The organism is Paramylibacter kogurei, from assembly GCF_002742285.1.
Lineage (GTDB): Bacteria > Pseudomonadota > Alphaproteobacteria > Rhodobacterales > Rhodobacteraceae > Amylibacter > Amylibacter kogurei.
Genome location: NZ_MDGM01000014.1, coordinates 1 through 230,686, shown reverse-complemented (window position 1 = coordinate 230,686; position 230,686 = coordinate 1). Strand labels below are relative to the sequence as shown.

The window sequence follows — 230,686 nt, the reverse complement described above, 5'->3', positions numbered from 1 at the left end:
CAATGCCACAACTGGATTTTTATCATTGTCGCGTGGAACGGTTAATTCTGATCCAGATGAAATTTCGCGCGCACGGTGTGCAGCAAGCATAACCAAATCAAAACGGTTTGGAATTTTATCGACGCAATCTTCAACGGTGACACGTGCCATGGGTGTACTCCAACTGTATGGGTAATTCAAAGGCTGTGCATAAGGGTTTTCAAACAAAATGGCAAGGCCAACAACCCTATAATTTAGTGATCCCGATTTGACCCGTTTCGCCCAGCGCATCCAACATTTCCATTGTGGTTTTCCCAAACACAGGATGAACCCAATCGGGTGCCACATCTGCCAAGGGGACCAACACAAACCCACGATCCTGAATACGCGGGTGTGGTAATATCAATGTATCAGGCGTTTCGATCATCTGTCGATCAAGTGGGAGATTGATCCAATCATCCACAACTTGTTGATTTGGTAAAATTTCGTCACCATGGTACAGTAAATCCAAATCCATTGTTCTTTGTGCCCAACGGCCATGACGGGTGCGACCAAGTTTTGATTCGATATTGTGCATTATTTCCAGAAGTTGTGACGCAGTAAATTCCGACTGCACTATAATTACCGCATTCACAAAATCAGGCCCGGCCCCTTTAGGAAAGGCAGGTGTAACGTAAAACGCACTTTGTTTTACAATTTTAAGGTTTTCTTGACCAATCAATGTAACGGCTTGTTCAACCAAACCGCGTGTAGTTGCCGTTACGTCAAAGGCATTTGAGCCGATTGCGACCGCGGTAAAAAGTGATTGTTTCAAGGGATTTTCTTCTTGCGTTGTCAAAATTACTGCCTATTCATCAAGTGTCGGTCGGCACATAAACACGCAAATTTATATATTGTCGACCAGCGTGATTTAAGAAAGGATCTTTAATGTTTTATCGCGACGAGCGTTTAGCTCTCTTTATTGACGGATCAAATCTCTATGCCGCAGCCAAGGCATTGGGCTTTGATATCGACTATAAACTGTTGCGTACCGAGTTCATGCGCCGTGGTAAATTGCTACGCGCATTTTATTACACTGCCTTGTTGGAAAGTGAAGAGTATTCGCCCATCCGCCCATTGGTCGATTGGTTGAACTACAACGGTTTCACGATGGTTACGAAACCCGCCAAAGAATACACTGATTCGATGGGACGACGTAAGGTTAAGGGCAACATGGATATCGAACTTTGCGTCGATGCTATGGAATTGGCTCCACATGTCGACCATATTGTGTTGTTTTCAGGTGACGGCGATTTCCGCCCGTTGATTGAATCGTTGCAACGCCAAGGTGTTCGCGTATCGGTTGTTTCCACAATCCGATCCAACCCTCCGATGATTTCTGATGATCTGCGCCGTCAGGCCGACAATTTCATTGAATTATACGAACTCAAAGATGTTGTCGGGCGTCCACCGCGCCCAGAAGACGAAGCTATGCCAAGCATGGCACCAGAAATGGCTGAAACAGAATAAAGTTAGGGCGCCCAGGTTGGCGCCTTTTCTTTTGCTTTCGTTCGGTCAATCTTGGCGTTAAAACAACGCCATGACAAAACAACATTTACATCTTTATCTTGCTGCACCGCGCGGGTTTTGTGCGGGCGTTGATCGTGCGATCAAAATCGTTGAAATGGCGATCGAAAAATGGGGCGCACCTGTATATGTACGCCACGAAATTGTGCACAATAAATTCGTGGTCGACAGCTTGCGTGACAAGGGCGCGATTTTCGTCGAAGAATTGGCTGAATGTCCCGATGATCGCCCCGTTATTTTTTCCGCCCATGGCGTACCAAAATCCGTGCCAACCAAAGCCCAAGCGCGCAATATGATATACGTTGATGCAACCTGTCCGTTGGTTTCCAAGGTCCATATCGAAGCAGAGCGCCATCACAAAAACGGATTGCAAATGGTCATGATTGGCCATGATGGACATCCCGAAACCATTGGCACGATGGGTCAATTGCCCGAAGGCGAGGTATTGCTGGTTGAAACCCCCGATGATGTGAAAACCCTGCGCCCACGTGATGAAAACAAACTTGCATTCATCACTCAAACCACACTGAGCGTTGATGACACCGCGGAAATTGTCACCGCACTCAAATCGCGCTTTCCAAACATCATCGGCCCACACAAAGAAGACATTTGTTACGCCACAACAAATCGCCAAGAAGCAGTCAAAGCAGTGGCACCCACGGTTGATGCCCTTTTGGTGATCGGTGCACCAAATTCATCCAATTCCCGCCGTTTGGTCGAAGTGGGTGCAAAGGCGGGATGCAAATATTCACAACTGGTGCAACGCGCGAATGATATTGATTGGCGTGCCTTGGATGGGATCAAATCAATTGGTATTACCGCCGGTGCATCTGCGCCCGAAATTTTGATCAACGAAGTTATTAATGCATTTGAACAACGATACGACGTTACCCGCGAAATCGTAGAAACGGCCGTGGAAAACGTTGAATTCAAAGTGCCCCGCGTTTTGCGCGAAGCCAGTTAATGTTCGGGATTCCACGTTTGACATTTTGGTTCAGCATCCTTGGGCTGCTGCCGTTCTATCTGTCGACGATGGCGTGGTATAACGATTTTATTCATGATGCTATTTTAGAAATTTATGGCCCACCCGCGCGGCTGTTTGGAACATATGCCATTGTGGTGTTTGGTTTTCTTGGCGGTGGATATTGGGCCGTTGTTTCACGTGATCAGTCTGAACGTAAAACCCATTACATGATGGCGATTTGGCCCGCATTTTGGATTTTCTTCTTTTTTGCTTTTCGTGGCGGTTTGCGTCCGATTATCATTCCAACCGGGTTCGCATTGTTGTTAATCAACGACTGGTATTTTGTGAAACAGGGTCTGTTCCCCTCTTGGTGGATGCGCAACCGTATTTTCGTAACCCTCGCCATTTTGGCTTGTTATCTTGTTCCGATCTTTGACTATCAAATTCAAACCATATTGGAACGTATTGGCGGACTATAATCACATGACCGATATTCAAACCATTCAAACATATGACAAAAAAGCCGAAGAATATAAAAATTTGATCAGTCGCGACGCACCAGATGCCGACCTAACCCGTTTTATCAATGCAATTCCCGTTGGTGGGCGGGTGCTTGATCTTGGATGTGGCCCTGGGAATTCTGGCGCATTCATGGTCCAAGCTGGATTGAAAGTGGATGCCACAGATGCATCAATTGAAATGGTAAAACTTGCCAAAGAAAGCTTTGGCTTGAACGCGGTACAACAACAATTTCATGAATTGTCAGCTGTCGATGAATATGATGGCATTTGGGCAAACTTTAGTTTGCTGCACGCCAAAAAATCAGAAATGCCCGAATTGTTAAATAAAATTCACACTACCCTCAAACCCGATGGAATTTTACATTTGGGTTTGATGATTGGTACGGGTGAACGGCGGGAATTTTTGGGGCGATTTTATGCCTATTACCAGCCAGATGAAGTGGACGCGTTATTGCGCGCGGCAAAGTTTACGCCGACACACTTGCGTACGGGGGCATCAACTGGCATGTCGGGCACAGAAAAACCATTTATGATTGTGACCGCACGTGCCTGAACTTTTTGCTTATACCGATGGAGCATGCTCTGGAAATCCCGGCCCAGGGGGGTGGGGTGCAATATTGATCGCACGCAACGCGGACAAAATACTGAAACAGCGTGAATTGAACGGCGGAGCCGAACAAACCACCAATAATCAAATGGAGTTGATGGCCGCGATTTGCGCACTTGAAGCATTGGAAAAGCCAAGCACACTTACGCTTGTCACAGATAGCTCTTACGTCAAAGATGGCATTACCAAATGGATTTTTGGGTGGAAAAAAAATGGCTGGCGCAATGCAGCCAAAAAACCTGTGAAAAACGCCGAATTATGGCAGCGGTTGGATACAGCGGCACAGCGGCATAATGTTACTTGGGAATGGGTCAAAGGCCATGCGGGCCACCCCGAAAACGAACGCGCCGACGAATTGGCGCGCGCAGGAATGGAACCATTTAAACCTGTTGATTAGCGCCCGCTAAAATACGTGCGGTAAATCCAGATCAGAACAACCACACCAAATATCGCACCCACAAACAGGCTCAGCACACCAGATGTGCCAAGCATGACATTCATCAGACCACGTAACGCAAAGCTACCTAAAATCGTGCCCAAAACGCCGATCGCGCAGGCCATATAAATATTGACGTTCAATTTCATGAAATGCGCGCCTAAAACACCAGCCGCCGCACCAACGATAAGCACCAAAAAAACAGGCATGTTCCCTCTCTTTCCCAATATATATAGGGATTTTCTGTGAAAATTTAAGAGCGCAACGATTTACCCTTGGCCAATTCAAACCCGCGTTGGAATATTTCTGCGTCCATCGGCCCCTTGCCCGCACGCTGTAATTTCAACAACTGAACGGCGCCAGACTTGCACGCAACGCTGAGGTGATTATCCAAAATGGTTCCTGCATCACCTTCCATGTCTACGGTCTTGCTCATCAAAACTTTGATGCGATTTCCATCAATTTCGAACCATGCACCGGGGAATGGTGACAAGGCGCGGATATGACGATCAACGATTTCTGCTGATTGATCCCAATTGATCGCAGCCTCTTCCTTGGTGATTTTTTTGGCATATGTCACGCCATCTTCTGGCTGTGTGATCGCGGTGAGCTGATCCAACTGTGCCAAGGTTTCAACAATCAAATCCGCGCCCAACTGTGACAGTCGATCATGAAGCGTCGCGGTTGTATCCTCTGACTTAATTTTTGTCGTGCAACGTGTCAAAACGGGGCCCGTATCAAGCCCTGCTTCCATTTGCATGATGCAAACGCCCGTTTCATCATCACCGGCCATAATTGCGCGATGGATGGGCGCTGCACCGCGCCAACGTGGCAAAAGCGATGCGTGGATATTTAAACAACCATTGATCGGCGCATCCAATATAACCTGTGGTAAAATCAAACCATAGGCGACCACCACCGCGACATCCGCATTCAGCGCAGCAAATTCTGCAATGTCATCTTTGTCTTTGAAATTTAAAGGTGTGCGAACGGTTAGTCCCAATTGTTCTGCGCGAACATGAACGGGTGTTAAACGATCTTTCTTGCCTCTTCCAGCTGGGCGTGGTGGTTGACAATAAACAGCAGCAATTTCATGCCCTGCATCCACAAGAGATTGCAAAACGGGAACGGAAAAATCGGGTGTGCCCATAAAAACAACGCGCATTGAGTTATCCTTTTTTGGCAATCTTCGCAGCCTTTGCCAGCAGCATTTTACGTTTCACGCTGCTCAGATGATCAAAATACATCTTACCGTTCAAATGATCAATTTGATGTTGAACTGATGTTGCCCACAGACCAACAAAATCGCGCTCAACCTGTTCGCTGTTTTCATCGAGATAGGTAACAGTCACCGCACGTGGGCGTTCAATTTTCGCCCAAACGTCGGGCAAATTTGGGCTACCTTCGGTGTGTTCGCGCAACTTTGCAGATTGATGCAATATTTCGGGATTGGCCATGCGTACCGGTTCATTACCCTTTTCGGAACAATCCATCACTGCCAGCCGTTTGGTGAAGCCAATTTGTGGTGCACCCAAACCAACACCGGGCATCGCATACATACTGTCCAACATATCATTCCAGATTTCGTGGACCTGATCGTCAATGGTTTCAACAGGATCACAAATTGTACGCAAACGTTTGTCGGGGTACGGAATGAATGGGCGAATGGCCATTACGCCCGCGCCAAATCTTTTTTGAACTTCACCATTTTCTTGGTCATCATAGACCGTTTAATGCGGCTCAAATGATCGATAAACAATGTACCGTTCAAATGGTCCAACTCATGCTGTGCACATGTCGCCCAAAGCGCATCAAAATCTTGTTCATGCAATTTTCCCGCCACATCATAAAACCGCATTTTCACCTGTGCAGGGCGTTCGACATCTTCGAATAATTCAGGCAGAGACAAACAGCCCTCGTTATGAATATTCGTTTCATCCGAATGCCAAATGATTTCGGGATTAATTAACACCATGGGTTCTGGCGTTGCATCCTTTTCAGCGCAATCCATCACAAAAACGCGCTGCAAAACACCCACCTGTGGCGCGGCCAAGCCGACACCAGGTGCGTCATACATGGTTTCCAGCATATTATCGGCAAGCGCACGGATATCGTCGTTGAAATCTTCAACAACATCGCAGTTCTTTTTCAATCGCGGATCTGGGTGCAAAATAATCGGTAGTAAAGACATATCGCAGACCTAGCCCAACGCAAATGCGCACGCAACAGGATAAAGCACTTGCCCATCGGTATCAGGACGCTAGCATGCCGATAAACAAATGAGGGTAACATGAGCCTAGACGACATTAACGATCAATTTGATAACACCATTAATCGCATCGGAACCCATAGCGCAAAATGGGATTTGTTAGAACCTCTTTACGGCGTGGACCCAAATGAAGGAATCGCAATGTGGGTGGCGGATATGGATTTTCGCCCTCCTCAACGCGTGTTGGATTGTGTGCAAGAAATGCGCGACCATGGGATTTTTGGATATTACGGTGATGATAAATCTTATCGTAGCGCAATCGTGAACTGGATGAAAATGCGCCACGGGTGGGATGTTGATCCATCACATATTTTTACGACACATGGTTTGGTGAATGGCGCCGCACTTTGTCTACAAACATTTACTAAACCAAATGACGGGGTCGTAATTTTCACGCCTGTTTACCATGCATTTGCCCGCGTCATCAAAGCAAACAATCGCAAAGTTGTTGAATGTGAATTGGCAATTGTTGATGGGCGCTATGAAATGGATTTCGACGCCTATGAAAAACAGATGACGGGCGATGAAACAATGCTGATCCTCTGCTCGCCGCACAATCCTGGTGGGCGCGTGTGGACGCAAAGCGAACTTTCCCAAGTCGCAGATTTTTGTGAAAAACATGATCTGATTTTGGTTTCGGATGAAGTTCATCACGATATTGTCTTTGGACAAACACGACACATCCCAATGACCAATGCAGCACCTCATATCGCACATCGTTTGGTGATGATGACCGCAGCATCCAAAACCTTTAACATCGCAGGTGCACATGCGGGTAATGTCATTATTGCCGATCAAACTTTGCGCGAAAAATTTGCCGCAACCATGGCGGCGGGTGGAAACTCGCCCAACAGTTTTGGTATTTTCATGACCGAAGCGGCATACACAGGTGGTGCAAACTGGGTTGATCGCCTGATTGCTTATTTAGATGAAAACCGAAAAATATTTGATGCGGGTATTGCGGAAATTCCTGGACTGAAATCAATGCCGCTTGAGGCAACCTATTTGGCATGGGTGGATTTCAGCGATACGGGGATGACACGCAAAGAATTCACCGAACGCACACAAAACATTGCTCAAGTGGTTGGTAATCACGGCACCACATTTGGCAAAGGTGGCGAAAATTTCCTACGCTTTAACCTTGGCACACAGCGCAGTGTGGTTATCGAAGCTGTCGCACGCCTAAAGGATGCGTTTAAAGATCTGCAATGATGCGAAAGCTGAAACGATTATTCCTTTTATTAATATTGGCCACGGGCGTTGGTTTACTGTGGCTATATCTGGAACGTGTTGAACCGCCCGCCCCGATAAATGTGCCAATAGTTGGTCAGGTTGATCGTATAATCATCGAAAAATCCGCGCGCAAAATGACCCTTTATCAGAATGAAAAACCCGTGCGCGAATATGCAATCGCGCTCGGGTTCGCGCCAGATGGTGATAAATGGAAACAAGGCGATGGTAAAACACCCGAAGGTGTTTTTAAAATCAATCGACGCAATCAAAACAGCAAATATACGTTGTCACTTGGAATCGATTATCCCAAGCCCGAGGATATCACACGTGCCCGCAATGGTGGATATGATCCAGGTGGTGACATTTTCATTCACGGACAACCAAACAAAGTCGCCGAAGGATTTAAGGTTAAGGGCGACTGGACCGCGGGTTGTATTGCGGTAACCAACCCTGAAATACGCGAAATTTGGAATGTCACGCCGATGGGAACTATCGTTGAAATACGGCGCTAGAACCCGTTGCATTTTGGCGCATTCATCGCCATAACAAGGGCTGAAAAAGACAAGGTAATCAGATGCAAAACTATCTCGAATTCGAAAAACCATTGGCAGAAATCGAAGGCAAAGCGGCCGAATTACGCGCCATTGCCAGCCAAAGCGAAGACGAAATGAATGTTGAAAAAGAGGCTGGTGCGCTGGATAAAAAGGCGCAAACAATACTGGTTGATCTGTATAAAAACCTAACGCCTTGGCGTAAATGTCAGGTGGCACGCCACCCTGATCGCCCACATTGCAAGGATTACATTGAAAATCTGTTTACCGAATACACACCACTGCAAGGTGACCGTGTGTTTGGTGATGATACCGCCGTTATGGGTGGGTTGGCACGATTTGATGATCAGCCTGTCGTGGTCATGGGCCAAGAAAAAGGTAACGACACAACATCGCGTCTGCATCATAATTTTGGCATGGCGCGCCCCGAAGGATACCGTAAAGCGATCCGCCTGATGGACATGGCCGATCGTTTTGGCCTGCCTGTGGTTACGTTGGTGGATACACCCGGTGCATTTCCGGGCCGGGGTGCCGAGGAACGCGGCCAATCAGAGGCAATTGCACGCAGCACCGAAAAATGTCTGCAAATCGGTGTCCCTTTGGTATCATGTATCATCGGTGAAGGCGGTTCGGGCGGTGCAGTTGCATTTGCCACCGCAGATCGTTTGTTAATGTTGGAACATTCGGTTTATTCCGTGATTTCACCAGAAGGCTGTGCATCAATTTTGTGGAAAGACGCGGAAAAAATGCGCGAAGCTGCAGAGGCATTACGTCTAACGGCCCAAGATTTGGTAAAACTTGGCGTGGCCGATACGGTTATTCCCGAACCTTTGGGTGGTGCACAACGTGACCGCGAACAAACATTTGTTGCCGTAAAAGATGCCATCGCATCATCATTGAAAGAATTGTCAGGCAAAAAACCCAAGCAATTGATCAAAGAACGGCGTCAGAAATTTTTGGACATTGGTTCAAAAACGCTGGCGTAACTACCACAGTCCTTGTTTGGCGCGTTCGGGCCATGCTTGATCAACCGCATCACCATCAATTTCATTGTTCGATTGCGCCGCCAAAATTTGCCCCATAGTTGGCAAAGAGTCGATATCTGGCCACTGGTCCTGTTTCCAAAGACCTGCGCGCATCACCGCGCGGGAACATTGGAAATACACCTCTTCGACATGTATCAGAATGATTGATTTTGGTGGCTTTCCCTTGACGGTGAAACGATCCAAAAAATCGGGTGCAACAGAAATTTCACCACGACCATTCACGCGGGTTACAATCGTGGAATTGGGCGTCAGCAACATCAACGCAACGCGTCCGTCATTAACGATATTACGTAAACTGTCCAAACGGTTATTTCCGTGTCGATCAGGAATCGCCAGCGTTTTTTCATCCAGCTCAATCACGACCTGTCCGATATCGCCACGTGGGGATGCATCTGCACCATCGGGGCCAACGGTGCACAATGCGCAAAATGGGCTACTCTCAATCCATTTGCGATATTCAGGGGTGATGTGATTGGCAACTTTGCGCAATGAATTTTCACTGGGTTCGCCATAAAGGTTTTCAAGTTCTTTGACCGATTGGATAATTGTCATGACGCATCCTGTGGTGTGACATCAAAACCAGCCTCTGCCATCAATCGGTTCGAATTTGTTTCAATGACACGTTCCATTTCTTTGGTCATATCCTCCACGCTTAATCCTTTTGGGAGCGGTTCGAAATATTCGAACACTGCCACCCCTGGTTTGCGATACAGCCCACGTTTATTCCAAAACACCCCGACATTGGTTGCAACGGGAATGCAAGGGCGATCAAAACGTTGGCACAACACCGCAGCACCAACCTTGTAAGGAAGATATTTACCCGGTGGCACACGCGTGCCTTGTGGGTAAATTATCAGTTGTGATGGCGTGTCTGCCTCTTTTTCGACGCCAGAAACCATTTCTTTCATCGACTTGGATCGTGCACCGCGTTTAACAGGTGCCACACCAATACGCATTGCATAAAACCCCAATATTGGCGCCCATTTTAGTTCCTTCTTCATCACAAAATTTCCGCGCTCAACGGTGTAAAAGTTCACCATCACATCCAAAAATGATTGATGTTTGGACGCAACGATCACCGAACCCGTTGGCACTTTGCCACGGATTTCATAGGTCAAACCACACAGCACGCGCGCCAACCAGAATACCGACAGGCAATAAAACCGCATAAATTTATATGCCCATTCACGTGACAACGCAGCAGGAATCGCACCGATAATCCCCAAGACGAGCATCCAAACGTACATCAAAATGACAAATATAACCGAGCGAATATATTGAAAAACGTAAGCCATCATGCCGTCCTTTGTAATTTAGAATTTGCAGCAAAACGCGTTGAAACAAACGCGATTGTCGCGGCCACCAACGGAATAAACAACGGCAAAAGCCATTGCACACCTTGGAAACCAAGCCCCGTGAGGAACGCACCCTCTTCTGCAACAGCGGGCAGAAAATAGATGAACAGCATCGCTAACAAGCTACCGATAAGGCCGCCCAAGAAAGCGCGAATAGTGAACCGGCGAACAAAAGCCTTTGCGATATAGTTATCGCGTGCACCGATTAGGCGCAGCACGCTTATCACTTGTCCATTTGCCGATAGCGCCGCTTGCGCTGCAAGGGTGATCATGGCGATGGTCGATCCAACGATCAACCCGATGGATAATGCGCCCAATAATCGCAATCGTTGCGCGGCCTTCACCATTGGACGGCGCCAACGTGTATGATCATCCAATATTGCGCCCGGTGCTTCTGCTTGTAGTCGTAAACGCAATCCGTTCACATCTGGGCCAACGCCTTCTTCTGTTATTTCAATCAGACTTGGAATTGGCAAATTATCCATAGGCAAATCCACCCCAAACCAAGGCGTTAATAATCGGCGCTGTTCGTCTTCTGACATTAAACGTGCACTGGCAATGCCTGGCGTTGTTTCCAAAATGCCCAATACCGTTTTCGCCTGTGCATCCATTTGTCCATCGGGTGCCGAAATGCGTACGGTTGATGTGCCCGCCAATTCCGTTGACCAACGATCAGCCAAACGCCCTGTGGCCAAAAATAATGCCAGTGCAAACACCGTCAAAAACGCCATCGCGAATGAAACAAACGTGGTCAACGATGCCGTATACCCAGACGGTGGCACCACGCGATCAGCATTTTGATCACCAGACAACATATCCTGTGCAAGTTGCCAGTATCGCAGAATCTTGTTCATAGATCTGCACCCCCAGAAACAATTCGTTTATCCTGAATACGCAAAACACGGGCGGCGACCTGAGGCTTTGCCACACGAATCAAATTCATATCATGCGTTGCAATCAAAATGGTTTTCCCCATTTTATTTAGCTCGATCAGCAAGCTCAGCAATTTTTGTCCCATTTCCCAATCGACATTACCCGTTGGTTCGTCGGCCAAAATCACATCAGGCGATAAGATTAGTGCACGCGCAAGCGCCGCACGTTGGCGTTCACCGCCTGACAACTGTGGCGGGAGCGCGTTTATCTGTTTTGTCAATCCAACCCAATTCAACAATTGATTCATATTTTGCAAATCATCATTCAAATCACGCCCCGATACCTGACTGGGCATCAACACATTTTCCGCAAGGCTAAGATGATCCAAAAATTGGCAATCTTGGTGGACAACACCAATGCGGCGGCGAATGATTGCAATATCATCATGCGTCATGGCGCGGACATCTTTGCCAAACACCTTGATTGTTCCCGCACTAGGAAACAACGCCTGATAGCATAATTTCATCAATGTAGATTTTCCCGAACCCGATGGACCCGTTAAAAAATGAAAGCTGCCTTTGGTCAAATGCAAATCCACATCCGCCAAAATTGCCCCACCACCGTAGGAAAATCCTGCTCTTTTTAGCTCGATCACGTCACGCCTCGTTTTTTTGGCTGCGATTCTTATGCAACGCAGTATTATACATAAAACCCTGATAACCCATCATTTACTTGGAAAAACGGAATACCACGTCTACAAAATTAATAAATGCCTGATTCTTTGGGCGATATAGACTATACTGGGGGATGTAATGCGTCTGATTTGTCCAAACTGCACAGCACAATACGAAGTGGCCGAGGGTGCGATTCCTGAAAACGGTCGTGATGTGCAATGCGCGAATTGTTCGCATATCTGGTTTCAAGAACCGATTTTGTTCCTTGATCCTGTTTCCAAGGTGGAAACGAACTTGGCGCCGGATTACATCCCAGAGCCCGAACCAGAAGTAGCGCCGCGACATCAACCGTTGCCGCCAGAAACGCAACATTTTCAAAGCCTCATTCGCAATGATAACATCGCAACAGAACAACCCAAAGTTGATGAACCGGTTGCTTCCGACGATCCATTGCCCGAATTTCGCTCTGTCTTTGGCGCACACCGACAAGAACCTGTGCAATCACAGGCCGAAGCGCCGGTAGAACCACAAATTCCAGAGACACCCGCACCGCAAGCGGAACCAGAAACACCAAGTGCAAGCAGCTCCGTTTTGGAAGTATTGCGCAACGAAGCGGCATATGCAGCGGATCAGACAGGTAAAGAGGCACCAAAGTCGTCTGATATTTCGTTCGAGCTCCCTGAATTAGACGAACCTCAAGCGCAAGATGTTGCGCAAAACCAACCCGAAGATCCCGACAGCGAAACAGATCGCCCAGACGAGCAAGCGCCAAGCGAATTTGTGGATGATACCTCTGCAATCGAATCCAATCTTGATAAAACGGACGATGCATCGCCATCAATTGATGAAACAGATCAAGAAGATGATGCGATTTCGCGCATGTTTGATCGTATTTCAAATACTGAAACACCGGACGATCCAACAATTGGTGGTGACGCCGCTGCCGAGTCGTTTGATTCATCATCTGACATCGACGATACCGATACAGCAACGAACCTTGATGAAACTGCGCCTTCTGAAGAAGAATCTGCAAGTGATATCCCAAGCTTTGTTTCCACGGCGGCGGTTGCTGCTGGTGCCAAGAAAACTGTTGATGTCGCAAGTTTTATTGAACGTTTGAAAAGTGCTGAAAAAACAATCGAACGCACACCAGCCGAAAGTGCGTATCAAGCTGCGCAAGATGCTCAAATCGATGCTGATGCAATGGCTGACCAAATCATGTCACAGGACGATTCCGTTGAACCAGCGCCCGCTGAACCAACAGCACCTGACACTGATCTAGACATCGAACCAGAAGCAGATATCGCCCCAAAGAAAGGCAAAACTGCGTTCCGTGATGTTGATGAAATTGAAGGCAAAATTCGTCTTGGTGCGGATCAAGCCGAAGCCGTAAAAATTGAAACAGAAGCGGCCAACGAAAAAATCGACTTGGACGGTGAAAACAAAACTCACGACACAGGTGGCGCATTTTGGAATGGATTTTATGCAGCCTGTATCGCAGTGGTTTTGGCGACCCTACTTTATATTATGGCCCCAAGCGTGAGCAAAGCAATTCCCGCCGCCGAAGACACGGTGAATAGCTATACCGCCTTTGTGGACTCGGGTCGGATGCATGTTCAAAACCTTTATACCGAAGGTGGTGAACCAAGTCTGAGCAATTTTGCCAATAACACCTGGAAAGCCATTACAGGGCGCTAATCTAAAAACGATCAAGCAATCGTTTGAGATAGTCCAATTCCAATTCAGGGCGTGTGCGTTCGTTTGACCGACGTTTGATTTCTTCCAATACTTCATTTTGGCGCTTGGCGTTTTCTTCGCCAAGCCCGTTTGGGGTAAGTGTATCATTAAACATCCCACCTTGCGAACGGCCCAATGGATCCAGCGCGGTCGCACGACCATTTGGATTTAATCCTTGGCCTTGCCCCTCTGATTGACCTTCGTTGCCTTGTTGTTGGCCTTGCTGAGCTTGGCGCGATTGCTCGTTCATTTGGCGCATTCCTTCGCGCAGCGAATCCATCGCATCGGATTGATTATCCAGCGCCCCTGCTACATTTCCATTTTCAAGATTTTCACGCGCCGCATCCATATTTCGCTCGGCTTGCTCCAAGGCATCACGCGCGGCTTGTCCAGCCTCTGATCCATCATTTGGAACACCACCACGTTGCCCACGCAACATGCGACGCAATGCTTCTTGGCGCTCGGCAAGACCGCTACCGCCTTGGCCGCCGCGTTGTTCGTTTTGTGAACCACCATTTTGGCCTTGTTGCTGACCTTGCTGTTGGCCTTGCTGACCCTGCTGTTGCCCGCCTTGTTGGCCTTGTTGGTTACCTTGCTGTTGCCCCTGCTGCTGGCCTTGCTGGTTACCTTGTTGCGGGCCTTGTTGCTGGCCCTGCTGATTGCCTTGCTGTTGTTGTCCCTGCTGGCCTTCTTGTCCATTTTGTTGTTGCCGTTGACGATCAAACTCTTCTTGTAATTCTTGGAATGTGTCATCCGCCAATTCTTGTTGATCTCGCAATGTTTGCTGCAAATCTTCGGAATTTTCACCCCCAGAACCCGGCTGCATTTCTACATAGCGCATTTCTTCTAACAGTTTTTGCAACTGTTCCATTAATGCTTGCGCTTCTTCCATGCGCCCTTGTTCCATCAACTCTTGGATTTCATCCATCATCTGTTGGATTTGATCTTGTGAAATCGTTTCGCCCTGATTGCTGGATTGTTGCTGTTCATCCCCTTGGCGCCGCTCTAACTGAGCTAAATAGTTTTCCGTGGCATCGCGCAATTCTTGCATGAGCTCTTCGATTTCTTCCTTGGTGGCACCATTTTCCATCGCTTCTTGCAAACGCTCTTGGGCGCGGCGCAAGCGCTCTTTGGCGTCATCCAGATCACCATCTTCGATTAATAGTGCTGCGTTCCACAATAAATCTGTCACTTCTACCAATGCATCATCGCTTAACGCTTCATCGGTGTTATATTCCATGCGACGAAGCGCGGTGCGCACCATAAGATATGCTTTTTCATCTGGGAAAAGCCCATCCGGGCGATGCGTAATTGCTTTGATCACATAAACGGCACGATCGGCGTTTTCGCGATTCCATAACAATTCGCGACGCACATCCACAATCCCAGCCGCCAAAGTATCAAAAAAGCGTTTGCCCGGCAGATTGGTTTCAAGCAATTCTGATTCACCAACATTTCCAATCGCATCTGTTGCGCGAAGTTGCAAAATCGAGGGCAAACTTGCCCATGGATGTTTGGCTTGGTTATCAACCAAAATATCATCGACATTCGTTAGATCCGCCGCAAAGGGCATTGGAATTTCAATTTCCAGTGGCGCCTGAGACTCTGGTTCGCGTGCCAATCCATATTTGCGTTCAATCGCATCCAAATTCACAATCGCTGTAAGTGTACCGCCAGTGACGCCGTAATCGTCGCTGGCAACAAATGGAACCTCCATTTCACCTTGAATGCTGCGCGAAATACCTTCGCCAAAAGCAATTTTTGGCGCACGGTCTGGGATCATTTCAATCTGCCATACACGATCATCAAAAAGCTTTGTCGATACTTCAAATGTGCCCGACGATTGAACGATCAATGTGTGTTCAAGCACATCTTGTGGTTCCTCTGGCAAGGATGCATCCGCGCCCGCACTGATGGTTTCGCGCAATGATGCACGCCCATCATATCCATAAATACGAAGCGTTATTTGGCTGTCTTGTGGTAATTTTAATGTCGTATCTTGGCTGACATCATTCAAATAGATTGTTGGCAACCCTGTATATGAGGGCGGTTCGGCCCATGCTTCAAAACTTGGGCCGGACGCAACGCTTTGCGCCGCGGGCGCAATACCATTTAACAAACTACGCCCAGCATCGCCGCGCACGAACAATATCGAAACCGCAAATAACAAAAGCACGATCAACCGCGTGGCCCATCTGTCCTGCCCTGATAACCGAATTTCAGGGAGTGTTATATTTACGCTTTTCGCCTTATCCGCTAGCCGCTTTAAATTAAGCGCCCAGAGATATTCCGCCGCAGGGTCACCGGAACCAAGTGCAATACGATCATGCAATCCTGCAATCGGGCGACCATGTAGGCCAATATCCAATCGATTGATGGCCGCCTGTTCACTTGGCCATGAAAACTTGCGCAGAGGGCTTTTGATCAAAACCACCAAAATGATCGCAAAAATTACACTCAGTGCCAAAAACGCATTCACAGGCAATACCGAAAACACGCCCAAATACATCAACGTAAAGGCAAATAAAAACAATATCGCAACAGGCCAAAACGAAGTTACGAAACGCTCGCAGGCCAGCACCCCGCGCGAAATCGCGATTTTGCGACGCAGTTTTTTGATCGCATGCGTCGCTATTTCTTGGGCTGTTTGGTTTTCAGTGTCCAATTTGCGCCTCCGAATGGGGCGCAGAATGCTACACCCATTCGGGTACTGTATCGCGTTTTATCATTTCTTCAAAGCTTGGTCGTGCCCGAATAACTGCAAATTGATCGGCTTTTACCAAAACCTCTGGAATCATTGGACGGGTGTTATATTCCGATGACATAACCGCGCCATACGCGCCAGCGGATCGAAATGCGACCATTTCGCCATCACGCACGCTTGGCATTTCGCGTTGTTTTGCAAATGTATCACCTGTTTCACAAACCGGACCAACAATATCAATTGGATTGGTTTCGGTCGCGGCATTGGGTTCAATCACTGGAATAATGTCGTGATATGCTTCGTACATTGCGGGGCGAATCAAATCATTCATCGCCGCATCAATAATTAAAAAATCACGCCCTTCGCCATTTTTGTTATAGATCACCGAGCTCACCAATAATCCCGCGTTACCTGCCAGCAAACGACCAGGTTCAATTTCAATTTCGCAACCCAAATCGCCAACAGTTTCACGAATAACATGTCCATAATCCACTGGTAGCGGTGGCACGCTGTTCGAGCGTTCATACGGGATACCCAGCCCCCCACCCAAATCCAGACGGCGGATATTATGCCCATCGGCGCGAAGCGTTTCAGTTAAATCGCGCACCTTTAAATATGCTTGGCGAAATGGTTCCAAATCGGTGAGTTGGCTTCCAATATGAACGTCAATTCCAACAATTTCGATACCATCCATTTTGGCGGCCTTGGCATAAACATCGCGTGCTTGGCGAATGGGAATACCAAATTTGTTTTCCGACTTACCCGTTGCGATTTTCGCATGGGTTTTGGCATCAACATCTGGGTTTACTCGAACCGTGATCGGTGCAACCAAACCAAGTGAAACCGCAACCTCGTTTAAACAATCCAATTCTGGTTCGGATTCAACATTGAATTGGCGAATGCCACCCGTCAGCGCCAATTTCATTTCGTCGGCGGTTTTGCCAACGCCCGAAAATACGATACGATCACCGGGCACACCCGCGGCCTTGGCGCGCATGTATTCACCACCCGACACCACATCCATGCCCGCACCCAAATCGCCAAGCGTTTTCAACACTGCAATGTTTGAATTGGCCTTCATCGCGTAACAGATCAGATGATCCATCCCCTTAAGCGCATCATCAAATACCTGAAAATGGCGTGTTAGGGTCGCGGTTGAATAAACATAAAATGGCGTACCAACCTTGGCTGCGATATCCGTAATCGCAACATCTTCGGCGTGCAAAACGCCATCACGGTAAAGAAAATGATCCATGATTTATCCTTTGATCTTTGGGTTGGGTGGCCTAAATTTCGTATGCTTCAACGGGAAGTGGATCATTTTTGATCCCACATGCGGTTAATGCGGATGTCGCAATTATCAAAATCAACATTGTTTTCATGCCAATTCTGCCTTCCAGCGTTTCACTTGTGCGCGCACATTCTCAGGTGCAGTGCCGCCGTAACTGATCCGCGAAGCAACTGATTTTTGCACTGTTAAAACATCAAACACATTTTCATTGATATCAGCACAGGCAGTCTGCATTTGTTCCAATGTCAATTCTGGCAAATCCACACCGTTGGTTTCGGCCATCGCCACCAATGCGCCGGTAACATGGTGGGCATCGCGAAATGGCATCCCCAATTCACGCACCAACCAATCAGCCAAGTCCGTAGCAGTGGAAAACCCAGTTGCGGCGGCGGTTTCAAGCTGTGGCGCGTTTGGTTTCATATCACCCACCATGCCCGTCATTGCAGCAAGTGCCAGCATCAAGCTATCGGCGGCATCAAAAACCTGCTCTTTGTCTTCTTGCATGTCTTTGGAATAGGCCAGCGGCAAACCTTTCATCACCGTCAACAATCCGATCAACGAACCATTGATGCGCCCCACTTTGGCACGGATCAATTCCGCCGCATCTGGGTTTTTCTTTTGTGGCATGATGGATGAACCCGTGCTGAACCGATCAGACAGGGTTACAAATTTGAATTGCGCCGACGACCAGATCACCAACTCTTCGGCAAAACGGCTCAGGTGTGTGGCGCAAATAGAGGCTGAGCTCAAAAATTCTAATGCAAAATCTCGGTCTGAAACTGCATCCAAACTATTCGCCGAAGGGCGATCAAACCCAAGTGCCGCCGCCGTCAAATCGCGATCAATCGGGAAACCTGTTCCTGCAAGTGCTGCCGCGCCAAGTGGGCTTTCGTTCATGCGGGTACGCGCATCGATGAAACGTGAACGATCACGTGCAAACATTTCAACATAAGCCATCATATGATGGCCCCATGTTACGGGTTGTGCGACCTGTAAGTGCGTAAACCCGGGCATACATAAATCCGCACCTTGTTCCGCTTGTTCAAGCAATGCGCCCATCAATGCCGTAAGCCCACTGATCGCTGCATCAAACTGATCACGCGTCCAAAGTTTGAAATCCGTCGCCACCTGATCGTTGCGCGAACGTCCCGTGTGCAGCCGCCCCGCTGGTTCACCAATAATTTCCTTCAACCGCGCTTCCACATTCATGTGAATGTCTTCGAGTGCCGTTGAATATTCAAACGTACCGCTCTCGATTTCTGACAAAACAGTGAGCAGCCCTTCCCGAATTGTTTCGGCATCTTTATCAGTGATGATACCTTGTTGAGCCAACATCGCAGCATGGGCGCGCGATCCAGCAATATCTTGGGCCGCCATTCGTTTATCAAAACTAATCGATGCGTTGATTGCTTCCATGATTGCGTCTGGCCCCGCGGCAAACCGCCCGCCCCACATTGCATTTGATGTTTTTTTATCCGACATAGGTATTGCTCGCTGAAGAAAGGCCGAAAATGACCCTTGGTAAATCAATAGTTGCTGGCTTGCTTTATACTGCAATGCTGGCTGGTGCAAATCCCAGCTTTGGGCAAAATGACAATCTGTCTGAAATTCGTGCATTGATTCCGACAGATGCGGTGAATTTTCAGCTTCACGATGAACCAAAACCTGTCACCGATATCGCGTTTTTAGATGCAGACGAGTCACCAATTCACCTTGGCGAATTCATTGGGAAAACCATCGTTTTGAATTTCTGGGCAACATGGTGTGCACCTTGTGTCGCGGAAATGCCATCGCTTGATAAATTACAAGCCACATTGGGCAGTGATGAATTTAAAGTCATCACAGTTGCCGCCGGTCGAAATCCGCTTCCGATGATTGAAAAATTTTTTGAACGCGAAAACCTGACAAATTTGCCCAAATACCGCGACCCAAAGATGACATTTGCCAGCGCAATGGGGGTGCGTGGATTGCCCGTAACCGTGATCATCAACCCCAACGGCAACGAAATCGCACGCGCAAATGGCGAAGCCGTTTGGGATTCACCTGAAATGATCACATTGTTGCGCAAGATTTCACAAAAATGACCCGCACGATTTTGTTCAACAAACCCTTTGGCGTTTTATCACAATTCACCGATGCGGGTACGCTTGGCAGCAACCACAAAACGCTTTCGGAATTTATCGATGTTCCAAATGTCTATGCCGCGGGTCGGCTGGACAAAGACAGTGAAGGTTTGTTGATCCTCACCGACAATGGAAAATTACAGCATCGCATTGCTGATCCGAAAAACAAAATGCCCAAAACTTATTGGGTACAGGTTGAAGGCATCGCCAGTGATGATGCCATTACGTCCTTGCAAAATGGTGTCAAACTAAAGGATGGCATGACCAAACCAGCCAAGGTTTCGCGAATGGATCCACCCACTGTGTGGCCGCGTAACCCACCCGTGCGATTTCGTAAAACCGTACCTGATTGTTGGTTAGAGATTACAATCACCGAAGGGCGCAATCGCCAGGTGCGCCGCATGACAGCGGCGGTTGGTTTGCCAACATTGCGATTGATCCGCTATCAAATCGGCAATTGGACGATTGATGGTATCAATAATGGAACTTGGATCGATGGCGCGTGACGCCACGACATGATCGTGATCAATTGACTCAACCACATCACCTGCGCCATCCTGTTTTTGGCTGCGAGGGAGGAATGTGTGCCGCTTCATATCTTGGGGCCGATGGTTGTAATCGGCATCATCAGCATTGGAATTGTGCTTCACCTGTTGGGCAATAGCAAACGGTTGGTCTTTACCAATGCGGATCAGGTGATTGAAAGATGGCTGCGCGAACATCCAGAAACATTGGTCGAGCGCGTGGAAATTTCAGACACCGGCCATCAGGCCATTGTAAAATCCAACGCAGGTATCGGAATAATTTGGGTGATGGGATTCGATACCACAAGCAGATTGATCAATCTGCCTGTGCAAACATCAATCCATCCTTCGGGCATTTCAATCAAACTTGCCGATTTTACGGCGCCACGGATTAAAATTGATTTAAACTCTGAAACGTCCAGATCCCACTGGATCACAATTTTCGCCAAAAAGGAACCATCATGGATAATCTAACATTTCCCGATACGGTTCAATTGGCCGTGCCGTTTTTCATCATTGCGATATTGCTTGAACTGGCATGGATCACAATTAAACGCCGAGGTGGGCGATACGAAACACGTGATGCGATGACATCGGTTTTATTGGGGGCGGGAAATGTCGTAACGGGCATTCTACTTGGGTTTGTTGCGTGGGGTTTTTACAACTGGGTTTGGCAATTTCGTTTTTTCGATTTGGGCACATCCATCCCAATTATTGTGATTTGCTTTTTGCTGGATGATCTTCGCTATTACTGGGTGCATCGCTTTGGCCATACAATCCGATGGGCATGGGCCAGCCATGTGGTGCATCATTCATCGCAACACTATAATTTGACGACCGCGCTTCGCCAAACTTGGACAGGTGAATTCACCGGACTAATGATCGTATCTGTGCCGTTGTTATTGCTGGGGTTTCATCCTGCTATGGTTTTATTCGTTGGTGGAATAAACCTGATATATCAGTTTTGGATACATACCGAAGCCATCACAAAAATGCCCCGTTGGTTCGAAGCGGTGATGAACACACCATCACATCACCGCGTGCATCATGGTCGCAATGCGCAATATCTTGATGCAAACTACGCAGGGGTTTTGATCATCTGGGATAAAATGTTTGGCACATTCGTCCCCGAAGAAGAAAAAGTGGATTACGGCTTGGTTGTAAATCTTGGAACATTCAATCCGATCCGCGCGGCGTTTCATGAATGGATTGGTATTTTCAAGGATATAACACAACCAAACATTTCCCTGTTTGACCGCTTTCGGTATGCTTTTGCACCACCTGGCTGGAGCCATGACGGATCACGCGATACATCACGCATTATCAAACGCAAATTCGTTGAACGCCACCCAGAGGCAAAGGGTAAACCAGGGCTATAGCCGTGTTAATCCGCGGTTTGGATATAGGCGGCAACGCCACCATTTGAATCCGCAACCACCGCCATTCGCCCAACATTTGGAATTTCAAACGGTTGGCGGTGAACCTTACCACCTTTTTCAACCGTGTTCGTCAGCGTGGCATCCAAATCAGTCACAGAAAAATATGTGAACCAGTGATCGGGCACACCATTAAAATCTGGGCTCACCAAGTTAAATATCCCCGCCACGGGTTGATCACCTTTTTTCGCAATATAATAAGGGCGCGCATTGTCGGTTCCAGCGGTTGGAGTTTCTTCAAACGTCCAGCCCATAACAGCGCCATAATAATCCTTGGCTTTGTCTGGATCCCACGTGTTTAATTCTGTCCACCAGATTTGCCCGTGATTATCCGCCATACTATCCTCCGTTTGTTGCTTTAAAATTCACGTGCCATGCCAAAAAATTCATCATTGGGGCGCATGGCTATAGTATTCACCATCCGATTGGACAGGCCAAAAAATGCTGTAATTGCCGCGATGTCCCAAACGTCTTCTTCGCTAAAGCCGTGTTCGCCGAGCATTTTGTAATCTGCGTCACTAACCTCATCGCTCTTGCTACAAACTTTCATGGCGAAATCCAACATGGCGTGTTCACGCGGCGTAATATCCGCCTTGCGATAGTTCACTGCAACTTGATCAGCGATCAATGCGTTTTTTGCGCGGATGCGTAAAACGGCACCATGTGCAACCACACAATACAAACACCCGTTCACATTGGATGTGGCCACAATGATCATTTCCCGCTCTGCCTGTGACAGACCGCTGTCTTTTTCCATTAGCGCATCGTGATACGCAAAAAAGGCGCGAAATTCATCGGGTCGATGAGCGAGAGCCAAAAATACATTCGGGACAAACCCAACCTTTTCTTGGACGGCCAAAACTCGTTGCTTGATATCATCAGGCATGTCTTGAATTTCTGGAATGGGGAACCTGCTTATAGGTTTTTTGGACATTGGTTTTCCTTGTTGATCGTTATCGCGCCAATTTCTGCACGTCTGCGTGACGTGGGCAAGTTGTTTGATGATCGTTGACCAAACCGCATGCCTCCATAAATGCATAAACAATTGTTGGGCCGCAAAAATTAAAACCTCGTTTTTTAAGGTCTTTTGAAATCATCACCGACAACGGTGTTTGTGTTGGCACTTGTTCGCGCAAATGAAATTGATTCTGAATGGGGCGACCATCCACAAAATTCCACAAGTAGCTGCTAAACCCGATATCGGACTCGATTGATTGCCAAGCACGCGCACCTTTGATTGCCGCCTCAATTTTACCGCGATGTCGAACTATGCCTTCATTTTTCAACAAGCGTTGAATGTCGTTTTCGCCAAATTCTGCAACTTGGTTCGGATCAAATCCGTTGAAGCCGTCTCTGAAAGCATCGCGTTTTTTAAGAATCGTTATCCAACTTAATCCTGCTTGAAAACCGTCCAAAACCAGCTTTTCCCATAAAGCGCGGCCGTCATATTCAGGAACCCCCCATTCTTCATCATGGTATTTTACATAAATTGGATCGGTTCCACACCATTCACAGCGCTCATTCATGATTTTTCCCTTATAATACAGTTTCTTACCCAGTTAATTCCAACTTTAGCCAAATTAGAACAAAATATGAACTGTTAACTTTGAATTAGGACTTATGGCAAATGTTAGCATCAATTCTGTCAGAAAGGTTGGGGAATGGTTCTACAAACGTATAAAATACCAAAACGTCCCGAGAACCCATTTGAATATGTGGTGAACAAACGCGAAGAACCCGTTGTTGAAACGGTTCGCCGTGCGTTGCAAAACAAAAACGTTCTGCTCGCGTATCAACCGATCTTGCATGCAAAGCATCCAGAAAAGGCCGCGTATTACGAAGGGCTCATTCGCGTTATCGACGAAACCCAAGAGGTTATCCCAGCCAAGGATTTTATGCCTGCTGTGGAAACATCCGAACTTGGGCGTATCTTGGATTGTCAGGCATTGGAACTTGGTTTGGCCGCATTGGCATCTGAACCGAGCCTACGACTTGCCATAAATATGTCTGCGCGCAGTATCGGTTATCCGCGCTGGAATGAAATCATCAACCAAGGATTTGCTCAGGATCCTACGATTGCAGAACGGCTTATTTTAGAAATAACTGAATCCTCGGCCATGCTTATGCCCGATATTGTCTGTGTATTTATGGCCGATCTTCATCGGCGCGGCGTATCCTTTGCCTTGGACGATTTTGGCGCTGGCTACACTGCATTTCGTTTTTTCAAAGAGTTTCAATTTGATATCGTAAAAATCGATGGGCAATTTGTTAAAAACATCCATCAAGACGCCGACAATCAGGTCTTAACCACCGCGCTCATCGCAATTGCGCAACAATTCAATATGTTTACGGTGGCGGAACACGTAGAAACCGCCGAAGAAATGGAATTTTTACAAAAGATTGGCGTCGATTGTTTGCAAGGCTATCATCTTGGCAAGCCACAGATTGTACCTGAATGGACATCATCGCTATATTCGGCAACAGGCTAGTTTCAAACCGTCACACCAGCATATGATGCCAAAAATTACGGGCGTTCAATTTTTGAACGCCCTTTTGAATGCTAGGCCGTCAAACGCCTAATTTCTTCTTTTAGTTGAAGTTTTTGTTTTTTGAGGCTACTTACCTCCAACACATCCGTGCTCGGTTTTTGTTGGATAAGTTCGATTTTCTGAGAAAGCTTTTCATGCTTCTTTTTGAGCTCTGAAATGTGTGAACTCATAGTCATAGGCACCTCCATTTTTAAATTGTCACAAATCAAGTTCACCACAGAAAATGATTCCTGTCACGTAAAACAATTTTACTGATCGTGTATTGATCTGCATGCGCATGATTTTGCACATCTTGATCTAAACAAAATGTTAAATTTTCAGAGGAGCAGCATCGCGCAATATTTTTTTTGCGTTTTTGGTAAAGCTATCGCCATCTTCTACATGTGTATTCCCACGATGCATAATAAATGGTGGCAATATCGTAGCGGGCGTTTTACTCAACTTACGTGCCCGTACCAAAACACGGTTCGCCACATGTCCACGTCTTGGTGCGATGGGTAAAATATGAATGCCCCCACAATTAACAAGAGCCTGCAATATATTTGGTAAAGCCTCCGCCATATGGATCATCGTAAAATAACCTTGTGGACGAACGCGGCGCAAAGACAGCGTGATCCAATCAGACAAATCCAAGGTTTCATGATCTGCCAGCGCCTTGCCCGAATTTTGTGACAATGATTTGTTTCGATGGAACGGTGGGTTGGTCATAACCTGATCAAATACTTGGTCTTTCAACGCGCTTGGCGGTGCGTTCAGGTCGCCTTGATAAATTGACATATTCACTTGGTTATCAATGGCATTTTGTGACGCAAGTGCTGCGTATTCTTGTTGAATTTCAAGACCGGAAATTGTCGCATCGGGTGCGCGCGCTGCCAAACACAGGCTGGCGACCCCAACACCACATCCCACATCCAACACCTTGCGTCCCAAAGAAATATCAATACTTGCGGCGAGCAAAACAGGATCAGTGGCCGCGCGATACCCGTGGGCAGGTTGTTGGGCAATGACACGACCATCCAAAAACTTGTCAGATGTGGTTTTCATCAGATGTCGCCCTGCGAATATTCTATGTCATTGTCTCGCAATATCGCACGTGCACGAAACAAATGGCGATCGGCGACCATGACGCGTCGCGGCATCACGCCAATTGATCCTTCAAGAATGCTCATATGGACGTCGAGATCAAAGCACTCTATATCCTCTGCCATAAGCAAGGCTGTGACAAAGGGAACCAACGTTGGGTCTGTTGTACGAAGCAATTCTTTCATATCCTTGGCTTAACGGGTGTTTCGATGCAATGTCGAGAACCGAATTACAATTAGCCTGGGAATATCTGCCGTGAGCAAACCACAAGACCGCTTAATGTCATTGCTAAACGATGAAATGAATGCTGTTAATCAATTGATTGGCAAACGCATGGCATCCGAAAACGCGCCGCGCATTCCAGAAGTAACCAAACATTTGGTTGACGCAGGTGGTAAAAGATTGCGCCCATTACTGACACTTGCCGCGGCCAAAATCTGTGGATATGACGGACCGTATCACATTCATCTGGCTGCAACTGTTGAATTCATTCATACGGCGACCTTGTTGCATGACGACGTTGTCGACGAAAGCGCACAACGCCGCGGCCGTCCTACTGCAAATCTATTGTGGGATAATCAATCATCTGTGTTGGTGGGTGATTACCTGTTTTCACGTTCATTTCAGTTGATGGTTGAAACGGGAAATTTGCGCGTATTGGACATTCTGGCAAACGCCTCCGCTACCATTGCCGAGGGTGAGGTTTTGCAACTTACGGCTGCGCAAAATCTTAAAACCAGCGAAGATACTTATTTCAAGGTTATTCGCGGCAAAACCGCAGCATTATTTTCCGCCGCCACACAGGTGGGCGGCGTAATTGCCAACGCGCCTGAAAACCATATCGAGGCACTTTTTGATTATGGCGATGCGTTGGGCATCAGCTTTCAAATAGTTGATGATCTGTTGGATTACAGCGGAGTCGCAGCAAGTTTGGGAAAAAATATCGGTGATGATTTTCGCGAACGCAAACTCACCTTGCCTGTTATCAAAGCGGTGGCAAATGCCACACCCGATGAAAAACAATTCTGGGAACGGGTGATCGAAAAGGGCAAACAATCCGACGGTGATCTGGAAACTGCACTGTCATTATTGGATAAATACAACTGTTTGGAAGATACCAAAGAACAAGCGATTGCTTATGCAAGCCAAGCAAAGTCAGCCTTGACCAACATTCCAGATAGCGAATTAAAGGACATCTTGCTTGAATTGGCAGATTTTGTTGTGTCACGCGCCGTTTAAAACACACGCTTTCACCCACCAATCGGGGTGATCGTTTTGAATGATTTCGGCGGCGTTGCTTGCCTTTGTCGCAGTTTTAAACAACCCAAAACACGTGGCACCAGAACCCGACATACGCGAAAATATTGCATTTGTTCGTGCAAGGCTATTTAGACTATCCGCGATGACGGGTTGCATTTGGATTGCGGTGTTTTGCAAATCATTGCGCGTATTGTTGAGCATTTCCGTAAAATCCCCCTCTGCCAAATCTTTGATTGCAGGGTTTGTTTTACAATCCAATGCGCGAAAAATATCAGGCGTTGAAACGGACACATTCGGATTTACCAAAACCGCATGCATCTTGGGTATGTGATTCAACGGCGTTAGTTCATCCCCGATGCCACGCATTCGACATGCCTTACCCATCACACAAACAGGAACATCCGCTCCCAAAGATAGCCCAAGATCAACTGGTAATGGTTCTCTGGAAAGTTTGCTCATACCACGCAATACCGCCGCGGCATCAGCAGAACCACCACCGATGCCAGACGAAATCGGGAGATTTTTTGTTAAACGAATTTTTGCACCAGCATATTTATGTTCATAAATTTTAGCTGCGCGTAACACCAAATTATCCGCCCCATTTGATAGCCCGGCACCATATGGCCCATCAATTTCAAGCGAATATTTGCTGTCTGGTTTCAACCAAATATCGTCACCAATATCGGCAAACACAACGATGCTATCCAAAAGGTGATACCCATCATCGCGCTGTCCAACCACATGCAAACATAAATTAATCTTTGCCTGCGCTTTAATTTCCATTTCCAGTGGTCGCCTTTTGCGCATCTTCGGATTCTAGCACCACATCTAGCCCAACTTCGAGCTTGCGGCGAATGCGGATTGCATCTTCTGGTTCGGGGTCAAATGACAATGCGCGCTTCCACTGGAATTCCGCCTCGCGTTTGCGATCAACCTTCCAATACACGTCACCCAAATGATCGTTGATCACTGGATCATCAGGGATAAGTTCGATGGCAAGTTCCATCGGCTCCACCGCTTCTTCGTATTTTTCAAGACGATACAGAACCCATCCCAAACTGTCGGTTATGAAACCGCTATCAGGGCGCGCGGCGACCGCATCTTTGATCATCTCTAACGCTTCGTCCAATTTTATGCGCTGTTCCACCAATGAATAACCCAAATAGTTGAGCACCAACGGTTGACCAGGTGAAAGTTCAAGCGCACGGCGAAACTCAACTTCGGCGCGGTCCCAATCGTCTAGCTGTTCTGAACAAATCCCCATGGCATAGAACAGAAACCAATGGTTTCGCTGTGGGTTTGGAATCATGTCCACGGCTTTTTCATAGGCTTTGCGTGATTGCGCAAAATCGCTAATGCTGCGCAAAGCGTCACCAAGAGACATGAAAACACGTGGAACGTCGCTATGGCTACGGCTTAAATTTCGCAAAACCTCGATCGCTGCTTCGGGTTTTTCTGCGTCCAATAATGTATCCGCACGGCCAAGCTCTGCATCCAAAAACAATGGGTCATCGGCACCGACCTCGGAATAAATTTCTGTGGCCAGATCGAACTGTCCCTGATCACGTAATATTTCCGCAGCAAGCAATATCGCACCCGTATTTTGAGGGCGCAGATATTGTGCCAACCGAGTGTAAAGCAAACTGGAATATTCATTGTCATCGTCATTCAACGCACTGGCAAGTGTAAAAAACACTTCTGCTGCGCCTTCTTGTGCGCTCGCAATGAAATTATATTCCACGGGCTCATTATTTTGCAGCTGGTCGCGCAATTGCGTGAGCTGCAAATCGACAGTGCCATTTAACGAGTCATTTAACATTTTGACCGCCTCTGGATTGCGGTCAAGCTGGCTTAATATTTGTGCATGGGCGATCAAGCTACCGCGATTGAGTCGTAGATTTCCCCGATCATCGCCTTCTAAAATTTTATCCGCTCCACCAAAATCACCAACCACGGCCAAGGCCAAGGCTTTGTGGTATTGACCAAACAATCGCACAACTTCGGGTTCTTGCAATGCGTCGAACACTTCCGCTGCGGATGCCATTTTTCCACGGCCAAGTTCAACCCAACCGGACATGAGGCCAGATAATAATTCCGTAAAATCTTGATCTTCGCGCGACAACAACCGTGCGGCCGCGTTAAAATCAGATCGTTTTATGGCATCAGCAAGCAATACCAAATCAGACAAATGCGAACTCTCGCCCTTGTCTGCGATTTTTTTTGCCAACATCGCGGCGTCGCCAACATCGCCTTTTGCAACCATTGCAAGCAATGCGTTTTGCATCAAATAAACGTTGTCAGGATCATCGATCAGGGCTTGGGAAAAATATCGCGCTGCTGCGACATAATCATTTTGCGCATTCGCCAGATTGCCAGATAAATATGCGCCCGCCAGCCCATCGGAAAACACCTGTGTTGGACATGCCAAAAAGCATCCAAGTAAGCCTGCGTGAATTGTCTTTTTGAGCGCCATTGAAACCTGCCTTATATCCGTTCAAGCTTGCATGCTAGCCGTACCAGATACCAAAGGCAATTCGCAGTAATGCGCCGATACATCACAATTCAGTATCGGCGCATTTGCATCACATATTTGGATAATTTGGGCCTTCGCCACCTTGGGGTGTGACCCAAGTGATATTTTGGCTCGGATCTTTGATGTCACAAGTCTTACAGTGCACACAGTTTTGCGCATTGATCTGAAAACGCGGGTTTGAACCATCATCATCACGCAACACTTCGTAAACACCCGCAGGGCAATAACGTTGTGCGGGTTCTGCAAATTCGGGCAGATTGACATCAATTGGGATATTTGGATCACCCAATTGCAAATGGCATGGCTGTTCTTCTGCGTGGTTAGTTGCCGAAAAACTCACATTTGTCAGACGATCAAAGCTGAGCTTGCCATCTGGTTTTGGATAATCAATCGGGGCGTAATCTGCGGCTTTACCTGTTGATTCCGCATCATTTTTGCCGTGTTTCACTGTGCCAAACAGGCTGAACTTGAAAATGGTTTGAAACCACATATCAAACCCACCCAGCATCATACCAATTTTCGGGCCGAACTTGCCATTCATCGGTGCAACGTTACGCACAGGTTTCAAATCTTTACCAACCGCGCCTTCGCGCAATTCAGTGTCATACGCTGTTAATTCATCACCTGAACGACCAGCCTTGAGCGCGTCATGCGCAGCCTCAGCCGCCGCCATGCCAGACAACATGGCGTTATGATTACCCTTGATCCGTGGCAAGTTCACCAAACCAACCGAACAGCCCAACAATGCACCACCTGGGAAACAGGCTTTTGGCATTGATTGGAAACCGCCCTTGGTCACAGCACGTGCGCCATATGCCACGCGTTTACCGCCCTCTAACACCTTGGCGATGTCGGGGTGATGTTTCCAGCGCTGGAATTCCATATATGGAAACAGATGTGGATTTTTGTAATTCAAATCAATAATATAACCCACGTACACTTGGTTATTATCGATGTGATATAGGAACGAACCACCACCGGCTTCATTGCCAAGCGGCCAACCCAATGTATGGGTCACTTCGCCTTCGTTATGGTTTTCAGGTTTGATTTCCCAAATCTCTTTCATGCCCAGACCGAATTTTGGAACATCCGCATCTTTGGCAAGGTCATATTTTGCGATCACTTGTTTGGACAAAGAGCCACGCACACCTTCGGACAAGAATACATATTTGCCATGCAATTCCATTCCGGGCTCATATCCTGGGCCTTCGCTACCATCGGGGTTTTTGCCAAATTCGCCTGCAACAACACCCTTCAATTCACCGTTTTCACCGTAAACCAATTCTGAACAGGCCATGCCTGGGAATACTTCTACACCCAATGCTTCGGCTTGTTCGGCCATCCAGCGGCACACATTTGCCATTGAAACGATGTAATTCCCATGATTGTTCATCAAAGGTGGCATCGCAAAATTAGGGAGCTTTTTGCTGCCCTTTTCGGACAACATCAAAAAGTTGTCTTCTTTCACCGCCACATTAATTGGTGCACCTTTTTCTTTCCAATCTGGGATCAATTTGTTGATACCCGTTGGATCAAGCACCGCACCAGACAAAATATGCGCCCCAACTTCGGAGCCTTTCTCCAGCACAACAACATCTAGATTTTCATCAAGTTGCTTTAATCGGATCGCAGCAGACAGGCCAGCAGGGCCAGCGCCCACAATAACCACATCGTATTCCATAGACTCGCGCATATTTTCGCTCATAATTTTCTCTCCGGCTGTGGGGCGCACCCATTCGCTTTATTGTTGCAAATGAACGTAACTGAGAAATAATTGATATGAAAGAAAAACGCGGCGTATTTTGGCCGATTATTACCTTTCTAACGACTATTTTAACATGCTATTGCGCCCAAGTGTTCGCACGCATAGTGTCGATTAAGACAAAAAGAAGAAAAGGCATTTGATAATGGAAAAAATTCCTCTGACCAAAGCAGGTTTTAAATCCGCCGATGATGAATTGAAAAAGCTAAAATCGGTTGATCGTCCATCAGTTATTCGCGCCATCGCAGAGGCACGTGAACATGGCGATTTGTCGGAAAATGCCGAATACCATTCAGCGCGCGAACTTCAAAGCCATATCGAAGGTCGTATTAAAGAATTGGAAGCGATTATCAGCCGTGCAGACATCATCGATGTGACCAAATTATCCGGCGCGATCAAATTTGGTGCAACCGTAACATTGGTTGACGAAGAAACCGACGCGGAAAAAACTTATCAAATCGTTGGCGAACACGAAGCGGATATCGAACGTAGCTTGTTGAATATCAATTCACCCATTGCACGCGCCCTGATTGGCAAAGAAGAAGGTGATAGCGTCGAGGTGAAAACACCTGGTGGCGTCAAAGATTACGAAATTCTTGCGGTCAAATTCATCTAGCATCGGAACCCAACAGTGGACGCAATTGTGAACAATAAAATCTTTCGCATTGGCGCTGGTGTCAGTGCGATTTGGGTTCTTGGTGTTATTGCCTTTTTTATTTTCGCACCGATGCAAAATGGTATGGATTTTATATCGTTTGTCGGGATTATTTTACCCTTGGTTATCATTTGGAGTGCGGTTTTTGTTGCGATTGCGGCCCAAGATATTCGCGACGAAACGAATGCACTGCGCGATGAAATGCAAGACATTCGCAATGTTGCATTACGCCAAAACACCGCGCCGTCCCTGACCCAAGATTTCGAAATCCGCCAACAATTGGATCAAATTGCCGATCTAACTCGGCGTAATGATTCACGCATGTCCGCGCTTGCGGCAAAAACGCTGGGCGATACGGGCCATCCTGCACCTCCACGTCAAACGCCTGCTTTGAACACCCGCAAAATTCCAACTGCGGATGATCTGAACCAAGGTGATCTTCCGCTACCAATATCAAACGAAGACGGGCGCGTGCCAATTTCAATCCCTGAATTTATCAAAGCGTTAAATTTTCCAGATGATGCCAAAGACAAAGAAGGGTTTCGCGTTTTACGCCGCGCATTAGAAGATTTTCGCACAGCGCCGCTCATTAGTAGCGCAAAAGATTTGCTTACCTTGTTATCCGAAGACGGCATTTACATGGATGATTTCAAACCCGATCGCGCAAAACCCGATCTGTGGCGTCAATTTGCGCATGGGAAACGTGGTAAAACCGTCGAAGCGTTGGGGGGTATCCGTGATGAATCCGCACTTGCGCTTGCCAATGGGCGCTTGAAAAATGATCCAAATTTTCGTGAAATTGCACATGTGTTTATGCAACAATTTGTATCCGTTTTCGAAGAGTTTGAAAAAAACGCAGAAGATGGTGAATTGATCGCCATGTCGGAAACACGATCAGCAATGTGTTTCATGTTGCTTGGCCGTGTGAGCGGCACATTCACCAACGCCTAAATCCCAAATGCGCCATAGGGGTAAAAGGTGATCAGATCACCCTTTGCCACATCCATTTTATGATCGGGCAATTCAACCAAACCCGTCGCCCAGCTTAGCCCCGAAATACGGCCAGAGCCTTCGGATTTAAAAATTTCAACTTGGTTGTCATCGTTCAGTCGCGCACGCAAAAATTCGCGTCGACCCGCCTTTTTCGATTTACTAAATGCCGCTGGCAATTGAAATCCGCGTGGGGCATTCCACCCTGCCCCAGCCATCTCAGACAATGCAGGTCGGGCAAAAATTAGGCTGCACACAAATGCCGCGACAGGGTTTCCTGGGAACCCGAAAATCGGCGTTTCCTGCCACATCGCAAGCGCAAGCGGGCGCCCTGGTTTGATCGCAACACGCCAAGTTTGAAGCGTTGCCTCTTGGGTCAGTATATTTGAAACATGATCCTCGTCACCCGCCGATGCCCCGCCCGTTGTGATAATCGCATCCACGGTTTTCGCACCTTTTGCAAATGCTTGGCGGATCTGATCGGGATCATCGCCGACATGCCCCAAATCCACGGCCACGTATCCCCAACGCGAAAGCAAATCCAATAACATTGGTCGGTTAGCATCGAAAATTTGCGCGTTCTGGGTAATGTTTCCATCTGATACCAATTCATCGCCCGTTGACAGCACACCAACACGCAATTTTTGATACACATTCACATCATCCACACCAGTTGCAGACATGATTGCGATATCTTGGGGCTGAATTTTATGTCCCGCTTGAAAAAGCAATTCACCAGAAATCACATCTTCGCCTGCGCGACGTGTGTTTGCACCCTGTTTCAGCCCAGATTCAAAATGGACCTGATTGTTTTCGATATGCACGTCTTCTTGTAAAATGACGGTATCAACACCGTCAGGCAGCCGCGCACCTGTCAACACGCGAATTGCGCTGTTTGGTGGAACGGTGGCATCATATGCTTGTCCCGCTGCTGCGCGACCATCGATCAGCGGTAAAGTTTTTTGCTCTTGTTTGGGCAAGCTATCAAATGCAAATCCATATCCATCAACAGCGGAATTTGCGAATGGTGGGTTCGAAGTTTTCGCAAAAACATCTTTTGCCAGTATCCGACCGCCAGCGGCAATTACTTCAACTTGTTCTGTTCTCACAACAGGTTTCATCGCGTCTTTTAACATCGCAAGCGCAACATCCACAGGTGTCCAATCCACACCACGGGGTAATGCGAAACAATCGTTAGAAAGCTTGGGCAGCTGCGTCATTTCAATCCCACTTGCGTTAATACAAAATCGGCGATTGCGTTGGTATCATCCAGATGTAGCGTCTTTTTGTTCAACAAAACCTGATCGCCATCGCTTGCGATCAAACATATCGCAGGATCAGTTTGCGCCAACAATTGTTTTTCATTTACGACGCGATGGCATTCCAGTTTTTGGTGTGTTTCGGTTTTAAAACCTTCAACAAGCACCAAATCCACTGGCGACATTTGGGCCAACAAATCATCAAGGCTTGGTTCGGGCGCATCGCGCAATTCGGTCATCAATGCCCATCGATTTGCAGACGCTAACATGACCTGTTCTGCACCTGCTGCGCGGTGGCGAAAACTATCGCGTCCGGGCTGATCAACATCGAAATCATGATGGGCATGTTTCACCGTTGAAACCGAAAATCCCCGCGCAGAAATTTCCGTAACCAACCGTTCCACCAGTCCCGTTTTGCCGGAATTTTTCCAACCAACCACACCGAATATTTTCACGCAAAATACTCCTGATACATACGTTCCGCAGCTGACATATCATCAGGCGTATTGACGTTAAAGAATGGATCAAAATGTGTATCGTCAAACACGACGCCAACGCAATCGTGTTGCGATGTCCATTGCACGACTTTGCGAATATCATTCGCAAGCGCATGACGCAGATTTTGGCGCAATGCCACTGGCCAAATTCCAAACGTTGGATGCCGCGCAAACCGTGGGTTTTCATCGCACCCCATTGCCATGGCCAGTGTGTGTTCACCCAATCCATCCTGTAATCGCGCAACCAAATCGTTTGGAAAAAATGGTGTGTCTGCGGCAACCGTTACAATATGTTTGGCACCCTGTGACGCCGCCCAATCCAATCCCGCCAATACCCCCGCTAATGGCCCCGCAAAATCCGCAATACTATCTGCAATCACTGGCAGGTTAAAATTTGCGAACCGTGATGCATCACCATTCGCATTCAGCGCAATTCCATCTACCTGTGGTTCAAGCCGGTCAATCACATGCTGTAACAACGGTTGCGCGCCAAGCATGCGCAAACATTTATCACCCCCACCCATACGGGTTGATTGCCCGCCTGCAAGGATCACACCCAACATTATTTTTGCCCTTTTTGTTTCGGCTTTTCATCGCGAACGGTGGTCAGATCAGCGTCATATTCAACGCGGTCATCACCGCTTAAACACACGAACCGTTGCCCACGCAATCGCCCGATCAAAGTCAACCCAACTTGATTGGCGATTTCCACACCCCACGCGGTAAAGCCAGAGCGCGACACCAGAATGGGTATACCCATCAGTGCGGTTTTAATCACCATTTCAGATGTTAATCGCCCAGTTGTATACAGAATTTTATCATCGCCGTTAACCTTGTTGGACAACATCCATCCAGCAACCTTGTCCACTGCGTTATGGCGCCCGACATCCTCCATATAGACCAGCGGTTTGTCTTGCTCACACAAAACCGTTCCATGAATGGCACCTGCATTCAAATATAAACTTGGCGTCACATTGATTTCGCGCGACAGCGTATAAAGCCACGATGTGCACAGTGGTGCTGTGGGAAGCGTAAGCCCATCTAAGCCTTCCATCATATCGCCAAAAACCGTACCCACAGCACAGCCAGATGTACGCGTTTTCTTTTGTAGCTTTTCTTCGTAATTCGCACGCCCATCCGTGCGGACAACCACGGTTTCCAATTCGGCGTCATAGTCAACAGATTTTACAATTTCACCATCACCCAACATGCGTTGGTTTCGCAAAAAACCAAGTGCCAAATATTCGGGGTAATCGCCAATTGTCATCGCGGTGACAATTTCTGTACCGTTCAAAAAAATGGTTAGCGGGCGTTCTTCGACAACCGCGATATCTTGCAATTCACCACATTGATCACGCCCAGATACACGTCGTGTCAAACGCGTATTTCTGAGGTCTGGTGCGATAATATATTGAATATCACTATTCGTCATGCCCATGATCACTTTTTGACAATTGCAGCTTCGCAGTTGATGGATTATCCAGAAACAGCGTACTGCGCGAAACTTTCTTTTCCAAGGTCATAACAATGAATGATACACCACTTTCGCCCAAATCCGCCTTTTGGTTGGGGTTTCGCGATATGGTGCCATTTTTATTGATCGTTGTTCCCTTTGCGTTGTTATTTGGCGCCGTGGGAACCGAAGTGGGATTAAACATTGCACAGACGATGGCGTTTAGCATCTTGGTCATTGCTGGTTCATCGCAATTTACCGCATTGGCGTTAATGACCGAAAACGCACCGACATTTATTGTATTGCTAACTTCGCTCGCAGTGAACCTGCGCATGGCGATGTATTCTGCTGCATTGGTTCCCCATATTGGGCGATTGCCATTAACAACGCGTGCTATATTTTCATATTTCTTGGTTGATCAAACATTCGCCATGTCATTGAACAAATACGAAGCAAACCCAGGTATGACATTGGCGGCAAAGGCAGGGTATTTCACAGGTACGTTTTGTTTCATTGCACCGTTCTGGTATGTGTTCACATTGGTTGGCGCATTGGTTGGGGCGCAAATTCCCGCTGAATTCGCTTTGGATTTTGCGGTGCCAATTTGTTTCATTGCGCTATCCGCTCCGATGATGCGCAGCTTGCCCCATTTTGTGGCAGCCATAACATCCATTATTTTTGCGCTTCTGTTCGTGAATATCCCCTATAACCTTGGGCTTATCCTTGCCGCGGTTATCGCCATGATTGTTGGCGCACAAACCGAACAATGGCTAAAGAATAGGACAATATCATGACCTATGATCAAGGAACAATTTGGTTCATCATCATCGGCTTAGGATTGGGTACGTTTTTGATCCGTTTTTCCTTTTTGGGAATTATTGGTGATCGCGAATTACCCAAATGGTTTTTGCGGCATTTGAATTTTGTTGCAGTTGCTGTGATGCCAGGATTGATCGCCCCATTGGTTGTGTGGCCCGCGGCGACAAATGGTGTTTTAGACACCCCACGTATGTTGGCTGCGTTGGCCGCATTTGGATTTGGCATATGGCGCAAAAGTGTGATCGCGGCGGTCTTGGCTGGATTTATCGTGCTTTATGCGGCGTTGTATTTGTTTGGCTAAACAGGAAGCGCGGTTGTTTTAAACACGGTGCGTAATGCAAAACTAGATTGCATCTGTGCCACATGCGGCAATCGCGATAAACGGCTTCTGTGGATTGCAGCAAAATCATCGGTATCGCGTGCGACAACCTTTAACAAATAATCGGCGGCACCCGCCATCAAATGGCATTCCAAAACATCGGGGATCAGGGCAACACCACGTTCAAATTCCTCTAAAATCGCATCCGATTGGCCAGACAATGTAATTTCAACAAATACCGTTGTGCGCCGATTGATTTTACGCGCATCCAACAAGGCAACATAATCTTTGATGATCCCTGCTTTTTCCAACAACTGAACACGCCGATAACAGGCGGACGCCGAAAGCGAAATTTTTTCCGCGAGATCGGCATTGGACATGCGTCCAAAACGTTGCAATGTGTTCAAAATTCTTCGATCTATTTCGTCGATCTGCATATTTTCTACGTTTCTTTCAATTTTCATCAGATTATTCGAATTTTCCACGATCTTTATGCCAATCATTCGTTAATTAGGCAAGAAACTCCGCTTTTTTGGATGCAAAGTTATCCTAATCAATGGAGGAAATTATGATTATTGGCTGTCCCAAAGAAATCAAAAACCAAGAATATCGCGTTGGCATAACCCCAAGTGCTGCGTTTGAGGCCGTGCATCACGGACATAATGTATTGATCGAAACCAATGCTGGTGTCGGCGCTGGTTTTTCAGACGCCGATTACGAAGCCGTAGGCGCAAAAATCGTGGCCAAGGCCAGCGATATTTTCGAACAATCCGAAATGGTGGTAAAGGTCAAAGAACCCCAAGCCGTCGAGCGCAAACAATTGCGCAAAGGTCAAGTGTTGTTCACATATCTTCACCTTGCGCCCGATCCCGAACAAACCAAGGATTTGTTGGAATCTGGCGTGACCGCAATTGCATATGAAACCGTCACGGATCGCAACGGTGGCTTGCCGCTGCTTGCACCAATGTCAGAAGTTGCAGGGAAACTCGCGCCACAGGTGGGCAGTTGGGCATTGCAACGCGCAAATGGTGGGCGCGGAGTTTTGATGGGTGGTGTACCCGGAGTTAGCCCAGCAAAAGTGGTTGTTATCGGTGGCGGAAATGTTGGCACCCACGCTGCACGTGTTGCCGCGGGCATGGGTGCGGATGTCACCGTTTTGGATATGTCGTTGGATCGCATGCGTTATCTTGATGATGTCTTTGGCGGCACATTCAAAACCAGTTTTGCGTCCAAATCCAATACGCTCGATTTGATTGCAACGGCGGATATGGTTGTGGGTGCGGTACTTGTCCCCGGTGCAGCAGCGCCAAAATTGATTTCTCGCGCTGAATTGGCGGGTATGAAGCCAGGTGCGGTTCTGGTGGATGTTGCCATCGACCAAGGCGGATGTTTTGAAACATCCAAGGCCACAACACATGACGATCCAATTTACGAAGTTGATGGTATCGTTCATTATTGCGTCGCCAATATGCCAGGGGCCGTTGCCCGCACATCCACAATCGCGCTTGGCAATGCAACAATGCCATTCATGTTACAACTTGCTAACAAGGGTTGGAAACAGGCCTGTTCAGATAACCCACATCTGATGGCAGGGCTGAATACACATGCCGGCAAATTGACATATGCCGCGGTTGGTACGGCGCTTGGGATTGAGTCTATCACACCAAGTGATGCGCTTAATATCTAAGCCTTTAACATAAGCCGTTTTTGAACGGCAGGGTCGGGCATATTACACATATCTGCCCGACCAAAAAATCGGTATCGATTGCGCGCCACAAAATAATACAGCTTATCCTGAAGTGGCTTTGGCAAAACGCGAAGTATTCTTAACAGTTTCCAAACCCCACCAAATCGATTGCCCACACGTATCAAGGCATCTAGCGAATGATACGCATATCCATTTTCCAAAAATAACCAGCTGTTAGGATCGCTGGGATCTAGCCCGTAATGGCACAAGAGGTTTTGACCCAGTTCTGTTTGGATCGGAATAATACGAAATTCGCCATCGCGATCATTTCGTGCTATCCACGCCGCCCCTTTTGCACAAAGCGAACAATTTGCATCCATTACCGTGAACGGTCCATCATGATCTAGGCTTTCAACTTGTCGAAAAGAATATGGGATTTCTGAATTTTCCATACAGAACAAATAGACAGGAAATACAAAACACTCAATTTGACATTTGCGCACAACCCACAAAAAAGCCCGCCAAAAATTGGCGGGCTTTCAATCCAAAACAGGTTGGATTATTTTTTCAATGCAGCCAAGATATCAGCCAACAATTCGTTATCTGTTGGGCCTGCCGGTGCTTCTTCTGCTGGCTCTTCTGCTTTTTTGGTTTTGTTCACTGCTTTTACAAGCATGAACACAACAAACGCGATGATCAAAAAGTTGATGATCGCCATGATGAAACGACCGTATGCGAATACGGCAGCACCCGCTTCTTCGGCTGCGGCCATTGATGCGTATTCACCATCGCCTAGCAATGCGTACATGCTAGAAAAATCAATACCGCCCATAAACAGGCTGATGATTGGGTTAATCAAATCAGATACCAATGAACCAACGATTGCGGTAAATGCGGCACCGATAATGATACCAACTGCCATGTCCATGACGTTACCCTTGGCAATAAAGTCTTTAAATTCTTTAAGCATGAGTGTTCCCCTTTGTTATGCTTGCACAGATAATTCTGCGCTTGACGGTTATTTGGTAAAGTAAAAGTGATATTTCAAGTATTCCCACCCCAGAAATACACCAACCTTTCTATTTTCCAAACAAATTCCCCCAATAATTTGTAGACATTTATTTGCCATCACTACGTGAACAGGCAGTGAATCAATCAAATTGGTTTAACCCACTACAGGAAATTGATTCCCGCCCATCAAATATCCTTACAAGCACTTCTATTTTATTTATTAATAACAAGGGATTACAAGTTTCTCTATGCGCCCATAACTTTTTTCTTGCAATGTTTTGAAATTGGATTACATCGCGCATCAGACGCCAACGCACGCGCCTCTGGCCGGCGGGTTCTCCGCCCGTGTTTACGTAGCGACGGTAACGTCTCCCTTGGAACTGAGCGGTCATATATGGCCGGGTCTTTTGGAGATGACCAATGAACGTACACACACCCGACGCGCGCGGCGCTTTTGCCGTGCCAACTTCAATGCGATACAACGCCGTTGAAAATTACATCCGCAACACAACATTCGATCGCCCAACTTTGGTGTTGGACACCGATATCGTTGCTCAACATTATCAACAGTTGAAAGCGGGCTTGGGCAACGCGAATATTCACTATGCGGTGAAAGCAAACCCAACACGCGAAATCATTGAAACACTGGTTGCGCAAGGCTCGCATTTTGATGCCGCATCGCGTGGTGAAATTGAATTGTGCCTATCCTTGGGTGCACAGCCATCAGATATTTCATTCGGTAATACCGTTAAACGCGCGTCTGATATCGCATTTGCGTATCATGCTGGTATTACATTATTTGCCGCCGATGCCGAAGAAGAATTGGAAAAATTGGCCGAGCACGCGCCAAAATCCGAAGTATACATTCGCCTGATTGTTGATGCGTCAGAGGCCGATTGGCCATTGTCACGTAAATTTGGTTGTGCCCGCGACAAAGCGTTGTCATTGCTTGGCTATGCGCGTGATTTGGGTTTGAAACCTGTTGGTTTTTCCTTCCACGTAGGTTCGCAAACACGCCGTTCTGCAATGTGGACAGTTACCTTGGATCAAATCGCACAAGTTTGGACAGATGCACATGCTGCTGGTTTTGAACTTGACCTGTTGAACATTGGCGGTGGCTTCCCCGCGTTTTATGGCGAAGAAATCGAAGGTCCAACTGCATATGCCGCTGGTGTCATGAAACTGGTTCATGCGCGTTTTGGCAATGTACCACGCATCATGGCCGAACCTGGCCGTGGCTTGGTTGCCGAGGCTGGCATGATCGCCGCCGAAGTATTGCTCGTGTCAAAAAAATCAAACAACGATACACATCGTTGGGTATATCTCGACATCGGTAAATTTTCTGGTCTTGCCGAAACAATGGACGAAGCAATCCGTTATCAATTCGTCACAGATCGTGATCACGAAGATACAGGTGCTTGTATCCTTGCCGGGCCATCATGTGATTCCGCAGATGTATTATATGAACTACGCCCTGTGCAATTGCCGCTTGGTTTGAAATCTGGTGATAAAATCATGATCCGCAACTGTGGTGCATATACATCCAGCTATTCATCCGTTGGGTTCAACGGATTTCCTCCGCTAGCTGTCGAAGTTATTTAAATGCAAAGGCCCGCAAAACTGCGGGCCTTTTTGTTTTGGGTATCAAAAACCCTAAAATTCAAAATCATTGGCGCGGAAATCTGATATGTCCACATTGGTGACGTTGATAAAGAAATCATCATTCACCTTAATTCGCACCCCAGTATCGCTGCGCCATTCAACAAATTCCAAATCTGAAAAACTCACGCCAAACGCACTGAAATCGATAGTGTCTACGTTATCTTCATAATCCAAGATTGAGTTGCCGTTTGTATCTGTTGCCGCGAAGATGAATGTGTCACTATCATCGCCACCATACAGCCGGTTGTTCCCTTCTCCACCATAAAGATCATCGGAACCAGATCCACCGCGAAGCGTGTCACGATCATCACCACCGTACAAAAAGTCGTTCCCAGAATTGCCGGAAATACGATCACGTCCAGCATCCCCATAAACGGTATCATTACCTGAACCACCGTTTAATTCATCGCTGCCTTCACCGCCGGTCAATTCATCATTGCCAGAGCTACCGTTCAGTTCATCGTTGCCATCGGCACCGATCAATTCATCATTCCCAGCACCGCCATCAAGCAAGTTGTTCGCCGCATTCCCTGTAATCAAATCGTCGCCGCGCCCGCCAAACGCCTGTTCAATGACGACACCGTTTGCGATGGTAAATCCTCCGTAAACCCCATCGACATATGACATAAAGCCACCGCCACCAATTTCGTATTCAAGGGTTGCCGCGCGCAGATCAATCACCGCATCACTTGATCCAGTATAGGTAATGTTATCGCGCCCACCGGTATCCCAAATTGCGCTATACCCAGTGCTTGCGTTATTCGAATTTGCCAAAGTGTAACTGGTCACACCGTTGTTGTTACTGGTGTTCACGCCATACATGTTTTGAAGTGCTGCAATATCGATTGGCGCAAAGGTTGAGATAAACCCATAATTATTGTTTGGCGACATCCCGTCTGGCCCAGTCTGCCAGCCGTCGTTATAGCTCATCGCGGTATAAACAGTTTGGTTTAAATCATAATCACCATATGAGCTGGACGATGAAACACCCTGCATAACCGCCGTGCCGATTCCGTTGTCATGCGTATGCCCTAACCCAAGGCCGTGGCCAAATTCATGCACCGCAACACTGTAAGCAAAACCGCCCTGATCCAATCCACCACCAGATGACGGGCTCCAGCCACCAAGTGTGTCGTTCAACATACCATAGCTGCCATTGCCGTTACTGTCGGGAAAATTAAAATACCCAAAAAGACCATTGCCAAGATTTGCTGACCCGACAGTCAGGTCTGCCTGTGATTCAATTGTTGTGATGCGAAATTCGATATCCGCGAATTCTTCAATGCCTTCATAAACGGAAAACAATTGCGCGCGTTCATAACTGTTGAGTGATGTTGTTACATATCCATCCACACTACGCCCGCCTGGCATGAAATACACATAAACCACACCGTTATCATCAATGGGATTTACGCCTTGCACCGAATCCAACAACGTTGGAGGAACAGCTGTTTCAACCTCTAACCGATAACCACCAGAATAAAAGTTCGAATAGCTTTCAACTCCAACATAGTAGGTCCCAGACGACATCGCAGTATAGGTTAAGCCAGAATATAATCCGACATAATCGTCATTTTGAGAAATTTCGACACCTGCAGAATTATACAAATATAGATGTGTATCTTGAACGGGATTCGATCCCGACCCCGTCAATTCGATAAATACAGTTTCGTCTTCGCCCAACGTCAACCGATACCAATCAACGTCAGATGGCGTTTCCAATGTCCCCGTTAAACTTTGGCCAACAGAAATCGTCGCAGTTGTGCTGGTATTACCCGGAATGGTATTGCTGTTTTCATCGGAGATCTTGCTATCACTAAACACGCTATTTGCTTTTGAAATATCATTTGCAAAATCGTTACTCTTAAATATCGACATATGGGAACTCCGGGTCATCGTCAGGTTAAAAATTTCTTGTGCCACAATACCTTACAAATTTGTACAATATTGTGGCAACTTTTAATTAACTTAACAGGTCGGCTTTTATCCGCGCAGGACACCACCTGTTGCTTTGCCAACTTTGTCGATGACTTTGGCGGATACGGCCTCGATGTCTTTGTCGGTCAATGTTGCATCTTTTGGTTGAAGCTTGACCGTAATCGCAATTGATTTCTTACCCGCACCCATTTGCGATTCCGCTTTTTCACCGCTGAACACGTCAAAAACAGATGCATCAACGATCAACGCTTTGTCCGCACCTTTGGCGGCGTTCAACAATGTGAGCGCCTCCACATCTGAATCAACAACAAAGGCAAAATCACGATCAACCGATTGCAAATCTGAAATTTTCAACGCGGGACGCGTGGTTGATTTTTGCTTTGGGAACGGTGGGTTTGCGATGTGAACGGCAAATGCCACTGCGGGGCCTTTGACGCCCATTTCGCTCATGACTTTGGGGTGCAATTCACCAAACGCACACATCACATTTTTGGGGCCAAGCGACAATTTACCAGAACGCCCAGGGTGCCACCATTCACGCGCACTGCGCATAACCATCAATTTTTCGGGTGCGCCGATGGCGTTTAAAACGGCTTCGGCATCGGCCTTCGCATCATATGCATCCACTGCGCGACGTGCCCCATGGGGATCACGCGGGCCCGTGTGACCGATCAACAAACCTGTTGCCAGAACCTCTTGTTCACCGGGTTCACCACCGTGAAAAACAGGGCCGACCTCGAACAGCGCCATATCCATGATACCGCGCGCTTGGTTGCGCGCGGCCGCTTGTAACAATCCGGGCAGCAGGCTTGGGCGCATATGGCTCATGTCGCTGGAAATCGGATTTCCAACCATCACGGCATCGTCCCCACCACCAAACAGTGTCGCGGATTTTTGATCGATAAAGCTATAGGTCACACATTCATTGTAACCCAATGATGCAATCATCCGACGCGCGGTTGTTTCGCGTTTTTGCATGGGTGAAACAACAGGTTTGGAAATGCCCTCGACGCGTGGCGGCAAGGGTTTACCCACCAGTTTGGTCAGCGATGCAATGCGTGCAACCTCTTCAACCAAATCCGCTTCGCCCGTCACATCGGGGCGCCAGCTTGGAACGAACGCTTGATCGCCCTTGATTTCGAAACCAAGATCGGTCAGATATTTCACCTGATCATCGGCGGCAATTTCCATACCAACCAATGATTTCACACGATCCGTGTCCAAGGTATAGCTGCGGCTGGTATCAGGGATTTCTCCGGCAACGATCAAATCAGATGGCTCGCCTCCTGCATGATCCAAAATCATGCGCACAGCGTGATCCAAGCCAACAGGCGTGAATGCGGGATCAACACCGCGTTCAAATCGGTACCGCGCATCAGAATTGATTTTTAATTTACGCCCAGTGATCGCAATGGTTGTCGGGTCCCAATATGCGCTTTCAACAAATACATTCACCGTGTCATTGGTACAGCTTGTATCCAAGCCCCCCATAACACCCGCAATGCTTTCCACGCCATTATCATCGGAAATCACCATCATACCTGCATCAAACGTATATTCTTTGTCATCAAGTGCAGTGATTTTTTCGCCACCCTTGGCACGATGCACGCGCAAGTTTCCCGTAACCTTATCCGCATCAAAAACATGCAACGGACGATTGCGATCATATGTGAAAAAGTTTGTCACATCGACAAGGAATGAAATCGGGCGCAATCCAATCGCCTTTAGCGCGGCTTGCAGCCAAGCGGGGCTTGGCCCGTTTTTTACACCCTTAATCAAACGCCCATAAAACACGGGACAGCCATCGGTGGTATCACTATCAATGCTGACCTTAATTGGGGATTCAAACGAACCCGCGATTGGTGTTTCCAAATCCCGCTGTTTCAACACCCCCAAACCACGTGCGGCCAGATCGCGTGCGATACCACGCACGCCCAGCGCATCGGGGCGATTGGGCGTAATCGCAATTTCAATCACGGGGTCAATTTTTTCGGGTGAATGTTTCGCCAAATAATCAACGAATTTCGAACCAACGGCAGGCTCGCCAGCCAACTCGATAATCCCGTCATGTTCGTCCGACAATTCCATTTCACGTTCGGACGCCATCATGCCGTAAGATTCTATGCCACGAATTTTGCCAACACCAATGGTCGTATCAATGCCCGGCACATAAACGCCGGGTTTGGCGACAACCACATGGATTCCTTCGCGGGCATTTGGCGCACCGCAAATAATCTGTAATTCGCCCTCGTCCGTATCAACCTTACACACGCGCAGCTTATCCGCATCAGGGTGTTTTTCTGCGTGTTTCACATAACCGATCGTGAAATCAGAAAGCGTATCAAGCGGATTGACCACATCCTCCACTTCCAACCCAAGGTCGGTCAGCGCATATGTGATGTCATCAATGGATGCATCCGTGTCGAGGTGGCTTTTAAGCCAAGAGAGTGTGAATTTCATCGTGAAATCCCCCCGTGCAAATTGGGCATATCAAGTGCGGCAAAGCCATAGTGGCGCAGCCAGCGTAAATCTGAATCGAAAAATGCGCGCAGATCGGGGATGCCGTATTTTAGCATCGCAATACGATCAATCCCGATGCCAAATGCAAAGCCTTGGTATTCTTTGGGGTCAACACCACCCGCGGCCAGAACCTTGGGATGAACCATGCCAGAGCCGAGGATTTCCAACCAATCATCGCCTTGACCGATTTTCAACTGGCCATTGTCCCATGAACAACGAATGTCCACCTCGGCACTTGGTTCGGTGAATGGGAAATGTGATGCGCGGAAACGCAATTCAATTTCATCCACTTCGAAAAACGTGCGACAGAATTCCTCTAATGTCCATTTCAGGTTGGCCATTGAAATGTCTTTGTCCAGACACAGGCCTTCGAATTGGTGAAACATCGGCGTGTGGGTTTGATCATAATCGGCGCGATAAACGCGACCGGGGCAAATCACACGGCAAGGTGCACCATATTTTTCCATATGGTGAATTTGAACGGCACTGGTTTGGGTACGCAAAACATGTGGTGGGCGATTGTCGCCATCCGCACGATGCATGTAAAATGTATCATGTTCTTGGCGTGCGGGATGTTCGGGCGGGATGTTGAGCGCATCGAAATTATAATAATCCGTTTCGATCTGTGGACCATCGGCCACATCAAACCCAAGGTTGCCAAAAATCGCATAGATTTCTTCGGTTACTTGGCTAATCGGATGAATGCTCCCTGCACGACGTGGTCGGCCAGCAAGTGACACATCAATCCATTCTGTTTGCAGTCGCTCGTTCAAAATCGCATCTGCAAATGCGGATTTTTTCGCGGCAATGGCAGAATTGATTTCGTCCTTAAGGGCATTGAGTGCGGGCCCCGCCGTTTGGCGCTCCTCCGGTGTCATTTTACCAAGCTCGCGCATTTTCAATGCGACTTCACCCTTTTTGCCAACCGCGGCAAGACGCAAGTCTTCTAATGTGGATTCATCACCCGCATCCGCAATTCCACCCAGATATTTTGCTTTGAGTTCGTCCAAGCCTTGCATACCGCTGCCCTCTTAATTTCGTGTGGATGGCCTAGCATAGATAACGCGAAATGCAAGGGGTTGGCGGCGTTAACACTTCGTTAGCCATAAGTTGATTTAACTTGGAAAAACCGCGAAAGGATCAATAATGGCCATAGCAGCCAGCCCCTCTGGTGGTGTGTTGTTGGATACCAACGGGCGCGACACGTTACGGGGCGACATTGGGGATGATATTTTCACCATGCATCGCGATGGCTTGCGGGATTATATTCGTCGATTTGATCTTGCCAATGATCTGATAGATTTGTCCGCGTTTAACGTGACATGGCAAGAAGTGAACATCGCACATCGAAGCGGCAATAATTTCATCATTACCATTCGTGGTGAGCGAACCATGCTCACGCTTGAACCCGATCCAAACGGACAGAGTTATGACTTTCTTTCGATTGATGAAACAAGTTTTATCTTTAACACTGGTGCGGCAACGCCCGCGTCCAACATTCTTTTGGATCAATCGGGCAAATCGCGGATCAATGGCACCGATCAGCCAGATATTTTTATCTTTCACGAAGATTATGAAACGGATGTGATAAAATTTTTTGATCCCCAAAAAGACAAGGTCGATCTATCGGGGTTCAATGTTGTGTTTTCAGAGCTGGAATTTGAAACAGACAAGGCTGGCAAGGTGTTGATACACGTCGCCGATGAAACAATTATCATTCGCGATTGTTCTTATGAAATGATCGCAACCGATTATACCGAAGATATGTTCATCTTTTAACGCAAAAGCCCCACACGATGTGCAGGGCTTTCACTCAATCTATTGTCGATGTAAATTACATCGCAGCTTTTGCTTGTGCGACAACCGCACCAAATGCTTCTGGTTCGTGAACGGCAAGATCGGCCAGAACCTTACGGTCCACTTCGATACCTGCTTTGTTCAAACCATTGATGAATTTGCTATATGTCAGCGTGTCATCATATGCGCGCACACCAGCGTTGATACGTTGGATCCACAACGCGCGGAAATTGCGCTTGCGGTTCTTACGGTCGCGTGTTGCATATTGGTTCGCTTTGTCCACAGCCTGTGTTGCTGTACGGAAAGTATTCTTGCGGCGGCCATAATAACCTTTGGCTGCTTTGATGACTTTCTTGTGACGTGCGTGGGTGACTTTACCTGATGTTACTCGTGCCATTGTTCAGTCTCCTTAGCGTGCGTAGGGCATGTATTTTTTAACGATCTTTTCGTCCGCAGCACAAAGTGTGGTTGTACCACGTGCGTCACGGATGAATTTTGTAGATCGCTTGATCATGCCGTGGCGTTTGCCAGCTTGACCTGCTTTTACACGGCCAGATGCCGTTACCTTAAAGCGCTTTTTCGCGCCTGACTTTGTCTTCATCTTGGGCATTTCCATCTCCATCGTTTGAGTTGGTGAAAGCACGACTCGGCATACCCTTACAGGCCGGTCGCGCCAGTGATCGCGCACATATACAGTGATTCATATATTTTGCAAGCGCAGTTGCGTGTCAATTGTTCAACACAGAACCCATTATACGAAAAAACGCGTTTGGTATTTCATCAAGTGTCAATGTACCTTCGGACAATACCCACGCCCAATACCCCAATCCTACAGCACAGAATACAACAATCACACCTGATATTGGCGAACGATGATCCACAAGTGCGGATAAAATGCCCAAAATACCGAACACTCCGACAAATATCGCGGCGATGATTTGATAATCGTACGGCACGTATACATCCCTAGGTTTTACAAAATCTAAGGTGGATATTAATCCGATTCTCCTTGGTAAATCAATTTTTCGTCTGCTGGCGCAACACGCAAAATATTTGTGGACCCAGGCGTATTGAACGGAATACCTGCCATGACCACAATTTTATCTTCGTTGGTCGCAAAATCATGGCTTCGCGCAGCACGCGCAGCACTGACAACGGCCAGTTTAAACCGTCCAACTTCGCTTGTGTGAACGCAATGCAAACCCCAAACCAAGCAAAGCTTGCGCGCAGTACCAATCAATGGCGTCAATGCAATGATCGGAACAATTGGTTTTTCTCGCGATGCGGAAATCGCTGTGCGACCTGAATGAGAAAAACAACATATTGCTTTGATATCTGTCGTTTCAGCAATTTCACGCGCAGCGGCGGTAATCGCCTCTGCCACTGTTGTTTTTGCTTGGGTGCGGAATGCTTCGATGACCTGTCGATAGGTTGGGTCTGATTCCACTGAAATCGCAACATTGTTCATGGTTTGAACTGCCTCAACAGGATAATCACCCGCAGCGGATTCCGCAGATAACATCACTGCGTCGGCACCTTCATAAATCGCGGTTGCAACATCGGACACTTCTGCACGTGTTGGAACGGGTGAAGTGATCATGCTTTCCATCATCTGTGTGGCAACAATCACGGGTTTGCCTGCATTGCGACACGCACGAACCAACCGTTTTTGAATTGGCGGTACGTCTTGCACGGGCAGCTCTACCCCCAAATCACCACGTGCCACCATGATGCCATCAGATACCTGCAAAATTTCGTCAAACGCTTTCACTGCGGCTGGTTTCTCGATTTTAGAAACAATCGCGGCACGGCCATCTGCCAGCTCGCGCGCTTCGGTCACATCCTCTGCTCGTTGCACAAATGACAATGCCAACCAATCAACACCCAAGCCACAAACAAATTCCAAATCTTTGCGATCCTTGTCTGACAATGCGGCAAGCGGCAAAACAACATCCGGAACATTCACGCCTTTGCGGTTGGAAATTTCACCGCCGACAACGACCTTGCAATCCGCATAATCGTCGTTGCATTCCACAACTTCGACTTTGATTTTCCCGTCATTCACCAACAATGTTGCACCAGGTTCAAGCGCTTCAAAAATTTCTTTGTGTGGCAAACAAACACGTGTGGCATCACCCTCGGTTTCATCGCGATCAAACCGGAAAGGAGCGCCAACCTCTAGCATTTCCTTGCCATTTTTAAACACACCACAGCGCAGCTTTGGCCCTTGCAAATCAGCCAAAATCGCAATTGGACGACCTGTGTCGCGTTCGATGTCACGAATAATCTGATGGCGCTCACGAATTTCATCATGGCTTCCGTGGCTCATATTCAAACGAAAAACATCGGCACCCTCTTCAAAAAGCTTTTTAATCACCTCGTAAGTGCTGGACGCAGGGCCCAAGGTTGCTACGATTTTGATGTTGCGAAGGCGTCTCATTAATTTGTCCCGTTCATGCTTGTTTTCAGTTGGCATCGCTCAAATGCTGTGATTATTTGCAACGTGAATTATACCAACCATATGAAATCTCTATGACATGCAATAAAGCCTTTTCCATCAAAGGCAAAGACCGTAGCGCAAACATAATTATTTTATGTGACCATGCGTCAAATAGGATACCACCCGAAATCAACAATGGTTGTCTCGGATTATCCAAACGCGATATGGAGCGGCATATTGCCTATGATGTTGGTGCGGCGGGTGTTTCTCAACACTTGGGCGCACTGCTGGATGCCCCCGTCATAACATCAAATTTTTCGCGTTTGGTGATTGATCCAAATCGTGGTGAAGACGACCCCACATTGTTAATGCGTCTTTATGATGGTTCCATCATTCCCGCCAATAGATACGCGGATGAAGCTGAAAAAAACCGTCGGTTAGAGCTTTGCTATCGCCCCTATGATCAAGCGATCACCGATACCATTGCGCAATACGAAAACCCAATTTTGATTTCAATGCATTCTTTCACGCCACAACTCAACGGGCGTGCAAAGCGTCCTTGGGAAATCGGTGTTTTGTTTGCCCAAGATCAACGCCTATCCGCGCCATTCATTACATCACTTCAACGTGACCCCGAATTGACGATTGGAATAAATGAGCCATACAGTGGAAAACTTGATGGTGACACAATGGATCGCCACGCCATGCGCGCGGGCCATTTACACGCCTTGATTGAGGTTCGCAACGACCTGATCGAAACAGAAAACGGGCAAAAACAATGGGCCGAACGATTGGCACCACATTTAATCACAGCGATTGAACACGCCACAAACCAAGGGGCATAACGATGGATAAACAAACCCAAACCGAACTGGAAGCCGCTGCATTTCGCCGCTTGCGCGATCACTTAGCAGAACGCAGTGATGTGCAAAATATTGATATGATGAACCTTGCTGGATTTTGTCGCAACTGTCTGTCGCGCTGGTATCAAGAAGCTGCAAATGAAAAGGGCATCGATATGTCCAAAGACGAAGGCCGCGAAGCATTCTACGGCATGCCGTTTTCGCAATGGAAAGAAAAATACCAAACAGAGGCAAACGAAGCGCAAAAGGCAGCGTTTGAAACCTCCCACTCCAAATGATTTAAATATCCGCGTCGCAGACATATGTTTACACGACAGGGCAAACCGCTTGCGCCCGTGGCGCAAGCTAATCATCATGAACGCTTTGCGTTCGCTATATCGTTAAATCGCGGCTTTGCGCATTTCATCCAAATAGATTTCGCGCAAGCGCGATGCAACTGGCCCGACGTTACCAGTACCAACGGCAGTGCCGTCGATCTCTACAACAGGCATCACAAATGTTGATGCGCTGGTGACGAATGCCTCGTCCGCATCTTGTGCTTCGGAAATGGTAAAGCTGCGCTCTTCCACTTTCATCTGCGCTTCTTTCGCGAACCGCAAAACCGCGGCGCGCGTGATGCCACTTAAAATCTCATTGCCCAAGTGGCGTGTAATGATAACCCCATCTTTCACGATATAGGCATTGTTCGAAGTGCCTTCGGTGACGGATCCATCCTCGACCATCCACGCATCATCGCATCCCGCCGCTTTCGCCATCATTTTTCCCATCGAAGGATACAACAATTGCACGGTTTTAATGTCGCGACGTCCCCAACGAATGTCGTCGATTGAAATCACTTTCATCCCAATTTGGGCAGCGGGTGAATTGGCCAACCCTGGTTTATCTTGTGTAAACAAAACCAAGCTGGGCTTTGCATCTTTTGGATATGCAAAATCGCGATCTGCAGCACCGCGTGTGACTTGCAAATAGACCATGCCCTCTTCGACATTGTTGCGCTTTACCAATTCGCGGTGAATTTCCAACAATTCTTCGTCGGTGCAAGCTGGTTTCATATCCAATTCATTTAATGAGCGGGTCAGACGCTTTGCGTGACCGTCAAAATCGATCAACTTGCCATCCAATACGGTTGTCACTTCGTAAACACCGTCTGCCATCAAAAACCCACGATCAAAGATCGAGATTTTTGCGTCACTTTCGTTTACATATTCGCCGTTCACATAAACAATTCGTTCCATGATGTGTTATCCCCAAAGTTTACTATCCGCTGGATGCACACCTTGTGCATCATAATAAAGCGCGTTTTCGCGGTCTTCGCCCAATAACAGCGGCCCGTCAAGATCAACAACCGCCGCACCCTGCGCCAACAAAACCGCTGGCGCCATGGCGAGTGATGAACCGACCATACATCCAATCATCACTTCAAACCCTTGTGCGATTGCCTCCGAACGCAATGCTAATGCCTCGGTCAAGCCACCGGTTTTATCAAGTTTGATATTCACCATGTCATATTTGCCCTTTAACTTGGGCAAACTTGTCCGATCATGACAGCTTTCATCGGCACAAACAGGCAAGACGCGATCCATTTTTAACAATGCATCATCAGCACCTGCTGGCAACGGTTGTTCAACCATCGTCACACCAAGATCAACCAAGACAGGTGCAAGTGTTGCGTACAATTCCGGTGTCCAACCTTCGTTCGCATCAACAATAATTGTGGCATCTGACGCACCTGCACGCACCGCCTTGATCCGCGAAACATCCGCATCGCCACCACCAAGTTTGGTTTTCAACAATGGGCGAAACGCATTTTTCGCAGCTTCTTTTTCCATCACTTCTGGATCAGCCAAAGATAACGTAAACGCCGTTATCTCTGGTTTTAGTGGGTTTAACCCTGCCAATTCCCAAACAGGTTTGCGGGCTAATTTGGCCTCCAAATCCCAAAGCGCGCAATCAACAGCGTTGCGCGCTGCGCCTGCTGGCAATAAATCCAACAATTCCATACGATCAAATTGTTTTGGCAATGCTGCGATCTGTGCCGCAACACTGTCCATTGTTTCATCATAACGGGCATAGGGCACGCATTCCCCCCACCCCGTTTGACCATCTTTGGTGATGTTTACTGTAATAACCTTGGCTTCGGTGCGTGAACCGCGTGCAATGGTGAAAACTTGCGCGAGTTGAAAACGATCATGCGTTACTGTAATATCCATGATTGTCGCTTAACAGTTTGCCAAAGCATCCACCAGACGCCCCGCGCCATTTCGGAAAGGATCAACCGCAGGCAAACCCATGCGTTTTTCGGTTTCTTCCAAATACGCAACAGATTCCGTATCCGACAAATGTTGGGTGTTCACCGAAATACCAACAACCTTGACATCTGGGTTTACGACACGCGCCATAATCAACGCAGTATCGCGCAATTCTTCCAAGCTTGGCTGTTGATAATCTGGCAATCCACGCATGTGTTTGCGTGTTGGTTCATGACACAGGATCAACGCATCGGGCTGACCGCCATGGATCAACGCCATAGTCACGCCAGAATATGACGCGTGATATAACGATCCCTGCCCTTCGATCAGATCCCAATGATCCGCTTCATTTTCAGGCGTAATATATTCAACAGACCCAGCCATGAAATCAGCAATCACAGCGTCAAGCGGTACACCGCTGCCTGTGATCAAAATACCTGTTTGCCCTGTGGCGCGAAACGTTGCCTTCATTTCGCGTGCAACCATTTCTTTTTCCATCGCAAGGGCTGTGTACATTTTACCAACCGAACAATCCGTGCCAACCGCAAGGCAACGTTTGCCAGCGCGGCGCACACCATTTGCAATCGGGTATTGCACGGACGGCACACGTACATCGTGCAGCTCGCGCCCATGCAATGCCGCCGCTGCAACCAATTCTGGTTCATCCGCCAACAAGTTGTGCAGGCCAGACGCGATATCCAATCCTGCCTCTAACGCGCGTTCCAAAACAACACGCCATGCGGGTGAAATAACGCCCCCACGGTTTGCAACGCCAATGACCAGCGTTTTTACACCAGCGGCAACCGCTGCATCAAAATCCATATCAGGCAACCCCATATCCGCGTGACAATTATCCATGCGATATTGCCCAATCGAATATTCGGGGCGCCAGTCTTTGATCCCTTGGGCAACCTTTGCCGCCAACGCATCAGGCGCATCGCCCAAGAAAAGAAGATATGGTGTTTTGATCATCGTTTCATTCCCAAATTAGAAGTTCACGAAACGATATAAAGCGATGACAGCGCAAGATTTCATTAAATCATCGCAATGAACAACTAATTTTCGAAGAAACGGTTCGTTTTTCACCAATTCGTGCAAGAATTGGTGAAAAAGTTATCGCATTGTGATCAGGTGTTGTTTGGTTCGATCAAATCAACACCCACAACTGGGCGCAAAACATGTGGCTTGGTTGGATCATAAAGCGCACTATCAACAAAATCGTGCCCTTCTGCCAATGCAGGGCCGACCATCACCAATGCTGTACGTGTGATTTTTTCGGCGCGCACCTTTTTGCGGATATCTTTTAATGTTCCGCGAATGATAATTTGATCAGGCCAGCTTGCGCGATAAATAACAACAACGGGGCAATCTTCGCCGTAATGCGGGGTTAATTCTCGTTCGATTGCACGCATATTGCGAATGGCCAAATGGATGCACAATGTTGCACCTGTACGGCCAAAATTATCCAGTGTTTCACCTTCGGGCATGCCAGTGGATTGCATTGACATGCGCGTCAAAACAATTGATTGCGCGATTTCTGGGATCGTCAATTCCTGCCCAATCGCAGCCGCCGCCGCCGCATATGCAGGTACACCTGGGATAATTTCAAATGGAATGTTATCCGCACGCAAACGTCGGATTTGTTCAGCAATAGCACCATAAAGCGATGGATCACCTGAATGAACCCGTGCAACATCATCGCCCCGCTCGTGCGCTGCTTTGATTTCAGCGTGGGTATCATCCAACGTCATCGCCGCAGTGTCTTTGACGATTGCATCCTTTGGTGCAAATGCAACTACAGCCTCTGGCACCAATGATCCCGCATACAGACACACTGGGCATCGTTCGATCAATCCACGTGATTTTACCGTGATCAAATCAGGGTCACCTGGACCAGCGCCGATAAAATAAACCGTCATGATAAATCTCCGTCAATTTTGCGGGCATAACCGCGCGGCGTGTACATCCGTTGACCTTCGCCCAGATTGGCCAATTTGGAATGTGAGGATCCAATCAATACCACAGTCAACATATCAACTTCGTCCACTTCCAATTCTGAAAGTTTCCGATATCTGATGTGTTCCTCTGGCCGCCCAAGCGAACTTGCCAACATCACGGGGGTGTCCGCTGGGCGATGTTGTAATAAAATGTCACGTGCTTCGGCCAACAAGGTACGACGGCGCATCGAAACGGGATTGTAAAACGCAATCACAAAATCACCCATCGCGGCTGCGTTCAATCGTTTGATAATATCCTCGCGTGGTGTCAATAAATCCGACAGGCTTATCGCGCAAAAATCATGTCCCAGTGGCGCACCCGCGCGTGCCGCTGCGCCTTGCAATGCGGAAACACCAGGGGTGCACTGCACCTCTACGCGGCGTGCCGCATCACTGACACCCATTTGATCAGGACCGCGATCCAACAATTCAAACACCAACGCGCCCATGGCATAAATGCCTGCGTCACCTGAACAGATCAACGCAACATTTTTACCCTTCCCTGCCTGTTCCAACGCATAGCGGCATCGATCCTCCTCACCACCCAGTGGGAAATCAGAACGTGTTTTACCATGCGCCAATGGTCCCAGCAGATCGATATAAAGCCCATAGCCGACCAATTCTTCGGCCTCTTGCACCAGATGGCTTGCCTCTGGTGTGCGCCAGCTATGTTGACCTGGCCCTGTGCTGATGATTGATAGTTTGCCGCGTGAACGTCCCGCAAATTCGGTTATCAAATCACCATTGCTGGCAATCGCACATGTTGCATTTGCGGTCTTTTGTTTTTCCAGTGTGAGCGTTCCATCACAAAGCGCAATCGCGGCACCTTCTGAAACGCCGTGGCATCCAACCTCGTTAAACACAACATCCGATGGGTTTGCCAATTTTGCGCTCTGCGCTTCAAGCTCGCTTGCGCTGAACAATCGATATGGAACGCCCAACCGCGCCGCCGTTTCAATCATAGCAGGTTCATCACCCTTCAGATCAAGCGACCCAACAGCGGCGATCGTTTCCTTGGCAATGCCCGCCTTGTTCAGGCTGGCCATCACCAGATCCCACATTTCATCAACGTCACAACCGCGTGCACACCCCAAACCCAACGTGTATTTTTGCGGGTGATAGGCAAGCGTATCTTCATCGGTTACAACGCTACGTTCGCTTGCGATAAGCTTCACGCTCCCATTGTCATCACCATCCAAATCCCAAATATTGTCACCGATAATTTGTGGTTTTTCGCCCGACAATAACGCCGCCATCACTGATTTCGCCGCATCTGGATTGGCCAAACGCCAACCAACAGGCGGTTCATCAAGTGCGACGCCAAGTGCCACATCACCAGCGGTTGTCACCGCGGCATGTGTTTTCAAACCAGTCGCAATATCGCGTGCCAAACGGTTTGCACCACGATGCCCACCCAGCAATGGGATAACCGTTGATCCATCATCGGGGATAGCAACAACGGGTGGTTCGGCGCGTTTATCATTCAACAATGGTGCAACCGCACGCACCAATATGCCCGCCGCGCAAACCCCAACAATCGGGGTGCCCGCCGCAAACAATGTGCGGGCGTGATCCAATGCATTTTCAAAATACACATCGGCATCAGCCACACGATCCATGCGACCATGCAATGGCACGCCAAGAATTTTTGCCACATGTTTTGCAGTTGGCAGGCCTGAATTTGACAGGCACATTACGATGGGTGTTACAGCCACGGATCGTTTCCTTTGGTCACAAGTATCATTGAAAAATAAGGTGCGGGTTCAGGCACATCCGCAAGCGGCATCACCTTTTGCACTGGTAAAGTTGCGCGTTCGACATAAACCGCATGTTGAATCAAATTCAGCTCTGTCAGCACCTTTTTGATTTTTGGCAAATGGCGCCCAACCTTCATGATGGCGACTGCTTCTGCACCGCTTATGCGGGCGTGCAAGTCATCTTCGCCAATCGGGCCTGGAATAATTGTCAGCACTTCGTTGCGCGCTGTCAGCGGTTTTTGCACCGCCGCTGCGCATGCTGTCACCGATGTCACACCCGCAACGACTTCGGTTTCATAGCGATCTGCAAGTCGGGAAAACAGGTACATAAAGCTTCCGTAAAAAAACGGATCACCTTCGCATAACACCACCACGTTTTTTCCTGCATCGAGTGCACCAGCGATATCCGCCGCACCTGTATCATATGCGGCCTGTGCGGGTTCACGTTCAACTGACATGGGAACATGAATTGCAATTTCGCCAACACCATTCGGGATCACATCCGCTGCGATTGATCGTGCGAAACTGTCCCCACCCTCGAGCGTGGGATAGGCGACGACATCCGCATTTTGGATCAAACGATACGCCTTTAACGTCATCAACTCAGGGTCGCCCGGCCCAAGCCCAACACCGTACAATTTACCGATCATCGTTTCACAAGGCTCCATTGTGTGACAGGCATTAATGGACGCCACCCTGTCAAATTTCCAATGGGTTCGGCACGATTGATCTGTAGCTTGGTCAATTGACCACCATGTTTTTTATGAAGGGAGATCAACAGCGCCTCTGATTCCAATGTAACGGCATTGCACACCAGACGCCCCAACGGACGCAGTGCTTCCCAACACGCATCAAAGGTTTCAATCGACAATCCCCCACCGATAAAAATCGCATCGGGCGCGGTCAATCCATTCAGTTTTTCTGGTACTGAACCTGACACCAGTTCCAATTTTGGCACCCCAAGTGCCAACGCGTTTTGTGCCGCGAAAACGCGACGATCATCGCGTGGTTCAATGCCAATCGCTCGCGCATATCGCGCCGCACGCATCCATTCAACCGCAACAGAACCACACCCGCACCCAACATCCCATAACAATGCACCACGCATGGGCATCAGCTTGGCCAGTGTTGCTGCACGAACCTCTTGTTTTGTCATTGTCCCATCATGGGCAAACAATTCATCTGGTAATCCTGGCACACGAGGAAGCAACGCTGCATCCGATGCGGCAATACATTCCACCGCCAAGGTGTTGAACGCGGGTACTTCATGATCCCAATCGCGGGCAATTCCATCAAAACGTTGTTCGTTTTCTCCACCCATTGATGCCAGTACCGTCATGCGGCTGCCGCCAAATCCGCGTTCTTTTAAAAACGCGGCGACTTGGGATGGTGTTTCGCTGCCTGTAGTTAAAATCAACAAGCGTTGATCTGGTTGAATGAATGCAACCATTTGCTCAATCGCGCGACCGTGCACCGTTAGCGTTTCAAGATCGGCCATCGACCAACCCATGCGTGCCGCGGCCAACTGAAACGCAGATAACTGCGGATGATAAACAATCTCGCTTGGATCAAGCTCGCGCCCAATGCGTGCGCCAACGGAATACCAAAGCGGATCACCCGTCGCCAAAACAACCACCCGTTTACCACGGTTGGATTTCAGCGTTTCGATCAATGCATCAAATGGTGAAGGCCATGCAATACGTGTCGCATCCAAATCTTTGGTCAAGGCGTGATGACGTTCACCGCCGATAATAATTTCCGCGGCTTCAACAACAGTGCGCGTTGCACTGGTTAATCCTTCAAGCCCATCTTCGCCGATGCCAACGATATGCAACCACGCGCTCATGTGCGATCCTCTGGCAGTCCTGCGGCCAGCGCGTTTACACCCGCCGATGCCATTGCCGAACCACCCTTGCGCCCGCGCAATGCAATGAAATTACACCCTCGTGGGTTGGCGGCAAGCTCTGCTTTGCTTTCTGCTGCACCGACAAACCCTACGGGAAATCCAAGGATACACGCAGGTTTTGCCCAACCTTGATCTAGCAATTCCAACAAATGAAACAATGCCGTGGGCGCATTGCCAATGGCCACAACAGCACCGTCAATGTGATCGCGCCATAGTTCTACCGCAGCGGCGGAACGTGTGTTTCCGATGTCTTTTGCAAGTGTTGGGACAGACGGATCGTTCAGCGTTACAATCACTTGATTATCGGTGGGCAAGTATCGACGGATAATGCCCGCACCCACCATTTCACAATCGCACAACACAGGCGCACCCGCGGCAAGGGCCGCCATGCCTTCGCGCGCAGCATTGGGGGAAAATGCCAACCGATCGGCGATTTCAACCATGCCACAAGAATGGATCAACCGTGTGACCAGCGGCTGCATGGATAGATCAAACCGATCTAATCGCGCCTCTTTGCGCACGGTGGCAAAGCTCTGTGCATAAATTTCTGACGGTTCGCGAATGTAATGGAGTGGCGGGCGCTTGGTCACTTTTTTCGCGCGCTCTCTGGGCCATGTGGGTGTTTCGCATGGGGGTATTCTGCGTGGACATGATCATGGTGGTGATGGTGATCGTGGTCATGCGAGTGGCTGTGGTCATGATGATGGTGGTGATCCATGTCCAATCGGCATTCGCCAGTACAGTAAGTATCACACAATTTGCAATCCTCCACATTTGAACCGGGTGCATTTGCACCTTGGCCTTCCACGTGGTGGTGGTGGCTTTCTTGGATGGCGCCAACCTCGGATTCAAACCCCAACACCTGCGTGCGATATTTACACATCGCACAATTGGGTGGTGGAATTTCACCAACCTGTTCTGTGATACGTTGAACAAAGGTTTCCAACACCTTTGGGTGATCACCCAAATATCCAGCTTTTTCAAATTGAATGTCGCGGTATTTTTCGGCGCATTTATCCGAAAACCCATAAATGCGATCAATCAAAATGCCCGAAAACAAAAAATATGGAAATACGATAACGCGTTTATATCCCAGCTTTGACACATGATCCAAACAGGGTTCAACCAATGGGAATGTCACACCAGAATACCCTGTTTCGCACCAACCAAAACCCATACCTTCCCACAGAAGGCGGGCAATTTTGGATACGTTGGAATTGGCATCAGGGTCAGATGCACCACGCCCAATCACCACCAATGCAGTTTCGGACAATGGCAATTCACCGTGTTTGGCATTGGCGGCGTCAACCGCGTCTTGTACGCGCGCACCCGCCGCAGCGATCATCAACGGATCAACGCCCAGCTCTTGTCCATAACTGATATCAACACCGTGTTTTGCTGCGTAGGTATTTAAAACCGTTGGAATGTCATTCTTTGAATGCATCGCCGCAAACAACATACCCGGCACCGCAAGAATTTTTGTACATCCCTGTGCGCGCAAATTATCCAATCCATCGCGGATCAGCGGGTTTGCAAATTCCAGATAGCCATATTCCATCGGCCATTCAGGTGGTAGCAAAGGCGGTAATTTTTCCGCCAAGGTTGCAAATTCATCAACAGCAGATTGTGACCGTGATCCATGACCACAGATCATCACACCAATTTTTTCAGCCATTGATCAAGCTTCCTGCGGGGCTTCGTTTGATTCTTCTTCGGCTTGTTCTTCTTGGTCGGATGATTCAGCATCTTTTTTGGCACGCCGTGCACCATATGCCGCCGCCGCGCCAGCAAGGCCCAGCGCGATCAAACCCCAAATATGGCCGTGGCCCGCAACTTCGCCAATATGTCCAACATGGGCAAAGGCAAGGTTTGGAAACAATACAACGCACAACACGCTTAAAATTCGCATCTTATATTCCTCTCAATGTGGTGGCGTCGTGACGAAGTTGGTTTGGCCCCCGATGTGGGTCGACCGACACGCAACGCACCTGTCTGGCCCCGTCGTGGGGCATCGTCTGAGTGAATCTATAAACAGCCATTGGAAAAGTGGCAACAGATTCGCGGCACATGGTTTGCCGCCTGCGACCTATCGCTTGTTTCCCAAACGCAAACAGAGTGTTCGCAATGAAATTGTGATTTTCGCACCCAGCAATGTTATGAATCAGCCAAAGGAGAACACAAATGGGATTGCTTGTTGACGGAAAATGGTCCGACCATTGGTACGATACGAAATCATCAGATGGAAAATTCGTGCGAACAAACGCTAGTTTTCGCAACTGGATCACAGCCGATGGATCGGCCGGACCAACGGGCGATGCAGGGTTCAAGGCGGAATCGGGGCGATATCACCTATATGTTTCCATGGCTTGTCCTTGGGCGCATCGCACACTTATTTTTCGCAAACTCAAACAGCTTGCGGATCATATCAGCATCGATGTGGTTCATCCCGATATGTTAAACGATGGTTGGACATTTGAACACCGCGGCGCGGCCCAAGGTGACAGTTTGTTCAATTCAAATTTCTTGCGCGATATTTATTTGCGTGCTGATGCGCATATGTCTGGGCGTGTCACCGTGCCAATTTTGTGGGACAAACAAAACAATACAATCGTGTCCAATGAATCATCAGAAATCATTCGCATGTTTAATTCCGCATTCAATGGTATTACGGGAAATACGGACGATTATTGGCCAACGGCATTGCACAGCGAAATTGATGACATAAATGCACGCATTTATTCCAATATCAACAATGGCGTTTACAAATCTGGGTTTGCCACAACCCAAAGCGCGTATGACGAAGCGGTGACAGCCCTTTTTGAAACGATGGATTGGCTGGAGGACCACCTTTCTAAAAATCGTTACCTCCTTGGCGATCAAATTACCGAGGCCGACTGGCGGTTGTTTCCAACATTGGTACGGTTTGATCCGGTTTACGTTTTGCATTTCAAATGCAATCGGTATCGCTTGGTCGATTTTCCAAACCTATGGGCATATGCGCGCGAGCTTTATCAATGGGATGGCGTTGCAGATACGATTAATTTTGATCACATCGTGCGCCATTATCATTATAGCCACGACACGATTAACCCAAATCGCATCATCCCAATCAACCCTGTGATCAATTGGGATGAACCACATGGCCGTGGCTAGGCAGAATAATGATCCACCATCGCGGCCAAATCATCTGGCCGTACCTGATCATTTACAAAACTGCGCGCATTGGGCACCAAATCAAAAATTGAGCCATCAGAAAAAAATCGATCCGCAGTGACCAAGATAATTGCGATATCTGGATTGCGGTATGTTGCGACATCAGAAATTGCCAGAACATTGGATTCTGGTAATTTCAAATTAAGAATTAATGCGCCAAAATCTTGATCACGCAATTCTTCCATGGCTTGGTCTTGGCTCAACGCTTGAACCACATCCAACCCCTGACGTTGCAGATGCTTGCACCAAATTGTGCTGAGCGCAAGATTACCTTCGGCTACTAATACCCGCATGTGACTCTCTTAAATAATGCTCTTTCATTTTGTAAACTTTAGGTTAACAAAACCTTAACAGCCTCTTTAAATTGTTTAGGTTTGCGTTTTTCCGCCGTTTTCGCCAAACAAGCAAAAAAGGACAGGAGAAGTTGTGAAAACAGTCATCACAGTTTGCGACACATGCAAAAAAGAAAATTGGGACCCAGAGCAAAATCTGCCACGTGATGGCGAGATTTTGGCACAGATGGTTGAAACCGCCGCAAACAAATTGGATACGATCGAAGTTCGCCGCCAATCGTGTTTGATGGGCTGCGAACGTGCCTGTAACATCGCAATACAATCGCAGGGAAAGCTGCAATATGTGCTTGGGTGTTTCGATGCGGATAAGGATGATGCTCAGGGTATTATCGATTACGCCCTACTCTATAACGCCAGTGAAACAGGGCAAGTTCCCTATAAAACCTGGCCACAAGCAATCAAAGGGCACTTTGTTGCGCGTTTGCCGATTTTACCAAAACTGGATTCAGATCAGTGACCAACAAGCGCGATCATGGTGGGGGTTTGGATGCGGCAATGGCACAATTTGGTGGTGCGCGTGATCAATGGTTGGATTTGTCCACAGGGATCAATCCAAACCCCTATCCATTTGGCGATATTCCGATGGATTGCTGGACACGCCTGCCTGATCAATCTGGTGATCAAGCCTTGATAAACGCCGCGCGGAAATTTTGGAACATCCCTAAGGATGCCGATATTTTAGCAAGCTCCGGTGTGTCGCAAATCATTGCGATGTTGCCACAAATTGTGAATGGCTCCAATTTTCACATTTCCAAACCCACCTATAACGAACACGAAGCCGCATTTGTTCATGCTGGTTTTTCATTGCAACGCTCTGCACGAAACAAGGTTTATGTGCATCCCAACAATCCTGACGGGGTGCTGCACGACATCAACGATCAAGTTTTGGATAGCTCTGATATGATCATCATTGATGAAAGCTTTTGCGATGTTTGCGCCGATGAAAGCCTCATCAAATATGCAAGCCACCCAAATGTTATCATTCTAAAGGGGCTTGGAAAATTTTGGGGTTTGGCGGGATTGCGGCTTGGCTTTGCGATTGGGCATCCAGACAACATTCAAAAACTGCGCAATCTGATCGGCCCTTGGGCAGTATCCGGACCAGCACAATTTATCGGTGCACGCGCTCTTTCCGATCCAAACTGGGCAGAAAGCACCCGTTACCAATTGCACAACGACGCGATGCGATTAGATGAAATTGCAACACAGGCAGGGCTTGCGATTATTGGTGGCACCGATCTGTTTCGTCTTTACAAAACAAAAAACGCCGCAAGTTTTCAAAAACATCTGGCGCAGAATTACATCTGGAGTCGCATCTTCCCATACAGTAATGAATGGATAAGATTAGGATTGCCTGGCCAACCAAATCACTGGGCACAGCTAAATTCCGCAATAGGAGCGTGATATGAACGGGTTTCAGATTTTATTTTTGGCTTTGTTGCTCGATTTCATTTTTGGCGACCCGCTACAAATCTGGAGCCGAATTCCACATCCAGCCGTGATCATGGGGCGTTTTGTTGATTGGTTCGATGACCATTTTAACCGTGGGAAATTGCGCCGTGAAAAAGGTATTTTGGCGATTGCATTGCTGGCGATTTTGGCGCTGGCCGTTGGGTATTTATTAAAAATTTTACCTGATTATGGCATCGTTGAAATGCTGGTGGTAACTGCACTCCTCGCGCATAACAATCTGGTTAAACATGTCCGTGCCGTCGCCACAGGATTGGCCGAAAGTTTAAAAGCTGGCCAAACCGAGGTGGCAAAAATTGTTGGACGCGAAACAAAAAATCTGGATGAAGCAGGTGTTGCCACAGCCGCGATTGAAAGTGCTGCTGAAAATTTTTCTGATGCCGTCGTCGCACCCATTTTCTGGTATCTGATTTTGGGGCTTCCAGGTATTATCCTGTACAAAGTGGTGAATACTGCCGACAGCATGATTGGGCATAAATCCGAAACCTACGCTGAATTTGGGTTTGGATCTGCAAAATTGGATGATCTATTGAATTTAATTCCAGCGCGAATTTGTGGCGCGTTGATGTGTTTTGTTCAAACCTCAAAAAATACTTGGGATGTATGGGATTTGATGCTGTCTGATGCACCCCTGCACGCATCACCCAATGCAGGTTGGCCCGAATCCGCGATGGCTGGGATTTTGGATATTCGCCTGTCTGGGCCGCGTATTTACGATGGCGAGTTGACCGATGATGCATATATCAATCCGCAAGGGAACAAAAATCCGAACCGTGATGACATTTTAGAATCCACAAAGGTTATCCAACGTACATGGTATGCAATCGCAGCGACCATTGGATTTTTTGCCCTCGTGACGTGGATATTTTAATCGCGGCGAATAACACCCGTTACAGCCGCAGCACCAAGTGCTGTAATCACCCAACCAATCGCCTTTGCGAACCACCGTAACCACCATGCTTGGCGGCCCCAATCGCTGCGCGATGTTGATGGCGCCCATGCAGATTCTTGGCCCAGATTAACAATTGGGACCAACAAATCAGCAGCATATGCAATTGCGTGAAAGGTTTCATAATCCTTGCCTGCCTGATCAGGCGCTGACCAAAATTTCGCGGGATTGTCCGGATGGGTTTGTGTTGCACTTACCCAATCTTTTGAAATCAATATCGGCGCGGCATTTGGCGCCATATCGCCAGCATCCCAAGTTTTTTGAAACACAAACGACAAAATACCAATCAACAATACGCCCCAAAAGACCGCAAACATCGGGCGATACCCATACCCAATAAGATAACGAATAAAAAAATCGGACATGACCAAAAACGGCAATCGCCAAGTACCCACACCGCTGTTTCGGATGGCCTGTCGGTTTGCGCTTCGTTGCAACATTTCTTTGCGCATCAACACATCTTGTGCATCGTCGCGATGCCCGATGGAATTCAAAACTCGTGCGAGCTGTTCGTAAGGTTGTGCAGAAAATTCAACGTGCGAAGGCCGGCGTTCCAACCATTCCAAACGTGATTTCACCCTTGTGTCCGCTTCTTGGGCGAAATCTTGATACTCAAATCCATCTAACCGCATTCGATACGTGGCAAGTTCACCCGTTGCATCGTCGTTCAATCGGCGCACCCTTGCGCCGGAAAAATTCATCATCCCACGCGAAATTTGATTGTTTTTGCAAAACAGCACGCCACCAATTTCCGCACGCGCCAATGAAAGTGCGGTAAGCTCACCAATCGTTTCACCATCCAGGTAAACCGGCTTTGCGCTCATTGCACTATCGGGGGCAATTGCACAATTCTTACAGAAAAAATCGCCTGCAATTTTTGCCGATGAAAAAATCAAAGCGCCAGTTGAATGAAGTTCTGACTCCGTGTCGTCAAATGGGTAATCCCCCAAAAAAACCGACCCTTCAACGCGGATCGACACGCCAAAAAATGATATAAATCCCGCATCTTCAATTTTAGCGTCGCAAACTTGAAGATCACCAGCAATCCGCACACCGGGCATGGAAATTTCAGCGGTCGAGTGAAACCCTTGTCGCAGATACACAGAACCTGAGAAAATCGCATTATCCGCGACTATACCCGGTGTCGAACAACCACTCAAATGTAATCCACGCATGCGCGCATTCAAGAAATTCGGTGCTTTGTCAAAACTGCACCGAGTGAGCGTTAAATCGTGCGAACAATCGCACCCTTGCAAATCCAAGAGCCCAACGATTTTTGCACCTCGAATGCGAATACCTTTTGCGTGAAGCGGTGCATTCACATCCGATCCCAACAACAAATATCGGATCAGCTCTGCACGAATTTCAACCTCTGTCGAAGCCAAACCGGGTAAATCACCATCCCCAAGTGTGAGCCTTTCGCCATGCGCACTGGCAAGCAATAATTTTTCTTCGGCGCCAAGGAGCGGTTTGAAATCTTCGATCGTGAACATGAAAAAACATTGCCATGCCGATCTGAACTTCACAAGTCAGATAAAAACCTGAACCAAAGAGTGTTACAAACTGGTCTCGTTATCACGTTTCATATGACGAAGCATGATCGCCTTGATCGATTTCATTGCGCTTTCTGAACTGAGCGAAACGACCGCTTCTGATTGTTCGCCCAATCCATTTAAACTGTGGTCACCTAACAATAGGTCTCGTTTGTTCAAATCCTCTCTGCGCAACTTGATACGGACCAATCGTTTGTTGGCCGTAATTTTGTTAATATCTTCGATTTGGGCGGGAACCCAAATGGGCTTGGGCATTCCACCGGACAGTTGAACTTGTACATTTTGCCCAACTACAACATCAGAAGCATTTGCTACTCCCACGGTTGCCAATACTTCAAAATCGGTAGTGAGCGGTGCAATTTCCATAATATATGCACCGGCCGCGATGCGGCCACCCTCTCCACTCACCCGCAAGCGTTGGACGCGGCCGCTTGTGCTGGCATAAACGAACCGCTTTTCGCGAATGGACTCAATACGCGAAAGTTCATTTTCTGCCTTCATCAATGTATCAGAAATGCCATCCAGTTCGGCTTCGATCAATTTTATACGATTGCGCTCATCTTGTTCCTGTTCGCGAATAAGGTTCTCGAGCGCAGCATTTGCTTTTGCGGCCTCAAGCGAATGTTGCAAATTTGTTTTCAAAGTGCTCATTCCTGTTAACGTTCGAAGCGCTTGCGCATTTTCTTGATTATTTAATGCGGAAATCTGTAAACGCATTTCAAAATCTGTTTTTGCCATACGTTCGTGAACATTCAACAAATCACTCGCGAGCGTTAGCGCTGTTTGGTCTTGCGCCGCTTGAAATTTGAGCATTTCCAATTGCGCATTACATTTACGTTGCACACGATGTAATTCTTCCGATTGGCTAAGCCGCCCCAACGCGAATTTTAGCTCCACTGGAATGGACATCTTTGATTGTCGCGTTTTCAGCGCTGTCAAACAGTTCAAACGCAATAAATTTTTTGACACGTTTTTGCGCGCCGCATCGTACGCCGTGGCAAGATCATCAGTATTCAAAGACAACAACACTTGTCCTTCTGTGACGACTTCGCCATCCGTAACGAACAAGTTTTTCACCATGCCGCCAGAATCATGTTTGATTGGTGTCGATTGATCCACCGCTTGCATTACACCGCGGAGTTTGATCGTATGTGACACCCCAATTGTGTTGAATGCGACAAAGCTCGCGATTACAGAAAACGTTGCAATCGCCCCGCCTAACAAAAGTAGCGCCGCAGAAAACGCCCCTTTTCGAAGCGACGTTTTCAATAGCCGCCTTTTGGCCGTTTTTTCAACTTCGCCTGGTGGCGGCGATGGACGTTCCAATGATGTCCCGGTTATTTCATCTGAACCATTCACGTCACGCGACTTCCTTAGTTGGAGATACGCGATCCACATGGAAGCGGGCGGCCATTTGGCGATACCCTTCGCGCAAAGTTTGTTCAAACCCATCCGTCGCATTTTCGACGCGCTCAATTTCGTGCCGTTTCTCACCAGTCAACTGTTCACTAAGCAGCAGATCACCCTTGTCGTGCATCGTGATGAAAACCTCTGATTGGTTCATACGTAGATCGATCAACACTTCGGATTCGGCATCCAAAAATTTATCTCGCGGTGCAAGAAACAACATATCCTGTGCGGTTTGTTTTACACGATCTTTAAGTTCTTGAGACATCGACATTGGAAATTGACCTTCTAGCCATAAAGACAGTCGAAATGCATCGCGTTTTGTTGGGCAAAATGAAACTCGTACCCAACGTTGATGATAACGCGCTAGCACTTCATCCATCGGGCCGCGATCTGTTACTTCACCGCGTTCCAGTTTCACGACTTCATCCGCAACCGACATCAAATATTCATCGTCCGTCGACAAAATAACAATTTTTCCTTCCGTTTTTGCCTTAAGGATCAACGCCATAAGTGCAGCACGCGATGCCTTATCCAGATATGTTTCTGGTGTGTCCAAAATGATGATTTCTTTGTCTCGATAAAATGCCCGCGCCAACGATAGAATTTGCCCCTGTGCGCTAAAACTACTGTTCGCGGCTTCGTTCAACAAATCGATTTCTTTAAACACATCCTCGTATGGGTCTAGTTTTCGCACCAATTCAATGGCATCAAGTGCCCGTGCTTTGGGATCAAAACAGGTTACATTTTCAACAATCGTTCCATTTAATACCACGGGTGTTGGTGGGGCATAGCTGATCGCGGGAAGCCGTCCATGATTGCGCCCCCAATTTTGATCTTTGTAACTCATCTTTCCTTCAAAAAATTGCCCCGTTGCAATGGCACGTAACAGCTCTGATTTACCTGAACCCGACGGTCCAATAACTGTGAGACACAGACCTTGGAAAAGATCAGCTGAAAATGGAGCAAATCCAAAATCCTCGATTTTATCGAGTGATAACATCGTCATCGTATCTGTTTCGCTCCCACGTCCGCCCGTCAATCGTTGATCATGCGTTGCGCTTTGGTGTAGTAGCGATAGGTTCGGTCTTGATGCGCGCAAAGACTGAACTTGATAGTTTCGTATAAAAACAGACACGATGGTTTGGTTGAGGAATATGAAGGCGATCATTGTCCCAAGCGTAAGCAATCCACCAATATGCAGCCAGGCACCTGCAATAACGCTCAACAATGCGGACAATAATTGAACCAAGTTTAGCCAAGTTGATTGCCCAACGGTTTGAAAATCTGGCTGCAAATCACCCGCAATTTCACCATTGGCGGTTTTCTGAATATATGCGGGCCCGAGACCAACTGTATCAATGATTATTGGGTCCAGATCTTGTTGTCGTGTTTGTGAAACCAATGACGATTTTCGCGGTTTTCGCATTGTCCATAATAGCGCCAAACACATCGCCACAGAGATCGGGATTAACGGCAATACCGGATGAATAAAGGCGATACAAAATACCCAAAACAGCGCAAAACAACTATCCTGATACAGCACCAATCCACGAACATTGGTGAAATAGTTTTCCAACGCGCGCATGCGCATCAAATCAATCAAGCATACAGACAAAATAATTCCAACGCCTAGGGCCGCCAATAATGACAACGAAGATTGATTATCAGCAGGGATCAATCTGTCAACGATCAAGAGCACAATCGCAGGCAAAACCAATGACAGCAGGCTTGAAAAAAAGCCCAGAGCACCGGCAATAAAACGCACCCAACTTGGCGGGGTTTCATCCAATTTTTTCACTTCGCCATTCCCGATTCCGATCGCATGCAGCAACCCTTGGCCAAGCTCTGGCGCTCTTTTGATAAGTGAATTTGAATCGTCAATTTGCATAATGTTTACTTTTCTGATTGTCGAAATTGGATTGGCGCAACTTGATTTATTGATCTGTATTCAAACCGTTGTTTTTTAAAACACGGTTAAGATAATCAGAAAGTGATACGTATTCGTCACTTTGCGGCGCCGTGGCGTTCGAATTATCCCCTTGAATATTCGCGTCAATTGTTGGGGGATTTGAATCCAATTTGCGCAACATTTCTTGCACCAATTCCTGTTCCCGTTTTTCTTGTGAATCCGTATCGTCCAATATGATGGGCATTGGTTGTGTTACCGGTTTGGTCGGCCCCAATCTTTGAAGCAACAAATTTTCCAAAACTTTAATACGTTCTTCACCACTGGAACTCTGAATTTGGTTAGTGGATAACTGATTTGATTCAAACATAGGTTTTTGTCCCGATTGAGAAGCCACTGCACCATATTGTTGTTGACGAGAAATGAGTTGGCGTAATGTTTCTAACTCGGCTTCTAAATTCATCACGCGGTTGAGAAGCATATCTTCTGGATTTTGCGTCAGGTTTTCACGCTGAATCCCAAATTGTGGACGCAAATTTGTGTTGTCAAAGTGATTGGCAAAATTTGCAAAATCACTCGTTCTTGCCAATTCAGTTTCAACACCATTGTTTTGAAGTGCGCTATAATTTGGCGCAACAATATCGCTATGTTGACCAACTGACTGAATTTCATTGCCAAAAACAGTGCCGTGATCAACCTGAGATGCCCAGCCCTGATTGGCATGAATTGGTGCGGTCTGTCCCCCACCAGATCGCAGCGTTGCCAGTTCATCTTTCATCGCCTGAAATTCTGACTGCAATTGTCCATATTGTTGCGATTGGTAATCTGCTTGGCCATTCCTGACGAAACCGGCATTTGCAAATCCCTGTGTGTTCGTGGGATTGCGCGATTGCATATGCCAAGTAGTTTTCGACACTTGCGGAGCATTGGTCGCGGTTTCCCATTCGCTTGGCTGCGTTAAACCAGACGAATGTAATTGTCCTGATTGTGCAGGAACCGGCCAACCGCGTGGAAATACACGTGGTGATTGACCCTGTGCAACCCAGCGAAGATACGTTGTAACAGCAGAGAACCCCACGAGCGAAATGCTTTGCAACACTTCCAATTCGCGCTTGATGATTAATTCGCTACTGGATGATAACAATGTTTCAAGTCGCGCATCGAGAGGTTCGAGAATTGTCGGCGGAAGTGGTAATTCGGTTTTCCGATCGGACACGAAAAAGCTATCGTTTGGGGTAATTCCATCAAATCGAACCTGAATGCGCCCCTCGGGTGTAAGACCGATTTCGACGCCATTTTTTTGCGCAATACATGCAGACCCGTTTTGGACGCATTGAATTTCAAAAACATCTTCGTCTAATCGCGGGCTTGGGCTGAATCGTGCATAGCCATCTGGATCAAACCGAAAATAGACAGATTCAACAAACCCTTCTTGAAAAGTGGGCCACCCAAAGGAACCGCGAATGGCTTGCTCTGCTTCGCGTGCACCGATGGCAAACAAAACCGATGTATCCAAAACCGCCGTCGAATTTTCAAACGAAGCATTGTTTGTGGCATCCTGCGCAGAAGCGATGCTGGTGCCTGAGCTCAATATGATTGATGCGATACACATGATTAGATTTGGCTTTAACGTCATTGCGTTTCCTCCATTTGTGCTGGATGGCGATAGGCCGGTAGCCAATCTGCTTTTTGCGGGGGGTCGGGAAGCTTTCTGCGGATACGCAGATCGCGGTCTCGAAAACGAGTGTACCAAACTTCGGAACCACCAGTTCCGCCCGTCAAGATGCGCCCCTGCACTTTGTGCAACAACGACGCTAACAAGATCCCATTGTTGTTTGCGGTTTGGATTTCAATATGGCCTGTTCCACCCTCATAAAGCCCCTCATAAAAACCCCTTTCTGGATCAAATAGTTCGATCACAGCCTCGTAAAGGATATCCGTGTAATATGTATCCCAGAGCGCCCATAAGCCGAACGCAGCTTTGGTTGCGACAGCGGCATGATCAGGTGAATAGTCACCCCGTGGTGTAACGGTGTTCCACGGATAACCATCCGAAAAGATGGTGTCATAAGTGAAATAAGGCGGGCCCTTCACATTGTGTTCTGAGCGCGCGGTCATATAGCCATCGCGTTCAAATCGGTTATGTTGAACCTGATAAATCCGATCTGCAAATTCCGCGCGCCAACCATCCGAATGAATTGCGTCTGAGCTCATGTCATCATGTGGCAAATCCCAGTTTAATTCCAATCCATCCAAAAGATAACTTTCAGTCACAACATAGTTTTGAGAATGAAAAACCCGTGGATCGCGCCCATCGTAAGGGACGCGTACGTCCAAAATATTCGTGGTGAGATAGGGTTCGGCACGATGCGCAAAATATGGTTTGAACCCCCATAGAGCGAAACCTTTTGCTGCATATTCTTCGTATCCTAATCGCCCTTCTTGCGCGTAAATCGTTTCCTTGGTTTCCTTGTCAACAGCTGCACCAAACATCACGCCATCTTTGTCGATAATGTTGGAATAGTCCCAACGTAACAACATGTTATCAATCGTATTGGCAAGATAGGGATAACGATTACGAATAATGCGCATCCAGACAAGAAACCGTCCGATATCCAACGCAGAATAACCGATTTCACCTGGCTTATTGCTATAATCAACCTGCGCTGCAGTTTTGGTGTGATACACTTTGTTTGGCATCTCGTTTCGAAATAATTTCAAGTTCCGAAACGTGGTTAACAATCGCATGATCCGTTTATCAAATTCAGGCTTTTCAATAAGGCACAGCTCATAGGCGGCAACCATACCGCTGATATACGATGCGGTATCCCACAATGTTGTTGATGGATATCCGCCAACGGAATTGGCAAGACCTGTAGATTCTTGGGTGAATTTTTCGAAATATCCCCAAGCGACCTTTGCCGCCTGCATTTCGCGATCATTTAAAAATCCGCGACGGGGCTTGTAGCGGCGCACATAACCATTTGTTTCGGTATAACCTGGAAATGACTTTTCATTATTTTCCTGATCAAGCTTATCAAAAAAATCCTCTGGCATTTCGCACATCCGCGGGGGTGAAACACGTTTTTCTCCGTTCGAAATGCTGCTTAAACTTTGTGACGGCAACTGTCCGCGAAGCAAGCTTGGCAATGTTTCCATATCAACATTCCCAGCACCGCTGTTTTCAAGAGCAGTGCGAATTTCAAATCCATTGGCATCGGCGTTGTCCAGCGATGTTAACGCCGAATATTCTGGGTTTTCTTTTAAAAATTCTGATGCCAAATCTGCTTTCGCTGCGCGTTCAGTTTCCAATGCATCTTTTTCTGCTCGCGCTTTGGCAAGTTTTACCGCGTTATTATTCACAGTCTCACCAACTGCATCACCCAGATATATTGCGCCACTAATTGCAGAGCCAAGAAGGCCAAGCGCAAAAATTATCAAGATAACATTTCGAAGTTGAGCGGGCATATTGTCGTTTCCAATTTAAGTATTCTGCGAGTCGGCGAATATTCACAAAGGATACGGCTTAGGTTGTAAATTTTAGGATAATGCCTTCATTTTCTGAAAGAAACTTACGTAAAATTTAATTCAACTATCTTTGGGTGAACAATCAAAAATCAAGCGAATGCAATTTGAATCATCATCCGACACAGACTCTATTTTTGTGGTCAGACTTTGGATTAAGAACCAACCAAACCCACCCTCTGGTAGATCTTCAAAATTTTGTTCTGGTCCGCTCATTTCTTGTGGATGTGGAATTCCCGGGAATTTTTCGCCGAAATCACGCACTTCACAACAAAGCTGGTCTGTGTCCACACCCACAAACAAAGAAATGTCACCCTTGGCAGACCCTTTGTAGGCATGCTCCACAACATTGTTCAGTGTTTCAGCAAGAACAATTGCAACATCTTCGCAATGTGATTTAAGCCTTGCATCACCGCTCATCCATAAATCGAGTTCCGACAAAATATTAGAAACATTTTCCTGTTCGCTTTTAAATTGGCGCAGGAAAATTGGTTCAGGTGCAGGCGACGGTTCATTCATTTTCAATCCGATCAAATCGCGTTTTTCAAATCCTCGGGGATCGCATCTGCAATTGATTTATGAATTTTAAAAACACTGTCCATGCGCGTAAGTTTGAAAACTTTTTCCACTGTTGGGGTAAGGTTGGCGATTTCAAAATTTCGTTCTGTGCCCATGTATTTCATATGTGCCACAACCGCACCCAATCCCGAACTGTCCATGAATCCAACATCTGACATATCCAGAATCATGAATTCAGCGCCATCGTCGACAACCGTTTTCAGCGCATCTTTGAAACGCACAGCCATTGCGGCATCAAGTCTGTTTTCGCGTAACTTCACAACAGTTTTGTGACCATATTGATCGACTGAAATTTCCATGTTTTGCTCCTGAGATAAATTGGCCTAAGCGCCCTTTGCCAAATCTTTTGCACGTAGATTACTGAAATTTCGTAAACGTGGTGGCTTCCCAAGCCCAACAATCCATGCAATTTTTTTAAACTTTGAAATAAACATCACCGCACAAGTTGCCAAAACCGTCGCGACAAATGCTTTGGTTGCAACATAGACACTCGGATTGACCCCATCATGCCAAAGCGCGATTTCCAACAAATCCAAAAAAATTGGATGCACCAAATATATGCCAAACCCAAAGGGAGCCAGCCGACCGATCAAGGCTGGAAAATTTGAATTCTTTGCACCCATGAAAATTCCAAACAATGCGACAGGGATCAAAAAATCCGCCCAATACGCAGGCGTATAATTGTAATTCCAATGCCCTGTTTGGATTACCTTGTAAGAATAGACCAACTTGATGAAGTAGAGCATCACACACACAAATAGCGCAACTGCCGTCAATTTATGCGCGTCGGACTTTGTCATCCCACGCTTAAGTATCCCATAAAAACTCGCAGCCACGACGCCATAACCAATATATGCCATCACCTTGACCCCGCGCACCAAATATTCAAACCCCGATACAATTTGCAGTTCGGCCCAAATAAACACGTCAACCTCTCGTTTCACAAAAAGACAGAGCAACACCAATAGTCCAAGCATGGGTGTACGCACAGCAACTTGATAAAATGGGTAAAACAAAACCAACAAAAACAATGTTGGCAGGAAATGCATGTGATATTGCACAGTACCAAGTGTAAAGTACCCCAGCCAAGCCGATGGTGTTGCCAACTCTGACATCAGCGCCGCTTCATATCCAAAATGGGTTGCTTTGATCAGTCGGAAAAATGCATAAAATACGACCCAAAATGCAAACGGAAGCAATAATCGTTTCATTTGCTCAAAAACGGTTTCGCGATACCCACGTCCGCGTTTATCCAACGACCAGATCAACAAAAACAGCGAGATGATGATAAACAATTCGGTACGCGCCAAATACGCCACTGAACGGAACAATACGGGGAAAACACGTTCGCTTGGCTGATAATCTGGGAATGGCTGCCCCATGATATCGGACGATGCGTGAAGCCCGACCATTGAAATACTGGCAAGCAAGCGTAAACAATCAAGCCAGAACATCCGGTCGGATTGCGGTTTTTCGTTGCTTCCCATAATTTGGATCCTTTCAAAACAACAAACAATTTTCGCAAATTCATTTGTATTTCGTGCTCACGATTCGAGAGATCATAAGCAATTGTTTATGAATCATTCCTAAAAGGGCTCAAAATTTTGGAGGCTTAAATTGCGACTTCTCACAACTCTAACGCTCGGCTTCATGGGCTGTGCAAGTTTTGAAATACAGGCTCAAAGCCAGTTCCAACTTCCCATCGAAGCAAGCAGTTGCGCGATACAAAACGCGTTAACAGGTGGCCTAGAGGCACAATGCCAAAACGTTAAAACAAACGGATCGCCGCGTGGAATTGTTTTGCGATTGGATCAAGAGCTCAATGCGCAAAAAGCGCAAGATCTGGGGCGAACAGCGCCGACTAAACCTACTGTTAAGCAAGCGACGTTCAAGCCATCTGCTCCTGTCATTGACCGACGCGCAGCGAAATCAAATGATGGATATTTCATCCAATTTGCCTTTGCATCATTTCAATTGGAACCACAATATGTGGAACATATTGCACGACTTGCGGCGGTTCTTTCTGCGCCAAACATGTCCGATACATGCATTCGAGTGACTGGGCATACGGATACAATTGGAAGTGCGGCATTTAACAAAACACTTTCTGAAAAAAGAGCCGTATCCGTTGCAAAATTGTTGGCAGAAAAAAGCAAAATTTCACCCGATCGCATTCAAATTATTTCCGCTGGGGAAACACAGCCACTTGCAAATATTGCTGGCAGCGATCCGTTGAATAGACGTGTTGAATTTTCAACGAAAGATGCGTCCAATGGTTGTGCGTAAAATAATTCGCATTTTAACTTGTGTTTGCTTCGTACTGAACATGGCGCAACAAGCGCATGCACAAACGCGCATGGCATTGGTCATTGGGAATGGCGCATACGAAAATTTGGACAAATTACGTACGCCTGAAAACGATGCAACAACGATCGGCGAAACGCTTTCATCGCTTGGGTTTCAAGTGTTTCTTGCGACCAATTTGAACAATGATCGAATGCGAAATGCAATTTCGTTATTTCAAAAAAAGGTCGAATTTGCGGATACGGTTTTGGTCTATTTCGCTGGGCATGGAATGCAACGAGATGATGAAAACTTTCTGATACCAACCGACTATAACCCGCACCTGCAATCGACGAACGCAAGCGCGATAAACATTGAAACAATCGTGCATGAATTATCAAATCGATTGCGCACGAATTTATTTATCTTTGATGCGTGTTTTGACGATTCCAATAGCAACCTGATTGGTAACAAAACGATTGCACCCCCAGTAAACGCTCCCCCGATGGGAAGTTTAATTACCTTTTCCACGACGATTGGAAAAAAGGCATATGATGGCATCGCAAACCACAGCATTTTCACCGGTGCATTGCTCGATAATATGAAAATTCCTGATATTGATATTGAAGAGCTATTTCGCAACACGCGCCGCGACGTTCTCGTAAATTCGAACAATCATCAAATGCCAACAACGGTCTCATCTTTGATTACACGTTTCCAATTGAATGCATCGCAGGCGCTTGAAAATAGCGCCGTTGATCAGAGCTTTATGAACCTGTCAGAACACGGTTTTTCACATAAATCTGTCTTGCGGGACATGGAAAATGGATTGGAAATTTCTGCGCACGATAAAGCAAAACAAAAACTGCGAAAATTGCTGTGTGCCAAGCTAACTTCGCCCTTGCCGCCCCAATGTCAGTAGCTATATTGCACAAATCAAGCAGATCAATGATGTCATATTTCTTGTAAATTTCGACTGAATCGTTGGTGAAATACTAGATTTTGTGCTTTTTCATTCTCGTCAACCCCGAAAATTATCGTCAAAACCCATAAAAACAGCGTTTTTATGCGCATTTTTGTACATGGGCTAGTTGTGTTTCGCCGCAACATCTTGTTAGGTTTACGCACTACGCCAACAGGTGTTGAACATTAAAAACAATAGGAGCAGTCAATGTCACAAAAACCAATGACTAAAACACAACTCGTTTCCGCTTTGGCAGATGCCTGCGGTTCAGACAAACAAACAGCAAACCGTTCTTTGGAAGCGCTGGCTGAAATCGTATCAAAAGAAGTCGCTGCTGGTGGTGCTGTGACACTTCCTGGTTTGGGTAAATTCCAATGCCGTGCACGTCCAGAACGTATGGTTCGCAACCCTGCTACAGGTGAGCAATTCCAAAAACCAGCTGACCGTGTTGCAAAGGTTACTATTGCAAAAGCGCTAAAAGACGTCATTAACGACTAAGCGGTTGCAGAAATTCGAATGTTGATAAGGCCGCGATTAACGCGGCCTTTTCTTTGGGATATCAATATGGATTTTCGTGCAATTTTAATGGGGCTAAGCTTTGCCTTTATTTGGAGCAGCGCATTTACATCAGCACGAATTATCGTTCAATCCGCTCCACCTTTGGCGGTATCATCGCTTCGCTTTTTATTGGCAGGCATCATTGCAATTACCATCGCATATGCAATGGGTCAGAGGATTAATTTTACACGGTCCCAATGGCGCGCCATCTCTGTTTTTGGCATCTGCCAAAACGCCATCTACTTAGGGCTGTTTTTTGTTGCCATGCAAACAATCGAGGCATCCCTCGCATCGATCATTGCCAGCACCATGCCATTGCTTGTCGCGTTTGCCGCCACAGTATTTTTTAAAGAGCGTTTAAGCGTGATTGGTAACCTTGGTTTGATCACGGGGTTCGTCGGTGTTTTGTTGATCATGTATTACCGTTTCAACGGCGGTGTCGACGTCACGGGTGTGATGCTGTGCATTGTCGGAGTTGTCGCTCTGACCATCGCAACATTAACCGTGAAAAGCGCAAGCACTCAAAACAATTTGTTGATGACCGTTGGATTGCAAATGTTGGTCGGGAGCGTTGCCCTGATCATCCCATCATTCATATTCGAAACATGGCAATTTAACTGGTCACCATCTGTGTTTATCGCGTTTGTATACACGGTATTGGCACCGGGAATTATCGCAACTTACATCTGGTTTAAATTGGTGTTGCGTATTGGTGCGACCAAGGCGGCAACATTCCATTTCCTGAATCCATTTTTTGGCGTGGCAATAGCGGCGGTCATTTTGGACGAACAGCTTACAAAAACCGATGTTATTGGTGTGGTCATCATTATGGTCGGGATCTTGGCAGTACAACTCAGCCGCAGCAAAACGATATAGGTGTTAACCAATCTTGCCTTGGTTTTTACCTACCTGCCCCCGGTGCAATAATACGTGGTCCAAAATCACACAGGCCATCATCGCTTCGCCCACTGGCACAGCGCGAATTCCAACACAGGGATCATGACGTCCCTTGGTGATGATTTCTGTTTCCTCACCTAATTTGGTAACTGTCTTGCGCGTTTTCAAAATAGACGATGTAGGTTTCACTGCGAAGCGACAGACCAAGTCTTGGCCAGTGGAAATACCACCCAAAATTCCGCCTGCATGGTTTGACGAATATCGCAAGCCATCATCACCCATGAAAATTTCATCGGCGTTATCTTCGCCCGTTAATTCCGCTGCACCAAATCCCGCACCGATTTCAACGCCTTTGACAGCGTTGATAGACATCATTGCCGTGGCGATATCTGTGTCAATTTTAGCATACACCGGCGCACCCAACCCAGCAGGGGCACCCGATGCGATGACTTCGATCACGGCACCAACACTATTTCCTGATTTGCGCAAGCCGTTCAAATATTCGGCCCAACGATCAGCGGCGGCGGCATCTGGTGTCCAGAATGGATTTTGTTCAATCTGCGCTAAATCGATTGCTTCGCGATCGATTTTATCCGCGCCCATTTGCACCATGTAACCAGTGATTTTCAAATCTGGCACCAAAGCCTTCAAAACCTCGCGCGCCACGCCGCCCGCGGCCACGCGTGCTGCGGTTTCGCGCGCCGAACTGCGCCCACCACCGCGATAATCGCGAATACCGTATTTCTGCCAATAGGTGATATCCGCATGGCCCGGGCGAAATTTATCCATAATATCGCCGTAGTCTTTGGATCGCTGGTCGGTATTGCGGATCATCAATTGGATTGGTGTACCCGTGGTTTTACCCTCGAACACACCCGACAAAATTTCCACTTCGTCCGCTTCTTGGCGTTGCGTGGTGTATTTATTTTGACCTGGTTTTCGCTTGTCCAACCATTTTTGCAACATTGATGCGTCCAACGGGATATTCGGCGGACACCCGTCAACCGTTGCCCCCAATGCGGGGCCGTGGCTTTCGCCCCATGTTGTGACTGTGAACAATCTGCCAAATGAATTCGTAGACATGCGCAATACTCCTTATCTTTGCTTTATCCTAAGCCGATTCAGAACGAAACCCTGCCTATTGCACTTTTCCCCGCTTAGGATAGATTTACCAATACCTCGGGGAGCCTTTGGGCTGAGACGTGAAACGAACCCGTAGAACCTGAACCGGATTATGCCGGCGGAGGGAAGGTTATGGGAACACCCGCAAACCTCGCCTGACGCCTGTAGCTAGGAGAGACAAGGGATGAAAATTTTCCAACTTTTTGCTGCGGGTCTTTGTGTGGCGCTGCCAATATCGGCATATGCACAAGATAAACCCGAGTTAACAATATACACATACGACAGTTTTGTTTCCGATTGGGGGCCTGGCCCCGCAGTGGAAAAAGCATTCGAAGAAACCTGTGAATGTGATTTAAAGTTGGTTGCAGCGGGTGATGGAGCGGCGTTGTTATCGCGAGTTCTGTTGGAAGGCGAACGCACAGATGCAGATATTGTTTTGGGGCTAGATACAAACATTACCGCACGCGCCACAGAAACAGGGCTATTTGCACCCTATGGGAAAGCGCCGTCCTATCTTGATGTTCCGATCCCGTGGGAAGATAAAATTTTCCTACCCTACGATTGGGGATATTTTGCATTTGTTTATGACAACACCAAACTTTCAGATGTGCCTGACAGTTTCGAGGCATTAATCGCAGCACCTGATGATCTAAAAATCGTGATCCAAGATCCACGCAGTTCAACCCCAGGTTTGGGTTTGTTGTTATGGGTAAAAACCGCATATGGTGATCGCGCACCAGAAATTTGGGAAAAGCTAGAGCCAAAAATCCTGACCGTTACCAAAGGTTGGTCCGAAGCATACGGTATGTTTACCGAAGGAGAGGCTGATATGGTGCTATCATACACCACATCGCCCGCCTATCACATCATCGCAGAGGATGATCATACCAAATCAGCCGCATCATTTAAGGAAGGCCATTATATGCAGATCGAGGTCGCTGGAAAATTAGCCAGCAGCGATCAGCAAGAACTTGCAGATGATTTTCTGAAATTTATGACATCGCCAAAATTTCAAGATATCATACCGACAACCAATTGGATGTATCCAGCGGTTTTCCCGTATTCAGGGCTTCCAGCAGGGTTTGAAACGCTGATAACGCCAACAGAAAGTTTGATCGTTGATCCCATCGAAGCAGAAAAAACACGTGACGCGGCACTCGCAGAATGGCTAACCGCACTCAGCCAATAAGGCCGATTCACTTTATCGCAGGTGGCGGCGCGTTTGCGCTGCTACTTGTGTTAACGATCGGCACAGTCATCGCGGTTTGGACACATGCCGAAATCGGATCAGGGCTCAGCAGTTCCGATTGGTCGGCGGTGCGTTTCACCCTGTCACAGGCGTTTGTATCGGCAAGTGTCAGCATCGTACTGGCCATACCCGTTGCACGCGCATTGGCGCGGCGCAAATTTCGCGGACGCGCATTGATGGTTTCCTTTCTGGGCGCACCATTCATTTTGCCCGCTATTGTCGCCGTATTAGGCATCGTTGCTGTTTGGGGGCGTTCGGGTTGGGTTAGTCAAGCAATCGCACCGTTTGGGTTTTCACCTTTGAATATCTATGGATATTTCGGTGTTGTCTTTGCACATGTGTTTTTCAACCTTCCGCTGGCAACACGGCTGTTATTGCAAGGTTGGCTGTCAATTCCCGCAGAGCATTTCCGATTATGTGCGCAACTGGATATGTCACCCTCTGAAATTGGCAAACATCTAGAACGCCCGATGCTTTGGTCCGTATTGCCAGGTGCATTTTTGTTGGTGTTTCTGCTGTGTATTTCCAGCTTTGCCGTTGTACTTGCGCTTGGCGGAGGGCCACGTGCCACCACGGTTGAGCTTGCGATATATCAAGCATTGCGATTTGATTTTGATCTGTCCAAGGCTGCATTGCTGGCCGTGGTGCAATTTGGGTTATGCACAAGCGTTGCACTTGCTTGTATTTTTATTGCAAAGCCAACGAATTTTGCGTTCGGCTTGGATCGACCACCCGAACGCTGGGATGGCAAGGGAACATTCCACATAATATGTGATTCCATTTCGCTGATATTGCTAACTTTGTTTTTGTTCCTTCCATTGCTCGCACTTTTTATTCGCGGCCTGATCCCCATCGCGCATCTGCCAATTAAAATATACGCCGCTGCCCTTAATTCCGTTGTCATTGCGGTGGGATCGGCAATGCTGACCATCGTGATGTCGCTTGCATTGGCTGCGTTGATTATTCGTATTGCACGGCGGCGCAAACGCATTTCACAAATTGTCGAAGGATTGGGTTTTTTAACACTTGCGGCGTCCCCGTTTGTGATTGGTACAGGGCTTTTTATCATCATCAACCCATACATAAGTCCATTTGCCGTGGCATTGCCCGTAACCGCGTTGATTAACGCGGCCATGAGCCTACCATTTGCGCTACGCATCATATTGCCCGCGATGACCCGCGCAGAAGATCACTATGGTACGCTTGGTGATAGTTTGGGCATGGAACGCTGGACACGGTTTCGCATCGCCATATGGCCACGGTTAAAGCGCCCGATTGGATTTGCCGCTGGATTATCAGCGGCACTGTCGATGGGAGATCTGGGTGTAATCGCGCTGTTCGCCCCGCCTGATATCGAAACTTTGCCATTGATGATGTATCGTCTTATGGCCGCCTATCAATTGAAAATGGCAAGCGGAGTTGCGCTATTGTTAATATCTCTTAGCCTTATTTTATTTTGGCTTTTTGATCGTGGAGGTCAACTTGAGCATCACACTCGATAAATTGGTTTTGAACCAAGGTAATTTTCAATTGGACGCCGATCTGGAAATCGAAGAAGGCCACAAAATCGCATTGCTCGGTCCATCGGGGGGCGGGAAATCCACCCTTCTGTCCGCAATCGCTGGTTTCAAAGAAATTACATCAGGCCGCATTTTGTTTAATGGTGCGGATATTTCAAATGATCCCCCTGCCAAACGCCCTGTATCCCTGTTGTTTCAAGATCACAACCTGTTCCCACATCTCAGTGTTGAACAAAACATTGGGCTGGGGCTACGCACAAATTTGCGCTTGAACGATTCAGAAAAAGAAATCATCCAAGACGCGCTGCGCCGTGTTGGGCTAGGCGGGCATGGAACCAAAATGCCAAGCGAGATGTCAGGCGGGCAGCAACAACGCGTCGCACTTGCGCGTGCTTTGCTGCGCGATCGTCCTGTCCTCTGCCTAGACGAACCATTCGCAGCACTTGGTCCCGCCTTGAAACATGAAATGTTGGATTTGGTTGCGGAAATCGTGGATGCCGCCAACGCCACATTGTTGATGGTAACGCATCAGCCCGACGATGCCGAATATATCGCCGATCAAACAATATTGGTGGCACAAGGACGCGCATTTGCACCGGTTGAAACAACCACATTGTTTCATAGCCCACCACCCGCATTGGCAAGCTATCTTGGCACGCGTCGCGCACATGGCTAACAAAAAAACGCGCCAAACAAGTGGCGCGTTCTTAAACTTTTTCTGGTCTAGGCAGTTAAGCTTTACGCTTATGTGGTGCCCATAATTTTTTGTTGGTCAGGTACAACAGAACCGTCAACAACGCCAAGAAACCAACAGACAATAAGCCTGTCCATTTACGCGCCATCATTTTAGGCTCTGCCGCCCACATCAAAAATGCCGCTGTATCTTCGGCCATGTGATGTGCGCTGGCGTCGTGGCCATCGGCAAATTCAACCTGATCATCGGCCAATGGTGGCGCCATTGCAATCCAACCACCTGGGAAGGCAGTATTTTCATACAACGTTGTACCCGCTTGCGTTTTTTCTTCTCCAGTGTAGCTGGTCAAGATAGCCACGATGTATTCTGGGCCACCCATTCCTTTGACGATCTGATTGATCCCCAAACCAGCTGGACCGTGGAAACCTGCACGCGCCTTTGCCATCAAGCTCAGGTCAGGTGCATTTTCAACGCCACTGCGCGGAAATTTATCAGATGGGATCGCCGCACGTGTATCATCCAATTCCGGATCAAATACTTCATACAAGGCCGCAAAGGCCTTTACTTGATCTTCGGTCAGATGAGGACCACCCTCGTCACCCAAAGTGCGAAACGCAACTTGGCGCAGACCGTGACATGCTGAACATACCTCTTGGTACACTTGCATACCGCGTTGCAATTGATGCTGATCAAAGGAACCAAATGGGCCTTCAAAGCTAAAATCAACGTCGTGGATATGCGCTGCATCACCAGCCCCAAATGCGGAACCCGTCGTCACACCCAATGCAACAAGAACTGAAAGAACTGTCTTTTTCATCTTCTTATCCTATCTATCGCTTAGCGTGACACAGTTGATTTTGGCGGGTAATGCGCATCAAAATCAGCTTCGATTGTTTCAGGTGTGGGCAGCGGTTTCTCGATACGGCCAAGGATTGGCAAAATAATCAAGAAATACGCGAACCAGTAAATCGCACCAATCAACGAAATTGTTGGAACCAAGCCTTCTGCTGGGCGTGCACCGCACCACATCAGAACCATGAAATCAACGCCCAGCAGCCAGAACCACCACTTGAACATCGGACGGTAACGACCCGAACGTGTTGATGATGTATCCAACCAAGGTGCCAGCGCCATCACAAAGATCGCACCAAACATGGCCAACACGCCCAAGAATTTCGCATCCAAGAACAACACATCGAACGTAATCGCACGCAAAATCGCATAGAACGGCAAGTAATACCATTCAGGCACAATGTGTGCTGGCGTCGCCAATGCGTTCGCTTCGATATAGTTATCTGGGTGGCCAAGGTAATTTGGCATAAATCCAACGATTGCGGCAAATACTGTCAAAACCAATACCAGCGCGAACAAATCTTTGATCACGAAATATGGCCAGAACGGTAGCGTATCTTTGGCAGCTTCTGCTTTGGATTTGCGGCGCACTTCCACACCTGTTGGGTTGTTGTTACCTGTTGTGTGGAATGCCCAAATATGGATTACCACAAGGCCAACAATCACGAACGGTAGTAGATAGTGAAGGCTAAAGAAACGGTTCAATGTTGCTTGGTCAACCGCTGGTCCACCCAACAACCATTCTTGAATGATTGGGCCAACACCAGGGATCGCACCAAACAAACCAGTAATAACCGTCGCACCCCAGAATGACATCTGACCCCAAGGCAAAACATAGCCCAAGAAACCCGTTGCCATCATCGCAAGGTAAATCAACATGCCCACAATCCACGTGATCTCACGCGGGCTCTTGTAGGAACCGTAATAAAGACCGCGGAAAATATGGATATACACGGCGATAAAGAACAATGATGCACCGTTTGCATGTAAATAACGGAACGCCCAGCCACCGTTCACATCACGCATGATGTGTTCAACGGAATCAAACGCCATGTCCACATGTGGAACATAATGCATCACCAAAATGATGCCTGTGATAATTTGCAACGCCAGACAGAATGTCAAAACGATGCCCCAAATCCACATCCAGTTCAGGTTTTTTGGAGTTGGAATCATCAATGTTGAATACAAAACGCCTGCAATCGGCAAACGCGCATCCAACCATTTTTCAAAGCCAGACTTTGGCTCATAGTGATCGTGTGGAATACCAGCCATGATCTTTCCCCCTAGCCTAACTTGATTGTTGTTTCGTTCAAAAACACTGCCGTTGGCACAGGCAGGTTTTCAGGTGCTGGACCCTTACGGATACGACCAGCAGTGTCATAGTGTGAACCGTGACAAGGGCAGAACCAGCCGCCAAAATCACCAGCGTCGCCCAATGGCACACAGCCAAGGTGCGTACACACACCCATCATGACCAACCATTCACCTGCTTCGTCCAAGGTGCGGTTTGCATCCGATGCATCGCCATCTGGAATATTTGCGTTGCGATCGGCCGCATCTGGCAAATCGCTCAACGCGACATCACGTGCAGCACTGATTTCATCCGCTGTACGGCGACGAATGAACACGGGCTTGCCGCGCCACTTCACTGTCATCTGTGTGCCAGGTTCCAAACCTGCAACATCCACCTCGATAGAGGCCAACGCTTGCACATCCGCACTTGGGTTCATTTGATTAATCAGCGGCCAAACCGCAGCAGCACCCCCGACAGCGCCAGTCGCGGCTGTTGCGACATATAAAAAGTCGCGGCGGGTACCAGTAGAGTTCTTGTCTGTAGACACGAACGTATCTCCCTTGCCATGCCCCAGAGATTAGGGCGTAATTAATAAGGTGTACCTGAACAAAATTCAGGGTATCAGGCTGCGTATTACACATGGCATCACATTTCGTCTAGCGGCCTTTTGGACGCAGCCGTAAAAAGAAGGCAAATTTTATGCGACTTTGCACATATCAACCCGATATCGCACCAAATCTCGGCGCAATGATTCGCCTTTGCGCCTGTTTGGGCATCCCCCTTGATATCGTTGAACCATGTGGATTCCCGCTTTCTCTCAAAACATTACGCCGCTCCGCAATGGATTATGCGGATATCGCCGATATGACGCGCCACGATTCGTGGGAAACCTATTTAGCCACCAAAAACACTGGTCGCCTTGTCCTCATGACCACCAAAGCAACAGATTCACTGTGGAATTTCACATTTCAACCCACCGATACCATTGTCATGGGTCGCGAATCCGCTGGTGTTCCAGAATCGGTGCACAATGCCTGTGATTGTCACGTAAAATTGCCAATGCACGGCACTGCGCGGAGCCTGAACGTTGCGATGACCGCGGGCATGGCCGTTAGCGAAGCATTGCGTCAAACGCGCAACACGTAATTACCAAATGTTTTAAATATCCTCGCCGAAGGCAAAATTACCCTTTGGGCGCGGTAAGCGTCATCGCATCAGTTTTTGAAAATTCCACGAACCATGCGGCCAAGGCATCGTGGCCATTGCGCCAATTACGATCATCAAGGCGAAAATCCAAATAGCCAAGAGCACATCCAAGCGCAATATGGGCCGCTGTAATCGGCGCGGCTAAATCATTCATCCAACGCTTTTCAATATCATCTATGGTGCGCGTTATCTTGCTCCACTGCCCTTCAATCCAGTCATCAAAAACTATTTCGGCTGGGCGCACACGTTTTTCATAAACCATCGCCAATGCGGCATCCATGATCCCATCCCCGGTTGCCTCTAATGTCAGCACCCGCCATTTGTGTTTGCCTTCTGGATATAGCGATCCATCCGCCATGGAATTTAGGTAACGGGTTATCACGCGGCTATCGTATATTGCATCACCAGAATCTGAAACCAAACACGGTATTTTGCCAAGCGGATTTATATCAATTGGCAGTGTCCCCGAATTTATGGGTGTGCCTGCAACATTCACAACTTTGATCTGACCAACCAAGCCCAGCACAACAGCACAAGCACGCACTTTACGTGCATAAGGTGATGCATCTGCATAATATAATTGCATTAAATTACTTTCTTGAATTTCAATCGCCCCAACGCGCTTGCATCGATTTCCATTGCCGGGCCAGATTTTCCAAAACGCACCACACGTTTCCAACGATAACTTGCGTTAATTTGTTCTCCATTTGGATTGCGATGCGCGGCAAAACCTTCGCCGATATCATCAAGCCGATCTTCGACGCGTTGATCAACAGGGCTGATATGCACATTTCGTGCCAATGCTACTGCACCAGCAACCATTGCAATTGGTATAATTGGTAGGGCCATGAAAAATCCTCCTCTTTGTAATCTAGGAATTTTTCGGTCCATTTACAATTAAAATGCTGTTACGGAAATTTGCGTAATTTCGGGAAAAACCGTAATTTTGCTATCTGGTGTCCATTTTGGATATTTACTCATAATACGCAAGAAGCCATCCCAATTGGTGAACTCTAAATACCAATCGATTACATTTTTCCAAGGTTGTTTTAAAAACCAATCACGGTCAACATGGGCAAATTGGCGTATAAATGGCGCGATGCCAATGTCAGAAAATCCACGCGAATGTCCCATTAGAAATTGTTGATTTTCAAGCATTTTATCGAGATCATTTATAAAATCAGCAGCTTTCGCAATCGCTGCCTCTCGTGTCATATCGTCAAATTTGTTTGGATATTTATAGCGATCTAAATATGGTTTGAATTCTACATCACACCGTTCAACCAAAACACGTGCTTTCACGCGGAATCGCTCTGGATCTATCTGGTTTGGGTCTGCCAAGTTTAGCGCCCATTCCATGATTTCAAAACTTTCTTCGATCACCGATCCATCGAGCAAGTACAATACCGGAACCGTCGCCTTGGGAGAGATTTCAATCATATGTTCGGGCTTATCACGCAGCACCACTTCGCGCAGTTCCACCTGTTGCTCACTTGCAAAAATCGCCAGACGTGCACGCATGGCATAGGGGCAGCGGCGAAATGAATACAAGATCGGAAGTGTCATGATACCAATAACTGTGTTTCAGAATACCCCGTGATATTGGCCTGAACAATTTCGCCTTTGGCTTGATCAGTATCAAACAAAACCTCGGTAAAACCTTCGGTTCGCCCCATTCGGGCGTTTTCCATAAGCACGGAATGCGATTTGCCAACCTGCGCGCTTAGGTGTGCCTTTACACGTTTATCACCCGCATGGCGCAGTTGTGCTGCGCGGTCTTTGACGACGTCTCGTGGCAATTGTGGCATACGCGCCGCTGGCGTACCCTTGCGCGGGGAAAATGGGAAAACATGCAACCATGTCAAATCACATTCCTCGATTAATTTCAACGAGTTATCGAACATAGCTTCTGTTTCTGTTGGAAACCCAGCAATGATATCAGCACCGTAAATAATATCGGGCCGCGCCTTGCGCATATCGTTGCAAAACGCGATTGCATCATCACGTAAATGACGCCGTTTCATGCGTTTCAGGATCATGTCATCACCTGCCTGTAGCGACAGATGTAGATGCGGCATCAAACGTTGATCCGATGCAATCGCATCAATCAATGCTGGATCAGCTTCAACTGAATCAATCGAGCTGATCCGCAATCGTGGCAGATCAGGAACAAGGCGCAGGATACGTTGCACCAAATCTCCCAGTTTAGGCAACGCAGGCAAATCCGCACCCCAACTAGTGATATCAACGCCAGTGAGCACAACTTCGTTGTAACCTCGATCCACAAGCCGTTGAATTTGTTCAACAACAACACCTGCTGGAACAGATCTGGAATTACCACGACCATATGGAATAATACAAAACGTACAGCGATGATCGCAGCCATTTTGCACCTGAACATATGCACGGCTACGTGTACCGAACCCATCAATTAAATGCCCAGCGGTATCAGTGACCGACATGATATCGTTCACCTGAACTTTTTCCGTGTCGCCGATGAAATTTGGGCCCTTGGCCAATCCGTTCCACGTATCGGCCTGCATTTTTTCGATATTGCCGACTACAACATTTACCTCTGACATATCGTTATATGTCTGTGGCTCTGTTTGTGCAGCGCAACCTGTTACGATGATTTGCGCATCTGGATGTTCGCGGCGCAGCTTGCGAATACGTTGTTTTGATGATCTCACGGCTTCTGCCGTAACCGCACAGGTATTTACAACGATTGCATTATCCAAACCCGCAGATTCGGACAGGTCTTTCATTGCCTGTGTTTCATATGCATTCAACCGACAGCCGAATGTTTCAAAAATTGGTGGCTTGCCCATCAGATTCCCGCCAAAAATTCGGGTGATAAATGTCCCTGAAACACAAGCGCGGTGGGGCCTGTCATCCAAACACCATCGTCGCGCCAATCAATTTGCAATGCACCGCCATCCAAATGGATGGTCACATTACGTTCTGTTAAACCTTTGCGATGCGCAACAACGGCCGCAGCACAAGCACCCGAACCACAAGCCAAAGTAATCATGCCACCACGTTCCCAAACACGCATACGAATGGTGCGGCGATCAATGATTTCAATGAATTCAACATTTGTGCGTTCTGGGAACAAAGGATGATGTTCAATTGCAGGACCGCGCGTTTCCAAATTAACACCCTCGGCATCATCCACAACGAACACACAATGTGGATTACCCATGCCAGCCGCACCCGGTTCGCCGTCAATTGGAAGCGCGTTCAAATCCACATCCTTGGACAATGGAACGGTATCCCATGTCAGCTGTGGTTGCCCCATATTGACACTAATCAATCCATTGCCGGCATCAACTGCGGGCAACAAACCGTTGCCAGTGCGCAGGACGATTTCTGAATCACCCGTTTCATCCATAATAATACGTGCAACACAGCGGCTAGCGTTGCCACAGGCGTTGGCCATCGAGCCGTCTGAATTCCAAAACGCAACATCGACATCTGCATCATCAGAATCAGTAAGCACCGCCAATTGGTCATACCCAACGCCAAAATGGCGTTCACCAATGGCACGCGCCATAGATTGCGACACGGGTGATTCTGCACCGCGTGCATCAATGATGACAAAATCATTGCCCAGCCCGTGCATTTTCAAAAATGGAAGACCATTTGATATGTTTTTTACCTGATTCATAGGCTTCATATAGACCACCGCGCAGTATCTATCCAGTAACGATGTTTTTTTGACATTTCGGTATTGACCCCCCGCGCCCAAGTGCCTAAACACCGCGCAAAGTGGGCCCTTAGCTCAGTTGGTAGAGCAACTGACTTTTAATCAGTAGGTCGATGGTTCGAATCCATCAGGGCTCACCACTTTACCAAAACGGCCTAGCATTCATTTGCTAGGCCGTTTGTTTTTTAGCTGATTATTCAACACCACATTTGGCAATTTCATTCGCAAAATCTGCAAACATCGCTGTATATAAATTCGGCCCCAATGTGTGTTTTGTCCCAAGCGGATCGATTTCAGCGATGGCTATTTTATTTCCACCACTCACAGATTGGATCAACTTTTCACTAAACTGTGGTTCGCTCAAAATGCAATCAATCCCTTGTTCCGTAATATGTTTCTGAAGTGCGATCATCCGCTTTGCACTGGGGCGCGACGCATCGCTTGATGAAATTGCGCCGACAACTGTCAAATTAAAATCATGTTCCAAATATTGAAATGCATCATGATAAGCCAAAAATTTGGTATCTTTACGAGAAGCAATTTTTTGGGAAAAGTCAGTGTGCATTTTTTCCAAGCCTTCAATCGCTCGTGACACGTTTTGGGAATAAATCGATGCGTTTTCTGGATCATGAACCGACAGCGTATCGCCAATAACCATCAACCATTGTTGCGCATTTTTGGGTGACAGCCACACATGTGGATCAATGACCCCATGATCATGGCCATCGTCATGTTCATGATGTTCTTCTTCGAAAATCGCAAAATCGCGGTTAGCAAGCTGCGTTGTAACCGATTGATTTAAAAATGATACTTTAACAATTTCGGTGTTAAGTTTCGCAAGTGGTGCGCTTAACCACGGGGTTAGCGCATCACCGATATAAAACACGATATCAGCAGATTGAATTGCGGCTGCCTTACTTGGGCGTAGATTCGCATGATGCGGTGATGCACCTGGCTCCAGAATAACACTGGGGGTTTCAACGCCATCCATCACCTGTGCGACCAATGAGTGTACGGGGGCGATGTCGGTTACGACATTCAATTGATCTGCGCGTGCGGATATTTGCGTTGCCAGCATGATGGCCATAGCCGTGATTATTGTGTTTTTCATTGTGGTGTTCCAATTGACAAAATCAAATATGCTTCGTATGTGATATAATATAACATATCAACGAAAATATCATGTCTGATCAAATAAAAACCTTTCGCCAACACAACCATGATAACTGCGTTGAATCCGCAATGCATGCGGCACAAGATATCTGTGACGCACAGCATTTGAAATTGACGCCTGCGCGGCAACGCGTGTTGGAAATTCTGCTTGAAAGCCATACAGCACTTGGTGCCTATGACATTTTGGAAAGGCTAAGCAACGAAGGCGGAAAGGCACAGCCACCTGTTGTGTATCGCGCATTGGATTTCTTGGTTGGTAATGGGTTGGCACATAAAATTGAACAACTGAATGCTTTTGTTGCCTGCGTACATTCGCACAAAGATCACAATCCCGCATTCATGATCTGCAAGAAATGCAAACGTGTGGCGGAAACCGAAATTCCAAATGTTCCAACGGCATTAAATCAACATGCGATGGATTCTGGGTTTGTTATTGAACAAACAATAATCGAAGCCCGCGGAATTTGCCCCTCATGTAACGAGACCGCAAAATGAGCCTGATTTCAATTCAAAATGTGTCGGTTGAAATCACAGGACAAAATATTTTGCACGATGTCACGTTGGATTTGTCGGCTGGTGAAATCCTGACAATTGTCGGGCCAAATGGATCTGGGAAATCAACACTTTTGCGGGTAATTGTCGGCGCCCTTGCCCCAACCAAAGGTAAAATCACCCGCCAAAAAGACATCAGAATCGGATATGTGCCACAAACGCTTGCGATTGATGCAACACTTCCAATGAATGTGGATCGTTTTTTGTCGATCCCAAGATGGGCGTCAAAGAACGAAAAGTTGGCCGCATTGGAACGTGTTGGTGCAACAAATATGATGCACAAACAAATGACGGATTTATCAGGTGGACAATTCCAAAGGGTTCTGTTGGCGCGCGCATTATTATGTGAACCTGACGTATTATTATTGGATGAACCAACCCAAGGTTTGGATCAGCCCGGATCGGCACGATTTTACGAATTGATCGCAGAAATCCGAGCAGAGCTAAATTGCGCTGTGGTGATGGTAAGCCATGAATTACACGTGGTGATGAGCGCATCTGATCGCGTTGTTTGCCTGAACGGACATGTTTGTTGCCACGGCACACCAGAAACCGTGTCCAATGCGCCAGAATATCGCGCATTGTTTGGTGCACAAACGGGTGGGGCCTTGGCACTGTATCGTCACGAACATGATCATGGTCACGACCATCATCACGAACACTAGGAATAACCGATGTTGGACAATTTTTTAATTCGCGCAGCCCTGGCTGGTGTCGGTGTGGCAATTGCAGCAGCGCCTTTGGGTTGTTTTGTTGTTTGGCGTCGCATGGCGTATTTTGGTGATGCAACCGCACATGCGGCAATTTTAGGTGTTGCCTTATCGCTCGCGTTTTCGGCATCCACAATTGTTGGTGTGCTTGTCGTTTGTCTTGGCATGGCGGTGATCGTGTCCAACCTTAATGAACGCGGCATGGCGGTCGACACATTGTTGGGTGTAATTTCGCATTCTGCATTGGCGTTTGGTCTGGTTGCAGTTTCATTTTTAACTGGTGTTCGCGTTGATTTGATGGCCTATCTTTTCGGGGATATCCTCGCGATTGGTATCAGCGACCTTATTTTTATTTGGGTGGGTGCGGTAATCGTTTGTGGCATCATTGCGTGGCGTTGGTCAGCGTTACTCACGGCAACATTAAACGCCGATCTCGCTTCATCACATCATATCAATCCAAAACGCGAGCAACTGATATTAACCGTCGCACTGGCCATCACAGTAGCCGTTGCGATCAAGGTTGTTGGCGCATTGTTAATCGCATCGTTATTGATTATTCCCGCCGCCGCCGCGCGCGGTTTTTCCAAAACCCCAGAAATGATGGCAGGCCTTGCAATGCTTATCGGAAGCATATCTGTGGTATCGGGTATTCAAGCATCGCTCATTTGGGATACACCCACGGGGCCGACGATCGTATGTTGTGCTGCCATTCTGTTTGGGGTTTTGAATACGCTCTCACGTGGGATGCGTGGTTAACCTGCTGTGACGTTTGGTGCGTTGGATCGACCAAACCAAAGCCGCGATAAAGATCGCTGTCATGATTAAAACGATGGTTGGTGCGGGTGCGCTATTGATGAAAAAGCTTGCGTATATCCCAATGATTGACGCCCCCACCGCGACAGCGACGGACACGATCAACATCATGCCAAAACGACGCGTCACCAAAAACGCAATCCCACCTGGTGTGACCAGAAATGCAATCGCGAGGATGATACCAACCGCCTTGAGTGCAGCAATAACTGTAAGCGAAATTAAGATCAGCAAACCATAGTGAAGAAGATTCACGTTTAACCCCGTGGCCTTGGCCTGTGCCTCGTCAAAGGCGTGCAGCATAAAATCTTTCCATTTCACAATGATTACCACCGCCACAAAAATCGCGACATAACCCGTGGTCATCATATCGCTCTTTGATATTCCCAACATATTGCCAAACAGGATGTGATCCAAATGCACATTGGTTTGGATCTTGGTGTATAAAACAATGCCAAGCGCGAACATACCACTAAACACAACGCCCATAATCGTGTCTTGTTTGATGCGGCTGTGTTCGGTCAGATAACCAGTGCTCAGAGCGCAAACCATCCCTGCACAAAACGCACCGATCAACATTGGGAAATTAAAAATATAGGCAATCACCACACCAGGCAGAACTGCATGGCTAATGGCGTCACCCATCAACGACCACCCTTTGAGAACCAAATAACAGGATAATAAACCTGCGGGGACTGCAACAAGAATGCTAATCAAAAAAGCATTCACCATAAATGGAAATTGAAATGGCAAAAGCAACGTTTCCATCATTGCTCTTTCCCCAAGGCACCACCGTTACGTGCACGCATGCGATTGGCGATCAAACCGTGTTTTGGTGCAAAAAAGAAAGCCATCAGAAAAATCAACGTTTGCAACACCACAATCACACCACCTGTCGCACCATTTAAGAAATAGCTGATATACGCCCCGACAAAGCTGGTCATCGCCCCAATCACGACACTTATCAATAACAAACGCGGGAAACGGTCGGTCAACAAATAGGCCGTCGCTCCTGGCGTCACCACCATGGCAATCACCAAAAACGCACCAACCGTTTGCATGGCGGCAACTGTGCATGCGGACAGAATTGCAAAAAATACAATTTTCAATATCTCTGGGCGCAAACCAATGGATCGTGCATGGCTTTCATCAAAAAACGTGACCATGAAATCTTTCCATTTCGCCAGTAATATCGCCATTGAAACGAACCCAATAATTGCCAATTGCCACGTATCGCTGGAAGAAATCGCCAAGATATTTCCCATCGTTATGGTTTGGATATTGATTGGAATGGGTGAAATGGACACCATAAACAAACCCAGCCCGAAAAATGCGGTAAAAATGATGCCGATAATTGTGTCTTCTTTTAATCCGCTTCGTTCATTTAAAAACAACATTGCCCCACCTGCCAAAGCGCCGGCAAAAAACGCGCCGATGGAAAATGGCAATCCCAACAAATAGGCCCCCGCCACCCCGGGAACGATGGAATGTGACAACGCATCACCGATCAAACTCCAACCTTTTAGCATCAAATAGCATGATAAAAATGCACAAACCGCCCCAACCAATGCGCTAACCCACATTGCGTTAATCATGAATTGATAACCAAATGGTTCCAGCAAATATTCCATCATTGGCGGGTCTTATGTTCATCGTCGTAAATCACGACAGGGCGTTCATCATCCGTAATCACCGTGACCGTGCGCAAATCATCATCATCGTGCAAATCATCACCACCCAAAACAAAATGGCGCAAAACACCACCAAATGTTTGTTCCAAATTGTTCTGGGTGAAAACCGTTTCTGTCGGTCCAAATGCCAATACGGTTCCTTTGACCAATATTGTTTGATCACAGTATTCAGGAACAGACCCCAGATTATGTGTGGCGACTAGCATCACGCGGCCTTCGTCGCGCAACCCTTTCAGCAACTTAATAATCGCATCTTCGGTTTTCACATCAACTCCGGTAAACGGCTCGTCCAGCAAGATGACCTTGCCTTCTTGTGCCAATGCCCGCGCAAGGAATACCCGCTTTTTCTGGCCACCTGATAACTCACCGATTTGGCGTTTTCGAAACTCAAGCATCCCTACCCGTTCTAGCGATGCCCTTACCATTTCATGATCTTGTTTGGTTGGGTGACGCAAAAAACCCATATGTCCATAACGCCCCATCATCACCACATCTTCGACTAAAACGGGGAATGACCAATCCACCTCTTCGGCTTGGGGGACATAGGCAACGATATTCTTGCGCAGGGCTTCCTTAACCGAATGCCCCAAGATCGAAATGTCTCCTTGTGCTGTGGGCACAAACCCCATCAAGGCTTTGAACAAGGTTGATTTCCCTGATCCGTTCACACCAACCAATGCGGCAATCGTACCCTTGGGGATCGCAAAACTGGCTTGTCGCAATGCGGTGTGACCATTGCGATAGGTTACGGTTACGTCTGTTGCGCAAATCCCGTCAACCGATTGACCCGTCATTGTCATTGTGCGTTCAAGCCTTCCAATATGGTTTGTGATGTAACGCGTAATAAATCCAAATAAGTCGGCACGGCGCCGTCCTCATTGCTTAGGCTGTCAACATAAAGCACGCCACCGTATTTCGCACCGGTTTCGCGCGCAACCTGTTGTGCTGGTGCGGGTGAAATTGTGCTTTCGCTGAACACCACACCAATTTTGTTTTCACGCACGCTATCAATGACATCGCGCACCTGTTTTGGTGTGCCCTGCTGATCGGCGTTGATCGGCCACAGATAAAGTTCATGCATTTCAAAATCACGCGCAAGATAGCTAAACGCGCCTTCACTACTTACCAACCAACGATTGTCAGTGGGGATCGCTAAAATCTGCTCTTTGATCGGGGCAATGGTTTGCGATATTTCATCACGATACATTTGCGCATTTTGACGATAGATTTGCGCATTATCTGGATCGTATTGAACCAGTGCATCACGAATATTATCAACATAGATCAGCGCCGCATCCAGTGACATCCACGCATGTGGGTTTGGCTTGCCCGTGTATGGACCTTGGGCAATTCCCATTGGTTCCACGCCCGCAGAAACAATCGCACTTGGCACATCGCGCAAATTTTGAAAAAATTGTTCAAACCAAAGCTCTAATCCCAGCCCATTCCACAAAATCAGATCCGCATTTTGTGCCTGTAAAATATCGCGTGGCGTTGGTGAATAATTATGAATTTCCGCGCCAGGTCGGGTGATTGAAACAACCTCTGCCGCATCACCCGCAACGTTTTGCGCCATATCCGCAATAACTGTGAACGTTGTGACAACCTTGAACTGGTCATTCGCCTGGGCTGACATGCCAAGACTGTTAATGATCACAGCGATCAAAAGAGTAAACGGTTTAAGCATTATTGTTCCTAGCACCAATTGTGTTCGCGTCTTTATGAGAATGATTCGCAAGAAAGTCAATCCAGTTGCGAATGACTCGCAATAAATTGCTTTCTCGTTATATTTCTTGGTATTTCGACGCGGTTTCCACAAAATAAGTATGAAATGTCACAGTTATGATATGCTGTATAAATAAGCATGAATCACAGAATTTTAATGTAAAACTTGAACCCGCTATCAAAGCGCGTACATAAGACACGTCAAAGCAAATTGAAAAGAAGATCATGAAACCTAAAATTACCAAAGCTGTCTTTCCTGTTGCGGGGCTTGGCACGCGATTTTTGCCAGCCACTAAATCCATCCCGAAAGAAATGCTACCGCTGGTGGATCGCCCTTTGGTGCAATATGCGGTGGACGAGGCACGCGAAGCAGGTATCGAAAGTTTCCTTTTCGTCAGTGCTCGTGGCAAATCTGCAATGGCCGATTATTTTGACAAACACCCAACATTAGAGGACCGGCTCGCGGCTGATGGCAAAGAAAAGCTATTGAAAAAGCTGCAAGCATCCAACATTGAAAACGGATCAACTGCGTATCTGCGCCAAGGTGAACCGCTTGGACTTGGCCATGCTGTTGGGATTGCGCGTAATTTCGTTGATGACGATGAATTTTTTGCCGTGCTTTTGCCCGATGATGTTGTTGCGGCGAAACCAGGGTGTTTAAAACAGATGGTTGACGCGTGGGAAGAGACCCATGCCAATATTGTTGGCACAATGGAAGTCCCGCTCGAAAGCGTGGGATCATATGGTATTCTGGACGTCGAACAGGATCATGGCCGTTTGGTCAAGGCAAGCGGATTGGTTGAAAAACCATCACCAGAAGTCACCCCATCCCGTAATGCGGTGATTGGACGTTATTTGTTGTCCCCTAATGTCATGAAACGCTTGATGGAAACCCGCCCGGGCGTCGCTGGTGAAATTCAGTTAACCGACGCCATCAACGCCGAAGCTGCAGCAGGTAACGGCGTTTACGGATATCGTTTCGAAGGTGATCGATTTGATTGTGGTTCCATGTCTGGGTTTCTTCAGGCAACAATTTCATTTGGCTTGGAACGCCCAGAACTACGCGACGATTTGGAAAAATTTCTGCGCACAACAATTGGCAATATCGACGCCACAAAAAAAGTCAAAGCCTAGCGCGAATACGGGGCGTTATACGAATGCAACGCCCCGCTTTAATTTACCCAACTGGGTGAAAACACGCGACTTCTATGTCACCAAGTTTATCTAATCTAGGTGCCGACGCGCGGCATTGATCGCTGGCATGGGCGCAACGAGGGTTGAACGCACATCCCGCCGGTGGGTTTAACGGCGATGGCAATTCACCCGTCAACACGATGCGTTCTTTCTTGGCCACAGGATCCGCATTCGGTGTCGCGGATAGCAATGCCTTGGTATATGGATGTTGCGGATTGGCAAATACATCCTTGGCGGCGCCAGATTCCACAACCTTGCCTAAATACATCACCATCACGTCATCGGCGATATGTTTCACAACCGACAAATCGTGGCTGATGAACAGATATGCCAACCCAAGTTCCGCCTGCAAATCCGCAAGAATGTTCAACACCTGCGCTTGAATGGATAAATCCAAAGCAGACACAGGTTCATCCAAAACCAATACGCGCGGATTCAACATCAATGCACGTGCGATTGCGATACGCTGGCGTTGACCACCTGAAAACATATGCGGATAGCGTTCGATATGTTCAGGGCGCAAACCAACGCGCTCCATAGTTTCCGCCGCGCGCTTTGTACGCTCTTGTGCGCTCATATCCGTATTCAGGCGCAATGGTTCTTCTAAAATCGTGCGAATTTTATGGCGAGGGTTCAAACTACTATACGGGTTTTGAAAAACGATTTGCACCGCTTTGCGGTGATCCACAGATGATGAATCTGCGGGTTTACCCTCGATATCCAATGTTCCCGCAGTTGGCGTTTCGATCATCGTAACCAAACGTGCCAAGGTTGATTTCCCACAGCCAGATTCACCAACAACCGCCAGTGTTTTACCCGCTTCTAATGTGAAGCTTGCCCCATCAAGCGCTTTTACCAAGCCGGGTTGGCGAAACATGCCACCGCTAACCTCGTAGTGTTTTTTCAAATCAACGGCGTTTATTGCGATGCTCATGCTGTCACCTCTGCGTTCAATGGGTGGTTACATAGGGCATTGCCCAATGCATCTGATTGACGTGTCACGACACCATGACAATCGTCTTGAACATGAGCGCAACGCGGTGCAAATAAACAACCTGTTGGGCGATCATATTGCCCGGGCACCACACCTGGAATGGATGGTAATTTGCGCCCAACGGCGCGTTCAGGCAATGCATTTAACAACGCAGACGTATATGGATGGTGCGGGTCGGTAAACAGGCCTGTCACATGTTGTTCTTCTACGCGCTGACCTGCGTATTGTACCTGTACCCGTTCAGCAGTTTCCGCAACCACGCCCATATCATGGGTAATCAGGATCAATGCCATTTCCTTTTCTTTTTGCAAAGAAACAAGCAAATCCAAAATTTGTGCTTGAATGGTAACATCCAATGCGGTTGTCGGTTCATCAGCGATCAACAGTTTGGGATCACCAGATAGCGCCATTGCGATCATCACGCGTTGGTTCATACCACCCGATAATTGATGCGGAAACGCGGACAAGCGCGTTTCAGGTGCGGGAATTCCAACCATTTCCAGCAATTCAATGGAACGTTTCTTACGCTCTGCGCGATTCATTCCAAGATGAAGTTTCAAACTTTCACCCAATTGGAATCCAACGGTAAAACATGGATTAAGCGATGAAATTGGTTCTTGAAAAATCATTGCCATATCTTTGCCAATAATTTTACGCCGCTCACGTTTGGTGATTTTGGTTAAATCTTTACCGTCAAACTCCATTTTCTCTGCTGTGATTTTGGCGGTCCACGGTAACAACCCCATCATGGCCAACATGGATACGGATTTACCAGAACCAGATTCACCAACAATGGATAGAATTTCACCCCGTTCGCATTGAATATCAACGCCATCGACCGCACGAAATAGTCCGCCGGCTGTTTGAAAATCAACGCTAAGGTTTCGTATATCTAACAGTCCCATTATGACCTCTTTAATTTTGGATCAAGCGCGTCTCGCAGGCCATCGCCCATCAAGTTAATCGCCAAAACCGTGATCAAAATTGCCAGACCTGGGAATGTAACAACCCACCAAGCACGAAGGATAAATTCACGCGCCTCGGCCAGCATCGTACCCCATTCAGGGGTTGGCGGCTGCGCACCCATCCCAAGAAAGCCAAGTGCAGCCGCATCCAAAATAGCGTTTGAAAATGAAAGCGTTGCTTGAACGATAACAGGGCCAAGACAGTTGGGTAAAATCGTTCGTGTCATCAAATAAAATGGCGATGCCCCTGCAACACGCGCCGAAGTCACGTAATCACGGTTCAATTCATTTAGCACCGCCGCACGCGTAAGGCGCACAAAATGAGGCTGAAGAACAATCGCAATCGCGATCATCGCATTTAACAATCCTGGCCCCAAAATCGCCACCATAACAAGTGCCAATAACAATGATGGGAATGCCAAGATAACATCCATAATACGCATAATGACCGTATCAACCGCACCGCGATAATATCCCGCGATCAACCCAACAGTCACACCACCCAAAAGCGCAAGCCCAACAACAACGACGCCGATAAACAGTGAGAAACGCGCACCATATATCAACCGCGATAACATATCGCGCCCAACAGCATCTGTTCCCAGCAAGAAACGCCAATCCCCGCCGTCTTGCCAAACTGGTGGTACGAGCAGTGCATCGCGATATTGTTGGATCGGATCGTGCGGCGCAACGATTGGTGCAAATATGGCGATGAAGACCAGAAGCACCATTAAGGCAAGCCCAACAACCGCACCTTTGTTTTCAGAAAAATAAAACCAAAATTCCGCCAACATGCGACGACGCATACTGGTTTCTTTTTTCGGGGTTTGATTTGTTGTATCACTCATTTTTTTATCCCCTATTGATGGCGAATGCGTGGATTGATCAAACCATAGGTAATATCAACCAACAGATTCACGATCATGATAATTGCAGCGATCAATAACAAACCACTTTGCACAACAGGATAATCGCGGCGTGAAATGCTATCGATCATCCATTTGCCAATTCCTGGCCAAGAAAAAATTGTTTCGGTCAAAATTGCGCCCGCCAACAGTGTGCCCACCGACAAGCCAATGACAGTAATCACCGGGATCATTGCATTACGCAATGCATGAACACCCACAACAAGTCGCGCTGATAATCCTTTGGCACGTGCAGTGCGCACATAATCTTCGCCAAGAACTTCTAGCATTGCGGAACGCGTTTGGCGTGCAATCACCGCCAATGGAATTGTTGCCAAAACAATGGTCGGCAAAATCAAATGTTGTACAGCGGATGCAAAGGCGCCTTTTTGACCAGACAACAAACTGTCGATCAACATGAACCCTGTTTTTTGCTCAAAGAAATACAGCAATGAAATGCGCCCAGAAACAGGGGTCCATCCCAATGTTCCGCTAAACACAATGATCAACAATAAACCCCACCAGAAAATCGGCATGGAATATCCAACCAATGCTGTTCCCATGATGCTTTGATCAATAAAGCTGCCGCGTTTTGTCGCGGCGATAATGCCCGCGGGGATCCCGATCACGATCGCCAATACAATCGCACAAAGTGCCAATTCTACCGTTGCTGGAAATAGCGTGAAAAACTCTGAAAGCACCGGTTGTTTTGTGACCAATGAATTGCCGAAATCCCCATGCAACAAATCCTTGAGATATTCCAAATATTGTTGCCACATCGGGCGATTATATCCAAATTCCGCCAGTAACGCGGCATAGCGTTCTTCGGTAATGCCACGTTCCCCTGCCATCAACAAAACCGGATCACCTGGTAATACACGAACAAACCCGAATGAAACGATGGTGATGCCGATGAATGTCGGGATCAACAACAAGATACGTTTAAGAAGAAAACCGATCATCTAGCCTACTATCCTTAGCTCGCGTGAAAAACTGGTCAGGCAAATATGACCCGTTTCGGTAACAACAATATCGTCCTCGATGCGCACACCGCATTCGCCGGAACGATAAAGACCGGGTTCTACGGTGAAAACCATTCCTGTTTCAAGAACAGTATGATTTCCACGCATAATTTGTGGTGCTTCGTGCACATCCAACCCTAAACCGTGACCCGTTTTGTGACGTGCAAATGCAGCAAATTGCGAATTTTCCAACACCAATTGAACCGCATCGTCAATGTTATGCGCGGTCACACCTGCAAGCGTTGCCGTTTTCCCTGCTTCGTTCGCTGCTTTGACAGTTTCATAAAATGCGCGATCATAATCTGATACGTCTTTGATAAAAAAGGTGCGCGTTATATCTGCGTTATAACCTTGGTAACTTGCGCCAAAATCAATCAATAATGCATCGCCAGATTTTACCTGATAATCGGGGCGCGCATGGGCATGTGGTTGCGCGGCATTGTCACCTGCGGCCACGATGGGATCAAACGATAAACCATCTGCACCACATGCGAATAGGTTGTTTAACAACATCCCTTCGATTTGTTTTTCGGTCTGTCCTTCGCGCACATCTTGTAGTGTTTTTTCAAGTGCTTCTTCGGATATTTCTATTGCGCGTTTCAGCAATGCAATTTCATCATCTGTTTTACAGAGCCTAATTGCAGAAATTTCCGCATGGGCATCAAAAAACGTGGCATTGGGCAAAACATCTTGTAGCGCGAATTGTTCAAACACACGCATGCGCTGTGCTTCCAATCCGATACGCGGCGCATCACCAATTTCACCAAGCGCGGTTGCGGCATCTTTGAATGCACCAGCATATCCAATTTCATCGCGCCAATCAAAAATCTGACCGGGGAAATTAAGGTGTTCGAACGATGCCATTTCCAAATTTGGAACAATGGCAACAGGGGCGCCAGTGCGCGGGATTATCACCACCAATGGGCGTTCCATTAGGTGGAAATCACGGCCAAATATACGGCGAAAATTAGGACCGGGAACAAAGGCAACAGCATCAAGGCCAGCGTTGTTAATCGCCGCTGTGATTGGGTTTAATCGGTTATCTGTCATGGGTATCTTTGATAAAGGTCTGGGCGGCAATCGCCGCCCAGACACGTTGGATTATTCAGCGAGATCAACACCGTCGAAACGGTGGCCGCCCAATGGATCCATTTTATAGTTTTGAACTTTGTTGCTCATTGGCATGAACACAACAGAGTGCGCGATGGTTGCCCAAGGTGCTTGTTCTTTGAACACGACCTGCGCTTGTTCGTACAATGATGTACGCTCTGCAGCATCTGATGATGCTTTGGCTTTGTTTACCAAGTCATCAAAGTCTTTGTTACACCACTGTGCACGGTTTGAACCGCCAACAGATGAACATGACAGCAATACTGACAAGAAATTGTCGGGATCACCGTTGTCACCTGTCCAACCAAGCAATACCGCGCCGTCACGATCTTCGTCTTTTGACAGCTTCAGATATTCACCCCATTCATAGGATGTCACCTCTGCGGTCACACCGATGGCTGCGAAATCCGCTTGGATCAACTCGGCCATACGACGTGCATTTGGGTTATATGGACGTGCAACAGGCATAGCCCAGATTTTCATGGACAGATCTGTAACACCTTCGGCTTCCAATGCGGCCTTTGCGGCAACAGGATCGTAACCATCGTCAACGATTGCATCGTTATATGACCACATGGTTGGTGGGATCGGGTTTTTCGCCGCAATACCAGCGCCTTCGAATACAGCATCCAAGATTGCTTGTTTGTTAATCGCCATGTTCAATGCTTTGCGCACTTTGGCGTTATCAAATGGTGCAACTTTGGTGTTGTAAGCCAAGTAACCAACGTTCAGACCCTCTTGTTCCTGAACTTCCAGATTTGGATCAGCTTTCAACGCTTCCAGATCGGCTGGGTTTGGATATGGCGCAACGTGGCATTCGCCCGCTTTCAATTTTTGCATACGCACAGAATTATCTGTTGTGATCGCAAAGACCAAATCATCAATTGGCTGTTTGCCATCCCAATAATCGCCATGTGCTTGATAACGGATCACCGCATCTTTTTGATAAGCAACAAATTTAAACGGACCAGTGCCGATTGGCATTTGGTTCAGGCTAGTTTGGTTACCAGATGCTTCTAGGCTGTCTGCGTATTCTTTCGATACGATAGATGCGAAATCCATCGCCAAGTTGGCAACAGTTGGGGATTCAGGACGGTTCAAAATGAATTTCACCGTGTAATCATCAACCTTTACGATGTCTTTGATCAACGCAGGCATGTCCATACCAGAGAAATATTCCCAAGATGTGCCTTCGGTATATTTGTGCCACGCATTTCCTTCGTCACGTTGACGATTGAATGTGAACAAAACGTCGTCCGCATTAAAATCACGTGATGGGGTAAAGTAGCTGGTTGTGTGGAATTTCACACCTTTGCGCAGATTAAAGGTATACTCCAAACCATCGTCAGATGCTGTCCAGCTTTCGGCCAGACCCGGAATGATTTTTGTGCTTCCACGTTCAAATTCCACCAAGCGGTTGTAAACTGGTTTTGAAGATGCGTTGAACGTCGTACCAGCGGTGTAAAGCGCTGGGTCAAAACCTTCTGGCGAACCTTCTGAACAGTATACAAGCGTTTTTGCATGCGCAGCTGTAGATAGCAGTGCGGCAGCAAAGCAACCCAATACAAATGGTGTTTTTCTCATTGTTATATTCTCCCTATAAGATTTTTTTTAGGCCTTGAAAGACTCGCCCCAAGCCCTACTGCGAGGAAGTTAAACACACAATTTCCTGTCTGTATATGGCTTAGTTGGCGGTTTTAGCGCTTGTTTTTACAAGAAAAAATTGCATTGCGATACTTTGCACTTTTTACGAATCTGCCAAACGCTCTGCTTCGCGCCGCACCATTCCAAACAGATCACGCGGATCATCAGGGTCTGCAATCATGTCCAAATCCTGATACTTATCAGACGATTTTAATGCATCGCGCAGCCAACGTAACGCCGAAAAATCTTCGATTGCAAACCCGACACCGTCAAACAAAGTGATTGCCTTATCATCGCTGCGCCCGTCGATTTCACCTGTTAAAACCTGCCATAATTCTTTGACGGGGTAATCGTCGTCAAGCTGTTGAATATCACCCTCAATACGGGTTTGTTCTGGGTATTCCACGTAGATGTCAGAGCGCAGCAATATGTCTTTGTGAAGCTCGGTCTTACCAGGGCAATCACCACCGATTGCATTGATATGAATGCCTGCACCAACCATGTTATCCGTCAAAATTGTCGAATATTTTTTATCCGCCGTACAAGTCGTAACAACATCTGCGCCCTCGATCGCACCTTGGGGAGTGTCACATTTAATAATGGTCAGACCACTATCGGCCAAATTGGCCGCACATTTTTCTGTTGCGGCTGGGTCGATATCATAGAGCCGAACAGCATCAATTCCACATATCTTTTTCAAAGCCAGAGCTTGGAATTCAGACTGTGCGCCGTTGCCGATCAAAGCCAAGGTTTTGGAATCTTTGCGTGCCAAATATTTTGTCGCCACCGCCGATGTTGCCGCTGTGCGTAACGCTGTAAGCACGGTCATTTCTGACAGCAAAACAGGATAGCCCGTTTCAACAGATGCAAGCAATCCAAACGCCGTTACGGTTTGCAAACCCTCTTTCATATTTTTGGGGTGGCCGTTTACATATTTAAACCCGTAATCAATCCCGTCTGACGTTGGCATCAATTCGATCACTCCTTCACGGCTATGCGATGCGACGCGCGGTGTTTTATCGAACAACGGCCAACGGCGGAAATCTTCTTCTAGGTATTGCGCAATTTCGGCCATGCAATTTTCAATGCCTCGCTCCAACACAAGGCGCATCATATTTTCAACGCTCACGAATGGTACGATGTTAAGGTTATCTTTCATGTTACTCTCCTGATCCCTTACGGCCCATGGCGGCACAGGGGGTTATGCAATTAATAGCTTTTTGTTTTGCGATCGATAATGCGGCGCCCAAACAGGCTGGCGGTTAAATCGACAAGCAATTTTGCCGTGCGTCCGCGTTCATCCAAAAACGGGTTCAGTTCGACCAAATCCATAGATCGGGTAAGCCCGCTTTCTTGGGCCATTTCCAAGATTAAATGTGCTTCGCGAAATGTTGCCCCACCGGGCACGGTTGTACCAACACCTGGTGCAATACTGGGATCAATGAAATCCACATCAAGACTTACATGCAACCACCCATCCGCTTCTTTGACGCGAGACAAAAACTCTCGCAATGGGGCGACGATGCCAAATTCATCCATTGCGCGCATATCATGCAGCGTAATATCGGTTTTTGCCATGGCGGCATTTTCCGCAGGATCAACACTACGCAATCCCATCATGAAAATATTTGCAGGATCAACAGGATGGCTCACGGCAGGAAAATATCCATCAAATCCAGCTTGACCGGTAAAATATGCCACAGGTGTACCATGCAGGTTTCCACTGCCTGTACTTGACAGGCTGTGAAAATCTGGATGCGCATCAAGCCATAAAACAAACAGCGGTTTACCCGCCTCCGCCGCTGCGCGCGCCACGCCGCTCACGGTGCCTGCGGCCATGCTATGATCGCCACCTAGAAAAATGGGCGTGCCTGCCGTCGCTGCATTATGCGCCTGTGTGGAAAGTGCTTCGATCCATGCTGAAACCTCATCCAAATTATGGATGGCTTTATTGTCATGGGGAACCACTGGCACCACACGTGGCGATACATCACCGCGATCTTCGACGGTGTGCCCTAGTTCCATCAATGCCTCTGCCAGTTTTGCTGTGCGCAATGCCTCTGGCCCCATGGCACAGCCACGTTGGCTGGCACCTTCTTGCACTGGTGCGCCTAATAAAATGCAATGCTGCATGATTGATCCTCTGCGTAATTTTTTACAATTTCGCATAATTTTCGGTAGTTATTAGCCAAAATAATGTACAATATGGCTACTCAATTGAACAAATTGATATATATAGTGTTACATTATGGATAAAATCGACACATCACTCATCGCTATGTTACGTAAAAATGGGCGCGAACCCATTGCAAATCTCGCCGTAGGATTGGGGGTGTCACGTGCAACGGTGCGTGCGCGATTGGACAAGCTACAAAATAGCGGTGCTATTACTGGATTTACCGTTCGAATACGCGAAGATGATTTGGCTCATCCCGTTCGTGGAATGACCTTGATCAAAATCGCAGGAAACAAAACCCAACGCATTATCAATCAGCTTCATCAAATTTCCGCAATACGGGCAATTCACGCGACCAATGGCAAATGGGATTTGATTGTGGAAATGGCCACGGATGATTTGGTTTCTTTTGATGCCGCGCTTAGCGCAATGCGACGCATTGACGGCATTTCGGAATCTGAAACCAACCTGTTACTTGCCACGCGCCATCATGGTGCAATGTCTGCCTGATCCTTAACAGGTTCCATCACCACATGGGTCGACGTATTGGCAACATATGGCAATGCGGTAATCACCTCGCCCAGGATACGGCGATAATCTGCGATATCTTTGCTTCTGATTTTCATCAAATAGTCAAAGCTCCCCGCAATCATGTGGCATTCTTCGATTTCTGCAACCTTGCGCACCGCATCATTAAACGAACCCAATGCCTTTTCACGTGTGTCTGATAAGGTTACCTCTACAAATGCGATATGGGCGCGGCCAAGCACATCGGGTGAAACCACGGCGCGGAAACCTTGGATAACGCCATCTTTGATCAAACGTTGCACTCGAGTTTGACAGGGCGTTTTTGACAACCCGATACGGCTTGCCAGTTCAGTGATCGACATACGCCCATCGCCACGCAAAATGTCCAAAATCTTTCGATCGATACGATCAATTTGCCTATCTTCCACCAGAATACCCCTAATTAGCCTGCATATTATAACAAAATATAGTGAAAACGTCTGAAAAAGACAATGATACGGGAATATTACCCAAATCGAATGTGGTATTTTGGAATCGAAACAAGGACCGTTCCCATGCAAACCATTCGAAATAAAATTCGCGCCAATATTCGCAAACCTGAATCCGCATGCATCAAGGCATTGTTGGATTCAACGCCCATGCCAATGGATTTGCGCGAAAAAATAACAGCGCGTGCAATTCAATTGGTAAAGGATATCCGCAAAGGTGGGAATAATTCCCTGATGGAATTGTTCCTAGAGGAATACGGCCTGTCGACCGATGAAGGTGTTGCGTTGATGTGTTTGGCAGAGGCATTGCTTCGCGTGCCAGACACGGACACGATTGATGCGCTTATCGAAGATAAGATCAGCCCATCCGAATGGGGGCAACACTTGGGCCATTCCAGTTCGTCATTGGTGAACGCATCCACTTGGGCATTGATGATCACGGGTTCCGTATTGGATGAAGGCAAATCAATGGGTATTGGGCGCACATTGCGTGGTGCAATAAAACGTTTGGGTGAACCCGTGATCCGCACCGCCGTCAGCCGCGCAATGAAAGAGTTGGGTGCACAATTCGTGCTTGGGCGCGATATTGAAGAGGCTATGAAACGCGCCGCGAAACAGGAAAAACGCGGTTACACATATTCATATGATATGCTCGGCGAAGCGGCCATGACCGAAAGTGATGCAAAACGTTTCCATCTGGCATATAGCCGTGCGATCACTGCGCTTGCACCTGCATGCACATCTGATGATATTCGTGAAAACCCTGGCATTTCTGTCAAACTCTCTGCGCTTTTCCCGCGCTACGAAGAAGCTCAGCGCGAACGTGTTATGGACATTTTGGTGCCTCGCACACGTTCACTCGCATTGCTTGCGAAATCGGTTGGAATGGGTTTCAACATTGATGCAGAAGAGGCAGATCGACTTGAGCTATCCCTTGATGTGATAGAGGCTGTTTTGTCCGATCCATCGCTGGCCGATTGGGATGGGTTTGGTGTGGTTGTTCAAGCCTACGGTAAACGCGCGCCGTTTGTTTTGGACTGGTTATATGCCCTGTCGCAAAAATTGGATCGGCGCATCATGGTGCGCCTTGTGAAAGGTGCGTATTGGGATACCGAAATTAAAAAAGCACAGGTTCTTGGCCTTGATGGATTTCCTGTATTCACGAATAAATCTGCGACTGATGTAAGCTATATCGCATGTGCGCAAAAACTGTTGAATATGACGGATCGCATTTACCCACAATTTGCCACACATAACGCGCGTACTGTTGCGGCTGTTTTGGAAATGGCCTCCGACCCGCGCACTTATGAATTTCAGCGTCTTCACGGCATGGGCGAAGCATTGCATGAAATTGTGCATAGCAATGAAAATACCCGTTGTCGTATTTACGCCCCCGTTGGCCCGCACAAAGATTTGCTTGCATATTTGGTGCGCCGCCTGTTGGAAAACGGTGCAAACAGTTCATTCGTAAACCAAATCGTCGATGAATCCGTTCCACCAGAAGTGGTAGCCGCAGACCCAATCAAAACGGTTTTGGAATTGCCAAAACCTAGCGAAAATCCAAATACGGTGATGCCAACCAAATTATTCGCACCAGATCGCAAAAATTCGCGCGGTTTTGATCTGACTGATCCGGTTATTTTGGGTAAAATTTTCAAAGACCGCGCAGCATTTGAATCCAAACGCTGGAAAGTCACATCGTTGCTAGACAAAAAACCAGCGGGTGGTGACCAAGAACACAGCAGCAATCCCACAAATCCCAAAGATATCGTAGCGGACGTTCAAAATGCGAGCGAAACTGATGTATCAGGGGCGATTGCATCTGCAACACCTTGGGATGCAACCGTTACTGAGCGAGCCAAAGTATTGAACAAGGCCGCCGATCTTTACGAAGAAAACTACGACGAAATATTTGCTTTATTGGCGCGTGAGGCAGGAAAAACTTTGGCCGATTGTGATGCTGAATTGCGCGAGGCTGTCGATTTTCTTCGGTTTTATGCACAACAAGCAAACGCGAACAAGCTAAACCCCCGTGGCGTTTTCACCTGCATTTCACCGTGGAATTTTCCAGTCGCGATTTTCACCGGACAAATCAGTGCAGCATTGGCCGCAGGAAATGCCGTATTGGCAAAACCTGCCGAACAAACGCCAACACTTGCATGGTATTGCGTAAACTTGTTGCACCAAGCAGGCGTTCCCAAAACCGCCTTACAATTATTGATCGGCAAAGGATCAGTTGTAGGCGCAGCGCTCACATCCGCGCCAAGCGTCTCTGGCATTTGTTTCACGGGTTCAACTGCAACAGCGCAAACAATTCATCGCGCCATGGCGGGTACGATGGCACCCGAAACACCGCTGATCGCCGAAACCGGTGGCCTGAACGCCATGATCGTTGATTCAACCGCGCTCCCCGAACAGGCTGTGCGCGATATTGTTGCGTCCAGCTTTCAATCCGCAGGTCAACGGTGTTCGGCATTACGCTGTTTGTATGTTCAAGACGATGTCGCCGATACATTATTAAAAATGTTGTATGGTGCGATGGATGAATTGCGCCTTGGCAATCCTTGGGATTTATCAACAGATGTTGGTCCAGTCATTGATCCACAGGCGCAAGATAAAATCGTTGCACATATAGAAAACGCGCGCGCGGATGGCCGTGTTTTGAAACAACTAAACGCAAACAATACGGGATGGTTCGTTCCCCCGACCGTGATTTCGGTGAATGGCATTGCGGATATGAAAGAGGAAATATTTGGTCCTGTACTTCATGTTGCACGGTACAAATCGGATCAATTGGATCAAATTATTTCTGATATCAACGCGACGGGATATGGTCTAACATTTGGGTTACACACCCGCATTGATGATCGTGTGCAACATATTGTCGACGCTATTCATGCAGGCAACATTTACGTTAATCGCAACCAAATCGGCGCGATCGTTGGATCACAACCCTTTGGTGGGCATGGCATGTCTGGCACGGGGCCCAAGGCCGGCGGTCCATTGTATTTGGGACGCTTTGCAAAGAATGCAAATCTAAACCCAACAGTCGCGCAAATATCTTTGCCAGGGCCAACGGGTGAATCAAACCGGCTGAGCTTTCACCCTGTCGGGCGCGTTTTGTGTTTAGGTCCAGATGTCGAAGCACAATCCAAAATCGTCCGCGAATATGGCTGTGAACCCATGACAACCGGTGATGTTGAAACCGGTGATTTTAATGCCGTTGCATTTTGGGGTGATGAAGCCAGCGCCAAAGAAATTCGCCAAAAACTAGCCCAGCGCAAAGGTGCGATTATTGGCTTGTTGCGCGATGAAACGATGGGGCAATATTTAACGATGGAACGTCACGTTTGCGTTGATACCACCGCTGCGGGGGGCAACGCTGCCTTGTTGGGTGGGACGGCTGTTGATGATATGCCTGCCTAAGTTTTTCATGCTTGCGCAATAATCCGAAAGGCCGTTTAGTGTTCCAGAATTTGATCTGGAATCCTAACGTGTCAATATATAATGGAATTGCATTGCGCCTGTTGGGTGCATTGTTAATCACCGCTATGTCAGCGGTGGTACATCATGTTGCAAAAACCGTTCCCATTGGGCAGATTATTTTTTGGCGAAGTGCGATCGCGATTATTCCGATTGTAATTTATATGATGTTGCGAGGTCAGTTTCCCGCAGCGCTCAAAACAAAACACCCCAAAATGCATATTATACGCGGATTGTTTGGGGTAATGTCCATGGCGCTCTCTTTCATTTCACTGGCATATTTGCCCGTCGCAAACGCACAGGCACTGGCATATATGGCGCCGATTATTACGCTGCCTTTGGCGGCGATTATGGTGGGTGAAAGCATTTCGAAAATCGTAATTTTCGCAACAGCCATCGGATTTGGCGGCGTGATTGCGATGTTATGGGATGCTCTATCATTTGGTGGTGACGGCGCGATCATTGGTGTAATGGCGGGGCTTGGCTTTGCCGTTACGATGGCATTTGTCCGTGTCCATATCAAAGCAATGACCGCTACAGAACACCCCGCCACCATTGCGCTTTCATTTGCGCTGGTATCCACATTTGTTGGTATTGCAACGCTTCCATTTGGTTGGATCGCACCAAGTTTCGATACTTATCTTTGGCTTATCATAGCGGGTGTTCTTGGTGGGCTTGCACATATCGCGGGAACCGAGGCAGTGGCGCGTGCCCCTGTTTCAACACTCGCACCATTTGATTACACTGGCATTATTTGGGCGCTTGCTTTTGATATTTTGATATTTTCGCAATTCCCAAATGTCATTGTGTTGACGGGTGCCATTGCAATTACACTGGGCGCATTGATGGTGGTTTTTTCTGGCGAAACTCAACCCAAAACATAAACATGCAAAACTAACCCTTTTCAAACGCATCTAATTTTGCTGTTGTGTCTTTACGCAACCCATTGGAAAACTCATGACCCAACAACTTCGATTGCAGGGAAAGACCATATTTGTCAGCGCCGCAGGCCAAGGCATCGGCCGCGCAAGTGCCATTGCCATGGCAAAGCAAGGTGCGCGTGTTTTTGCAACGGACATAAATGCAGACGCAATGTTGCAACTGGCTGATGAACATCATGAGCGATTGGAAACCTGCCCCCTTGATGTCACCAACAAATCGGAAGTGGATCGGTTTATCGCTGATATTCAACCCGACACGGTGTTCAATTGTGCAGGTTTTGTTCATCACGGCACCATTTTGGAATGTAGCGACGATGACTGGGATTATGCATTTCAGTTAAATGTTCAATCCATGTATCACACCATTCGCGCGGCCCTTCCATTCATGCTGGATCGTGGTGCGGGCAATATCATCAACATGTCATCTGTCGCGTCCTCCATTGTCGGCGCGCCAAACCGATTTATCTATGGCACCACAAAGGCGGCGGTAATTGGGCTAACAAAATCGGTTGCCAAAGATTATGTGGCAATGGGTATTCGCGCCAATTGTATTTGCCCGGGCACGGTGGACAGCCCATCATTACAACAACGCCTTCACGACACTGGCGATTATGATACCGCATTAAAACAATTCATCGCCAGACAACCAATGGGGCGTTTGGCAACGGTTGGCGAAATCGCGGCGTTGGTGGTGTATCTTGCCAGCGATGAAAGCGGGTTCACAACAGGACAAACACATATTATCGATGGCGGTTGGGCCAGCTAAGGAAAATCAATGACCAAAAAGATCAAACCATCCGATTTACGTTCGCGATCATGGTTCAACAATCCAGAAGATTCCGAAATGACCGCGCTTTATTTAGAACGGTATTTAAATTACGGCCTCACGCGCGAAGAGCTGGCAGGAAAAAAACCCATCATCGGCATCGCCCAAACGGGCAGCGACCTATCGCCTTGCAATCGTCACCATGTCGAACTGGCGAAACGCGTACGTGACGGCGTGATCGCCGCGGGTGGTACGGTCATCGAAATTCCTGTGCACCCGATCCAAGAAACAGGCAAACGCCCTACCGCAAGTTTGGATCGAAACCTTGCATATCTAAGCCTTGTTGAAAGCCTTTATGGTTATCCCATTGATGGTGTGGTGTTGACCATTGGCTGTGATAAAACCACGCCAGCATTGTTGATGGCGGCGGCCACCGTTAACATTCCCGCAATTGCGTATTCCGTAGGCCCGATGTTGAACGGCTGGTTTGGTGGCGAGCGCACAGGTTCGGGAACCATCGTTTGGAAGGCACGCGAGTTACATGCCAAGGGTGAAATTGATGATGATGGTTTGATTGATCTGATCGCCTCATCCGCGCCATCCACAGGATTTTGCAACACTATGGGCACGGCAACCACGATGAATTCATTGGCCGAGGCTTTGGGCATGCAATTGCCCGGTTCCGCCGCCATCCCCGCGCCCTATCGCGAACGAGGTCAGATGGGATATGAAACGGGCAAGCGGATCGTTGATATGGTTTGGGATGATGTAAAACCATCCGACATCATGACGCGACAAGCATTTGAAAACGCGATCGCAGTGAACAGTGCTATTGGCGGTTCAACCAACGCGCCCATACACTTGAATGCAATTGCACGCCATTTGGGTGTAGAACTGAATAATGACGATTGGCAAAACATTGGGCATAAACTGCCATTGTTGGTTAACCTGCAACCCGCAGGCGAATATCTAGGCGAAGATTTTCATCGCGCTGGTGGTGTCCCCGCCGTGGTCGGGGAATTGATGCGCAATAAATTGTTGCCCAACCCTGATGCGTTAACGGTCAACGGACATTCGATTGGCGACAATTGTCGTGATGTTGAAATCGCAAATGACAAGGTGATCTTTCCCATTGCAACGCCGATGGTCAAGGATGCTGGTTTCCTTAACTTGTCCGGCAATTTATTTGACAGTGCGATTATGAAAACTTCTGTTATTTCGAAAGAATTCCGCGATCGGTATTTATCAAACCCAGACGATCCAAACGCAATGGAAGGCACCGCAATGGTGTTTGACGGGCCAGAACATTTCCACGATACGGTCGATGATCCCGCGCTCAACATCACCGAAAACAGTATCATGATTATGCGTGGTGCCGGTCCGCTTGGCTATCCAGGGGGTGCGGAGGTTGTGAACATGCGCCCACCTAGTTACCTGTTGAAGCAGGGGGTTAATTCCCTGCCCTGCATCGGTGATGGCCGCCAATCGGGCACATCAGGTTCGCCATCCATTTTAAACGCATCACCAGAGGCCGCGGCGGGCGGAGGACTGGCGATTGTCCAAAATGGCGATCCAATTCGTATCGACCTGAACAAAGGGACGGTAATGATGTTGCTGGACGATGAAACGATTGAACAGCGATACAAAGCATTGGTCGAGGCAGGCGGATATAACTTCCCTGAAAGCCAAACACCGTGGCAACAAATTTTCCGCGATCTTGTGCAACCATTATCCGAGGGCATGGTCTTGCGCGATGCACCAAATTACCAAGATGTCGCGCATAAATACAAATTGCGTCACAGCCATTAGAAAGGCAAATAATGAAACTCGTAAGATATGGCAAAACGGGCCAGGAAGAACCCGGATTGATTGACGAAAACGGCGTATTGCGCGATCTGTCTGGACATGTGAAAGATATCAACGGCGCGGCATTATCAGATGCAAAATTGGCACGTATCGCAGCATTGGACGTTGAGGATTTGCACATCGTCGACGGCACGCCGCGATTTGGGCCTTGCGTTGCGGACGTTGGAAAATTCATGTGTATCGGTTTGAACTATTCCGATCATGCGGCGGAAACGGGAGCATCCATTCCCGAACATCCCATTTTGTTTATGAAGGCCACATCGGCGATTGTGGGTCCTGATGATACGGTTTCGCTGCCGCGTGGTTCTGAAAAATCCGATTGGGAAGTAGAGCTAGCCGTTGTGATTGGCAAAACCGCGAAATATGTGTCCGTGGATGACGCGCTTGATCACGTAGCGGGATATTGCATTGTGAATGATGTATCAGAACGCCATTTCCAAACCGCGCTTTCAGGCAATTGGACCAAGGGTAAATCATGTGACACGTTTGGCCCCATTGGCCCTTGGTTGGTGACGCGTGACGAAATCGAAGATCCACAAAATTTGGATATGACTCTGGATGTAAACGGCAAACGGATGCAAACAGGAAACACCAAAACAATGATCTTTAGCGTGGCTGAAATCATTGCGCATCTGTCGACTTTGTTCACATTGCACCCAGGTGATGTAATTTCAACAGGAACACCACCTGGTGTCGGGTTGGGAATGAAACCAAATCCTGTATTTTTGAAATCAGGTGATGTGATGGAATTGCACATCGAAGGGCTGGGAACTCAGCGGCAAAACGTTGTCATGGATACATAAAAAACGGCGCAGAAACCCGCGCCGTTTAGATGATCAAAGGTGGCCATTTCTGGCCGCCTTTTTTAGTTGTGGAATTTCTTAATCTCACCCGATTGCAGGCGTGTGCGGTATGAATGCAATTCTTGCTTCACCACTGACATCAAGAAATACAAACCTGTGATATTCACAACCGCCATCGCAAAGATCGCCGCATCAGAGAAATCAATCACTGGGCCAAGGCTGGCCGCCGCACCGATTACGATAAAGATACAGAAGATCACTTTGAAGATCAGCTCTGATGTTTGACCTTCGCCAAACAGGTATGTCCATGCTTTCAACCCGTAGTATGACCACGAAATCATGGTTGAAAATGCAAACAAGATCACCGCAATCGCCAAGATGTATGGGAACCAGCTAAACGCGGATGCGAATGCAGCGGATGTTAATGCAACACCAGACGTTCCACCAACAGTGGCAATTGAGCCATTTTCAACGATGTAGTTACCCGTTGCCTGATCGATCATCAATTGACCTGAAATGGTAATCACCAAAGCTGTCATTGTACAAATGACCACTGTGTCAATGAACGGTTCCAACAGGGAGACAAAACCCTCTGTAATTGGCTCTTTGGTTCGCACGGCAGAGTGCGCAATCGCCGCTGAACCAACGCCAGCTTCGTTCGAAAACGCCGCACGTTTGAAACCTTGGATCAAGGCGCCAACCATACCGCCGGCAACACCCAAACCAGTGAATGCACCCGCAAAGATTTGCCCGAATGCCCAACCGATTTTATCAAAGTTCATCAGGATGATGATCAAAGCAGCGGCCACATATAGAACACCCATGAATGGCACAACTTTTTCGGTTACGCGTGCAATGGATTTCACACCACCAACGATCACCATAAACACCACGATCGCAAAAATAATACCCGTGATCCAACCTGGGTAATCCCCAACGATGCCAGAGATTTGCGCATGGGCTTGGTTGGCTTGAAACATGTTGCCACCACCAAGTGCACCCAAGATACAAAACACTGAAAACAGTGCGGCCAAGAAACCGCCACCGGGCAGGTTGCGTTCCTTGAACCCTTTGGAAATGTAATACATCGGACCACCAGAAACGGTGCCATCTTCGTATTCATTGCGATATTTCACACCCAACGTACATTCGGTAAATTTTGAAGCCATGCCCAACAGGCCAGCAAGGATCATCCAGAAAGTCGCACCCGGTCCACCGATACCAACGGCCACGGCAACACCAGCGATGTTCCCCAAACCAACAGTACCAGAAAGCGCAGTAGCGAGCGCCTGAAAATGGCTCACCTCACCTGCATCATTTGGATCGGAATAGTCACCTTTGACCAATGAAATTGCATGGCCAAAATATTTCAGCTGCACGAATGCGAAATACAACGTGAAAATTGTGGCTGCAATCACCAACCACATCACAATCCAAGGAAAACTAGTGCCCGGAATGGGCGCAAAAATAAAGTTTACAAATGGGCCAGTGGCCTTTGCAAATGCAGCGTTCACACGTTCATCCATGCTTGCCGCTTCTTGCGCTATTGCTGGCGCTGTGGTGGCAAAGGCCGCCCCAACCGTCAGCATTGATTTTTGAAAAATATTCATGTCTGTCCCCTTATCCTACGACCGTTACAGGCACGCTTGCGCTCATCACCAAATTCGCGGTGGAGCTTCCGAAAATGCGCTTGGCAAAACCACCTTCGGACGAACGGCTGACAACAAGTTGTTCTGCACGTTCTTCGACACAGATGGCATTCAGCGTATCAGCCACATCACCATGGCGTACAATCCCACGCGCTTCGAACCCATCTTCCTTTAGGCTTGCGAGTGCAGGTTCCATAATACGTTTTTTTGCGGTTGCGATTTCTTCTTCGCGCCGTTTATGGCGTTGCGCATTTTCTTCGGCGGTTTGGAATGAATATGGCGACCATTCGATCACATAAACAATAATCAAATCGCACGAACCGATTAGCTTGGCCAGTCGTTTGGCATAGGCCAACGCACGATCACCAGAGCCTTGGCCATCAAGACCAACAACGAGTTTTGCAGACATTAGTATCCCCTGTTTGCTTTTTGTTTTGCGTCAACACACAGGAACACCAAGATATATATGTGAATTAATACAATGCCGTCCCAACGTGTATTTCACACCGTGATACTAGAACCGTTTACGACGTAACGTCAAACAAGTTGTGAAAATAGTAACTTTAATAACAAATGTTATCAGCACCACATAACGTCGGATAACAAAATTTCACTTACTTTGGCTGGATTGGTGGAATATTTGCCAGCGGCATCGCCCCCAGATAAAGTCGGCTGTCGATAATATCGAATTTTACCTCTACTGCATCGCCATCCGCGATCCGCTCAAGAAAGGTTTCCACCAATTTTTTCGGTGTTGCAGCGGGTAAATCAAACAATTCCAAAATCTGGCGCCAATTGGTAAAATATCCCGATACTTCACCAAGCATTTTTCCATGTTCATTAACAAGAACAGATCCTTTGGCGCTTAACGTCATATCTGCAATTGCCAAGTTTAATTTGTGCAGTTCAATACGTTCAATTGCTTGTTCATCAAATGCGCGATCTGACCAAGGTTGTGAGAGTTCAAATTCCATTGTCAGTGTCGCGGTGGAAAAATGATGGGGCAAACCGCGTTCTTTCATGCGATCCCAATCGCGTTTGGGTAAATTCAACTGTTCCGCTTGTAGTGTCGCTTCGTAAATAAACGCATTTTGATTTGGTTGCTGAAGTGTAATTCCACCATCGCGCAATACTTGCTGCCAACCAATATCATCCACCAGCATTTCAATTTTTGGGGAAAATTCGCTCGCTTTTGCTTTGGTTTGTCCCACCTTAGTAAAAAACGCATCGCGCGTTTTTGTACCGCCCAAGGTTCCATTTTGTGCGATCACAACCGTGCCGCAAACGCATAGCCCCAGAATTATCGGATAAAGCCGCATATACCATTGTCCCTTGGTCATGTTTGTCGCCAGTTTATCATTTTTAGCGCGATATATTATATCCGCAGCAGAAATACGCCGAATAGGCGTCAGATTGCCGAGAACCGAAATTCGCATGGTAAATTTGACACTATAAATCGTTAATTCTTGACCCTACGGAAATCAAAAAAAGCAACATATGGTGCAATAAATTGCAAATTATTCGATCAATTCTTGCAATGCGACGTAAACCACGTAACGTTTTCGTTATCTAACTGGAGGACTAAAAAATGGAACAAATTTTAGCACAAGCAATTGGTGGCGCTTTGGGCGGCACCGCTGGGGGCAAGGTTTCTGCTGGAAACAGCATGGGGGGTCTTGGCAACCTTATCGCGGGTGCCGCAGGTGGTATCGGTGGTGGTTCGCTACTCGGTAGTTTGATGGGCGCCGGAACATCAGCCGCAGCAAGCGGTATCGACATTGCGTCAATCGCTGGCAACTTGGTTGGCGGTGGTGTGTCAGGGATGATCGTTCAGGTTGTCGTTGGCATGATCGTCAAAAAAATGCGCGGCTAAGTTAAAACAACACGCCCGCTGGCAATGGATTTCAGATATTGCCAGCGGGTTTTTTTATGTCATTTGTCGGGCGTATTATTTCGCCAACAATCCGCGAAATCAGCTGTCTTATCCATTTATACATCATTGAATGATGGGTGCGTGATGTCCAATACATATCCACCGAAAGCGGTGCTGGAAACGGGCAATCACGTGTAACAATGCCATCTGACAAGGTTTGCGCAATGCGGTTGGGCACGGTGGATATTAGATCACTATTACGGAGCAAACTGGACAAATCTTCGGGTGTGGGTAACGAGACAATGGTATTCAGGCTTAGCCCTTTTGCCTCTAAATCAATCATATAGCGTGAACGCCAATTGCCCCCATAAATCACGGTCATATGTTTGGCGGCCACATATTCTTGTTCGCTCAGCTTTATATCCGCTAGTGGATTATTTGCATCCATGACGCAAACATAATGATCAGGTATCAATGTACGTTTAAAAAATTCCGAAGCGGTATAATTCACGGGCGACAAAAGTATATCGCATTCCCCACGGCGCAAATGTTGGTCACCTTCGGACAAGGATTGAATCATCTTTAATCGTAAAAACGGTGCCTCTTTGCGCATCGCAGCCATAAGTTTTGGTAAAATTATCGTACGCTCGTAGTAATTCGAAGAAATGGAAATCGTTGCTGTCGCCGTTTGTGGATCAAACGCACTTGGTTCAGACAAGGTTGCAAATTCATCCAGCATCCGCGCCGATGATGCTGCGATATGACGGCACCTGTCAGTTGGTGTAATTCCCCGCCCTTGGCGCACAAACAAAGGGTCATTGAATGCTTTGCGCAAGCGATCGATGGTATAGCTCACCGTTGATTGGTTCACATTCATCATCTCCGCCGCCGCCGAAAACGACCCATGATCAAAGACCATGCGCAACGTACGCAGCGCGGCAAAGTCAATTCGTAACGATTCAAGATTGCTCATTTCACCATGGTATCGATTTTTTCAATACATTCTATCGAAATAATCGGATTGTTAGATGATTAATCGCTTCATAACCTGTTTTTTATCGCGATTTGGGAGGAAATCATGAAATTCAATAAAATCACTGCAGTTGCAGTTAGCGCTATTAGTGCTCTTTGGGCGACTGGTAGCTTTGCACAGGAACATACATTTAAACTTCACCACTTGCTCAGCGAAAAGGCCCCTGCACATACGCAGATGTTGGTGCCTTGGGCAGAGAAAGTTGCCGCAAATTCTGGTGGCAAAGTTAAGATCGACATTTACCCAGCAATGTCATTGGGTGGGAAACCACCAGAATTGATCCAACAGGCACGCGATGGCGTGGTGGACATTGTGTGGACGGTAAATGGTTACACACCTGGCCTTTTCCCACGTACAGAGGTTTTTGAACTTCCAACAGTTTATACAAACGATACGGTTGCCACCAACCTTGCCATGCACGATCTGTTCGAAAGCGATCTGAAACAAGAATATAAAGGTGTCGAAGTCATGTTCTTGCATGTGCATGCTGGTCAAGGCATCCATATGGTGGATAAAGAGACACGCAAGCCAGAGGATTTTGCGGGCCTGAAAATGCGTATTCCAACACGTACAGGTGCTTGGATCATCGAGGCATTGGGCGCCGCTCCTGTTGGGATGCCCGTGCCTGCATTGCCACAAGCCTTGGCCAAAAAGGTCGTGGATGGTGCATTTATCCCTTGGGAAATTATTCCACCACTTAAAATCCAAGAACAAACCAAGTATCAAATTGAAGGTGCGGATAAGGTACGTTTTGGTACAACAACATTCCAAGTATCCATGAACGCGGATCGTTGGAACAGTTTGCCAGAAGATGTGCAAAAGGCATTCCGCGATGCATCTGACGAAGCATGGATCGCTCAGGTTGGCGATATTTGGCGTGCATCCGATGAATTTGGTATTGGCTTGGCTGTGAAAGCAGGGAACGAACACATCACCCTGACACAAGAAGAAACCGATGCGATGAACGCTGCATTGTCACCCGTTGTTGATCGCTGGGTCGAAGAGGTTTCGGCCAAAGGTATCGATGGTGCCGCACTGGTTGACGCTGCACGCGCAGCAATCGCAAAACACCAACAGTAAATGTCAGAAGCTGTAAATGAAACGACGGGGCCTATGGGCCCTGTCGCACGGTTCATCCAAGGCTGGGCCTTGGCCGGTGGCGTGGTGTTATTGCTCGTTGTATTGATGAACGCCTATTCCGTCATCGGAAGCATGTTTGGCGCACCCTTTGCTGGTGATTTTGAAATGACCCAAATGGGTGTGGCAATTGCCGCATTTGCGTTTCTGCCATATTGCCAAATCACGGGTTCACACGTTACGGCGGATATTTTCACATCGAACGCATCCCCTGTTTGGATTGCACGGTTTGAATTGCTGGCCTCCATCGTTGCGTTTGCGTTTGCCTGTTTGTTGATTTGGCGCATGTACGCAGGGATGTTGAACCAAAAAGAATATGATTACACCACGACGATTTTATTGGTGCCCCATTGGTGGGCGTTTATCCCAATATTGATGTCTTTGGCACTTTGGGTTTGTGCCAGTTTGATAACCTTGCGCAATGCCGCAAACCGCACATTGGGGCGCTAACATGGATGCATTATTGATCGGTTTCGCAGGTCTATTTGTTTTAATAGGCTTGATCGCCATTCGTATGCCAATTGCGCTCTCAATGATCTTGGTCGGCGGTATTGGTGTCACGATCCTAAATGGCCCAGCAATCTTTTTCAGCCAGTTGAAAACCTTGGCCTATGGTCAGTTTTCGATCTATGACTTGTCGGTCGTTCCGATGTTCGTGTTGATGGGGAATATCGCATCAAAGGCTGGATTATCCCGTGATTTGTTTCGCGCCGCAAATGCTTGGCTGGGCTGGGCACCGGGTGGGGTTGCCATGTCCGCGATTGCTGCTTGTGCTGGTTTTGGATCGGTCTGTGGGTCATCACTTGCGACCGCATCCACAATGGGCCAAGTCGCATTGCCCGAATTACGTCGATTGAATTATTCAGGTGCATTATCCACGGGGACTTTGGCCGCTGGTGGTGTGCTTGGCATTTTGATCCCACCATCAATTGTGCTGGTGATCTATGCGGTGATCGTCGAAGCAAATATCGTCACCATGTTCATGGCCGCAATGATCCCTGGTTTGATTGCGGTTGTTCTGTTCCTGATCACCATCCTGATCTATGTCATGATCAACCCAGAATCAGGCCCCGCTGGTGATCGGCCCGATCGCGCTGAATTCATATCCGCGACTGTAAACTTGATCCCGGTTCTGACCATTTTTGGCCTGGTGATCGGTGGCATTTATTTTGGGTATTTCAACCCAACCCCCGCCGCCGCGATCGGTGTATTCCTAGTTTGGATTTACGGCATGCTTCGCGGGTTTGTTAAAATCCCAGAACTGCGTGATGCATTGCTTGAAACTGCACGCACCACAGGCATGATTTATCTGATCCTGTTGGGTGCAGAGATGTTGAAAATCTTTATGTCACGCGGCGGCGTTCCACAGGCAATGGCCGAATGGATGGCGAATTCTGGCCTAACCCCCATGACAATAATGATCATTCTTTTGGTCGCGCTCATTGTGTTGGGCTGTTTAATGGACAGCTTATCAATGATCCTGCTTGCGATCCCGTTTTTCTGGCCGGTTTTGGTTGAAATCAATGGTGGTGATTACGTTGATGCCGCCAATGCAGGTTATGGAATGACAACGGAAGATTTGAAAATCTGGTTTGGTATTCTTGCGCTCATTGTGGTCGAACTTGGCCTGATTACACCACCCGTTGGAATGAATGTGTTTGTGATATCCGCGATGGCCAAAGACGTTCCCATGATCGAAACATTCAAAGGCGTGATGCCGTTTTTCATGGCGGAAATCGTGCGTGTGGTTTTACTGATTGCATTCCCCGCGCTCACGCTCTGGCTCCCAGCATATCTAAGCGGAGGTTAGCATATGGCACTCGCACCACTTGACGATACAATCACAATCGATGCGTTAACGCTTGACCCCTATCCAATCTATGCGCGCCTGCGCAAAGAAAGCCCCGTTTTGCGGGTTAAATCTGTTGGGCGTACATTTTTGACCAAAGCAATTGACACAAAGGCGGTAAAAGACGATCCCGAACTTTATTCAAGCAACGATCCAAACACACCAATGGAACGTGCATTTCGCGCACATACGTTGATGCGCAAAGATGGCGCAGAACACGCACGCGAACGCGGCGCAATGGCACCTGCGTTTTCTGCCCGAAATATTCGTGATGTCTGGATGCCGCTCTATGAAAAAATCGCACATGAATATGTGGATGCATTACCCAAAGGCGAAACAGTTGAATTTTTTCGCGACCTCGCCGGCCCGTTTGCAGCACAGTGTTTATCCCACTTGTTGGGCATACCCAATGCAAGCGACGATGACATGCAGCGCTGGTCACAAACCCTGATTGATGGGGCGGGCAATTTTGGTTGGCGCGATGATCTGTTTGCCAATTGCGAAACGGTGAATGATGAAATTGACGCCGAATTATTGGAAATGGATGCGTTTCATAAATCTGAACAAGGCCCATCGGCGCTATCCGTCATGCTTAACGCCGAAGACCCGCTTCCGCTGAGCCAAATTCGATCAAACATCAAAATCGCAATCGGTGGTGGGATCAACGAACCACGCGATGCATTGATGACGGTTCTTTATGGGTTGTTGTCAAATCCAGAACAACAACATGACGTCGTTAAAAATCAGCGTTGGAATGATGCATTTGAAGAGGCAATTCGTTGGGTTGCCCCGATACAGGTTAGCTCGCGTTTGGTGATGACCGATACGCAAATCCGCGGTCTTGATATCCCTAAAGGTGACACCGTGATGACGATCCAAGCATCGGCCAATCACGACGAAGATTTCGTGACTGATGGACATCTGTTCAACGTATTTCGCGACAAAAACCAGCACCAATCATTTGGCAACGGCCCACATTTTTGCCAAGGCACGCATGTGGCCCGTCGTCAAATCGGACAAGTTATGTTGCCCATTTTATTTGAACGTTTCCCGAATATGCAATTGGCAGGTGACGTTCCATTTCGCGGATTTGGATTTCGCGGGCCTATCAGCTTGCCAATAAAACTAGGTTAAGTTTTTTTCGCATCATCAACGATGTTCAAGCTCGCAACACCGCTATTGCCAAGTTCGACTGTGGCAAAGGGGCCGCCGATACATTGATGTGCCAAATCATTGGGATCAAGCGGATCAGAATTGGCATAGATTTCTTTGGCAAATTGTTCCGCATTATCCTTGGGACGGTATCCCAAAAATGTCGCCTTTGTGTTGTCCACGGGTGCACGATCATTGTTTGAAATACCATATACAACGCTGAACCCTGTCACAGGGGTGGTGATCGCGCGTTCCACCAAATGGATCAAATCGTCATATGACAACCATGTCCCAACCGCACGTGGATTGGTAACTTTGGCACAAGAGAAAATCCGCATACATACGGATTCTACCCCGCGTTTATCCCAATAAAGGCTCGCTAAATCTTCTGCGAAACATTTTGCCAAACCATAATATGTATCGGGGCGATGTGGCGCATCAATACCGATTCCATCGTTGGACTTATGCATGCCAACTGCATGAACAGAGCTGGCATAAACCACGCGGCGCACGCCATTTTGATATGCTGCTTCCCACACGTTATACGCACCCACAATATTGGATTGCAGGATGGCATCAAACGGTGCTTCGTCTCCGATTGCACCAAAATGAACCACCATATCGGCATCCGCTAACAAATCATTCATGTCCGAAAGGCTTGCCAAATCTGCACGAACATATTTTTCGCCATCATACAATTTGCCAATGTCATCAACCAAATCGCTACTGATCAATGTTTCACACATATTTGCCAGTGGTTCGCGCAGGTATGACCCCAGTCGCCCTGCTGCACCTGTTAAAACAATCTTCTTCATTTGCTTCCTCTCAATTTCGCAACAAGACACAAAATAATTTCGCGGCCATGTTTGGTTTACAACAGGAAAACCACATTTCCATTGGCTGTGAAAGCTGTTTGTTCAATTCAATGCACCCGCGCAAATCGCTGCTCTGTAGTGCAACGAAATACATGGCGGTGCAAGAATTGAACAATCATCATAATCGATTGCAATATCAAAACTTTACAATCGCAGTGCCTGATGGATATTGAGATCAAGAACCGCGCCAAAGGATTACCCGTGACCAATACAATCGAAACATCCGAAAACCAGATGGGTTTGTTTGAACGCTATTTAACCTTGTGGGTTGCACTTGCGATGGTCACTGGCATCGCGATTGGCGTAGCCTCGCCCGCGTTGGTCAATGCAATCGCATCTGCCGAAGTGGCATCCATTAATCTGGTCGTCGCGGTTTTAATCTGGGCGATGGTTTATCCAATGATGGTGAGCGTGGATTTTGGCGCCGTTTCCGGCATAGCACGCCAGCCCAAAGGTTTGTTGATAACATTGGTCGTCAATTGGTTAATCAAACCGTTTAGCATGGCCTTTCTTGCGGTACTATTTTTCGAATATGTGTTTGCCCCGTTCATTTCACCAGAAGATGCGGCACAATATACGGCTGGTTTGATATTGTTGGGCGCGGCACCCTGTACCGCAATGGTTTTTGTCTGGTCACAGTTAACCCGTGGCGACGCCACCTACACTTTGGTGCAAGTATCGGTGAATGATCTGATCATGGTGATTGCATTTGCCCCAATTGTTGCGCTGTTGTTGGGTGTTACCGATATCGTTGTCCCGTGGGGCACACTTGTTCTTGCGACAATCCTTTATGTTGTACTTCCGCTTGGGGCGGGGTTGCTCACGCGACGCTTGCTAGGATCACAACAGGCAATTGATCAATTCAGCGCAAAGATCAAGCCTTGGTCGATCATCGGATTAATTGCCACTGTTATGATCTTGTTCGGATTACAAGGTCAGGTGATTTTAAACCGACCTCTCGTCATCGCATTGATCGCGGTTCCGATTATTATTCAAAGCTATGGAATTTTTGCCATCGCATATGGCGCCGCATTCATGTTGAAAATCCCTCATCGCATCGCCGCACCCTGTGCAATGATCGGAACATCCAATTTTTTCGAACTTGCCGTTGCGGTTGCAATCAGTTTGTTCGGGCTGCACTCTGGTGCTGCCCTTGCAACTGTCGTTGGCGTTTTGGTCGAAGTGCCTGTAATGCTGTCACTTGTTGCGTTTGCAAACCGCACGCGCAATCGATTTGCAGGGCACCCCGGTTAACAATGTTTATGGCAGTTGCGACGCGGCACACCTCAATTTAATCTGACGAACCTGTCAGAATATGCGAAGCAGCAATCTGGCCATCCCAGATGATGTCAAATGCGGCGTTCAAGGACAGGTCTTGTTCACTTTGTCATGGGAAGTTGGCTCTTACACACAAATTTAAAAATCTAGATTTTCCACTGATAGCGCATTTTGCTGGATGAATTCGCGGCGTGGTTCCACCACATCACCCATCAATTTTGTAAATAGATCATCTGCGTCGGCCAAGTCTTCGACTTTTACTTGCAACAATGTGCGGGCTTCTGGGTCCAATGTGGTTTCCCACAATTGATCTGGGTTCATTTCACCCAACCCCTTGTAGCGTTGCAGGCTAAGCCCCTTTTCACCCTCTTCGAGAATGATCCGCAACAGGCCAAGTGGGCCGTGGATATCAACCGATTTATCTTTGCGGCTTAACTTTGCACGACCACCATAGATTTCCTGCAATGCATTTGTCATCCCGCCCATGCGGCGTGATTCACCTGAACGCATGCATTTACCATCCAAAGTATGGCTTTCTTCGACACCGCGTAAAATACGGCTTAGACGAATACCATGATCTTGGGTTTGGCGCCCTGCCCAACCTTTTTCATATTCAAGGCTGACTTTGTCCAAACGATTAGCAACCCCATCGGCAACGCCTTGGATATCTGCATCAATGCGGCCTTCGACGAATGCGCCTGAAATGGCGGCTTGTTCCAAAATTTCCCGATCATAATGGGTTGGGTATGCGTTCAAAATGAATTGCGCATTTCGCGCCTCATCCACCACTCGTGCCAAGTCGGCACCTGTGATAACACTTCCGTCTTCGAGCGTTAAAGAAGCACCATCAACACCCTGTTCGATCAAGAAATCGTCAAGCGCAGTTTGGTCTTTGAGGTAAACCTCTGATTTACCACGCGCCACTTTGTAAAGCGGGGGTTGCGCAATATAGAGATAACCACCATCAATCAGTTCTGGCATTTGGCGGAAAAAGAATGTGAGCAAGAGTGTGCGGATATGTGCACCGTCAACATCCGCATCTGTCATGATAACGATTTTATGATAGCGCAATTTTGTAATATCAAATTCATCACGCCCGATGCCCGTACCCATCGCCGTGATCAGGTTGGTGATTTGTTCGGACGACAGCATTTTATCAAAACGTGCACGTTCAATATTCAAAATTTTACCACGCAAAGGTAACACCGCTTGGTTTTCACGCGAACGCCCCTGTTTTGCGGAACCACCAGCAGAGTCACCCTCCACAATGAACAGTTCTGATTTTGCGGGATCGCGCTCCTGACAATCGGCCAATTTACCTGGCAATGATGTGCCACCAAACGCGGTTTTGCGCCGTGTGAGATCGCGTGCTTTACGCGCCGCTTCTCGCGCTAATGCCGCCTCGATAATTTTTGAAACGATTTCTTTGGCGTTGGCTGGGTTTTCTTCAAACCATTCGGACAGCTTTTCGTTCATCAAACTTTCAACAACTGGGCGCACCTCTGATGACACCAATTTGTCTTTGGTTTGTGAACTGAACTTTGGATCGGGAACCTTGACCGACAACACGCATGTTAAACCTTCGCGCGCATCATCACCCGTAAAGGAAACCTTTTCCTTTTTGGCGATACCAGATGACGCGGCATAGTTGTTAATTGTGCGCGTTAACGCACCACGGAATCCGGCGATATGTGTGCCGCCATCGCGTTGCGGGATGTTATTTGTGAACGGCAGAACATTTTCATGGTAGCTATCGTTCCACCACATCGCGACCTCGACCGTGATGTCATCTTTTTCGCCAACAACATAAATCGGGTCTTCGATCACTGCGGATTTGGATCGATCAAGGAAGCGTACGAATTCCTTAACGCCGCCCTCGTAATACAATTCTGTTTCCAAGGATTCACTGGGGCGTTCATCGCGCAAAATAATGCGCACACCAGAATTCAAAAACGCCAATTCACGCAAACGGTTTTCCAAGGTTTTGAATGAATATTCTCGGTTGGAAAATGTTTGGGTAGAGGCCATGAAACGCACCTCAGTTCCCGTTTCGCCGTTGGCATCACCAATCACTTCTAGATGTTTGACGGTATCGCCATGTTCAAATCGTGCGATATGTACCTTGCCATCACGCCAAATTTTTAATTCCAACCAATCAGACAGCGCATTCACAACCGAAACACCAACGCCGTGCAAACCGCCCGACACTTTGTAAGAATTGCTGTCGAATTTACCACCAGCGTGAAGCTGTGTCATGATAACTTCGGCGGCGGAAACGCCTTCTTCTTCGTGAATACCCACAGGAATTCCGCGCCCGTTATCACGGACAGAAACGCTTTCATCTTCGTGGATTGTGACAGAAACAAAATCCGCATGTTTGGCCAAGGCTTCGTCGATACCATTATCGACCACCTCATAAACCATATGGTGCAATCCAGACCCGTCATCGGTATCACCAATATACATACCTGGACGTTTGCGAACGGCCTCTAACCCCTTGAGAACCTTAATAGAATTCGCGCCATATTCTTCTGGATTTAACTGCTCTTCGGACATTTGTTTTTCCCGTCTCTATTTGCGCAAAATATAGCAGTTTCGAACAGGCTTGTCACGCAAATGACACAAGATTTTGCGTTAGGTCAACGCGATCACCACGCCGACCAATATCAATGCGATCCCTGCACCAATATTGGTGCGACTCACGGCCTCTGGTGACGCTAAAAACTTGCGAATACGATCCACAAACATGGCAAGTGTCAGATTGCCAAGCAACGGTACGACAAATGACGCGACACAGACCGCAACCATGTCCCATTTGGTGATTTGGGTGAAATCGAAAAAGCTGGGCAAGAGCGTCATGTAAAACAACATAGCCTTGGGGTTCGCAATCACGGCGGCGAGCCCGGCCAAAAACCCGGCTAAGGCACCTGGCGAGGTTAATCGCATATCAGAGCTAAGAACCTTGTTTGGCCACCGCACCAGCGCGCCACCCATTACACATAATAGTAGTGCCGCGAAATAGCGCAAAACAATCATGGCATCAGCATAGATTGATACCAGATAGGCCACGCCAAATAATGCCAAAAATGGCCAGATAACATCGCCAAGTGCGACACCAAATGCTAGTGGAACAGCGGATTTAAACCCGCCCGAAACCGATCGCGCAATCATCGCAACCCAAACGGGGCCTGGGGTGATAAACAAAACAAACAGTGCGCCCGCATAAAGCGCGAGCTGCGTTATCGTAATACTCATGCGTCGCCTATCACATCACCGTTTTCATCCAACGTCCAAAAAGGATTATGGGCAACTTCCCAAAGATGCCCATCAGGGTCAGCGTAATTACCAGAATACCCGCCCCAAAAAACCTCTGTTGGTTCGGTGACAATGATTGCGCCCGCCTTTACGGCACGTGCATATGCGGCATCAACTTCTTCACGGGATGAATAATTGGTTGCAAGCGAAATACCCCCCGTTGATCGGCCATGCACAGGCATGCACAAATCTTTGGTCAGGGCGTCACGGGAATACAATGAAAAAAACTGACCGCCCAATTTGTAAAAGGCAATTTGATCGTTGCCGCCTTCTGCTTCTTCAAAGCCAATTTTCTTGTAAAACTTCCGCGATTTTTTCAAATTTTTTACGGCCAGCGTCACCATCGATATCCGTTGCGGTGTCATTATCTTGGCCTTTCTCTAGGGTATGGGGTGAATGGCGCTGGTTGCGCCGTCATCTACCATCAGATATTTCGCCCTATTTCCCAAAGAGTCAAACAATTCCGCACCTGTGCCCGTCATCCATGCCTGTGCACCCAATGCACATATCTCGTCGTAAAGCGCAGCGCGGCGGTCCGCATCCAAATGTGCGCCCACCTCATCAAGCAGGATAATTGGTGCAGCCCCGAAATCTTGGGCTAATGCACGCGCATTGGATAATATCAAACTAACCAGCAACGCTTTTTGCTCACCAGTGGAACATTGTGCGGCGGGAACGTCTTTGGTTGCATAAATTGCGTTTAAATCATCACGATGGGGTCCGACCAATGTACGCCCCGCCTGCATATCGCGTCTGCGCCCATCCGCAAATGCATCGCGCAATTGGTCTGCTGTTTCTATAATTTCTGAATTATCTGCATTCACAAGTGTCAGTGATGCCGCGGGAAAACTGGTGGTGGCGATTGCCTGAGCCGCCGAAATTCGTGCGATGGTCTGCAATCGATTTTGTGCAATCATCGCACCGGCATCCGCCATTTGCGATTCAACCGCACCGTACCAAGATGGATCAGTGATCCCATCCTTTAACATCCGATTCCGTTCCCGCATCGAGCGTTCATAAACCAAGGTTTGTTCGCCGTGTGATGGCTCAAAGCTCATGGCAAGACGATCCAAAAACCGACGTCGCCCATCCGCACCTTCGACCCACAGCCGATCCATGACAGGTACCAGCCAAACAACCCGCGCCAATCGGCCCAATGCGATTTGTGGTGCCGCTTTTCCGTCGATCAAAACAGTTCGCGATCCATCACCCGTGAATGATGTTTCAAGTTCATGCGTATGACCAAGGCTTTCCAGTATTGCGCTGACCTTCCACCCTACAGTTTCAGGTACACGCGCAAGTTCCGCTGTTTTCGCACGGCGCAATCCACGCCCGGGCGACAACATCGAAATTGCCTCTAGGATATTTGTTTTGCCTGCGCCATTGGGGCCATAAATGGCAATCGGGCGGCCATCGGTTTCGATGACTGCCCGTTTATGCGATCGAAAATGCGAAAGCGTAAGTTGACGAACCGCAAGATGCGCCAAGCGTTAGACTCGCATCGGCATCACAACATAGACCGCGCTTTCGTCATTGCCTTCGCGCATCAAGGTCGGATCGCCACTTGAATTAAACATAAACACCGCGTTTTCGCGATCAACTTGGCCCGCGATTTCCAACAGGTATTTCGCATTGAAACCAATTTCCAAACGCTCATCACCATATGCCACCACGACTTCTTCTTCGGCGGCACCACTGTCAGGGGCGTTTACGGACAGAACCAAACGATCCTCTTCCATTGTGAGTTTCACCGCGCGTGAACGTTCGGATGACACAGTTGATACACGGTCAACAGCCTGTGCAAATTCTGCTGCATCCACTTCCATGCGGCGTGTGTTGCCCTGTGGAATAACACGGGTGTAATCGGGGAATGAACCATCGATAACTTTGGATGTCAGTGTGATTTCTGGCGTTGCAAAACGAATTTTGGTTTCAGACACAGATACGGCAATTTCCATATCGTCATCTTCCAACAATTTGCGCATCTCGCCAACAGTTTTGCGCGGTACAATCACACCTGGCAAATCGGCGGCACCATCGGGCAATGGCGCATCAATGCGCGCCAAACGGTGACCATCGGTGGCAACGCAACGCAATACTTTGCCATTATCACCATCGGATGCATGCATATACACACCGTTCAAATAATAACGGGTTTCTTCGGTCGAAATTGCAAATTTTGATTTGTCGAACAGACGACGCAACACCGCAGCAGGAGCCGCAAAATTACACGCATATTCAGATGTTGCCATCACGGGAAAATCTTCGCGGGGCAATGTTGCCAGTGAAAAGTTTGATCGCCCTGCAATCACATCAAGGCGCCCAGATGTGCCATCGTCGGATAATTCCACCATCGCACCATCTGGCAATTTGCGTACAATTTCATGCAACGTGTGCGCACCAACCGTTGTCGCACCAGCGCGTTCAACCATGCCAGAAACTTTGTCCACCACTTCGATATCTAGATCAGTCGCGCGAAATGAAATATCGTTGCCTTCAGCCTCGATCAGAACATTTGCCAAAATTGGAATAGTGTTGCGGCGTTCCACAACAGATTGTGCCTGTGACATGGCTTTCAGCAATGCGCTGCGTTCGATGCTGACTTTCATGAAAAAATCTCCTGTTTGCGTGGCTGTTTAACCTGTCGCAATTCCCCATTTGTTGCAAGTGTATTTGCATATTTTTGCGCGTGTTGCAAAGGTATCATGCAAAAGAAAACAGCGCCACAAAGTGCAGCGCCGTTATGAATTCGAAAATTGATGGAAATTAAGCCTCTAGCATTCGACGCAACAGCTCCAAATCTTCGGCGATTTGGTTGTCAACGGAACGAAGTTCTTCGATCTTTTTCACCGCATGTATAACCGTCGTGTGATCGCGCCCACCAAATCGACGCCCAATTTCAGGTAGGCTCTTGCTTGTTAGCTTTTTCGCCAAATACATCGCCATTTGACGTGGACGCGCGACCGAGCGCGCACGACGTGGGGACAACATATCGGTCATGCGGATATTGTAGTGATCCGTAACCTTGCGGATGATTTCATCAACTGTAACTTTTTTATCGGATGCACGCAGAATATCCGCCAAACATTCCGTTGCCATATCCAACGTCACCTGCCGCCCAACCAAAGATCCAAACGCGAACAAACGAATTAACGCGCCTTCCAACACACGCACATTGGATGATACGCGATGTGCGACAAATTCCAACACACCGTCGGCAATTTCCACATTCGGGTTCAACACCGCTTGTTGTTCCGCCTTTGATTGCAAAATACCCAAACGCAATTCGTAATCCGTTGGATGCAAATCCACACACAATCCCCATTGAAGCCGCGATTTAATGCGTTCTTCTAAACCTTCGATTTCACCAGGGGCGCGATCAGCGGAGAGGATGATTTGCTTGTTCTGATCAATCAATGCATTGAACGTGTGGAAAAATTCATCTTGCGTGGAATCTTTGCCAGCGATGAATTGCACATCATCAACCATCAACACATCGACGGATCGAAACATTTCTTTGAAACTAATTGTGTCTTTGAAACGCAGGGCTTGGACGAATTTATACATGAACTGTTCCGCAGAGAGGTACAAAACCTTTGCCTCTGGGTTGCGTTCCTGAATTTCCCAAGCAATTGCGTGCATCAAATGGGTTTTACCCAAGCCAACCCCACCATAAAGGAACAATGGGTTAAAGCTCACTGGGCCACCTTCGGCGACACGACGTGCGGCGGCGTGGGCCAGTTCATTTGGTTTACCCACAACAAAGGTTTCAAACGTACAACGCGAATCAAGTTTGGCGCCAGGTAAACCGGTTTTGTTGCGGCTTATCGATGGGATTTGGGTTTTTGTGACAACTGGTGTCGCATTATTTTCTGCAACGGTGCGATTGATGGCACCGGTTTTGAACTCCAACCGATCAACGGCCAATCCTTCGCCTGCAAACAACGCAACAATGCGATCACCGTAATTACGTGCAACCCAATTGCCAATAAACGCTGTTGGCGCCTGCAAAACAGCAACGCGTGCATCCGTTGACACAAGCGTAAGCGGCTTTATCCAATTCGTATAAGCATCCTGCCCAAACTCTTGGTTGAGTTTGGTTTGGATCTTTCCCCAAATGTCAGTTCCCATATTACCCCAAATTTCTGTCAGACCCTAGGATTGGCGCCAGTCCAACCCCCGTGCTTTCCAGCCGTTCATATTTCCTCGATGCCCATCGGAATCAAGATCACCCTCAAATCCTTCGGCCACATTGATACATTGTGTTGTTTGTCCTTGTGTTGCGAAAATTTCGCTCATCAGATTGGCAGCCGCCATTGAACGGGCACCTGAACGACACAAGAAATATATCTTGGACGGCGCAGCGCCATCCAGTTTTTCCAACAACTCCGATGCGAACGCTTCGTTTGTGTTCATCATCGGATATTCTTTCCATTCGATAAGGAATGGTTGGCGATTCAATTCGGATAAATCAGGAATTCCGACAAAGCCCCATTCGGCACGTGTTCGCACGTCAACCAATACGGCAGTATCGTCATTTTGAAGTCCATTCCATGTTTCAGCTGGGTCAACATTTTCAATATTTGCCATTTTTTTAAATGCTCCCTCGCTAAGCTTGAAATTGAATCACTCAGCGAAACTAGCCTTGAACCAAAACACATTTCAACGACTCTTATCTGTTGACAGTGCAAAGAATCGGAACTGTGTTGAAAAGGCATAATTAATTGAATTTTAAGGAAATTTTAATTTGCACACGGCTTACGCAGCGACGCTCGACGAGGGTCACTTGCATGTGTAAAATTTTCATTGGGGCCATATTAACAGGCGGTAAATATGACGAGTACCGCAACCTAGACCATCGAGACTGAGTCGGGCAACGGGTCCAAAAACGGAACATTCACAAAACTGTCATAAAAAAAACGAGACCCAAAGGTCTCGTTCCAAATTCTATCGTGTCAATCAACTACATGACGTAGTTGGGATCGGTTGCTTATGCACCCAAACCTTTTACACGTGCAGACAAACGCGAAATTTTACGCGATGCTGTGTTCTTGTGCATCACACCTTTGGTCACGCCACGCATGATTTCTGGTTGTGCTGCTTTCAAAGCTTCCTGAGCAACCTTTTGGTCACCGCCAGTGATCGCCTCTTCGACTTTACGCAAAAACGTGCGAATGCGCGAACGACGTGCTTTGTTTACTTCGGTGCGACGCTCTGCTTGGCGTGCGCGTTTTTTTGATTGTGCCGTGTTGGCCATGTGAATTTCCTGATCTTGTCGGATTACGAAAGATGAAGCGGCCTTCTAGGCGCGAAAAGAAACAGAGTCAACTCTCCAATGACTCTTTTTTATTGAATGGCCTAGCTTTGGCATTTTGGACAGTAAAAACTAGATCGCCCTGACTGTACAATACGTTTAATACTATGGCCACAGCCATCATTCTGGCACGGTTCACCTTCGCGCCCATAAACCGCAAAGGAATGTTGAAAATAACCAAGCTCTCCATTGGTTTGGCGGTGATCTTGTAAACTGGAACCACCAGCGGCAATCGCTTCGCTCAGAACATCACGAATCGCGGGCACCAAGCTTTCCACACGTTTCTTTGATAGCGTCCCCGCTTTGCGCATTGGCGCGATGCCCGTGCGCCACAATGTTTCACACACATATATATTGCCAAGCCCTGCAACAATGTTTTGATCTAACAATGCCGTTTTGATCGGTGTGTTTTTGGATTTCAAACGTGCGGCCAGATAATCACCGTCAAAATGATTCCCCAATGGTTCGGGGCCAATGCTGGCCAACAGTTTGTGATTCTCGGCGGTTTTTGTATCCAACAAATCCATCGCACCAAATCGACGGGCATCATTAAATGTAATGCGTGTGCCATCATCCATATCCAAAACCACATGATCGTGTTTTGCGGGCGCAGGATGCAAATGGTGAAAATCTCCCAATATATCGCCCGCCACACCATCAAGTGGTGCAATGGTCATGCGTCCTGACATACCCAGATGAATCAGCAGTGTTTCCCCACTGTCCAAATCGCACAGGATATATTTTGAACGTCGGCGCAATCGTTCCACACGTTTTCCCGTTAAACGCGCGGCCATGTTTTCGGGAAATGCCCAGCGCAAATTGGGACGGCGAATATCAGCGCGCGCAATTACACGCCCCACCATTGCTGGTTCCAATCCACGGCGCACGGTTTCGACTTCTGGTAATTCGGGCACTGTTTTTCCTTGGGCTGAGGTGACGCATGTTTATCTTATGAAACGCATTATATAAAGACGACACAGACGATAAGAGAAAGTTCATTATGACAGCCTCAAAAAACACAACGCATTTTGGTTTCAAAACTGTGGATGAATCCGAAAAGGCCGGCATGGTGCATGGCGTGTTTTCAAATGTCGCATCAAAATATGATGTGATGAACGATGCAATGTCACTGGGCATTCATCGTCTTTGGAAAAATGCGATGATGGATTGGCTGGCCCCACGGAATGGACAAAAACTGTTGGATGTTGCCGGCGGTACAGGCGATATTTCGTTTCGGTTCCTAAAACGTGCACCCAACGCACATGCCACCGTTTTTGATATGACCCAAGGCATGTTGGACGCTGGCCGCACCCGTGCCGAGGCCGCCGATATGGCCGATCGTCTGGATTGGGTTTGTGGTGATGCGATGGATTTGCCGTTCGATGACAATACATTCGATGTATACACAATCAGCTTTGGCATTCGCAACGTCACCCGCCCACAAGAGGCAATTAACGAGGCTTATCGTGTTCTTAAACCTGGTGGGCGCTTAATGGTGCTGGAATTTAGCCAAATCCCAAATCCTGCAATGCAATGGGCCTATGATCGTTATTCGTTTAATATCATCCCCCCGATGGGTAAAATCATTGCCAATGATGCGGACAGCTATCAATATTTGGTTGAAAGCATTCGTCAATTTCCCGACCAAGATACATTTTTACAAATGATCCGTGATGGTGGGTTTGAAAATGCAAAATATCGAAATCTATCGTTGGGCATTGCCTGTTTGCATTCTGGGTGGAAAATTTAAATGCGCGGCCCGCATAATATTTGGCGCCTGATCCGCACAGGTGCTACGTTTGAACGTACTGGTGCGATGAAAATCGTGTTGGAAAAACTCGATGTACCGCCAAGTGTTCGTATTGCTGCACGGGTACTTGGCTGGCCGTTCAAACCATTGGGTTTGCGTGGCGATCCAAGCCAACCCCCGATGCTGCGTGCCATTACGGCACTTGGCCCTGCATACATCAAATTTGGGCAATTGATGTCCACCCGCCCAGATGTGGTGGGTATTGAAATGGCCGACGAGCTAAAAGTGTTACAAGACAGCTTGCCACCCTTTGCTCAATCTGCGGCAATTGCTGAAATCGAACACGAACTTGGTTCAAAGTTGGGCGATATATACACCAGCTTTTCCGAACCAATTGCCGCGGCTTCCATTGCTCAGGTGCATGACGCCGTTTTAGCAACCAGCGGTCAACGCGTCGCGGTCAAGGTGTTGCGCCCCGATGTGGAACGCGCGTTTCGCCGCGATATAGATGCATTTTATTTCGGTGCTGGCATGGTTGAATTGCTCTCTCCTGCTTCGCGCCGCCTACGCCCCAAGGCCGTGATCGAACATTTTGATTCCGTGGTCGAAGGTGAACTTGATTTGCGCATGGAGGCATCGGCCGCCGCCGAATTTTCCGCCAATACCGAAAATGACGATGGCTTTCATGTACCATCTGTCAATTGGGATCAATCTGGGCGCACTGTAATGACCCTTGATTGGGCTGATGGGATATCCGTTGGCAATCTGCCAGCGATGCAAGCATCCGGTGTTGATCTCAAAGAATTCGGCGCGCGCATCATCCAAATGTTTTTGCGCCATGCGCTACGCGATGGTTTTTTTCATGCAGACATGCATCAAGGGAATCTGAAACTTGCCCCCAATGGTGATCTGATCGCGCTTGATTTTGGCATCATGGGGCGCATTGATGAATATACTCGCCGCGTTTACGCAGAAATCCTAATGGGTTTCATTCGCAAGGATTACAAACGCGTCGCCGAAGTCCATTTCGAAGCAGGATATGTTCCCGCAGACCAAGACGTGGATGCATTTGCGCAAGCCTTGCGTTCTGTTGGTGAACCCATATTTGGCCAAGGTGCGGAACAGATTTCTATGGCGAAACTGTTATCGCACCTATTTGATGTCACAGAACGTTTTGGTATGGAAACGCGCACCGAATTGATTTTGCTGCAACGCACGATGGTGGTTGTCGAAGGCGTGGCACGATCGTTGGATCCAGACCTCAATATCTGGACAGTTGCCCGCCCCGAGGTGGAAAACTATATCAAGGATCACCTCGGCCCACGCGCAATGGCGAAAGACTTCGCAAAAACTGCACGGGTTCTGTCTCGTTTTGGCCCGCGCCTTCCTGAGATTGTAGAAGACATCTTAATGCGCAACACTCAATCCGATCCAAAACCAGTAAAGCCAAGCAAAAGATCGCAATTGTCTTTGTTCTTGGCAGGTGGTGCATCAGCGGTGCTTGCGGCGTGGGTTTTACATCAATTCTAACGCAGCCAATTCCGCAGTTGCCGCATCCCCATAACCCTCATCGCCACATTGCGCACGCCATGTGCAATACGCAGCCATGCGCCAGTGATACAGCGGTGATAGGTGATGATATCGCGCAACCTGCGTATCACTGAACCCCGCCAAGAATGCCGTCTGTTCTTCAATGCTCAGCGCATGTTCACCATAAATATGATGCATCGCAGGTGACAAAAACATGGCCATATCCACAATGGGATCACCCAACGCCGGACATTGCCAATCAATCAGGCATAATCCATTTTTCCCCTCGATCAAATTTCCCGGAACAACATCCGTGTGAATGAAACACACCGGCACATTTTCAACAGCGTGAATGTGGGGTTGTTTAGCGATCAATCCACTTGCCGTGGCTTTGTCCAGCCGTTCCAAAATGCCAAATGTTTGCGCAACAATGGCATCCACATCCCCTGCGATTTGGCGCAAACCGTTTGGTGGTTTCACTTTGTGAATGCGTCCCAACAATTGCGCGACATGCTGTGCATCACGTGCCCATATGTCACCTTTGACATAGTGGTACAACAACACCTGTCCCAGTGGTGTTTCAACAAACCCAAACGGGCGCGGCGCAACGCCAAGCCCATCCAGATGCTGTAAACACGCAAATTCCGCCACTGGAGAATTGGCGAACAATGGATTGTCCTGAGTATGATCATACAATTTACAAACCAGTTCACACCCCGCCCCGCGCAAATGCCAGACATGATTGGTGCGCCCACCCGATTGTACCCGCCATTCCATACCCGCGTTGATTACACCTTGCTGGGTTAAAAACTTGTCCAAAATTTCAACGGCATTTTCCATGCCTCGCTTGTAAAAGCGTTCCACGCCAACGACAAGCGGGTTGCAAAATTGTTTTGGTTATGGCTTTTGCACGGCATGGCCCCGTGGCTCAACTGGATAGAGCAGCCCCCTCCTAAGGGGCAGGTTGCAGGTTCGAATCCTGCCGGGGTCACCAAGGATAGTTTTTTAAAATCAGAAGATTGGTAACCTTGTTGGATTTTGGATCAGCTTTTAAGCGTCATGAAATAGTCAAATATTTCGGGCACGTTTCCATCACCCATCCCCGCATCGACAGCCGCTTGAAGATTGCGCGAAGTGCCTTCGGCGATCTCTGCACGTGTGTCCAATCCCTCTGCCATTTTAAGGAAATAACCCAAATCTTTGTTTGCGTTATTGATTGAAAAACCCAGATCACTAACCCCATCAACGGCGTAATTTTTGCAAAAACCCATAAACGGTGAATTGGACGGACCTGTTGACATGATCTCATAAAGTTGTGCGCGATCCACACCGGCACGATCGGCAACGGCAAAGGCTTGGCTCATCGTGCAAACGGATGTCATGCCCATGAAATTATTAATTAATTTTGTCACATGTCCCGCCCCAAGCGCACCGAGATAAAAAACGTTTTCACCTTGTTGGCCCAATACTGGCTTCACCTTATCAAAATGAACCTTGTCACCTGCGGCCATGATATTGAGCAATCCATCCTTGGCGTGTGCAGGTGTCCGACCCAATGGCGCATCAACCATACCAGCACCTTTTGTGGCAAGGTCTGCACCGATCTTGCGGGTTGAGGCTGGGATAGATGTTCCAAAATCGACCAGCACTGCGCCCTCTTTTATGCCTGCAAGAATGCCGTCTTCGCCATAAACGATTTTTTCGACCACTTCTGATGTGGTGAGGCAGAGCATCACAATATCACTGGCCTGTGCCAATTCCTTGGGCGATGTCGCCGATTTGGCATTCCCTCGCGCCAAAACGGCATCAACCGCATCAGTGTTCAGATCCATCACGACAAGCTCAAACCCCCGTGTCTGAAGGTTTTCCACCATGTTACCGCCCATAAGGCCGAGGCCAATGAAACCGATTACGGGTTTGGTCATGATATATGCTCCTTTTTGATCTTCGAAAACGGTATTCAACTATTTAATCTTTGTGCTTTGGCGCAAAGACGGCCTAGTGTACCTTCGACCTAAGTCATATCGTTCTCTGCGTTATTGTTAACTGTTTGCAAGTTTCTTCATCACGACCTTGAACGTATGTTCATCGGAATCAGTAAAATACAGATCGGCGTCATAGCCTTGGTCATCCATAAAGTTGAATACCCGCTTTGGCGCATCAAGCCGATAAGGCACAAGCAATGTCGCGATCCTGTGGCGCGTGTTGGCCGGATAGTGAGCCGTTAGACAAGTGCTGACAGGAAGACCTTCGAAGTCTGATTTATCAACTCCGGGAAAGCCGGTCTCTTGTGTGATTTCGGGCTTACCGCCCTCGGACCAGACCACCTGACCATAAAAACCTGCCTTTTCGCCCGTGTTGCGGAATGACGATTTACCAAGGTTGTAGGGATTATTGGCATGCAAAAGCCAATCAACAGTGACAGGCGTTTCTGCGTCCACCTTGTCGATGATAACGAAATAGGAATTGCGCACGAAATAAACCTCTCGCACAGCGCTGGTCACTTCTGGAGACAAGCTCTGATAAGCAGGTGTTGCATCGCCACAGATATAGATGTGATCGTCACGTTGTTCGGCGGCAATTATACGACCATTGGCAGCCAATGCCTTGGCTTTGTCTTTCTCTGCGTATTGGCCTTTACCATTGATCAGGATTGCATTTTTCGAACGAGTCTGGCGGCGCCAGTTCCGGTGCATGCTGGAATTAAAAGCGACGTAGTGACCCGACTGGATCGCCAAATCTTCGCCGTATGCGGCCAAACAAAATGCATTTTGATCGCCGTGGCTGTGGCTGATGGAACCAAAGCGAGAGGATTTAAACACGAATTGAATATGCTCGTTCGGATCGGCCATGGCATGCTGGATACCAACCCATCCAACACCTTTGAAATGGCGAAAACCACTTGCGGGTGGTGTTGCTTCTACCGATGGCCAGTCCGTGCGGAACGCCAATTCGTCAAAACGTGTGTCCCACCATCCCCAATTGTAAAAATCACCTTCGGTTCCAGGATTCTGGCGATGACTTTCATCGCAATACCACTGATAGGCGCCATTGCCCGTAACACCTCCAAATTGGCGAAGGTTCATGCCAATTTTGATACAAGTCAGATCGCCCATTGTGCTGTCGTCACCAAATGTTGCGCGACGCGTATTGGGAGCCTTGGTGAAAAGCGGGAAATCGGCAGTGTTTTGGAAAAAAGGCCGATCATAAACGTTAAGACCCGTATAGGATTTCAACCAATTGGCAGCATCCAAAAGATACGAAATCCCTGTCATCCAATAATGCGGCCCTTCGGCCCAGCCGCCTTGAGCATCGCCCCACGGGGAATACACCGTATAAAGAAACTCGATTGAATAGTTCAACCAATCCCGCGCCTGTCCGGTTTCATCTTCGTGCAGGAGCGCAATGCACGCTGGAATAATGCAAGACGACACGGATCGTACCGCGTGGCTGTCATATGGAAAGAGGTGAATTTTCGCATTCAGTATGGCGTGTTCGGCAATATCACGGGTACGTTCCAATAACGCGTCATGAACAATTTTGCGCTCGTCCTCTGAAAGATCATCATAAAGCCAGTCATAACCCCAAGCCAGTGCATTACAAACACGATACGCCCATTCATCTGTGTATGCGCGCGATGTAACACCCATTGGTTCCCAGCTTGCCGCCTCAAGAAGCCATTCCTTGGCACGGGCGGTCATCGCTGCATCATCCGTAACTTTGCCACCGATGGCCAAATGACGGATCGCATACCAAACCTCTTGCAAGTCGATATAGGTTTGGCGCCAAATTGGCGCTGTTCGTTGATGATTGGGATAGCCAGCCGGCTCGCGAATAATTTCACGATCCATCCAAGGTAGAACAGATTTTTCGTAAAAGGTTGACCAAGTGCAATGATCTGGATCGGCTTTGACGGCTTTCTTAAAATCGCCCAACCGATCAGATGTCAACCACAGGCGGGGGTGATCTGTTGCTACCTTTGCAAACCGCGCATCACGTGATGGCAACGGTGTTTCTGCAAGCCCATCTGCAATGGTAAAGCTGCGAGTGCTGCTCCAATTGCTTGACGGTGCGCAATTATCTGCATCCCACGTGGTATAGGACCAATGGTAGTTGCCAGCATCCAAAACTTCGTCAGGCGTAAAGAAATTTAATGTCAGGTTTTCATAGACTCGCGTTTTCCCCTTGGGGAATTTGGGGGCGGATGAAAGACGCAGCACATAGCGGGCGTCATCGTCAACTTCGGGGATCCACGTAAAACGCGGCGGGTTTTCCACAACGTCAGTCTCTGAAGAGGGGCTGTATTGAATTGTCAAACGCCCGGCCTTGGTTTCATCGAGCTTTGGAAGCGTGGTTGCCGACATCGGTCAGTATTCCTGCGTGACTAGAAAGAGTTAAGCTCGGGGCGACGCACATCGCCGCCCCAAGAGGGAGGATTTAGTTTTTGCCGTATTGGCGATCATAGGCGGACTGCATAACAACAAGCAGTTCCTGAAGACCCATTTCGTCTAGCTTCGCGAGATAGGCATCCCAGTCCGCATTGACATCACCATTGCCCAAAATCCAGCTTTGCTGGCGCTCAAGCATGTAGTCACGGATCGAACCCCAAGTGCGGTCATAGACTTGCTGTTCGTCAGAGGTAAATGCCACACCAAGGAAGTCGGGGATGAGGTAATCACCCTGCTCGTACAACTCGATGCCTTCGAGGGCGAATTCATTCGTCCACTGGATTTCGTAGTTGTAATCTTGGAAATAACCACGGCCCTGAAGCTGTGCACCAACCTGATTGAGCGAACGATTTACTGGGCCTGCATTCAGGAAAGCTTCGGTAAAGATCGGCTTGCCATCAACCATATTGTAATGCGTGCCCTCGACACCAAAATTGGCCAAACGACGACCTTCTTCGGTGAACCAAAAGTCGAAATATTTGATGGTTTCAACCACGTTTTCATTGGTGTGCCCAATGGCCCAACCATCTGGTTTCACAAGGATACGGCGATGCTCTTCGACGCGCTTACCGCTCGGCGATGCAGGTGGCACCATTGCGCGGAATTCAAACCCGTCAATCTCGCTCGACAGGCTATTATAGCCACCTGTTGATGCGAACCAGTCATGTGTAGAACCACCAAGATTTTCAGACAGCAAGAAGTCACGCGCCGAACTTCCGCGTGTAAAGACTTCTGCGTCAATCAAACCTTCGGCATACCAGCGCGCCAAGTTGCTGATACCATCACGATAACCTTCGCCGATATATCCGTGGCTGATCTTACCTTCTTCAACCAAAAAGTCGTGGTAAGTGTCAGAGCCATGTGCGCGACCATCCCAAAGGGTTACAAGACGGATCAGCTCTGGCCATTGACGTGCAAAAAATGGAACTTCGTCCGCTTCACCGTTACCGTTGGGATCTTGCGTTTTAAAGGCACGCAAAACAGCTTCGTATTCTTCGACGGTTTGGGGCACTTCCAAACCAAGTGCATCCAACCAATCGGTACGAATCCAATAGGCGCGGCCATATTTACCATCTGGCAAATAAGGTACGTAATACATTTGCCCATCGGCCGCTTTTACCGCATCTTCGATGTCGGGGCGTTGCGCATAATAAGCGGCGATATTCGGTGCATGTTCTGCAATCAGATCGTTAAGTGGAACGAACGCACCCTCTGGGCCATATTGATTTACAAAATCCCTGATACGACTAGACCCAACAATGTCTGGAATTGCACCGGATGCGAGCATAAGGTTCAACGCTTCTGTGTTGCCGGTGTTTTCAGAATCTGTGCGCATGTTCGCACCGACCGTCACATCCACCAGATGGACATTGGTCCATTGGCGCGCCTGTTGTTCAACTGGCCAAGATTCTTCGTAGATTGGATAGGCGCGGTGGTTCATCTGAATGGTCAATTCTAATGGATCACCTTCGACGATCTTAAGGTGATCATCAGCTAAGACTGGCGTCGTGATTGCACTTCCTGCAAACAAAGCCGCGGCTAGGCATAATTTACGCATGTGGTTTCCTCCCTTTTGCGATTTCATCATTCTTTCACACCCCCAAGCAGGATGCCTTTTTCAAAGTATTTCTGAATAAACGGATAGACGATCAGAACTGGAATAATCGAACAGACAATGATGGCAGCGGTCACCGTTTCGGCGCTGAACCCAGCCGCCGTTTGCAAGATGGCGAATTCGTCATTGTCGCTCAAGTTTGCGATTGTGTGGCGCAGGAAAACCTGTAGCGGGATTTTTTCCTCGCTTTGCAACAGAACCATCGCCCAGAAAAACCCGTTCCAGCGCGACACGATGCAAAACAGTGTAATCGTTGCGATTGCGGGTTTGGATAACGGTACATACACCTTCCAAAGAACCTGAAAATCATTGGCCCCATCCATACGTGCCGCTTCTTCAAAGCTTTGCGGTATCGCTTCAAAAAAGTTTCGTAGCAAAATGATATTGAAGGCATTAACCGCAAAGGCAATGATGATGCCAAACATGCTATCCAACAATCCAAGATCACGCATGTTCAGGAAAAACGGGATCAGGCCTGCGTTAAACCACATCGTAAACGCGATAAAGAGGTTGAAAAACCGCCGCCCCTTAAGCTGTGGACGCGACAACGCGTAAGCACCGGGAATAATGAACAACATGCTCATGATGGTGCCACCAATCGTATAGATAAACGTGTTGCCGTAAGAGCGCCAAAACTTGGGATCGTTAATGATATAACCGTAAGCCTCTATCGTGGCGTCAATGGGCATGAACACAACCTTACCCGACTGTGCCGCAAAACCCGAACTGAACGACACCGCAGCGATGTAGATAAACGGATAGAGCGTCGCCACCGTAAACATCCCAATCAGGACAGAGACCGCAATGGCGAAAATTTTATCGCCGCGAGAGTAGAGATTCCATTTCATCATAGCGGCATCCTCCTACCAAAGTGACGTGCGCGAATAACGGCGCGACAAGGTGTTAGCGGTCATAACCAGAACAAATGCAACAAAGGCGTTGAACAGGCCCCCCGCAGCGGCAAGGTCATATTGGCCAGACTGAAGCCCTTGGCGATAAATCCAAGTGTTGACCACATCGGCGGTTTCATAGGTCGCTGGCTGATAGAGCAAAATTACCAGTTCGAAAGACACTTCCATGACATTGCCGATCCGAATAATCAGCATGATCAGAATCGTTGGCAGGATCGATGGAATGGTGATTTTCCACATCATTTGCCAGCGGTTTGCCCCGTCCACCACAGCGCTTTCATATAGCGATGGGTTAACACCGGCGATGGCCGCAAGGAACACGATGGAACCAAAGCCTGCCTCTTGCCAGATGCCCGTTCCCACGAAAATCGGTCGGAACCACTGGGGCTGGGTTAGGAAATAAACCGGATCAAGCCCAAACCAACCGATGATCGTATTGACGATACCAGCGGTGGGTGAAAATGCGGTGATTACGATACCAGCGATGATAACCGATGAAATGAAATGCGGCAGATAAACGATGGTCTGCGCTGTGCGTTTGTAACTCGCATGCAAAACTTCGTTGAACATCAGCGCCAGTATGATTGGTGCAGGAAAACCAAAGATCAGGTTTAGTGCACTAATCTTGATGGTATTTCCGATGGCACGTAGGAACTGATCATTCGAGAACAATGTCTGAAAATGTTCAAGTCCGATCCAAGGGCTATTCGCAACACCTCTGAAAATCGAGTAATCTTTGAACGCGATTTGCAGCCCATACATAGGTTTATACAGAAAAACCAGAAACCAGATAATCGTAGGCAGCAGCATTGCATAGATCTGCCATTCGCGTTTGAAATGATCGAAAAGTCGGGTCCAGCGGCCATCGTTCGGCGGCATGCGCTGCGCCTCTTGCGCCTCGATTACGGCCTCTTGAATGGGTTGGCCCGCGGCTGTGGTGTGTTCCTCCGCCATCTGACTCAAGCCCCAAAGTTCAGTGCACGACCAGTCTCAGCGTCAAACAGCTTGACCAAATCGGGGTTAATATGAACCGCATTCACACCTGACAGATGTGCAATGTCGCCATCAGTGTCGGCCTTGAATACCATTTCGACATTGTCGTGACGGCCATGAAGCAAGGCCTCTGAACCCAACGGTTCAACCAGATCAAGATCGATGGGCAACGCAGACGTATTCTTGCTGGCCTTTAGCGTGATATGTTCTGGACGGATACCCACGATTACATCACGACCTGCTTGGCCGTTCATCGCACCGCTTATCTTAATTTCCGTATCGCCAACCTGTGCACCAGTTTGTGTCAAAGTCCCTTTAATCTGATTCATCGGCGGAGAGCCAAGGAAACCAGCAACAAAGGTATTGGCGGGATTGTTGAACAATTCCATGGGTGTGCCAACCTGTTCGATCCGACCATCGTTCATCACGACAATCCGATCCGCTAATGTCATCGCTTCAACCTGATCATGGGTCACATAAACCGAAGTCACACCAAGACGATTATGTAACCGTTTGATTTCAGCCCTCATCTGGGTGCGCAGTTTGGCATCAAGGTTGGAAAGAGGTTCATCAAACAAGAAAACCTTTGGGTGACGCACGATCGCGCGCCCCATGGCAACCCGTTGACGTTGACCACCCGACAGATCAGCAGGGCGGCGATCAAGATATTCAGTAAGCCCCAATATCCCAGCGACGTCTTCAATGGTCGTCTTGATTTCATCTTTGGGCATTTTGCGAATGCGCAACCCAAAGGCCATATTGTCGGCAACATTCAGATGGGGATAGAGCGCGTAGTTCTGAAACACCATGGCCACATCACGATCTTTGGGGGCGATGCGATTGACCCGACGTTCATGAATCGTGAGATCACCCGCAGTGATCTCCTCAAGCCCTGCAATCATGCGCAAGGTTGTGGATTTACCACACCCTGACGGGCCGACCAGAACAACAAATTCCTTTTCCGCCACCGTCAAATCGATCCCATGGACCACTTCGACTGCACCGTAACATTTTACGATACCGTTTAGGTTTACACCCGACATATTTTCCTCCCATTGGCACTGCCCAAACGGGCATCTAACCTCGCGACGAATCGCCAATTATTACTAGTATACTAGTCTAATAACTGAAATACTAGTCTGGTATTCCAGTTTGATTTTTGCTAAGGTCAGTTGGAATCGAGATCGGGAGGGGTGAAACGATGCCGCCAGCAATTGCTCAAAGTGAACGTCGTACCAGTGTCGATGACGTGTTCGATTATTTGCATGAACAGATTACGTCGCTTCGATTAAAACCTGGCGATAAGATATCAGAGGCAGAAATCGCGGCAGAGTTCGGCGTATCACGCCAACCCGTGCGGGACGCATTCAGCCGCCTTGCCAATCTTGATCTTTTGCTCATCCGCCCACAGCGCGCCACCGAAGTACGTCGGTTTTCCATGCGCCAAATCGAAAAATCCCGTTTTGTGCGCGCAGCGATCGAGGCTGATGTGCTGCGCCGTGCCGCGCTCCATTGTGATGCGATGGGCGCTGCGCGATTGGATGGGGAATTGCTCCAACAAGAGGCTGCCGCCAAAATCAAGGACGTCGAACGTTTTGGCCAATTGGATTATAGTTTTCACAAAGTATTGTGCGAAATTGCCAAGGTTGAATATGCCTATGAGGTCATTCTGGAAGAAAAGGCCAAGGTGGATCGGCTTTGTATGCTGGGAATGGAAAAAGAACAGCGCATGCCAGAACTGGTTGGCGATCATCGCGACATCGCTGCGGCCATCAAATCCAACGATGGCGAAAAGGCGGTCGAATTTGGCATGAAACATCTATCGCGCCTTGATAGCACAATCGCGCGCATCACAGAGACAAACGCAAATTATTTTGAGCGCACATCATAGGATCAAAACCCTTGATTCAAGGTGGCCTCAGCATGGCTCGACCGTAAGGCGACCTGTAGTTACGGAATCGATCCATGATCACGAATTCAATGCAATCAGATTCAGTGCCCACACCAGGCGCAAAAGAGGTTTTTGCGCTCGCTTGGCCAATGACGCTAAAGGCGATCTTTTTACACGGCACCGTGGTAATCGACGGTTTTTTGCTCTCTGCATTGGGTGAAGGTGCCTTGGCGGCAATGGGATTGGCCGCGGCCTTGGGTGGGATCGTGCTTGGGGTTATATTCGCCTTTTCCCACGCCATGCAAATCCGCACCGCCCAAGCGTTTGGCAGCGGTGATGCGGTCTATCTAAAATCGGCGCTGATCTCTGGGCTCGCGGTGAGCATTAGCATCGGCATCATCGGCGTCAGTCTTATCCTCATATGGGGTGGCACCCTGATCGCCGCGCTGGCGCCATCCGTCGCGATCGCCACTCAGGCCGAATCTTATCTGGCGATTTTCACCATCGTTATTTTCGGCGAGGCTATCGGCCAGAGCATCGCCAGCTTTTTTAACGGGTGCAGCCGGTCGAAACTCCCGCTTTATGGCTATCTCCTTTCTGTACCAATCAATGTCATTGCCAGCATCGCGCTCATTCATGGATATTGGGGATTGCCCGCATACGGGGTCGCGGGCGCCGCGATGGGCAGCGCCTTGGCCATCACCGTTCAAACCTTGTTTTGGAGTGCGCTGTTACTCAAAACGAATGGTACGTTAATGCGTGTCGTGGGCTGGCATAATCAAACCTTTGTTCCAACATTGAAACGCCACATCCGTTTTGCGCTACCAATTGCCGCCACCTTTGTCAGCGCAACACTTGCCACGCATGTCTGTTCATTGATTTACGCAAATATGTCCCTAAACGGATTTGCCGCCATGACACTGATTGCACCGTGGAACATGTTGACCGGCCAAGTCGCAATGCAATGGACACAGGCCACAGGGATTTTGGTGGCTCAGCTTTTGGGCAAGCACACATCAGAGGACGTATTGGATCGTTTTCTATCGCAAGCATGGAAAGGCGCCTTTGTTGCGGCGGGACTCGTAGCAATCATTTTCTTGATCATGTGCCTGTCGCTCGATTGGATATATCCCGACCTTGAACTCGAAACCCGCGCGATTTTATTCGGCTTTCTTCCAATACTCGTGATCATTCAGTTCCCTCGCGCCACCAATGCAATTTGTGGCAACACCCTGCGCGCGGCTGGTGACACTGTTTATGTCATGCATATATTTGTGTGGACTCAATGGGCGTTCCGCGTACCCGCAACGGCCATATTGGTGCTCTATTTCAATGCACCTGCCTTTTGGATTTTGTCGCTCTTTCTTTGGGAAGAGGTTTTGAAATTCCCCGTTTTCCACCGCCGCCTGTGGCGGGGGGATTGGAAACGCTCTGACGTGGCGGCGTGATCAGTTGACATGATTAACGCACCCTGAATTTCACGCAATGTCCCATTCCATATGATGCTCACAGCAGATCACGCTTAACCAAGTAAATTTATCAAGTAATAACATTGACTATTCCGATAAATTTAGTCAGATAATGACCTTATCAACAAAACAGATCGACCGATGGAGCAATCTTATGAGCGAGCGCGCGCAAAATTTGCAGTTAAAAGAAATACCGCTCAATCAAAGCAATGTGCCAACCTATGACGTTGATCACGTGTTGGGCGATCTGAACACGGCGCATCTTGTGCTTGATGGGCAGGTATATACGTTGCGCAAAACGCGGCAAAACAAGCTCATCTTAACCAAGTAGGCCGTCACAAATGCCAAAGGTACCTTCGCCCTGTGTCGATGTTTGCAAATACAAACGCCAAGGACACTGTATTGCTTGTTCGATGACCAAAGCGCAAAAATCGCTGCTTAAAAATCTTAAAAAGCCCAAACACCAAATTGCGTTTATTGAAATGTTGGTTGTGCAGCAAACCCAATTAGGGCAATTCTCTCACTGGCGCGAAGCCTACGATAAGAAGTGCCGCAAAAAGGGTTCGCCAAATCCGTTAGCCTAGGTGCGAACGCAAGAACCAGGCGAATTTTTCATGTGTTTGACCACGTGCGATACACAAATCTTCTGTCAGTGTGTCACCTGCTTCGGCTGCGATTTGCCCCGCACCACCGATGGTTGCGGCCAAGGTTTCTTGGGCATCCAACATCATTTTGATCATTTCAACATCTGATGCTTTGCCCGACTGTTCGCTCACTTTGGATCGTTCGATCATACCGGCAAGTGTACCTTCGGCATATTCACCAAGCGCACGAATGCGTTCTGCCAAATCGTCTTGGGCAACAAAGTGATCTTCGTAGATTTTTTGAAACAGATCATGCAATGGACCAAAGGCCATGCCTTTGACGTTCCAATGGAAATTCTGTGCTAACATTGTTGTCACACAAGTTTCAGCGACGCATTGATTAAGCGCCCCTGCGATTGCTTGTTTCGCTGATGAATTCAGTGCTGTTGCTGTTTGTGCCATTCTGTGTATCCCAAATTTTTGTGAAAATAGGTGGCTGGCGTTTGGCTGGCTTCCTTCTGCCAACCATATCAAAGCAAAATCAAATGTCCAATGTTTTTAGAATGATTCTAAACTTGAGTTAAACACTCGGACACTTTTTCAATCAAAAACGCCATGGAACGCTGATAAGGTTGCGCCACCCGCCGTGCGATTAAAAACCGTACCGATCCGTAATCCTTGTCCCGATTTCCACAAACACAACGCAGCAACCAAGATTCATCAAATGACAATTCTTCGGAGTTTGGCGATAAAAATACAGGCGTTTTATTCAAACCTTGATACATGGTGCGCAGCAATGCTTCGATCACGATATCATGGTTTTGCCCATCCACATTCATGACCAACCGACATGCCTCAAACATATCAAGCCGCGCAGAGCTTCGGCAGCGCATCGCAGTTAACCGCAGCTTGTTAAGGAACGCGATTTCGTCGCCCGCAAAACCATAATCAACGATTTCGCGCGCAACGGGTTGTTCGTATTTCAACAAAGCAGACATTATGGATTCTTACCGTTTCAATAATTCCTGAGTATATTTATCAGATATAAAATGCTCAGGCAATGATGAAAAAACCATGTCCTCGCAAGACTTATCAGGCTAGAACAGGTTCATATCCATACACCGATGCATATCGCTTTGTTTCTGATTCCGCTCACGTTAAGATGGTGCCAAAACAAGGAACCAGGCGGCATGGATATTTTTCTACTACAGGCAACTATATACCTCGCTGCGGCATGTATCGCGGTGCCACTGGCAAAACGTGCAGGGCTTGGTTCGGTCTTGGGGTATTTGATTGCTGGCGTTTTAATCGGCCCCGTGCTCGGCCTTGTTGGATCAGAAACCCAAGATTTACAGCATTTCGCAGAATTTGGTGTGGTGATGATGCTGTTTGTGGTTGGTCTGGAATTGGAACCACGCGCATTATGGGATATGCGCCACCGATTGATCGGTCTGGGCGGATTGCAAGTGGCATTGACCACCCTTGCGATCATGGGGGCCTGTTTGGCGCTGGGCCAAATCTGGTCTGTCAGCCTCGCAATTGGTTTAACATTCTCGCTATCCTCCACCGCGATTGTTGTCCAAACCCTAAATGAAAAATCATTAATGAACGCCAAAGGTGGGCGATCCGCCTTTTCGGTTCTGTTATCCCAAGATATCGCCGTGATCCCGATGCTGGCGCTGGTACCATTGCTCGCCATTCCTGGTTTACATAATGCCGGCGCGCATGGCGGCGATCATGGAAGCGCGATCAGCCTAACAGATGGATTGCCCGCATGGGGCGTAACCCTTGTGACCGTGGCCGCAGTGATTGCGGTGATCTTGATGGGCGTTTACCTAACGCGCCCCATATTTCGGTTCATCGCCAAGGCACATTTGCGCGAAATGTTCACGGCAATAGCGTTGTTGCTGGTTGTTGGCATCGCATTGTTGATGACGACGGTTGGGCTATCTGCCGCGCTTGGGACATTTTTGGCAGGCGTGGTTTTGGCCAATAGCGAATTTCGCCACGAATTGGAAAGCGATGTTGAACCGTTCAAGGGGTTATTGCTCGGCCTGTTTTTTATCACCGTTGGTGCGGGGATTAACTTCACGCTGTTGTTTGGGAATTTCTTTGCCATCATTGGCATGACATTGGGTGTGATGTTGATCAAAGGTGCGGTTTTATACGTGCTCGCCGTTCTGTTCAAAATCAGAGGCCGTGATCGATTGCTATTTGCTCTGTCATTGGCGCAGGCGGGTGAATTTGGATTTGTCATGTTATCCACCACGGTGACGAATAACGTGATCCCAACGGAATTGTCACAAACCCTATCTTTAATCGTTGCTCTTTCGATGTTGTTCACCCCGCTGTTGTTTATCGTGTTTGATAAACTGGCCGTGCATAAAACAACCAGCCACGCACCAGAACAGGATGAAATTGATGAACAGGGCACAGTGATCATCGTCGGCATTGGCCGCTTTGGCCAAGTAATCAATCGCATGGCACTTGCCGCTGGAATTAAAACCGTGGTGATTGATCACCATATTGATCAAATCGATAATATGCGCCGCTTTGGTGTAAAAGGATATTTTGGCGACCCAAGCCGCCCTGAATTAATGCACGCCGCTGGCCTGCCTGATGCGAAAATTCTGATTGTCGCTGTGGATGATAAAAAGGCGGCCGTCAACTTGGTAAAACACGCCAAAAAGGTAAACCCCAATGTGCATATCATCGCACGGGCGTATGATCGTAATCACGTTTATGAATTGTATCAAGCGGGCGCAAATGACATCGTGCGCGAAACATTCGACAGCGCCATTCGCGCCAGCAAATACATGTTGGAACAAATGGATTGGGCACCGTTTGATATCGACATGGCGGCAGAAAGTTTTGTCAAATCCGACAGAAGCGCATTGGCGGAATTGGCTGAATTGTGGGACCCCAATATCCCGACAGAAAAAAACAAGGCTTATATCGAACGCGCGATAGAAATTAATTCGGATTTTCACACAGGGTTCTTGGCCAATTTGGCGAAATTCGTTGACCAAAAACCAGATGAAGAAACAGAGCCTAAAGCATCCGAATAACGTCTTTGTCGATGGATAATATATATCCCTTGCGGCTGATGTTTTTAATCAACAACTGGCTGACGATCTGATTGCCCAGATGATCGCGCAACCGTTTGATCCGGGTTGCACCCGATGCTTCGTCGCAATCAATGCTGTTTTTACCGGTGATCATGGCCTCCATATCGGCACCTGTCATCACCTCGTCATCCAGACGCGCTTCGCATAACACAGAAAGCGTTTCACACGCGGCCTCGGTCAATTCGAATTCCATATTATTGATATAAACAACCTGTTCTTCGCGATTGATGATCAGGCTGTTGATCATAATGCCAGATCGCTCAATTTCCGATACGCGTCGCGCAAGCCCGTAATTGTTCAACAAAAAATACAATGCCGCCAGCAATAATGCCGATGCCAAAACCAACAAAACGAAAATGATAAAACGATAGCCTTGCAACACATCGGCAAACGCAGTGCCAGATTGTGCCAACACCTCCAACAGTTTCACTGATTCCGTGGTGGTCAGCGCATCGTTTTGCACAAATATCTGTTCCACCCGATCATTAAATGCATTCGCATCTGGCAGGCTGATGAACAATATCAACGATGCAACAAACAATAGCGCAATCACGATACCGCTGCCAATCAGCGCAATACCCTTGGGCGATTTAGTATTTAAGAAAATATTCACCCGCATCCTTTCGCCGTGGGCCAAGCCCTGATTCATCAAATGTGGACATCACACGCAGTACCGTCCAACCGTCGCGTGCCACACGATTTTCAATCGTACGTTTCGCAGCATTTGGATTACCGCACAGATTGTCCGACAGTTCAATAACGCCGTAATGCAAGCGCAAACCTTCGCCTGCGCGTTTCGCTTTGTAATCGGCATAACAGGCCGCAGTCGCCGCCATTGGTGCCATCAGGGCGATGCTTGTTGCGATCGCGAATATGGATGTTTTGTGTTTCATACCCAACAGGTGGCGCATTTTGATCCGTTATTCAATAACGCACTGAATTTCGCACAATGATATTCGATAACAAAGGCTCGTCATTGCCTGACATCCCGCTTTGCCCAAAATTTATCTCAACGGCGCAACACCCCGTTGCGTTGAATTGAAACCGAGCAGGCACATCGAAAGGACACGACATGAGCATTAAATCTTTCATTACCGCTGGCGTCATCGCCGCCATCGCAACAACCAGCACGGGCAGCGCGGCACGCGCCGCAAGTGATTCTGAAAAACTGGCTGCATTCTTATTGGGTGCGGGTGTGCTCGCCGTGATCGCGAAAAAATCGCGTGACGATAAACAAGCGGCACCTGTGTATCGTCACAATCACACGGCCACACCACACAGATATCCGGCCACGCCGCGATACACACATCAACGCCCCCAAAAACCGGGATATTATCACCCAGGAAATCGCCCCGGTTGTGAATATCATGTTCATGGGCGCAACTCGCGACATGTAAAAAACTTTGGCCACAAACACGATTGTCGCAAAGGTGTTGAACATGGCTTTCGCAAAGCACACGGACATAAACACTAATCAGAGGCAGAACATACAGGCAAAAGGGGCGTCATACTTGGCGCCCCTATCCTTATTGCGCAAATCGCGCTATGCGGATTTCATGACAGATTTTTCAATTGAAACCGCTTTGATGCAATCCAACCCCGCAATCAAAACAATCGCTGGCGTGGACGAGGTTGGGCGCGGCCCGTGGGCGGGGCCAGTTACGGCCTGTGCTGTGATTCTTGATCCCAATAACATTCCCACTGGATTAAACGATTCCAAAAAACTGAGCGCGAAACGGCGCGCGGCATTGTTTGAAGAAATTCATGATTGCGCTCAAATCAGCATCGCCCATGTCGAAGTCGACGAAATTGACCGCATCAATATATTACAGGCCACCTTTCGTGCGATGGAACGTGCGGTGGCTGGGCTGGCGATCACACCCGATTTTGCGCTGATCGATGGGAATAAAATTCCGCCGAACCTGTCGATGGATGCACAGGCCGTGGTTAAGGGCGACGCAAAATCGGCATCAATCGCCGCTGCTTCGATCATTGCAAAGGTCACGCGTGATCGTCTGATGGGTGATTTAGCGCAACAATTTCCGGGCTACGGCTGGGAACGTAACGCGGGATATGGGACAAAAATGCATCAGCTTGGCCTCCAAAATCTGGGCGTCACCCCACACCATAGACGTTCGTTCAAACCCATACACAATATATTGTATAAGGGTAATTCTGTAACCAACTGAAACATAACGCCAAAATTAAAAACGAATTGACCCAGAATCCTATTTGACTCATTTTAGCCTTAATGACGCGAAAACGCGCAATACGAGGCAGACATGGTAAAAAATACAAATAAAACAGGCAGTAAGACTCTGCCGTTAAACCAGATTATTGACGGCGATTGCATTGATGTGATGAATGCGCTGCCTGAAAATAGTGTCGATCTAATCTTTGCAGATCCCCCCTATAACCTTCAGCTCAAAGGCGAATTGCACCGCCCCGATAATTCCAAAGTGGACGCCGTGGACGACCATTGGGATCAATTCGATAGCTTTAAGGTTTATGATGAATTCTCCCGCGCATGGCTCAAGGCCGCGCGCCGCATCCTGAAACCAAATGGCGCAATTTGGGTGATTGGCTCCTATCACAACATTTTCCGCGTCGGGACCGCGTTACAGGATGCAGGTTTCTGGGTTTTGAACGACGTCATCTGGCGCAAAACCAACCCAATGCCCAACTTTCGTGGCGTGCGTTTAACCAACGCACATGAAACGATGATCTGGGCAGGTAAATCCGAAAAATCCAAACCCACATTCAATTACGAAGCTTTGAAAGCCTTGAATGACGGTGTGCAAATGCGCTCTGACTGGGTTTTACCGATCTGTAATGGCAATGAACGCCTCAAAGATGAAAATGGCGACAAGGCGCATCCGACACAAAAACCTGAATCATTGCTTCACCGCGTGATTATTGGTTCCACCAATGAGGGTGACGTGATCCTTGATCCGTTCTTTGGCACGGGCACCACAGGTGCGGTTGCCAAAAAGCTGGGCCGCAAATTCATCGGGATTGAACGCGAAGAAGCCTATCGCAAGGTTGCGAAAAAACGCATCAGCGCGATCAAAGAATGTGATGCGGAATCGCTCAAGGTTTCCACATCAAAACGCGCCGAACCACGTGTTCCATTTGGCCAAGTTGTCGAACGCGGCATGTTGAAACCAGGGGATCAACTTTATTCCCTAAATGGCCGTCACAGCGCAAAAATTCGCGCCGATGGCACGTTGATTGCACATGATCAACGCGGTTCTATCCATCAGGTTGGCGCCGCACTTGAAGGTGCGCCAAGCTGTAATGGCTGGACATATTGGTGTTTCAAAAAACGTGGCGAAGCCATTCCAATTGACATGCTGCGCAAAAAAATTCGCGCAGAAATGACCGCCTAAATTTACGTAACAGATCTTTCAGTTACCGCCGTCTTGGGGTTTGCGCCCCAAGATACTAGCCCAACTCCCCGCCATTATTTTTGGCGGGGCTTTTTGCTATCTGGGCATCGGGTTTTCTGCCTTGTTATAGGCATGCCAATCGGTGATTTCTGGATAAAACTGTGCACGCCACGCACGCACGCGCGGGTTCATCACCCGTTTCCAAACAGGTGGGATCATCGCCAGAAATGTCATGATCGGATAGCTGCGGGGCAATTGCGGCGCGGCATCATCATCATAGTTTTGCAACAACGGGTATCGCCGATCTGGTTTGTAATGATGATCAGAATGGCGTTGTAAGTTTAGCAAAAAATAGTTGGAAATCTTATGCGCGGCATTCCATGAATGTTGCGGCTTGGTATGTTCATACTTTCCATCGCCCAAATGTTTGCGGGTTAATCCATAATGTTCGACATAATTCACCAATTCCAACTGCCAAACGGCAATTGCGGCTTGGAATATGAAAAACCCAACGCCAGCCAGGCCACCAATGGCAAAGGCAATCAACAAAAATGCGCCCTGCAATGTTGCGTATTTCCAAAATGGATTGGATTTATGCCACCATAACAATTGTTTGCGTGCCAACATTGATTTTTCGGCCGCCCAACTTGATCGCAAACACCCAATCAATACGCGCGGGAAAAACCGATGGAACCCTTCGTTATAACGTGCGGTCACAGGGTCCTTGGGTGTGCCGACATATCGGTGGTGCACCAGTAAATGTTCGGATCGAAAATGCCCGTATAATGCCAGCGCCATCAAACCATCGCCCATGTGGCGTTCCAGCTTGGATTTTTGATGCATCAATTCATGGGCATACACGATCCCAACAGATCCCGTAATAATCCCCATGCTCCCCATCAGTGCAATTTTTTCCCACATCGTATAATCGCCAAATGTCACCGCTGCGATACAGGCAAACACGGCGATAAATTCCAACGGAAACCAAATGATGGTGATCAAGCGAAACCAAAACAGGCTGGCATCATCGGTCTGTGGGTCGGCATTGGCGGTATATAATCCTTCGAACGTATCAAGTGCGCCGATCAATATCCAAGTGTTCAGGTAAACCAGTAACAACCACCACCCGCCCAGATAAGCCGAAACGCCCAGCAAAACCAAGGTCAACAACGTGATCCAAAACGGCAACGCATTGCGTAACAGCGATATATCTTTGGGTCGGTTCATATGTCTTGTCCTGTTTCAACCAATGCTGGTGCGGCTGTTTTCCACACTTTGCGCATCACCGTTGGCAAAGCATTGGCATCAAAGCGTTCCCTGTCAACAAATACGCCGCGAAACGGTGCGGCATCGCTGGGAACATCTGCGATCATAACCTTAAGATGTAAATGAAAATGGGTAAATGTATGGCGAACGGTTTCAGGCAAACTGCGCCAATCGGCATTCATGGGCGCATTCTGTTCGGCCTCCGTTTCTGCCCATTCGCTCCCAGGCCAGCCCATCATGCCACCCAACAATCCTTTGTCTGGGCGTTGTTCCATCAACAATGCACCATCATTGCGTCGCGCCACATAAACAACACCCACCCGTGTTGGAACCTTTGCTTTTTTGCGTTTCTTTGGAAGCTGCGGCGCAATCCCTTGCTCGCGGCCCTTACATCCTTGTGCCCACGGGCATACCCCACATCGTGGCGAGCGCGGCGTGCAAATGGTTGCCCCTAAATCCATCACGGCCTGCGCATAATCGCCCGCTCGGTTTTGAGGCGTGCGCGATGCGGCCAGTTTGCGCAACGCCTCTTTGCTATCGGGCAGTGGTTCCATCACGCCAAATTGGCGCGCCATCACCCGTTCCACATTGCCATCCAAAACGGTTGCGGGAATATCAAAGGCAATCGCGCTAATCGCGGCGGCGGTATAGGGGCCAATGCCGGGCAATTTTAATAACGCCGCCTCATTATCCGGAAAAACACCCCCCAGATCATATGCAACAACCCGTGCACATTTCAACAAATTGCGCGCCCGCGCGTAATAGCCTAGCCCCGCCCACGCCGCCATCACATCGCCATCATCGGCGGCCGCCAAATCACCAACCGTTGGCCACATCTGTGTGAATTTCACAAAATAATCGCGCACGGCTGCAACAGTGGTTTGTTGCAACATCACCTCTGACAGCCACACATGATATGGATCGGGCAACACACCCAATTTGCGTTGTTCGGGTGGCACACGCCATGGCATCAGGCGGGCATGTTCATCATACCACGCCAGCAAAATTTCGCTCTTGTCTTGCTTTTGATCCAAAATTCCGTGCCCTTCACGCCTTATTCACTGGCAAAATACGCAATCACGCGTAAGATACCACAGCAAAGCAACGGATCACCATGGCACGTCAATCACAATCAAAATCGGGCACAGCCCCCAAACGCAAAAGCCGTGGATTTTTGCAAACCAGCGGGTTGTTACAGCAACGCATTCGCGCCGCCAGTGAAAAACGCGGATTCGCAGAAACGCGCCTGTTGACGCAATGGGCAGAAATCGCAGGCGTACAAATCGCCGCCATCGCGCAACCGATCAAGGTTGGATATTCCAAACAAGGGTTCGGTGCGAACCTGACGTTGTTGTGTAACGGCGCAAATGCGCCGATGTTGCAAATGCAAATTCCACAGATCATTGAACGGGTTAATTCATGCTACGGATACAACGCAATTGCCCGTATTACATTGACCCAAACCGCCCCAACGGGGTTTGGCAGCGGGTTTCAAGAGCCCAAATCCGAATTTGCACACAAACCTAAACACAAAGAGTTGTCCAAAGTTCAGATCGAACAGATTGAAACATCTGTCAAAGATGTGGCAGATACAGCCCTGAAAGATGCCTTGGAACTTTTGGGCAAAAACATTCTATCCCGTCGGGGACAATAAAAGGGAACCTTTATGTCACGTACTTTTCCAATGATTATTGCTGCGATCGTATTGATTGCTGCTGGTGGTTTTGCCATTCGCTCAATTTCTGCATCCGATACGGTTGCACCAGAACAAACCGTTATTGCGCAGGCCACAACCACCGCTGATTCAACCGATACAATGGCCGATACACCTGTTGCGAATAACGAAGTCGTTGAAATGGTGCTGGGTGATCCAGATGCGCCAATTACCATTGTTGAATATGCGTCATTCACGTGCCCCCATTGCCGCACATTCCACGAAAATGTTTATCCAGACCTCAAGAAAAACTTTATCGACACAGGCAAGGTAAAATTCGTGTTCCGCGAAGTGTATTTTGATCGCCTAGGTCTTTGGGCCGGTATGTTGGCGCGTTGCGGTGGCGAAGATAAATATTTCGGTCTGGCCGATATGATTTTCAAAACCCAACAAACATGGACCGCTGGTGACGATGGTGCAACGATTGCACAGAACCTTTATAAAATCGGGCGCATTGCGGGGATGGACGATGCGCAAATGGAACAGTGTTTGCAAAACAAAGACCACGCAGAAGCATTGGTTGCCACCTATCAGAAAAATTCAGAGGCGGACAATGTACGTTCGACGCCAACATTGATCATCAATGGTGAATCAAATGGCAACATGTCTTATGCACAGCTTGCGGAAAAATTAAACGCAATCGCTGAATAATCCATGAACAACACCCCGCTCAACGGTATCAAAGTCATCGAGCTGGCCCGCATCCTTGCGGGTCCTTGGGCGGGGCAAACCTTGGCCGATTTGGGCGCCGAGGTGATAAAAATCGAAAGCCCATCTGGCGATGACACCCGCACATGGGGGCCACCATTTATTGAGCATGATGGCGAAAAAACTGCCGCATATTTTCACGCATGTAACCGTGGTAAAAAATCCGTCGTGCTGGATTTCAAAACCGATGATGGGCGTCAACAACTGCTTGATCTCATTGCGGATGCAGATGTGCTCATCGAAAATTTCAAGGTTGGCGGTCTGAAAAAATATGGGCTCGATTTTGAATCACTTTCACATTTAAATCCCCGTCTAATTTATTGTTCTATCACAGGTTTTGGTCAAACCGGCCCCTATGCCAATCGTGCGGGATATGATTTCTTGATGCAGGGCATGGCCGGGCTGATGTCCTACACGGGTGAACCTGACGGCCAACCACAAAAGGTTGGCGTTGCGGTTACGGATGTGTTCACAGGGCTTTACAGTGTGATCGCCATTCAGGGCGCATTGGCGCACCGTGCAACAACAGGGCGTGGGCAACATATTGATATGTCGCTCTTGGATGTCTGCACCGCCGTATCCGCCAATCAGGGCATGAATTTTTTAACCACTGGTGTGGCACCAAAACGCCGTGGCAATGATCACCCAAATATCGTGCCGTACCGTGTGTTTGCCACATCCGATGGGCATGTGATTTTGGCCGTTGGCAATGATGGACAATTTGCCAAACTTTGCGCGATCCTGAACCTTGACCATCTGGCAAAGGACCCGCGTTTTGCCACCAATCAAGCACGCGTTGAACATCGCGATATACTCGTGCCGATGCTGCAAGCAGAGCTGGAAAAAATCAGCAAATCAGACTGTTTAAAAGCATGTGAAACAAACGGCGTCCCCGCGGGGCCAATCAATGATATGGCAGAGGTATTTGCCGATCCACAGGTGCAATCACGTGGTCTGCAATTGGATTTGGATGGTGTTCCATCTATCCGTAATCCCATACGTTTTTCGCAATCTGACATGACACAAAACACCCCATCACCACGGTTGGGGAAACATACCAAAGACGTTTTGAAAAAAGATTAGTCAAACAGCGCAGCAAGTGCCGCCGTCAACGGTTCTTCATCTGCGATGTTCATTCGCACAGGTAAGGTTAAAACCTTTTGTTGCCAATCACTTGGAAGCCGTGCTGCATCCTTTTCCGTGGTGACAAGCTGTGCATCCAATTGCCATGCCTCGGTTTCCAGCCGTTTCAATATCGCAACGGGCAGCTTTTGGTGATCGCCAAAGCTACGCGTCTGCACAACATCCGCACCCGTTGATCGCAGGCTGTTATAAAATTTTTCGGGCCGCCCAATTCCGGCAAATGCCAGTGCGCGCATTCCTGCCCAATCCATGCCCGTTTGCAACACCTGCAATGCACCCGATAAAACGGGGGGCGCATCGGTTGGAAATCTCACCGCGCCATCGCCCACAACCAAAACAAAATCTGATTTTTGCAAACCAGATTGCACGGGTTCACGCAATGGGCCCGCGGGGAAAATGCGCTCATTGCCAAACCCAACACCGCCATCCACCACCATGATGGTTAAATCTTTGGCAATCGCGGGGTTTTGCATCCCATCATCCAAAATGATGCATTCGGCCCCCGCCGCAATTGCCGCATCCACGCCAGCACCGCGATCCTTGGCCACCCAGGTTGGTGCAAACCCTGCCAATAACAACGGTTCGTCACCCACGTCATCCGCACTGTGCCGATTGATATCCACCTGAACGGGCCCTTGCAATTTTCCACCATATCCACGGGTGACAAAATGAACGTCGCGCCCCAACCCATTCAATTTCATAGATAAATAAATTGATGTTGGCGTTTTACCTGTCCCACCCAGATTGATATTGCCAACGCAAATCACCGGAACCGAAACCTTGCGATGTGCGCCGCGTGTCCAGCGTCGATTGGACACGAATTGATACAGCACGGATAACGGGCGCAATGCCATCGCGTATATCCCCGTTGTATCAGCAAACCAAAATCGGGGCGGTTTCATCACGCGATTTCCTTTTCAACCAAATAATCTTGGATCAATTCAAACAAATAATCGGTTGTTTCCGCCCCAATCGACGTCGTCAGCCACGCCGCCTGTGCCAATTCGGCCGCCACATCAGGCGCGATCACATTGGCCAATGCATCTGAAAATTCGGCTGGTTTGGCAATTGCACGCGTGGCATTCGCCCGTTGCAGACGCGCGATAGAAATTTGAGAAAAATTCATTTCTGGCCCATGTATAATCGCAGAGCCAAGTGCCGCCACCTTTAACGGATCAAATTCACGCGCCTTGTCAAAGCTACATCCGATATAGGTTACAGGCGCAATGCGCAGCCACAGCCCCTCTTCCTCGGGTATATCAATCAAATATACCTGTGTTTCTGGCTTGGGCGTTTCTGCACGGGATCGACGATGTACGATGAAACCCTCATCTTTGAACCGTTGTTTAAAATCCGCCAATGTATCGGTATGGGCTGGCTGAATGATGGACAGCAATCGTTGCGCACGCCGTGCTGTGAATTTTTGCGCCGCAATGATCATTTCCAGTTCATCATGGCGCACACCGATGCCATACCAAATCGGGCGTCCACCAATGGATTTCGCGATATGCGCACGTTCTGATTCATCACATCTTAACGCTTCGCCACCTGATTTTAACGCGGGCATTACGGTCATGTTTTCTGCCGCAACACCCAATGCGGCACAGCGGTTCGCCGCCGTAATTGAAATCGGTAATATTTTTTGAAACTGCTTTAATAAATTTGTGTATCTATTTGGAAATAAACGTTTTAATCGTGAAACTTGTGGTGGATTTGCATTAGCATAAATCAATTTCACCCCGCGTTTATGCGCGGTATTTAACATACTGGGCTGCATCGTATCCGACAGCCAAATGCAATAATCTGGGCGCCAATAATCCAAAAATTTAACAACAAAACCTTGTTGATCAATCGGCAAATATTGGTGAACCGTTCCATGTGGCAATTTACGGCGAAGATGTTCGACGGCGCTATCTTCATTGGTGGTTAGCAAAACAAACGGCGCCATCTGCGAAGTTTGCAACAAACGCACCAATTCGGCGCTGTCGATGACTTCGCTTGCGGTTTCAAAGTGAATCCACACCAACGCCCCTGTCGGGCGTAACAGGGTTGGTCGGCCTTCGCGCTGTGCACGATGCGACGCTTGATCACCAACCGCTGTCATCCGATGATCAGCTTAATTCTTCGGTTGGGCTGGCAGGCGATTCTTCGTCGCGCAGGCGGTGCAGATGCGCGATGAAATAACGTGTATGCGCATTGTCCACGGTTTTATGTGCCATACCTTTCCATGCATCATAAGCGGATTGATAGTTCGGGAAAATCCCAACCAGATCGATTTCGGAAACATCTTTGAATTCTTTTGTGGTCGGATCTTTCAAATCGCCCCCAAAAACCAAATGTAAACGTTGTACCATCACAAATTCCTTTCAGTTAAAGGTGGTCTAACAAACCCGTATGTATGACAGGTGTCGCTGCGATTAAACCATCAAAACAGGCAGTCGCGCTATTATATTTTGGCACCTGCCCATTTCGCATGGTCACAGACACCCCTGCCTCGCGGCAAATCAGATCGCCACCTGCCACATCCCATTCCCATGTCGGGCGCAGTGTTAACATCCCATCAAACCGCCCTTGGGCGACCAAACACATGCGATAGGCCAGCGATGAGCGAAAGTGGCGTTCAATCGGTGGTGGGCGTTTGACCCACATTTCAGATTTCGTCTGGCTACCCGATGCCAAAATACGCGCACCACGAATTTCTGTGTTGCCATTATGGCGGATGGGTTCGCCGTTTAATGTTGCCCCTTCGCCCTTGGCCGCGGCATAGGTTAAACCCTTGGCTGGCAAATGCACCACCGCCGCCGTCACCTCACCCGCCTTGGCCACCGCCATAGAAACAGAAAAATTTTCATGTCCGTTGATAAAAGAACGTGTCCCATCAATCGGATCAACGATAAACACGTTTTCACAGGCAAGCCGCGCAGGATCATCATCGGTTTCTTCTGACAGCCAACCATAATCTGGCCGCGCTGCACCAAATTCGGTGCAAAGCATTTTATCAATCGCCAGATCCGCCTCGGACACGGGGCCTTGGCCGCCGCCCTTATCCCATGCATGCAAATCTTTGCGCCAAAACCGCATCGCGATTTCACCCGATGCCAATGCTGCATCGGTTAGCAAGGTTAAATCAGGCACCGGCAATGGTTAACCCTTCGACCAGCAAACTTGGGATATTACGGCTCAGATGCATTCGCGCATCATTGCCTGCAACCAATGTCATCAACATATCGCGCAGATTACCCGCAATCGTGCATTCATTCACTGGTCCAATGATTTCACCGTTTTCCACCCATAACCCCGCCGCACCGCGTGAATAATCACCGGTTGTTGGGCTGATGGTGGAACCGATCATGGATGTTACGATCAATCCCGTGCCCATCTGTGCGACCAATTCTGCATGGCTATATTCGCCCATGGTCAGCGCCAGATTGCCCGTGGTTGGGGATGGTGGGCCGCCAATGCCACGCGCAGCATTGCCTGTTGATTGCATGCCCAATTGGCGGGCGGTGGATAAATCCAATGTCCATCCCTGCAACACCCCATCCAAAATTATTTCGCGCGGTGCGACGGGCAATCCTTCGCCATCGAACGGGCGCGATCCTGCAACGCGTTTGCGCGTTGGGTCTTCGATCAACGTCATACCACGGGGCAACACCTGTTTGCCCAGCGCATCGGATAACCAGCTTGAACCGCGCACAATGGATGCCCCATTAATGGTTGCCGCCAAATGCCCGATCAAGGTTGATGACACACGTTCATCAAACAACACAGGATATGCACCTGTTGGGGGGCGTTTGGCACCCCCTCGGGCAACGGCGCGTTCACCCGCCAATTGGCCGATGCTTTCAGGGCTTGGCAATTCATCCGCGTGGCTGCGCGATTCACCGCACCAATCACGTTCCATGTTCAAACCAGTGCCCGAAATCGCAACACAGGATGTCGATGTTGATGTGCGCCGATACCCGCCAGAAAACCCGTTTGTTGCCGCCAGATGTACACGCGAACTGGAATATCCCGCCGATGCGCCCTGAGCTTGGCTAACACCTTTTACCGCCAATGCGGCGGCCTCCGCGGCCAAAGCGGCATCTTGTAATGCATCCGCGCTCATGGGTTCGGATGGGTCGTATAATTCCAACGCATCCACATCCCACGATTTGGCCAATTGATCGGGATCGGCCAAACCGCAATACGGATCTTCTGGCGCGGCATCGGCCATTGCCACGGCACGCATGGCCATTTGTTCAATCGTATGATCGGACAGATCTGAAACCGAAACGCTGGCCTGTTGTTTGCCGCGAAACACCCGCAGCCCGATATCAACACCCTCTGATCGTTCGGCATGTTCCAATGCACCTGCGCGCACCTCGATTGATACGGTTGTGCCATCCACCAGCAAAACATCGGCGGCGTCTGCGCCTGCGGATTTGGCGGCGGCTAATACCTTTGCCGACAGGTCGTTAAAATCATTGGCCACGGATATTTTCCACTTATTTTATTGGCATGCCATTGGCGGTGATACCGCCGTCTTTGGACAGTTTGATTTCAGATGTCAGATGATCATCCCCACCACCGGGGCGGAAAAACATTGCGCTCATTCCTTGGATCATCATTGCATTTTGCGCAGGCACCAACCCAATTTCGGTTAGCTTTTTCAACAACCCTTGTGCGCCTTTCAGATCAACATTCATCGAACCCTCAACCTGTGGAGGGAATTGCGCATTGTGAAACAACAATGCACCCGTTGTGGCCAGCTGCGCGCCCGCCGCATTCAGATTTAATGCATTCACTTGCACGTTTTCCATTTGAACAGGTGGTTCTGGGTTGGCAGGATCGGCGGCAATATCCGCGATCTTTTTCGTCCAGCGCATATCGCCCTGTGCGTCGATATCCAATGTGATCGGATCGCGCGGCAGTTTTGCGCTTGGGTCAAACATGCCCCACACATTATCCGAAAGCGTCAATTGATTAAGCGCCAGTTTCAATTTTGCGGGCTTTGCACCATCCAGATTTTCAATGGGGATTTGTATCACAGAAACCATATCGCCGATCACTGCGTCCATGGGGGGCATACCCAATGACATTCCGTCAAATTTATATGAAATATTCGTCCCATCGCTGGTCATATTTGCAATGTGATCGGACAGGGTAAATGCGGTATTTGAATTGTCTGCACGCACCTCTACGTTCACTGGGCCCATGGGTGACGTTGCACTTGATGATGAAACGATCGCATCGGTTTTGTATGTAAGCGAAAATGTTTCACTCGCATCAAATCCTGCAAGCGGGTTTTCACCAGTGAAATCACCAAAAACAGGTATATCAAAATCGCCTGAAACATTTTTGGTGTTGCTTGACGCTTGCGTTGTTTGATCCTCGATTTTGAACCCATATGTGATATCGATTTCACCAAAGCTAAAATCGCCATTGCTGCGCGGTGCATCCCCAGCAATCAAATTGGTTGTGCTTGTACCATTGCGCATCACCATATCCATGTTGAACCCACTATCGCCCACACTTTTGATTGCGATATTTTCAAAAGAGGATTCAAAGCTGCGCGCGCCTTCGTTCCCTTTCACTTGGGTTTGAAGCCCCTCATGGGTCATTACCAATTCCATTTTGGGAAATTTATCCGCGTCAGGAAATGTGGAAACATCAAATGCCATGGTCATTTCGGGGGCGATGGTCAACACATGCCCACCCAGCAATTTTTTTTCAACGCGCATCCACGGGATGGTAATTTCCCCGTCGCCGTCTTCGGTTTTCAGAACAATATTGTCCCATTGGCTATGCCCGCTTGCGTCATCTTTATTTCCGACACTCAACACCAGTGGCGTTGATTTAAAAATATCAAAATATTCTTCTAGAATTTTTGTGGCTTGCTCTTCACTCATTGCCATAGCACCCATTGCACTGGTCAGGGCAAATGTACTGGCGAAAATAATACGGGGTTGAAACATGGGGTTCTCCTGAAATTTGCCACAGACTAAATCAGCGCTGGGCAAGGGACAACCGCGAAAACAAGTGTCCGACAGATGTCCGACGCGTGTCCCACGGATGTCTGACACATGTCATACCGCGTTTATTGGCGAAATTCCTTGCAACACATGATACAACGCTCCACAATCTAATCCGACTTTCTCAAACAGATTGGCCACAAAACCATGACAGATTTTTCAGGCAAAACCGTAATTGTAACCGGCGCATCACGTGGAATTGGCGCGGCCACTGCACGCGAATTTGCCAAGCGTGGTGCGAATGTTGTTCTGTCCGCACGCAGCACCAAAGACATCGAAAATGTCGCCGCCGAAATCACCAAATCGGGCGGCAACGCCAGCGCATTTTCATGTGATGTTTCCAACTATAATTCGGTTGTTTCATTGGTGGAGCATTGCGTTGCAAGTTATGGAATTCCTGATGTTTTAATCAATAACGCAGGGGTTCTTGAACCTGTGGAACGCTTGGAAAATGCCAATCCAGATGCTTGGGATCAAGTGATTGATATCAACATCAAAGGCGTGTTTTATGGCATACGTGCAGCATTGCCATTGATGCGCAAAAACGGTGGTGGAACCATAATCACCATCGGTTCAGGCGCGGCAACATCCGCGCTCGAAGGGTGGTCGGCCTATTGCACATCAAAGGCTGCGGTGCATCATCTAAACCATTGTTTACATGCAGAAGAATCCCATAACGGCATCCGCGCCCTGGTCTTGTCACCAGGCACCGTCGCCACCGATATGCAGGTCGCAATTCGCGACAGCGGCGTGAACCCTGTTTCACAAATCCCGTGGGAAAATCACATCCCCGTTGACTGGCCAGCGCGTGCATTGGCATGGATGGCAACCACAAGCGCGGATCATTATTTGGGTAAAACCATAAGCCTGCGCGAAGACAGTGTTCGCAAAAGCATCGGATTGATTTAAAACCCACAAACGCTATAACCCAGCAAAAACAAGAGAGCATTATGGACATCCAAGCCAAAGCATTGGAATATTGGAACATTGGCCACGACTTGGCTTTGAACTGGATAACCAGCCCTGCCGCTTGGTCGCAATTTGCGGTGTTGGTTCTGGCTTATTTGCTGGCCGTTTTGATCAATCGCAAACTTGGCAAAACCCTGCGCGCCCTATTAACGCCCAGCGATGAAACGCGGCCGATTTTCGCAAGTGCGATGAACATGGCGCTGTTGTTTTTACCCCTGTTGTTACCCTTGCTGGCCTATGGATTTACCGCCATCGGTGAACAGGCAACCCGCGCCGCATTTGGGTCGGGCGATGTGATCGCATTTGGCAAACGGATTTTCATATTTCTAGCCGTTAAACGTTTGATAAATAGCGTTATTTATTCGCCGTTTCTCAAACTGTTAGGCAAATATATTTTCATCCCATTGGCCGCGATTTATGCGCTTGGCCTGTTGCCAACATTGATGTCATTCTTGGGTGATACAAATGTAGCTATCGGGAATATCAACTTTTCCTTGCTAGCGATTTTGCGCGGAGTGATTGCGGGTTCAATCCTGTTTTGGCTGGGGCGCTGGTCGAACGATCAATCAGCACAATATATCCGCGCCCAAGACGACATGCGCGTCCCCACGCGTGAATTGGCGACCAAGGCTGTAGAGCTTTCAATTTTTGGTGCGTGTTTCCTCTTGCTGATGAGCATTATGGGCATCAACCTTTCCGCACTTGCGGTATTTGGTGGCGCGATTGGTGTCGGGCTTGGCTTTGGTTTGCAAAAGATCGCATCGAATTTTATTTCAGGCATTATTTTGTTGCTGGAAGGGCAAGCAACCGTTGGTGATTTTGTCGAACTGGATGGTGGCGAAAGCGGCACAATTGTAAAAATGTTATCGCGTGCAACGATCCTTGAAACCTATGACGGGAAATGGATTGTTGTCCCTAACGAGGATTTCATCACCACGCGCATCACCAACTGGTCCGATGCGGGATCTGGAAACAGATATGAGGCTGATTTTTCAGTGTCTTACGACACAGACATCAACAAGGTTCCTGCCATTGTAGAGGCCGCAGTTGCAACCCACCCCGATGTCTTGGACAGCCCAGAAAAACCAGATTGCGAGCTGCGCGGATTTGGTGACAGCGGCATTGATTTTTGCGTCGAATTTTGGGTTGAAGGCATTGATGATGGCAAAAACAAATATACATCGGACGTACTGTTTTTGATCTGGAACGCGTTGAAAGATAACGGAATTGAAATCCCGTACCCACATCGCGTTGTTGAAATCAAAGGCTCATTACCAAAGACATGACAGATGCCGTGATCATCGGTGCGGGCCCCGCTGGTTTGATGGCGGCGGAAACGATTGCCGATGCTGGCTTTTCGGTTTTGGTTGCAGATGCCAAACCAACCTTTGGCCGTAAATTTTTAATGGCGGGTAAATCAGGTTTAAACCTGACGATGAATGAACCGTTTGAAAAATTCATCTCCGCATACGGCGCGGATGCCGATTGGCTACGCCCGATCATTACGGACTTTGATCTAAACAATGTTATCAAATTTTCCAACGCACTTGGTGCAGAAGTTTTCACGGGATCATCAGGGCGCGTATTTCCAAAGGCGATGAAAGCGTCGCCAATGTTGCGCGCATGGCTTGCACGACTTGCAGCCAAAGATGTGACATTTCAAACCAACTGGACATGGACGGGATGGAATGGCGATCAATTGCAATTCAACACCCCAGTTGGCACAGAGCATATCTCACCCCGCGCAACCGTATTTGCCCTTGGCGGTGCCAGTTGGGCACGTCTTGGTTCGACAGGGCAATGGGCAGAAATTTTTGATAGTGCTGGCATTGAAATCGCGCCGTTTTTACCTGCGAATATGGGGTTTGTTGTGAATTGGTCAAAACATATGGAACCCCATTTTGGCCAGCCGATAAAACCGTTGCGCCTTAGTGTTGGTGATCAATCGGTTTTGGGTGAAATCGTCATTTCACGCACAGGATTGGAGGGTGGCGGAATTTACGCCGTGTCACGCGCCATGCGTGATGGGGGTGAATTGTTGCTAGATTTTTGCCCTGATGTATCCATCGAAACGCTGCAAGCACGTTTGCAAAAGCAACCCAGCAAAGCATCACGCAGCTCATTGCTTCGCAAAGCGTGGTCACTCTCCCCCGCCAAATCGGCACTCTTTAATGAATTTGCAAAGGGTGCGCCACGCGATCAAATTGCATCCTTGGCCAAGGCTTTGCCTATCACACACAATGGGCCGCGCCCGATGGATGAAGCAATTTCATCCGCTGGTGGCGTGGCGAAATCCGCGTTGGCAAACGATTTAATGCTGCAAAAAAAGCAAGGTGTATTTTGCGCAGGGGAAATGCTGGATTGGGAAGCGCCGACAGGGGGCTATTTAATCACCGCCTGTTTGGCAACGGGTTATGTCGCTGGGAAAGGCGCCGTTGGATATTTATCCCGCGCGTAAACCGTTTGCGATTTGATATGCTGGGCGTGCGATGGTACGGCGGATGTAATCCTTGATCGGACCCTCTGCTGGTAAATCAAACTTTGCGATTTTGGCCCAGCCCAAACAATGCGTTAACACGATGTCGGGGATGGTGAATTTTTCACCCATCAAATAAGGCCCATCACCCATACGTTTTTCCAAAATACCAAGGTTACGTGTGAATTCCCATTTGATGGTTTCCTTCACCTCTGGCACGCGCTTGTCTTGGGGCAAGATAAAAGAATGACGTGCCGCACACCACAGCAATGCATCCAAATCATCATTGATCAATTGCGTAAAACTGTCTTGTTGTGCGCGTTCAATTGTGCCCGCAGGAAAAGTAATCTTGTCATGTTTGTCGGCCAAATATTGCATGATCGCCACGCTGTCGATGATGGTTTTTCCCTCCGATACCAACGCGGGGACCTTGCCAGATGGGTTAAATTCGCGTGCTTCATCGCTTCCGGGACTGGCCTGAATTTGTGTGTATTCCAATTCCATTTCCGCCATCGCCCACATAACACGAAATGTCCGATTGGTTGGTGTGCCGATTAATTGATACATATTCTTTTCCCTAATTTCGTCCACGTGCCATCATGGCCAGCCGGATAAATGCGCGTTCCACAAGTGCAGCATCGGGCAATGGGCGTGATGAACGCAAGGATAAATCTGTTTCCATCAACACTTCCAGTGCCTTTTCCAACTTGGGGCTGCCCCAATTGCGGGCTTGGCGAACCATACGATCCTTGCGTGCACCAAAAACGGGGGGGCGAGCGCGTGACAATGCAACATCTGGGCCATCTGCATGGCTGGCTGCGGCGTGTAATATGCGAAAATGGCGCGTGGCGCTAATGCATAATGTGGTGGGATTTATGCCTTGGCCAAACAAACGTTTCAGGATTGGGCCAACCTCGCTTGATTTTGCCTCGGCCACGATATGGATCGCATCATCAATTCCAGCATCAGACGTTGCAGGCGCACAGGTTTCAACATCCGCGCTGGAAACGGGTGTGTCATCACCAAATTTATACAGTGACAGTTTTTCCATGGTTTGCGCAAAATCGCCCGGATCCAATTCACGCCCCAAATTTTGCAAATCGGTCATCGCTTCGCCTGCGATGTTTGTCAGGCCCGCCTTTTGTAATGTGGCGTTAATTTCTTCTTTGCTGGGCGGGTCGTTGTAAATGCCAATGGCAACGGTGGTTTGCGTTGATTCAAATACTTTGCGCAACTTCGATCGCGCATTAAGCTGCCCTGCCGTGACGATCAACATGGCATCACCCATTTGCCATTCTGACAATGCGGTTTCCAACGTGGGCGCCAAACCATCGCCCGCATCCTCGACCAGCACCGCACGTGGGCCTGGGAAAAATCCTTGGGATTTTAAACCATCCAAAACCAATGCGGGTTCTTTGCGTAGATCAGCGGCGGCAATCCGTGTGAACCGCATTTCTTCTTCGCCTTTGTCGCCAACGATTGCTTTGACAACTTCTTGGCGGCGCAGGGCGACGCGCATCGTATCTGCGCCATAAATCAACAGGCCAGAATGGTTTGGGTCAGGTTTGGCAAAATACGCCGCCGCACGCGGCCCTGCCAATTTCATGCCAACCAATCCTTTGCGGTGATGGAAAGGCGTGTGAACATTTGATCCGCAATGGAATGTGATAGACGCACATTCGCACCGCGTTCTGCCACACGCGTGGGGTAAGTTTCAGATGTTGCAGAATATGACGTGGTTGTTGTCACTACATCGGAAAACACGACCTTGTTGCTCCCGCGTTCGAACACTTTGTATTCTGCGGTTGCCGCCAGATTGTATCGGGTGATTTCCGCCTCTGATGTGACGACCAGATCGTCTTCTTCGACGGTCAGTTGATAGATCAAGAAATACGGTGCATTTGCATCTGCAACACCCAGCCGATTTTGCAATCGATCGCGCAACTCAAACGCAGAGCGACCGTTTTGTTCCTGAATTTCGATTTTACCGATGATGGCGCTGGATGCTTTGCCCGTGCCATAAACAGGTTCAAACCCACAGGCCGAAAGGGTGGCAAGACCGCCACCCATTAACACTGTTCTGCGATTAAATAACGACATTGATAATGCGCCCTGGAACCACGATCATCTTTTTCGGGGTTGCCCCGTCCAAAGCTTTGACCACAGCATCACTTGCCAGCGCTAATTTTTCAATCTCTTCTTTGCTCGCGGTTGCGGATACGACAATTTCCGCGCGTCGCTTGCCGTTAACCTGAATTGGCATGGTGACAGTATCGTCAACCAACATTTCGGGATCAACCGCAGGCCATGATGCCTGTGTCACCAAACCAGCACCACCCAAAGTGGCCCAGATTTCCTCGGCCAAGTGGGGTGTCATAGGTTGCATCAATTGCGCCATGGTCAACATCGATGCGGTTTTCGTTGCCTTATCCGCCTTGGATTTCGCAACCACATTGGTGAATTGATAAAGTGCAGCAACGGATTTGTTGAATGCAAAACCTTCAACACCGTTGGTCACATCATCAATGGCGCGATGCGTGGCCTTTTGCAGGGCAAGTGCATCACCCGCAGAACCCGCGCCGTCATCCATTTGGGTAATTTCATCGGTTAATCGCCACACGCGTTGCAAATGTTTCCATGCCGCCTCTGCGCCTGATGCTGTCCATTCTACATCGCGTTCGGGTGGGCTATCTGACATCACAAACCAACGGGCGGTATCGGCACCATATTGATCAATGATGTCTTCGGGATCGACCACGTTTTTCTTGGATTTGGACATCTTGATAGATGGGCCAACGGTGACAGGGCGACCCGCATCATCAACATATCCACCATCGACAGGTTTGATTTCATCAGGTGTGAGCCACTTACCATCCACATTTTTATATGTTTCATGGCAAACCATGCCTTGCGTAAACAGCGCATTAAACGGTTCAACCGCTTTGTCTGGCAAATGCCCCGTGATATTCATCGCACGTGCAAAGAAACGCGAATACAACAGATGCAAAATCGCGTGTTCAATCCCACCGATATATTGATCAACATTCATCCAATATGCGGCGTCTTCTGCCACGGTTGGTGTATTCGCACGTGGTGATGTGAAACGCGCATAATACCACGAACTATCTACAAATGTGTCCATCGTATCCGTTTCACGAAGCGCCGCACCACCACAGGATGGGCATTCGCAATTGCGCCATGCGTCATGGCGATCCAACGGATTGCCTGGTTTTTCGAATGTCACATCTTTTGGTAATTCAATCGGCAGGTTTTCCTTTTTCTCTGGAACCACACCACATTTTTCACAATGCACCACGGGGATCGGACAGCCCCAGTAACGTTGACGCGAAACGCCCCAATCACGCAGACGATATTGCGTCGTTGCCTCGCCCATGCCCGCAACGGTGATACGATTGATCACTTCTGTTTTCGCCTCTTCGATGGTCATCCCATCCAAGAAACGCGAATTAATCAACTTGCCTGTACCCAAATAGGCATCCTTGCCAATGGTGAATGTATCGGGGTCTTGGTCATCCGGGCAAACAACAGGTGTTACCACCAAATCGTATTTACGCGCAAAATCCAAATCACGTTGATCATGTGCAGGGCAACCGAAAATCGCACCTGTGCCATAACCCATCAAGATAAAGTTGGCGATATATACGGGCAATTCCCATGATGGGTTAAATGGATGCGTTACGGTGATGCCCGTATCGTAACCTTTTTTCTCGGCTGTTTCTAATGCCTCTTCTGTGGTGTCCATCTGGCGGCATTCGGCGTTGAATGCGGCGATATTTTCATAATCCGCCTCAAGCGCCTTGGCCAAGGGATGATCCGCAGAAATTGCGGCGAATGATGCACCAAACAATGTATCGGGGCGGGTTGTGTAAACATCCAGCTCTTCAAACCCCGCGGGTGCGCCCGTGGTTTTAAACCGAAACTGCATCCCCGTTGATTTGCCGATCCAGTTTTTCTGCATCAAGCGAACTTTTTCTGGCCAATCTTTCAGATTATCAATCGCGCCTAACAATTCTTCGGAATAATCCGAGATTTTGAAAAACCACTGCGTTAATTCTTTGCGTTCAACCAATGCGCCTGATCGCCACCCGCGCCCGTTTTCAACCTGTTCATTGGCCAAAACGGTCATATCGACTGGGTCCCAGTTGACCACCGCGTTTTTGCGATACACCAAACCCTTGTCCAGCATATCGATAAACATCGCCTGTTGCTGACCGTAATATTCAGGGTCGCACGTTGCCAATTCGCGTGACCAATCAATCGACAGCCCCATTGGTTTGAGCTGATCGCGCATATCGGCAATGTTTAAGTATGTCCAATCGCCTGGATGAATGTTTTTTTCCATCGCCGCGTTTTCGGCAGGCATCCCAAATGCATCCCACCCCATCGGGTGCAACACGTTAAAACCAACGGCGGATTTATAGCGTGCCACAACATCACCCATGGTATAGTTGCGCACATGCCCCATATGAATGCGCCCAGATGGATATGGAAACATTTCCAGCACGTAATATTTTTCGCGATTGTGATCGACCTGTGCGTTAAACACCGCACCTTTTTCCCATTCCGCTTGCCATTTTGGCTCTGTCACACGGGCGTTGTATCGTGACATATTCATTCCTTTAACGTTAAACGCCGGACAAATCGCCCGGCGTGTATTCAGTGGTTGCGCCGATCACGGCTTATAGTTTGGCATCTGCGATGCGCAATTGGCGCGCACGGGTCAGGATTGCATCTTCGATTTGGCGTTGCGTTTCTGCGCTTGCTGCACCTGATGGTGTTTGCACCGAAACTTTTAGGCTACGCGCATCCAATGCTGCATCTTTGATAAAGACCGATGCGCGATAACGCTGGCTGGACCCAGGCGCGGTTCCCCAGCCCATGACGATAACACCTGTAAATGGATCGGCAGCCTCGATCGGAAGGAAGCTTAATACATCAAGAGATGCTGCCCAAATATGTTTGTTTACCTGAACTTGAGTCGATTTATCCTTGTCTTCGAACAAATCCCAAATTGTTTCGCGTTCTTCTTCGACAACGGGTTCTTTTGGTGCTGTATTGATCGTGCTGCACCCTGCAACAAAGCCCAAACAGATGAAAGCTGTGATTAAATTCTTGAAAATATGGCGCATTTTGCCCCCAAGGTCCTGACTGTTCCGCGCATTTTTAACCTGTCCACCGTGGCAGAACAAGGCGTTATTTCACGATGTTACATAGGCCAGTTTTTGCCACTGTGGCATGAATGCACCAAAAATTGGCACAGTCGGAAAACTATTCCCGAATTTCTTGACCCACGGCGCGTTTTGGTCGATTTTGCCACCAATCGATCTGGAATTCCCTGGGTCGAGTGCACCTTCATTTATCTCAACGAGGGAAAATAAAATGAAAAAACTACTTATTGCTTCTACAGCACTAGTTGCAACAGCTGGCATGGCGTCTGCTGCTGAAGTTACTTTGGGCGGTTCTGCTGAAATGGGTATCGTAGACAACGGTACAAACACACAGTTCCACAACGACATCGACGTGATCTTCACATTGTCAGGCGAAACAGATGGCGGCTTGTCATTCGGCGCGACAATCGATCTTGACGAAGTTACTAACGCTGGCGACGACAACGGCATCCCAGCATACGATAACGATGCATCTGTTTGGATCAAAGGCGGCTTCGGCGCGTTGACAATGGGCGACACAGACGGCGCTCTTGACTGGGCAATGACTGAAATCGCAATGGGTACAGCAATCGCTGATGACCACACTGCATACTCTGCATACGACGGTTTCCACGGCGGCAACGCATTCTTCGATTCAGGCACCATCTTGCGTTACGACAACACTTTTGGTGATTTCGGCGTAGCTGTTTCTGCTCAAGACATCGACCAAACAACAGACGCTGTTTACGCATTGGGTCTGAAATACGGTGCTGATCTTGGTGGCGTAAATGTTGGCTTCGGCTTGGGTTACCAAGACGCTGGCAACGCTGGTGACGTAATCGGTGTTTCTGCTTCTACTTCAGTAGCTGGTTTCGACGTTGTGTTGAACTACGCTGACGGCGAAGTTGGTGGTTTGGATTTCGATACAATGGGTATCGGCCTTGGCTACACAACTGGCGCATTGTTGTTGCACGCAAACTACACAAAATCTGAACTGGCTGGCGTTGATGTCGACGGTTACGGTTTGGCTGTAAACTACGACCTAGGTGGCGGCGCTGTTGTTGCTGCTGGTTACGGTAAAGACGACACACGTGACACATTCTCATTGGGTCTACGCATGGACTTCTAATTCCACTGGAATTAGTTTCGAAAGGAGCAGGTTTTTACCTGCTCCTTTTTTTATGTTTTGCGAATGCATTTGATTTGTTATTGCTGTTCGCAACCCAACCAATTGGTTGAACACCCCATAAACAGGTAATGACATGGCACAGGCAAACGCTGGCGATTTAACGCAAAAATACAAATCCGCAATGGCGTTGCAAATTAAGGGTGAAACCGAACCCGCCTTGTCGATTTATCGCGAGCTTCTGGATCAAAATCCAAAAATCGCAGAGGTTCATTTTCAAATTGGTCGTATCATGTTGGCTAAGTTTCAACTCCATGACGCCGTTAAATTTTTCCAAAATGCTGTATTGCTGAAACCCGCAGAATCCGCAATTTGGGATCAACTGACCACCGCCGCGGCGCAGTTGGGCGATGCAAAAACATCCAAAAACATTTTAAAGCTTCTCAAAACATCTGGCCTGCCTCCACAACACAAAAAAACATTTCGCACGCGCTTGGAAAACAAGGCGGGCAAATCAAAAATGATTGTGGGCGAGCAAGAAAAACAGACCATCAATACATTGGTATCCCTGATGAATCAGGGCCAATTCGCCAAGGCAGAACTAATCGCGACACAGGCATTGGGAAAATACCCCACCACCGCCGTGTTTGCGTTAATCACAGCCACCGCACAATTTCGATTGGGCAAAATTGAACCCGCCAGCGCACATTTCAAACGCGCCATCACACTTAACCCAAAATATGCAGAGGCATATAACGAATTTGGGAATATGCTGATGGAAACAGGCAAAATCGAACTCGCCATTCAGCAATTTCAAAACGCGCTAAAATATGCGCCTAAAATGACAGCCGCGTTGTTGAATTTGGGCACTGCATTGATCAAAGACAATCGCGCCGTAAATGCCATCGAGTTTTTGCGCCGCGCGCAATCACTCGACCCGAAAAACCACCAAATCGCATCCCGTCTTGGCATGGCGCTTGGTATGAATACCGAACATGAAGAATCCTCCAAACAGCTACAATTTGCGATTGAACACGGTTCGAACTCGCCAGATGTTTATGTCTATTTGGGCACTTCATTGTCCGAACTTGGCAAAATAGAAGCCGCAAGAGACGCATATAACCACGCGCTAAAGCTTGATCCTGATTTTGTATTGGCCGAATTTCGTCTTGGTATTTTGGAACAAATCCAAGGCAATTTCGACATTGCAAACACCCATATTAAACGGGCAATGGAATTGGACCCTGACAATGCCGAATTTTGTTTACGATATGCCACGTCCAACAAAATTGACCCCAGTGATCCAATTTTTACCCGATTGAAAAAAATCGCAGACGATACAGAGCAACCGCTCGATAATCGTCGCTCTGCTTCCTTTGCCATTACCAAAATTTTAGAGGACGCCAAAGAATACGAACAGGCTTTCCCGTATCTGAAACTGGCAAATGATCTGAACCTGGAAATTTACCCCTATGATGTGGCCGAGCGCGTCACATATATTTCCCAGCTCCAAGAATTGTTTGCAGATTTTTCTGTGTCAGATGCCTCAGTCCACGGATACACCGATGCTGCACCGATTTTTGTAACCAGCATGCCGCGATCTGGTTCAACCTTGGTTGAACAAATCATCGCCAGCCACAGCCAAGTCACTGGTGTTGGCGAGGTTGGCCATGCCGTAACAACAGCACGTAGTTTGATTCTACGCGAGGGTGGAAAATTCCAACCCGCCGATAAAATCACACCAGACGAAATCCACGGGATGGGTGAATTCATCGCCACAAAATTGTCGGAACTAGCGGGCGACAATAATCGCGTGGCGGATAAATCCATCCAGACCTACACCATGATGGGCTTGGTTCAGGCAGCATTACCCAAGGCCAAAATCGTGGTTGTAAACCGTGATCCGCGCGACAATCTTTTGTCGATTTATCGTAATAAATTTACGGATGGTACGCATTCATACGCCTATGATCTGCATGCGCTAGGTATTTATTATAACAAATTCGTCGATATGGTGAATTTCTGGCGTGCAAAAATGCCCAATCAATTTTACGAAATTCAATATGAAGATTTGATTGATAACCCAGAGGAAGAAACGCGCAAGCTTATTGATTTTTGCGATTTGGAATGGGAAGACGCCTGTCTGAATTTTCACCAATCAAAGCGCGAGATCAAAACATTAAGCGTTTATCAAGTGCGCCAACCGATTTACAAATCTTCTATGAAAGCTTGGCAACGTTATGAAGCCGAGTTGAAACCAATGTTTGATGCCTTGAAGGAGGGCGGGAACTATCCTAGCTGACATCCAATCCCGTATTACCGCCGCTGAAACCGCCGCCGGGCGCCCGACAGGTTCCACGCAATTGCTGGCCGTTTCCAAGGTGCAACCCAATGAACGTGTCGCTGATGTGCTTGCCCAAGGGCATCGCTTGTTTGGCGAAAACAAAGTGCAAGAGGCCGCTGGAAAATGGCCTACGTTCCAAGAACAATACCCAGACGCATCCGTGCATTTGATCGGCCCTTTACAAACCAATAAGGTGAAACAGGCCGTTGCATTGTTTGATGCAATCCACACCGTTGATCGTGAAAAGCTCGCCAATAAACTGGCCGCTGAAATTCAATCCCAAGGTAAATCACCCGAATTGTTCATACAGGTCAACACCGGTGAAGAACCGCAAAAAGCGGGCGTATTACCAGCGGACGCCGATGCATTTATCGCCACTTGTCGCGGGCTTGATTTACCGATCATAGGATTAATGGTGATCCCCCCCATCAACGAAGAACCATCATTGCATTTCGCATTGTTGCGTAAAATCGCAGCGCGCAATGGTTTGGTCGGATTGTCCATGGGCATGAGCAGCGATTTCGAACGAGCCATTGCATTGGGTGCAACTCATATCCGTGTCGGCTCTGCTATTTTTGGCGAACGCGATTACGGATAACTAGGCGCGAATAATCACACGCGACTTTGGCGTCCAACCCGTAAAAATGTCGATCAAATCATCAGGGGCGAATGCAATGCACCCTTCGGTTGGAAAACGGGCACGCCGCCATGCATGGATAAAAATCGCACTACCTGCACCCGCAATGGGTTCGGGCCAGTTGAAATTCAACACACCCAAAGCATTGTAAAGCGCATCCGCCCGACGAAGCCTTTCGTGGGAATACGGGTAATCATACTTGCAAATCCCCAAATTGTAATTTGGATCCTTTGGATCATCCGACCAACGATCAAACAACCCAATCACATGTTGTGGCAAGATGGGCGCGTTGAATTTCCAGCGATCGACGCGATACGCAATCTGCGCAATTTCGAAAACACCTGCGGGTGTTACACCGTCACCCTCACCTTTTTTTTCGCCAATTCCACCACGCCCGATCGCCACGGGAAATTTGCGCCCTTGAAATCGGGCACCCCATCGGGTGACAAGCAAATCGTCAAATCGCGCGTTCAAAATAGATGCCCGCTCTTCTTGGCCTTGGTCGCAAGGTATTTTTCATTTTCTGGCGTCAAACCAACCTTTAGCGGCACACGCTCTGCCACCGCGATACCCGTTGCATTCATCATTTCCACTTTGGCTGGATTGTTTGTCATTAAGCGTGCTGATGAAAACCCAAGGCTGCGCAATATTTCGGAACCAAGCGTGAAATCACGTTCGTCATCTTCAAAACCCAAGCGATGGTTTGCGTCCACCGTATCAAATCCCTGATCTTGAAGGCTATAAGCACGCATCTTGTTTGCCAAACCAATGCCGCGCCCCTCTTGATTAAGGTATAACAACACACCCGCACCTTCTGATCCCATTTGCCGCAACGCTGCGTTCAACTGCGGTCCACAATCACATTTCAAACTGCCAATCAAATCTCCCGTGAAACAGGCTGAGTGAAGCCGTGATAATACAGGTTCGCTGCGCGATGGTTTGCCAACCTCGATCGCATAATGCTCTGTTCCGCCATCCTCTGGACGAAATACGTGAACTTGGGAATCTTTGGATACCGCCAATGGGACACGCGCCGAAGATACCAGATGCAACGGGCTACGCGTCTTTAACCCCGCCTTTATATCGGCAACCGAAATTTCAGCCAATTCGCACGCCGCGTCTTTACCAAGTGGTATCATGACCGCCGCTGGCAACAATCGCGCCTGCTTACACAATTCCAACACAACGCGTTGCGCCGATGAATCACCACCCGTCGCCGTCGCAAATGGCCCTTTTAGCGGATTGCTCAGATCATCCGCGGGGTCCGCCACCGATTGCACCCATTTTAACCCAGCATCATGTGGCACGGCGATTCGCCCAACGGTGCCATCAGTTGCCCAAGTTTTTAGCGTTCGCGCACGCCGATCTGTAATAACCAATTCCAAATCACCCAGCGCCTGCATCCCCGCAAAGCGTTCTGCCTGCAATGTTTCCGCCGATGCCGCCAGCCAGCGCAACGCTCCATCGCGCAGAACAAATCCCACGCCCATTCGCAAATCCGCACGTAACCGCGCAATTTTTTCATCATTCGTGAGGGTCAACGCCATCTGAACTGCCATTATGTTACAAAATCCTCCTTCCCTATATCCTGCACAGACAGAATATGAAACATTTCCCGCAATTTCGACACGAGCCTGTGAGCAATCGCCCGAATACCTTGTTCAATCCGTGAATAAAGCACACATATTGTTCAACAAAGGAGATTGAGATGAGCAATCTAAAGAAAATATTGATGGTGGATGATGACAATGATTTGCGCGAAGCACTCGCAGATCAGCTTGTCCTGACCGAAGAGTTTGACGTATTCGAAGCGGCCGACGGCACTTCGGGCCTTGAAAAGGCGAAAGAGGCGTTATACGACCTTGTTTTGCTGGATGTTGGCCTGCCAGACATGGATGGTCGCGAGCTGTGCCGCTTGATGCGCAAACAGGGGGTAAAATGCCCGATTGTGATGCTAACCGCCCAAGATTCAGATGCTGATACAATCTACGGTCTTGATGCCGGGGCGAATGATTACATTTCAAAACCATTCAAATTCCCCGTTCTGCTTGCACGTATTCGCGCCCAATTGCGCCAACACGAACAATCAGAAGACGCCGTATTCACGCTTGGGCCATATACATTTAAACCAGCGTCCAAGTTGTTGATTACAGAAGACGAAAAGAAAATTCGCCTCACGGAAAAGGAAACCAATATTTTGAAATTCCTTTACCGCGCTTCAGAGGGCGTCGTCCCACGCGAAGTTTTGCTTCACGAGGTATGGGGCTACAATGCTGGCGTCACCACGCACACGCTTGAAACGCATATCTATCGCCTGCGTCAGAAAATTGAACCTGATCCCAGCAACGCACGTCTGCTGGTCACGGAATCCGGTGGCTATCGGTTAGCCGCATAAAACCAGTTCCTCCCAAGATTGACCCGCCCTTTGTGGCGGGTCTTTCTGTTTGGCCTTGAGCCTTTCGCTTGATCGGCTAAGCTACGCGAAAAGGAATCTGCCATGCCCACCACGATCTGTACTTGGAATATCAATTCGGTACGTTTGCGCGAACCCATTGTTCTAAAACTTCTGCAAGAACAACAACCCGATGTTCTCTGCTTGCAAGAGTGTAAATCACTGGTTGAATTGATCCCAACGCAAAATTTTGCAGATCTTGGTTACACACATATGGTTGCCCGTGGCCAAAAAGGTTACAACGGCGTTGCAATCTTGTCGCGCATCCCAATGACAGATGCAGGTCATCGCCAGTTTGTTGGCAAAAAAGACGCTCGTCATTGTGCCGCAACTCTCGAAAATGGGATGACCATCCATAATTTTTATGTCCCCGCAGGTGGCGATATTCCTGATGTGGAAAAAAACGACAAATTCGATCACAAATTGAAATTTCTCAATGAAATGCGCGATTGGTTTCATGCCGACGCCCCTGAAAAATCCGTGCTCGTTGGCGATTTGAACATCGCCCCACGTGAAGATGACGTTTGGAACCACAAACAACTGCTAAAAATCGTTTCGCACACTCCAATAGAATGTGAACATTTGGCACAGGTTCAAGACAGCGCCAATTGGGTTGATATCACCCGTCAGGACATTCCTGATGGCAATTTATACAGTTGGTGGTCATACCGTGCGCGCGATTGGGATGCCGCCGACAAAGGTCGCCGCCTTGATCACGTCTGGGCTACCCCAGACATTTCCAACGCGGCCCATTCATCACGCGTTTATCGCGATGCGCGCGGTTGGGAAAAACCATCGGATCATGCCCCAGTATTTGCGACATTTGACCTCTAATTTCCAAATGTTCTAAATATCCATAAACCGCCTTTGACATGTCAAAGGCTCATCTCGCGCCCCGTAAGGGGCACATTTTGTTATCATCGCTTGAACGCACAATCACTGCGGGTTACATCTTTCCTAACCCTAGGAGACCAACAATGCTAAATCTTGGCAACGCATCAACACCCACCGATTTTATCAAAGACGCCAGTGAAGAAACCTTTATGGCCGATGTGATCGAGGCGAGCAAAGAAACCCCCGTTATCGTCGATTTTTGGGCGCCTTGGTGTGGCCCCTGCAAAACGCTTGGCCCGGCATTAGAGGCAGAGGTGAACGCCGCGGGTGGCAAGGTAAAGATGGTCAAAATTGACGTTGACCAAAATCAAATGCTTGCCCAACAAATGCGCGTTCAATCCATTCCCGCAGTTTTTGCATTTGTGGACGGACAACCCGTTGATGGATTTATGGGCGCAAAATCCGGATCCGAAGTCAAAGAATTCGTCGCAAAAACAATCGCTGCTGGTGGTGATGGTCCTGGTGATTTGTCAGAGGCAATCACCGCCGCAAATGAAATGCTTGAACAAGGCGAAATCACCGATGCCGCCGAAATTTTTGCGGCCGTATTGGAACAAGACGGCAAAAACGGCGAGGCATTTTCAGGACTTATCCGTGCTCAAATCGCAGCAGGTGACGGGGATGCCGCGAAAGAAATGCTTGATACCGCACCTGCCGATTTGGCAAATTTGCCCGCTGTTTTGGCGCTCAAGGCGCAATTGGAACTTGCTCAAATGGCCAATGAAACGGGTGAAACTGCGGAACTTGAATCAAAGCTGACAGCCAATCCAGACGATCATCAAACACGCTTTGATCTTGCGCTTGCGCAATTGGGTGCGGGCAATAGCGAAGCGGCGATTGAAACCCTGCTTGAATTATTCCGCCGCGATCGCGAATGGAATGACGCCGCCGCAAAAACCCAGTTATTCAAAATATTTGATAGCCTTGGCCCCGAAGATGCCTTGGCGCAAAACGGGCGACGCAAACTTTCATCTATGATCTTTGCCTAATCAGGTGGTAGGAAAATGATAAAGATACATTCTTTGGCTGACCTACCCGAAACCATCCCTGTTTTTCCATTGCAAGGGGCGTTGTTATTGCCCCGTGCCCGCTTGCCGTTGAATATTTTTGAACCGCGTTATCTGGCGATGTTAGATGACGTTTTAAAAACAGATCATCGTTTGATCGGCATGGTTCAACCACGCGAAGTCCCCCAAGATATGGGAAACCCACCCTTGCATCAAATTGGATGTGCAGGGCGCGTTTCAAGCTTTTCTGAAACCGAGGATGGGCGATATATGATCACCCTTTCCGGGATCAGCCGCTTTCGCATCTTGGCACAAAATGCTGGATTTACACCTTATTTGCGCGCCGATGTTGATTGGGCCTGCTTTGAATCCGATCTTGGCCCCTGTGCCAAGGATACCAAGTTTAACCGGCCAAAGTTTCTGAAATTATTGCGCAAATATTTTAGTGCGTCTGATCTGTCTAGCGATTGGGATAGCCTCAAGGACGCAGACGAAGAACTGTTGATCAATTCGCTTTCTATGCTTTGCCCATTTACCGCAGAGGAAAAACAAGCATTGCTTGAAACGCCAAGCTTGCAAACACGGCGCGAAACTTTGGTGACATTGATGGAATTTGCACTGCGCCCATCCGATGATCCGATCAGGAAAATCCAATGACAGAGCTCAAGACAAATGGCCCCATGCTAGAAGCATTGATTTGCCCCATCACTGGTGGGCGGCTAGATTATGATCGCGAGAAACAAGAGCTTATCTCCAAACGTGCGAAATGCGCATTTCCAATTCGAAATGGTGTGCCGGTTTTATTGATCGAAGAAGCACGCAAGCTCGATTAAATCTGACGGCCTTGCATCAATTTTGGTAAATTCCCCGATAACCCTGCCGCATGGCGCATAAAGCCGCGTCGCGTGTTTGGCATCGCGTTCACCGCCCCCAGTCCAAGATCACGAATGGTGCGCAACAATCCATTATCATTGGAAAAAATGCGATTGATTGAATCGGTTGCAACGGCCATTCCGGTTGCATCAAATCGCCGCCAGCTTTGATATCGCTGTAATACATTCAACGCACCAATGTCTTCGCCGCGCCGTTTTGCATTCGCCAATGTTTCGGCAAGTGCGCCAACATCGCGCAAACCCAAATTCAAACCTTGCCCCGCCAATGGATGAATCCCATGTGCTGCGTCACCAACCAAGGCCACATGTGGCATCACGAATTGCTGTGCTAACGACAGACCAAGTGGGTACATGAAACGATCGCCTGCCAATTTGATGTCACCCAAAAAATTGCCAAACACGGGGCGCAAGCAATCCAAATATTCAGAACTATCCATCTGCGAAATTTCAACAGCGCGTGTTTTTTGTTCGGTCCAGACAATGGATGATCGATTTCCTGTCAGCGGTAAAATTGCCAATGGGCCTGATGGGGTGAAAAATTGATGTGCAATTCCGTTATGGGGCAATGCATGCTCGATTGCGCAAACCAATGATGCCTGATCGTAATCCCATCCAGAACGCTTGATCCCTGCACGCGTTGCGACACCAGATTGCCGCCCATCACACCCGACCAAAAGCTGTGTCTTGATTTGACGACCATCATCCAAAACAACCTGGATTGCACCAGCATTTTGAATTTGATCAACCACCTTGGTTTCAGGGAAATACGAAATGTTTTTATGCGTTTCCATTTGATCCATCAATGCGATACGCAAATATCGGTCTTCTAACATATGGCCCATCGGGCCTTCGTCCAATTCGCGATGATCGAAATGCAGATAGTAAGGCGATGCCCCATCACCAGCGCGACCATCACTGACCTTAATATCCAAAATCGGCTGAGCATGTTGCGCAACAGAATCCCATAAATCCAACGCACGCAACATACGAACAGTTGTCAGCGCTAGCGCATAAGCGCGGCCATCAAAATTTTCGGATTTTTGAGTCTGCGCGCGCGATTGATCCAACAGAATCACCTGAAATCCAACCTGCGCACAGGCCAGTGCCAATGCACAGCCATTCAATCCGCCGCCAACAATTGTGATATTTGAGTTCATGCCCATAAACACAGCATATGACGGTTTGAAAGTGATTGTCCAAGAGGCAAAGCGCCGCTAGTCTTTTTTCATGAACAAGAATTGGCTTACAGCAACCGCAAGTGATTTAGGGCGTGGCATTGAAGCGGGTGAAATTGATCCCGTCGCGTTAACACAAACCTATTTGGACGCAATTGATTCTCATCAATTTAGCGATCGCATCTATACAAAAGTCACCCATGATCGCGCGATGTCAGAGGCAAAAGCCGCAGCAACCCGCGCCACATCGCATACACGACAGAGCCTTTTGGATGGTGTGCCCATATCTTGGAAAGACCTGTTTGATACGGCTGGCACCAAAACAGAGGCTGGTTCGGCATTGTTGAAAAATCGAACTCCCACAGATGATGCATTGGTTTTGCAAAATGCCACAAACGCAGGACTGGTCTGTTTGGGCAAAACGCATATGTCTGAATTGGCATTTTCAGGTTTGGGATTGAACCCTGTGACGCAAACACCGCCAAATGTGAATGATTATGATGCAATACCAGGCGGATCATCGTCAGGGGCGGCGGCATCGGTTGGGTTCAATCTCGCCGCTGCTGGCATTGGGTCTGATACGGGTGGGTCTGTCCGAATTCCGTCTGCGTGGAATGATTTGGTTGGGCTGAAAACCACATCAGGTGATATATCACTGCAAGGTGTGGTACCGCTTTGTGCACGGTTTGATACGGTTGGCCCGTTAACGCGAAGCGTGGAAGATGCAGCGCATCTTTATGCGATCCTGAAAAATGCGCCTGTTTGTGATCTGTCACCCATTGATTTATCGGGGCGAAAAATTGCAATTCATCGCAACATCGCATTCGATCACATTGAAATAAAACCAGAAAATGCATTCTACGCAGTTGTTGAAAAGCTAAAATCACACGGCGCAATCGTGACATCCACATCATTTGAAGGTGTTGAACAGGCGATGGAACTGGCGGGGTGTTTGTTCACTTTTGAAGCTTACGCCCAATGGGGTGACGTCATCGAAGACAACCCCGATTTAATGTATCAAGAAATCTTGCACCGTTTTCGACAAGGTAAGAATTTCAGCAAACAACAATACGATGATGGTTGGACAAAACTGTTAGAACTTCGCCGTAGCTTTGACGCGCAAGCATCTGAATTTAAATTGTTATTGGCACCAACTGCACCAATAATGCCGCCAAATTTACATCGATTGGAAACCGATTCAGACTATTTCGTGCGATCCAATTTATTGGCATTGCGCAATACACGTATCGGCAATCTTATGGGTTTGTGTGCGTTAACTTTGCCCACAAACACCCCATCATGTGGGGTGATGTTGATGGGCAGACCGTTTCAAGAACACACTTTGTTGCAACTTGGTAAAAGCATCGAAGCAATCATTTAGCGTCCCACGCGCCAACAAAATCGCAACAAATATCAGAATTTTAGCAATAATTGCTTTTGCGGCACGCGTTTTGCACGTATAAATTACGATAAAATGGGGCAAAAGACCCCTGCACATGAGGCACAAATGGATTTTCCGCAGCGGTTTTCGAACCTGCCAGAATACGCATTTCCGCGTTTACGTTCCCTGTTGGATCACCACCCAGCGGGCGGTGACGTTGTGCATATGACCATTGGCGAGCCAAAGCACCCGATGCCAAGCTTCGTATCCGATATATTAGCCCAACACGCACATGAATTCGCAAAATACCCACCAAACGATGGCGCGCCTGAATTGTTGACGGCAATTGCTGCGTGGATTGCAAATCGTTACGGGGTAAAAATTGATCCCGACCAACAAGTGCTGACACTAAACGGAACGCGCGAAGGATTATTTAATGCGGGCTTGGCACTTTGCCCTGAAGTTAAATCAAATAAGACGCCTAATGTATTGATACCAAATCCGTTTTATCAAGTTTACGCGGTTTCCACCGCGGCTGTTGGGGCAAACCCTGTATTTGTGCCCGCAGTTCCTGAAAACGGATTTTTGCCTGATTACGCATCCCTGCCTCAATCGATGTTGGATGATACTGCGATTTGTTTCATCTGTTCACCGTCCAATCCGCAAGGCGCAATCGCCAGTGCGGATTATTGGCGTGATCTGATTAATCTGGCCGAGAAACATGATTTTAAAATTTTCGCCGATGAATGTTATTCTGAAATCTATCGCGACAGCGCACCTGTGGGTGCACTAGAAATGGCTGCAAAGATGGGCGCCGATCCCGAACGTGTTGTGATTTTTCATTCGCTTTCGAAACGATCCAATTTGCCGGGTTTGCGATCAGGATTTGCCGCTGGGGGCCCAAAAACAATTGCGCAGATGAAACGGCTGCGTGCCTATGCAGGTGCGCCATTACCTTTGCCCCTACAGCGCGTTGCAACAGCGGCGTGGCAAGATGAAAAACATGTGCAAGAAAATCGTGTACTCTATGTTAAGAAATATGAAGTTGCTGATCAAATTTTCGCCACAACATCCAACTATAATAAACCAAAGGCTGGATTCTTTTTGTGGTTGCCTGTTGATGACGGCGAAACGGCGGCATTAAAGTTATGGCAAAAAACAGGTGTGCGCGTTTTACCAGGCGCATATCTGAGCCGGAAAATATCGGGGCCAGACGCGGGAACGGGATATATCCGTGTCGCAATGGTCGCCCCAATTGATGAATTGCAAAATGGTTTGCACGCCATCAAAGATTGTTTGTACTGAGGTAACGAAATGGCATACCAAACGCGCACACGCGACCCATTGTTAGAAAGCCATATGCAAGCCGCCATACGCAAACGTACGGCGGAATTGGTTGGGTTTATGTTGTTGGGCATTGCGGGAATATTCGCAATTGCGCTGTTTACATATTCACCTAACGATCCGAATTTTTTCAATGCGCCTTCGGGACCAATTGAAAATCAACTGGGTTCATTTGGCGCAACAATTTCGGCACATTTGATTTTTGTCATCGGCTGGGCAAGTTGGTGTATTCCATTGTCTTTGATTGCATGGGGGCTTCGTTTAATATTCCATGCGGGTGAACAACGATGGTTATGGCGATCCATCCTGATCCCAATTTTCATTACCATTACCGCGGTATTTTTGGCCACACATGCACCCGCAGCAAGCTGGGCACACACCTGGTCGATGGGTGGGGTTGCTGGTGATGCAATCTTGGAATTGCTGATTGATTTTAATCCACTGTCAATTGCGGCGTGGATTCGTGTTTTGTCGTTAACCTTGGGCATTTTGACCGTTTGGTCTGGATTGTTCGCGCTTGGATTTTCTTGGGTCGAAGTGAAACGCATTTTAAAATATTCTTGGCTTGCGATTGTCCTGACCTATTCTGGGATCCTGACATTTTTTATGCGCCTTTTTCAATTTGGCAATAAAACCGCTGCAGGCGCCAAAGCAAAAATGGAAGAGCGCCGCATTAGAAAAGACGGGATGCCCGTTATTGAAACAAAAGGGCGCATTCCAGAAGAGCCAAAATCACGCAAGCAAATGGGGCGAAAAACCTTGTTCCCTACGTTGCCCGTATTTGGATCGCGTAAAGAGGATGACACACCTGATTTGCCCAAGGAAGAAATGCTAACGCATGACAAACAGGTTGATGCGGACGCAACCCGTGTTCAAAAACGCATTGCAGAGGTTATTCGCAAACGCGAAGAACCGCCCATGACAGGACAAGCGCAACCTGAAGAGCCGATGAACAAAATTTCGGCGGCTGTTGCTCGGGCAAACCAACGCCGTGAACCTGCTTTTCGTGGTCCTTCTGTCAGTGCACAGCGTCCACAACCAACCGCGCCAAAGTCCGATGTGAACAATGTATTCGAAGATGAAACAGCAGTTTTGGAAAACCCTACTGAAAATGATGCAGTATTTGAATCAGCACCGCGTGTGCCGGTTAATTTGGGGCGGCCAAAATCCGTGGTTCAAAATGCACCTAAAAAACCAGTGGCGCAAAGCAAACAAGCCAAAGCAGAAGCGCAACCAAATCTGTTTTCAAATCCACCTGCGGCAAATTTTGAAACACCCGCATTGAATTTGCTGGCCAGCGCGTCAAATGTTATTCGCGAACAGCTCAGCAATGAAGCATTAGAAGAAAATGCCCGCATGTTGGAAAACGTGTTGGACGATTATGGTGTCAAAGGCGAAATCGTTTCGGTACGCCCCGGCCCCGTTGTTACCATGTATGAATTGGAACCCGCACCTGGTCTTAAGGCAAGCCGTGTTATTGGCCTGTCCGATGATATCGCACGTTCCATGTCAGCACTTGCGGCACGTGTGTCCACCGTGCCTGGGCGCACAGTGATTGGTATCGAGCTTCCTAATGAAAAACGTGAAACCGTATTTTTGCGCGAAATCTTATCTGCACGCGGTTATGGTGATGGGAAACACAACCTGCCACTGGCGCTTGGCAAGGATATCGGCGGGCGTGCCGAAATCGCAGATTTGGCAAAGATGCCTCACCTGTTGATCGCGGGTACCACCGGTTCTGGTAAATCGGTTGCCATCAACACGATGATCTTATCACTGTTGTATAAGCTAAGCCCCGAAGAATGCCGCCTGATCATGATTGATCCCAAAATGCTAGAGCTTAGCGTTTATGACGGTATTCCACATTTGCTTTCGCCTGTTGTGACCGATCCGAAAAAAGCGGTTGTCGCCCTGAAATGGGTGGTGGGCGAAATGGAAGAGCGGTATCGCAAAATGTCCAAAATGGGCGTGCGTAATATCAACGGATATAATGGCCGCGTCGAAGAGGCATTGGCCAAGGGTGAAAATTTTGAACGCACCGTGCAAACTGGATTTGCAGAGGATACCGGTGAACCAATTTTTGAAACCGAAACGATCACGCCTGAAAAATTACCATTCATCGTTGTGATCGTGGACGAGATGGCCGATTTGATGATGGTCGCAGGCAAAGAGATCGAAGCCTGCATTCAACGACTGGCACAGATGGCGCGTGCTTCTGGTATCCATTTGATCATGGCAACACAGCGCCCGTCGGTGGATGTTATCACGGGTACAATCAAGGCAAACTTCCCCACACGGATTTCATTTCAAGTTACATCGAAAATCGACAGCCGTACGATTTTGGGGGAAATGGGTGCCGAACAATTGTTGGGCATGGGTGACATGTTGTATATGGCCGGTGGTGGTAAAATCACACGTATTCACGCCCCCTTCGTTTCCGACGAAGAGGTAGAAGTCGTGGTGAACCATCTGAAAATGCAAGGCGCACCTGAATATGTTTCCGGCGTTGTCCAAGGCCCAGCCGCGGACAAAGACGGTACCAGCATCGACGAAGTTTTGGGATTGGGTGGAAATACTGATAAAGAAAACGCCCAATATGATGAGGCGGTTCAAATCGTTGCACGTGATCGTAAATGTTCCACGTCTTATATCCAGCGCAAACTGTCGATTGGGTATAACAAGGCTGCGAAACTGGTCGAAGAAATGGAAGAGAACGGCGTTGTCTCTCCTGCAAACCATGTTGGCAAACGTGAAATATTATTGCCCGAACACTAATCAATCGCGTGGTTTTCGGCAGAACATCGCCATCACCACGCGCTAACCAGTTTGTGAAGCGCTATTCTCTTTTATTTGCCCTCCCCTCTTCTTATGTTCACCCCATGAAACGCAGAATCTTTATGGCCAGCGCTATGGCCGCCTCATTTGTACTCAACGCAGTTCCTGCATCCGCGGAAAAGCTGTCTTTGAATGCTATTTCCAGTTACCTGAACGGCTTGTCCAAGGCCAAAGGTCAGTTCACACAGGTGAACCCAGATGGCAGCCTGTCCAAAGGTACATTTTATATCAAACGACCAGGTAAGATGCGTTTTGAATATGACGCACCGAACCCATCTTTGGTGGTTGCCGGATCAGGTGTTGTGGCCATTTACGATAAAAAATCAAACACTGGCCCACAGGAATTCCCCCTTTCCAAAACCCCGCTCAGCATCATTTTGGCAAAACAAGTGAATCTGGGTGCAAGTGGCATGGTTTCAAAACACAGCTCTGATGGTGTTTCCACCAAGGTCACAGCACATGATCCCAAGCGCCCTGAAATTGGCAATATCCAAATGGTATTTACAGACAGCCCGACAGAGCTTCGCCAATGGGTGGTTACCGATCAGTCAGGCAAACAAACAACCGTGATTTTGGGTAAGCTTGATAAAAACGTAAACTTGCCACTCAGCCTGTTCAACGTTCACGATATTACTGAAAAGTTAAAGCGCAAACGCTGATTTCTTAGCGACAATAGGCCAGTTGTGATTGATACATGATCGCGCGTTCTTGAACGCTACGCGCGACAGGGGGCAACCAAGATTTGCGCAAATAGCTCTGCTTTGCATAACCGCTGTGCCCATCGTGATAAGCAAGATATTGGTTATACGCATCATGTTTCGAAATGCCGTTACGTTTTTGGGTTTCGTTCATATACCAACCCATGAAATCAACAGCATCTGAAAAACGATCACGTTTTGCGCGAGGACGGTTTTGCGATTTACGATACCAATCCCACGTACTATCGATTGCTTGTGAATAACCATATGCCGATGACTGACGCCCCAATGGCACAACACCAGCGGCAAACCGCAACGGGGTGCGTGCTTTGCCATCAAATTTTGATTCTTGATAAATCGTTGCCATCATAACGGGAACGGGTACGCCCCATTTGCGTTGCACGGCAGACATGTCGTTAAACCATGCTTTGCGCTCTTTTTTCATGGCACATGCATTATCCAAATTACGGGGTGCATCTGTTTTACGGCCCTTGGAACAGGAAACCAAACTCAGCGCGATAAGCGCGATCAATAAATATCTCATACTGCCCTCTTCCCAGTCTATCGCTGGTGTTTCCATAAAGATAAGGCAATTTTTCGAAAATTCAAAGCCAAATCCGATCAGGCCATCAAAAACCCCAGGATCAAGGGCAAAACCGCGATGCTCATCAACGTGGATGCAACAACCAATCCCGCGACTTCGTCCGCATCTGCTCCGTATTTTTGGGCCAATAAATATGACGTCACCGCCACCGGTGTTGCGATTTGAACCACCAACACCGCAAATGCCACAGGGCCCAATTCAAACATTAACCCAATCACAACCGCAACAGCGATGCATATGACATATTTCACAGTCGACAAAACAAATGCGCGCCCCAATGTTGGTGCGCGCAACCGCGCCAGTGCAACACCAAGTGTGATCAACATAATCGGAATGGCAATTTGCCCGACCAAGCGAATGCTATTGGTCAACCATTCGGGCGTTCGCCATCCCATAACCATGAATATCGCACCAAGGATCGTGGCCCATACCAGTGGCTCTTTGATCGCCTTCAGGGGTGAACCGCCCCCTGAAACCATCCAAACCCCGACAGAAAATGAATACACCGCCATCACCGCAAAAATGATAACGGCATGCCCCAATCCTTCTTCTCCAAAAGCGAATAGCGCCAATGGCAAACCCAGGTTTCCTGTATTCCCAAAAATGAGCGGGGCAAGAAAGCTCCGCATTTCAAGTTTGAATAATTTTACCAAAATGACAAAGGCAACAGTGACCGCGCCATATGCGGCAACGCTCGCCATAAATGTGGATTTCAATGCATCAGGATCCACCTCTGATTCCATCAATGCGACAAAAATCAGACAAGGCACAGATAACGTCATTGCTAATGTTGTTACGAATTCAATCCGATATTCATATCCCGCTTTGATCCACGCAAACCCAATTGCTGCAAGCAAAAATACAGGGGCAACAACCTGTGCAACAGTTCCAATAATTTCCACAATATAATCCTTCTCTTGAAATACACTTCCAACATCTGTGGACAGCTTGTCAACGAAGGCGTAATACTGGCCTGCAAAAAACGAGTCGGTGTTATGTTACAAGCAACAGCTAAATTTTCTATTGGTCAGGTCGTCCGCCATCGCAAACATCCGTTTCGCGGTGTAATTTTTGATATCGATGCGACATTTTCCAACACAGACGAATGGTGGGAAAGCATCCCAGAGGATCATCGCCCAGCAAAAGAGCAGCCGTTTTATCACCTGCTCGCAGAAAACGATTCCAGCTACTATGTGGCGTATGTATCCGAACAAAACTTACTTGTTGATGGTACTGGTGAACCCGTAGAACACCCAGAAGTGACCGCAATGTTTGGCGAATTGTCTGATGGAAAATATTCTGTTGCCGCACAAATGAATTAATCCACAGGTAATGCTCAAAAATTAGCCTATTTTTGTCTGTTGTCATTTTTGTGTTATCAGAATCACACAATTCTCCTGTAAGTTGTAGTTACAATGCATAACCTTGGGAGGCTTGCCATGAATATCAAAGATATTGAAAAGACCATCCAAAATGCGATGCGTCAAAATAAATCCGCTGCTGAAATGTCGCGTGACATTTACAATATGCTGGACAGCGAACTGAAAATTGCGAAATGCGCAAACAATGGAAATCTGTCCGTCGCCATTGCGCGAAAACAGTTTTTACTGCGCACTGAAAACGCATAACCCTGCGCTCTTTTTGACAAAACCATTGCCAATTGGGCATGCACAGGCCACACTGGATGTATGAATAAATATGTTTCCACGATCGGGGGCATTGGCCCTACATCCAGTGACGCTGTGCACTTTCACAGAACAGAACTTGGGCCGATTATGTCGCTTTATGGGCGGATGGTTGCAGCGGGCGAATGGCGTGACTATGGTATTTCACCGCTGAAAGACGTCGCTATATTCTCAATATTTCGCCGCGCCGCTGAACATCCCATTTATCGTATCGAAAAACGCCCCAAATTGCGCCGTGCTCAGGGTGAATATGCGGTGATCGGAATGGATGGGCGCATTTTAAAGCGTGGACATGATCTGGTATCTGTCTTGCGCGTTTTGGAACGAAAACTGATCCGTATCGTGGACTGAACCCCGATCTCCAAATGTTCTAAATATCCAAATTCCCAACACGTCGCCGCGCGGTTACGTTGCCGCCTCCTGATGCTAATATCCGTTCTATTGCATCGCTTAATGGTTCAAACGCCACTTTCATATGATGCCCGTTTGCATGCAACAATCGGGTTTCATCCCACATTAATCCAACATGGCCTTTCCAAAATATTAAATCACCCCGTTGCAATGCAGCGTCATTTTCTATGACACTGCCCAATGATTTTTCTTGAATGCCACTATCCGCAGGATGATCGATTTTTGCAGATCGCATCGCCGCCGAAACCAGGCCAGAACAATCAATCCCGTATTGCGAATTTCCACCCCAGAGATATGGCACACCTAAATAACGCTCTGCGGTACGCACATAATCAGATTCAACAATTGCAACGGATTCAATCTGTGCTTGGTGAATGAAACCACCACCTGCAAGTTCGGCGAATTCGCCCGCTTCGTCTATGATTGTTAATTCGCTTTGATATGGCAAATGGCGCAAAGGTATTGTTTTAATTTCTGGGCGGGAATAAACATGCGCCCCCAAATCACGCACCCGCACCGTTGGATCGGCCCAGCCCGCCAGATCATCAATTCGGATATATCCCGCATATCCATCTGTTGATCGCGCACCCTTTGCCCAACCATTTTTTTCATCTGAAACAATGAACCCTTCGCCACATAACAATTGGCGTTGCAAACTGCCATCGGGGTCGTCCAACAGATTTGCGATGGGGGATGTAATGCGGCGCAGATTATCCATATCGTTTCGCAATCACGTCAAACATTGCACGTGCCGATTGACATGCGCCACCTTTGCTACGCGCAGGCTTTGCACTTGGCGTCCATCCATAAACATCCAGATGCACAAATGAATCCGCATGTTCAACAAAGCGGCGCAAAAACAGTGCCGCCGTTATTGCACCGCCAAAACCACCCGCAGGCGCATTATCCAAATCGGCCACATCAGGTTCGATCATTGGCTCGTAAGGATCCCAAAATGGCAAGCGCCACAACGGGTCCGCAACGCGTTCAGCACTTTTGAATATTTGCTTCGCAAGCTTTTCATCATCCGTAAAATATGGAGGAACATCAGGGCCAAGCGCAACACGCGCTGCACCTGTCAATGTCGCGGTGCAGACCAATAGTTCTGGCTTTTCTTCGTCCGCCAGTGCCAGCGCATCTGCCAAAACCAGTCGACCTTCGGCATCGGTATTATTGATTTCAACGGTCATTCCCTTACGGCTGGTTAAAATATCTTGTGGTCGAAACGCGCCAGCAGAGATTGAATTTTCAACAGCCGGAACAAGGACGCGCAAACGCACAGGCAACTTCATCGCCATAATCATATGCGCCAGCCCCATCACCGTTGCGGAACCACCCATATCTTTTTTCATCAAACCCATTGATGCACCGGGTTTGATATTCAACCCGCCCGTATCAAAACACACACCCTTACCAACCAAAGTGATCTTTGGGTGTTTCGCATCGCCCCATATCATATCCAGCAATCGGGGCGCTTGATCCGATGCGCGGCCAACCGCGTGGATCATTGGGAAATTTTGTGCAATCAAATCATCGCCCTTGATCACGGTCGTTTTCGCATTGAACGATTTGGCCAAATCCAAAAACGCATCTTCCAGCGCATCGGGGCCCATGTCATTTGTTGGTGTGTTGATCAAATCGCGGGTTAAAAAATCACCCGCTGCCTGTGCCAGAATTGTTTCCTGATCCACCGATTTATGCGGGCGGAGCAATGCAACAGCCCCTTTTTTTGACGTGTATCGATCAAATGCATAGGCGGACAATAACCATGCCAAAGCAGATTCCGCATGCTCTTTTTCATCCAAACCCGATACAATTTCATAGATACCCTTGGGAAGCTTTCGCGCCACAACCGCCATATGAAAACGCCCCCGAGCGCGGGCGCGATCATTCCCCCAACCTGCCAACACAAAATCAATTGCGCCATGCTCGTTTGGCACCAACAATACCTGTCCAAGTGCCGCGGTAAATTCAGATGCCGCCACCCAAGCCGACACCCGCGCATCGGCGCTTTCCAACCAATCCGCCAATGCATCTGTTTCCAATACATGCACAGGAATTGCGGCACCCTTTGTTGGTGCAAAACTTGGTGGGGTATTTATCATCTTGGTCTCCTTGATTACGGTTAGACTATCTGATTTTAACACCCCCGCAAGCATTGCTAGCCAAAATCATCGTGAAAACGTAGCGCATAAAAAAGCGACACTTCACCAACACGCAAAAGCCGCGCCGCAATTGCTCGAACTGTTGTTTGATCTGCATGTGAAATACTGTTGGCCAAGCTTTGCGCCACACTTGCAAATTCCGTCAATCCGATTTGTTGACTGATCGCGATCAAGCTATTTGCAATACGCTGCACCTCTGGCAAGTTGTGTTTTTTCAACTGGTTTTCCAGATTCCACAACCGATCAGACAATTCCAAAACCGCACGTTCCACCACATCCTGACAGTTTTGCAACCCCATCTCGCGTTGCAACTCTGTCAATATTTCCGGCTTTATCGCTGGCATTTCAGACATGCCAAGATGCACAATATTTTGTGCAGTATTCGATTTCATAGTCCCACCACTCCTTCTATGAACACGGTAGGTTTAAAATCTGAGAGTAAACGGTTGGTAATTTCTATGCATTCTAACGCTTGAATAATACGCGCAAATTGACGAAAAAGGTAGAAATTCGCAAAACGGGTATATCAATATGAAACGTATCGCTCCGCTTCCATCTAGTTTGATCAAACGCTATCACGGATGGCGCGCCACACAATTTGAAGAAAACAAAGCATGGTACGCCAGATTGGCAGACAAAGGTCAAACACCACGTACAATGGTCATATCCTGTTGCGATAGCCGCGTTCACGTCACATCAGTGTTTGGTGCGGAAACTGGGGAATTTTTCATCCACCGCAATATCGCAAATTTGGTGCCACCTTTTGCCCCAAACGAAGATTACCACGGCACGTCCGCCGCAATCGAATATGCGGTAACAGCGCTGGGTGTCACAAACATTATCATTATGGGGCATTCCCTGTGTGGTGGGGTTAAGGGCTGTCACGATATGTGTTCTGGTAAAGCGCCGGAACTGGAAGAGGCATCAAGCTTTGTCGGGCGCTGGATGGATATTTTACGCCCAGGTTATAAACGCGTTGCCGAAGCAGGCGGCGAAGATAGCGAACAAATTTCCGCGTTGGAACGCGAAGGCGTCATGGTGTCGTTGGAAAACCTGTTGACCTTCCCTTTTGTTGCCGATCGTGTCGAAGCAGAAGATCTCGCACTACATGGGGTTTGGATCGATATTCGCGATGGTCATATGGAACATTACGAACCAGCATCAAATAAATTCGTTGCGATTAAATAAAAAAAGCCCGCGAAAAACGCGGGCTTTTGTAAAATTGACGTAAATTATTTTTTCACGCGGAATGACGTGTGGCATTCTTTGCAGGCGCCAAATGTTGCATCCTTGTCACCGGCCGCTGATGCGGTAATCAAATTTTCCATGATGCTGTTGAATTGATCAGAATCTGCCCAGACTGCTGGCAAGGCTTCTGTTTCCACGGAACCCATACCATCGGTATTTTCGGCAAATGCAACCTGTGCCTCTAACGCGGCCTTGTTGATTGCAGCAAAATCACCTGCCTTGGCAGCGGCACCCACTGCTTTCATTGCGGCCTGTCTTGCTTTGATACTGTCATCAGCATCGGCAAACGCGGCTGTTGAAAATGCGGCAACTGCCAAACCCATTATTAATTTTTTCATTCGAAACTCCCTTTCCGGTAACTCTCAAACAATACGATAACCAAGGTTAACACCCGATCAACAAGTTTTTCACAACTTTACGTGATCGTCGATAAACCGCCTATTGCAACACTTTCGCACTTGGCCAAGTCATATCGTAACCAGTATTCAACGTTTGCGTTACACCTGGTTGCATATCAAAATCCCAGCGCAGAACACCACGTTTTCCGTCAATCTCACGTTCGGTTGGTTTGGGTGATAAAACTTCTTTGATCACCAAATCTTCGGATTCAGAAACAGGGATGTTATCGAAGATGCGCAAATCAATCGCATAATCAAGCAAGCTGTTTATTTTGGTTTCATATCGAAGCTGCAAAGAATTTGACGATGTGATGATGCCACGATCACCATCTGCGCGGCTCACTGTGCGCCGCTCAATCAACAATCCATCAACCGGCCCAAGCGCCAGATCGATGCTATCACCTGCTGTGATTGCTGGAAATTGGCCCTCGCCCATATAGGCGCCGTCGCGATAGATTTGCGCGCTTCCTGCCAACAAATTGCCACCTGTTTCATTTTCAAGTTCGGCATATAAATAGGCCTTTTCGTCGCGTGCGGCATTGGCCTGCGCAAACAGATCAACGGGAATGTCGATTGTGTCGATTTCAAACACTGCACCGCTGTTGTGGCTGCTAATCATAGTGACGGGCGCATTCAATTCGAATTCGATTGTTTGCCCTTTGATGCGTTCACCAACGTTATTATAACCTGAACCCGCATCTTCTTCGATCATAGCCTCTGCTTGTGGGGCTGACATGGCCAAATCGCTCATGCGTTTTGTGGCCATGCTTTTCTGCATTACCAAGGGATCGATCAAACGTTTGATGTCGGGCCATGGCATTGTGGTTTGCAGTTCACCCGCCAAATCAGCGGTGGATAATGTTACCGCCACATTATCCCAATCTTCGCCCGTCGCCTGATACAGCGTGGCGCGGCGGTCGATCGATAATGTTCCAGCAGCACCTTTTTGTGCGACGTGTAGGTTGTATTTAGGTGACCATGCAATTTCATGGTTTACGTATTTCATCTGTAACGGACCCACATATGGGCGTTCCGCACGCAGGGTTAATGTGACCTCTGCTTGTTCATTTATTATTGGTTTTGTGATCGCATCCAATGCTTGGCGTGCATTATCACGCGCCTTGATCAAATCAACACGCGTGCGTTCAGACGCAGCAATGCGCGTGTTTGCGGCGGCCATTTCAGATGATGCCTTGGCGACCTCTGCGCCCAAACTGGTGACAACCGCGGTTAACTGATCCGATGTCACTGCGCCGTCTTTTGGAAATGCGCCGGCCTGTCCGTTGGCCAATGATTGCAAAAATTCCAATCGCAAGTTTGCCGATTTTAACGCCGCACGATCATTCGCAACCCCCAGATCGAAATCCGCCAGTGCATTTTCCGCCGCGATCAAAACAGATTCGCGTTGTTTGTATTGCGCCGTTTCTTCAACAACATTGGGTTCCAATCGATCATTGCGCAGCGCGGTTGAAATCAATGTGACCCCACTGTTTTCTGCAAAATCAAATTCCAATGCGTTGGTTCCAATCCATGCACGATTGCCGCGCAACGTCACTGTGTGCACGCCCGCTGGCATGTCCAAGTCCGCAACTCGCGTGATCGCCCCACCGCGTGTGTATGCCGTGACAGATTGCACCGCGCTATCTGGGTTAAAATGATCGGCAAAGCTCGCGCTCCCCAACAAAGTAACGGCAACTGGAAACAAAAAACGCATATGGAATACTCCGTTCAATACAATTTCCAACAGCCAAGCACAAAAAAAGGGCCAGAGAAACCCCTAGCCCTTTTGGATCAGCACATTCGTGCCAAATCTGAAATATTAGCCTTTTTGCAAAACGCGACGGCCCAGCAATTCAGCAATCTGTACCGCGTTCAACGCTGCACCTTTGCGCAGGTTGTCAGATACACACCACAGGTTAATACCGTTTTCAATTGTGCTATCTTGGCGAATACGGCTGATGTATGTGGCGAATTCACCAACACATTCAATCGGTGTGATATATCCACCGTCTTCGCGTTTATCGACAACCATGATACCCGGTGCTTCGCGCAGGATATCGCGAACTTCTTCTTCGTCGATGAAATCTTCGAATTCGATGTTAATCGCTTCGGAGTGGCCAACGAAAACAGGAACACGCACACAGGTCGCTGTGACCTTGATGTTTTTGTCGATGATCTTTTTGGTTTCGGCAACCATTTTCCATTCTTCTTTGGTGGAGCCGTCTTCCATGAACACATCGATATGCGGGATCACGTTGAATGCGATGTCTTTGGTGTAAACCTTTGGTTCCACTTCTTGGCCCGGAACATATTTGCCCTTGGTCTGGTTCCACAATTCATCAATCGCCTCTTTGCCGGTGCCAGACACAGATTGATATGTGGAAACAACAACGCGTTTGATTTTCGCACGATCATGCAAAGGCTTTAGAGCCACAACCATTTGCGCGGTTGAACAGTTCGGGTTCGCAATGATGTTTTTCTTGGCGTAACCTTCGATCGCGTCTGGATTACATTCAGGCACGATCAACGGCACATCAGGATCGTAACGATAAAGCGAGCTGTTATCGATCACGATACAACCAGCGGCCGCGGCCTTGGGTGCATATTTTTTTGTTGCTTCTGATCCCACGGCAAACAGGGCGATATCCCAACCCGTGAAATCGAACGTGTCCAAATCGTCCGTCTTCAGCGTCTTGTTGCCCAGCATGCATTCCGTTCCCAGTGATTTGCGGCTTGCCAAAACGGCAATGTCATCCACAGGGAATTGACGTTCATCAAGAATATTCAGCATTTCGCGGCCTACATTGCCAGTAGCACCCACGACAACAATACGGTAACCCATTTGAGGTCTCCTAAAGGTTATGGTTTTTGGACATGTCTGTATTAGACCTGCGCCTCTTACGCTGTTTAATTGGCTAGGAAAAGAGAAAGAGCGCTTGAAAATTGCTAAAACCACGCAGGCGTGACAATTTACAACATGAATCGCCCCGTTTTTGCGCAATGTAATACAATTGTGACCTTTAAGATGTGGAGATTGTGTTACCTCGAAAGAAAAACAAAGGGATCTACAATGAAAAACATTATGGTGTTTGTTCTTCTTTGCATGGGGCAAATTGTTTTTGCAGATACGCCAACAGTGGTTGATGCCAAGGCAACGTTTCAAAATGGAACTTGGCGATTTGACATCGCTTTGTCCCACGGCGATACGGGCTGGGATCATTATGCGGATGGTTGGGGTGTTTATCTGGCGGATGGCACCGAACTTGGCTATCGTGAATTATTACATCCACATGTGAACGAACAGCCTTTCACCAGAAGCCTGTCTGGCGTGCAAATCCCAGAGGGTACAACATCGGTCATTATTAAACCGCGCGACACTGTTCATGGCATCGGTGCGGATTTTGAATTCACACTGCCATAATCCGCATCACTTTTAAAAAATTGTGCACCTGCTCAATATTTTTCATGTCGCGAAAACCATTTTTTGCGCAAGTGAATTTCGTATTTTACGCCACGTCGAAAACAATCTGACTATGTTTAAAATCAGTGCAGAAATTGCTTGCTCGGTAATTTTCTTGCGCTAGCATTTTCGAATGACAAAACATTCCATCACACTCGACGACAAATTTGACCTCAACCAAAACCGGATATTTATTTCGGGAACACAGGCGCTTGTGCGTCTTTGTTTGATGCAGGCGCAAAAGGATAATCTGGCTGGATTTAACACCGCTGGTTATGTCACTGGCTATCGTGGTTCTCCATTGGGTGGGTTGGATCAACAATTTGGGCGCGCGAAAAAACATACCGACGCGGCAAATATCGTGTTTGAACCGGGTTTAAACGAAGATATCGCCGCCACTGCCGTTTGGGGCACACAACAGGCAAATCTGCGTGGTGACGGGAAATACGACGGCGTGTTTTCGATGTGGTATGGTAAGGGCCCGGGCGTTGATCGTTCTGGCGATGTTTTCCGCCACGCCAATATGGCGGGCACGTCCCCATTGGGTGGTGCGCTGGTTATTATGGGTGATGATCACACGTGCGAAAGTTCAACAACAGCCCATCAAAGCGACTATGCCTTGATGGACGCAATGATCCCTGTGTTTTACCCCGCAACAGTTTCCGAAATCTTGGAATACGGCCTGCATGGTTGGGCCATGTCACGATTTGCAGGTGTTTGGTGTGGGATTAAATGCGTCAAAGATAATGTTGAATCATCGGGTTCTGTTGATGTGCACCCCGACCGTTACAAAACCATCATCCCCAATGATTTCGACATGCCAAAGGATGGGCTAAATATTCGTTTAAACGACATGCCCACCGCCCAAGAAGCACGGATGCATCAGCACAAATTCGATGCCGTATTGGCATATCAGCGTGCGAACGGTTTGAACCATGTTACGTTAAATGGTGGCAAAAAACCCAAGATTGGGATCGTGTCTACGGGCAAATCCTATCTCGATGTCCTGCAAGCACTAGAAGAGCTTGGCATTGATGAAACCCGCGCAGCCGCGCTTGGGCTTTCTGTGTTCAAGGTGGCTATGCCTTGGCCGCTGGAACCCACGGGCATCGCCAAGTTCTGTGAAGGCTTGGATCAGGTGATTGTGGTCGAGGAAAAACGTGGGTTGATCGAGGGTCAGCTTCGCGAACAACTTTACGGCCAGAAAAACGCGCCCAGCATCATCGGCAAAAAAGATGAAAACGGTGCGCATTTGTTTCAGCCAGAAATGGCGCTCAACCCCATTCAAATCGCCGCCGCTGTTGGTGAACGCCTGATAGCGATGCCAAAGGGCAAATCGCTTGCGAATAAGGTGGCTGACCTAAAGGCGCGCATGGAGGTTTCCAAAATCGAATTGCCCGTGGCACGCGGCGTGGTTTTTTGCGCGGGATGTCCCCATAATTCATCCACCGTTTTGCCAGAGGGTGCGCGTGGCTATGCCGGTATTGGCTGTCACTGGATGGCGCAATTTATGGAACGCAACGTCGAGGGTTACACCCATATGGGCGGCGAAGGTGCCAACTGGATTGGGGAATCTAAATTTTCGAAAATCGATCATGTTTTCCAAAACCTTGGCGATGGAACATTTAACCATTCTGGCCTGCTCGCATTGCGTGCCGCTGTCGCATCAAATGTGAATATCACCTATAAAATTCTCTATAACGACGCGGTTGCCATGACGGGCGGGCAAACCCACGAGGGTGGATTGTCCGCATATGATATCGTTCGAGAGGTCATGGCCGCTGGCGTTCAGCATGTCGAATACGTGACAGAGGATCCATCACGTATTGATCGTACACAATTGTCAAACGGTATCACCGTGCACCACCGCGATGATCTGATGAAGGTTCAAGAATCCATGACCACGCTGAAAGGTGTGAGTGTGTTGTTATACGATCAAACATGTGCCTCTGAAAAACGCCGCCGCCGTAAGCGTGGTAAAATGGCGGACGATCCGCATCGCATTTATATCAACCCCGATGTCTGCGAAGGATGCGGCGATTGTGGTGAACAATCCAACTGTGTCGCCATTCAACCCCTCGATACTCCTTTGGGGCGCAAACGCATGATTGACCAATCTGTGTGTAACAAGGATTTTAGCTGTACCAACGGTTTTTGCCCCAGCTTTGTCACCGTCACGGGTGGCGCACCACGCAAAAATGCGGTGAAAAACCATGACCTGCCAGATTTGCAAGAACCGGTGAACAAGGCCGCGCTTGATAAAACCTATTCCATATTGGTGACGGGTGTTGGCGGTACGGGTGTTGTAACAATCGGTGCGCTGCTTGGTATGGCCGCGCATTTGGATGGCAAAGGCAGCGGCATTATTGATATGGCAGGTCTGGCACAAAAGGGTGGTTCAGTCTTTTCACATGTGAAACTCGCGCCCAGCCCCGAAGACATTAAATCAATCCGCGTTTCCAGCGGTACCGCAGATTTGTTATTGGGCTGTGACGTGATCGTCAGCGCGGGCAATCCCGCATTGTCCACCCTGTCAAAAACATCTGCGGCACTGGTGAATACTCACGAACAAATGCCACGCGAATTTGCACAACATCGCGATTTCAAATTGCCCCGCAACCTGATGCATCGCCGTTTGCTGGATGCCGTTGGTGATGAAAACTTGACCATGTTGGATGCCAGTGATTATGCCACCAAGCTGGTTGGGGATAGCATTGGCGCAAACCTTTTCATGTTAGGCGTCGCCTATCAAAAGGGTCTAATCCCGCTGGAACTGGATTCCATTTTGGATGCGATTGAAATCAATGGCATGGCTGTTGAAATGAACAAAACCGCGTTTACGTTCGGGCGCCAATGGGTGCTGGATAAATCATCCGTGGATGCGTTGTTGCCACAAGTCGTGGCACCAAAACCCGAAACACTTGATACCATCATGGCCGATCGTTTTGCGCGGTTAAAAGATTATCAAAACGAGGCCTACGCACAGGATTATCGCGGGTTTATGAATGACATCATCGCCATAGGCGCCAGTGGTGATTTCGCCATCAGCGTTGCAAAATATCTGTTCAAATTGATGGCCTACAAAGATGAATATGAAGTTGCACGCCTTTATTCATTGCCTTCATTCCGCCAAGGGTTGGAACAGGCATTTACGGGTGATCTGAAGCTTAAAATCGCATTGGCACCGCCGTTGTTGTCGCGCCCTGACAAGGTCACGGGCAAAGCCAAGAAAATTAATTTCGGCCCTTGGGTGCTGACATTATTCAAAGTCTTGGCAAAGGGTAAATCGCTGCGTGGTACGGCCTATGATCCATTTGGATATACATCCGAGCGTCGTATGGAGCGTGGGTTAATCCACACTTATAAACAATCCATCTTGGATGTTCTTGATCAACAGGTTGATCCTGAAACCGCGCTTGAAATTGCCAATATTCCAGATGCGATCCGCGGATATGGTCACGTTAAACTCGCCGCAATTCAAAAGGCAGAAAAAACCCGCGCCGAATTACTGGCGCGGGCAAAAGATACCATTGATATCACAAAAACAGCGGCGCAATAATTTGCGCCCAGTATGGTTTAAACGTTAGCGTTCAATTCATTGATAATTGCATCGCCCATTTCGCTTGTGCTCACGGCTTTGCCGCCATCGGCCTGCATCAAATCGGCGGTGCGGATACCCTTGGCCAATACGCTTTCAACTGCTTTTTCAAGCATTGTCGCCGCATCCCCTTGATCAAAGCTGTAACGCAGTGCCATCGCGAATGACAAGATACATGCACTTGGGTTCGCTTTGTTTTGTCCCATGATATCAGGTGCGGAACCGTGTACCGGTTCATACATCGCTTTGGGGCGACCATTTTCCATGGGTGCACCCAAAGATGCAGATGGCAACATGCCCAAAGAGCCCGTCAACATCGCCGCACAATCAGACAGCAAATCACCAAACAGGTTATCCGTCAAAATCACGTCAAACTGTTTTGGGGCACGTACCAATTGCATCGCGCCATTGTCGGCATACATATGCGACAATTCCACATCGGCGTAATCTGCCTGATGCACCTCTGTCACCACATCGCGCCACAAGATGCCGCTTTCCATGACGTTGGCTTTTTCCATCGAACATACTTTGTTGCCACGACGTTTTGCCAATTCAAATGCAGAACGCGCCACGCGTTCAATTTCAGATTCAGTATAACGCTGTGTGTTAATGCCAACGCGTTCGTTGTTTTCGGTGAAAATCCCACGCGGTTCACCAAAATATGAACCAGAGGTCAATTCGCGCACGATCATGATATCAAGGCCAGAAACGATATCTTTTTTCAGCGAAGAAAAATCCGCCAATGCATCAAAACATTGCGCTGGGCGCAGGTTTGCAAACAAATCCATTTCCTTGCGCAAACGCAACAATCCGCGTTCTGGTTTTACGCTGAAATCCAGATCGTCGTATTTGGGGCCGCCAACCGCGCCCAACAATACGGCGTCAACCTCTTGGGCTTTGGCCATTGTGTCGTCGTGCAATGGTGTGCCGTGCGCATCATAGGCCGCGCCGCCAACCAAATCTTCGGATACGTCGAATTTCAAATCTTGTTTATCACCAAACCAATCGATGATTTTTTTCACTTCGGCCATAACTTCTTGGCCAATGCCATCACCTGGCAGGATAAGGAGAGAAGGGTTGCTCATTGATATGTCCTTTTGCTGTCGCAAACGGCCTAATGCCCAGCGCGCCAAGGGTCAAGTCTGTGATCAACTATGCCTGTTGTTTCGCCTGATTCATGCTGCGCATTTGGCTGGCAAGATACGCAACCTTTAGCAAAACAATACCACGCATCAAGGTCATCGCCGTGAACATCGCCCAAAAGCTGATGATCCAAAATGCGGAATGATGGGTGTAATTATAGTTAAACGACATCCAATCCAAAACCAACCGCCCAACACGCGGAATCAGATACGGCGCTGCGAATGCCAATGACAAACTTAACAATGCAATTTGCGCCATGCGTGATTCCGTTTTGCTCCCGACTTGGGCGTGAAAGCTTGGCATATTTGGCCAAAGGTTGAACCCGGCATTGCTCAGCGGCCAACGTTGTAGCCATATCACCAAACAGAATAATAATGCGCTGAATATCGCGACAAATAATGCACCATGTGCCAGCACGATGAAATTTTCACGATCCGATCCTTGTGGCAAACCCAGACTATTTGCCAAAACTGTTGCTGGATCCCAACTATGTGCAAATGTTGCATTGGCGCCGCGCGCAACTAGATCAACCAGTTCAAAAATTGGACCCACTTGGTTTTTTGCATTCAGGCTGGTCACGATAAAAACCGCAATGAACGCGTAAACCAAAACACGAAACCGATTGTAAGGCGGGGCATATCGAAATTCGATTAAGCTGGGCGTAAACGCCATATATTCAAAAAACACAACAATCGCGGTCACAATAGCAAAGATAACAATCGCGCCAAAATTGCCCGCGTTCGGATCGGCCAGTATTGAGGACGGAAAAACAATCAAAAAGAATGCAATGCCTGCTCGCAATAACGCAGAGAGAAACCGAAAAACCACCTTGTGTCCCCTTGTCTTTTCAGACAGAAATTTGATTGGATGTGCGCGTTAGTCCAATCGTAATCAATTTGAACCTTGTCGATATACTAGCGCGCAATATTGTTGCGTCAATATTCTCCAAGCAAATTAGGCCACAATTTAGCCACAATTTAAAAAAGGCCGCGTGTTGCGGCCTTTTTACATCATATTTTATACCCAAGGGGCTGATTTTTTGTATTTTTCTTCAAAACTATCAATTGATTGGACTTTTTGCATTGTTAAACCAATGTCATCCAAACCATTCAGCAGACAGTGTTTTTTGAAGCTATCAACCTCAAATTTAAATTCGGTTCCGTCAGTCGCGCTAATTGTTTGATTTTCCAAATCAACGCTAATGCGTGCATTTTCGCCGCGCTCTGCGTCTTCCATCAACACTGCAACTTGTTCTTTTGGAAGAACGATTGGCAAGATGCCATTTTTGAAACTGTTGTTATAAAAGATATCCGCAAATGATGTGGACACAATGACCTTGATGCCAAAATCACGCAATGCCCATGGCGCATGTTCGCGTGAAGAACCACAGCCAAAGTTATCCCCTGCAACGATTATTTCTGCTTTGCGATAAGCGGGTTTGTTTAAAACGAAATCTTCGATTTCATTCCCATTGTCATCAAAACGCATTTCATCAAACAGGTTCGCACCCAGTCCAGAACGCTTGATTGTTTTCAAAAACTGTTTTGGAATAATCATATCCGTGTCGATGTTGATCAACGGCATTGGTGCCGCGACACCCGATACATTTTCAAACTTTTCCATGTCTTAGGTCTCCTTACCTAATCGAAGATATCTTCCAACTCGTCCCATAACTCTTCTGCGATCTTATACAAAATGCGCGATGCATGAGACGGTTTTCTGGATTTCTTTTTGACTTTCTTTTTCTGCATTCCCAATTTCGTAAGCGCCTTTGGCGTTGTGGGTTGTGCAGAAATTTTTAACGGTTTCATTTCGTGGATGGGTGCAGCGCAATTTGCACAAGACAGCTCGTGGTGGTTCCCAACTTCGCGCAAACGCAAAACGGTGCGGGAACCACAAAACGAACAGGTTGCTATCTTGGTTAAATCAGGCACATACCGACCCTAGTTGAACTCACGAATATCAGTAAGCTTACCCGTAACCGCTGCCGCAGCCGCCATCGCAGGTGACAACAGATGTGTGCGCCCACCGCGGCCTTGGCGACCCTCGAAATTACGGTTAGATGTCGCCGCACAACGTTCCTCGGGCGCCAATTGATCTGGGTTCATCGCCAGACACATTGAACATCCTGCCATGCGCCATTCAAAACCCGCATCGATGAAAATCTGTGCCAGACCTTCTTCTTCTGCTTGGGCACGAACCAAACCCGAACCGGGAACAACCATCGCCCGCATTCCGTCTTTGATTTTCTTACCTTTCAACACAGCGGCAGCCGCACGCAAATCTTCAATGCGTCCGTTTGTGCATGATCCGATGAATACCGTATCAATCGCGATGTCAGACAATTTTTGGCCCGGTGTTAAACCCATATACGCCAGTGATCGCGCAACGGCGTCAACTTTGCCGCCTTCAAAATCGCTTGGGTTTGGGACAACCGCATCGATTGGCAACACGTCTTCTGGTGATGTGCCCCATGTGACGGATGGTGCGATATCTTCGCCAGCAATCGTAATGACCTTGTCAAAATGCGCATCTTCATCTGTGTAAAGATCGGCCCAATTCGCCATTGCCGCATCCCAATCCGCACCTTTTGGTGCATGAGGGCGGCCCTTAACGTAATCAAACGTTGTTTGGTCTGGTGCGATCAAACCTGCGCGTGCGCCGCCTTCAATTGCCATATTACAAACGGTCATACGACCTTCCATGGACAATTCGCGGATTGCTTGGCCACAATATTCGATCACATAACCGGTACCACCAGCGGTCCCTGTTTCACCAATCACCGTCATGGTGATGTCTTTGGCCGTTACACCGGGGCGCAATGAACCGGTGATTTCAACCTTCATGTTTTTGGATTTTTTCTGGATCAATGTTTGCGTGGCCAAAACATGTTCAACCTCGGATGTGCCGATACCATGTGCCAGCGCACCAAATGCACCATGCGTTGCGGTGTGGCTGTCACCACAAACAACGGTCATGCCTGGCAATGTCCAACCTTGTTCTGGGCCAACGATATGCACGATCCCTTGGCGCACATCGGACACAGGATAATAATGAATGCCAAAATCCTTGGCGTTCTTATCCAGCGCTTCCACTTGGATACGGCTTTCTTCGTTATCGATGCCGTTCACACGATCCGTTGTTGTTGGAACGTTGTGATCAGGCACGGCAATTGTTTTTTCTGGTGCACGCACGCCGCGCCCCGCAATGCGCAAACCTTCAAAGGCTTGTGGTGATGTGACTTCGTGAACCAAGTGGCGGTCGATATACAGCAAACATGTGCCATCATCGGCCTCGTGCGCGACATGCGCATCCCAGATTTTATCATATAATGTTTTTGGCGCGGACATATCTGTCTCCCTCGCTAGAATTTCAAAAAGAGTCTTCGGGCTGGGTGGCGGATTACAGGTCCGCCAACACCGTCAGCCGTGCACCGTGGAATCGCCACGGCAGGCGCGTTTTATCATCTATGTCGATAATCCGAGTCATAAACAGTCGATAAACCGAAATGCAGGTCACATTCAAGTGTCCAGCTTGCACCGCCCGCGATTATCAGCATAGTTATTCACAAGCGCAGGAGCACCAAATTGGCAGATGATATCATTGGTAAGGTTGCAGAAGCAGCCACAGTACAAAACGTAACCGATCAGGCCGTCGGGCTCTTTGCCCTTGGCGAAAACCTGATCAATCGCTTGTCGAGCAAATGGAGCCTGTATCAAATCGGGATCATCATTGGCCTGATCCTGTTATCCTATTGTGTGAAACTGGTTCTAAAGCCCAAAATTCGCGCGGCTCTTGGGAATTTACACGGGGTTCCAAAGCCCCTGTTGCGGATATTGGTTTTGCTCAACCAACGCATCGCGCTTATCCTGTTTGTGCTGTTCAGTTGGATCACCTATTTCATCATGCAAGCAGCAACATGGCCAAGCAGAAGCTATTTCATCGGGGTCGTTGCATCGCTTGCCACCGCTTGGGTGATCATTGCGGTGCTTACCAAATTGATCAACAACCGCACCATTCGCAAATTCGTTGCTTGGGGTGCTTGGGCCTATGCCACGCTGAAAATACTTAACCTTTGGGATGATACTGCAAACCTGTTGGAGACCATCGCCATTGATACAGGTGGAATCCGCATATCTGTGATGATGGTTTTAACGGCGATCGTCACACTTGGTGTGTTGTTCGCGCTGGCCAATGTGCTGAACCGATCTGGTGCGCGCCAAATTCACAACGCCCAAGATATGTCACCCTCGATCAAGGCATTGCTGACAAAGGCACTGCAACTATTGCTTTACGGTGGCGCATTGTTGTTTTCCTTGCGTGCGGTCGGCTTTGATCTGGGCAGCTTGGCATTGCTCTCTGGTGCGATTGGTTTGGGTATCGGTTTTGGTCTGCAAAAAATTGTGTCCAACCTTATTTCGGGCATCATCATCCTCTTGGATAAATCAATCAAACCAGGCGATGTGATTTCGCTCGATGGCACATTTGGCTGGATCACCCAATTGGGTGCGCGTTACGCATCCATCACCACACGCGATGGGCGCGAATATCTGGTTCCAAACGAAGATTTCATCACGAACCAAGTTATCAACTGGACGCATAGTTCGGATTTCGTCCGCCTCGATATTCATTTTGGGGTTTCTTATGACAGCGACCCGCATTTCGTCAAAAAAATCGCAACCGATGCACCGCTTTCGGTCAATCGCGTGGTCAGCTCACCCGCACCCGTTTGTCACATCATCAATTTCGGCGACAGCTCGATTGATTTCAAACTCCGCTTCTGGATCAAAGACCCAACCAGTGGTCTGACAAACATTCGCGGCAATGTTTATCTCGCGCTTTGGGATACATTGAAAGAGCACAATATTGAAATCCCATACCCACGGCGTGATGTTCATATGTTCACGGAGCCAAACCAACGCCCAGAGCCCACAAAACTGCCCGAAGATTAAGCGAAAACCACATCTCCATTTTGCTTAAATATCCGCTCACCGCAGGTGGCGTGCGCAATCGCGCACGCAATTTGCTATCAAATTGGTGAACCGTTTTCAAAAAACATATCGGCGGGGCGAATATGGCCTGTCACGATATCACGACGATTTTTATCTGCTGGATTCAACCGTTTCTGTACCATGGGGTGATTTTCATCTGCCACGCCCAATCGCACCAATAATGCCGCCATCGCCGCTTCGCTCGCACGTGTGGCACCATCTGCAATTTTCAATGCAACACCCAATCCACGTTCAGGCAAAATTGCGGTAAACACGCCTTCTGCGCCTGTTTTCACAACGGTGCCATTGTTCATTGCGCGCATCAATTCGGTACAAGCGCGGCCTTCACCGGCAACCAATTCTGGGAATTCAGCCATCGCCGCGGTCAACGCACGCGCCGCGTTCCCACGTGCAATGCCCATGTCGGAAACGGGTTTACCCATCCGCGCCATCGCCATGGCAAGACCACGTAAACTAATCGCCAAATTCGGGGCGGAACATCCATCAATCACATGCCCGCTGATATCTTCGCCCGCCATATCTTGTGTTGCCTGAACAATCGCCTTTTGCACGGGGTGATTAAATTCAATGTATTCTGATCCACCGCCCAAATGTTTGTTCAAAGTCAAAAATCCTGCATGCTTGCCGGAACAATTATTGTGGCGCTGATCTGGCTTATCGCCAGCACGGATCATTTCTGAACGATAATCAAGATCAGCGGTGCATTGCGGCCCACAGCGTAAATCTTGTTCTGCCAATCCGATGTCGCCTAACCACGATTCAACCGCATTCACATGGATCTTTGCACCCTGATGCGATGCACAAGACAGCGCCAATTGCGACGCATTCAACCCGAATTTTTCGGCCGCACCGCTTTCAATCAAAGGCAAGGCTTGCAGCATTTTACACGATGATCTTGGCAATATAATTGCGTCACTATCACCCCATTGCGCGATAACATCCCCGTTATGATCACAAACAACCGCATGGCCACGATGCACGCATTCCAGAAAATCGCCGCGCCAAACCTCTATTAAATCAACATATTTTGCCATTTTGCTGCCTTCTGTTTCATAAAATCCACGCTTGGCTTTTGGCATATTCAGGGGCTAGAAAACAGCGTTTCTTTTGCTATACTCACGCCAGAAACAAAGCCGAGAAACAAAAATGCGTTCAGCATTCATTCGGCAAGGCAGTAAGGCTTGGAGGCCAAGTAGGCAGTATGACGAACACATTTCTTAAAAACCTAGGCGTTTTGGCAGTTGCATCATGTATGTCAGTCAGCGCATCCGCACAAACATCGAACAATCTTGTGAATGCAAAAACCGATTGGTCTGTATTCCAAGAAAATAACAAATGCTGGATTGTATCCGCACCTAAATCCATCAAAATCACGCAAAATGGCAAAGCTGTGACAGCAAACCGTTCTGCGATTTTGTTATTTGTCACGTATGACAAATCAACGGGCGCAACTGGCGAAGTATCCTTTACCAGTGGCTATCCGCTCAAGGCAAACACACCTGTCAAATTGCAGATCGGATCATCTGGTTACACCCTCGTCCCCGAAGGCGAATGGGCATGGCCTGCATCCACAAGCGATGACAGCAAAATCCGTGCATCTATGCGCCGGGGTGCAACCGCTGTTATCACAGGTCAATCCGCGCGCGGCAAAACAACAACGGACACATTCTCGCTCAGCGGTTTCTCTGCTGCATTGGATGATGCGCAAAAACGTTGCGGATAAAGAATTGGTGACTTTGCGCCTGCGCAAACGCTAACCTCTTCTTATTCTGTTCGGATTACGATAAAGGCCACCATGCTCTCTGATTATGGGGGTCTTTTGATATAGGTGAGATATGACGGCAAATGCGCCCATAACCCAAGATTTATTGACGATTCCGCGCAAAGACGGCGAAGGTGCTTTGCCGAATCTGATCGGTATGCGTCGCGAATCTATGGGCGAAGCCTTGGCCGCAATTGGCATTCCTGAAAAACAGATCAAAATGCGCGTTGGGCAAATTTGGGCATGGATATATCAAAAGGGTGTGCAATCCTTTGATGACATGACCAATCTGTCCAAGGATATTCGTGCCAAACTGGCCGAAAATTTCACATTGTCACGCCCTGAAATTGTCACCCGTCAAATTTCCACCGATGGCACACGCAAATATTTGTTGCGCATCAATGGCGGGCACGAGGTAGAGGCGGTTTATATCCCTGAAACCGATCGCGGCACGCTGTGTATTTCATCGCAAGTGGGCTGTACCCTGACATGTTCATTCTGTCACACGGGCACGCAAAAGCTGGTGCGCAATCTGACGGCCGCTGAAATCATCGGCCAGGTTCTGGTTGCGCGTGACGATCTGGAAGAATGGGGAAAACCTGCGGGTGATAAACGCCTGTTATCCAACATCGTTTTGATGGGCATGGGTGAACCGCTTTACAACACAGACAACGTGCGCGATGCGATGTTGATCGCGATGGATAACGAGGGCGTCGCCTTATCACGCCGCCGCATTACATTATCCACATCGGGTATAGTTCCTGAAATCATCCGCGCAGGCGATGAAATCGGCTGTATGCTCGCGATCAGCTTTCACGCAACAACCGATGAGGTGCGCGATAAGCTGGTGCCAATCAATCGCAAACATAAAATCGCGGAATTATTGGATGCCTGTCGCAATTATCCGCGTCTGTCCAATTCCGAACGCATCACATTTGAATATGTCATGCTCAAAGATGTGAATGATAGCGACGAAGACGCACGCCGTTTGGTGAAATTGATTGCGGGTATCCCTGCGAAAATCAATCTGATCCCGTTCAATCCATGGCCGGGCGCACCTTATGAACGATCCGACTGGGATCGCATCGAAACATTTGCAGATATTGTAAACAAGGCCGGCTATGCCAGCCCCGTGCGCACCCCGCGCGGCGAAGACATTATGGCCGCATGCGGCCAACTTAAAAGCGCGACAGAACGCGCGAGAAAATCAGCGGCACAGATCGCAAAGGAAATAGAGGAATTATGAAACGACGTCGTTTTATTACAGGCGGAGCGATTGCAGCAATACTGACAAGCGCGAACACCGCATGGGCCAAGAAAAAACCCCAACGCGCCAAGTTCAAGGTTTATAACGGACCAGAGGTCACGGGCGTTATCATTTATAAGAAACGTCGCAAAATGAAGCTGCTTCATTTTGGTAAACCTTTGCGTGAATATGATATTGATCTTGGCTTTGCACCCAAGGGGCACAAGCTACGCGAAGGTGATGGTCGCACACCAGAGGGTCTTTATACGATCAACCGTGATAACCCCAACAGCAAATATTATCTCAGCTTGGGCATTTCATACCCCAATAGCCGTGATCGCGCGCGCGCCGAGGCTGCGGGTGTTTCACCAGGGGGTGATATTTTCATCCACGGTGGTCCACGTTATCGCGGAGAGCGTAACAAAAAAGATTGGACGCACGGTTGCATTTCGGTGTCAGACGCGGAAATGGAAGATATCTTTGCAATGGTCAAGATCGGCACACCGATCATGATTCATCCATAAATCAACGTATAAAATTCGGACGTGATGGGCATTAATTGCCCATCAATTGTGTCCACCAAATTTTACCGTTCTTTTGCTGATACCATGAAATACCAAGATAACGCGCTGATGGTTCCATAATCACCTCGCGCGTCAATGAATCAGCCATCCACGCATTCAACGTTTGCAAGTCACCTTCAAAGGTTTCAGAAATATTTTCACCCAGCAAAGTGCCCGTGTATCCCGCGCGATTCACCCGATCAATCGGTGATGATCCGTCCGATCCAAAATGCCAAGGGCGATTTTGACGTGACATGTCAAATGAATGCGTTTTGGCGGCTGCGATCAATTGTGGGGATAATTGCACCGCTTGCAAGCCTTTGGCGGTCCGCACCGCATTCACCGCGTCCAAATGACGGAACTGAATTTTGTTTTCATCGGCTGCGCTTATGCGGAAAACCTTGGTACCATCGCCTGTTGTTTCTGTGACATCAGGGCTACAGGCCACCAGCATCAAACTGGCAAAAATCAGCGCAACAATTCTTAACATGACAATGTTCCTTGCATTTAACCTGTCGATAATTACAGGCTTATTCATGTAATTTCAAACACTAGATAGACCTAAAAGTAAGTTTAACAACAGTTTGATTTGAAATCCGACGAATTCGGCCTTAAATTGCCAAGAAATCAGAAAAGGAATGGATTATGTCCAAAATCGGTTCAAAAATCTCGCGGCGCGTATTTTCTGCATCAGCAGCATCAACTTTGGCCTTTGGCACTTCTGCCTTGGCACAGGAAGACGCTGCCTTGGAAAATGATTTGCGGCTGGAACAAGCACCAACCGCATCTGGCCGGGTTGTGCGCAACATTTCCAGCTTTACCACGAAAGAGTGGCAACCGTATTTTAGCAATCTTAACAAGGGCGCCGTATTGGTAGACACCAAAAGCCGCGCATTGCATTTTTGGTCTGCGGATGGGCAAACATATAAATTGTTCCCAACCAGCGTGCCCGCCACACCTGAACTCACCCGTTTGGGGCGCACCAGTGTTATTCGCAAACGTGTTGGCCCCGATTGGCGCCCAACGCCATCTATGTTGAAACGCAACCCCGAATGGCCACCATACATTGCACCTGGTCCTGATAATCCCTTGGGCACACATGCGCTTTACCTAAGCTGGACTTATTATCGTATCCACGGCACGCATGACACACGCAAAATTGGGCGTCGTTCATCCAATGGCTGTATCGGTTTGTACAATCGCCATATCGCAGAATTATTTGACGACGTATCCGTCGGCACCCAGGTTCTGTTGATTTAGGATCGTTATATTTTGAATAACAAACGGCGCTCTATTCGGGCGCCGTTTCGGTTTTTAGCAACGCTTGCAACCCCGTTTTATAATCAGGGAATTTCAACGTCACCCCCAGCAGTTGTTTAATCCGATCATTTCGGACGCGTTTTGATTCCGCATAAAAACTGCGCGCCATCGGGCGCATCTCTGCGGTTTCGAAATCTTCGGGCATGGGCGCGGGAATGCCTAACAGCTTTGCACCATATGCAATCACATTTTGGGGTGGTGCGGCATCATCATCGCACACATTGAACAGGCTTCCCGCATCGGGATTTTTCATTGACGCAATCACGACCTGCGCAATGTCATCCACATGAATACGGCTGAACACTTGGTTTTTCTTGATGATGCAACGTGCCGTACCTGCACGCAATTTGGCAAACGGACCACGCCCAACACCATAAATCCCCGCCAGACGGAATATCACCAGCGGCAGGCCAAGTGCCTGCCATTCCTGCTCTGCTGCTTGGCGAAATTTGCCACGCCGCGTTGTTGGGTTCGGTGGCGTATCTTCGTCCACCCAGCCGCCATCGTGATCGCCATACACACCCGTTGTGGAAAGGTATCCAACCCATTCCAAGCGATCCTTTTGCGCCGCGATTTCATCGTCAAACGCACGCAACACCGCATCACCATATTCATCAGGTGCAACAGACGACAGGATATGCGTCGCCTTGGCAATAAAGGGTGTTAAATCGGTATCGGGCCAGATGATTGGGATCACGCCTTCGCCTTGTAAAACCTTTGCCTGTTCAACACTGCGCGTGGTTGCGTAAATCGTCCAACCATCATTAATCAAGCCCTTTGCAATCGCACGTGCACTATATCCATGCCCAATGCTCAACAAAACCTTACCCATGCGTTCGCTCCAATTCACTTAACGCCCAGTTGGCCGCATCAACCACCGTTTCATCCCCATCCGATATCAGCCGTTTTGCAACATCACGCAACCCCGCATCTCCCGAATTGCCAATCGCATATAATACATTGCGAATAAACTGATTGCGCCCAATGCGTTTGATCGGGTTCTTGGAAAACAATGTGCGAAACTGGGCGTCATCCAACATCGCCAACTCCGTCAATTTTGGCGCGGTTAATTCGCTGCGTGCGGTATAACCTATATCGCGTGCTTCGGTGGCAAATTTGTTCCATGGGCACACCGCCAAACAATCATCACAACCATAAATCCGATTGCCCAACAACGGGCGCAGATCAACATCAACCGGCCCCTTATGTTCAATGGTTAGATATGAAATGCAACGCCGCGCATCCAAACGATACGGTGCCGGAAATGCATCTGTGGGGCAAACATCCAAACAGGCGCGGCATGATCCGCAATGATCCACCTCGCCCGTATCCTTGGCAAAATCAACGGTGGTGAAAATCGCACCCAGAAAAAACCAACTGCCCAGATCGCGCCCCACCAGATTGGTATGTTTCCCCTGCCAGCCAAGCCCCGCCGCCGCACCCAACGGTTTTTCCATCACAGGGGCAGTGTCCACAAATACCTTTATCTCCGTTCCCGCCGCCTGTTCGATCAACCAACGACCCAATCGTTTCAGGCGCTTTTTCACCATGTCATGATAATCGCGATTTTGCGCATACACCGAAATCGCCGCACGATCAGGGTGTTGCAAAATATCCAGCGGATCATGTTCAGGCGTATAAGGTTCCGCCAGCATAATCACCGATTTTGCTTCGGGCCATAATTCCGCAGGATTGCCGCGCCAATGCATCCGATCAGCCATCCACGCCATTTGCCCATGCATACCCGCATCAACAAATTCCGCTAATCGTGCGGGCGCCAGTGGAATTGCATCAGGCGCACAGATGCCCATCTTGGCAAAGCCTTCTGCATATGCCTGCTTTTCCAGTGCATCACGCAGGGGCTGCACCCCAGCTGTCACTAGAAATCCAAATTGGCGTAATGCGGTGGTTGTGGGAAACCTGACAATTGATCAGACAACAATGATCGAAACGCGGGGCGCGATTTGATTGTCGCGTACCAGTCTTTGACCAACGGTGCACGGTTCCAATCCACATCAGAAATGTAATCCAAACAGCTTAGCTGCGCCGCGGCGGAAAAATCTGCAAGGCTTAACATATTTCCACCCAACCAGCGGCGGCGATCCAACAGCCAAGACATATAATCAAGATGCATTTTAATTTGGCGTGCACCCTCTTTTACATTTGTGCTTTCGGGGTATCCAACACCTGTGATGCGTTTCATCATCCGCTCGCCCAACAGGTTCACCGTCACATCGCGATAAAATTTATCGTCAAACCAACTGACCAAGCGGCGCACTTCGGCGCGCTCTTCTGGGGTGCGGGGCAACAATGGCGGGTTTGGGTGTTTTTCCTCAAGATATTCACAAATCGCATTTGATTCACTCAAGATGAAATCATCCACCTTTAACACAGGGACTTTGCCAGCGGGGTTAAGGCGGCGAAATTCGGAACGCTCTTCCCAGAAACGTTCTTCGATCAATTCAACCTCGATCTTCTTTTCGGCCAAAACCAAACGGGCTTTGCGCGAAAAGGGCGACAATGGAAAATGATAGAGTCTATGCATCATATGTTCATTTTATTGGGGTGTACCCCATCCTTGTGACAAGAGTTGAATGATTTTTCAACACCTAGAAACACTTATCACGCCCATCGGCGGCAATTGTCCGTGCACCAGACATCACGCGGCGGGTTTTATTGCGGGTGGATTGTGTTGGGCGGCTCGCGGATCGTTGTTGCGGGTTGGGTAAAATCGCGGCCAAACGCGCGGCTTGTAATGCACTTATATTTTTTGGGGATGCGCCAAAATAATGTTTCGCTGCTGCGCTTGCGCCAAACACGCCAGCGTCGAATTCGGCCACGTTTAAATAAACCTCTACGATGCGTTTTTTCGGCCAGATGATTTCAATTAGGATGGTAAATCCCGCTTCCAATCCTTTGCGCAGCCATGTGCGATCATGCCACAAGAACACATTTTTTGCCACTTGTTGGGTGATGGTCGAACCACCCCGATTACCCCCGTCTTCCCATGCATCCTTGATCGCGTCCAAATCAAACCCGCTGTGCAGACAAAAATTCGCATCCTCTGCGGCGACCACGGATAATGGCATGTGGCGCGAAAAATCATCAAGCGCTGTCCATTCTTGTTTAATCGCACCCAATCGGTGACGTTCCTCCAAGATGTAAATCCCGTTGGGCGGATTAACGAAGCGAAACAAAACAACCAACAAAATGCACAGCGCAAAAAACCCTAGCACGCCGCGCCAAATCCAACGCCATACACGCGCAAGAACCCCGCGTTTTTTAACGGGCTTTTTGCTGGTCTTTGCCTTTGGCTTTGCGCTGGTTTTTGATTTGCGCGGTGCTGATTTTTTGGACGTCGTCTTTGCCATGCCAACCTATTGTTTGATCATCAGACTAGCCAAACCAGCACAATATTCCTAGCGCCAAAAAACAAGGGGCGCAAAACGCGCCCCTTTGAAAATTATGCTGATTTTTGTGCGCTTTCAGATCGCAAAGGATGCGGAATACGCGACATCATTTCTTTGGGACAGACCTGCACAAAATGCGCCAGTTCTTCTTCCCAGTGATGCAAGATTTGCGCGCCCTTCGGGCTTCGCGTTTCGGCCACATGTTCTGTGATCAAATCTTTTAGCTGTTCTTGCCAATGGGCCACGGTTACGGGCGCTGTTTCAAGGCTTTCCATATTGGCAACATCTGCAAACTTGCCTTCGGGGTCGTAGATATACGCCATGCCACCCGTCATACCTGCGCCAAAGTTTGCACCAACCGATCCAAGGATCACAGCAACACCACCGGTCATGTATTCACAACCGTTGGAACCACAACCTTCGATCACCACAGATGCACCAGAATTACGCACACCAAAACGCTCACCTGCACGACCATTGGCAAATAGTTTCCCATCCGTCGCACCATAAAGCACCGTGTTACCAACAATGGTGTTTTCCGCCGCGATCAACGGGCTTGCCAATGGTGGGCGCACCACGATTTTACCGCCCGACAAACCTTTGCCGACGTAATCATTTGCATCACCCGACACTTCCAATTTCAGGCCAGGTGCTGCGAACGCGCCCAATGATTGCCCCGCGGAACCTGTCAATTTGATTGTCAGGTGATCCTCTTGCAATTCATTGCGCATCCCAAAACGTTTGACGATATGGGATGATACGCGGGTGCCGATGGTACGATGCGTATTTTGCACCGCATATGACAGCTGCATTTTTTCACCGTCTTTGAAAAACGGTTCAGCATCGCGCACGATTTCCGCATCCAGCGTATCTGGCACTGCTTGGCGATCACGATTGCGATCGTATTTAATGGATTGCGAACCATCCACGCTGATCAACAACGGGTTCATATCCAGATCATCCAGATGCGCAGACCCGCGCGAAACCTGTGCCAGCATATCGGCGCGCCCAATCACTTCGTCCAATGAACGCATGCCAAGGCTTGCCAATACTTCACGCACCTCTTGGGCATAGAATGTGATCAGGTTCACAACCTTATCCGCATTACCAGTGAATTTTTTGCGCAGCTCTGGGTCTTGCACACAGACACCAACGGGGCATGTGTTTGATTGGCACTGACGCACCATAATACAGCCCATGGCGATCAATGCTGCCGTGCCGATACCGTATTCTTCCGCACCCAACATGGCCGCCATGACGATATCTTTACCAGTGCGCAATCCACCATCGGTGCGCAATGTCACACGATCACGCAGATTGTTCATCGCCAAAACTTGGTGTGCCTCTGACAGGCCCATTTCCCATGGCAGACCAGCATGTTTAATCGATGTCGCAGGGGACGCACCCGTGCCACCGTTGTGACCCGAAATCAGGATCACATCGGCCTTGGCCTTGGCCACACCAGCGGCGATTGTGCCAACCCCTGATGAAGAAACCAGTTTCACCGTCACCTTGGCGCGTGGATTGATCTGTTTCAGATCATAAATCAACTGTGCCAAATCCTCGATCGAATAAATATCGTGATGTGGGGGTGGTGAAATCAATGTCACACCCGGTGTTGAATGGCGCAAACGTGCGATCAATTCGGTCACTTTGATACCTGGCAATTGGCCACCCTCGCCTGGCTTGGCCCCTTGGGCGACCTTGATTTCCAGCTCTTCACATTGGTTCAGATATTCCGCTGTTACGCCAAAACGCCCTGATGCCACCTGTTTGATTTTCGCAGACGGGTTATCACCATTTGGTTCTGGTACGAAATGTGCGGGATCTTCGCCGCCCTCGCCGCTATCGGATTTTGCACCGATACGGTTCATCGCAACGTTCAATGTTTTATGCGCCTCTGGCGATAGCGCCCCCAATGACATTCCCGGTGTCACGAAACGTTTGCGAATTGCGGTGATGCTTTCGACTTCATCCACAGAAATTGGTTTCACGGCCGCTTTGAAATCCAACAAATCACGCAGATGAATCGGCGGATTGCTTTGCATTGCTTTGCTGTACTGTTTCCACAAATCATATGATGCGCGGTCACAGGCGGCTTGTAGCATGTGCATTGTTTGCGCTTCCCAAGCGTGTTTTTCACCGGAACGGCGTGATTTGTAAAAACCACCGATGGGCAAGATATCTTGGCCTTGCTTCCAACCTTTGGCGTGAACGGCGGTGACTTTGCGCTGAATACCGTGCAGACCGATGCCTGAAATGCGGCTTGGCATTCCGGGGAAGAATTCCGCAACCATTGCGCGGGACAATCCAACCGCCTCGAAATTCAAACCACCGCGATAGGATGAAATCACCGAAATCCCCATCTTGGCCATGATTTTCAACAAACCTTGGTTGATCGCCTCTTTGTAACGCGCAACTGCGGTTTCAAGCGTGCAATCCAACAAGCCACGATCAATTCGATCGGCCAAACTATCCAATGCCAAATAAGCATTCACAGTGGTTGCACCTGCGCCGATCAACACGGCAAAATAATGTGGGTCAATACATTCACCCGATTGCACGTTGATCGAACAGAATGTCCGCAACCCCGCCGCAGTCAGCCATGAATGCACCGCAGATGTTGCCAAAATCATCGGCATTGCAACCTTGTTTTCATCCTGCGCTTTGTCGGTCAAAATGATTTGACCAGCACCGGAACGCACGGCCTCTTCGGCACTTGCGCGGATACGTTCAACCGCAGTGCGAAGCCCCCGTTCATCCGATCCATCAAATGTACAATCAATGGTGGTGACCGCCTTGCCGAATTGTTCCACCATCGCAGCGAAACGAGCGTTGGATACAAAGGGGCTTGATAACGTCAAAATCTCGGTTTGTTCATTGCTTTCGTCCAGCACATTCCCAAGGTTCCCAAACCGCGTGCGCAGACTCATCACGCGGCTTTCACGCAGGCTGTCAATCGGTGGGTTGGTGACTTGGCTAAAATTCTGACGGAAAAAATGGGACAATGGGCGATACATATCGGACAGAACCGCCGATGGCGTATCATCACCCATGGATGCCAGTGTTTCTTTGCCGTCCTCGGCCATTGGGTGCAGGATCATTTCCAATTCTTCGATGGAATAACCCGCCGCCACTTGGCGTTTGCGCAATGCATCACCGCTAAATTCTACGATCTCTTTTTTCGCGGCTGTCACGTCATCCAAATCGATCACGGATTTCACCCATTCACCGAATGGTTTTTTCGCAGCCAGCGTGTCCTTAAGTTCTGCATCATGGAACAGGCGTTTTTCTTTCATGTCCACGGCCAACATTTGCCCCGGGCCAAGCGCGCCTTTTTCCATCACGGTCACTTCGTCGGTGGGCACCATGCCCGCCTCTGAACCTGCGATAACCAAACCATCGCCAGTGATGACATAACGCATCGGACGCAAACCGTTGCGATCCAAACCTGCAACAACCCAGCGCCCATCGGTCATTGCCAATGCGGCGGGGCCATCCCAAGGTTCCATCACAGAATTGCAATATGAATACATGTCCAACCACGATTGTGGCAGATCATCATTGGCGGAACTTTCAGGAACCAAAATCGTTTTCGCCATCGGCGCTGAACGCCCAGCGCGCACCAATGCTTCGAACACGGAATCAAGCGCACCTGAATCGGATGAACCCGCTGGGATCACTGGTTTAATATCTTCGGCGTATGACCCAAAAGATTTGGAAGCCATGCGAATTTCGTGGGATTTCATCCAATTCACATTACCCTTTAATGTGTTGATCTCGCCGTTATGCGCCAACATGCGGAACGGTTGCGCCAACCACCATTGTGGGAATGTGTTTGTGGAATAACGTTGATGGTAAATCGCAAAAGCGGATTCAAAACGCTCATCCATCAGATCGGGGTAAAACACCGCAACCTGTTCGGCCAGCATCATGCCCTTGTAAATGATCGAACGGCACGACAATGAACACACGTAAAAATCTTTGATCTGACTTGCGACCACCTGTTTTTCAATACGACGGCGAATAACATAAAGCTCGCGTTCAAATGTTTCTTCGTCCACACCCTTGGAATTGGAAATCAGGATCTGTTCAATTTCTGGGCGCGTTGCGTTTGCCTTTTCACCCAGACAAGACACATCAACGGGCACATGGCGCCAGCCGTAAATGTAATACCCCATTCGCAACACTTCGGTTTCCACAATGGTACGACATGTTTCTTGGGCTGCGAAATTTGTGCGTGGCAAGAATACTTGGCCAACAGCAATCATTTCACCCTTGCGTGGCACATGGCCCGTACGTTCCACCTGATCATAGAAAAACGGCACAGGGATTTGCACATGGATACCCGCACCATCGCCGGTTTTACCATCCGCATCAACCGCACCACGATGCCAAATCGCCTTGAGCGCGGCAATCGCGTTTTCAACAACTTTGCGTGTCTTTTCGCCATCAATGGCAACAACCAACCCAACCCCACAAGAGCTATGCTCGTCGGCCTCTGAATACATGCCATGTTCGGCCACAAAGGCGCGCTTGGCTTCTTGGTCTGCTTTCCAAGCTGCATCATATTTTGTCATTGCTTTATCCTTTCGTCGGGTCGCATAAAACGCCGCTGCGCGATGCGATATTTTCTGGCTTGGGGTTAGACCCCGAAATTTGCTTGTATTCTGATTGGCGTCTTCACTGATCCCAAGGATGTTGAGACAGATCAGTTGACCTATTAATCTTTACGGGTTGCAATGCTGTCCGATGGTTGTCCGACAGTTGTCCCACGCATGTCTCCCACATGTCCGACAGCCAATTTTGGGCATTTATGAACAGGTTGATGATCATTCTGCAGCCACTGCAGATGCGTTATTCAGATAATCCAAAATGCTGTCCGCCGCTTCGCGACCATCGCGAATGGCCCAAACAACCAATGACGCACCGCGCACGATGTCACCCGCCGCAAAAACCCCATCCATGGCTGTTGCGTGGGTTTGGAAATCGGCCTTTACCGTGCCCCAGCGGGTCACTTCCAACTCGGGTGTATCCCACAATTTTGGCAATTCTTCTGGGCTGAAACCCAATGCTTTGATCACCAAATCGGCATCTTCTGTGTAATCCGCACCGGGGATTTCCTCGGGGCTTTGGCGGCCAGATGCGTCTGGTGCACCAAGACGCATTTTGGAAACAACAACGCCTGAAACATCGCCTTCGCCTGTGAACCCTTTTGGGGCAGACAGCCAGACAAATTCAACGCCTTCTTCGATCGCATTTTGTGTTTCGCGTTGTGAACCGGGCATGTTTTTCTGATCGCGACGATACAAACATTTGACCGAAGTCGCACCTTGGCGAATGGCTGTGCGCACACAATCCATTGCGGTATCACCACCACCAATGACCACAACCTTTTTGCCCTTGGCGGATAATTCACCACTTTCAATTTCAGGCACAGTGTCACCAAAATTCAAACGATTTGACGCAGTCAGATAATCAATCGCTTTGACAATGCCAGTGTTGCCCGCACCGGGCCCACCCAAATCGCGAGACTTGTAAACACCAGTGCCAATCAGGATTGCATCATGTTTTGCACGCAGATCGGCAAAGCTGATATCAACACCGATATTGGTGTTCAGCACAAATTCAACACCGCCATCCGACAACAATTTATTGCGCCGCATCACGACATCTTTTTCCAACTTGAACCCCGGGATACCATATGTCAGCAATCCACCCGCGCGATCATAACGATCATAAACGGTCACTTGCACACCTTGGCGGCGCAACATATCAGCAGCGGCCAAACCAGCAGGGCCCGCACCAATAATGCCAACGGATTCTTTGCGCTCGGCAAATGGTTTTGCGGCCTTAACCCAGCCCTTTTCCCATGCCGTATCGGTGATATATTTTTCCACCGATCCGATTGTCACCGTGCCATGGCCCGATTGTTCAATCACACAGTTGCCTTCGCACAGACGATCCTGTGGGCAAATGCGGCCACAGATTTCTGGGAAAGTGTTCGTTGCCTGTGAAATTTCATAGGCTTCTTCCAAACGCCCCTCTGCCGTCAGGCGGAGCCAGTCTGGAATGTTGTTATGCAGTGGACAATGGGATTGGCAAAACGGGACGCCACATTGCGAACAACGGCTTGCTTGTTCCTCTGCTTTGGCGGCGGCGAACTCTTGATAGATTTCATCGTAATCTTTTTTACGTAAATCTGGCACACGTTTTTGGGGCATGTCCCGTTCTACGTTTACAAATTTCAGCATTTTTTGCTGTGCCATCGCTTGCCTCTTTATCTTGCTAACACGTTTGCGCGTGTTTTAACCAAGCAGAGAGGGAATGAAAAGTCAACTTTACTGACCTATTTGCGGGAAATTTGATATATTTGAAAGTTACGTAACAGAAATTCAACAAATTTAGGTAACTTTAACTTACCTAAATTGGCAATTCCCTTTGAATCCAAAGGTTTTTATGGTCACCCTAACGAATCAAGGATGAACCATGTCATTGTTTTATTTATTACTTCTTGCGGTGATTCAGGGAATCACTGAATTTTTGCCCGTATCATCATCGGGGCATCTTGCATTGCTTCCAGCGCTCACTGGCGCACAGGATCAAGGGCAATTCATTGATGTTTCGGTGCATATCGGCACATTGGGCGCGGTTGTTCTGTATTTTTGGGCGGATGTGAAATCTGCGTTTTTCGGATCGTTGCGCTTGATCTTGGGCAAGGTTGATACAGATGGCGCAAAGCTTGCATTGCTTTTGATCATTGCCACCATCCCCGTGATCATCATCGGTTTTATCCTCAAGCTCACAGGCCTGTCCGATGCCATGCGCTCGATCAAGGTGATCGGCTGGGCCATGCTGATCTTTGGTATCGTTCTGTATTGGGCCGATCAAAAAGGTGCACAGACCAAGGCGCAATCGGATTGGAACCTGCCCGATGCAATCAAACTTGGCCTGTGGCAGGCGGTGGCGTTGATCCCAGGCACATCGCGTTCTGGCATCACCATCACAGGTGCGCGCCAAATGGGATACACACGTGAAGATGGTGCAAAAATCGCCATGCTCATGTCGATCCCAACGATCATCGCATCGGGTGTATTGCTGGGTCTGGATGTTGCGAAAAACGCGGATTGGGCCATGGCAAAGGATGGCGCAATTGCCGCGGTGTTTGCATTCGCGGCTGCGTTGCTCGCGCTGTCATTGATGATGAAGCTGCTCAAATCCGTCAGCTTCACCCCATATGTTATTTATCGCGTAATTTTGGGCATCGCGTTACTGGCATATGCCTACGCTTAGGTACGAAGGTTTTTACCAGATTCCGTCAGTTCGGTGTATTGTCCATACGGGCGGTGACAATACAGATATTCATCCAAAACCGCATCCATGGCGGTGGGTGTAATTTTCAACGTGCTAAATGTTTTTGCACCCGTTGAAATCACATTATCCACACGCAAACCTTTCACCTGATCGGGTGTCAGGATTGTGTTTTGGAATAATCCAAGCGTAAGTGTTTGCGCCAAATTAAATCCCCACGCTTTCATCCGCGCGATGACAAACGGCACAGGGATGACAATGCGATTGCGGCGCACTGATTTTTGCATCCGCGCGATCAGATCTGCGAAACTTTCGATATCTGGCCCGCCAAGCTCGTAAACGCCACCCGCGGCCTGACCCATGATGCCCTGCTCTGCTGCGGCGGCAACATCATCCACATACACAGGTTGGAACAATGTGTTGCCACCCACCAATGGGATCACTGGAAAATATTTTGCCATCTTGGCAAAGCGGTTGAAAAATTCATCTTCTGGTCCGAAAATCACGCCAGGGCGCAGGATCATCGCAGATTTGAAATGTTCCTTCACGGCGGCTTCGCCAGCGGCCTTGCTTTGTGAATATTCGCTTTCTGCATCAGCGTCCGCACCCAGTGCCGAAATATGCACCAGCTCTGCCACGCGTTCCTGTTTCGCAATCCGCGCAATGCGTGCCGCGCCATCCACATGCACCGCATCAAAATTGTTTTTGCCCTTTGCGTCAAACGTACCAACACAGTTGACCACCGCATCCGCACCCGCAATCGCCGCACGTACAGATGCATCGTCGCGCACATTTGCCAAAATCGGCTCAACCTGACCAACGCTACCGTAGGGGCGCACAAACATAGCCTCGTTTGGACGGCGCACAGCGACGCGAACACGCCAACCCTGTTTCGCCATACGACGCGCGATATAGCGGCCAACAAAGCCAGATCCACCAAAGATCGTTACCAATTTAGGAGTTGCGGTCATGAAACGCTCCGACATTAAAAGAATTCAATACAGCCATTACCGCGACCAAGCCGCGCAAACAAGTTGGAATCGCGATTTTGTGTGACTCTTGGCGTTGACTTGTCCCAAAGTGGCGTATAAATCGCCCCAACGTGACCTGCCCAGGTGGCGGAATTGGTAGACGCGCCAGCTTCAGGTGCTGGTGTCTGTATGGACGTGGAGGTTCGAGTCCTCTCCTGGGCACCAAATAAACACAACATAACTATTTGTTTTCAAACAAAACATTTACATGATAAAGTCACCTTAGCTACATAACTAGTTACACAGGTGATTGAACATGGCGGTAAACCTTCGCATGAAATATGTACAAATTGATGCGAACAGACGTTTTCGATACCGCAGACGAATTCCAAATGAGCTTAAAAAGTTTTTCGGAAAATCGGAGTTCGTAAAAGTTCTTGGAATTACTGAAAAAGAAGCACTTCAAGTTTACGGAAATGTACATGGCGAATGTGAGCATTTACTGGCGATTGGTAAGGGTGGGGTCACCAACTCATCGGATATAACAACCAACGAACGCCTACAGGTTTTACTTAAACAATGGAATGCTGACCCTTTCAGTTCTGGACGAATTGACGAAGAGCAATCGTGGCGAGAAGAAGCGGCGTACAACATACTAAATAGTTACCACGAAGATAAGGATACGGGTCGGCTAATTGGAGTTTCACTCGAAGATAGTACAATGGTGAGCGCTCTTCTAAATGGTATTAGCAAAGAGAAACCCGAACCAACGCTAACTGATGCGTTTAAGTTTTACTTGAAAGAACATTCTGTAGAGGACGCGTATAAACAAAAAAAGCAGCATCAACGGTTTAGGCGTGTGGAACTGTGGCTACTCAAAATACTTCAAGAAGATAAAAGATTGTCCTTGATAGGAAGAACAGATGCAAGAAAATGGCGAGACGCAAGGAAAGAAAGCGGCGTCTCAGTAAGTTCCATAAAAAGAGAGTTAAACGATATTAAGGCCGTGTTTAATTGCGCAAGAAGCGAACTGTCTTAGCCCCTTAAAACTGTGCCATTATTTGTTAGAGGTAGGAGGATCAGATAATGGCTCGAAAGCGTTACAAAGATGAAGATGCTTTAAAGGTATTGCGGGAGATAGAAGTGCATTTGCATGATGGCTTAGATGTTGTGAGCTCTTGCCGAAAAGCAGGCATATCAGACAA

234 protein-coding genes, 3 tRNA genes and 1 riboswitch (1 of these 238 cut by a window edge) are annotated in these 230,686 nt (G+C 48.3%); of the genes, 96 read left to right on the top strand and 141 right to left on the bottom strand.

Annotated elements, in window-relative coordinates:
* Together rpoZ and folK are read right to left on the bottom strand one after the other, a co-directional pair.
* Positions 1-150, bottom strand: partial view of a DNA-directed RNA polymerase subunit omega gene (rpoZ, locus tag BFP76_RS13860; RefSeq protein ID WP_099594539.1) — the 5' portion only. Its footprint begins 201 nt before the window's first position; 150 of the gene's 351 nt are visible here — the first part of the coding sequence; its start codon is at positions 148-150; the stop codon falls past the left edge of the window.
* 76 nt (positions 151-226) lie between these two features.
* Complete coding sequence (gene folK / locus BFP76_RS13855) at positions 227-793, bottom strand: 2-amino-4-hydroxy-6-hydroxymethyldihydropteridine diphosphokinase (protein ID WP_165775727.1); 567 nt, start codon at positions 791-793, stop codon at positions 227-229.
* A 113-nt stretch (positions 794-906) separates the two neighbouring features.
* Here folK and BFP76_RS13850 point away from each other — a divergent pair, with 113 nt between their 5' ends.
* The 5 genes from BFP76_RS13850 to rnhA all read left to right on the top strand — a co-directional run bounded on the left by BFP76_RS13850 (position 907) and on the right by rnhA (position 4,034).
* Positions 907-1,488, top strand: a complete 582-nt coding sequence (locus BFP76_RS13850) for a LabA-like NYN domain-containing protein (RefSeq protein WP_099594537.1) — start codon at positions 907-909, stop codon at positions 1,486-1,488.
* 70 nt (positions 1,489-1,558) lie between these two features.
* On the top strand, positions 1,559-2,509 hold the full coding sequence (gene ispH / locus BFP76_RS13845; RefSeq protein WP_099594536.1) for a 4-hydroxy-3-methylbut-2-enyl diphosphate reductase: 951 nt from the start codon (positions 1,559-1,561) through the stop codon (positions 2,507-2,509).
* Between the two features lie 17 nt (positions 2,510-2,526).
* Complete coding sequence (locus BFP76_RS13840; RefSeq protein ID WP_165775726.1) at positions 2,527-2,988, top strand: DUF3429 domain-containing protein; 462 nt, start codon at positions 2,527-2,529, stop codon at positions 2,986-2,988.
* Positions 2,989-2,992: 4 nt separating this feature from the next.
* Entirely contained in the window at positions 2,993-3,583 is a 591-nt protein-coding gene (locus BFP76_RS13835) for a class I SAM-dependent DNA methyltransferase (RefSeq protein WP_099594534.1), read from the top strand.
* Complete coding sequence (gene rnhA, locus BFP76_RS13830; RefSeq protein WP_099594533.1) at positions 3,576-4,034, top strand: ribonuclease HI; 459 nt, start codon at positions 3,576-3,578, stop codon at positions 4,032-4,034. Before BFP76_RS13835 ends, rnhA begins: the two co-directional genes overlap by 8 nt.
* Here rnhA and BFP76_RS13825 read toward each other — a convergent pair.
* From BFP76_RS13825 to def (BFP76_RS13810), 4 genes are read right to left on the bottom strand one after another with little or no spacing between them, the layout of a single operon-like run.
* A complete protein-coding gene (locus BFP76_RS13825; protein ID WP_099594532.1) occupies positions 4,031-4,282 on the bottom strand; it encodes a GlsB/YeaQ/YmgE family stress response membrane protein in 252 nt (83 codons plus the stop codon). The two genes, rnhA and BFP76_RS13825, sit on opposite strands and share 4 nt — an antisense overlap.
* Before the next feature lie 44 nt (positions 4,283-4,326).
* Complete coding sequence (gene fmt, locus BFP76_RS13820; protein WP_099594531.1) at positions 4,327-5,238, bottom strand: methionyl-tRNA formyltransferase; 912 nt, start codon at positions 5,236-5,238, stop codon at positions 4,327-4,329.
* A 4-nt stretch (positions 5,239-5,242) separates the two neighbouring features.
* Positions 5,243-5,746 carry a peptide deformylase gene (def, locus tag BFP76_RS13815; protein WP_099594530.1) on the bottom strand — a complete coding sequence of 168 codons (504 nt, stop codon included), beginning with the start codon at positions 5,744-5,746 and terminating at the stop codon, positions 5,243-5,245.
* Complete coding sequence (gene def, locus BFP76_RS13810; protein ID WP_099594529.1) at positions 5,746-6,264, bottom strand: peptide deformylase; 519 nt, start codon at positions 6,262-6,264, stop codon at positions 5,746-5,748. Before def (BFP76_RS13810) ends, def (BFP76_RS13815) begins: the two co-directional genes overlap by 1 nt.
* Before the next feature lie 99 nt (positions 6,265-6,363).
* Between def (BFP76_RS13810) and BFP76_RS13805 the strand changes: the two genes are divergently transcribed.
* From BFP76_RS13805 to BFP76_RS13795, 3 genes are all read left to right on the top strand, one after another.
* Entirely contained in the window at positions 6,364-7,554 is a 1,191-nt protein-coding gene (locus BFP76_RS13805) for a MalY/PatB family protein (RefSeq protein WP_099594528.1), read from the top strand.
* Positions 7,551-8,087: a L,D-transpeptidase family protein gene (locus tag BFP76_RS13800; protein WP_338064517.1), complete on the top strand. Its 537-nt coding sequence runs from the start codon at positions 7,551-7,553 to the stop codon at positions 8,085-8,087. The genes BFP76_RS13805 and BFP76_RS13800 overlap by 4 nt, the downstream gene beginning before the upstream one ends.
* Positions 8,088-8,149: 62 nt before the next feature.
* Positions 8,150-9,112, top strand: a complete 963-nt coding sequence (locus tag BFP76_RS13795) for an acetyl-CoA carboxylase carboxyltransferase subunit alpha (protein WP_099594527.1) — start codon at positions 8,150-8,152, stop codon at positions 9,110-9,112.
* Here the strand turns inward: BFP76_RS13795 and BFP76_RS13790 are convergent, their stop codons facing one another.
* The 4 genes from BFP76_RS13790 to BFP76_RS13775 are packed head-to-tail and all read right to left on the bottom strand — an operon-like array spanning position 9,113 to position 12,055.
* The gene (locus tag BFP76_RS13790; protein ID WP_099594526.1) at positions 9,113-9,724 is read right to left on the bottom strand and encodes a pyridoxamine 5'-phosphate oxidase family protein; all 612 of its coding nucleotides are present in this window, start codon (positions 9,722-9,724) and stop codon (positions 9,113-9,115) included.
* On the bottom strand, positions 9,721-10,467 hold the full coding sequence (locus BFP76_RS13785; RefSeq protein WP_099594586.1) for a lysophospholipid acyltransferase family protein: 747 nt from the start codon (positions 10,465-10,467) through the stop codon (positions 9,721-9,723). The genes BFP76_RS13790 and BFP76_RS13785 overlap by 4 nt, the downstream gene beginning before the upstream one ends.
* Positions 10,467-11,381 (bottom strand): cell division protein FtsX, encoded by a 915-nt coding sequence (locus tag BFP76_RS13780; RefSeq protein ID WP_099594525.1) that lies wholly within the window; start codon positions 11,379-11,381, stop codon positions 10,467-10,469. The genes BFP76_RS13785 and BFP76_RS13780 overlap by 1 nt, the downstream gene beginning before the upstream one ends.
* On the bottom strand, positions 11,378-12,055 hold the full coding sequence (locus BFP76_RS13775) for a cell division ATP-binding protein FtsE (protein ID WP_099594524.1): 678 nt from the start codon (positions 12,053-12,055) through the stop codon (positions 11,378-11,380). Before BFP76_RS13775 ends, BFP76_RS13780 begins: the two co-directional genes overlap by 4 nt.
* 157 nt (positions 12,056-12,212) lie before the next feature.
* Between BFP76_RS13775 and BFP76_RS14805 the strand changes: the two genes are divergently transcribed.
* Positions 12,213-13,772, top strand: coding sequence for a zinc-ribbon domain-containing protein (locus BFP76_RS14805; protein ID WP_099594523.1), 1,560 nt, complete (start codon positions 12,213-12,215; stop codon positions 13,770-13,772).
* A 1-nt stretch (position 13,773) separates the two neighbouring features.
* Here BFP76_RS14805 and BFP76_RS13765 read toward each other — a convergent pair whose 3' ends face one another.
* From BFP76_RS13765 to argH, 3 genes are all read right to left on the bottom strand, one after another.
* Positions 13,774-16,476: a DUF4175 domain-containing protein gene (locus BFP76_RS13765; RefSeq protein ID WP_165775725.1), complete on the bottom strand. Its 2,703-nt coding sequence runs from the start codon at positions 16,474-16,476 to the stop codon at positions 13,774-13,776.
* Positions 16,477-16,504: 28 nt separating this feature from the next.
* The gene (gene lysA, locus BFP76_RS13760) at positions 16,505-17,770 is read right to left on the bottom strand and encodes a diaminopimelate decarboxylase (protein ID WP_099594521.1); all 1,266 of its coding nucleotides are present in this window, start codon (positions 17,768-17,770) and stop codon (positions 16,505-16,507) included.
* A 123-nt stretch (positions 17,771-17,893) separates the two neighbouring features.
* Positions 17,894-19,288, bottom strand: coding sequence for an argininosuccinate lyase (gene argH / locus BFP76_RS13755; protein ID WP_099594520.1), 1,395 nt, complete (start codon positions 19,286-19,288; stop codon positions 17,894-17,896).
* 29 nt (positions 19,289-19,317) lie between these two features.
* On the opposite strand from argH, the gene BFP76_RS13750 reads away from it, so the two are divergent.
* From BFP76_RS13750 to BFP76_RS13735, 4 genes are all read left to right on the top strand, one after another.
* On the top strand, positions 19,318-19,890 hold the full coding sequence (locus BFP76_RS13750) for a TlpA family protein disulfide reductase (protein WP_099594519.1): 573 nt from the start codon (positions 19,318-19,320) through the stop codon (positions 19,888-19,890).
* Positions 19,887-20,435 carry an rRNA large subunit pseudouridine synthase E gene (locus BFP76_RS13745; RefSeq protein ID WP_099594518.1) on the top strand — a complete coding sequence of 183 codons (549 nt, stop codon included), beginning with the start codon at positions 19,887-19,889 and terminating at the stop codon, positions 20,433-20,435. Before BFP76_RS13750 ends, BFP76_RS13745 begins: the two co-directional genes overlap by 4 nt.
* Before the next feature lie 78 nt (positions 20,436-20,513).
* Positions 20,514-20,927 carry a hypothetical protein gene (locus tag BFP76_RS13740; protein WP_133117443.1) on the top strand — a complete coding sequence of 138 codons (414 nt, stop codon included), beginning with the start codon at positions 20,514-20,516 and terminating at the stop codon, positions 20,925-20,927.
* Complete coding sequence (locus BFP76_RS13735) at positions 20,915-21,832, top strand: sterol desaturase family protein (RefSeq protein WP_420818674.1); 918 nt, start codon at positions 20,915-20,917, stop codon at positions 21,830-21,832. Before BFP76_RS13740 ends, BFP76_RS13735 begins: the two co-directional genes overlap by 13 nt.
* 5 nt (positions 21,833-21,837) lie before the next feature.
* Here BFP76_RS13735 and BFP76_RS13730 read toward each other — a convergent pair whose 3' ends face one another.
* The 3 genes from BFP76_RS13730 to BFP76_RS13720 are packed head-to-tail and all read right to left on the bottom strand — an operon-like array spanning position 21,838 to position 23,415.
* Positions 21,838-22,227: a VOC family protein gene (locus BFP76_RS13730; protein ID WP_099594515.1), complete on the bottom strand. Its 390-nt coding sequence runs from the start codon at positions 22,225-22,227 to the stop codon at positions 21,838-21,840.
* Between the two features lie 20 nt (positions 22,228-22,247).
* Complete coding sequence (locus BFP76_RS13725) at positions 22,248-22,823, bottom strand: peroxidase-related enzyme (protein WP_099594514.1); 576 nt, start codon at positions 22,821-22,823, stop codon at positions 22,248-22,250.
* 19 nt (positions 22,824-22,842) lie between these two features.
* The gene (locus tag BFP76_RS13720) at positions 22,843-23,415 is read right to left on the bottom strand and encodes a DNA-3-methyladenine glycosylase I (RefSeq protein WP_099594513.1); all 573 of its coding nucleotides are present in this window, start codon (positions 23,413-23,415) and stop codon (positions 22,843-22,845) included.
* 135 nt (positions 23,416-23,550) lie between these two features.
* Here BFP76_RS13720 and BFP76_RS13715 point away from each other — a divergent pair, with 135 nt between their 5' ends.
* Positions 23,551-24,378, top strand: a complete 828-nt coding sequence (locus BFP76_RS13715; RefSeq protein ID WP_099594512.1) for an EAL domain-containing protein — start codon at positions 23,551-23,553, stop codon at positions 24,376-24,378.
* A 71-nt stretch (positions 24,379-24,449) separates the two neighbouring features.
* Here BFP76_RS13715 and BFP76_RS13710 read toward each other — a convergent pair whose 3' ends face one another.
* From BFP76_RS13710 to BFP76_RS13700, 3 genes are all read right to left on the bottom strand, one after another.
* On the bottom strand, positions 24,450-24,608 hold the full coding sequence (locus BFP76_RS13710; protein WP_338064520.1) for a YdcH family protein: 159 nt from the start codon (positions 24,606-24,608) through the stop codon (positions 24,450-24,452).
* A gap of 139 nt (positions 24,609-24,747) precedes the next feature.
* A complete protein-coding gene (locus tag BFP76_RS13705) occupies positions 24,748-25,482 on the bottom strand; it encodes a tRNA1(Val) (adenine(37)-N6)-methyltransferase (protein ID WP_099594510.1) in 735 nt (244 codons plus the stop codon).
* The gene (locus BFP76_RS13700) at positions 25,482-25,706 is read right to left on the bottom strand and encodes a putative signal transducing protein (protein WP_099594509.1); all 225 of its coding nucleotides are present in this window, start codon (positions 25,704-25,706) and stop codon (positions 25,482-25,484) included. The genes BFP76_RS13705 and BFP76_RS13700 overlap by 1 nt, the downstream gene beginning before the upstream one ends.
* 94 nt (positions 25,707-25,800) lie before the next feature.
* Here BFP76_RS13700 and BFP76_RS13695 point away from each other — a divergent pair, with 94 nt between their 5' ends.
* On the top strand, positions 25,801-26,760 hold the full coding sequence (locus BFP76_RS13695) for a polyprenyl synthetase family protein (RefSeq protein ID WP_099594508.1): 960 nt from the start codon (positions 25,801-25,803) through the stop codon (positions 26,758-26,760).
* On the opposite strand, the gene BFP76_RS13690 is transcribed toward BFP76_RS13695, so the two are convergent.
* The 3 genes from BFP76_RS13690 to BFP76_RS13680 form a co-directional block, all read right to left on the bottom strand.
* Positions 26,746-27,564, bottom strand: a complete 819-nt coding sequence (locus BFP76_RS13690; protein WP_240514068.1) for a 4-(cytidine 5'-diphospho)-2-C-methyl-D-erythritol kinase — start codon at positions 27,562-27,564, stop codon at positions 26,746-26,748. The genes BFP76_RS13695 and BFP76_RS13690 overlap by 15 nt on opposite strands.
* A complete protein-coding gene (locus tag BFP76_RS13685) occupies positions 27,554-29,254 on the bottom strand; it encodes a tetratricopeptide repeat protein (RefSeq protein ID WP_099594506.1) in 1,701 nt (566 codons plus the stop codon). The genes BFP76_RS13690 and BFP76_RS13685 overlap by 11 nt, the downstream gene beginning before the upstream one ends.
* A gap of 109 nt (positions 29,255-29,363) precedes the next feature.
* Complete coding sequence (locus tag BFP76_RS13680) at positions 29,364-31,019, bottom strand: electron transfer flavoprotein-ubiquinone oxidoreductase (protein ID WP_099594505.1); 1,656 nt, start codon at positions 31,017-31,019, stop codon at positions 29,364-29,366.
* Between the two features lie 202 nt (positions 31,020-31,221).
* Here BFP76_RS13680 and greA point away from each other — a divergent pair, with 202 nt between their 5' ends.
* Positions 31,222-31,692 (top strand): transcription elongation factor GreA, encoded by a 471-nt coding sequence (gene greA, locus BFP76_RS13675; protein WP_099594504.1) that lies wholly within the window; start codon positions 31,222-31,224, stop codon positions 31,690-31,692.
* Positions 31,693-31,719: 27 nt separating this feature from the next.
* Positions 31,720-32,682 carry a hypothetical protein gene (locus BFP76_RS13670; protein WP_133117442.1) on the top strand — a complete coding sequence of 321 codons (963 nt, stop codon included), beginning with the start codon at positions 31,720-31,722 and terminating at the stop codon, positions 32,680-32,682.
* On the opposite strand, the gene BFP76_RS13665 is transcribed toward BFP76_RS13670, so the two are convergent.
* From BFP76_RS13665 to BFP76_RS13650, 4 genes are read right to left on the bottom strand one after another with little or no spacing between them, the layout of a single operon-like run.
* Positions 32,679-33,941 carry a molybdopterin-binding protein gene (locus BFP76_RS13665; protein WP_099594502.1) on the bottom strand — a complete coding sequence of 421 codons (1,263 nt, stop codon included), beginning with the start codon at positions 33,939-33,941 and terminating at the stop codon, positions 32,679-32,681. The genes BFP76_RS13670 and BFP76_RS13665 overlap by 4 nt on opposite strands.
* Positions 33,938-34,435: a molybdopterin-guanine dinucleotide biosynthesis protein B gene (mobB, locus tag BFP76_RS13660; protein WP_099594501.1), complete on the bottom strand. Its 498-nt coding sequence runs from the start codon at positions 34,433-34,435 to the stop codon at positions 33,938-33,940. The genes BFP76_RS13665 and mobB overlap by 4 nt, the downstream gene beginning before the upstream one ends.
* A complete protein-coding gene (gene mobA / locus BFP76_RS13655) occupies positions 34,432-35,040 on the bottom strand; it encodes a molybdenum cofactor guanylyltransferase MobA (protein WP_099594500.1) in 609 nt (202 codons plus the stop codon). Before mobA ends, mobB begins: the two co-directional genes overlap by 4 nt.
* A complete protein-coding gene (locus BFP76_RS13650; RefSeq protein ID WP_099594499.1) occupies positions 35,040-35,915 on the bottom strand; it encodes a formate dehydrogenase accessory sulfurtransferase FdhD in 876 nt (291 codons plus the stop codon). Before BFP76_RS13650 ends, mobA begins: the two co-directional genes overlap by 1 nt.
* 89 nt (positions 35,916-36,004) lie before the next feature.
* On the opposite strand from BFP76_RS13650, the gene BFP76_RS13645 reads away from it, so the two are divergent.
* Together BFP76_RS13645 and BFP76_RS13640 are read left to right on the top strand one after the other, a co-directional pair.
* A complete protein-coding gene (locus tag BFP76_RS13645) occupies positions 36,005-36,724 on the top strand; it encodes an AzlC family ABC transporter permease (RefSeq protein WP_099594498.1) in 720 nt (239 codons plus the stop codon).
* Complete coding sequence (locus BFP76_RS13640; protein WP_099594497.1) at positions 36,721-37,050, top strand: AzlD domain-containing protein; 330 nt, start codon at positions 36,721-36,723, stop codon at positions 37,048-37,050. The genes BFP76_RS13645 and BFP76_RS13640 overlap by 4 nt, the downstream gene beginning before the upstream one ends.
* Here the strand turns inward: BFP76_RS13640 and BFP76_RS13635 are convergent.
* A complete protein-coding gene (locus tag BFP76_RS13635; RefSeq protein ID WP_099594585.1) occupies positions 37,047-37,505 on the bottom strand; it encodes an Lrp/AsnC family transcriptional regulator in 459 nt (152 codons plus the stop codon). The genes BFP76_RS13640 and BFP76_RS13635 overlap by 4 nt on opposite strands.
* A gap of 131 nt (positions 37,506-37,636) precedes the next feature.
* On the opposite strand from BFP76_RS13635, the gene ald reads away from it, so the two are divergent.
* Positions 37,637-38,755: an alanine dehydrogenase gene (ald, locus tag BFP76_RS13630; protein ID WP_099594584.1), complete on the top strand. Its 1,119-nt coding sequence runs from the start codon at positions 37,637-37,639 to the stop codon at positions 38,753-38,755.
* Here the strand turns inward: ald and BFP76_RS13625 are convergent.
* Together BFP76_RS13625 and mscL are read right to left on the bottom strand one after the other, a co-directional pair.
* Positions 38,752-39,207 carry a thiol-disulfide oxidoreductase DCC family protein gene (locus BFP76_RS13625; protein WP_099594496.1) on the bottom strand — a complete coding sequence of 152 codons (456 nt, stop codon included), beginning with the start codon at positions 39,205-39,207 and terminating at the stop codon, positions 38,752-38,754. The genes ald and BFP76_RS13625 overlap by 4 nt on opposite strands.
* A 107-nt stretch (positions 39,208-39,314) precedes the next feature.
* Positions 39,315-39,725, bottom strand: coding sequence for a large conductance mechanosensitive channel protein MscL (gene mscL / locus BFP76_RS13620; RefSeq protein WP_099594495.1), 411 nt, complete (start codon positions 39,723-39,725; stop codon positions 39,315-39,317).
* A gap of 461 nt (positions 39,726-40,186) precedes the next feature.
* Here mscL and BFP76_RS13615 point away from each other — a divergent pair, with 461 nt between their 5' ends.
* Positions 40,187-41,368: a type III PLP-dependent enzyme gene (locus BFP76_RS13615; protein WP_099594494.1), complete on the top strand. Its 1,182-nt coding sequence runs from the start codon at positions 40,187-40,189 to the stop codon at positions 41,366-41,368.
* A 51-nt stretch (positions 41,369-41,419) separates the two neighbouring features.
* Here the strand turns inward: BFP76_RS13615 and BFP76_RS13610 are convergent, their stop codons facing one another.
* The 3 genes from BFP76_RS13610 to pheS form a co-directional block, all read right to left on the bottom strand.
* Entirely contained in the window at positions 41,420-43,306 is a 1,887-nt protein-coding gene (locus BFP76_RS13610) for a M10 family metallopeptidase C-terminal domain-containing protein (protein ID WP_165775724.1), read from the bottom strand.
* Between the two features lie 105 nt (positions 43,307-43,411).
* Positions 43,412-45,826, bottom strand: coding sequence for a phenylalanine--tRNA ligase subunit beta (pheT, locus tag BFP76_RS13605; RefSeq protein WP_099594492.1), 2,415 nt, complete (start codon positions 45,824-45,826; stop codon positions 43,412-43,414).
* Complete coding sequence (gene pheS / locus BFP76_RS13600; protein ID WP_099594583.1) at positions 45,823-46,896, bottom strand: phenylalanine--tRNA ligase subunit alpha; 1,074 nt, start codon at positions 46,894-46,896, stop codon at positions 45,823-45,825. The genes pheT and pheS overlap by 4 nt, the downstream gene beginning before the upstream one ends.
* Before the next feature lie 136 nt (positions 46,897-47,032).
* Here pheS and BFP76_RS13595 point away from each other — a divergent pair, with 136 nt between their 5' ends.
* The gene (locus tag BFP76_RS13595; RefSeq protein ID WP_099594491.1) at positions 47,033-47,665 is read left to right on the top strand and encodes a hypothetical protein; all 633 of its coding nucleotides are present in this window, start codon (positions 47,033-47,035) and stop codon (positions 47,663-47,665) included.
* 55 nt (positions 47,666-47,720) lie between these two features.
* Here BFP76_RS13595 and rplT read toward each other — a convergent pair whose 3' ends face one another.
* The 4 genes from rplT to pyk form a co-directional block, all read right to left on the bottom strand.
* The gene (rplT, locus tag BFP76_RS13590) at positions 47,721-48,080 is read right to left on the bottom strand and encodes a 50S ribosomal protein L20 (RefSeq protein WP_099594490.1); all 360 of its coding nucleotides are present in this window, start codon (positions 48,078-48,080) and stop codon (positions 47,721-47,723) included.
* 12 nt (positions 48,081-48,092) lie between these two features.
* The gene (gene rpmI, locus BFP76_RS13585) at positions 48,093-48,293 is read right to left on the bottom strand and encodes a 50S ribosomal protein L35 (protein ID WP_099594489.1); all 201 of its coding nucleotides are present in this window, start codon (positions 48,291-48,293) and stop codon (positions 48,093-48,095) included.
* Positions 48,294-48,411: 118 nt separating this feature from the next.
* Positions 48,412-48,639 carry a hypothetical protein gene (locus BFP76_RS13580; RefSeq protein ID WP_099594488.1) on the bottom strand — a complete coding sequence of 76 codons (228 nt, stop codon included), beginning with the start codon at positions 48,637-48,639 and terminating at the stop codon, positions 48,412-48,414.
* Positions 48,640-48,677: 38 nt separating this feature from the next.
* Positions 48,678-50,123: a pyruvate kinase gene (pyk, locus tag BFP76_RS13575; protein ID WP_099594582.1), complete on the bottom strand. Its 1,446-nt coding sequence runs from the start codon at positions 50,121-50,123 to the stop codon at positions 48,678-48,680.
* 92 nt (positions 50,124-50,215) lie between these two features.
* Between pyk and BFP76_RS13570 the strand changes: the two genes are divergently transcribed.
* Both BFP76_RS13570 and BFP76_RS13565 read left to right on the top strand, forming a co-directional pair.
* Positions 50,216-50,968: an N-formylglutamate amidohydrolase gene (locus BFP76_RS13570; RefSeq protein ID WP_099594487.1), complete on the top strand. Its 753-nt coding sequence runs from the start codon at positions 50,216-50,218 to the stop codon at positions 50,966-50,968.
* A gap of 2 nt (positions 50,969-50,970) precedes the next feature.
* Positions 50,971-51,264: a DUF1244 domain-containing protein gene (locus BFP76_RS13565; protein ID WP_099594486.1), complete on the top strand. Its 294-nt coding sequence runs from the start codon at positions 50,971-50,973 to the stop codon at positions 51,262-51,264.
* A gap of 102 nt (positions 51,265-51,366) precedes the next feature.
* On the opposite strand, the gene BFP76_RS13560 is transcribed toward BFP76_RS13565, so the two are convergent.
* The 10 genes from BFP76_RS13560 to BFP76_RS13515 form a co-directional block, all read right to left on the bottom strand.
* A complete protein-coding gene (locus BFP76_RS13560; protein WP_099594485.1) occupies positions 51,367-52,221 on the bottom strand; it encodes a D-amino-acid transaminase in 855 nt (284 codons plus the stop codon).
* 6 nt (positions 52,222-52,227) lie between these two features.
* On the bottom strand, positions 52,228-53,196 hold the full coding sequence (gene dgcA / locus BFP76_RS13555) for an N-acetyl-D-Glu racemase DgcA (protein WP_099594484.1): 969 nt from the start codon (positions 53,194-53,196) through the stop codon (positions 52,228-52,230).
* 9 nt (positions 53,197-53,205) lie between these two features.
* Positions 53,206-54,207, bottom strand: a complete 1,002-nt coding sequence (gene dgcN, locus BFP76_RS13550) for an N-acetyltransferase DgcN (RefSeq protein WP_099594483.1) — start codon at positions 54,205-54,207, stop codon at positions 53,206-53,208.
* 155 nt (positions 54,208-54,362) lie between these two features.
* Positions 54,363-55,154, bottom strand: a complete 792-nt coding sequence (cobM, locus tag BFP76_RS13545; RefSeq protein WP_099594482.1) for a precorrin-4 C(11)-methyltransferase — start codon at positions 55,152-55,154, stop codon at positions 54,363-54,365.
* Positions 55,151-56,947 (bottom strand): precorrin-3B C(17)-methyltransferase, encoded by a 1,797-nt coding sequence (cobJ, locus tag BFP76_RS13540; RefSeq protein WP_099594481.1) that lies wholly within the window; start codon positions 56,945-56,947, stop codon positions 55,151-55,153. Before cobJ ends, cobM begins: the two co-directional genes overlap by 4 nt.
* Positions 56,938-57,639, bottom strand: a complete 702-nt coding sequence (gene cobI / locus BFP76_RS13535) for a precorrin-2 C(20)-methyltransferase (protein WP_099594480.1) — start codon at positions 57,637-57,639, stop codon at positions 56,938-56,940. Before cobI ends, cobJ begins: the two co-directional genes overlap by 10 nt.
* On the bottom strand, positions 57,636-58,835 hold the full coding sequence (cbiE, locus tag BFP76_RS13530) for a precorrin-6y C5,15-methyltransferase (decarboxylating) subunit CbiE (RefSeq protein ID WP_099594479.1): 1,200 nt from the start codon (positions 58,833-58,835) through the stop codon (positions 57,636-57,638). The genes cobI and cbiE overlap by 4 nt, the downstream gene beginning before the upstream one ends.
* Positions 58,832-59,485 (bottom strand): precorrin-8X methylmutase, encoded by a 654-nt coding sequence (locus BFP76_RS13525; RefSeq protein WP_099594478.1) that lies wholly within the window; start codon positions 59,483-59,485, stop codon positions 58,832-58,834. Before BFP76_RS13525 ends, cbiE begins: the two co-directional genes overlap by 4 nt.
* Positions 59,482-60,570: a sirohydrochlorin chelatase gene (locus BFP76_RS13520; RefSeq protein ID WP_099594477.1), complete on the bottom strand. Its 1,089-nt coding sequence runs from the start codon at positions 60,568-60,570 to the stop codon at positions 59,482-59,484. The genes BFP76_RS13525 and BFP76_RS13520 overlap by 4 nt, the downstream gene beginning before the upstream one ends.
* A gap of 3 nt (positions 60,571-60,573) precedes the next feature.
* Positions 60,574-60,804: a DUF6732 family protein gene (locus BFP76_RS13515; protein WP_099594476.1), complete on the bottom strand. Its 231-nt coding sequence runs from the start codon at positions 60,802-60,804 to the stop codon at positions 60,574-60,576.
* A 272-nt stretch (positions 60,805-61,076) separates the two neighbouring features.
* Here BFP76_RS13515 and BFP76_RS13505 point away from each other — a divergent pair, with 272 nt between their 5' ends.
* Positions 61,077-62,048 carry a glutathione S-transferase family protein gene (locus BFP76_RS13505; protein WP_099594474.1) on the top strand — a complete coding sequence of 324 codons (972 nt, stop codon included), beginning with the start codon at positions 61,077-61,079 and terminating at the stop codon, positions 62,046-62,048.
* Here BFP76_RS13505 and BFP76_RS13500 read toward each other — a convergent pair.
* Positions 62,045-62,401 carry a response regulator gene (locus BFP76_RS13500; protein WP_099594473.1) on the bottom strand — a complete coding sequence of 119 codons (357 nt, stop codon included), beginning with the start codon at positions 62,399-62,401 and terminating at the stop codon, positions 62,045-62,047. The two genes, BFP76_RS13505 and BFP76_RS13500, sit on opposite strands and share 4 nt — an antisense overlap.
* Before the next feature lie 133 nt (positions 62,402-62,534).
* Here BFP76_RS13500 and BFP76_RS13495 point away from each other — a divergent pair, with 133 nt between their 5' ends.
* From BFP76_RS13495 to cbiB, 3 genes are read left to right on the top strand one after another with little or no spacing between them, the layout of a single operon-like run.
* Positions 62,535-62,918 (top strand): DUF1636 family protein, encoded by a 384-nt coding sequence (locus BFP76_RS13495; RefSeq protein ID WP_099594472.1) that lies wholly within the window; start codon positions 62,535-62,537, stop codon positions 62,916-62,918.
* The gene (locus BFP76_RS13490; RefSeq protein WP_099594471.1) at positions 62,915-63,865 is read left to right on the top strand and encodes a threonine-phosphate decarboxylase; all 951 of its coding nucleotides are present in this window, start codon (positions 62,915-62,917) and stop codon (positions 63,863-63,865) included. Before BFP76_RS13495 ends, BFP76_RS13490 begins: the two co-directional genes overlap by 4 nt.
* A gap of 1 nt (position 63,866) precedes the next feature.
* Entirely contained in the window at positions 63,867-64,802 is a 936-nt protein-coding gene (gene cbiB, locus BFP76_RS13485; protein ID WP_099594470.1) for an adenosylcobinamide-phosphate synthase CbiB, read from the top strand.
* Here the strand turns inward: cbiB and BFP76_RS13480 are convergent.
* The 8 genes from BFP76_RS13480 to BFP76_RS13445 all read right to left on the bottom strand — a co-directional run bounded on the left by BFP76_RS13480 (position 64,799) and on the right by BFP76_RS13445 (position 75,340).
* A complete protein-coding gene (locus BFP76_RS13480; protein WP_099594469.1) occupies positions 64,799-66,373 on the bottom strand; it encodes a hypothetical protein in 1,575 nt (524 codons plus the stop codon). The genes cbiB and BFP76_RS13480 overlap by 4 nt on opposite strands.
* A gap of 63 nt (positions 66,374-66,436) precedes the next feature.
* The gene (locus BFP76_RS13475; RefSeq protein ID WP_165775723.1) at positions 66,437-67,792 is read right to left on the bottom strand and encodes an HlyD family secretion protein; all 1,356 of its coding nucleotides are present in this window, start codon (positions 67,790-67,792) and stop codon (positions 66,437-66,439) included.
* 1 nt (position 67,793) lies between these two features.
* Positions 67,794-69,731 (bottom strand): ATP-binding cassette domain-containing protein, encoded by a 1,938-nt coding sequence (locus BFP76_RS13470; protein WP_099594467.1) that lies wholly within the window; start codon positions 69,729-69,731, stop codon positions 67,794-67,796.
* A gap of 46 nt (positions 69,732-69,777) precedes the next feature.
* Positions 69,778-71,385 carry a hypothetical protein gene (locus BFP76_RS13465; protein WP_099594466.1) on the bottom strand — a complete coding sequence of 536 codons (1,608 nt, stop codon included), beginning with the start codon at positions 71,383-71,385 and terminating at the stop codon, positions 69,778-69,780.
* On the bottom strand, positions 71,382-73,217 hold the full coding sequence (locus tag BFP76_RS13460; protein ID WP_240514067.1) for a DUF3131 domain-containing protein: 1,836 nt from the start codon (positions 73,215-73,217) through the stop codon (positions 71,382-71,384). The genes BFP76_RS13465 and BFP76_RS13460 overlap by 4 nt, the downstream gene beginning before the upstream one ends.
* A 120-nt stretch (positions 73,218-73,337) precedes the next feature.
* On the bottom strand, positions 73,338-73,793 hold the full coding sequence (locus BFP76_RS13455) for an ATP-binding protein (protein ID WP_240514071.1): 456 nt from the start codon (positions 73,791-73,793) through the stop codon (positions 73,338-73,340).
* Between the two features lie 11 nt (positions 73,794-73,804).
* Complete coding sequence (locus BFP76_RS13450; RefSeq protein WP_099594464.1) at positions 73,805-74,152, bottom strand: STAS domain-containing protein; 348 nt, start codon at positions 74,150-74,152, stop codon at positions 73,805-73,807.
* A 24-nt stretch (positions 74,153-74,176) separates the two neighbouring features.
* Complete coding sequence (locus tag BFP76_RS13445; RefSeq protein ID WP_099594463.1) at positions 74,177-75,340, bottom strand: acyltransferase; 1,164 nt, start codon at positions 75,338-75,340, stop codon at positions 74,177-74,179.
* Between the two features lie 130 nt (positions 75,341-75,470).
* Between BFP76_RS13445 and BFP76_RS13440 the strand changes: the two genes are divergently transcribed.
* The 4 genes from BFP76_RS13440 (at position 75,471) to BFP76_RS13425 (ending at position 78,534) form a co-directional block, all read left to right on the top strand.
* Positions 75,471-76,139 (top strand): OmpA family protein, encoded by a 669-nt coding sequence (locus tag BFP76_RS13440; RefSeq protein WP_133117439.1) that lies wholly within the window; start codon positions 75,471-75,473, stop codon positions 76,137-76,139.
* A gap of 40 nt (positions 76,140-76,179) precedes the next feature.
* A complete protein-coding gene (locus tag BFP76_RS13435) occupies positions 76,180-77,058 on the top strand; it encodes a caspase family protein (RefSeq protein WP_165775722.1) in 879 nt (292 codons plus the stop codon).
* 249 nt (positions 77,059-77,307) lie between these two features.
* Entirely contained in the window at positions 77,308-77,598 is a 291-nt protein-coding gene (locus tag BFP76_RS13430; RefSeq protein WP_099594460.1) for an HU family DNA-binding protein, read from the top strand.
* A 66-nt stretch (positions 77,599-77,664) separates the two neighbouring features.
* Complete coding sequence (locus BFP76_RS13425) at positions 77,665-78,534, top strand: DMT family transporter (protein WP_099594459.1); 870 nt, start codon at positions 77,665-77,667, stop codon at positions 78,532-78,534.
* A gap of 3 nt (positions 78,535-78,537) precedes the next feature.
* Here the strand turns inward: BFP76_RS13425 and aroC are convergent, their stop codons facing one another.
* Complete coding sequence (aroC, locus tag BFP76_RS13420) at positions 78,538-79,638, bottom strand: chorismate synthase (protein WP_099594458.1); 1,101 nt, start codon at positions 79,636-79,638, stop codon at positions 78,538-78,540.
* 87 nt (positions 79,639-79,725) lie between these two features.
* Positions 79,726-79,821: riboswitch (TPP riboswitch) on the top strand.
* A 40-nt stretch (positions 79,822-79,861) separates the two neighbouring features.
* Here aroC and thiB point away from each other — a divergent pair.
* From thiB to thiQ, 3 genes are read left to right on the top strand one after another with little or no spacing between them, the layout of a single operon-like run.
* On the top strand, positions 79,862-80,866 hold the full coding sequence (gene thiB, locus BFP76_RS13415; RefSeq protein ID WP_099594457.1) for a thiamine ABC transporter substrate binding subunit: 1,005 nt from the start codon (positions 79,862-79,864) through the stop codon (positions 80,864-80,866).
* Entirely contained in the window at positions 80,842-82,428 is a 1,587-nt protein-coding gene (locus BFP76_RS13410; RefSeq protein WP_099594456.1) for a thiamine/thiamine pyrophosphate ABC transporter permease ThiP, read from the top strand. Before thiB ends, BFP76_RS13410 begins: the two co-directional genes overlap by 25 nt.
* A complete protein-coding gene (thiQ, locus tag BFP76_RS13405; protein ID WP_099594455.1) occupies positions 82,409-83,122 on the top strand; it encodes a thiamine ABC transporter ATP-binding protein in 714 nt (237 codons plus the stop codon). The genes BFP76_RS13410 and thiQ overlap by 20 nt, the downstream gene beginning before the upstream one ends.
* Before the next feature lie 55 nt (positions 83,123-83,177).
* Here thiQ and BFP76_RS13400 read toward each other — a convergent pair whose 3' ends face one another.
* From BFP76_RS13400 to petA, 3 genes are read right to left on the bottom strand one after another with little or no spacing between them, the layout of a single operon-like run.
* Positions 83,178-83,957: a cytochrome c1 gene (locus BFP76_RS13400; RefSeq protein WP_099594454.1), complete on the bottom strand. Its 780-nt coding sequence runs from the start codon at positions 83,955-83,957 to the stop codon at positions 83,178-83,180.
* Positions 83,958-83,977: 20 nt separating this feature from the next.
* The gene (locus BFP76_RS13395) at positions 83,978-85,267 is read right to left on the bottom strand and encodes a cytochrome b (protein WP_099594453.1); all 1,290 of its coding nucleotides are present in this window, start codon (positions 85,265-85,267) and stop codon (positions 83,978-83,980) included.
* Between the two features lie 11 nt (positions 85,268-85,278).
* Positions 85,279-85,836, bottom strand: a complete 558-nt coding sequence (petA, locus tag BFP76_RS13390; RefSeq protein WP_099594452.1) for a ubiquinol-cytochrome c reductase iron-sulfur subunit — start codon at positions 85,834-85,836, stop codon at positions 85,279-85,281.
* A gap of 152 nt (positions 85,837-85,988) precedes the next feature.
* On the opposite strand from petA, the gene BFP76_RS13385 reads away from it, so the two are divergent.
* On the top strand, positions 85,989-86,435 hold the full coding sequence (locus tag BFP76_RS13385) for a tRNA (cytidine(34)-2'-O)-methyltransferase (RefSeq protein WP_099594451.1): 447 nt from the start codon (positions 85,989-85,991) through the stop codon (positions 86,433-86,435).
* 37 nt (positions 86,436-86,472) lie between these two features.
* Here BFP76_RS13385 and BFP76_RS13380 read toward each other — a convergent pair whose 3' ends face one another.
* From BFP76_RS13380 to dapF, 5 genes are read right to left on the bottom strand one after another with little or no spacing between them, the layout of a single operon-like run.
* Entirely contained in the window at positions 86,473-87,081 is a 609-nt protein-coding gene (locus BFP76_RS13380; protein ID WP_099594450.1) for a glutathione S-transferase, read from the bottom strand.
* Positions 87,081-87,344 carry a potassium-transporting ATPase subunit C gene (locus BFP76_RS13375; protein WP_099594449.1) on the bottom strand — a complete coding sequence of 88 codons (264 nt, stop codon included), beginning with the start codon at positions 87,342-87,344 and terminating at the stop codon, positions 87,081-87,083. Before BFP76_RS13375 ends, BFP76_RS13380 begins: the two co-directional genes overlap by 1 nt.
* Positions 87,345-87,392: 48 nt before the next feature.
* Positions 87,393-88,061, bottom strand: coding sequence for a glutathione S-transferase (locus BFP76_RS13370; protein ID WP_099594448.1), 669 nt, complete (start codon positions 88,059-88,061; stop codon positions 87,393-87,395).
* The gene (mtaB, locus tag BFP76_RS13365; protein WP_099594447.1) at positions 88,058-89,323 is read right to left on the bottom strand and encodes a tRNA (N(6)-L-threonylcarbamoyladenosine(37)-C(2))-methylthiotransferase MtaB; all 1,266 of its coding nucleotides are present in this window, start codon (positions 89,321-89,323) and stop codon (positions 88,058-88,060) included. Before mtaB ends, BFP76_RS13370 begins: the two co-directional genes overlap by 4 nt.
* On the bottom strand, positions 89,323-90,162 hold the full coding sequence (gene dapF, locus BFP76_RS13360; protein WP_099594446.1) for a diaminopimelate epimerase: 840 nt from the start codon (positions 90,160-90,162) through the stop codon (positions 89,323-89,325). Before dapF ends, mtaB begins: the two co-directional genes overlap by 1 nt.
* 103 nt (positions 90,163-90,265) lie before the next feature.
* Between dapF and BFP76_RS13355 the strand changes: the two genes are divergently transcribed.
* Positions 90,266-90,341, top strand: a tRNA-Lys gene (locus BFP76_RS13355).
* Positions 90,342-90,394: 53 nt separating this feature from the next.
* Here BFP76_RS13355 and BFP76_RS13350 read toward each other — a convergent pair.
* The gene (locus BFP76_RS13350) at positions 90,395-91,312 is read right to left on the bottom strand and encodes a zinc ABC transporter substrate-binding protein (RefSeq protein WP_099594445.1); all 918 of its coding nucleotides are present in this window, start codon (positions 91,310-91,312) and stop codon (positions 90,395-90,397) included.
* A 71-nt stretch (positions 91,313-91,383) separates the two neighbouring features.
* On the opposite strand from BFP76_RS13350, the gene BFP76_RS13345 reads away from it, so the two are divergent.
* Genes BFP76_RS13345 through BFP76_RS13335 form a run of 3 tightly spaced genes read left to right on the top strand, consistent with a single transcriptional unit; the run spans position 91,384 to position 93,392 of the window.
* Positions 91,384-91,869 carry a Fur family transcriptional regulator gene (locus tag BFP76_RS13345; protein ID WP_099594444.1) on the top strand — a complete coding sequence of 162 codons (486 nt, stop codon included), beginning with the start codon at positions 91,384-91,386 and terminating at the stop codon, positions 91,867-91,869.
* Positions 91,866-92,591, top strand: a complete 726-nt coding sequence (gene znuC / locus BFP76_RS13340; protein WP_099594443.1) for a zinc ABC transporter ATP-binding protein ZnuC — start codon at positions 91,866-91,868, stop codon at positions 92,589-92,591. Before BFP76_RS13345 ends, znuC begins: the two co-directional genes overlap by 4 nt.
* A gap of 9 nt (positions 92,592-92,600) precedes the next feature.
* Positions 92,601-93,392, top strand: a complete 792-nt coding sequence (locus BFP76_RS13335; RefSeq protein ID WP_099594442.1) for a metal ABC transporter permease — start codon at positions 92,601-92,603, stop codon at positions 93,390-93,392.
* On the opposite strand, the gene BFP76_RS13330 is transcribed toward BFP76_RS13335, so the two are convergent.
* From BFP76_RS13330 to BFP76_RS13315, 4 genes are read right to left on the bottom strand one after another with little or no spacing between them, the layout of a single operon-like run.
* Positions 93,372-94,217: a metal ABC transporter permease gene (locus BFP76_RS13330; protein ID WP_099594441.1), complete on the bottom strand. Its 846-nt coding sequence runs from the start codon at positions 94,215-94,217 to the stop codon at positions 93,372-93,374. The genes BFP76_RS13335 and BFP76_RS13330 overlap by 21 nt on opposite strands.
* On the bottom strand, positions 94,214-95,080 hold the full coding sequence (locus BFP76_RS13325) for a metal ABC transporter permease (RefSeq protein WP_099594440.1): 867 nt from the start codon (positions 95,078-95,080) through the stop codon (positions 94,214-94,216). The genes BFP76_RS13330 and BFP76_RS13325 overlap by 4 nt, the downstream gene beginning before the upstream one ends.
* Positions 95,077-95,937 carry a manganese/iron ABC transporter ATP-binding protein gene (locus BFP76_RS13320; protein WP_099594439.1) on the bottom strand — a complete coding sequence of 287 codons (861 nt, stop codon included), beginning with the start codon at positions 95,935-95,937 and terminating at the stop codon, positions 95,077-95,079. The genes BFP76_RS13325 and BFP76_RS13320 overlap by 4 nt, the downstream gene beginning before the upstream one ends.
* Positions 95,934-96,824 (bottom strand): metal ABC transporter substrate-binding protein, encoded by an 891-nt coding sequence (locus BFP76_RS13315; RefSeq protein WP_099594438.1) that lies wholly within the window; start codon positions 96,822-96,824, stop codon positions 95,934-95,936. The genes BFP76_RS13320 and BFP76_RS13315 overlap by 4 nt, the downstream gene beginning before the upstream one ends.
* A gap of 263 nt (positions 96,825-97,087) precedes the next feature.
* Between BFP76_RS13315 and BFP76_RS13310 the strand changes: the two genes are divergently transcribed.
* Positions 97,088-97,996: a UTP--glucose-1-phosphate uridylyltransferase gene (locus tag BFP76_RS13310; RefSeq protein ID WP_099594437.1), complete on the top strand. Its 909-nt coding sequence runs from the start codon at positions 97,088-97,090 to the stop codon at positions 97,994-97,996.
* A gap of 43 nt (positions 97,997-98,039) precedes the next feature.
* Here BFP76_RS13310 and BFP76_RS13305 read toward each other — a convergent pair whose 3' ends face one another.
* The 8 genes from BFP76_RS13305 to rocF all read right to left on the bottom strand — a co-directional run bounded on the left by BFP76_RS13305 (position 98,040) and on the right by rocF (position 106,829).
* On the bottom strand, positions 98,040-98,990 hold the full coding sequence (locus tag BFP76_RS13305) for a dipeptide ABC transporter ATP-binding protein (RefSeq protein WP_099594436.1): 951 nt from the start codon (positions 98,988-98,990) through the stop codon (positions 98,040-98,042).
* The gene (locus BFP76_RS13300; protein WP_099594435.1) at positions 98,987-99,955 is read right to left on the bottom strand and encodes an ABC transporter ATP-binding protein; all 969 of its coding nucleotides are present in this window, start codon (positions 99,953-99,955) and stop codon (positions 98,987-98,989) included. The genes BFP76_RS13305 and BFP76_RS13300 overlap by 4 nt, the downstream gene beginning before the upstream one ends.
* Positions 99,955-100,863, bottom strand: a complete 909-nt coding sequence (locus tag BFP76_RS13295; protein WP_099594434.1) for an ABC transporter permease subunit — start codon at positions 100,861-100,863, stop codon at positions 99,955-99,957. The genes BFP76_RS13300 and BFP76_RS13295 overlap by 1 nt, the downstream gene beginning before the upstream one ends.
* Positions 100,864-100,874: 11 nt before the next feature.
* Positions 100,875-101,882 carry an ABC transporter permease subunit gene (locus BFP76_RS13290; protein WP_099594433.1) on the bottom strand — a complete coding sequence of 336 codons (1,008 nt, stop codon included), beginning with the start codon at positions 101,880-101,882 and terminating at the stop codon, positions 100,875-100,877.
* Positions 101,883-102,992 carry a M24 family metallopeptidase gene (locus BFP76_RS13285; RefSeq protein ID WP_099594432.1) on the bottom strand — a complete coding sequence of 370 codons (1,110 nt, stop codon included), beginning with the start codon at positions 102,990-102,992 and terminating at the stop codon, positions 101,883-101,885.
* 51 nt (positions 102,993-103,043) lie between these two features.
* The gene (locus tag BFP76_RS13280) at positions 103,044-104,636 is read right to left on the bottom strand and encodes an ABC transporter substrate-binding protein (RefSeq protein WP_099594431.1); all 1,593 of its coding nucleotides are present in this window, start codon (positions 104,634-104,636) and stop codon (positions 103,044-103,046) included.
* A gap of 163 nt (positions 104,637-104,799) precedes the next feature.
* The gene (locus BFP76_RS13275; RefSeq protein WP_099594430.1) at positions 104,800-105,855 is read right to left on the bottom strand and encodes an ornithine cyclodeaminase; all 1,056 of its coding nucleotides are present in this window, start codon (positions 105,853-105,855) and stop codon (positions 104,800-104,802) included.
* Positions 105,856-105,905: 50 nt separating this feature from the next.
* Positions 105,906-106,829, bottom strand: a complete 924-nt coding sequence (gene rocF, locus BFP76_RS13270) for an arginase (RefSeq protein WP_099594429.1) — start codon at positions 106,827-106,829, stop codon at positions 105,906-105,908.
* A gap of 115 nt (positions 106,830-106,944) precedes the next feature.
* On the opposite strand from rocF, the gene BFP76_RS13265 reads away from it, so the two are divergent.
* Positions 106,945-107,382: an Lrp/AsnC family transcriptional regulator gene (locus tag BFP76_RS13265; RefSeq protein ID WP_099594428.1), complete on the top strand. Its 438-nt coding sequence runs from the start codon at positions 106,945-106,947 to the stop codon at positions 107,380-107,382.
* On the opposite strand, the gene BFP76_RS13260 is transcribed toward BFP76_RS13265, so the two are convergent.
* The gene (locus BFP76_RS13260; protein ID WP_420818673.1) at positions 107,361-107,828 is read right to left on the bottom strand and encodes an Lrp/AsnC ligand binding domain-containing protein; all 468 of its coding nucleotides are present in this window, start codon (positions 107,826-107,828) and stop codon (positions 107,361-107,363) included. The genes BFP76_RS13265 and BFP76_RS13260 overlap by 22 nt on opposite strands.
* A 126-nt stretch (positions 107,829-107,954) precedes the next feature.
* Between BFP76_RS13260 and putA the strand changes: the two genes are divergently transcribed.
* From putA to BFP76_RS13235, 5 genes are all read left to right on the top strand, one after another.
* Complete coding sequence (gene putA, locus BFP76_RS13255) at positions 107,955-111,314, top strand: bifunctional proline dehydrogenase/L-glutamate gamma-semialdehyde dehydrogenase PutA (protein ID WP_099594427.1); 3,360 nt, start codon at positions 107,955-107,957, stop codon at positions 111,312-111,314.
* 68 nt (positions 111,315-111,382) lie between these two features.
* Positions 111,383-112,255: a DMT family transporter gene (locus BFP76_RS13250; protein WP_240514066.1), complete on the top strand. Its 873-nt coding sequence runs from the start codon at positions 111,383-111,385 to the stop codon at positions 112,253-112,255.
* Positions 112,256-112,328: 73 nt separating this feature from the next.
* Entirely contained in the window at positions 112,329-113,078 is a 750-nt protein-coding gene (locus BFP76_RS13245) for an SDR family oxidoreductase (RefSeq protein ID WP_099594426.1), read from the top strand.
* Between the two features lie 9 nt (positions 113,079-113,087).
* Positions 113,088-114,887: an IlvD/Edd family dehydratase gene (locus BFP76_RS13240; RefSeq protein WP_099594425.1), complete on the top strand. Its 1,800-nt coding sequence runs from the start codon at positions 113,088-113,090 to the stop codon at positions 114,885-114,887.
* Positions 114,888-114,898: 11 nt separating this feature from the next.
* Positions 114,899-115,747, top strand: a complete 849-nt coding sequence (locus tag BFP76_RS13235; RefSeq protein WP_099594424.1) for a fumarylacetoacetate hydrolase family protein — start codon at positions 114,899-114,901, stop codon at positions 115,745-115,747.
* A gap of 62 nt (positions 115,748-115,809) precedes the next feature.
* Here BFP76_RS13235 and BFP76_RS13230 read toward each other — a convergent pair whose 3' ends face one another.
* From BFP76_RS13230 to BFP76_RS13220, 3 genes are all read right to left on the bottom strand, one after another.
* The gene (locus BFP76_RS13230) at positions 115,810-117,357 is read right to left on the bottom strand and encodes an alanine/glycine:cation symporter family protein (RefSeq protein ID WP_099594423.1); all 1,548 of its coding nucleotides are present in this window, start codon (positions 117,355-117,357) and stop codon (positions 115,810-115,812) included.
* Positions 117,358-117,367: 10 nt separating this feature from the next.
* Positions 117,368-117,805, bottom strand: a complete 438-nt coding sequence (locus tag BFP76_RS13225) for a universal stress protein (protein WP_099594422.1) — start codon at positions 117,803-117,805, stop codon at positions 117,368-117,370.
* 205 nt (positions 117,806-118,010) lie between these two features.
* Positions 118,011-118,736 carry a DUF2125 domain-containing protein gene (locus BFP76_RS13220; RefSeq protein WP_165775721.1) on the bottom strand — a complete coding sequence of 242 codons (726 nt, stop codon included), beginning with the start codon at positions 118,734-118,736 and terminating at the stop codon, positions 118,011-118,013.
* A gap of 248 nt (positions 118,737-118,984) precedes the next feature.
* Here BFP76_RS13220 and BFP76_RS13215 point away from each other — a divergent pair, with 248 nt between their 5' ends.
* Entirely contained in the window at positions 118,985-119,269 is a 285-nt protein-coding gene (locus BFP76_RS13215; protein ID WP_099594420.1) for a hypothetical protein, read from the top strand.
* Positions 119,270-119,300: 31 nt separating this feature from the next.
* On the opposite strand, the gene BFP76_RS13210 is transcribed toward BFP76_RS13215, so the two are convergent.
* The gene (locus BFP76_RS13210; RefSeq protein WP_099594419.1) at positions 119,301-120,242 is read right to left on the bottom strand and encodes a LysR family transcriptional regulator; all 942 of its coding nucleotides are present in this window, start codon (positions 120,240-120,242) and stop codon (positions 119,301-119,303) included.
* Positions 120,243-120,347: 105 nt separating this feature from the next.
* Between BFP76_RS13210 and BFP76_RS13205 the strand changes: the two genes are divergently transcribed.
* From BFP76_RS13205 to BFP76_RS13190, 4 genes are read left to right on the top strand one after another with little or no spacing between them, the layout of a single operon-like run.
* Positions 120,348-121,382, top strand: coding sequence for a TRAP transporter substrate-binding protein (locus BFP76_RS13205; protein ID WP_099594418.1), 1,035 nt, complete (start codon positions 120,348-120,350; stop codon positions 121,380-121,382).
* Entirely contained in the window at positions 121,383-121,889 is a 507-nt protein-coding gene (locus BFP76_RS13200) for a TRAP transporter small permease (RefSeq protein ID WP_099594417.1), read from the top strand.
* Position 121,890: 1 nt separating this feature from the next.
* Positions 121,891-123,249: a TRAP transporter large permease gene (locus BFP76_RS13195; RefSeq protein WP_099594416.1), complete on the top strand. Its 1,359-nt coding sequence runs from the start codon at positions 121,891-121,893 to the stop codon at positions 123,247-123,249.
* Positions 123,250-123,252: 3 nt separating this feature from the next.
* A complete protein-coding gene (locus BFP76_RS13190) occupies positions 123,253-124,422 on the top strand; it encodes a cytochrome P450 (RefSeq protein ID WP_099594415.1) in 1,170 nt (389 codons plus the stop codon).
* Here BFP76_RS13190 and BFP76_RS13185 read toward each other — a convergent pair.
* Positions 124,419-125,255, bottom strand: coding sequence for an NAD-dependent epimerase/dehydratase family protein (locus BFP76_RS13185; RefSeq protein WP_099594414.1), 837 nt, complete (start codon positions 125,253-125,255; stop codon positions 124,419-124,421). The genes BFP76_RS13190 and BFP76_RS13185 overlap by 4 nt on opposite strands.
* 294 nt (positions 125,256-125,549) lie before the next feature.
* On the opposite strand from BFP76_RS13185, the gene arsB reads away from it, so the two are divergent.
* A complete protein-coding gene (arsB, locus tag BFP76_RS13175) occupies positions 125,550-126,569 on the top strand; it encodes an ACR3 family arsenite efflux transporter (RefSeq protein ID WP_099594578.1) in 1,020 nt (339 codons plus the stop codon).
* A gap of 162 nt (positions 126,570-126,731) precedes the next feature.
* Here the strand turns inward: arsB and gyrB are convergent, their stop codons facing one another.
* From gyrB to mutM, 9 genes are all read right to left on the bottom strand, one after another.
* Positions 126,732-129,149 (bottom strand): DNA topoisomerase (ATP-hydrolyzing) subunit B, encoded by a 2,418-nt coding sequence (gene gyrB, locus BFP76_RS13170; protein WP_099594412.1) that lies wholly within the window; start codon positions 129,147-129,149, stop codon positions 126,732-126,734.
* A gap of 78 nt (positions 129,150-129,227) precedes the next feature.
* The gene (locus BFP76_RS13165) at positions 129,228-129,848 is read right to left on the bottom strand and encodes a LysE family translocator (RefSeq protein ID WP_099594411.1); all 621 of its coding nucleotides are present in this window, start codon (positions 129,846-129,848) and stop codon (positions 129,228-129,230) included.
* Entirely contained in the window at positions 129,845-130,273 is a 429-nt protein-coding gene (locus tag BFP76_RS13160; protein WP_099594410.1) for a VOC family protein, read from the bottom strand. The genes BFP76_RS13165 and BFP76_RS13160 overlap by 4 nt, the downstream gene beginning before the upstream one ends.
* A gap of 15 nt (positions 130,274-130,288) precedes the next feature.
* Positions 130,289-131,395: a DNA replication/repair protein RecF gene (gene recF, locus BFP76_RS13155; protein ID WP_099594409.1), complete on the bottom strand. Its 1,107-nt coding sequence runs from the start codon at positions 131,393-131,395 to the stop codon at positions 130,289-130,291.
* Positions 131,396-131,398: 3 nt separating this feature from the next.
* Positions 131,399-132,517 carry a DNA polymerase III subunit beta gene (gene dnaN, locus BFP76_RS13150; RefSeq protein WP_099594408.1) on the bottom strand — a complete coding sequence of 373 codons (1,119 nt, stop codon included), beginning with the start codon at positions 132,515-132,517 and terminating at the stop codon, positions 131,399-131,401.
* 157 nt (positions 132,518-132,674) lie between these two features.
* Complete coding sequence (dnaA, locus tag BFP76_RS13145; protein ID WP_099594407.1) at positions 132,675-134,039, bottom strand: chromosomal replication initiator protein DnaA; 1,365 nt, start codon at positions 134,037-134,039, stop codon at positions 132,675-132,677.
* 24 nt (positions 134,040-134,063) lie between these two features.
* A complete protein-coding gene (locus BFP76_RS13140; protein ID WP_099594406.1) occupies positions 134,064-134,498 on the bottom strand; it encodes a rhodanese-like domain-containing protein in 435 nt (144 codons plus the stop codon).
* Positions 134,499-134,898: 400 nt separating this feature from the next.
* Positions 134,899-135,165: a 30S ribosomal protein S20 gene (gene rpsT / locus BFP76_RS13135; RefSeq protein WP_099594405.1), complete on the bottom strand. Its 267-nt coding sequence runs from the start codon at positions 135,163-135,165 to the stop codon at positions 134,899-134,901.
* Positions 135,166-135,266: 101 nt separating this feature from the next.
* Positions 135,267-136,136 (bottom strand): bifunctional DNA-formamidopyrimidine glycosylase/DNA-(apurinic or apyrimidinic site) lyase, encoded by an 870-nt coding sequence (gene mutM / locus BFP76_RS13130; protein WP_099594404.1) that lies wholly within the window; start codon positions 136,134-136,136, stop codon positions 135,267-135,269.
* An 86-nt stretch (positions 136,137-136,222) separates the two neighbouring features.
* Between mutM and ubiE the strand changes: the two genes are divergently transcribed.
* Positions 136,223-136,972 carry a bifunctional demethylmenaquinone methyltransferase/2-methoxy-6-polyprenyl-1,4-benzoquinol methylase UbiE gene (gene ubiE / locus BFP76_RS13125; RefSeq protein ID WP_099594403.1) on the top strand — a complete coding sequence of 250 codons (750 nt, stop codon included), beginning with the start codon at positions 136,223-136,225 and terminating at the stop codon, positions 136,970-136,972.
* A complete protein-coding gene (gene ubiB / locus BFP76_RS13120) occupies positions 136,973-138,502 on the top strand; it encodes a 2-polyprenylphenol 6-hydroxylase (RefSeq protein ID WP_099594402.1) in 1,530 nt (509 codons plus the stop codon).
* Here the strand turns inward: ubiB and BFP76_RS13115 are convergent.
* A complete protein-coding gene (locus BFP76_RS13115) occupies positions 138,488-139,342 on the bottom strand; it encodes an aminoglycoside phosphotransferase family protein (protein ID WP_099594401.1) in 855 nt (284 codons plus the stop codon). The two genes, ubiB and BFP76_RS13115, sit on opposite strands and share 15 nt — an antisense overlap.
* Positions 139,343-139,419: 77 nt before the next feature.
* Between BFP76_RS13115 and BFP76_RS13110 the strand changes: the two genes are divergently transcribed.
* Positions 139,420-139,496: transfer RNA gene (locus BFP76_RS13110), tRNA-Arg, on the top strand.
* Positions 139,497-139,545: 49 nt separating this feature from the next.
* On the opposite strand, the gene BFP76_RS13105 is transcribed toward BFP76_RS13110, so the two are convergent.
* The 6 genes from BFP76_RS13105 to BFP76_RS13080 all read right to left on the bottom strand — a co-directional run bounded on the left by BFP76_RS13105 (position 139,546) and on the right by BFP76_RS13080 (position 147,512).
* A complete protein-coding gene (locus tag BFP76_RS13105) occupies positions 139,546-140,427 on the bottom strand; it encodes an NAD(P)-dependent oxidoreductase (protein ID WP_099594577.1) in 882 nt (293 codons plus the stop codon).
* Positions 140,428-140,544: 117 nt separating this feature from the next.
* Positions 140,545-142,866, bottom strand: coding sequence for a DUF4962 domain-containing protein (locus BFP76_RS13100; protein ID WP_099594400.1), 2,322 nt, complete (start codon positions 142,864-142,866; stop codon positions 140,545-140,547).
* 73 nt (positions 142,867-142,939) lie between these two features.
* Positions 142,940-144,508: an extracellular solute-binding protein gene (locus BFP76_RS13095; protein WP_099594576.1), complete on the bottom strand. Its 1,569-nt coding sequence runs from the start codon at positions 144,506-144,508 to the stop codon at positions 142,940-142,942.
* Positions 144,509-144,534: 26 nt separating this feature from the next.
* Entirely contained in the window at positions 144,535-145,416 is an 882-nt protein-coding gene (locus tag BFP76_RS13090) for a carbohydrate ABC transporter permease (RefSeq protein ID WP_099594399.1), read from the bottom strand.
* Between the two features lie 12 nt (positions 145,417-145,428).
* Positions 145,429-146,430 (bottom strand): ABC transporter permease, encoded by a 1,002-nt coding sequence (locus tag BFP76_RS13085; protein ID WP_205661463.1) that lies wholly within the window; start codon positions 146,428-146,430, stop codon positions 145,429-145,431.
* Between the two features lie 5 nt (positions 146,431-146,435).
* Positions 146,436-147,512 (bottom strand): ABC transporter ATP-binding protein, encoded by a 1,077-nt coding sequence (locus BFP76_RS13080; RefSeq protein WP_099594398.1) that lies wholly within the window; start codon positions 147,510-147,512, stop codon positions 146,436-146,438.
* Positions 147,513-147,670: 158 nt separating this feature from the next.
* Here BFP76_RS13080 and BFP76_RS13075 point away from each other — a divergent pair, with 158 nt between their 5' ends.
* From BFP76_RS13075 to BFP76_RS13060, 4 genes are all read left to right on the top strand, one after another.
* The gene (locus BFP76_RS13075; protein ID WP_099594397.1) at positions 147,671-148,360 is read left to right on the top strand and encodes a GntR family transcriptional regulator; all 690 of its coding nucleotides are present in this window, start codon (positions 147,671-147,673) and stop codon (positions 148,358-148,360) included.
* Between the two features lie 74 nt (positions 148,361-148,434).
* Positions 148,435-149,808, top strand: a complete 1,374-nt coding sequence (locus tag BFP76_RS13070) for an MATE family efflux transporter (RefSeq protein WP_099594396.1) — start codon at positions 148,435-148,437, stop codon at positions 149,806-149,808.
* Between the two features lie 175 nt (positions 149,809-149,983).
* Positions 149,984-150,160 (top strand): hemin uptake protein HemP, encoded by a 177-nt coding sequence (gene hemP / locus BFP76_RS13065; RefSeq protein WP_099594395.1) that lies wholly within the window; start codon positions 149,984-149,986, stop codon positions 150,158-150,160.
* A 10-nt stretch (positions 150,161-150,170) separates the two neighbouring features.
* A complete protein-coding gene (locus BFP76_RS13060) occupies positions 150,171-150,413 on the top strand; it encodes a DUF1289 domain-containing protein (protein ID WP_099594394.1) in 243 nt (80 codons plus the stop codon).
* Here the strand turns inward: BFP76_RS13060 and BFP76_RS13055 are convergent.
* Both BFP76_RS13055 and BFP76_RS13050 read right to left on the bottom strand, forming a co-directional pair.
* A complete protein-coding gene (locus BFP76_RS13055) occupies positions 150,405-150,875 on the bottom strand; it encodes a Dps family protein (RefSeq protein WP_099594393.1) in 471 nt (156 codons plus the stop codon). The two genes, BFP76_RS13060 and BFP76_RS13055, sit on opposite strands and share 9 nt — an antisense overlap.
* A gap of 107 nt (positions 150,876-150,982) precedes the next feature.
* Positions 150,983-151,411: a hypothetical protein gene (locus BFP76_RS13050; RefSeq protein WP_099594392.1), complete on the bottom strand. Its 429-nt coding sequence runs from the start codon at positions 151,409-151,411 to the stop codon at positions 150,983-150,985.
* Positions 151,412-151,603: 192 nt separating this feature from the next.
* Here BFP76_RS13050 and BFP76_RS13045 point away from each other — a divergent pair, with 192 nt between their 5' ends.
* A complete protein-coding gene (locus BFP76_RS13045) occupies positions 151,604-153,481 on the top strand; it encodes a monovalent cation:proton antiporter-2 (CPA2) family protein (protein WP_099594391.1) in 1,878 nt (625 codons plus the stop codon).
* Here BFP76_RS13045 and BFP76_RS13040 read toward each other — a convergent pair.
* The gene (locus tag BFP76_RS13040; protein ID WP_420818672.1) at positions 153,465-154,154 is read right to left on the bottom strand and encodes a winged helix-turn-helix domain-containing protein; all 690 of its coding nucleotides are present in this window, start codon (positions 154,152-154,154) and stop codon (positions 153,465-153,467) included. The two genes, BFP76_RS13045 and BFP76_RS13040, sit on opposite strands and share 17 nt — an antisense overlap.
* Positions 154,132-154,452 carry a hypothetical protein gene (locus BFP76_RS13035; RefSeq protein WP_240514065.1) on the bottom strand — a complete coding sequence of 107 codons (321 nt, stop codon included), beginning with the start codon at positions 154,450-154,452 and terminating at the stop codon, positions 154,132-154,134. The genes BFP76_RS13040 and BFP76_RS13035 overlap by 23 nt, the downstream gene beginning before the upstream one ends.
* Before the next feature lie 161 nt (positions 154,453-154,613).
* On the opposite strand from BFP76_RS13035, the gene BFP76_RS13030 reads away from it, so the two are divergent.
* From BFP76_RS13030 to BFP76_RS13020, 3 genes are all read left to right on the top strand, one after another.
* Positions 154,614-155,015, top strand: a complete 402-nt coding sequence (locus tag BFP76_RS13030) for a hypothetical protein (protein WP_099594389.1) — start codon at positions 154,614-154,616, stop codon at positions 155,013-155,015.
* Complete coding sequence (locus tag BFP76_RS13025) at positions 154,981-155,730, top strand: ribonuclease HII (protein ID WP_099594388.1); 750 nt, start codon at positions 154,981-154,983, stop codon at positions 155,728-155,730. Before BFP76_RS13030 ends, BFP76_RS13025 begins: the two co-directional genes overlap by 35 nt.
* Positions 155,731-155,823: 93 nt before the next feature.
* The gene (locus BFP76_RS13020) at positions 155,824-156,930 is read left to right on the top strand and encodes a site-specific DNA-methyltransferase (RefSeq protein ID WP_099594387.1); all 1,107 of its coding nucleotides are present in this window, start codon (positions 155,824-155,826) and stop codon (positions 156,928-156,930) included.
* A 96-nt stretch (positions 156,931-157,026) separates the two neighbouring features.
* Here the strand turns inward: BFP76_RS13020 and BFP76_RS13015 are convergent, their stop codons facing one another.
* Positions 157,027-158,157, bottom strand: a complete 1,131-nt coding sequence (locus BFP76_RS13015) for an alkane 1-monooxygenase (protein WP_099594386.1) — start codon at positions 158,155-158,157, stop codon at positions 157,027-157,029.
* Positions 158,154-159,230, bottom strand: a complete 1,077-nt coding sequence (gene mutY, locus BFP76_RS13010) for an A/G-specific adenine glycosylase (protein WP_276307916.1) — start codon at positions 159,228-159,230, stop codon at positions 158,154-158,156. The genes BFP76_RS13015 and mutY overlap by 4 nt, the downstream gene beginning before the upstream one ends.
* A gap of 80 nt (positions 159,231-159,310) precedes the next feature.
* On the opposite strand from mutY, the gene BFP76_RS13005 reads away from it, so the two are divergent.
* Genes BFP76_RS13005 through BFP76_RS12995 form a run of 3 tightly spaced genes read left to right on the top strand, consistent with a single transcriptional unit; the run spans position 159,311 to position 161,701 of the window.
* Positions 159,311-159,850, top strand: a complete 540-nt coding sequence (locus BFP76_RS13005; RefSeq protein WP_099594385.1) for a DUF721 domain-containing protein — start codon at positions 159,311-159,313, stop codon at positions 159,848-159,850.
* 12 nt (positions 159,851-159,862) lie between these two features.
* Positions 159,863-160,561 carry a DsbA family protein gene (locus BFP76_RS13000; RefSeq protein ID WP_240514063.1) on the top strand — a complete coding sequence of 233 codons (699 nt, stop codon included), beginning with the start codon at positions 159,863-159,865 and terminating at the stop codon, positions 160,559-160,561.
* Between the two features lie 3 nt (positions 160,562-160,564).
* Entirely contained in the window at positions 160,565-161,701 is a 1,137-nt protein-coding gene (locus tag BFP76_RS12995; RefSeq protein WP_099594383.1) for a CaiB/BaiF CoA transferase family protein, read from the top strand.
* Here BFP76_RS12995 and lpxK read toward each other — a convergent pair.
* The 6 genes from lpxK to BFP76_RS12965 are packed head-to-tail and all read right to left on the bottom strand — an operon-like array spanning position 161,698 to position 167,718.
* Complete coding sequence (gene lpxK / locus BFP76_RS12990) at positions 161,698-162,663, bottom strand: tetraacyldisaccharide 4'-kinase (RefSeq protein ID WP_099594382.1); 966 nt, start codon at positions 162,661-162,663, stop codon at positions 161,698-161,700. The two genes, BFP76_RS12995 and lpxK, sit on opposite strands and share 4 nt — an antisense overlap.
* Positions 162,663-163,865, bottom strand: coding sequence for a 3-deoxy-D-manno-octulosonic acid transferase (locus tag BFP76_RS12985; protein WP_099594381.1), 1,203 nt, complete (start codon positions 163,863-163,865; stop codon positions 162,663-162,665). Before BFP76_RS12985 ends, lpxK begins: the two co-directional genes overlap by 1 nt.
* Positions 163,866-163,872: 7 nt before the next feature.
* Entirely contained in the window at positions 163,873-164,115 is a 243-nt protein-coding gene (locus tag BFP76_RS12980) for a DUF4170 domain-containing protein (protein ID WP_099594380.1), read from the bottom strand.
* A gap of 16 nt (positions 164,116-164,131) precedes the next feature.
* Positions 164,132-164,896: a 3'(2'),5'-bisphosphate nucleotidase CysQ gene (locus BFP76_RS12975; protein WP_338064518.1), complete on the bottom strand. Its 765-nt coding sequence runs from the start codon at positions 164,894-164,896 to the stop codon at positions 164,132-164,134.
* Positions 164,889-166,235, bottom strand: a complete 1,347-nt coding sequence (locus BFP76_RS12970) for a TldD/PmbA family protein (RefSeq protein WP_099594378.1) — start codon at positions 166,233-166,235, stop codon at positions 164,889-164,891. The genes BFP76_RS12975 and BFP76_RS12970 overlap by 8 nt, the downstream gene beginning before the upstream one ends.
* Positions 166,236-166,248: 13 nt before the next feature.
* The gene (locus BFP76_RS12965; protein WP_099594377.1) at positions 166,249-167,718 is read right to left on the bottom strand and encodes a DUF2125 domain-containing protein; all 1,470 of its coding nucleotides are present in this window, start codon (positions 167,716-167,718) and stop codon (positions 166,249-166,251) included.
* A gap of 204 nt (positions 167,719-167,922) precedes the next feature.
* Between BFP76_RS12965 and BFP76_RS12960 the strand changes: the two genes are divergently transcribed.
* Genes BFP76_RS12960 through BFP76_RS12950 form a run of 3 tightly spaced genes read left to right on the top strand, consistent with a single transcriptional unit; the run spans position 167,923 to position 171,202 of the window.
* Positions 167,923-168,684 carry an SDR family oxidoreductase gene (locus BFP76_RS12960; RefSeq protein WP_099594376.1) on the top strand — a complete coding sequence of 254 codons (762 nt, stop codon included), beginning with the start codon at positions 167,923-167,925 and terminating at the stop codon, positions 168,682-168,684.
* A gap of 41 nt (positions 168,685-168,725) precedes the next feature.
* Complete coding sequence (locus BFP76_RS12955) at positions 168,726-170,030, top strand: mechanosensitive ion channel family protein (protein WP_099594375.1); 1,305 nt, start codon at positions 168,726-168,728, stop codon at positions 170,028-170,030.
* Positions 170,027-171,202, top strand: a complete 1,176-nt coding sequence (locus BFP76_RS12950; RefSeq protein ID WP_099594374.1) for a TIGR03862 family flavoprotein — start codon at positions 170,027-170,029, stop codon at positions 171,200-171,202. Before BFP76_RS12955 ends, BFP76_RS12950 begins: the two co-directional genes overlap by 4 nt.
* Here BFP76_RS12950 and BFP76_RS12945 read toward each other — a convergent pair.
* From BFP76_RS12945 to BFP76_RS14690, 6 genes are all read right to left on the bottom strand, one after another.
* Positions 171,188-171,787 (bottom strand): glutathione S-transferase family protein, encoded by a 600-nt coding sequence (locus BFP76_RS12945; RefSeq protein ID WP_099594373.1) that lies wholly within the window; start codon positions 171,785-171,787, stop codon positions 171,188-171,190. The two genes, BFP76_RS12950 and BFP76_RS12945, sit on opposite strands and share 15 nt — an antisense overlap.
* A gap of 10 nt (positions 171,788-171,797) precedes the next feature.
* Positions 171,798-172,826, bottom strand: coding sequence for a DNA polymerase III subunit delta (gene holA, locus BFP76_RS12940; RefSeq protein ID WP_099594372.1), 1,029 nt, complete (start codon positions 172,824-172,826; stop codon positions 171,798-171,800).
* A complete protein-coding gene (gene lptE / locus BFP76_RS12935) occupies positions 172,823-173,320 on the bottom strand; it encodes an LPS assembly lipoprotein LptE (protein WP_099594371.1) in 498 nt (165 codons plus the stop codon). The genes holA and lptE overlap by 4 nt, the downstream gene beginning before the upstream one ends.
* Positions 173,307-175,850, bottom strand: coding sequence for a leucine--tRNA ligase (gene leuS / locus BFP76_RS12930; RefSeq protein ID WP_099594572.1), 2,544 nt, complete (start codon positions 175,848-175,850; stop codon positions 173,307-173,309). The genes lptE and leuS overlap by 14 nt, the downstream gene beginning before the upstream one ends.
* Before the next feature lie 70 nt (positions 175,851-175,920).
* Positions 175,921-176,370, bottom strand: coding sequence for a DUF3576 domain-containing protein (locus tag BFP76_RS12925; protein WP_099594370.1), 450 nt, complete (start codon positions 176,368-176,370; stop codon positions 175,921-175,923).
* 69 nt (positions 176,371-176,439) lie between these two features.
* A complete protein-coding gene (locus BFP76_RS14690; protein ID WP_165775720.1) occupies positions 176,440-176,670 on the bottom strand; it encodes a hypothetical protein in 231 nt (76 codons plus the stop codon).
* On the opposite strand from BFP76_RS14690, the gene BFP76_RS12920 reads away from it, so the two are divergent.
* From BFP76_RS12920 to BFP76_RS12910, 3 genes are all read left to right on the top strand, one after another.
* Positions 176,669-177,517 carry a porin gene (locus BFP76_RS12920; RefSeq protein WP_165775719.1) on the top strand — a complete coding sequence of 283 codons (849 nt, stop codon included), beginning with the start codon at positions 176,669-176,671 and terminating at the stop codon, positions 177,515-177,517. The genes BFP76_RS14690 and BFP76_RS12920 overlap by 2 nt on opposite strands.
* Positions 177,518-177,650: 133 nt before the next feature.
* Positions 177,651-179,816 carry a tetratricopeptide repeat-containing sulfotransferase family protein gene (locus tag BFP76_RS12915; RefSeq protein WP_099594368.1) on the top strand — a complete coding sequence of 722 codons (2,166 nt, stop codon included), beginning with the start codon at positions 177,651-177,653 and terminating at the stop codon, positions 179,814-179,816.
* Complete coding sequence (locus BFP76_RS12910) at positions 179,806-180,456, top strand: YggS family pyridoxal phosphate-dependent enzyme (RefSeq protein ID WP_099594367.1); 651 nt, start codon at positions 179,806-179,808, stop codon at positions 180,454-180,456. The genes BFP76_RS12915 and BFP76_RS12910 overlap by 11 nt, the downstream gene beginning before the upstream one ends.
* Here BFP76_RS12910 and BFP76_RS12905 read toward each other — a convergent pair whose 3' ends face one another.
* On the bottom strand, positions 180,457-180,969 hold the full coding sequence (locus BFP76_RS12905; protein ID WP_099594366.1) for a L,D-transpeptidase family protein: 513 nt from the start codon (positions 180,967-180,969) through the stop codon (positions 180,457-180,459).
* Positions 180,966-182,042 carry a GTP cyclohydrolase II gene (gene ribA / locus BFP76_RS12900; RefSeq protein ID WP_099594365.1) on the bottom strand — a complete coding sequence of 359 codons (1,077 nt, stop codon included), beginning with the start codon at positions 182,040-182,042 and terminating at the stop codon, positions 180,966-180,968. The genes BFP76_RS12905 and ribA overlap by 4 nt, the downstream gene beginning before the upstream one ends.
* A gap of 161 nt (positions 182,043-182,203) precedes the next feature.
* On the opposite strand from ribA, the gene BFP76_RS12895 reads away from it, so the two are divergent.
* From BFP76_RS12895 to BFP76_RS12875, 5 genes are all read left to right on the top strand, one after another.
* Positions 182,204-182,890: a response regulator transcription factor gene (locus tag BFP76_RS12895; RefSeq protein ID WP_099594364.1), complete on the top strand. Its 687-nt coding sequence runs from the start codon at positions 182,204-182,206 to the stop codon at positions 182,888-182,890.
* A 102-nt stretch (positions 182,891-182,992) separates the two neighbouring features.
* On the top strand, positions 182,993-183,781 hold the full coding sequence (locus tag BFP76_RS12890; RefSeq protein WP_099594363.1) for an exodeoxyribonuclease III: 789 nt from the start codon (positions 182,993-182,995) through the stop codon (positions 183,779-183,781).
* 143 nt (positions 183,782-183,924) lie between these two features.
* Positions 183,925-184,830: a thioredoxin family protein gene (locus BFP76_RS12885; RefSeq protein WP_099594362.1), complete on the top strand. Its 906-nt coding sequence runs from the start codon at positions 183,925-183,927 to the stop codon at positions 184,828-184,830.
* 15 nt (positions 184,831-184,845) lie between these two features.
* Entirely contained in the window at positions 184,846-185,505 is a 660-nt protein-coding gene (locus tag BFP76_RS12880; RefSeq protein ID WP_099594361.1) for an LON peptidase substrate-binding domain-containing protein, read from the top strand.
* Positions 185,502-185,681, top strand: coding sequence for a Trm112 family protein (locus BFP76_RS12875; RefSeq protein WP_099594360.1), 180 nt, complete (start codon positions 185,502-185,504; stop codon positions 185,679-185,681). The genes BFP76_RS12880 and BFP76_RS12875 overlap by 4 nt, the downstream gene beginning before the upstream one ends.
* Here BFP76_RS12875 and BFP76_RS12870 read toward each other — a convergent pair.
* Positions 185,678-186,904 (bottom strand): FAD-dependent monooxygenase, encoded by a 1,227-nt coding sequence (locus BFP76_RS12870; RefSeq protein ID WP_099594359.1) that lies wholly within the window; start codon positions 186,902-186,904, stop codon positions 185,678-185,680. The two genes, BFP76_RS12875 and BFP76_RS12870, sit on opposite strands and share 4 nt — an antisense overlap.
* 64 nt (positions 186,905-186,968) lie before the next feature.
* Between BFP76_RS12870 and BFP76_RS12865 the strand changes: the two genes are divergently transcribed.
* The 4 genes from BFP76_RS12865 (at position 186,969) to BFP76_RS12850 (ending at position 193,135) form a co-directional block, all read left to right on the top strand.
* Positions 186,969-188,297 (top strand): amidase, encoded by a 1,329-nt coding sequence (locus BFP76_RS12865; RefSeq protein WP_099594358.1) that lies wholly within the window; start codon positions 186,969-186,971, stop codon positions 188,295-188,297.
* 126 nt (positions 188,298-188,423) lie between these two features.
* The gene (locus tag BFP76_RS12860) at positions 188,424-189,602 is read left to right on the top strand and encodes an aminotransferase class I/II-fold pyridoxal phosphate-dependent enzyme (protein WP_099594571.1); all 1,179 of its coding nucleotides are present in this window, start codon (positions 188,424-188,426) and stop codon (positions 189,600-189,602) included.
* A gap of 9 nt (positions 189,603-189,611) precedes the next feature.
* Positions 189,612-192,416, top strand: a complete 2,805-nt coding sequence (locus BFP76_RS12855) for a DNA translocase FtsK (RefSeq protein WP_099594357.1) — start codon at positions 189,612-189,614, stop codon at positions 192,414-192,416.
* A 104-nt stretch (positions 192,417-192,520) separates the two neighbouring features.
* Positions 192,521-193,135 (top strand): LolA family protein, encoded by a 615-nt coding sequence (locus tag BFP76_RS12850; RefSeq protein ID WP_240514062.1) that lies wholly within the window; start codon positions 192,521-192,523, stop codon positions 193,133-193,135.
* A 4-nt stretch (positions 193,136-193,139) separates the two neighbouring features.
* Here BFP76_RS12850 and BFP76_RS12845 read toward each other — a convergent pair whose 3' ends face one another.
* Positions 193,140-193,718, bottom strand: a complete 579-nt coding sequence (locus BFP76_RS12845) for a transglycosylase SLT domain-containing protein (RefSeq protein ID WP_099594355.1) — start codon at positions 193,716-193,718, stop codon at positions 193,140-193,142.
* Positions 193,719-193,795: 77 nt separating this feature from the next.
* Complete coding sequence (locus BFP76_RS12840; RefSeq protein ID WP_099594354.1) at positions 193,796-194,680, bottom strand: AEC family transporter; 885 nt, start codon at positions 194,678-194,680, stop codon at positions 193,796-193,798.
* Positions 194,681-194,773: 93 nt separating this feature from the next.
* Between BFP76_RS12840 and hspQ the strand changes: the two genes are divergently transcribed.
* The 3 genes from hspQ (at position 194,774) to BFP76_RS12825 (ending at position 195,814) form a co-directional block, all read left to right on the top strand.
* Complete coding sequence (gene hspQ, locus BFP76_RS12835) at positions 194,774-195,100, top strand: heat shock protein HspQ (RefSeq protein WP_099594353.1); 327 nt, start codon at positions 194,774-194,776, stop codon at positions 195,098-195,100.
* A 117-nt stretch (positions 195,101-195,217) separates the two neighbouring features.
* Positions 195,218-195,406, top strand: coding sequence for a hypothetical protein (locus tag BFP76_RS12830; RefSeq protein WP_099594352.1), 189 nt, complete (start codon positions 195,218-195,220; stop codon positions 195,404-195,406).
* Positions 195,407-195,466: 60 nt separating this feature from the next.
* Positions 195,467-195,814 (top strand): DUF2794 domain-containing protein, encoded by a 348-nt coding sequence (locus BFP76_RS12825; RefSeq protein ID WP_099594351.1) that lies wholly within the window; start codon positions 195,467-195,469, stop codon positions 195,812-195,814.
* A 19-nt stretch (positions 195,815-195,833) separates the two neighbouring features.
* Here the strand turns inward: BFP76_RS12825 and BFP76_RS12820 are convergent, their stop codons facing one another.
* Genes BFP76_RS12820 through BFP76_RS12810 form a run of 3 tightly spaced genes read right to left on the bottom strand, consistent with a single transcriptional unit; the run spans position 195,834 to position 198,431 of the window.
* Positions 195,834-196,592, bottom strand: a complete 759-nt coding sequence (locus BFP76_RS12820) for a C40 family peptidase (RefSeq protein WP_099594350.1) — start codon at positions 196,590-196,592, stop codon at positions 195,834-195,836.
* Positions 196,585-197,979: a leucyl aminopeptidase family protein gene (locus BFP76_RS12815; RefSeq protein ID WP_099594570.1), complete on the bottom strand. Its 1,395-nt coding sequence runs from the start codon at positions 197,977-197,979 to the stop codon at positions 196,585-196,587. Before BFP76_RS12815 ends, BFP76_RS12820 begins: the two co-directional genes overlap by 8 nt.
* Before the next feature lie 56 nt (positions 197,980-198,035).
* Entirely contained in the window at positions 198,036-198,431 is a 396-nt protein-coding gene (locus BFP76_RS12810) for a hypothetical protein (protein WP_099594349.1), read from the bottom strand.
* A 139-nt stretch (positions 198,432-198,570) separates the two neighbouring features.
* Here BFP76_RS12810 and BFP76_RS12805 point away from each other — a divergent pair, with 139 nt between their 5' ends.
* Entirely contained in the window at positions 198,571-199,227 is a 657-nt protein-coding gene (locus tag BFP76_RS12805; protein WP_099594348.1) for a carbonic anhydrase, read from the top strand.
* 44 nt (positions 199,228-199,271) lie between these two features.
* Here BFP76_RS12805 and BFP76_RS12800 read toward each other — a convergent pair whose 3' ends face one another.
* The 3 genes from BFP76_RS12800 to BFP76_RS12790 all read right to left on the bottom strand — a co-directional run bounded on the left by BFP76_RS12800 (position 199,272) and on the right by BFP76_RS12790 (position 202,527).
* Complete coding sequence (locus tag BFP76_RS12800; protein WP_099594347.1) at positions 199,272-199,625, bottom strand: cytochrome c; 354 nt, start codon at positions 199,623-199,625, stop codon at positions 199,272-199,274.
* Positions 199,626-199,725: 100 nt separating this feature from the next.
* Entirely contained in the window at positions 199,726-201,399 is a 1,674-nt protein-coding gene (locus tag BFP76_RS12795; protein ID WP_099594346.1) for a mucoidy inhibitor MuiA family protein, read from the bottom strand.
* 105 nt (positions 201,400-201,504) lie between these two features.
* Entirely contained in the window at positions 201,505-202,527 is a 1,023-nt protein-coding gene (locus BFP76_RS12790) for an aspartate-semialdehyde dehydrogenase (protein WP_099594345.1), read from the bottom strand.
* A gap of 228 nt (positions 202,528-202,755) precedes the next feature.
* On the opposite strand from BFP76_RS12790, the gene BFP76_RS12785 reads away from it, so the two are divergent.
* Complete coding sequence (locus BFP76_RS12785; protein ID WP_099594344.1) at positions 202,756-203,106, top strand: hypothetical protein; 351 nt, start codon at positions 202,756-202,758, stop codon at positions 203,104-203,106.
* Between the two features lie 172 nt (positions 203,107-203,278).
* The gene (locus tag BFP76_RS12780) at positions 203,279-206,704 is read left to right on the top strand and encodes an indolepyruvate ferredoxin oxidoreductase family protein (RefSeq protein ID WP_099594343.1); all 3,426 of its coding nucleotides are present in this window, start codon (positions 203,279-203,281) and stop codon (positions 206,702-206,704) included.
* 17 nt (positions 206,705-206,721) lie between these two features.
* Here BFP76_RS12780 and leuB read toward each other — a convergent pair whose 3' ends face one another.
* The 4 genes from leuB to leuC all read right to left on the bottom strand — a co-directional run bounded on the left by leuB (position 206,722) and on the right by leuC (position 211,236).
* Positions 206,722-207,828: a 3-isopropylmalate dehydrogenase gene (gene leuB / locus BFP76_RS12775; RefSeq protein WP_099594342.1), complete on the bottom strand. Its 1,107-nt coding sequence runs from the start codon at positions 207,826-207,828 to the stop codon at positions 206,722-206,724.
* Positions 207,829-207,895: 67 nt separating this feature from the next.
* Complete coding sequence (locus BFP76_RS12770) at positions 207,896-208,714, bottom strand: hypothetical protein (protein ID WP_099594341.1); 819 nt, start codon at positions 208,712-208,714, stop codon at positions 207,896-207,898.
* A gap of 189 nt (positions 208,715-208,903) precedes the next feature.
* The gene (gene leuD, locus BFP76_RS12765) at positions 208,904-209,509 is read right to left on the bottom strand and encodes a 3-isopropylmalate dehydratase small subunit (protein WP_099594340.1); all 606 of its coding nucleotides are present in this window, start codon (positions 209,507-209,509) and stop codon (positions 208,904-208,906) included.
* Positions 209,510-209,829: 320 nt separating this feature from the next.
* Positions 209,830-211,236, bottom strand: a complete 1,407-nt coding sequence (gene leuC, locus BFP76_RS12760; protein WP_099594339.1) for a 3-isopropylmalate dehydratase large subunit — start codon at positions 211,234-211,236, stop codon at positions 209,830-209,832.
* Between the two features lie 237 nt (positions 211,237-211,473).
* On the opposite strand from leuC, the gene BFP76_RS12750 reads away from it, so the two are divergent.
* Positions 211,474-212,838: a mechanosensitive ion channel family protein gene (locus tag BFP76_RS12750; RefSeq protein WP_240514061.1), complete on the top strand. Its 1,365-nt coding sequence runs from the start codon at positions 211,474-211,476 to the stop codon at positions 212,836-212,838.
* Positions 212,839-212,915: 77 nt separating this feature from the next.
* Here the strand turns inward: BFP76_RS12750 and BFP76_RS12745 are convergent, their stop codons facing one another.
* A complete protein-coding gene (locus BFP76_RS12745; RefSeq protein ID WP_099594568.1) occupies positions 212,916-213,932 on the bottom strand; it encodes an asparaginase in 1,017 nt (338 codons plus the stop codon).
* 167 nt (positions 213,933-214,099) lie between these two features.
* Between BFP76_RS12745 and BFP76_RS12740 the strand changes: the two genes are divergently transcribed.
* From BFP76_RS12740 to BFP76_RS12730, 3 genes are all read left to right on the top strand, one after another.
* On the top strand, positions 214,100-214,621 hold the full coding sequence (locus tag BFP76_RS12740; protein WP_099594337.1) for an invasion associated locus B family protein: 522 nt from the start codon (positions 214,100-214,102) through the stop codon (positions 214,619-214,621).
* 112 nt (positions 214,622-214,733) lie between these two features.
* On the top strand, positions 214,734-215,906 hold the full coding sequence (rlmN, locus tag BFP76_RS12735) for a dual-specificity RNA methyltransferase RlmN (protein WP_099594336.1): 1,173 nt from the start codon (positions 214,734-214,736) through the stop codon (positions 215,904-215,906).
* Positions 215,903-216,430 carry a L,D-transpeptidase family protein gene (locus tag BFP76_RS12730; RefSeq protein ID WP_099594335.1) on the top strand — a complete coding sequence of 176 codons (528 nt, stop codon included), beginning with the start codon at positions 215,903-215,905 and terminating at the stop codon, positions 216,428-216,430. The genes rlmN and BFP76_RS12730 overlap by 4 nt, the downstream gene beginning before the upstream one ends.
* A 31-nt stretch (positions 216,431-216,461) precedes the next feature.
* On the opposite strand, the gene dalA is transcribed toward BFP76_RS12730, so the two are convergent.
* Positions 216,462-216,959, bottom strand: coding sequence for a divisome-associated lipoprotein DalA (gene dalA / locus BFP76_RS12725; protein ID WP_099594334.1), 498 nt, complete (start codon positions 216,957-216,959; stop codon positions 216,462-216,464).
* A gap of 155 nt (positions 216,960-217,114) precedes the next feature.
* Here dalA and BFP76_RS12720 point away from each other — a divergent pair, with 155 nt between their 5' ends.
* Positions 217,115-217,729 (top strand): L,D-transpeptidase, encoded by a 615-nt coding sequence (locus BFP76_RS12720; RefSeq protein WP_099594333.1) that lies wholly within the window; start codon positions 217,115-217,117, stop codon positions 217,727-217,729.
* A 31-nt stretch (positions 217,730-217,760) separates the two neighbouring features.
* Here the strand turns inward: BFP76_RS12720 and BFP76_RS12715 are convergent, their stop codons facing one another.
* From BFP76_RS12715 to BFP76_RS12690, 6 genes are all read right to left on the bottom strand, one after another.
* A complete protein-coding gene (locus BFP76_RS12715) occupies positions 217,761-218,621 on the bottom strand; it encodes an SDR family oxidoreductase (protein ID WP_099594332.1) in 861 nt (286 codons plus the stop codon).
* A complete protein-coding gene (gene queG / locus BFP76_RS12710) occupies positions 218,614-219,657 on the bottom strand; it encodes a tRNA epoxyqueuosine(34) reductase QueG (RefSeq protein WP_099594567.1) in 1,044 nt (347 codons plus the stop codon). Before queG ends, BFP76_RS12715 begins: the two co-directional genes overlap by 8 nt.
* Positions 219,658-219,668: 11 nt before the next feature.
* Complete coding sequence (gene fzlA, locus BFP76_RS12705; protein WP_099594331.1) at positions 219,669-220,334, bottom strand: FtsZ-binding protein FzlA; 666 nt, start codon at positions 220,332-220,334, stop codon at positions 219,669-219,671.
* 64 nt (positions 220,335-220,398) lie between these two features.
* Positions 220,399-221,160: a monofunctional biosynthetic peptidoglycan transglycosylase gene (mtgA, locus tag BFP76_RS12700; protein ID WP_099594330.1), complete on the bottom strand. Its 762-nt coding sequence runs from the start codon at positions 221,158-221,160 to the stop codon at positions 220,399-220,401.
* 92 nt (positions 221,161-221,252) lie between these two features.
* Positions 221,253-225,779, bottom strand: coding sequence for a glutamate synthase large subunit (gltB, locus tag BFP76_RS12695; RefSeq protein ID WP_099594329.1), 4,527 nt, complete (start codon positions 225,777-225,779; stop codon positions 221,253-221,255).
* A gap of 252 nt (positions 225,780-226,031) precedes the next feature.
* Positions 226,032-227,468: an NAD(P)-dependent oxidoreductase gene (locus BFP76_RS12690; protein WP_099594328.1), complete on the bottom strand. Its 1,437-nt coding sequence runs from the start codon at positions 227,466-227,468 to the stop codon at positions 226,032-226,034.
* A 220-nt stretch (positions 227,469-227,688) separates the two neighbouring features.
* Between BFP76_RS12690 and BFP76_RS12685 the strand changes: the two genes are divergently transcribed.
* Entirely contained in the window at positions 227,689-228,492 is an 804-nt protein-coding gene (locus BFP76_RS12685; RefSeq protein WP_099594327.1) for an undecaprenyl-diphosphate phosphatase, read from the top strand.
* On the opposite strand, the gene BFP76_RS12680 is transcribed toward BFP76_RS12685, so the two are convergent.
* Entirely contained in the window at positions 228,489-229,481 is a 993-nt protein-coding gene (locus tag BFP76_RS12680) for a complex I NDUFA9 subunit family protein (RefSeq protein ID WP_099594326.1), read from the bottom strand. The two genes, BFP76_RS12685 and BFP76_RS12680, sit on opposite strands and share 4 nt — an antisense overlap.
* Before the next feature lie 138 nt (positions 229,482-229,619).
* On the opposite strand from BFP76_RS12680, the gene BFP76_RS12675 reads away from it, so the two are divergent.
* Positions 229,620-229,706, top strand: a tRNA-Leu gene (locus tag BFP76_RS12675).
* Between the two features lie 91 nt (positions 229,707-229,797).
* A complete protein-coding gene (locus BFP76_RS12670) occupies positions 229,798-230,520 on the top strand; it encodes a hypothetical protein (protein WP_133117438.1) in 723 nt (240 codons plus the stop codon).
* The last annotated feature ends 166 nt before the right edge of the window (positions 230,521-230,686 follow it).

Coding starts and splice junctions, on each gene's coding strand:
- BFP76_RS13850 (WP_099594537.1), top strand. CDS start 907: ATGTTTTATCGCGACGAGCGTTTAGCTCTCTTTATTGACGGATCAAAT.
- ispH (WP_099594536.1), top strand. CDS start 1,559: ATGACAAAACAACATTTACATCTTTATCTTGCTGCACCGCGCGGGTTT.
- BFP76_RS13835 (WP_099594534.1), top strand. CDS start 2,993: ATGACCGATATTCAAACCATTCAAACATATGACAAAAAAGCCGAAGAA.
- BFP76_RS13825 (WP_099594532.1), bottom strand. CDS start 4,282: ATGCCTGTTTTTTTGGTGCTTATCGTTGGTGCGGCGGCTGGTGTTTTA.
- fmt (WP_099594531.1), bottom strand. CDS start 5,238: ATGCGCGTTGTTTTTATGGGCACACCCGATTTTTCCGTTCCCGTTTTG.
- def (WP_099594530.1), bottom strand. CDS start 5,746: ATGGCCATTCGCCCATTCATTCCGTACCCCGACAAACGTTTGCGTACA.
- def (WP_099594529.1), bottom strand. CDS start 6,264: ATGTCTTTACTACCGATTATTTTGCACCCAGATCCGCGATTGAAAAAG.
- BFP76_RS13805 (WP_099594528.1), top strand. CDS start 6,364: ATGAGCCTAGACGACATTAACGATCAATTTGATAACACCATTAATCGC.
- BFP76_RS13800 (WP_338064517.1), top strand. CDS start 7,551: ATGATGCGAAAGCTGAAACGATTATTCCTTTTATTAATATTGGCCACG.
- BFP76_RS13795 (WP_099594527.1), top strand. CDS start 8,150: ATGCAAAACTATCTCGAATTCGAAAAACCATTGGCAGAAATCGAAGGC.
- BFP76_RS13790 (WP_099594526.1), bottom strand. CDS start 9,724: ATGACAATTATCCAATCGGTCAAAGAACTTGAAAACCTTTATGGCGAA.
- BFP76_RS13785 (WP_099594586.1), bottom strand. CDS start 10,467: ATGGCTTACGTTTTTCAATATATTCGCTCGGTTATATTTGTCATTTTG.
- BFP76_RS13780 (WP_099594525.1), bottom strand. CDS start 11,381: ATGAACAAGATTCTGCGATACTGGCAACTTGCACAGGATATGTTGTCT.
- BFP76_RS14805 (WP_099594523.1), top strand. CDS start 12,213: ATGCGTCTGATTTGTCCAAACTGCACAGCACAATACGAAGTGGCCGAG.
- lysA (WP_099594521.1), bottom strand. CDS start 17,770: ATGGATCATTTTCTTTACCGTGATGGCGTTTTGCACGCCGAAGATGTT.
- argH (WP_099594520.1), bottom strand. CDS start 19,288: ATGTCGGATAAAAAAACATCAAATGCAATGTGGGGCGGGCGGTTTGCC.
- BFP76_RS13750 (WP_099594519.1), top strand. CDS start 19,318: ATGACCCTTGGTAAATCAATAGTTGCTGGCTTGCTTTATACTGCAATG.
- BFP76_RS13745 (WP_099594518.1), top strand. CDS start 19,887: ATGACCCGCACGATTTTGTTCAACAAACCCTTTGGCGTTTTATCACAA.
- BFP76_RS13735 (WP_420818674.1), top strand. CDS start 20,915: ATGGATAATCTAACATTTCCCGATACGGTTCAATTGGCCGTGCCGTTT.
- BFP76_RS13730 (WP_099594515.1), bottom strand. CDS start 22,227: ATGGCGGATAATCACGGGCAAATCTGGTGGACAGAATTAAACACGTGG.
- BFP76_RS13725 (WP_099594514.1), bottom strand. CDS start 22,823: ATGTCCAAAAAACCTATAAGCAGGTTCCCCATTCCAGAAATTCAAGAC.
- BFP76_RS13720 (WP_099594513.1), bottom strand. CDS start 23,415: ATGAATGAGCGCTGTGAATGGTGTGGAACCGATCCAATTTATGTAAAA.
- BFP76_RS13715 (WP_099594512.1), top strand. CDS start 23,551: ATGGTTCTACAAACGTATAAAATACCAAAACGTCCCGAGAACCCATTT.
- BFP76_RS13710 (WP_338064520.1), bottom strand. CDS start 24,608: ATGAGTTCACACATTTCAGAGCTCAAAAAGAAGCATGAAAAGCTTTCT.
- BFP76_RS13705 (WP_099594510.1), bottom strand. CDS start 25,482: ATGAAAACCACATCTGACAAGTTTTTGGATGGTCGTGTCATTGCCCAA.
- BFP76_RS13700 (WP_099594509.1), bottom strand. CDS start 25,706: ATGAAAGAATTGCTTCGTACAACAGACCCAACGTTGGTTCCCTTTGTC.
- BFP76_RS13695 (WP_099594508.1), top strand. CDS start 25,801: ATGTCATTGCTAAACGATGAAATGAATGCTGTTAATCAATTGATTGGC.
- BFP76_RS13690 (WP_240514068.1), bottom strand. CDS start 27,564: ATGGAAATTAAAGCGCAGGCAAAGATTAATTTATGTTTGCATGTGGTT.
- BFP76_RS13685 (WP_099594506.1), bottom strand. CDS start 29,254: ATGGCGCTCAAAAAGACAATTCACGCAGGCTTACTTGGATGCTTTTTG.
- BFP76_RS13680 (WP_099594505.1), bottom strand. CDS start 31,019: ATGAGCGAAAATATGCGCGAGTCTATGGAATACGATGTGGTTATTGTG.
- greA (WP_099594504.1), top strand. CDS start 31,222: ATGGAAAAAATTCCTCTGACCAAAGCAGGTTTTAAATCCGCCGATGAT.
- BFP76_RS13665 (WP_099594502.1), bottom strand. CDS start 33,941: ATGACGCAGCTGCCCAAGCTTTCTAACGATTGTTTCGCATTACCCCGT.
- mobA (WP_099594500.1), bottom strand. CDS start 35,040: ATGTTGGGTGTGATCCTTGCAGGCGGGCAATCAACCCGTATGGGTGGG.
- BFP76_RS13650 (WP_099594499.1), bottom strand. CDS start 35,915: ATGGGCATGACGAATAGTGATATTCAATATATTATCGCACCAGACCTC.
- BFP76_RS13645 (WP_099594498.1), top strand. CDS start 36,005: ATGAATGATACACCACTTTCGCCCAAATCCGCCTTTTGGTTGGGGTTT.
- BFP76_RS13640 (WP_099594497.1), top strand. CDS start 36,721: ATGACCTATGATCAAGGAACAATTTGGTTCATCATCATCGGCTTAGGA.
- BFP76_RS13635 (WP_099594585.1), bottom strand. CDS start 37,505: ATGCAGATCGACGAAATAGATCGAAGAATTTTGAACACATTGCAACGT.
- ald (WP_099594584.1), top strand. CDS start 37,637: ATGATTATTGGCTGTCCCAAAGAAATCAAAAACCAAGAATATCGCGTT.
- BFP76_RS13625 (WP_099594496.1), bottom strand. CDS start 39,207: ATGGAAAATTCAGAAATCCCATATTCTTTTCGACAAGTTGAAAGCCTA.
- mscL (WP_099594495.1), bottom strand. CDS start 39,725: ATGCTTAAAGAATTTAAAGACTTTATTGCCAAGGGTAACGTCATGGAC.
- BFP76_RS13615 (WP_099594494.1), top strand. CDS start 40,187: ATGAACGTACACACACCCGACGCGCGCGGCGCTTTTGCCGTGCCAACT.
- BFP76_RS13610 (WP_165775724.1), bottom strand. CDS start 43,306: ATGTCGATATTTAAGAGTAACGATTTTGCAAATGATATTTCAAAAGCA.
- pheT (WP_099594492.1), bottom strand. CDS start 45,826: ATGAAATTCACACTCTCTTGGCTTAAAAGCCACCTCGACACGGATGCA.
- BFP76_RS13595 (WP_099594491.1), top strand. CDS start 47,033: ATGGCCATAGCAGCCAGCCCCTCTGGTGGTGTGTTGTTGGATACCAAC.
- rplT (WP_099594490.1), bottom strand. CDS start 48,080: ATGGCACGAGTAACATCAGGTAAAGTCACCCACGCACGTCACAAGAAA.
- rpmI (WP_099594489.1), bottom strand. CDS start 48,293: ATGCCCAAGATGAAGACAAAGTCAGGCGCGAAAAAGCGCTTTAAGGTA.
- pyk (WP_099594582.1), bottom strand. CDS start 50,123: ATGAGACGCCTTCGCAACATCAAAATCGTAGCAACCTTGGGCCCTGCG.
- BFP76_RS13570 (WP_099594487.1), top strand. CDS start 50,216: ATGACATGCAATAAAGCCTTTTCCATCAAAGGCAAAGACCGTAGCGCA.
- BFP76_RS13565 (WP_099594486.1), top strand. CDS start 50,971: ATGGATAAACAAACCCAAACCGAACTGGAAGCCGCTGCATTTCGCCGC.
- BFP76_RS13560 (WP_099594485.1), bottom strand. CDS start 52,221: ATGGAACGAATTGTTTATGTGAACGGCGAATATGTAAACGAAAGTGAC.
- dgcA (WP_099594484.1), bottom strand. CDS start 53,196: ATGGATATTACAGTAACGCATGATCGTTTTCAACTCGCGCAAGTTTTC.
- dgcN (WP_099594483.1), bottom strand. CDS start 54,207: ATGATCAAAACACCATATCTTCTTTTCTTGGGCGATGCGCCTGATGCG.
- cobM (WP_099594482.1), bottom strand. CDS start 55,154: ATGACGGTTTATTTTATCGGCGCTGGTCCAGGTGACCCTGATTTGATC.
- cobI (WP_099594480.1), bottom strand. CDS start 57,639: ATGATCGGTAAATTGTACGGTGTTGGGCTTGGGCCGGGCGACCCTGAG.
- cbiE (WP_099594479.1), bottom strand. CDS start 58,835: ATGAGCGCGTGGTTGCATATCGTTGGCATCGGCGAAGATGGGCTTGAA.
- BFP76_RS13520 (WP_099594477.1), bottom strand. CDS start 60,570: ATGGCTGAAAAAATTGGTGTGATGATCTGTGGTCATGGATCACGGTCA.
- BFP76_RS13515 (WP_099594476.1), bottom strand. CDS start 60,804: ATGCGAATTTTAAGCGTGTTGTGCGTTGTATTGTTTCCAAACCTTGCC.
- BFP76_RS13505 (WP_099594474.1), top strand. CDS start 61,077: ATGGGATTGCTTGTTGACGGAAAATGGTCCGACCATTGGTACGATACG.
- BFP76_RS13500 (WP_099594473.1), bottom strand. CDS start 62,401: ATGCGGGTATTAGTAGCCGAAGGTAATCTTGCGCTCAGCACAATTTGG.
- cbiB (WP_099594470.1), top strand. CDS start 63,867: ATGAACGGGTTTCAGATTTTATTTTTGGCTTTGTTGCTCGATTTCATT.
- BFP76_RS13480 (WP_099594469.1), bottom strand. CDS start 66,373: ATGTTCACGATCGAAGATTTCAAACCGCTCCTTGGCGCCGAAGAAAAA.
- BFP76_RS13470 (WP_099594467.1), bottom strand. CDS start 69,731: ATGCAAATTGACGATTCAAATTCACTTATCAAAAGAGCGCCAGAGCTT.
- BFP76_RS13465 (WP_099594466.1), bottom strand. CDS start 71,385: ATGACGTTAAAGCCAAATCTAATCATGTGTATCGCATCAATCATATTG.
- BFP76_RS13460 (WP_240514067.1), bottom strand. CDS start 73,217: ATGCCCGCTCAACTTCGAAATGTTATCTTGATAATTTTTGCGCTTGGC.
- BFP76_RS13455 (WP_240514071.1), bottom strand. CDS start 73,793: ATGAATGAACCGTCGCCTGCACCTGAACCAATTTTCCTGCGCCAATTT.
- BFP76_RS13450 (WP_099594464.1), bottom strand. CDS start 74,152: ATGGAAATTTCAGTCGATCAATATGGTCACAAAACTGTTGTGAAGTTA.
- BFP76_RS13445 (WP_099594463.1), bottom strand. CDS start 75,340: ATGGGAAGCAACGAAAAACCGCAATCCGACCGGATGTTCTGGCTTGAT.
- BFP76_RS13435 (WP_165775722.1), top strand. CDS start 76,180: ATGGCGCAACAAGCGCATGCACAAACGCGCATGGCATTGGTCATTGGG.
- BFP76_RS13430 (WP_099594460.1), top strand. CDS start 77,308: ATGTCACAAAAACCAATGACTAAAACACAACTCGTTTCCGCTTTGGCA.
- BFP76_RS13425 (WP_099594459.1), top strand. CDS start 77,665: ATGGATTTTCGTGCAATTTTAATGGGGCTAAGCTTTGCCTTTATTTGG.
- aroC (WP_099594458.1), bottom strand. CDS start 79,638: ATGTCTACGAATTCATTTGGCAGATTGTTCACAGTCACAACATGGGGC.
- thiB (WP_099594457.1), top strand. CDS start 79,862: ATGAAAATTTTCCAACTTTTTGCTGCGGGTCTTTGTGTGGCGCTGCCA.
- BFP76_RS13410 (WP_099594456.1), top strand. CDS start 80,842: ATGGCTAACCGCACTCAGCCAATAAGGCCGATTCACTTTATCGCAGGT.
- BFP76_RS13400 (WP_099594454.1), bottom strand. CDS start 83,957: ATGAAAAAGACAGTTCTTTCAGTTCTTGTTGCATTGGGTGTGACGACG.
- BFP76_RS13395 (WP_099594453.1), bottom strand. CDS start 85,267: ATGGCTGGTATTCCACACGATCACTATGAGCCAAAGTCTGGCTTTGAA.
- BFP76_RS13385 (WP_099594451.1), top strand. CDS start 85,989: ATGCGACTTTGCACATATCAACCCGATATCGCACCAAATCTCGGCGCA.
- BFP76_RS13380 (WP_099594450.1), bottom strand. CDS start 87,081: ATGCAATTATATTATGCAGATGCATCACCTTATGCACGTAAAGTGCGT.
- BFP76_RS13375 (WP_099594449.1), bottom strand. CDS start 87,344: ATGGCCCTACCAATTATACCAATTGCAATGGTTGCTGGTGCAGTAGCA.
- BFP76_RS13370 (WP_099594448.1), bottom strand. CDS start 88,061: ATGACACTTCCGATCTTGTATTCATTTCGCCGCTGCCCCTATGCCATG.
- mtaB (WP_099594447.1), bottom strand. CDS start 89,323: ATGGGCAAGCCACCAATTTTTGAAACATTCGGCTGTCGGTTGAATGCA.
- dapF (WP_099594446.1), bottom strand. CDS start 90,162: ATGAATCAGGTAAAAAACATATCAAATGGTCTTCCATTTTTGAAAATG.
- BFP76_RS13350 (WP_099594445.1), bottom strand. CDS start 91,312: ATGAAAAACACAATAATCACGGCTATGGCCATCATGCTGGCAACGCAA.
- BFP76_RS13345 (WP_099594444.1), top strand. CDS start 91,384: ATGTCTGATCAAATAAAAACCTTTCGCCAACACAACCATGATAACTGC.
- znuC (WP_099594443.1), top strand. CDS start 91,866: ATGAGCCTGATTTCAATTCAAAATGTGTCGGTTGAAATCACAGGACAA.
- BFP76_RS13335 (WP_099594442.1), top strand. CDS start 92,601: ATGTTGGACAATTTTTTAATTCGCGCAGCCCTGGCTGGTGTCGGTGTG.
- BFP76_RS13330 (WP_099594441.1), bottom strand. CDS start 94,217: ATGATGGAAACGTTGCTTTTGCCATTTCAATTTCCATTTATGGTGAAT.
- BFP76_RS13325 (WP_099594440.1), bottom strand. CDS start 95,080: ATGATGGAATATTTGCTGGAACCATTTGGTTATCAATTCATGATTAAC.
- BFP76_RS13320 (WP_099594439.1), bottom strand. CDS start 95,937: ATGACAATGACGGGTCAATCGGTTGACGGGATTTGCGCAACAGACGTA.
- BFP76_RS13315 (WP_099594438.1), bottom strand. CDS start 96,824: ATGCTTAAACCGTTTACTCTTTTGATCGCTGTGATCATTAACAGTCTT.
- BFP76_RS13310 (WP_099594437.1), top strand. CDS start 97,088: ATGAAACCTAAAATTACCAAAGCTGTCTTTCCTGTTGCGGGGCTTGGC.
- BFP76_RS13305 (WP_099594436.1), bottom strand. CDS start 98,990: ATGAGCATCGCAATAAACGCCGTTGATTTGAAAAAACACTACGAGGTT.
- BFP76_RS13300 (WP_099594435.1), bottom strand. CDS start 99,955: ATGGGACTGTTAGATATACGAAACCTTAGCGTTGATTTTCAAACAGCC.
- BFP76_RS13295 (WP_099594434.1), bottom strand. CDS start 100,863: ATGAGTGATACAACAAATCAAACCCCGAAAAAAGAAACCAGTATGCGT.
- BFP76_RS13290 (WP_099594433.1), bottom strand. CDS start 101,882: ATGATCGGTTTTCTTCTTAAACGTATCTTGTTGTTGATCCCGACATTC.
- BFP76_RS13285 (WP_099594432.1), bottom strand. CDS start 102,992: ATGACAGATAACCGATTAAACCCAATCACAGCGGCGATTAACAACGCT.
- BFP76_RS13280 (WP_099594431.1), bottom strand. CDS start 104,636: ATGAGAAAAACACCATTTGTATTGGGTTGCTTTGCTGCCGCACTGCTA.
- BFP76_RS13275 (WP_099594430.1), bottom strand. CDS start 105,855: ATGAAAGATAACCTTAACATCGTACCATTCGTGAGCGTTGAAAATATG.
- rocF (WP_099594429.1), bottom strand. CDS start 106,829: ATGCAGCATTGCATTTTATTAGGCGCACCAGTGCAAGAAGGTGCCAGC.
- BFP76_RS13265 (WP_099594428.1), top strand. CDS start 106,945: ATGGATAAAATCGACACATCACTCATCGCTATGTTACGTAAAAATGGG.
- putA (WP_099594427.1), top strand. CDS start 107,955: ATGCAAACCATTCGAAATAAAATTCGCGCCAATATTCGCAAACCTGAA.
- BFP76_RS13245 (WP_099594426.1), top strand. CDS start 112,329: ATGACCCAACAACTTCGATTGCAGGGAAAGACCATATTTGTCAGCGCC.
- BFP76_RS13240 (WP_099594425.1), top strand. CDS start 113,088: ATGACCAAAAAGATCAAACCATCCGATTTACGTTCGCGATCATGGTTC.
- BFP76_RS13235 (WP_099594424.1), top strand. CDS start 114,899: ATGAAACTCGTAAGATATGGCAAAACGGGCCAGGAAGAACCCGGATTG.
- BFP76_RS13230 (WP_099594423.1), bottom strand. CDS start 117,357: ATGAATATTTTTCAAAAATCAATGCTGACGGTTGGGGCGGCCTTTGCC.
- BFP76_RS13225 (WP_099594422.1), bottom strand. CDS start 117,805: ATGTCTGCAAAACTCGTTGTTGGTCTTGATGGCCAAGGCTCTGGTGAT.
- BFP76_RS13220 (WP_165775721.1), bottom strand. CDS start 118,736: ATGACCAAGGGACAATGGTATATGCGGCTTTATCCGATAATTCTGGGG.
- BFP76_RS13215 (WP_099594420.1), top strand. CDS start 118,985: ATGGAACAAATTTTAGCACAAGCAATTGGTGGCGCTTTGGGCGGCACC.
- BFP76_RS13210 (WP_099594419.1), bottom strand. CDS start 120,242: ATGAGCAATCTTGAATCGTTACGAATTGACTTTGCCGCGCTGCGTACG.
- BFP76_RS13205 (WP_099594418.1), top strand. CDS start 120,348: ATGAAATTCAATAAAATCACTGCAGTTGCAGTTAGCGCTATTAGTGCT.
- BFP76_RS13200 (WP_099594417.1), top strand. CDS start 121,383: ATGTCAGAAGCTGTAAATGAAACGACGGGGCCTATGGGCCCTGTCGCA.
- BFP76_RS13195 (WP_099594416.1), top strand. CDS start 121,891: ATGGATGCATTATTGATCGGTTTCGCAGGTCTATTTGTTTTAATAGGC.
- BFP76_RS13190 (WP_099594415.1), top strand. CDS start 123,253: ATGGCACTCGCACCACTTGACGATACAATCACAATCGATGCGTTAACG.
- BFP76_RS13185 (WP_099594414.1), bottom strand. CDS start 125,255: ATGAAGAAGATTGTTTTAACAGGTGCAGCAGGGCGACTGGGGTCATAC.
- arsB (WP_099594578.1), top strand. CDS start 125,550: ATGGGTTTGTTTGAACGCTATTTAACCTTGTGGGTTGCACTTGCGATG.
- gyrB (WP_099594412.1), bottom strand. CDS start 129,149: ATGTCCGAAGAGCAGTTAAATCCAGAAGAATATGGCGCGAATTCTATT.
- BFP76_RS13165 (WP_099594411.1), bottom strand. CDS start 129,848: ATGAGTATTACGATAACGCAGCTCGCGCTTTATGCGGGCGCACTGTTT.
- BFP76_RS13160 (WP_099594410.1), bottom strand. CDS start 130,273: ATGACACCGCAACGGATATCGATGGTGACGCTGGCCGTAAAAAATTTG.
- dnaN (WP_099594408.1), bottom strand. CDS start 132,517: ATGAAAGTCAGCATCGAACGCAGCGCATTGCTGAAAGCCATGTCACAG.
- dnaA (WP_099594407.1), bottom strand. CDS start 134,039: ATGGGAACTGACATTTGGGGAAAGATCCAAACCAAACTCAACCAAGAG.
- BFP76_RS13140 (WP_099594406.1), bottom strand. CDS start 134,498: ATGGCAAATATTGAAAATGTTGACCCAGCTGAAACATGGAATGGACTT.
- rpsT (WP_099594405.1), bottom strand. CDS start 135,165: ATGGCCAACACGGCACAATCAAAAAAACGCGCACGCCAAGCAGAGCGT.
- ubiE (WP_099594403.1), top strand. CDS start 136,223: ATGACAGCCTCAAAAAACACAACGCATTTTGGTTTCAAAACTGTGGAT.
- ubiB (WP_099594402.1), top strand. CDS start 136,973: ATGCGCGGCCCGCATAATATTTGGCGCCTGATCCGCACAGGTGCTACG.
- BFP76_RS13115 (WP_099594401.1), bottom strand. CDS start 139,342: ATGGAAAATGCCGTTGAAATTTTGGACAAGTTTTTAACCCAGCAAGGT.
- BFP76_RS13105 (WP_099594577.1), bottom strand. CDS start 140,427: ATGACCAAACCCGTAATCGGTTTCATTGGCCTCGGCCTTATGGGCGGT.
- BFP76_RS13100 (WP_099594400.1), bottom strand. CDS start 142,866: ATGTCGGCAACCACGCTTCCAAAGCTCGATGAAACCAAGGCCGGGCGT.
- BFP76_RS13095 (WP_099594576.1), bottom strand. CDS start 144,508: ATGCGTAAATTATGCCTAGCCGCGGCTTTGTTTGCAGGAAGTGCAATC.
- BFP76_RS13090 (WP_099594399.1), bottom strand. CDS start 145,416: ATGATGAAATGGAATCTCTACTCTCGCGGCGATAAAATTTTCGCCATT.
- BFP76_RS13085 (WP_205661463.1), bottom strand. CDS start 146,430: ATGGCGGAGGAACACACCACAGCCGCGGGCCAACCCATTCAAGAGGCC.
- BFP76_RS13080 (WP_099594398.1), bottom strand. CDS start 147,512: ATGTCGGGTGTAAACCTAAACGGTATCGTAAAATGTTACGGTGCAGTC.
- BFP76_RS13075 (WP_099594397.1), top strand. CDS start 147,671: ATGCCGCCAGCAATTGCTCAAAGTGAACGTCGTACCAGTGTCGATGAC.
- BFP76_RS13070 (WP_099594396.1), top strand. CDS start 148,435: ATGATCACGAATTCAATGCAATCAGATTCAGTGCCCACACCAGGCGCA.
- hemP (WP_099594395.1), top strand. CDS start 149,984: ATGAGCGAGCGCGCGCAAAATTTGCAGTTAAAAGAAATACCGCTCAAT.
- BFP76_RS13060 (WP_099594394.1), top strand. CDS start 150,171: ATGCCAAAGGTACCTTCGCCCTGTGTCGATGTTTGCAAATACAAACGC.
- BFP76_RS13055 (WP_099594393.1), bottom strand. CDS start 150,875: ATGGCACAAACAGCAACAGCACTGAATTCATCAGCGAAACAAGCAATC.
- BFP76_RS13050 (WP_099594392.1), bottom strand. CDS start 151,411: ATGTCTGCTTTGTTGAAATACGAACAACCCGTTGCGCGCGAAATCGTT.
- BFP76_RS13045 (WP_099594391.1), top strand. CDS start 151,604: ATGGATATTTTTCTACTACAGGCAACTATATACCTCGCTGCGGCATGT.
- BFP76_RS13035 (WP_240514065.1), bottom strand. CDS start 154,452: ATGCGCCACCTGTTGGGTATGAAACACAAAACATCCATATTCGCGATC.
- BFP76_RS13030 (WP_099594389.1), top strand. CDS start 154,614: ATGAGCATTAAATCTTTCATTACCGCTGGCGTCATCGCCGCCATCGCA.
- BFP76_RS13025 (WP_099594388.1), top strand. CDS start 154,981: ATGGCTTTCGCAAAGCACACGGACATAAACACTAATCAGAGGCAGAAC.
- BFP76_RS13020 (WP_099594387.1), top strand. CDS start 155,824: ATGGTAAAAAATACAAATAAAACAGGCAGTAAGACTCTGCCGTTAAAC.
- BFP76_RS13015 (WP_099594386.1), bottom strand. CDS start 158,157: ATGAACCGACCCAAAGATATATCGCTGTTACGCAATGCGTTGCCGTTT.
- BFP76_RS13005 (WP_099594385.1), top strand. CDS start 159,311: ATGGCACGTCAATCACAATCAAAATCGGGCACAGCCCCCAAACGCAAA.
- BFP76_RS13000 (WP_240514063.1), top strand. CDS start 159,863: ATGTCACGTACTTTTCCAATGATTATTGCTGCGATCGTATTGATTGCT.
- BFP76_RS12995 (WP_099594383.1), top strand. CDS start 160,565: ATGAACAACACCCCGCTCAACGGTATCAAAGTCATCGAGCTGGCCCGC.
- lpxK (WP_099594382.1), bottom strand. CDS start 162,663: ATGAAACCGCCCCGATTTTGGTTTGCTGATACAACGGGGATATACGCG.
- BFP76_RS12985 (WP_099594381.1), bottom strand. CDS start 163,865: ATGACAGCGGTTGGTGATCAAGCGTCGCATCGTGCACAGCGCGAAGGC.
- BFP76_RS12980 (WP_099594380.1), bottom strand. CDS start 164,115: ATGGTACAACGTTTACATTTGGTTTTTGGGGGCGATTTGAAAGATCCG.
- BFP76_RS12965 (WP_099594377.1), bottom strand. CDS start 167,718: ATGTTTCAACCCCGTATTATTTTCGCCAGTACATTTGCCCTGACCAGT.
- BFP76_RS12960 (WP_099594376.1), top strand. CDS start 167,923: ATGACAGATTTTTCAGGCAAAACCGTAATTGTAACCGGCGCATCACGT.
- BFP76_RS12955 (WP_099594375.1), top strand. CDS start 168,726: ATGGACATCCAAGCCAAAGCATTGGAATATTGGAACATTGGCCACGAC.
- BFP76_RS12950 (WP_099594374.1), top strand. CDS start 170,027: ATGACAGATGCCGTGATCATCGGTGCGGGCCCCGCTGGTTTGATGGCG.
- BFP76_RS12945 (WP_099594373.1), bottom strand. CDS start 171,787: ATGTATCAATTAATCGGCACACCAACCAATCGGACATTTCGTGTTATG.
- holA (WP_099594372.1), bottom strand. CDS start 172,826: ATGAAATTGGCAGGGCCGCGTGCGGCGGCGTATTTTGCCAAACCTGAC.
- lptE (WP_099594371.1), bottom strand. CDS start 173,320: ATGTCGTTATTTAATCGCAGAACAGTGTTAATGGGTGGCGGTCTTGCC.
- leuS (WP_099594572.1), bottom strand. CDS start 175,850: ATGTCACGATACAACGCCCGTGTGACAGAGCCAAAATGGCAAGCGGAA.
- BFP76_RS12925 (WP_099594370.1), bottom strand. CDS start 176,370: ATGCGCCATATTTTCAAGAATTTAATCACAGCTTTCATCTGTTTGGGC.
- BFP76_RS12920 (WP_165775719.1), top strand. CDS start 176,669: ATGGCGTCTGCTGCTGAAGTTACTTTGGGCGGTTCTGCTGAAATGGGT.
- BFP76_RS14690 (WP_165775720.1), bottom strand. CDS start 176,670: ATGCCAGCTGTTGCAACTAGTGCTGTAGAAGCAATAAGTAGTTTTTTC.
- BFP76_RS12915 (WP_099594368.1), top strand. CDS start 177,651: ATGGCACAGGCAAACGCTGGCGATTTAACGCAAAAATACAAATCCGCA.
- ribA (WP_099594365.1), bottom strand. CDS start 182,042: ATGGCGTTGACCCTCACGAATGATGAAAAAATTGCGCGGTTACGTGCG.
- BFP76_RS12895 (WP_099594364.1), top strand. CDS start 182,204: ATGAGCAATCTAAAGAAAATATTGATGGTGGATGATGACAATGATTTG.
- BFP76_RS12890 (WP_099594363.1), top strand. CDS start 182,993: ATGCCCACCACGATCTGTACTTGGAATATCAATTCGGTACGTTTGCGC.
- BFP76_RS12885 (WP_099594362.1), top strand. CDS start 183,925: ATGCTAAATCTTGGCAACGCATCAACACCCACCGATTTTATCAAAGAC.
- BFP76_RS12880 (WP_099594361.1), top strand. CDS start 184,846: ATGATAAAGATACATTCTTTGGCTGACCTACCCGAAACCATCCCTGTT.
- BFP76_RS12875 (WP_099594360.1), top strand. CDS start 185,502: ATGACAGAGCTCAAGACAAATGGCCCCATGCTAGAAGCATTGATTTGC.
- BFP76_RS12870 (WP_099594359.1), bottom strand. CDS start 186,904: ATGGGCATGAACTCAAATATCACAATTGTTGGCGGCGGATTGAATGGC.
- BFP76_RS12865 (WP_099594358.1), top strand. CDS start 186,969: ATGAACAAGAATTGGCTTACAGCAACCGCAAGTGATTTAGGGCGTGGC.
- BFP76_RS12860 (WP_099594571.1), top strand. CDS start 188,424: ATGGATTTTCCGCAGCGGTTTTCGAACCTGCCAGAATACGCATTTCCG.
- BFP76_RS12855 (WP_099594357.1), top strand. CDS start 189,612: ATGGCATACCAAACGCGCACACGCGACCCATTGTTAGAAAGCCATATG.
- BFP76_RS12850 (WP_240514062.1), top strand. CDS start 192,521: ATGAAACGCAGAATCTTTATGGCCAGCGCTATGGCCGCCTCATTTGTA.
- BFP76_RS12845 (WP_099594355.1), bottom strand. CDS start 193,718: ATGAGATATTTATTGATCGCGCTTATCGCGCTGAGTTTGGTTTCCTGT.
- hspQ (WP_099594353.1), top strand. CDS start 194,774: ATGTTACAAGCAACAGCTAAATTTTCTATTGGTCAGGTCGTCCGCCAT.
- BFP76_RS12830 (WP_099594352.1), top strand. CDS start 195,218: ATGAATATCAAAGATATTGAAAAGACCATCCAAAATGCGATGCGTCAA.
- BFP76_RS12825 (WP_099594351.1), top strand. CDS start 195,467: ATGAATAAATATGTTTCCACGATCGGGGGCATTGGCCCTACATCCAGT.
- BFP76_RS12820 (WP_099594350.1), bottom strand. CDS start 196,592: ATGGATAATCTGCGCCGCATTACATCCCCCATCGCAAATCTGTTGGAC.
- BFP76_RS12815 (WP_099594570.1), bottom strand. CDS start 197,979: ATGATAAATACCCCACCAAGTTTTGCACCAACAAAGGGTGCCGCAATT.
- BFP76_RS12810 (WP_099594349.1), bottom strand. CDS start 198,431: ATGAAATCGAATACTGCACAAAATATTGTGCATCTTGGCATGTCTGAA.
- BFP76_RS12805 (WP_099594348.1), top strand. CDS start 198,571: ATGAAACGTATCGCTCCGCTTCCATCTAGTTTGATCAAACGCTATCAC.
- BFP76_RS12800 (WP_099594347.1), bottom strand. CDS start 199,625: ATGAAAAAATTAATAATGGGTTTGGCAGTTGCCGCATTTTCAACAGCC.
- BFP76_RS12795 (WP_099594346.1), bottom strand. CDS start 201,399: ATGCGTTTTTTGTTTCCAGTTGCCGTTACTTTGTTGGGGAGCGCGAGC.
- BFP76_RS12790 (WP_099594345.1), bottom strand. CDS start 202,527: ATGGGTTACCGTATTGTTGTCGTGGGTGCTACTGGCAATGTAGGCCGC.
- BFP76_RS12785 (WP_099594344.1), top strand. CDS start 202,756: ATGAAAAACATTATGGTGTTTGTTCTTCTTTGCATGGGGCAAATTGTT.
- BFP76_RS12780 (WP_099594343.1), top strand. CDS start 203,279: ATGACAAAACATTCCATCACACTCGACGACAAATTTGACCTCAACCAA.
- leuB (WP_099594342.1), bottom strand. CDS start 207,828: ATGAGCAACCCTTCTCTCCTTATCCTGCCAGGTGATGGCATTGGCCAA.
- leuD (WP_099594340.1), bottom strand. CDS start 209,509: ATGGAAAAGTTTGAAAATGTATCGGGTGTCGCGGCACCAATGCCGTTG.
- leuC (WP_099594339.1), bottom strand. CDS start 211,236: ATGTCCGCGCCAAAAACATTATATGATAAAATCTGGGATGCGCATGTC.
- BFP76_RS12745 (WP_099594568.1), bottom strand. CDS start 213,932: ATGGCAAAATATGTTGATTTAATAGAGGTTTGGCGCGGCGATTTTCTG.
- BFP76_RS12740 (WP_099594337.1), top strand. CDS start 214,100: ATGACGAACACATTTCTTAAAAACCTAGGCGTTTTGGCAGTTGCATCA.
- rlmN (WP_099594336.1), top strand. CDS start 214,734: ATGACGGCAAATGCGCCCATAACCCAAGATTTATTGACGATTCCGCGC.
- BFP76_RS12730 (WP_099594335.1), top strand. CDS start 215,903: ATGAAACGACGTCGTTTTATTACAGGCGGAGCGATTGCAGCAATACTG.
- dalA (WP_099594334.1), bottom strand. CDS start 216,959: ATGTTAAGAATTGTTGCGCTGATTTTTGCCAGTTTGATGCTGGTGGCC.
- BFP76_RS12720 (WP_099594333.1), top strand. CDS start 217,115: ATGTCCAAAATCGGTTCAAAAATCTCGCGGCGCGTATTTTCTGCATCA.
- BFP76_RS12715 (WP_099594332.1), bottom strand. CDS start 218,621: ATGGGTAAGGTTTTGTTGAGCATTGGGCATGGATATAGTGCACGTGCG.
- fzlA (WP_099594331.1), bottom strand. CDS start 220,334: ATGCATAGACTCTATCATTTTCCATTGTCGCCCTTTTCGCGCAAAGCC.
- mtgA (WP_099594330.1), bottom strand. CDS start 221,160: ATGGCAAAGACGACGTCCAAAAAATCAGCACCGCGCAAATCAAAAACC.
- gltB (WP_099594329.1), bottom strand. CDS start 225,779: ATGACAAAATATGATGCAGCTTGGAAAGCAGACCAAGAAGCCAAGCGC.
- BFP76_RS12690 (WP_099594328.1), bottom strand. CDS start 227,468: ATGGCACAGCAAAAAATGCTGAAATTTGTAAACGTAGAACGGGACATG.
- BFP76_RS12685 (WP_099594327.1), top strand. CDS start 227,689: ATGTCATTGTTTTATTTATTACTTCTTGCGGTGATTCAGGGAATCACT.
- BFP76_RS12680 (WP_099594326.1), bottom strand. CDS start 229,481: ATGACCGCAACTCCTAAATTGGTAACGATCTTTGGTGGATCTGGCTTT.
- BFP76_RS12670 (WP_133117438.1), top strand. CDS start 229,798: ATGGCGGTAAACCTTCGCATGAAATATGTACAAATTGATGCGAACAGA.